The sequence below is a fragment of the Amycolatopsis sp. 195334CR genome (genome assembly GCF_017309385.1).
GTDB lineage: Bacteria > Actinomycetota > Actinomycetes > Mycobacteriales > Pseudonocardiaceae > Amycolatopsis.
In genome coordinates, this window is sequence record NZ_JAFJMJ010000001.1 from 1,523,003 (window position 1) to 1,748,348 (window position 225,346).

Here is a 225,346-nt window from a genome sequence, read left to right on the forward strand (position 1 = left end):
GCGACCAGCTCGATGCCCGGCCGGTTGACCACCGGCAGCAGCTCTTTCGGCACGGCCTTGGTGGTCGGCAGGAATCGAGTGCCCAGCCCGGCGGCAGGCACGATGGCGGTTCGGAACGTCTGCGTGATTTCGGCGCCCGTCATGGGCGCAAAGCCTAACCTGAGCAGGTGCGAGCAGTGGGCAATGAGCACCCGAGCAAGGCGGAGTGGCGCGAACGGCTGACCTCCGCGCGGTCGGCCGTGCCGATCGCGCGCCGGGTCACCGAGGCGGGCGCGCTGGCCCGCTTCGTCACCGAACTCCCGCACGCGGAGACCGTGTGCGGGTACGTGCCCTTCGGCACGGAGCCGGGGTCGCTGGCCCTGCTGGACGTGCTCCGAGATGCTGGTTCGCGAGTGCTCCTTCCCGTCGTTCCCTCCGTTCCGGGCCCACTGGACTGGGCCGAATACACCGGCTCGGCGTCGCTCGCCCCCGGTCGGTTCCGGGGCGTGCTTGAGCCCACGGGCAACCGCCTGGGGCCGTCCGCCGTCGAGCAGGCGGCACTGGTCCTGGTGCCCGCGCTCGCGGTCGATCACCACGGCGTCCGGCTGGGCCGGGGCGCCGGGTTCTACGACCGTTCGCTCGGTGCCGTGTCGCACGCCGAACTGGTGGCCGTCGTGCGCGACGAGGAGCTGGTGCCTCGTCTGCCCGCCGAACCACACGACGCGCTGATGACCGGCGCGCTGCTGCCCAGCCGTGGCTTCGTCCCCCTTCCCGCCCAGCTCAGCGCGGTGTGACGAACACTGGTTTGCGCTGGGGGAATGATCTGAAGCACAATTGGGTTAGCACTCTTGAGTCCCGAGTGCCAATGCCCGAAGGAGCAGCTGTGCCCACGTACCAGTACGCCTGCAAGGAGTGCGACCACCGCTTCGAGGCGGTCCAGTCGTTTTCCGAGGACAGCTTGACCGAGTGCCCGCAGTGCACCGGCCCGCTGCGCAAGCTCTACGGTGCGGTCGGCGTGATCTTCAAGGGCAGCGGCTTCTACCGCAACGACTCGCGCTCCGACTCGAAGTCCTCGAGCAAGTCCGGCTCGAAGCCCGCGGAGACCTCGGCCAAGAGCGACTCGAGCAAGAGCGACTCGTCCAGCTCGTCCTCTTCTTCGTCTTCGTCGACCACCTCCTCGACGTCGTCGTCTTCTTCGTCCTCCTCTTCATCTACCACGACGAAGACCGCCGCCGCCTCCTGACGCCCTCCCGATCCACCGAGTTGTCCACAGGCACCCACTTGTCCACAGGTGCCCCGACAACCGCTGGTTCACCCCCACCCCCGCGCCCTAGCGTTCGAGGCGCGGGGGATCACCAAGCCGATCCCCCACCGACCACGGGGGCATCGTGCAACTCTTCGAAGATCTGTTCGCCCGGCTGACCGCACTGGTCAGCAGCCGTCGCACGCGGAAGACCTTGGCCGCGTTGCTGGCGCTGACCGCGATCGCGCTGGCGCTGGGCCCGGTGCTGTTCCCGACCGGACCGCCCGGCGAGCCCACGCTGGTCGCCGCCCGTGACCTGAGCCCGGGCACTCTGCTCACGCCGGGTGACACCAAAGTCATCCACATCCCGGCCGAGCTGCGGCCGGCCGGCGCGTTGTCCGGGCAGAGCGCCGACCGCATGCTGGCCGGCGCGGCCAGGGCGGGCGAGCCGCTGACCGATGTGCGCCTGGTGTCCCCTTCGCACGGTCCTCCCGGGACGTCCACCGTGCCCATCCGACTGGCCGATCCGGGCATCGCCGAACTCCTGCACCCCGGCACGCGGGTGGACGTGGTGGCCGCGGATCCGCACCAGCAACGGCAGCTGGCGTCGGCGGTGACCGTGGTCACCGTGGTCACCTCCGGGGGTGAGAGCAAGGCGCGGCCGAATTCGGCGAAAGGCCCGCTCGTACTGGTTGCCGTGCCGTCGGAGGTCGCCACGCCCCTCGCCTCCGCCGCGCTGGACCGACCGGTAACCGTTACGCTCCGGTAGCGTTTTCGTCCCTGCTGGAGAAGGAGAAACCCCCGTGCTCAAAGGCTTCAAGGACTTCTTGATGCGCGGCAACGTCGTCGAGCTGGCCGTTGCGGTCGTCATCGGCACGGCGTTCACCGCGATCGTCACCGCTTTCACCACCGGCTTGATCAAACCGCTGATCAACGCCATCGGCGGTTCGGATGCCGCACAGGGCCTGGGCTTCTACATCTTCTCCGGCAACCAGGGCACCTTCATGGACTTCGGCGGCGTGATCAACGCCGGGATCAACTTCCTGATCGTCGCCGCGGTGGTGTACTTCCTGTTCGTGCTGCCGTTGCAGAAGGTGCAGGAGCGCCGCAAGCGGGGCAAGGAAACCGGCCCCGCCGAACCGACCGATGTCGAACTGCTGAAGGAAATCCGGGACCTGCTGCGCCAACAACAACACCAAACCGACGACTCCACCCCGAACCGCCCCCCGCGCCCCTGACCACCGAACTCGCTCCCCGCGCCGTACTCCTCGCACGGGCATCCCCACGTGCCACGCTCACGCGGCCGAGCACCACCCTCGCGGGGGGCGAACCCCGCTAGCGCATCGCCTCAGCCCGGCCCACCACCGGCACCGCGGCCACCAACTCCCGAGGCGGCGTGTCCTTCGACAGGAACCCCGCCGCCCCGTGCCGCAGCGCCGGGTACACGTACTCGCCGATGTCGTGCGTACACGTACTTGCCGGTCTCGAACACCATAAGGATTCCCACCGCCTTCGGCGCGGACGACGGCCGCCCGGTCAGCCGGGGCACCTGGATCCCGCCCTCCTTCGGCGCTGCCGAACGGGGTGCCGCGCCACCGGGGGCCAGGCGGGCAGAGCACGCCGCCGAGTGCCTCACCACCATGGCAGGCAAGACGGGCCGCCGCGCCGACCAATGCCGAGCGCAAAACGAAGATCGCCTGCTCCGCCGGTGGCGGGAGCAGGCGATGCGGTGGATCAGCGGTCGTGGTGGGGTGGGCGGTTTTCGTGGTACCAGGAGTCCGTGTCGCCGGTGGGTTCCTGGGGGCGTTCGTCGGAGGTGGTTTCCGGGAGCACGTCTCCGAAGACCTCCTCCAAGCGGCGACGGCGCTCAGGTTCCGCGGGCGAAGACATCAGGACTCGTTCAGGCCGGACAGCTCGTCGATCACGTACGGCACGAGCGCCGAAAGCGTCGCCATGCCGTCGCGGACGGCGGCTCGCGAGCCCGCCAGGTTGACCACCAGCGTGCTCCCCGAAACCCCGACCAGACCACGCGAAATACCAGCGTCGACCGCGCCCGCGGCCAGGCCGGAGGAACGCAGGGCCTCGCCGATGCCCGGGATCGGGCGGTCCAGCACACCGGCCGTCGCGTCCGGGGTGACATCGCGCGGCGACACGCCGGTCCCGCCGACGGTGACCACCAGGTCCGCCCCGCCGATCACGGCCGTGTTCAGCGCGTTCCGGATGGCCACGGTGTCGGCGTGCACCACCACGGTGCCGTCGACGATGAAGCCCGCCTCTTCCAGCAACTCGGTGACCAGCGGACCAGCGGTGTCATCGACCTCGCCGTGGGCGGCACGGTCGTCCACGATCACCACGAGAGCCCGGCCCAGCCGTTGTGCACTGCGTTCCATGTGCCCACCGTAGCGCGAACCGGCGGCAGACGATCAGCGCGCGCCCCGGCACGCGCAGACCCCGGCGAAATGTCCTCAATGTCCGAACATGCTTCTGCGGGCTAAAGCAGGTTCCCCAGGTCAGGGGGGCCAAATGTGACGGAAGGCTGACGGCGGCGCCGCAACGCTGCCGTCGGGAGGCCGTGCCGCCCTAGCGTGATCCGGGTGCGAGTACTCATCACCGGCGGGGCCGGGTTCATCGGCTCCCACATCGCCGACCAGCTGGCCGCCAGGGGCGACGAGCCCGTCCTGCTCGACAGCCTCACCCCCACCGCGCACGGCGTCGCCCCCGAGCAGCATCGCGCCGCCGAGCGCGGGCGCGCCCCTGAGCACAACCGGGCGCCCGAACACGACCGCACCACCGAGGACGAGCGCACGCCTGGGCAAGGCCGCGTCCCTGGATATGTCGGCGAGTATGAGTTCCACCGCGCCGACGTCACCGAGCTGCGCCCCGAGCAGCTCGACGGGATCGACGCCGTCTGCCATCAGGCGGCGATCGTCGGGCATGGGGTCGATCCGGCCGACGCGCCCGCCTACGCCTGGAACAACGACTACGGCACCGCCGTCCTCCTCGCCGCCATGCACCGCGCGGGCGTCCGAAAACTGGTGCTCGCCTCCTCCATGGTCGTCTACGGAGAGGGTCGTTACGCCTGCGCGGAGCACGGCATCGTCGCCCCCGCGCCGCGGCTGCAGTCCGATGTGGACGAGGGTAGGTTCGAGCCGCGCTGCCCCCACTGCGGTGAGCAGCTCGAATCCCGCCTGGTGCCCGAGGACGCGCCCCTGAACCCCCGAAGCACGTACGCCGCTACCAAGCTCGCCCAGGAACACCTCGCCGGAGCCTGGGCCCGCCAGACCGGCGGCCGGGTCTGGGCCCTGCGCTACCACAACGTCTACGGCCCCCGGATGCCCCAGAACACCCCGTACGCCGGCGTCGCCTCGCTGTTCCGTTCGGCGCTCGAACGAGGCGAAGCCCCGACCGTCCTAGAAGACGGGCGCCAGCGACGCGACTTCGTGCACGTCGATGACATCGCGCGCGCCAACCTCCGAGCGCTGGACGTCGAGCCGCCCGAGGAGATCACGGCGGTCAACGTCTGTTCCGGCGAACCCCACACCGTCGGCGACATGGCCGCCGAGCTCGCCCGCGCGTGCGGCGGACCGGAGCCGCGGATCGTCGGCGGAGCGCGTCCGGCCGACGTACGGCACGTGGTCGCCGACCCGGCACTGGCCGAGAAGCTGCTCGGCTTCACCGCGAGCGTCGGCTTCCGGGAAGGCGTCGCAGGCTTCGCCACCGCCCCACTCCGGCGGTAATCTCGAACGGCATGACCGTGCGCTATCCCCCGGGCGAAATCCTGCTGAAGCTGCACGCCCGTTTCGGCCCGGCGGTCAAGGCGGGCCCGAGCTACGCCTACCTCCTCGGCCCCGAGGCCAACCGGTTCCTCTTCGCCAACTCCGAGCTGTTCAGCTGGCGCGAGGCCTTCGACCTGCTGGTCCCGGTCGACGGCCCGACCTCGCTGATCGTCAGCGACGGCGAGGACCACCGCCGTCGGCGGCGGCTGGTGCAGCCCGCACTGCACCACCGGCAGATCAGCACCTACCTGGACATCATGACGGCCACCGCGGACGCCACCATCGACGCGTGGCGCCCCGGCCAGCGGATCGACCTCTACCAGGAGTTCCGCGCGGCGATCCGGCGCAGCACCATCCAGTCCCTGTTCGGCGCCCGGCTCGGCGGGGAGGCCGACTTCTTCGGCACCGAACTGCAGCCGCTGCTCGACCTGATCGACCGGCTCCCGCAGGCCGTCGACGTGCACCGGCGCCTGCGCACGCCGACGTGGCGGCGCGCGATGGCCGCCCGCGCCCGCGTCGACGAGCGGATCTACGCCGAGATCGCCAGGACCAGGGCGGGCGCGTCCGAAGTGGACGATCACGCGCTGGCCACCCTGGTGCACGGCGGTGATGAGCAGCTGAGCGACCTGGAGATCCGCGACCAGATGGTCACGCTGATCGCCGCCGGGTACGAGACCACCAGCGCGGCGATGGCCTGGGCGCTGTACTCCGTGCTCAGCGACCGCGAGGTGTACGAGCGGGCCAAAGGCCAGCAGGATCGCGAGTACCTCAACGGGATCGTGCAGGAGACGCTGCGCCTCTACCCGCCGGCGGTGATCTCGGCGCGCAAGGTGGTCGAGGGCTTCGAATTCCACGGCAAGCGATTCCGGCCGGGGACCCTGCTGCTGTACAGCCCGTATGTCACGCACCGGCTGCCGGAACTGTGGGAGGACCCGCTCGCCTTCCGGCCCGAACGCTGGCAAGGCCACAAGGCGGCTCCGCACGAGTTCCTGCCATTCGGCGGTGGGCCTCACCGATGCATCGGCGCGACGATGGCGACCACGGAACTCGCCGTCATGCTCGGGCGGGTGGTCGCCCGGGCGGACCTTCGCCTGCTGCCGCAGCGCATCCGCGCCACCAGCCCGGCGGCCATGCGCCCGCGGAACGGACTCCGAGCCGAGGTCCGCTGAGCACGCCCGGCAAACTCGCGGTTCTCGCAGCGCCCGCGGCCCTCGCAGCCCTCGCTCTCGCAGCGCCCGCAGCCCTCGCAACCTTCGTGGCCCTCGTGGCCTTCGCGGCCGTCACAGCCTCCGCAGCTCTCGCAGCTCTCGCAGCCCTCGTAGCTCTCGCGACTCTCGCAGCGCCCGCAGCCCTCGCAGCCCCGCAGCCCCAGCGCCCGCAGCCCTCGCAGCCTTCGCAGCCCTCGCAGCCCTCGCAGCGCCCGCAGCCCTCGCAGCCTTCGCAGCCCTCGCAGCCTTCGCAGCGCCCGCAGCCCTCGCAGCGCCCGCAGCCCTCGCAGCGCCCGCAGCCCTCGCAGCCTTCGCAGCCCTCGCAGCCCCTCGCGCAGCCCTCGCAGCCTTCGCAGCCCTCGCAGCCCTCGCAGCGCCCGCAGCCCTCGCAGCCTTCGCAGCCCTCGCAGCGCCCGCGGCTCTCGCAGCGCCCCGGCTCTCGCGGCCAGCCCGGCAAGCCCGCTAAGCCAGTGGCAGGTGTACTTCGAACCGGCAGCCGGGACCGTGGTTGCGGACCAGGATCCGCCCCTTGTGGGCCTCCACCAGGCCCTTCGCGATCGCCAGCCCGAGACCGCCGCCTGCACCATCGCGCTCCGGGGTACGAGCGCGCGTACCGCGGAACGCCACATCGAAAACCCGCCCGATCTCGTCGTCCGGGATGCCGCCGCAGCCGTCGTCGACGGCGATTAGGGCTTCTGCGCCGGCCACGCCGATCTGCACCGCGACCGTCCCGTCCGGCGGGGTGTGCCGGATCGCGTTCGACACCAGGTTCCGCACGATCCGCGCCAGCTCCGGGTCGCTCCCGCTGACCACTGGCGACGCCTGCGCGTGCGCCTCCACGCGCACCCGCTTCCGGTGCGCCACCGGCGTCTGCGCGGCGATCGTGTCGCTCACGACGTCCCGCAGCGGCACCGCCGACATGGTCAACCGCAACGCTCCCGCGGTGATCCTCGACAGCTCGAACAGGTCGTCCACCATGCCCGACAGCCGCGTGCTCTCGCCGCCGATGCGCTGCGCGTACCCGGCGACCTCCGCCGGCTCCGACACCACGCCGTCCGCCAGTGCCTCGGCCATCGCGCGGATACCGGCCAACGGGCTCCGCAGGTCGTGGCTGATCCAGGCGACCAGTTCCCGCCGCGACGCCTCCGCGGCGCGTTCCCGTTCACGCGCCTCGCGTTCCCACACGCTCCGCCGCGCGATGGCCCGCCCGAACACGATCGCGCAGGGCACCACCACCAGCGCGACCAGCAGGCACACCAGCACCATCGTGGTCAGCGTCGAGTTGAACATGAACCCGCTGACCCCGAGCACCCCGGTCAGCGTGGCGACCAGCGGGATCAGCACCATCACGGTCAGCGTGGTGGCCAGCGCCCCGTGCCGCAGCCGGTACAGCACCAGCCCGCCCAGCAACGCCACCGGCAACGCGAACAACAACGCGAACGGCAGGATGTGCCACGCGTGCGTGAGCATCGCGCCGAAGGATTCGTCCGATTCGATCATCGCGAGCTCACCGGGTCGTAGCGGTAGCCGACGCCCCACACCGTGGCCACGCGCACGGGTTTCGCGGGCTGCGGCTCGATCTTCTCGCGCAACCGTCTCACGTGGACGGTCACTGTGGACTGGTCGCCGAAGTCCCAGCCCCACACCTTCTCCAGCAGGTCGGTGCGGGAGTACGCGGTGCCGGGATGGGTCAGGAAGAACGCCAGCAGGTCGAACTCGCGCGCGGTCAGCGGCAGGTCGACCCCGCCGAGCGTGGCGTCGCGCGCGGTGGTCCGCAGCACCAGGTCACCGTCGCGCAGTTCCTCGGCCGGAGCCGCGGGACGGCTCGGCAGTCGCGCCCGGCGCAGCACCGAGATCACCCGCAACGCCAGTTCACGCGGGCTGAACGGCTTCGTCACGTAGTCGTCGGCGCCGAGTTCGAGCCCGGCGATCCGGTTCTCCTCCTCGCCGAGCGCGGTCAGCAGCACCACCGGCACCTGACTGGTCTGCCGCAGCCTGCGGCACACCTCCAGCCCGCTGATCCCCGGCATCATCACGTCGAGCACCACCAGGTCGGGCGGCCGCTCGGCGAACAGCCGGAGCCCCTCCTCGCCGGTCCCCGCGACCTCGACGGTGAACCCGGCGACCTCCAGGTACCGGCGCACCACGTCGCGCACGGTCTCGTCGTCGTCGACCACGAGCACCCGGCCGCTCTCCTGCGTCATTCCCGCTCCTACCAGTACGTGAAGACCACATGGTTCACCACGAGCGCGGTCACCGCCTGCGCGGCGAGCCACCCGCGCCTGCCGGACGCCGGCAGCAGCGCCGCGGCGGGCAGCAGCCACACCGCGAACGGTAGCCAGATCCGCTCGGTTTCGGCCTTCGAAAGCCCGGAAAGGTCCGCGAACGCGACCACCAGCAGTGCCGCCAGCCCGAGCAGCACCACCGGATCCGACCAGCGGCCGGCGACCGTCCGCCGCACCCCGGCGACCAGCGCGGGCCCCAGCACGATGGCGAGGCACGCCAGGTTCGCCCAGACCCAGTACGCGTACGGCCGATCGCTGGCGATGCCCTGGTAGTACCGCTCGACAACCAGGTGGTACCCGTCCAGCCACCAGAACCCGGCGAGCGCGAACGCCAGCACCACGCCCAGCGCGCCCACCAGCGCGAGCGCGAACGTCCGCCAACTCCGCACCACGGCCAACGCGATCAGGCCGAGCAGGACCAAGCCGTACGACAGGAAGATCCCGAACCCGAGCACCACCCCGGCGGGCAACGCGAGCAGCGGGCGCCGACGGGCCAGCGCGAGCAGCGCGACGCCGACCGCGGTGACCCCGGCGAACAGGCCGTCCGCCGAGACGCCCACCCAGATCGCGCCGGGGAACAACACCGCGAACGGCACCATCGCACGGGCCGCCTCGGGACGTCCGAGCGCGGAGACGGTCACCGGAACGGCCACCGCGAACAGGCAGCCGACCAGGACGCAAACGATTGCGGCCCAGGTGCCTCCGCCGAGGCCGAGCCGGTCGAGCCAGACGAAGACCAGGGTGGCGCCGGGCGGGTGACCGGACACGTGGGTGGTCCACGAATCCGGCTGGAAGTCGAGGATGCGGGAGCTGAACTCGCGGAGCATGACCGGGATGTCGGTGATGCCGGGGACCTCACGCAGGTACTCGTGGTCGCTTTCGAGCCGTCCGGCGAAACCGGTGCGGAAACCGTCGATCAACGCGAGCGACATCGTCCAGCAGACCGTCGCGCCGTAGCCGAGCGCGAGCAGCGAGCGCCACGAAAGCCGTTCCGCAAGCGACGGCCCCCACATGACCACCGCCGCGGCGACCAGCACCGCGAACAGCGAACCGGGGCCGACGCGCGGCAGCCAGTCGCCGTAGAGCGGCGGCGCGAACGCGTAGATGACCACCCCGGAACCGGGGCGGTTGAAGTACAGCCCGAGCGCCGTGCCGAGCGCGACCAGCACCGCGGCGACGCCGACGGCGGCCAGATCACCTCGGGACGCGACGGATTTGCGCGGCAGGACGTCGACCACCAGCGCACGGTAAGCCCGGCGGTACCGGCGCGTCGAGGCGGAACGGCGGTCCGTCACCATCCGGTAAGAACCTCGTGGCTGTCACAGTTTGGTAAGCACGCCAAGGGTTTTTCGGTGTCCACAACAGCCATAGCGTGACTCGCCGTGATGGTCGACGTGATACTTCCCTGTCTCGACGAAGCGGCCGCGCTGCCCGGGGTCCTTGGCGCGCTGCCCGACGGTTACCGCGCGATCGTGGTCGACAACGGCTCCACCGACGGCTCACCGGAGATCGCCGCGGATCTCGGCGCGAAGGTGGTCCACGAACCGAGGCGCGGCTACGGTGCCGCCGTCCACAGTGGACTCGAGGCGGCGACGGCCGAGTTGGTCGCCTTCCTGGACGCCGACGGTTCGCTGGACCCGCGCGAGCTGCCGGTGCTGGTGGCCGCCGTGCAGAGCGGCGCCGACCTGGCCGTGGGCCGCCGGGTGCCGACCAGCCCCGCCGCCTGGCCCTGGCACGCGCGAGCCGGCAACGCGCTGCTCGCGGCCTTGCTCCGCCGCCGAGGCCTCGGCGTCAGCGACATCGCGCCGATGCGGGCAGCCAAGCGAGAGCACCTGCTCTCGTTGCAGATCACTGATCGCGCTTTCGGCTATCCGCTGGAGCTGCTGGTGAAGGCCGGGCGAGCGGGCTGGCGGATCGACGAGTTCGAGGTCAGCTACGGCGAACGCGCCCGGGGCACCAAGTCGAAGGTGTCCGGCTCGGTGCGCGGCACGCTGCGTGCGGTCCGCGACATGGGGCGGGTGCTCGCGCGATGAACCACCCTCCTGCCGCCCACCCTCAACCGAGTTTCGCCCTGCTCGTGGTCGCCAAGGCCCCCGTACCCGGCTTCGCCAAGACCCGCCTCTGCCCGCCCGCGACCCCGGAACGAGCCGCCCGGATCGCCGCCGCCTCCCTGCTCGACACGCTCGACGCCGTGCTCGCCACCCCCGGCGCCACCCCGGTCGTCGCCTTCACCGGCGACCTGGACGCGGCCGCCAACCGCGCCGAACTCACCGAGGCGCTCGGACGCACCACCGTCCTCCCCCAGCGCGGCACCACCTTCGGCGAACGGCTCGCCAACGCGCACGCCGACACCGCCGCGCGCTTCCCCGGCCTCCCCGTGCTGCAGATCGGCATGGACACCCCGCAGGTCACGCCGTCTCTCCTGGCCGCGACGGCGAAACGGCTCGACGAACGCGAGGCCGTGCTCGGCCCGGCCGATGACGGCGGCTGGTGGGCGCTGGGCCTGCGCGACCCGCTGAAGGCCCGCGCTCTCACCGAGGTGCCCATGTCCACACCGGACACCGGCGCACTCACCAGGAAAGCACTGGGACTCACCATCGACATCGGCACGAGATTGTCCGATGTAGACACCATGGAGGACGCGATCGCGGTGGCGTACCGAACGCGCGGCCGCTTCGCCACGGCGGTGCTGCCATGACCGCCTTCGACACCGGCCTGCTCGGCGGCCCATGCTGGCTGGAATCCGGGACCGGGGAACGCATCCGGCTCCCCGCCGAACGCTGGAGCGACGAACCCGGCGCGGGCGACGAGCTGCTGCTCGGCCGCTGCACCGGCCCGACGGTCGACCTCGGCTGCGGCCCCGGTCGGCTCACCGCCGCGCTGACCGCCCGCGGGATCACCGCGCTCGGCGTCGACCATTCGGCCGTGGCCATCCGCCTGACCAGGGCACGCGGCGCGGTCGCACTGCACCGCGACGTGTTCCGCCCGCTGCCCGGCGAAGGGCGCTGGCGGCACGTCCTGCTCGCCGACGGCAATCTCGGCATCGGCGGTGACCCGGTGGCCCTGCTCGACCGCGTCCACCGCCTGCTCGGTGCGGACGGCACGGCGCTGGTGGAGCTCGATCCACCCGGTCAGGGCCTGCGGCGGAGCGAGGTCCGCATCGACGCCGGTTCCTGGTTCCCGTGGGCGTGGGTCGGCGCGGACGCGCTCGGCGACCTCGCCGCCCGCACCGGCTTCCGTCCGGAATGGACGGCCCTCAGCGGTCACCGCTGGTTCGCCGAGCTGAGGCGACGGTGAACCGCTTCCGCGCCGCCGCGCACTCCCCGGCAGTGACCTCGCGGATCGGCATCGCGCTCGGCGTCGCCTTCCTGCTGTGCTTCCTCACCGGCCTGCTCAGCCACCTCATCCAGCACCCGCCGGGCTGGTTCGGCTGGCCGAGCCGCCCGGTCCAGCTGTACCGGATCACGCAGGGCGTGCACGTCATCTCCGGGATCGCGTCGATCCCGCTGCTGCTGGCGAAGCTGTGGACGGTCTACCCGAAGCTGTTCGAGAAGCCGGCGATCCGATCGATTCCGCACGCGCTGGAACGGCTGTCGATCCTGGTGCTCTCCGGGGCGGCGTTCTTCGAAGTGACCACGGGCCTGCTGAACGTGGCGCAGAACTACCCGTGGAACTTCTACTTCCCGTCGCTGCACTACGCCGTCGCGTGGATCGCGATCGGTTCGGTGGTGGTGCACGTGGCGGTCAAACTGCCGATCATCCGCGGGCCGAAGGAGCCGGAGGAACCAGCACCGGGGCTCTCCCGGCGGGGCTTCCTGCGGTCCACCTGGCTGGTCACCGGCGTCGCCGTGGTCGCCACCGCGGGCGCGACGGTTCCCCTGCTGCGCAACGTTTCCGGGCTGTCGTGGCGTTCCGGCCGGGACCTGCCGGTGAACCGGACCGCGGCCGCGGCGGGCGTGCTCTCCACCGCACAGGACCCGAACTGGCGACTGGAAATCGCCACCGCCACCGGGACGAAGTCCCTCTCCCGCGCCGAACTCGCCGCCCTTCCGCAGACCACCGCGGAACTTCCGATCGCCTGCGTCGAGGGCTGGAGCCAGTCGGCCGTGTGGAGCGGGGTCGCCTTCCCCGACCTCCTGCGGGCAGCCGGCGCCGAGCCGGGCGCCGACGTGCGCGTGCTTTCCCTGGAACGCAACGGTTTGTACGCGACGAGTGAATTACCGGGAACGCACACCGCCGACCCGTTGACCCTGCTCGCGCTCACCCTGAACGGCGAGGTGCTGCCGCCCGACCACGGTTACCCGTGCCGCGTGATCGCGCCGAACCGGCCGGGCGTGCTGCAGACGAAGTGGGTCCGCCGACTGGAGGTCCGATGAGGTACCTGCTCGCCCTGCCAGGCATCGCCGCGCTGGTCTACGGCGGATACCTGCTGGTGCCGCTGGCCGACTTCTCGGTCGGGCTCTGGCTGGTCGCCGGACCGCTGGTGCACGATCTGCTGCTCGCGCCGGTGGTCGCGCTGATCGGCTGGGCCCTCACGCGCCTGCCGCACGCGAAGCCGTTGCTGGTCGGCGGCGCGCTCACCGGGGTGCTGTGCCTGCTGGCCGTTCCGCTGCTGTGGCGCACCTACGGCACGCCGCCGAGCCCCGGCCTGCACGACGGCAACACCTGGCTGGGCCTCGGCCTCACGCTCGCCGCGGTGTGGCTCGGCGTCGGCTTGTACCTCGTCGTGCGCATATTGAACCGCGGGGATCAGGAGGGGGCTTCCTGATCACCCGCGGTTCATCTCCACCGGTCCCTGCGAGGCCGGGAGTTGGTCTCGGTCGCCGCTGCGACCGAGCGTTTTGGTGGTTGCCACCGGGTGTCCTTCGCGGATATCGGCGGATCCAGGTTTTCGCTGGGCGTGCCGCGCCGAGGCCCTCGTACCGGAGTCGTACTCGGGCCTTGGCGCGGTGCGTCCAGCGGGAAGCTGGGCCGTCGAGATCCGTGGAAGACGCCCGGTGGTGACCACTTAGTTGGTCGGAACGGGCTGGCCGCCGAGGGTCACGTCGATGACGTTGTTCCCGGCCAGGGTCAGCTTGACCTGGTCGCCGGGCGCCTTCGTGCGGATCGCCGCGACGAGGGCGTCCGAGCTGTCCACCACCCGCTCGTCGATCTTGGTGACCACGTCGCCCGCCTTCAGCCCGGCCTGCTCGGCGGGGCTGCCCGGGGTGATCTCGCGGATCGCCGCGCCGCCCTCCGGCGCGTCGGTCACCGTGGCGCCGACGAAGGTCTGGGTGGCCTTGCCGGTCTTGATGATCTCGTCCGCGGTCCGGCGGGCCTGGTCGATCGGGATGGCGAAGCCGATGCCGACGTTGCCTCCCTGCGACTGGCCGCTGCTCGGCGGGCTGTAGATGGCCGAGTTGATGCCGATGATCTGCCCGGACATGTTCGCCAGCGGACCACCCGAGTTGCCCGGGTTGATCGCCGCGTCGGTCTGCACCGCGTCCATCACGGTGGCCTGGCTGCCCTGGTCACCGCCCGCCCGCACCGGCCGGTGCAGTGCGCTGACGATGCCCGAGGTGACCGTGCCGGACAGCTCGAACGGCGAGCCGATGGCGACCGTGCCCTGGCCGACCTTCAGGTCGTCGGAACGGCCCAGTTCGACCGGGGTCAGCCCGCTGACGCCCTCGGCCTTCACCACGGCGACGTCGGAACTGGGGTCGCGGCCGACCACGGTCGCCGCGGCCTTGCGCCCGTCCTGGAACACCGCCTGGATCTGCCCGCCACCGTTCGCGGCGTTCTCCACCACGTGGTTGTTGGTCAGGATGTAGCCGTTGCCGTCGATGACGAAGCCCGAGCCGCCGTTGGCCTGGCCGCCCCGGCCGACCACCTGCAGCTGGACCACGCTCGGCGAGACCTTCTGCGCCACCGCTTCCACCGAGCCCGCCGGCGCGTTGCCGGTCTGCTTGGCCGGTTGCGGGGCTTCGAGCGAACTGGCTGACGAGGTCGTGCCGTCCGAGGCCAGGTAACCGCCGACCGCACCCGCGCCACCGCCGACGAGCAGGGCCAGCACGGCCACCCCGGCGACGAGCTTGCCCGCGCCCTGGCCGCGCTGCTGTTGCTGCTGCTGCGGCGGGTAAACGGCGGTGCCACCGGGCTGGTACTGCTGGTAGTACGGCTGGCCGGGGCTCGCGTACGGGTTGTGCTGCTGCGGTTGTTCCGCGTACTGCTGGGTCTGCTCCGAGTGCGCGCTCTGCGCCGACCACGGGTTCGGCGCGGCGTACTCGTTCCCAGCGGAGTGATCCGGCTTGTCCTGAGCTTCCGGCCCCTGGCCGTGCGGGTCGTTCTCGGTCATGTCTCCACCATGCGCTCCGGTCCTGAGAGGCACCTGAGCCGAACCTGTGGGTTGGACCAGAACGACTCAGTGCGCGGCGCGCAGCCTCTCCGCTATCTGCTCCGGGGTGGTGTCGTTGACCCAGACGGCCATCCCGGACTCCGAACCGGCAAGGTACTTCAACTTGTCCTTGCTCCGCAGCACGGAGAACAGCTCGAGGTGCAGCCACCAGTCCTCGCGACCCGCGCCGACCGGGGCCTGGTGCCAGCCGGCCACGTACGGCAGCGGGCGATTGTAAAGCGCGTCACACCGGCCGAGGACTTCCAAGTAGACGGACGCGAAGTCGTCGCGTTCGGCGTCGGTGAGCGCCGGGATGTCGGGCACCTGCCGGTGCGGCACCACCTGGACCTGCACCGGCCAGCGCGCGGCGGGCGGCACGAACGCGGTCCAGTGCTCACCGCGCGCGATCACGCGCTCCCCCGACGCGCGTTCGGCGGCGAGCGCGTCACCGAGCACGTGGCTGCCGTGCTCGGCCTGGTAGGCGCGCGCGACTTCCAGCATGCGGGCGGTCTTCGGGGTGACGAACGGGTAGGCGTAGATCTGCCCGTGCGGGTGGTGCAGGGTGACGCCGATCTCCTCACCCCGGTTCTCGAACGGGAAAACCTGCCGCACACCGTCCAAAGCGGACAGCTCGGCGGTGCGGTCGGCCCACGCCTCGACCACGGTGCGCACCTGGCGACGGCTCAGCTGGCCGAACGAACGGTCGTGGTCGCTGGTGAAGCAGACCACCTCGCAGCGGCCGCGGCCCGGCGCCAGCGGCACCATCGGCAGGCCGTCCACAGTGGACTCGGAGCCGGAGACGCCCTGGGCGAAGGATGGGAAGCGGTTCTCGAAGACCGCCACCTCGTAGTCCGATTCCGGGATCTCGCTGGGCTTCCCCGGTTTGGTCGGGCAGAGCGGGCAGAGGTCGGCAGGCGGTTTGTAGGTGCGGGTCTGGCGGTGCGCCGCCATCGCCACCCACTCGCCGGTCAGCGGGTCGAGCCGGATCTCCGAGGCCGCCGCCACCGGCGGCAGGTCCCTGGTGTCCACCGCGGTGCGCGGCGGGGCGTGCTCGTCGGCGTCGAAGTAGATGATCTCCCGGCCGTCCGCGAGCTTGTGCGACGTGCGCTTCACTCGTCGTCCCCGGGCACATTCGCGATGATCAACTCTCCAGCTTTCTCACGGAGGATTTCGATGGCGCGTTCGGACAGCCCGTCGTCGCTGACCACGACGTCGGCCTCGTCCAGGTCGGCGATGGTGGAGATGCCGACGATCTCCCACTTGGTGTGGTCGGCGAGCACCACCAGGCGGCGGCCTGCCTCGACCAGCGCCCGGTCGGTCTCGCTCTCGGTCAGGTTCGGCGTGGTGAAGCCCGGCCCGTCGGCCATGCCGTGCACACCGAGGAAGACCACGTCGAGGTGCAGGGAGCGCAGGCTGTTCACCGCGACCGGGCCGACCAGCGCGTCGGACGGGGTCCGCACCCCGCCGGTCAGCACCACCGTGCGGTCGGGCTGGCTGGACCCGCGCAGCACGTCGGCGACCTGGATCGAGTTCGTCACGATGGTCAGGCCGGGCACCGCGTCCAGCGCCCTGGCCAGGGTCCAGGTGGTGGTGCCCGCCGAGATGCCGATCGCCGTACCCGGTTTGACCAGGCCGGCGGCGAGCGCGGCGATGGCCTCCTTCTGCGCGCGCTGGCGCACGGACTTCGCCTCGAAGCCCGGCTCGTCGGTGCTCTTGCCGACCACCGAGGTCGCGCCGCCGTAGACCTTCTCCACCAGCCCGCGGCTGGCGAGCACGTCGAGATCGCGGCGCACCGTCATGTCGGATACGCCCAGCCTGCCGACGAGGTCGCTGACCCGGACCGCACCGGTCCGCCGCGCCTCTTCGAGGATCACCGCCTGTCGCTGCCGCGCCAGCACTTTGTCGACTCCATCCCGCACCCCATCAACTACACAAAATCCTACACGATCAAACACCGATCGCGATCGTCAGGATTTTGTCAGCCGGGCACCCCGGGGAGCCGGATGGTCAGCAGCGCGCCACCGCCGGGCGCCTGCCCCGCGTACACCGTGCCGCCGTGCCGTTCCGCAGCCTGCTTGACGATGGCCAGGCCGAGGCCGGAGCCGGGCAGGGTGCGGGCCTCGGAGGAACGATAGAACCGATCGAACACCTTCGGCAGGTCTTCCTCGGCGATGCCGGGGCCGGAGTCGGCGACCTCGACCACCGCCGTGCCGTCGCCGAGCGGGTACAGCCGCAGCCGCACGTGCCCGTCCGACGGCGAGAACTTCACCGCGTTGTCCAGCAGGTTCAGCACCGCGCGTTCGAGCGCGCTGGAGTCGCCGCTGAGCACCCACGGCCGCAGGTCCACGTCGAATTCGATCTCACCGGCGCGGCGCCGGGCCCGGTCCAGCGCGCGCTCGACCACCTCGACCAGCTCCACCCGCTCGAACTGCGCGCGCGGCTCGTCGGCGCGGGCCAGCTCGACCAGGTCGCCGATCAGCTGGGTCAGCTCGTCGAGCTGGCCGCCGATGTCGGCCTCGATGTCCGCCCGGTCGGTGTCGGACAGCTTGGGCGCGCCCGCGCGGTTCGCCGCGAGCAGGAGTTCGAGGTTCGTGCGCAACGAGGTCAGCGGGGTGCGGAGCTCGTGCCCGGCGTCCGCGACCAGCTGGCGCTGTCTCTCCTGCGAGTCGGCGACCGTGCCGAGCATGGTGTTGAAGCTGTGCGTCAGCCTGGCCAGCTCGTCGTCGCCGCTGACCGGGATGGGCGTGAGGTCGCCCGTCTTCGCCACCCGCTCGGTCGCCTGGGTGAGCCGTTCGACCGGCCGGAGCCCACCGCGGGCGACCACGGTGCCCGCCAGCGCGGCGACGATGATGCCGGCGCCGCCGATCAGCAGGAGCACCACGGACAGCTCGTTCAGCGTGCGCTTGGTGCCCTCGAGCGGCTGGGCGATGATCAACGCGAGCGGGGTGCCGCCGGTGACCTCGTACGGCACGGCGAGCACGCGCGAGTCGGTCTTGCCGTCGGTGCGGATCGACGGGCCGCCGGTCCTGGCCGCGACCTGCCGCTCCGGCTGGCCGATCGGCGGGCGGCCGGTGACCTGGTCGCGCAGCGCGCTCTCGCCGTTCGGGTAGATCACGTCGAACTGCACGTCGGCCAGCTTGAAGATGTAGCTGGGGATCTCGGCGCCGCCGGTGCGCACCACGTCGGGGTCGTTGAGCACGGTGCTGGCGCGCGAGTTCAGGCTCTCGTCGATCTGGCTGTACAGGTTGTCGCGCACGGTGAAGTAGGCCCCGAACGAGGCCAGCGCGACCGCGCCGGCGACGCAGACCGCGGCGAGCATGGTGACCCGGAAGCCGAGCGACATCCGGCGGCGGCTCGATTCCGGCGTGGGGTCCTCCCCGACCACCACCGTCTGGACGCCTGCGCTCACGGCGGGGTCTCGCGGAGCACGTAGCCAACACCGCGGACGGTGTGGATGAGCCGGGGTTCACCGCCGGCCTCGGTCTTGCGCCGCAGGTAGCCGACGTAGACCTCGAGCGCGTTGCCCGAGGTCGGGAAGTCGTAGCCCCAGACCTCCTCGAGGATGCGGCCGCGGGTGAGCACGTGCTTCGGGTAGGAGAGGAACAGCTCCATCAGCGCGAACTCGGTGCGGGTCAGGCTGATCTCGCGGTCGCCGCGGCGGACCTCGCGGGTGCCGGGGTCGAGGGTGAGGTCGGCGAAGGAGAGCGTCTCGACCTGCTGGCCGGGCTGGGCGTCCGGGCTCGCGCGGCGGAGCAGGGCGCGCAGGCGGGCGAGCAGCTCCTCCAGCGCGAACGGCTTGGGCAGGTAGTCGTCGGCGCCGGCGTCCAGCCCGGACACCCGGTCGGACACGGTGTCGCGGGCGGTGAGCACGAGGATCGGCAGGTCGTCGCCGGTGGAGCGGAGGCGGCGGGCCACCTCCAGGCCGTCGAGGCGGGGCATCATCACGTCGAGCACCATCGCGTCGGGCCGGTTGGCGATGATCGACTCGAGGGCCATCGCGCCGTCGCTGGCCAGTTCGACCTGGTAGCCGTTGAACTCCAGGGAGCGGCGAAGCGACTCGCGGACCGCCCGGTCGTCGTCGACAACGAGAATGCGCATGGGCACAGTCTTACCCGCCGGTCTGAGACAGTCCTAAGAGCACGCGCAGAATCAGGTGAATGTACTCGGTGGGGTGCCCTTCGCGACCGGGGCGTTCCAGCGCCGCCACAGCGCCAGCACGCGGATCGCGACGGTGGTCACCGCGGCGACCGTGGTGACCAGGCCCGGCGGGAGCCGCAGCAGGTGACCGACGCCGACGAGCACGCACCCGGCCAGCGCGGCCACGGCGTAGATCTCCTTGCGCAGCACGAGCGGGATTTCGCGGAGCAGGAGATCACGCACCGCACCGCCACCGATACCGGTGGTCATGCCAATGAGGCAGGCGGTGTAGACCGGTGCCCCGGCGTGCAGCGCGATCGAGGTGCCCGCGGTGGCGAACACGCCGAGGCCGATCGCGTCGGCCAGCAGCACGGCCCGCCGCAGCCGCGCCACCTGCGGGTGGAACAGGAAGACCAGTAGCGCGGTCGCGGCGGAAACGGCCAGGTAGGGCCAGGTGCGCAGGGTGGTCGGCGGGGTGATGCCGAGCAGCACGTCGCGGATGATCCCGCCGCCGAGCGCGGTGGTCAGGCCCACCACGACCACGCCGAAGAGGTCGAGCCGGGCCTGCACCGCGGCCAGCGCACCGGAGCCGGCGAAGGCGACCAGCCCGATCATCTCCAGCGCGGTGAGCACGGGGTCAGTCGATCAGGCCGCCGCGGTAGGCGAGCAGCGCCGCCTGCACCCGGTTGGCCGCGCCGATCTTGGAGAGGACGGCGCTGACGTAGCCCTTGACGGTGGCCTCGGACAGGTGCAGCCTGCCACCGATCTCGGCGTTGGAGAGGCCCTGGCCGATCAGGCCGACGACCTCGCGCTCGCGTTCGGACAGCGAGGCCAGCAGCTTGCGCGCGGGCTGGGCGGCGCGTTGCTCGTCGCGGTGCGCGTTGACCATCCGGGCGGCGACCCCGGGGTCGAGGACGGCGCCGCCGCGCGCGAGGTCGCGAATGGCCCTGAGCAGGGCGGCGGGGTCGATGTCCTTGAGCAGGAAGCCGTTGGCCCCGAGCCGCAGGGCGAGGCTGACGTACTCGTCGATGTCGAAGGTGGTCAGCATGGCCACCGTGGGCGGTTCGGGGAAGGCCTGGATGGCCCGGAGCGCCCGGATACCGTCGTCGGCGGCGCGCATCTTGATGTCGAGCAGCACCACGTCCGGGTGAAACCGGCGCGCGGTCTCGACGGCTGATCTGCCGTCGCTGGCCTCGCCGACGATCTCGATGTCCGGTGCTCCGGACAGCATCGCGCGCAGGCCCGAGCGGACCAGTTCCTCGTCGTCGGCAAACATCACCTTGATCAACGGACGCCTCCGGCTGCCGGGGGACGCGGGGTCCCCGCTTCCCATCGCCGAAGGTTACCTAGGGGTAGCGTCGGTTTCGAAGCGAGCCACACCCGCCTGGTGACCACCGGCAATACGGTGACGGTGGTGGGGCGGTTCTATGACGCGTCGTGATCAATCCCTGATCTTTCCCCTGGCCTGCGGTCGCGGGGCCGGGCCCGGTAGGCTGGGAGCGCACGTCCCCGCCCTCGTAGCTCAGGGGATAGAGCACCGCTCTCCTAAAGCGGGTGTCGCAGGTTCGAATCCTGCCGGGGGCACTCCAGGCGCACTCTCGCTCCCCCGAACGGGCGCAATCCATCCACAGTGGAGTCAGCGGCCGCAGCTGGTCGCGCGGGTCAAGAGGGTGACCAGTTGCGTGGGCGACCTGGCCTAGACCACCCACGGCCAGCGTGGTCACTCGTCGTGGTCGTCCTCGGCTTTGCTGTCCCAGTGCCTGCCCCGTGACCGCAGGGATTCGGCGTGGTCGCGGAGGACCTGAGCGGTGTGCGGCCAGTCGTTCTCCACCGCATCCGCCCAGGTCAAGTAGTTCGCCGCGGTCTGTCGTTCCTGCTGCCCGCCGTCGTAGACGCCCCGGGTCGAGAAGCCGACGTTGTTGGCGAGGCCGATGCCGAATCCAACGCGCAGTTCATCGGCGTCTTCGAGCTCGAGAACCTCCCGAACCGCCTCAGCGGGCCAGGCCCCGTCTTCTCCTGCCGGTCCGTCCGACAGCAGCGTGCCGATGGACCGGTCACCACTGCGCCGCATCCCGACCTCGTCCAGCAACAGACGAGCCTGCTCCACCCAGCTCCGCAAACCTTCGCGATCCACCTGGTCCCCCGACCGCCCGGGTATGCAGCGCAGGCGTTCCCCGGTCATGAAGAACTGTATGGCTTCGGGGTTCAGTTTTTCGTCCGGCAGGAAGCGGTACCGGTGCAACTCGACGAAGTTCGCCGGGTCGGCGGCGATCAACTCCAGCAAAGCGCGAGGTCGCCGGTCGTGGAAGATCCTGGCGAAGGCGATTTCCCACGACGCCACGCCACGCAGGCTCTGCCCCGCATGGCACAGGTACGTCAGCAGGCGGCCGATCGAATACACGAGGTGCTGGCTGATCTGCCGCGGTGAACTCCGGAGGCGGTGGAAAGCCGCCTCGACGAGTTCGATCGACGGCCGCCAGCCGACGTCGTTCCCGTGCAGTGAGAGGGACAACGCGTCGATGACGGCTTCGGGTCGGTCCTGACCGAGTACCTCCGCCAGGTACTCCTCGGCGCGTTCCGCGGGGAACGGAAAAGCTGGGGTCAGCTGCCAGAAGCGCTCGGACACCTCCGGCGTTGCCACATCGAGCCATTCGAACACCCAGTCCACGGGCAGCGCGAGGAGGAACGCCGTCCGTGCCGCTGGATCCTCCGGCAGGGCCGCCACCGCGCCGGCAACCCAGCCACGTCCGCCTTCACGGGAACGCCAACGGATCCAGCCAGCCGCGATGGGCTCACCGAGCAAGGTGAACACCTCGTCCCGCACGGTGTCCCCGGCAACCTGCGCCAGCGTCCAGCCGACACAGTCTCCTCGGTCACTGACCTCCGCGAGGCGCGCCAAGCCGTCGACGCCGTGACGGGGCAACTCGGCAGCCACGATTTCTTGCCGCAACGCTTCGATCGCTGGCTGGTGTGCTTGCAGGTCCGTGAAGTCGACGCCGGGCAGGTCCGGGTGCCAGCCGAACGCCCAAGCGTGCCTCGTGGGGTCGAGCGTCGGCTCGATCCGGTCGAGAACGGCCGACAAGCGCTCCACCTGCTCCTGCGTCAGGTGTCGCAGCTTGTCCCCCACCCCCTGTTCCCGGTTCAGCAACTTCTTGCCCTGTTCCCAAAGTTCCCGGGTTTCGGTCCACTCGGTGGTCTCGAAGGCGTCGAGGAAGCGATCCAGGACCTGCGGACCGACCGAGGTCAACCGGGGCAGGAAGCCGGTCCAGCGACTGGGTTCGGCGGCCAGGTCGGCCAGCACGGCTTGGAGAACCTCCTCCCCGTAGGCCTCCGTGGTGTCCACCTGCGGCGCTTCCTGCTCGCTCCAGTCGTGTCGTACCCGGGGCCGTTCGGGGAACATCAGAAGCATGTGCGGTTCGGTGAGGTCGCACAGGAGCTGCCAGCCCACCTCCGCGTACTGCCTTCGCACGTGGTTGATGAGGCTCGGCCGTCGATCCAGCGCGATCGGGCTCACCGGCCGAGCGGTGAGCAGGTTCACCAGCGACTGGGCCGGCCGGTTGCCCAGCCCGCCGCCGGGATCGACTTCGGCCAGCCGGGCCAGCAGCAAGACCGCCGCGGTGCTGTGCTCGGGCGCCCAGGTGACGGTTTCCAGCGCCCAGAGCAGGCCGGTGTGCGCCGAGTGCCGGTACAGTGTCCGTTCCTCGGCATCCTCGAACATGACGCGCAGCAACGGACTCTCTCCGCGGAGCCCCTTGCGAACAGCTTCCAGGAAGACGCGGGGGCATGCTTCGGCGAGCAGCGGGAGAACGTCGCTGAGGGAACGCCAGAGCAAGCCGGTCCGGTCCTCGTTCGCCTTTTCCAGGAGCCGGTGCACCACGCGGGCCGCGTGCGTTTCGGCTGCCTCGCCGGCGATCGTCACCGTTCCGGCGGCACCCAGGCGGGCGAGCCCGTGGGCAAGCCCTCTCCGCAGGTCGCCGGACCACGTCCGGTCGACACCGTGCATTCCGGCGAAGGGCGCTTCCGAGTCGGGGAGTTCGAGCACCGGATCGGTCTCGCTCAGCACCTCGATCACGGCCTCGCTGAACCGGCTGATGTCCGACGCACTGACCTGCGCCATCAGCTGAGTCCACGCGTCGAACGGGTCGGCGAGCTGCCAACGGGAGCCACTCCGATGGACCAGTGGATCGCCGGAAACCGCTCCGGCCGACAGGAACCGTTCGACGCCTGCGTAGTCCCTTCCGGTGATCCGGGCGATGACCTCGTGATCGGCGGAGTTCACCGTGGACCACCGGCTGATGAGGACCAGCGGTGTCGCGATGGCCGAAGCGGGGGCCTCCGTCCACGGTGGGCGCGGCATGTTCGGGCTGAGCCGCCGGGTCAACGCGCGGAGGCTGCGCCGAGCAAGACCCGCGTACTCGTCAGCTCGGTGCCGCGGTACCCCTGCGGCGAGGAAGGCGTCCCGCGCTTCGTCCCGCGGCACGCGTGGCAAGACCAGATCACCGTGGCGATGTTCGAATCCATCTCGGGCGATGATCACGTGTCTGGTCTGTTGCCCCTCTGCCACGGGAATGCCATCGTTCACCACCACAGCGGGGAACGACGCCGGAATCTTGACCGCGTGCTTCCACCCGGCTTCGGAAGATACCCGTACCGCGCGGTGGTGTGGATTGTGCTGCTCTAGGACGGCGGCCGCGAATGCGGCGACCTCGTCCGTCGTCTGGCCCTGGACGATCAGGTTCCCGGCCGGGCCGGCCAACCAGGCCCGCATCCGTTCAACCTCGCCCTGACGACCGAGCAGGGCGAGGTCGGCGGGCAGTTCCGGGCTGGTCAGCGCAGTACGTTCACGACTCCACGACGCCAGGTCCTCGATTCCCTCCCGCGCACCGATCCCGAGTTCGGGAGCGGAATCGATCAGCCGGTCGACCAGGCCGGGCAGCGCGTGCGAGTCGCGGTAGCTCAGCCGGATGTACTGGCAGTTGGCCAGCATGGCGAGATCCGGCGGCAGTTCCTCGGCCCGTGGCAGGCACCCTGTGAGGCCGAGAACGGGGATGACCGGCTTGCCCGCGGCGAGCGCCATCGCGATCTCCTTGCGGACCACGTCATCGGGCTCGAACAACCGGGAGCAAAAGTCGGACAACCACCTGTCGCCGATCACGACGATCATCGCCGAACAGTTCTCGACCGCACCCCACATGATCGGCTCGTAGTCGTGTCCGAGGTCGATGGACCGGCTCGATCGGAAAACCCGGTCCTTGCCGAAGACCGTGCTGAATTCCGCGTCCAGCCAGGCCGCCTTGTCTTCACCGTCGCCAACGCGGAAATTGATGAACAACATGCCGATGAGATTGCCCCTGTTCTCCGGGGCAAGCCATGGGTTTCCCGTTTCCTCTTGGTTTCCGCTGGCTTCAGGAGGCATTCGACATTCCCTCCCCACAGGTGCAGGGACGTTGCCGCGCGGTGGTTTCCGCGTCCCACTGGGCACCGTAGGCAAGGCCCGGCAGCAGCCGGCGGAAACGCAGGTGGACCTCACCGGCTCGGTCCACCGGGTGCTGGTGCCCCTGCTGCGAGATCGCGTCCTCGCGCACGTCGCGGAGGGTCCACACGTGCGCGGGTGTCAGTTCCCGCCCGAACCGCAGTCTCAGTTCGAACAGGTCGCAGGGGCGCTGGCGCGCCTGCACCACGTACGACTGCAGCCTCGGCAGCCGGAACCGTACCGCGAAGTCGTGGGACTTCCCCCGCTGCAACGGTTCCGGCAGGACCAGCGTGCGCGAGACCGGCCCGTGGTGCCGCAGCGTGCCGCCGTAGATCACGTCGGCCTCCTCCGGGCGACGTCCGACGGCCAGCGGGGAGGAGAAGTCCAGTTCGGTCAGACCGTCCTGGTCCGCGAAGAGGCGGTACTGCTCCAGCACCTCGGGCTGCGGTCGGTCCAGCGTCACCGCCACGTGCAGTTCCGCGATGTGCCAGGCACCGTCCGCGGCACGGGGAACGGTGATCACCAGTTCGGCCAGCTGATCGATGGCTTCGTCCACCCGGCGGCGGACGGTCCGCGAATCGCGGTTGATCCTCGACGCGGCCCAGCCGACCCGGTCCTGGTAGAGCGGCATCCGCACCTCGGTGGTGAGCGCGAACGCGGCCACCGTCGCCACGCGCAGGTCGTCCGGGAGGTGTTCGGCCAGCTCGACCAGCCGGGAAACGACCTTGCCCCGGATGGTCACCGGGCCGTCGTCCCCGGTGATGCCGCACACCAGGCTCAGGTTCGGGCCGATCCGCTCCCCGATCCGGCCGACGTGGACCCCGCGCCCCTTGCGGAGCGACTTCAGTTCGCGCACCAACTCCCCGTGCCTGTTCATCGACTCGCCTCCCCTGCTTTTTCCGGTTCCCCGGCAGCGTGCGACGGGCGAGTGGACCAGGAGTGGACATGTCGTGGATTGCCCGTCCGCACGGCCCTCGCCACCGACGCGGTCAGCGCGGCACCCAACCGGACCCCGTCCCGGCCGAAGAACGCCCGTGACCTGCCGATCCGGCCCAGCGTGACCGGATCCGCCGCACCGACGCCGAAGGCGACCACCTCCGGTGGGGTGCCCCGGCTCGGATCGGTGAGTTCGGCGAAGGCGGCAGGCCAGTCCGGATCGGTCGCCCGGCCGTCGGAGATGAAGAAGACCAGTGAACGGCCGTCGATCGTGTTCCGCAACAAGGTGAAGACCGCCCCGAAAGCACTGCCCCCGTCCGGCGCCGCCCCGAGCAGTTCGGCCGGTTCGAGCGCCGGGCGCAACGGCTGCACCACGAACGGCACCTCCGCGAAGCCGATCACGCAGACGCGGACCCGCGCGGCGACGGACCGGTCCGCGTGCAGCGCTCCGCGGAACTCCCGCAGGCCGGTGTTCAGCTCGTCGAGGTGATCGATCATCGAGCAGGAAAGGTCGCAGACCACATAACAGGACAACACCATGCCGCGAACCTGCCCGCCCCGTGTCGACCAGAAGTCGAAAGAACGCGGATCCGCCGACACACGGATGGGCGCTTGTGCGACTTATCCAGCGAGATCAAGCTCGCGAACCAGGAGGCGGAGTGGAATTTCGGATGCTAGGTCCCCTGGAGGCGTGGCACGACAACGCCCCCGTGCCGCTGGGTGATCAGCAGCAACGCTTCATCCTGGTGGTGCTCCTGCTGCACGCGAACCGGCCGGTGACCGCGGAGCGGCTGACCGAGATCGTGTGGGGCGGCAACCTCGAGCGGCGGACGCTCGTGCGCGGGTACATCAACAAACTGCGCAAGGCGTTCGGCGACGCCGACGACCTGGCGATCGAAACCACGGCGACCGGCTACCTGTTGCGGGTGTCGCCGGAGCAGATCGACACCAGCCGGTTCGACCGCTTGTGCGCGGAAGCCCGGCAGGCGGACGACCCCCGTCAAGCGATCGACCTGCTGCGTGCCGCCGTCGACCTGTGGCGCGGCTGGTTCCTCGAGGACATCGACATCGACCGCGTGGGCGGCACCGACGTGGTCTCCCCGGACGACAGCTACTTCGACGCCGTCGGTGACCTCGCCGAACTGGAGTTGGCCGCGGGCGACCACCGATCCGCGCGGGACCGCCTGCGTCGCCTGGTGCGCAAGGAGCCGGACCGGCAGAAGCACGCCGAGTTGCTGATGCGCGCGCTGCTCGCGAACGGCGACCGGGTGGAGGCCATCCGGGTCTTCCAGAGCACCAGCGAAGCCCTCGCGGCGCTCGGGGTGGAGCCGGGCCCGGTGCTGCGCAACATCGCCGCGCGGGCGGAACGCGGTGAGCCCGCCAGTTCCCTGGCGTCACGACCCGGCGGATTCACCGGTCGCACCGCCGAATTCGACGAGATCCGGATGGCCGCCGCCGAAGGGCGTCACGCGGTGTGGGTGAGCGGCGCGCCAGGTGTCGGCAAAACGGGCTTGGCCATCGAAGCTGCGCACCGGCTGCGTGACCGGTTCCCGGATGGGCAACTCCTGGTTCGGCTCAACGGGTTCACCCCGAATGTGCCCGCGATGAGCGTCAGCGAAGCGCTCACCCAGCTCCTGGTCGAACTCGGTGTGCCCGCCGAGCAGATCCCCGCGTCGGCCGGCCGGAAAGCCACTCTGTTCCAGACGGAGCTGTACGGCACCCGGACCCTGATCGTGCTGGACAACGCCGCGTCGGCGGACCAGGTGCGTCCGCTGCTGCCGGAGGCGCCGGGCTGCTTCGCCGTGGTGACGAGCAGACGGGTGGGTGAGCCGGACACCGGCGAGCAGGTGCGGCTCAGCCCGCTGCCGCCGGAGGACGCGGTCGCGTTGTTCCGCACGCTGGCCGGCCCACTCCGCGTCCGCGGCCAGTCCGCCGAAGTGGCCGCGGTGGTCAAGCGGTGCGGTTACCTCCCGATGCCGATCCGGGTGGTGGCCGCGTTGTTCCGCAGGCACGAGCGGTGGCCGCTCGAACACCTGGTCCGCCTGTTGGAGGAGAGCGGCCCGTGGCACGCGGACACCGACGACGTGGCTGGTGCCGCCGCGGTGCGGGTTTCCTACCAGCAGCTCGGCGATCGCCAGCGCACCATGTTCCGCCTGCTCGGCCACGCGCCAGGACCACACATCACGGTGGCGGGAGCGTCAGCGCTCGCAGGCCGTCCCCTCCCCCAGGCCCGCCTCGCGCTCGACGACCTCCACGAGGTGTGCCTGCTGGAGGAACTGGCCCCGGAGCGCTACCAGATGCTGGACCCGCTCAAGGAGTTCGCCGCAGCGGAGCCTCCTCCGGCCACGCCGGACGAGGCCGCGGACGCCGTGGCGAGGCTGCTCGACTTCTACCTCGTCACCCTGGCGGACGCGGTGGGCGTCGCGTACCCGTTCGAGCGGCCGCGACTGCCCGCGGTGGACCGCACCTGCTCGGTGGCGCGGAAGTTCGACAGCGCGGCCACCGCGATCGCCTGGATCGCCGACGAACGCGAGAACCTGGTGGCGGCGATCCGCCACGCCGCCGCACACGACCGGCCGGAGCACGCCTGGCGGCTGGCCGTGCTGATCTGGCGTTACTTCCACACCACCAGCCAGTTCGAGGACTGGCTGGAAACGATGAAGCTCGCCAAGGAAATCGTGTCCGCCGATCCGGACAACGCCTATGGGCAGGCGCACGTGCTGCTCCGGCTCGCCACCGCGCAAAACCGGCTCGGCCGGCTCACCGAAGCACTCGACCTGGCCAAGCAGGCACTGCCCAGGTGGGCGCAGGTGGGCGACGCACGTGGTGAGGCGGCTACCTTGTGCGCGATCGCCATTCCGACCATGGAGCTGGGCAGGCACGGTGAAGCGATCGCGCATTTCGAGGCGGCGCTGGAAAAGTACGAAGAAGTCGGCGACCTGCGCGGCCAGGCCCACGCGCTGAGCAACCTCGGCTACCTCAACGAACTGCACGGGAAGCTGGACGTCGCACTGCGCCAGCACCGCGCCGCGGTGCCGATCCTGCGCGAGATCGGCCACGTGCAGGGCCTGGCGCACGTGCTGAACAACCTCGGCTCGATCCGGCAGAAACTGGGTTCCTTTGGCGAGGCGCTGGCTGATCACCGGGAGGCACACGAGCTCGCCGGTCAGGTGGGTGACAACTGCGTTGCCGCCTACGCACTGACCAACATCGGCACGGTGCATCGGCTGGCCGGCCGGCTGGTGGAGGCAGCCCGCTACCAGGAACGGGCCACCGCCGTGGCGGCCGAGGTGTTCGACGCCGACCTGCGCACCCAGCTCTACCGCGACCGCGCCGCGACCGCGCAGGCGGGCGGCGACCTGGCGGAGGCGCTCCGGTTGTACCGGGGCGCGCTGGACCTGGCGGCCGGTACCGGGAACCACACCCATCGGGCCCACGCGGACCGCGGCGTCGCCCAGGTCTTGCACGCACTGGGCAGGCATGCCGAAGCCGTCCCGCACTGGGAGGCGGCCGAGGCGGGGTTCGCGGAGCTGGAAGTGCCCGAGTCGGACGAAGTCCACACGGAACGCGACGCCCTGTCCTGTGCGTGCGGGCCGGGCTGATCGCTCGCGGAAATGATCCGGCCGCCCGCGGAATACCGCGAACGGCCGGATGCGCTTTCATCGAATCGAATTCAGTCGTGCCATGGGTTGCCGTCGGGGTCGGGCGCGGGCGTGGTGGTCACCGGCGGCGCGGGCGGCTCGTCCGACGACGTGGCGAAACCGCTGCCCGCCCCGGCGACCAGCAGGCAGAAGGCGGCGGCCACCGAAGCCGCGGCAGCCAATGAAGCAGACACGTATTTGGACATGACAAATCCTCCACAGGAAATCGGGAATTGAATTCGGATGCTTTTCCTTCGTTTCTGGCACCCACTTCGAGGATTCATCAATGCGCCACCGGCCAACAAGGGATTGACCGTTTCCAGCGACGTGGTCAACGGGAAACACCGGGGCGTCCACCGCTGGTCCACTTCTGGTCGACAGCCATGCCCGAAGCTGCGCGGGTAGGCATCAGCGATCGGCCACGGGCCGGGATGATCAGGGAGGTTCGGCATTGAACGAGGCAACGACCTACGACGTCGCCGTGTCGTTCACCGAGGAGTCGCGTTCCTCGGTCGGGGAGGTAGTGGAGGCTTGCCGTCAGCGCGGGCTGACCGTGCTGCACGGACCCGACCAGACGCACGAGTGGTGGGCGCACAAGGAAGGCGGCGATCTGCCGGACGCACGGGTGCGGTTCTTCCTCCCGTTCGTGTCCACGGTCGACGACTTCACCTCGGCGATGCTGCGCGCGGTGAAGAGCGGGAACGAGCACGTGCTGCCGATCCTGGTCGGCGACTTCGCGGTGCCCGCGGAACTCCTCCACCCGCACGTGACCTACCTGCGCCTCGACGACCAGCTCACCGAAGCGCTCGCCGCGCGGGTGGAGGCGGCGGAGGCGGCCGGCGTGGAGCGGGCCCGGGTCGACGAGGTGGTGACCGCGGCCAGGGAGACCGCTCCGGCACCGGCCGTGCCCGCCACGTTCAGCCGCTACGCCGAGCAGGACGCGGTGATGCGGTACCTGGGTGAACAGCTCACCGCCGCGATGCCGGGGCTGAGCCGTGGCGGGTTCGCCGGCACGGTGCACCGCGGCGACTCCCGGATCGCCGTGCGCGTCGAGCACGCGGGCGACACCGTGTACGCGCTGGACATCCAGCGCGGCGGCATCGGCGGTGACGAGACGGTGAACTTCGTGGTCGGCAGGCACGACGCCGGCAGCGTCTGCAGCAACGGCTGGGCCCGTCCGGTGTACCGCACCGAAACCGGCACGGCGGAGCTCGAACTGCACGACTTCTCGGTGCTGGGCCGCAACACCGGCGAGCCCCGCACCTATCGCCGGGAAGACCTGTTCGCCGCGCTCTGGCAGCGGATCAACACGGTCGTGGCGGCCACCGTCCGCTGAGCACGTGGAACGCGCCCCTCACCTTGGCGGGTGAGGGGCGCGTTACCGTGCGCGGGCCCGGTCGAGCACCTCTTCGAGGCGCAGTGGGCTGGGCGGGTGGTGGCTCAGGCACAACGGCACGCGCATCCGGCGGAACCCGAAGTTCTCCCCGGTGGCGTAGAAGTGCCCGCGCTCCAACCGCGAGATGTTGCCGACGGAACTGTTCTTCGCCCTGGCCATCTCGGTCGCCGCGGCGATCTGCGCGGGACTGTTCAACCTGCCGAAGAACTGGGTCGTGGCGTTGCCGACGACCTGGTTGTGCACCCCCTTCGGGGCCTGGGTGGCGAGCAGCAGGCCGAGCCCGTACTTGCGCGCTTGCGAGGCGAGCAGGATGGTGCTCTGCGTACTGGCCGTCCAGGTCCCGGACGGGGCGATGGTCTGCGCTTCGTCCATCACGAACAACCCACCGAGCGGGCGGTCGGTGGCCGGGTGCCGCTTGATCCAGGCGAACACCTCCCATTGGAGCTGGCTCACGAACGCCTGCCGCTGCTCCTCGGACGGCAGTCCGACGAAGCTGATCACCGAGATCCGCGCTCGTTTCCCGGCGGCCGGAGTGAGCAGGGACGCCGGGTCCGTCGCTTCGGCCGGACCACCGAGCAACGGGTCGTTGACCGTCGCGGCCCGCAGTGTTTCGGCCAGATCGGCGGCCGTCGCGGCAGCGGTGTTGAGTTTGCTCACCCCCTCCGGCAGTTCGGCGAGCACCTCGATGAACTGCGTCAGGTCTCGTTTCCCGGTTCGCGCGTAGTGGGCGAGCGCTTCACGCAACACCGCCCGGCCCCGGACCGCGCCCTTCGAGTCGTTGGCCACCTTGGCGTGTGGCACCAGCCGTGCCACGGCCGCCTCGACCGATGCGGCGAACTCGTCGGCGTCCTGGCGCACTTCCGCGAAGTCGGGCAACGGGTGGAAACTGAGCGGCCGCCCGCTCGTCCGGCCGGGGGTCCACACAACCACCTCGGTGCTGTCGAGGTACTCGACGGCCTTCCGCTCGTCACCCGGCCGCCAGTCCTCGGGCGGTTCGGGCCACGCGTCACCCAGCCGCGCCAGGTCGTTGTTCGGATCCAGCACGATGGCCGATACGCCGTTCAAGGCGCATTCCTCGACGATCCTGCGCAGCAGCACGGTCTTCCCACTGCCGGAACCGGCGAACACGATGGCGTGCTTGCGCAGCGATTCCAGCTCGATCCGGATTTCACCGTCCATGCCGAGCACGAGTTGGCCCGGCTCCGGCGGTGCCTGCCCCACCACCGGCGGCGGCCTCGTCTCCTGGTGACCGGCCTTGGCCTGCGGCGAGCCAGGCAGGATGTGCCGCAGGAAGGTCTTGGTGCTCGCGGGTTTCCGCACGGCCAGCCAGGTGAGCAAGCGGTGGGTGGGCGTGGCGAGCATTTCCTTGAGCGCGCTGAACGTCCGGAGATCATCATCCGACATGTCGAGGCGCCGAACGCCCTGCTCTGTCAGTTCGGTGAATTCCTTCTTTGTCGTCGGCCCGGTCCAGCCCCGCGTACCCCGGCGGATCAGCACGAGGTGCCGATCCTGCACGCCGGCGCGAATGCCCGCCGCCTCACGAGCACTGCGCATCCTGCGCAACACGGTGATGCCGTGGCCTTCCGTGATCAGCCGGAACGTCCACTGCTCCTGGGTGTCCAGCGCGTCGTTCAAGATCCGTCGCAGGCCGGCGTGCAGCCGGTTGTCGTCGGCCAGCGGCTCGGGGTGCCACCTCAGATCGTCATTGCCGACCTCGGTGATCCAGGACTTCAGCCCGGCCAGGAACAGCGGCGGCGCCACCTCGTCCTCGTTCTCCCTGGTGATTTCCGCGGAGGCGATGTCGGCCTTGTCCCGCAAGCGGTCGAACTGCGCGTCGAGTTCCGCGAAGTCGTAGTCCGACTCCGGTACAGCTGGGACGGTCGGCACTTCGATCTCTTCGTCGAAGGAACTCAGTTCCCGGATTTCTCCGTGCAGGCAGGTCTCGGCGTGCGCGTGGATGCGCTTGAGCAACTGCCGCGGGGTGTGTGGCGTCCAGGCCTTGCCGAACGCCTCTTGCGCCACCGGCCAGGTCGGGTGTGGTGGCGAGATGCCGTTGCTCTGGTAGATCACCCCGAGCCACTTCTCCACCAGCTGCCGCGCCAGTTTCCCGTCGGCGATGGACCCCAGGATCGGTGTGGTGGTGAAGCGGTCGGCCACGGTGTCGGTGGAGACCTGCTTCAAGTGCATCCAGGTGTTGGGCAGGCACGCCACGATGGTCAGCGTTCGCTGGGTGACCTGGCGCAGGTGCATCAGGCCCTGTGCGATGCGCTGGATGTCCCCGGTCAGCTCGGCAGCGGTCATCTTGCTGTCGATGGCGCCCTGCCCCCGGTGGTGGACCAAGGTGTCCAGCTGGTCGACGCCGATCACGCACGGTCCGGTCAACGCCAAGATGCGGGAGATGTCGCGGACGAGCACCTGTGACGACTTGGACCGGTGCTGCATGCCCCAGAGCCGGCGATCCTCCTGCGCCCCTTCCCGCCCCTGGAGGTATTCCAGGCCGACTTCCGCGTGGTCGGAGCCGTACAGCGCCAACGCCCGGATCGTGTCACCACATTCCACGGCGATCCGGCTGTCCACCTTGCGCAGGCCGTTGAGCAGGAGCCGGACGTCATCGGGCGTCAGCGGGGCTTCGCCCACCATCGCCCTGCTGACCTCCTCGGGCACGGCAGCCCCCATGCACAACTGACGCATCAGCACGGCGAGCTGCCGTTCGCCTTCGTCGTTGGGCCGGTGCAACTCGCTGCGCATCGCCTCGGCCACGTCGTCCCAGAACGCATCGCCCGTACTGAGTTCGGCCAGGAAGAAGTAGCCCCCCTTCCGCTGCACCATGCGGCGCACCGAACCCAGCAGGTGGGTTTTTCCCACGCCCTTCTCCCCTTGCAGCACCAGGCCCACCGGGCTCGGACCGGTGCTGGCCCTGGCGTCCTCGATGCTGGCCTTGATGCGGTGCTCGGCACCACTGTGCAGACCGTCCACATGGGACGGAGAAGCACGCCAGACGTCGTCCGGGGTCTCGGCGGAGTTGAAGCGCAGGACGGCCAGCGCCTCGCGTAAGTGCTCGGTCATGATTCCTCGATCGCGATGATGTGCTTGTCCTCGCCACCGATCCGGACGGCGGCCGCGTGGTCGGCGTCGGTCAGCGCACTGCGGTTGGAGTCCGGGGCGAGGTGGACGGTCCCGGTCTTCATCATCTCCAGCAGCGTCTCGTCCACTTCGGACTTTTCCGCACCGTTGAGCTTGGGGCGAATGCGAGCCAGGCGGATCCAGTCCTGTGGGGCGGTCGCCAGTGCCCGGTACGCCTGACGGATCAGCGATTCCAGGTCGCCGGTGCGCAACGCCTCAGCGAGCAGGCCGCGCTGCTGGAGGTAGCCGACCACCCGCCGCATCACTTCGAACACCAGCCGCACCTGCGGTCCCGACCTCGACGGCGGCTCACCGTCGACCAGGTTGTTCATGCACCAGGAGATGCCTTCGTCGGTGATCTCGTGCACGAACGGCCGGACGCTCTCATCGGTCTCGAGCAGCCCGGCTCTGATCAACTTCCGACGCTCGGCGAGGCTGAGCTTGATCTTGTGTTCCTTCGTCAGCTCCGTGTTGAGCACCGCCCGGTTCGCCAGCATCAACACCGTGAGCGCTGCTCTTGCGTTGTCGGTGTACTTCTCCGGCATCTCGCCGCCTTTCAGTCGGTGAACGCGTTGATTCGTCGATCGATCCGGGAGAGCAGATCGGCCACCTCGACGAGCAGGTCCGGCGGCGCGGCGATCCCCGCGCCGTTCGCGTGGGCCTTGGTCAGCAGCGCCAGGTCCGTCGACCGGTCCAGCAGCAGCGCCAGATCACCGTCGTCCAATGCGGTCGCCATGCCGCGCACGGCCTCCCGGATCACGGTGAAACGCCCGGAGTAGGGCATCGTGGACGGCAGACCGCGCAGCGCCGCGGCCGCGCTCTCCAGCGCTTCCTGGTCCGGCCCCGCATCGGTGGCCGGAATGGCGGTGACGAGGTCGTGCAGCTCCCGCGCCACCTTCACCGGCCGCATCCCCGGCAAGAAGTCGAGGTGCTGCAGGCTGCGCAGGAAGCCCGGCAGCTTCTCCCGGTCGGTCCCGCGCGCCAGAACGCAGAACAACTGGCGCTCCTTGCCACCCGGACCGAGTGTGTGGCGCAGGAAGCTTTCCGCCTCGGTGGTCTGCCAGCGAGTCGGCTCACCGTCCACCACCAGGCACAGGTGCTCAGCCGGCTGCGGCACCTCGTCGAGGAAATCGGGATCTCCGGAGAACGACCAGGCGGCCCGCAGACCGAGCAACCGCAGCTCCTCGACCAGCTCTGTCGCCGTGCGCATCGACCGCCGCGGGCTGGACACCAGCAAGTCGAGGTCGAACTCCCGATCGCGCTCGCGGGCGGCGGCCACGTAGGCGTCCCGGTTGTCCGCCAGCACGTCGGTGCGGTCGAACTGCCGCGCGATCACCGCGGCGACCGTCTCCAGCGCGAACGAGATCTGGTCCGCCTTGGGAACCTGCTCCTCCAGCACGGGCAGCTGCTCGCCAAAGCTCCAGTAGGAAACGTACGGCACGGTGAGGTGCCGCAGCATCAGCTCTTCCGGAACGGTCTTGACCAGCCAGTTCCGGAACAACGGACCGACTACCTCAGCGCACCTGCGCTGCCACTTCTCCGCGCGCTCGTACTCCACGCGGTTGTCCAACCGGGAGAGCACGGGAAGCACGGAGTGCCGCGGCCGGTCGTACGGCAGCCGGTCACGGGCGTTGTCCGCGCGCCGGACCACGTCCACCACGTCGTTCAGGTTCTGGTCGTTGGCGGTGAACACGACGACCAGTCGATCCGGCAGTTGCGCGGTGCAGATACCAGCGATGTCGGAGACCCCGGTCCGGCTGTCGATCAGCACGAAGTCGTACTGGTCGACCCATTCCGCACGGCGCTGTTCGAGGAAGTCGGCGAAGCCTTTCCGGTACAGCTCTTCCCAGTTCAACGCCTGCATCCGGCGCGTGTAGGAGCCGTCCAGCCTGCCGCGCTCCACCCGGCCGGCGGCCAGCAGGTCGAGCTTGCCGCCCTCGACATCGACCTTGACCGGTACGACCTGCGGGTCCGCCTGCCCGGCGAGGAACGCGTGGGCGAGATCGACGACGCCACGCTCCGGCTCCTCGGACAGCACCTTCGCGAAGTAGTGCTGCAGGCCCGGCGCCTCCAGGTCCCAGTCGACGGTGAGCACCCGGTAGCCCCAGCGCGCCAGCAGCACGGCGACGTTGGCCAGGGTGAAACTGCGGCCGACCCCGCCCTTGTAGGAATAGAACGTGATCACGGTCCCGGTGCTCATTCGAACCTCGGCAGGGGCGGGGTGGGCCTGAGCACGGGGTCCGGCGTGTCGATGAGGGGGAAGTCCGCTCGCCATTCGGGCACCTGGGGGATGAGCTGCCCCAGGTCACCCGCCAGCACGGTGACCTTCCGGTGGAGGTTGCCGTATTCGGGGCTCTGCTGGTACGACGGATCCGGATAAGCGACGTCCTTGAAATCCACCCACGAACGCTCTCTCGCTTCCGGCGGGAAGTTTTCCGAGTCGCCGTACAGGATCGGGTAGATCAGCCCCTGCGATTGCCCGGCACCGGCCAGCCCGAGCAGTTCCTCCCGCGCCCGCATACTGCGGAACTCCGCCAGGCACCAGTCGGAATCGAAGTAGGGTGGGGTGAGCAGCTGGATCATGATCTTGCTGTGCAGCAGGGCGTGTTGCAGGTTGGACGGCCAGTGCACGGCCCGCGGCATTCCGCGGTCGACGTATATCCGCAGCGGCTGGAACTCGTTGGCCAGGCAATCACGCAGTTTCTCGTGGAAGTGGTTGAGCAACCATTTCTGCACACTCCCACGACGGGCGTAGCTGATGAACAGATCCCATCTGTAGCCGGACACGTACCGATGATAAGCACCGACCGGCGGGTCAAAATCGCCAAAAAGTGGCAATTATCCCGACAAGTGGCCAGCCAACTGGACACGGAAAGGACACCGTGCGCGAAGCCCTATACTGGGTCGCCGTCCTGCGGATCACCGGGCCGGTCGAGCGCTTCAGGCAGCACTTTGGGGAGTCGGCCGCGATCGCCGGCGACGAGCTGTCCTCCACCGCGCTGGGCCGCGGTCGCCGGTCCGCCGGTCGAGCGGGGCGCCGACGTTGCTCACAGAACTGACCACCACACAGTAACTGTCGGTATCACCACCTACCGTGGTCGCCATGGAGCCGAGTCGCGTGCCACCCGAGATGTTCCGCTTCACCAGCGGTGACCGGGCCGAGCTGCACGTCGCGGTCCTGCATGCCTTCAGCGAGGCCAACGAACGCCTGGAGACCGAGCTCGGCCTCGACGAGGTCCGCGCCCGCCTGCGCGAGGCCGGTTGGCTCGACCCCCTCCCCGACCACGACCTGTCCACCGCGCTCGACCAGCTCCGTGACTGGCGCCTGCTCGACGTCATCCACAACCACTCCGACAACTACCGCACGGCCAGCGAGTACGAACGCCGCAACCTGCAGTACTCCCTCACCCGCCGAGGAGAAGCGGCCTTCGCCGGCGTGGTGCACGCGACGACCCTGCTGACCTCGACCGGCGCACTGCAGACCGCCGTGCTCGACGCGATCTCCGACCGCCTCGGCGACCTGACCCGCGAGCTGGACACCGGCTCCGACCGGCGCGTCTTCAGCACGCTGATGGAGCTGGAAGGCCACCTGGAAGCCTTGCGCGGCAACACGAAGCAGTTCAACGGCGAGCTCCAGCGCCTGCTGCGGGCGGACAGCGCGGACACCGCCGACCTCGCCACGTTCCACGAGGTCAAGGCGTCGACCGTGGCCTACCTCGAGGAGTTCCTCACCGACCTGGAACCCCGCAGCCACACCATCGCCGCCCGGATCGCGGAGATCGAGGAACACGGCGTCGACCTCCTGCACCAGCGCGCGCTGCTCGGCGCCGACCTCCCCCAGCTGACCGGCACCGATCCCGCCCCGGCCTGGCTCGCGCACCGGCGTGCTCGCTGGGACGGCCTGCGCGCGTGGTTCCGGCCGCTGGACGGCTCCGCGCCCAGGGTCGAGCAACTGCACCACGTCGCCCGCCGGGCGATCATCACGCTCCTGCAGGTCCTCGCCAAGATCACCGAGTCCAAGCGGCGCGCCGGCAGCGCGGTCGCCGACTTCCGCGAGCTGGCCAGGTGGTTCACCGTGGTCCCCGCGCAGGACGACCTGCACCGCCTGTGGGCCACCATGTTCGGCCTCGGCTCCGCCCGCCACGCGCACCTCGCGCATCCGGATCCGGAGCTGATCAACCCGTCCTCCTCCTGGTACGAGACGCCGCCGGTCGCGGTCTCGCCGTTGCTCCGTTCGGCGGGCAAGACCGAGCAGTTCGCCCAAACCGGCCGGGTCCGCGACGTCACCGCGCTCAAGGCGGCACGGGCCGAACGGGCACTGGCGGAACGCGCCGAGCTCGAAGCCGCCTGGGACCTGCTCGACACCGGTGGCGCGCTCCGGCTCTCCGCCTTCGACCGGCTCGACCACGCGCTGTTCGAACGCCTGCTGGACCTGCTGGGCCGCGCCCTCGCCACCGGGCCCGACACCGGCGGCACCCGGCAGGGCACCACCTCGGACGGCCGGGTCGAGATCCTGCTGCGGCCACCGCGGGACGGCGCGATCGCCGTGCTGCGCACGAACAGCGGCGCGTTCCGCGGTCCCGACTACGAGATCGAGATCCGGGCCGCCGGGCAGCGAAGACCACAAGCGAGCGGAGACCGCGCATGAGCCAGCTCGCCAACCACCTGGTGACCGCCGAACGCGAGGAGGTCGCCCACGGCATCCGCCGCCTGCTGGCCACGCCGCTGCTCACCGAACGGTCCGCACCCGAGGTGTTCGACCTGGTCCGGCGCCGCCGGGAACCGATCCGCAAGTGGTTCGACTACTACTGCGGCTGGACGCTGACCGTCGAACCACGCCTCGGGTACGCCCGGTTGACCAAGCTGCGCGTGGCCGCGGACGCCGGCAGACCCGCCCGCCGGCTGCGCTCGGGCCAGGCCCCGTTCGACCGCCGCCGGTACGTCCTGCTCTGCGTGGTCGCCGCGGAGCTGCTCTCGGTGCCGGTGACCACCATCGGCCTGCTGGCCGACCGGGTCGCCAGTGCCACCGACGCGGACGAGGTGGTCACCGCGTTCGACGCGTCGAGCCGGAGCGAGCGGACGGCGTTCGTCGACGTGCTGCGCCTGCTCGAAACCTACGGGGCGGTCGACGTGGTCGACGGCAGCACGGAAGCCTTCGTCGAATCGGCCGAAGCCAAGGTGCTCTACCGCGTGGACGCCACGATCCTGCTGCGCCTCCTGGCCGCGCCCGTTGGCCCCTCGCAACTCGCGGTCCCCCACGAGGACGTGGCGCTGCGCTTCGAAGAGCTGCTCGACGCGGTCTCCCAGGAACGCCGGTACGGCCTGTCCGCCGGCCGCCACGAGGACACCCCGGGCGCGTCGGAGGTGCAGCAGAACCTGTGGCTGCGGCATTCGATCTTCCGCAAGCTCGTCGACGACCCGGTGGTCTACTTCGACGACCTCCCCGACGACGAGCGGGCCTACCTCGACTCCCCCGCCGGGCGCCGCCTGCTCCGCCAAGCCGCCGAGCAGGGCGGATTCCTGCTGGAGGAACGCGTCGAGGGCGTCCTGCTGATCGACGCCGACGGCACCGCCACCGACAGCCGGTTCCCCGACGACGCCGCCGACGCCAACGTCGCCGCGCTCCTCCTGCTCGACACCATGACCGGCCCGGTCACCGTCGAGCAACTGGAGTTCACCGCGGCGGCCCTGCTCGACCGCTTTCCCCGCTGGGCCAAGAGCTATCGCGGTGACGACGGCCCGCGCCAGCTGACCACCGACGCGCTGGCCGTGCTGACCGCCTTCGACCTGGTGCGGGTCGCCTCGGGCGTGGTCCGGCCGCAGCCCGCCGCGGCGCGGTACGCCGTGGCCGCCACCACCGAGGAGACCACGTCATGACCGCGACCGACCTGCCTCGCCGTGCCGCGGACTCGCTCCGCTGGCTGCCAACGCGGGCGGGCATCCTCAACGTCTGGCGGTACTACGACGAGGTCTTCGAGTTCCACAAGGGACGGTTGCTGCTCCGCGGTCCCAACGGCAGCGGCAAGTCCAAGGCGCTCGAAGTGCTGCTGCCCTTCCTCTTCGACGCGAACCTGCGCGCGAACCGGCTGTCCACCTTCGGCACCGGCGAACGCACCATGCACTGGAACCTGCTCGGCGAAGGCGCCACCGGCACCACGCGCGTGGGGTACGTCTGGCTGGAATTCCGGACCGGCGAGCGCTGGTTCACCTGCGGCGCGCGGCTCCAGGCGAGCACGCACACGACCACCGTGCACCCCGACTACTTCACCACCGAGCTGAGGATCGGCGAGGACTTCTCGCTGGTGAACGAGGCCGCGCAGCCGTTGAGCCGGAACGCGCTGGTGGAGCGGCTGGGCGAGCGCGGCACCGTGCACGCCAGTGCCGCCGACTACCGCACCGAGGTCCGGACCACGCTCTTCCCGTCGCTGAGCGAGCAGCGGTACGACGCGCTGATCCTGGCGTTGCTGCAACTTCGCACGCCGAAGCTGTCCCAGCGCCTCGATCCGGGGCTGCTGTCGAACCTGCTTTCCCGGGCCTTGCCCCCGCTGGACCAGCAGGAGATCGCCGACCTCGCCGAGGGCTTCGAACGGCTCGACTCCCAGCGCGACAAGCTCACCAAGCTGGAGGAGGAGGTCGCGGCCACGCGCACCCTCGCCGCCCGCCAGAAGACCTACGCACAACGGGTGTTGCGCGCCGGCGCGGCAGCGCTGACCTCCTCCACCGCCGACCTGGAGAACCTCGCGAAGGCGGCACGCGCGTCGGCCGAGGAACACGCCCGCGTCGAGGCGGAGAAGACGGCAGCGGAAAACCGCGTTTCCGCGCTGGACAAGGAAATCAGCGCCGCCGAGTCGCGCAAGGCGGGCCTGGCCGAGAGCGAGGCGTACAAACAGGGCCACGAGCTCGACCGGCTGCGGGAGCAGACCAGGGAAGCGGAGGCGCGAGCGAGCCGGATCCGCGAGGACGCCGACCGCAAGCGCGCGGAGGCGGAAGCCGACCAGGCCGCTGTGCAGCACGCTGAACAGGCAGAACGCCGGCACCTGGAAACCGTGCAGGCCCAGCAGGCCGACATCCGGCACGCGGCGGCCAGGGCCGGGTTGACCAGCGTGCACACCGAGTTGGTCCGCGCCCCGGGACGGCCGTTGCTCCGGGCGGCGGTCCGCGCCAAGCGCGAGCAGCTCGGTGCCGTCAACCAGGCGCTCGACGCGCACGAACGGGCCGTGGAGCTGCGGCAGCAGGCCGAGAACGACCTCGACCTGGCCCGAACCGCGTTTTCACAGGCCCAGCAGGCACTCGACACAGCCACCCTCGAACGCGAGGGCGTGCTCGCCGAGCTCGGCACGCGCTTGGCCGAATGGGCGGCCGGGTGCCGGGAACTGCGGTTCGGCGACCCCTCGGTGCTGGCCGAACAGGCCGAATCCGAGTCCGCGGTGCTGGCACTGGTCGAAACCGCCGCTCTGCGGGGCCCGCAGGCCAGCACCCACGAGACAACATGGGTCGATCCCAGCATCGCGGACCGGACAACCGGCGCGCCGCTCCGGCAGCTGGTGGATTTCGCCGACGGCACAACGGAAAGCGATCGTGCGGCGATCGAGGCCGCGCTCGAGACCTCCGGCCTCTACGACGCGTGGGTCGGCCCACGCGGGGACATCGAAGGCCACCACGTGTTCGCCGACCCGTACGCCCTGGCGCCCGTCGCCGGCGGCTCTCTCGCGGATGTGCTCGTAACCGAGAACAGCGGGGCTCGTCGGCTGCTGACCGCGGTGGCCTTCGGCGCGGTGCTGCCGGACGCGCCCGCGGCGATCGGCGCCGACGGGTCGTGGCGGCTCGGGAACCTCACCGGCAGTGGGCACCGCCGGGGCCAGCGAGCCTCGTCGGACACCCGGAGCCAGGCGCTGGAAGCGGAACGGGCGGCACGCCCCGGACACGGTCCGCTGATCGCCGCCACCCAGGCGCTGACCAGGGCCGAAGCCGAAGTCGGTGCCGCGAACCGGGTGGTCCAGGAGCGCGTCGACACGGTGACCGCCAGGGAAGGCGAGGTCACCAAGGCCCTGCGGCAGTTGACCAGCCTGGCCGCGGCGCACGGCCTGCCCGCCGACCGCACCGGTCTGTCCACAGTGGAATCCGCTGTGCACGCCTTCCACGACCAGGCGGAGAGCTGGCTGGAAGCGCTCGATGCCCGGCACGACGCGCAGCGGACGCTGACCGTGGCGCGCGACCAGGCCCGGCGGTCGGCAGCGGGTTCGGCCGCGCGCCAGGAAGAAGCGGCTGAGGCTGAAGCCCGTTACGAGGACCTCAGCACCACGCTCGAAGCGGTGGACAGCACGTTCCAGGTCGAACACCACGAGGTACTCGCCGAGATCGCCGAGCTCCGGAGGAAGCTGGGTGTGCTCGCCGAAGAACGTCGCACGACCGCACGTGAGGTCACCGACCTGGCCGTCCGGCTCGGCGAGTTCGGCGCCCGCAAGGAAGCCGACGCGCAAGCCCGCGACGACGCCGCTGCCCGTCGTGATGAGGCGGCACACCGTTTCCGCCAGCTGGCCACCGGCGTGTTCCCGGCCGACAGCGGCCTCGACGACCTGGCGAAGTTCGAAAGAACGCTGCGGGCTTCCAACGGTGTCGACGCCGCGCTCGACGCCGCGAAGCTGATCACCACGGCTTGGCCGACCATGCCGCACGCGCCGAAGAACCTCGGCGACGCCCTGCACCGGCTGTCCGAGTCGGTGCACACCTGCCGGAGCGTGCTGAGCGCGCGGGCCGACCTCGACCTGGAAACCGACGAGGACGTGCAGATCTTCACCGCGGTGGTGGACGGGATCACGGTCGGTGCCACCGAGCTGCTGCACCTCCTGCACACCGAAGCCGAGGACAGCCGCCACGAGATCACCGAGCGGGAACGCGAGCTCTTCGACCAGACGCTGACCGGCGACACCCGCCGCCACCTCGCCGCCCGCATCCGTCAGGCCAACGAGCTGGTCGACGACATGAACGCCCGCCTGGAACGCGTGCGCACCGCCTCGAACGTGGCCGTGCGCCTGGTCTGGCAGGTGGCCCCCGACCTGCCGCCCGGCACCGAGGCCGCCAGGGAACTGCTGCTCAAGGACTCTGGCCGCCTCTCGGACGACGACCGGCAGTCACTGCACCAGTTCTTCCGCGAGCGGATCGAGCAGGCGCGGGCCGACGACACGGCCACGACCTGGGAGCAGCAACTCGCCCAGGTCTTCGACTACACCTCGTGGCACCGGTTCGTGGTGAAGGTCGACCGCGCCAACGGCAACGGCTGGGAGTTGCTGACGCGGAAGCTGCACGGCGCGCTTTCCGGTGGGGAGAAGGCGATCGCGCTGCACCTTCCGCTGTTCGCCGCCGTCGCGGCGCACTACCAGGCGGTGCCGGAGGCGCCGAGGGTGATCCTGCTGGACGAGGTTTTTGTCGGCGTGGACACGACGAACCGCGGGCAGGTGTTCGCCCTGCTGTCCGCGCTCGACCTGGACCTGGTGCTGACCTCCGACCACGAGTGGTGCACCTACGCCGAGCTGAGCGGGGTGGGCATCCACCAGCTCATCACCGGCGTCGACGGGGACGACGCGGTGACCACCGCGCGGTTCACCTGGGACGGCACCACGCTCACCGCGGAGGGGGTTCAGTAGCGCTCGGCGTAGTGCGTCGGGGATTCGCCGAACATGGCCTTGAAGTCGCGGGTGAAGTGCGCCTGGTCGGCGTAACCGAGGTCGGCGGCGAGCGCCGCCCAGTCGATGGCGGAGCCGGCGGCCAGGCGTTCGGTGACCTCGTGCAGCCGGTAGCGCCGGATCACCCACTTCGGCCCGATGCCGACGTGTTCGGCGAACAGGCGTTGCAGCGCGCGCACCGTGGTGTCCAGCGCCTCGGCGAGCACGGCCACCGTGGTGATTTCGGACTTGGCGATGATCAGGTTGACCGCGTCGGCGGCGGCATCAGCTCGCGGATCCGCCGAAGGCCATTGGGCCAGCAGGAAACTCTCGACGTTCTGCACGGTCAACGGATGCGGGATCGGCTCGCGGAACACCTCCGCGATGTCGACCGAGGTGTCCGTCAGCGTGGAAACCGACCTGCCCAGGAACGGGCGGAAGCAGCCGGGCCGGAAAGCCACCCCGAAAACACCGTCCGAACCTTCGAGCACGCGGATCTGGTGTCCGGACGACACGCCGGTCACGTACGCGCCGCCGCTGCGGTTGAAGACCAGGTGCACGTTGGGGTAAGGCACGATCAGCTGCCGATACGGCGTCTCGTAGTTCCACGTGACATCCCAGTAGCGAGCCACGTAGCGCGCCAACGTGGGCGACGGCTCCGGGAACTCGTGCCGCTGGAACTTCGTCCAGGCGCTCCCCAGCTCCCGCTCATCCCTCACCGGAGCAGTTTAAGCAGGTGATCCAGCACGAGCCCGTTGCTCACGCGCAGGCCGTCGTGGTTGTGGTCGGCGGTCAGCCAGGGGCGTAGGCCGCGGATCAGGTCCGCCGTGGAGAGCGAGAGGTCGCGCGCGACGTACATGTCCGCGTCGTAGATCGCTGCGGCGACGGGGACTTCGTTGTCCCGCAACCGGTTCAGGTCGTACAGCGCGGGCCACCGGTGTTGCGCCAGGTCGCGGGCCAGTCCTCGGAACGGTCGCAGCAGCGGATCGTTGTCGAACATCCACGGGTAGATCATCTCGCCGAGGAAGTCGAGGTCGGGGAACTCGGCGCGCACGCGCTGTCCCGCCCAGTCCGTCACGGCGTTCTGGGCGTAGGTCGCCTCGTGCAGCAGGGAGTAGATCGGTGACGCGCTCGCCCAGGACAGCTCGTGCTGGACCTGGAGCAGGAACGCGTCCGACAGCTGGCGCGCGCTGAACGGGTCTTCCAGCAGGTAGTGCAGTTGGCGGCTGCCGGTGCTGGACCCCAGCAGATTGCCGAGCAGGCGGAACGCGTCGACGGTCAGCACCCGGCCGCCGGGCAGGCGCACCTCGCGGGCGCGTAGGTACTGCACGACGCGTCTGACCTGGTCGCGGTCGCCGGGGAACCGCTCGTAGTGGGCGGCGATCTTGGCCGCCACGACGGGGTAGAGCTGCCGGTAGACGGTGTCCGCGTCGGCTTCGACGCCGGGCAGGCCGCCGGTGATGAGGGCTTCTTTGAGGCCTTCCGGGGCGAGGGACAGGTACGTCACCGTGCAGTAGCCGCCGAAGCTCTGGCCGAGGACCGACCACTGCTCGTCGCCGAGCAGGGCGTGCCTGATCAGTTCGGCGTCACGCACGATCGAGTCCGCGCGGAAGTGCTCCAGGTGCGGGCCGAGCTGGGTGAGCGTGTGCCGGTTCAACGGGGTCGACCGGCCGGTCCCGCGCTGGTCGAGGAGCAGGACGCGGTAGTCGGCGAGGGCGCGCCGCAGCCAGCCCTCGTCGCCGTTGACCCGCGGGGCCGGGAAGCCGGGACCGCCGTTCAGGTACAGCAGCCACGGCCGGTCCTCCCGCGTCCGCACCTCGCGCGCGAAGACTTCGATCTTTTCTCCGTCGGGCTCTTTGTGGCTCAGTGGCAACAAAAACCGGTGATCTGCGAAGACGGTCGAAGGCACCGGTCGACGCTACCAACGTGAAACTGTCGGGGCACCCGCTTATCGTCGCCGACGTGATCCCCTACCGGCTCGACATCCCCGAAGCGGAGTTGCTCGACCTCCGCGACCGCCTCCAGCGCACGCGCTGGCCGGAGGCGGAGACGGTCGACGACTGGTCCCAGGGCGTGCCGCTGGCGTACTTGCGCGAGCTGTGCGAGTACTGGGCCACCGGGTACGACTGGCGGCGCGTGGAGGCGCGGCTCAACGCGTTGCCGCAGTTCAAGACCGACATCGACGGATTGGGCATCCACTTCCTGCACGTCCGCTCGCCGCATCCCGACGCCGTGCCGTTGGTGCTGACCAGCGGGTGGCCGGGTTCGATCGTCGAGTTCCTCAAGGTGATCGAGCCGTTGACCGATCCACCCGATCCCGCCGACGCCTTCCACGTGGTGTGCCCGTCGATCCCGGGTTTCGGGTTCAGCGACAAGCCGGCGGCGCCGGGTTGGGGCATCGAGCGGATCGCCGGGGCGTGGCTGCGGTTGATGACCGAACTGGGGTACGAACGCTTCGGCGCGCAGGGCAGCGACTGGGGCACGAGCATCACCACGGTCATGGCGCAGCAGGCGCCGGAAAGGCTGATCGGCATCCACCTCATGCCGCCGCTCGCCGCCCCGGACCCGGCGACCTTCGACGACCTCACCGAGGCCGAACGGCAGTCGATCGAGGCGCTGAAGCACGCGGCCGAGTGGGAGGACGGGTATTCCGCCGAGCAGTCGACCAAACCGCAGACGATCGGTTACTCGCTGGTGGACTCGCCGGTCGGGTTGTGCGCGTGGATCGTGGAGAAGTTCCGCGCTTGGACGGACTCCGGCGGCAATCCGGAGAACGTGCTCACCAGGGACGAGATTCTGGACAGCGTGATGTTCTACTGGCTGCCCGGCACCGGTGCGTCTTCGGCACGCCTGTACTGGGAGAGCATCCGGAAGGTGCAGGCGTGGTTCACCGAGGCGACCGCCGATGTGGTCGAGGTGCCGACGGGCTGCACGCTGTTCCCGAAGGAAACCCCGCGGCCCTCCCGGCGCTGGGCCGCCAAGCGCTACCCGAACATCGTGCACTGGCACGAGCCCGACCGCGGTGGGCACTTCGCCGCGTTCGAGCAACCGGCGCTCTTCGTGGAGGAGGTGCGTACCTTCTTCCGAAAACTCGACAACTGAATAGTCGCGATACGGCCACTCGGTGGCCGACCGACATCGCCAGGCCGAACAGGGCGGCCGACTGATCCGGTGGGGCGGCCACGCCGACCGCGCCCACGATGAGCAGCGGCAGTCAGCCGCTGGCCGATCTGTCGGCCCGATGCTGCGCTCCGCCTCGCCGGACGCTGGCTAGAGGCCGGGTGCTGCCAGCGGTCGGGCGCCGTCAGACGTCGGGCGGCGGCAGAGGTCGGGCGCTGGCAGAGGTCAGGCGGCGGCTGGAAGGTAGGCGGCGGCTAGAAGCCGGACGGTGACTGGAGGCCGCGGTGACCGATGGCCGCGCGGTGGCTGGAGGCCTCCGGTGGCCCGAGGCCGCGCGGTGACCGAAGGCCGCGCGGTGACCGGAGGCCGGGCAGTGGCTAAAGATCCTCGAGGCGAACCAAGCCGTCCTGGATGGCGCGGGCTACCAGGCCTGCCTTCGTCGGGGCAGCGCGGCCCGCGTTGGCGTACTTGATCCGCACGCGGTCGATGTACGAGTTGACCGTGCGCACCGACAGCCCGAGCTTCTCGGCGACCATGTCCTTCGACTCGCAGGCGAACCAGTTCACCAGCACGTCGACCTCCCGGGCGCTCAGCCGCGGCCGGTCGGGGCGGGTGTCCACGCCGATCGCCCTCGCCATGGACGGCGGGGTGTAGGGCAACTGCCTCGCCGCAGCGTGGATCGCGGCGACCAGGTGCACCGGGCCCTCGGCCTTGGTGAGGTAGCTCGACGCCCCGATGTCCAGGCAGGTCAACGCGGTGTCCTTGTCGTCGCGCATGGTGTACACCACCACCTGGCGACCGGCGTCGACCAGCCGGCGGAGGTCGCCGTAGGCCGGGGTCGGCGCGGCGAGCTGCAGGTCGAGCACGATCACGTCGGCCCCGCTGCCGGGTTCGAGCCACGCCACGGCGACCGTGGGCCCCGAGTCGACCACCCGCACGGGCGGCTCGGCGGCGGCGCACCAGGCTTCGATGCCGCTGACGATGGCGGGGTGGTCGTCGATGACCACCGCGGTGATCAGTTCGTCGTCCACGCGGCCTCCACCCAGTGCCTGCCACCGGATTCGCGGTGGGTGACGGTGATCTGCCCCGATGATGCCAGCGGCGCCGGCGGCGGCGCGTCGGTGACCACGCTGACGGTCGCGGTACCCGGCGTGCCCAGCACGGTCACCCTGGCTTCGGCCACGGTACCGGCCAGGCAGGCCACCACCGGCTCGGTCAGCGCGCGGCGGACCCGGACGGGCAGTTCAGGCCGGTCTCCCCAGGTACCGAGGAACACCGTGACCCCCTTGCGCTCGGCCACCTCCGCACAAGCACGCAGCTCGTGCAGCAGCGGGTCGTCGACATCGTCGGTTTCCGCGAACAGGCGGCGCATCCTGGCCGCCTCCACGGCGTAGGACGCGCGGTCCCGCACCGGGGTTCCGGCGGCGAGCCGGGCGAGCAGCGGCACCGTGGTGACCGCCAGCTCCTCGAACCGCGTGCGCCGATCGCGGTGCAGCTGGTCTGCCACGGCTTCGGTGGTGCGGGTCCGCTCCTCCTGGGCGGCCGTTTGCTGCGCGAGGCGAGCCAACCGGCTCAGCGCGGCCGTCGACGCGGCCACGGTGAGCTGGTAACCGAGCACCAGGATGGTCACCGTCGCCAGGCCGGCCACGCTCAGCCGGTCCGCCTGCCCGACCAGGATCAGCTGCGCGAAGCTGAACAACTGGTGCGCCCCCAGTGCGACCAGCACCGCGGCGAACCGGTGGTCGGCGAGCAACAGCAGGCAGAACCAGCCGATCGTGCCGTAGGACCACTCCGCCTCGGTGATCACGAGCTCCGGCGGTACCGCGAACACCGCGGCCACCGAAGCGGCGAACACCAGGGCGAGCGCGGGCCAGCGCGACCGGCCGAGCGGGCGGTCGCGCCAGATCCGCACGCCCGCGAACACCGCGACCCCGGTCAGCACCGCGAACGCGGCGACCTCCACCGCGAACGAGCGGTACACCTCCGCGTTGGCCAGCAACAACGGCAGGTTCAGGCCGAACAGGGTGACCGCGGTGATCAGCAGCGTCGCCAAGCGGAGGACGCGGAAGAGCTTGGAGACGGTGAGTTCAGCCATCCGACCACACCAACGAGACCGTGGTGCCACCGCCGCGCTCGCTCCGCACCGCCGCCGTGCCACCGACCTCGGCCATCCTGTCCACAATGGACATTGTAAGCCCGTGGCGGTGCGCGGGGACCGACGCCGGGTCGAACCCCATCCCGTCGTCGCGAACCTCGACCCGAACGCCGTTCAGTTCCTCCTGAACCTGGATCAGCGCGGTGTCGACGCCCGCGTGCCGGGCGACGTTCTCCAGTGCTTCACCCGCCGCCCGGCACAACGCGACGGCCGGCGCCGCGGGCAGCCGGACCGGCCCGGCGGCGCGGATTTCGGTGCCGATCCGGTGGTGCCGCGCGATCTCGTCGAGCATCTCGACCAGGTCGACCTGCCCCTTCGGGAGTTCCGGACGGCCGGAGAGCGCCCGGAGATCACGTTCCGCGCGTTCGGCGAGCCACGACTCCCGACCGGTGACCATGCCGGTGCCGATCGCCAGCATCGTCGAGGCGGCGGTGTCGTGCATGGTGGCGAGGTGCGCGCGTTCGTCGGCACGGCGAGCCGCCGCGATCTCGGCCTCACGGCGCACGCGCTCCCCCGCCGCCGTCCCCCGATCGACCACGCGACCCGCGTGGCGCACCAGGATCCGCAGGCCACGGGACAACCCGGCTTCCGCGAACGTCCACAGCCCGAGCGGCAGCGACGCGGTCCAGCCACCGGGGTCGGCGATCGCCGATCCGGCCAGGTAGGCCGCGATCAGCACCACGGTGATCACGAAGCCGGGCGCGGGAGCGCACAACCACTGGTGGCAGACCGCCGTGATGGACACCGCGACCAGCACCCAGCTGGTGCTGTCGTGCAGCAGGACGACCGGGTCGATCCACCGCGCACCAAGGCAAACCAGCGCGATCACGGCGGTGTCGACGGCGAGCACGCGGGACGCGCGGCTCCAGTAGAACGCGCTCCACAACCCCAGCGCGACCACCGCGACCGCGGATCGTTCGAGCGGCACGGTCAGCAACGTCAGGCAGGCGACCGACAACAGCACCGCCGTCCGCACGACCACCGCGTACCGGCGGCCGACGCGCTCGACCTCGCGCTCGGCCGGACCACCCGGTGTGGGTTGATCAACCGGCACCGCGCCTCCAACACCCGCACTAGCTTCGGTTCTCCAGCCGACCAGAGAGGGAACGCGGTGGAACAGGATCAGCTGGACGCGCGCAACGCCGCGCTGCGCGACCAGGTCGAAGACATGTTAGCGGGCCTGCGCAAGCAAACCGGTGAGTTGAAGGCCGCGCGGGAGCAGGCGGCGAATGCCACCGGTACGGCGAAGTCGGCGGCACGGCGAAGTCGGCGGCACGGCGAAGTCGGCGGCCGCGCTCGCGCTGGTCCGGCAGAACCTGCCGGACCTCTTCCCCGACGCGCCTTCGCTGACCGCGCTGCACGCGACCGCGCCGCCACTGCCCGGCCGAGGGGGCCAGGCAGCGGTACCGCCGCCGCTCGCACCGAAGGCCAGACCACGAGCCCGCGTCGAAGAACCCGGGGACGAACCGATCGGCTCGATCATGCGGAGGGGATACGAGTGAGCAAGGCCAGGATCGAACGGACGTGCTCGGCGCGGCCGCGCCGAAGTTCAAAGCCGCGGCCGACGAACTGAACCAGGCCATTGGGAGAACGCCGCCGACGCGGTCAAGGACGGTGACGCCGCCGCGAAGGCCGCGCTCGCCGGCATGCGCTCCGACGCGGCGGAGAAGTTCCGGCAGCACTGGACCGATGTGGCGGACGGGGACTACCCGAAGCTCGAGAAGCTCTGCCGCCAGATCGCGGACGCCTGACGCAAGAGCGCGAACAGCATCGAGTACACGAAGCTGAGCATCATCGCCGCGCTGATCATTCTGGCCGCGCAGATCGCGCTGCTCATCGCGTCGGCGGTCGGCACGCTCAGGTCGAGCACCGCGGGCTTCCCGATCGCGATGGCCGCGACCAGGGTGATCGTGATGCGGTTGCTGACCGAGTTGCTCAAGCAGATCGCCATCAACCTGACCGCGGACCTGGCCATCCAGGCGGGCGCGATCGCCGGGGCCTCGGGCAACATCGGGAACGACTTCGTCAACGGCAAGCGGGGCAGCGACCTGCTCGACAGCGCCATCGCGGGCAGCTCGACCGGTTCCGTGGCGGCGCGCTGGGCGGGATGAGCACCCGGCACGAGGGCCTGGTCGACGCGCACCACCCGGGCGGCCAAGACCTCGACTACCGCGTCGATGGCGGTCCGCGCCACCGCACCGACCCCGCCGAACTGGACGGCGTCTGGAACTCCAACGGCGCCCAGCACCTCGGGGACACCGCGGGCAACGTCGGCAACGACGAAGCCGACGACCACCCGAAGCACCGGTACGACCCGCAGGTGCGCCAGTACCGCCCATGAACCGGGGGTGCGGCGGGACCGCTGTTTTCAGCGGTCCCGCCGCTTCGGCTAGCGCGCGTACTCGCGCAGGAAGTCGTTCGTCTCCCGGTCCACGGAGAACAGGCAAACGCCCTTCATCCCCCGGGTCATCAGCACCTTGTAGGTGTTCCGGACCAGCTCGCTGAACCGCTCCGGGTCCACCTTGCTCAACGAACCGTCCTCGGTCTTGTCCCGGTCAGCCACCCACTGGCCGTCGCGGATCACCAGGTCCGGGCCGAAGATCACGCCCGCCCAGTCGTATTCGAAGCCCTGCGCGGTGTAGATGCAGCCGATCTGCCCGAACCCGGCCGGATCGGACGCCCACAGCGAAGCCGAAGGAACGCCGGGGACCTTCTTGTCCTGCTTCAGGTTCCACGGTTTCTTCCAGTCACCGACGCGGACGTCGTCGACCAGCTGGAGCTCTCCGTCCACGCGCCGCGGATTGCTCCACTTCCAGCAGAAACCCGCGGTCATGCGGGCAGTGCCCGAGAAGTTGAGCATCTGGTTCTTCAGCCAGTCCTCCAGCGCGGACGGCGACGCGACGGTGTCGACCACGTACTCGTCTTCGGTTTCCTCGCTGAATTCGGTCCAGGTGACCGGTCCGTCGGAGGCGATGCCGAGCAGTCGCCGCACCCACTGGTCGAAGCGATCCGAGCCACCGCAGCGGAACTGGCCGTCCAACCGGATTTCCTCGACCGGACAGCGAAGCCGGTCCGCGGCCGCCTGGATGGTGTCCCGGGTGTCGATCTCGTTCGGGCGCACCTTCTGCTCGTCGTCCAGAAGGAAGACCGGCACCTTCGCGGCTTTGATCAGCTTGCCGATCTGCGGGAGGCCGCGGTCCCAGTGCGCGCGCGGGATGTCGTCCCGGATGCGGTGTGCTTCGTCGCAGATCAGCACGTCCAGGCGGTCGTTGTCGTCCCTGCCGAACTGGTTGAAGTAGGTGAAGATCGACTCGAAGCGGTCCTCACCGGCGGCGACCTGCGCCTTCAGGGTTTCGGTGAAGGCCCTCGATCCGGTGGCGTGCATGACCTTCAGCCGCTGACCGGCGAGGGCGTTGAGCAACGAGACCGCGATCGCGCTCTTTCCCGAACCGGGCCCGCCGCGCACCACGATGACCTTCTTCGGCACGTGGTCCTGCTCCTGGGAGAGCTGGACGGTGTTCCGCACCAGGTCGAAGGCGACCTGCTGCTCGTCGAGGAGTACGAAGTCGTCTCGGCCGGCGAACACCTCGGCCGCCGACTGGAGCAGGTTCCGGCTGGGGTGGTGGCCGACGGTGATCAACTCTTCCGCGACCTTTTTCGCGTCCCCGGCGGTCGCCGGATCGGTGCTGAACAACGAACGCAGCCTGGCGACGAGATCTCCCGCGCCATCAGCGGTGTAGAGCTGCCCGAAATCGCCGAAGTCCCCGTCCGCCAAGTCCCACGTCGGACGGGCGGCATTGTGCAGAAATGCAAGACCCTTCACCCGGCTCGGCCGCTTCGCCAGCGAAGGTGTGTAGTCCAGCAGATAACGGCAATAGCGCCGCACCTGCTCGGCCGGGTGCAACAACGGCTGCTCCGCGTGGGGAACCTCGACCAGGCCCGGCCCCGCGCTCGTCGCCGAACTCCACTGCTTCAACTCGACCAGCACGTAGGACGGTTGACCGTCATCGGGACGCACCCCGCACAGCACCGCGTCGACCCGCCTCGGGCAGTACGGGAGGCGGTATTCCAACAACACCTGGACGTGACCGAGGCCGGCATGGCACAGCAGGTCTAAAAGCACGGGCAAGCTGTTCCGCCAGGCACCCGCCTCACCTTTGTCCGCACGCGAGTAAGTCGCCCCGGTCCACTCGGCGAGTTTCCGGACCAGGCGGTCCTCGGCGGTGCCCTGGCGTAGTTCGCGGGCAGTTCCCCTGATCGGTGTCACGTGTTGGCCCCTCTCCAGCACGGAAATGGCGAGTATTTCCCCCGTTGTGCGCCGAAGGGTAGCGAATTGGCACGATTGGGCGAGGAGCAGCTACTGATTCACGCACTCAGCGTTCTCGCGCTCGGGCGAGTCCCCACGCTGATCCACTAGCCTGGGTCCACGACGACGTTGGGGGGACGAAGTGGCGCTCATCCGCGGCAGAGCGGCGGACCTGCTGGTCGAGGCCGAAGCCGGGCAACTCCACGTGCGGCTCCGCGAGCAGTTCGACTTCAAGCTCGGCCACCGCACCGGGTACTCCGAAGCGACGTCCTGGCGGAAGAGCCTGCCGCTCGTGCTGCGGGAGCTGGTCAACGCGGGCCTCGGCGACGTCGAAGTCCTGCTGGAACACCAACTCCCGCACAGCAAGCAGCGCATCGACGTGGTGCTCGCCGGTGCCCACCCGCGAACCGGGGACAGCAGCTTCGTGTTCGTCGAGCTCAAGCAGTGGTCGACGGCGGAGGTCCACCTGGCCGAGGTGGTGAACGTCCCGAGCCTGCGCGGACGGCACCTCCACCCCGCCGAACAGGTGCGGGGGTACTGCCAGTACTTCCTCGACCACACGCCCGCGCTCGCCGACCGGCCGCGATCGGTGCACGGCATCGCCTACCTGCACAACGCCCGCCGCGCGGACGTGATCACGCTGACGCGTCATCCGAGCCACGAATACGGCCGCCTCTTCACCATGGACGACCAGGCCGCCCTCACCACGCACCTGCTGGCCGTGCTGGACCCGGCGGCCGAGCGGCGCACGAACGCCGAGGCGGGCGACGAGTTCCTCGGCTTCGCGCACCGGCCGACCAAGTCGTTGCTGGACCTGGCCGCCAAGGAGATCCAGGATCGCGAGCAGTTCGTCCTGCTGGACGAGCAGCGCGTCGCATACGACCTGGTGATGCAGGCCGTCGAGCGGTCACGGGCTGCCCAGACCCGGACCGTGGTGGTGGTCGTGGGCGGTCCCGGCTCGGGCAAGAGCGTCATCGCGCTGAGCCTGCTCGGCGCGCTCAGCCGCCGCGGTCTCAGCGTGAACCACGCGACGGGGTCGAAGGCCTTCACCCAGACGATGCGGAAGGTCGCGGCCCACCGGCAGCCCAGGGTGAAGAGCCTGTTCAAGTACTTCAACTCCTACGTGGGCGCCGACCCGCGCGCACTGGACGTGGTGATCTGCGACGAAGCCCACCGCATCCGAGAGAAGGGCACCACCCGCTGGACGAAGAAGGAGTTCAGGGACCGCGCCGACCGGCAGGTGAACGAGCTGATCAACATCGCCACCGTGCCGGTGTTCCTGCTCGACGAGAACCAGGTCGTGCGACCGGGTGAAATGGGTTCCCTCGCCGAGATCACCGCCGCCGCGGAAGCACTGGGCTGCGAGGTCGAAGTGGTGCCCCTGCACGACCAGTTGCGCTGCGGTGGATCGGTTTCCTACGACTCCTGGGTGGCGCGCCTGCTCGGCCTCGGCCGTGAGCCGGAGCCACCGATCGCCTGGAGCAAGCTGGCCGGTCCGCTCGACGAGGGTGTCACGCTGACCAGTGCGGAATCCCCGGAGGCGCTGGAATCCTGGGTGCTGCGGCAACGGGCCGAGCACGGCGGGGTCGCCCGGATCGCGGCGGGCTACTGCTGGCCGTGGAGCGATCCCAAAACCGGACCGGACGGCCGTTACCTCGTCGACGACGTGCGGATCGGTGGCTGGGAGCGGCCGTGGAACGCGAAGTCGGAGTCGACGAAGTCGGTGCCCGGGGTTCCGGCCTCCGACTACTGGGCCACCGATCCCCGGGGGTTCGACCAGGTCGGCTGCGTCTACACCGCGCAGGGCTTCGAGTACGACTGGTCGGGTGTCATCTTCGGCCCGGACCTCGTCCGCCGCGACGGGATGTGGCGGCCGATGCGCGGGGAGTCCAAGGACCCGGAGGTCAAGCGCGCGGACGACCTGCACTTCGGGGCGTTGATCAAGAACACCTACAAGGTGCTGCTCACACGGGGCATGCGCGGCACCGCCGTCTACTCCACGGACCCGGAAACCCAGGAGTTCCTCGAGGAGATGACCCGCTAGTGGCGGCGGGACCGCCACGACAGGGATAGCAAGGCCTATCAAGAAGCCACCCAAAGATTCCACATCGTCCGCAATTTTAAATATTAATTCAATAATAACAAGGTTGGAAACTAACATAAACAGGCTCCTCCGAGCCGATCGGGACCATAACGATCACGACTACTAAGTAACAGGCGCCTCAGCGGACCCGACTACGCCAGAAACCGTTGTCGCAGAGATCACGAGGCCAGTCGATGTTCGACACAGACCAGGACTCCTATTGTTCCTTCAAAGGAATAGTCACGGAGCGCACGCGGCCGATTATCGTCTGGACAGGCGCTGGCCTAAGCATGGAAGCCGGGCTTCCAAACTGGATAGGCCTCCGAAATCATCTACAAGAAGCTCTATACAGACGTACTTTTCAAGCCAAGTCCAGCGATATCGCAAGGCTCTCAGAAAAAGCAGACAGTATTCGACGAGACCCCAACCATTGGACAGCCTTCGAACGGTTGCAGCAAACACTAGGCCGGACAAGCTATCGCGACCATATTCGAGAGCGCCTAGCAAATGCTTCGACGGCACCGATCCCATCAGCTTATCGACTACTATGGCGGCTACCGATCAGCGGTATACTGACATTGAATCTCGACCGAATGGCAACGCGCGCTTACGTCGCAGAGAACCCAGAGCAACTCCCGGTCGAATTTCTCGGCTCACAAGTTGGACACCTCGCCCAGGTGATGCACAGCGAACGGAAGTTCATCGCTAATCTACACGGCAACATAGATGACTCATCGAGCTGGATCTTTACACACTCGTCCCTCAAAGAGCTCAGAAGCAAGACCTTCTACAACGACTTTCTTCGAACATGCCTTTCTTCATTTACAAACCTTTTCATCGGGATGACCATCGACGACATTGCAGTAGGCAGTCATCTCAAATCACTAAGTAAGCTAAACATTGAGGCACCCAGCCACTTCTGGCTAACCGACCGGGGAGACTTTCGCACGGACGAGTGGGCAGAAAAGGTTGGAGTTCGATTAATTAAGTATCGACCCGACTCCAATCATTCACAAGTTCTCGAGTTCCTCAAAGACTTGATAGCCAGTACTCCTAACGACCCACATCCCATCCCACCACTGGCATTTTCCGGACTCCCCATCAATACAACCGAAACTTTGCTCTCACCAGAGGAAATGCTTTCACTGAACGCAGAGGACATCCGGTACATTCTCAATCAGGAGGCCGTTCGGATACTGAGCCCAGAAAACGATCAGGCATACAACGAATACGAGGCGTTCGTCCAGAAGTACGACGAGGCGATCTTTCGGGCCTGGTATACCAGTGACAAAGATGGCAGGAACCAGCTACTCGGACACAAACTCAAGCAACAAGTTGCCCTTGGCGCTTTTGGCAGGGTGTACGAAGCCGAGACAGCAGATGGGCGCAAGGTAGCCATTAAAGTGCTCCTGGAAAATATTCGGAGAGATCCTGGACTTCTTCGAAGCTTTCGTCGCGGCGTCCGATCAATGCGCATTCTACAAGAACGCCACGTGGACGGAATGGTGGCCTACGAGACAACTTCAGAGATACCAGCGTTCGTAACGATGGAATGGATAGAAGGGCCAAATCTAACAGAAGCAAAGGATGCTCGAGCATTAGAAGATTGGGAGGATGTCCTATTCATAAGCAAGGAACTAACCTCAATAATACGCAATGCGCACTCTCTACCAGATCGCGTTCTGCACCGCGACATACGACCGTCAAACGTGATGCTACGCGACTACTGGATAGATCCGTCCAACTACAAGGTGGCAGTCCTGGATTTCGACCTCTCTTGGCATCGAGGAGCCCAAGAACTCAGCGTGCTCCACACGACCGCCGTTGGATACTTAGCGCCAGAGCAGATACTCGCAAGCAGTGATGGCTCGACCAGAAATGCCGCAGTCGACGCTTTTGGGATAGGGATGACGATCTATTACATCTGCGGAGGCACGGAACCGCTCCCAGAGCTTCACCAGCATGCCAACTACGCCGATCTAGTCGAAAAAGCGACTAGATCGCTCACGTCGAGCTCCTGGAAGTCACTTCCTGAGCGAATGAAGCGGTTGATTATCTCTTCGACGCGCCACCGACAGAGCGAACGATGGGACCTGTCGCAGATTGTAGCCGAACTCGAAAGACTACAAGCAGCACACAGTGGATCCATCAGTCATATTACAACGGAGATGCTCGTCGAGGAGCTCGCAGCCAGAAGCATCACGTTCGCCAAGTACGAGTGGAACACGGACACAAATTCTGCTTCATATCAGTTACCCACCGGCCTCCTGCTTCAACTCAGCGCCGACGAACCAAACGCTAATGTCTCGTTGAGAATTTCTTGGGCTCGCACCGGAATTGAGCAACGGGCTGGCATGTCCAAGTATGTAATAAAAGCAACCAGAACACTAGCGGATCAACTAAAGTCTGCACACTGGAAAATCGTAACCGAGAAGCATGAAGCGCAATCAATGACGATTCAAGCTACCAAGAATCGTCAATCGATACTCCAAGACATAGACCACGAAGCAGAGATACTGGATGCCACTCTGCAGGGGTTGAAGTTTGCTGAGTAGCACAAACCGAAAGTCCACAGTCGGCGACCCGCTAGTGGCGGCGGGACCGCTGTGTTCAGCGGTCCCGCCGCCTTTACGGAGTGGCCAAGGCTTCCGTAGGCGACAACCGCGAAGCGCGGATCGCCGGGTACAAGCCCGCGAGTGCACCGATCAGCAGGGTCGCCGCGATGCCTCCGCCGAGGGACCACGGTGGGATGACGGCGGGCCAGTCGCGGGAGAAGGCGTAGCCGATGGAGACCGCGGCCCCGAGGAGAGCGCCGCCGACGCCGCCGAGGGCGGAGAGCAGTAGAGACTCGGCGAGGAACTGGCTTCGGATGCGGCCCCGGGTGGCACCCAGGGACCGGCGCAGGCCGATTTCCGCTCGCCGCTCCAGTACCGAGATCACCATGGTGTTCGCGACCCCGACGCCACCGACCAACAGCGCCACCGCGCCCAAACCCAGCAACAGCCCGGTGAACGCCTCCGTCGCGGCCTGCTTCGCGGCCAGTGCGTCCGACGGCCGCGAGACCTCGACCTCGTTCGGTGCTTCGGGGTTCGCGGTCGCCCCCAGCACCGAGCGCACCGCTTCCACCTGGGCTTCCTGCGACCGCGTGTAGATCGTCGTCGGATGCCCGTCGAACGACAACGCCGACTCCGCCGCCGGCCAGCCGACCAGGGCCGCCGCGTCCAGTTCCGGGGCGAGTTCCGCCGGCTCCAGGATGCCGATCACGGTGAACCACACACCGCCGATCAGCACCTGTGTGTCCGGCTGCGTGATCCCGAGGCGTTCCGCCGCCACCGCACCGAGCACGGCCGCGCGGTACGAGCCCGTCGCGTCGTTGAGCCAGGTCCCGCTCCGCACCTGCCCCGCGATCGTGGCGAGCAGGTCGCTGCGGGCGGCGTAGGCGGACAGGCCGTTCGTCTGCGCTTCCGGGATCTTGTCGGTGCGGTACACCTTCGCGTCCTCGACCCGGCCGACCGCCGAAAGCGACTCCACCGGCGAAATCCGCTCGGTCATCGACTCCGACGCCAGCGGCAGCTGCGCCTGCTCACCCAGCATCGTCGTCCCCGGCCCGACGGTGAGCAGGTTCGTGCCCAGCGCGTCGAGCGTGTTGTCCAGTTCCGCCCGCGACGACGAGGAAATCCCCACCACCGCGACCATCGCGGCGATCCCGATCGCGATCCCCAGCGCGGACAAGAATGCCCGCATCGGCCGCGTCCGCAACCCGACCGCGCCCACCTTCAGCACGTCCCGCGGCCACATCCGCGCGGGTGCCAGCACGTCCGCCATCAGCCAGCCCCCACCAGCCTGCCGTCGCGCATCCGCACCTGCCGCGGCAGCGAAGCGGCGATGTCGCGGTCGTGCGTGATGATCACGACCGTGGTGCCGGCCGCGTTCAGCTCACGCATCAACCGCATCACGCCCTCCCCCGACGCCGTGTCCAGCGCCCCGGTCGGCTCGTCGGCGAGCAGCAGCGGCGGGTCCCCGGCCACCGCCCTGGCCACCGCGACCCGTTGCCGCTCCCCACCGGACAGCTCGTGCGGCCGGTGGTCCATCCGGTGCGCCAGCCCGACCCGCCGCAACGCGACCTCCGCGCGGCGCCGCCGTTCCCCCGACCGCAACCCCGTGTACAGCAAGCCATCCGCGACGTTCTCCAGCGCGGAAACCCCGGCGGCCAGGTGGAACTGCTGGAACACGAACCCGATCCGGCGCGCCCGCAACACGGAAAGTTTGGCGTCGGACAGCTTCGCCACGTCGTACCCGTCGATGTGCACCTCCCCCGAGGTCGGCCGGTCCAGCGTGCCGAGCAGGTTCAGCATGGTCGACTTGCCCGAGCCCGACGGCCCGACGATGGCGACCAGCTCCCCCTGCTCCACCCGCAGCGAAACCCCGCTGAGCGCGGCGACCCCACCCGGATAGCTCTTGCTCACGTCGGTCAGCGCGATCACTTCGGCACCCCCACCACGGTGCCTTCGGCCAGCCCGTCCCCGGTGATCTCCACCCGGCCGTCGGCGAACAGCCCGGTTTTCACCGGCACATAACGGGTTGCGGTGCCCTCGACGACCTCCACGCCGAAACCGCCCTCCGCCAGCGCGAGCAGCGCGGCCACCGGCACGGTCAGCACGTTCTCGCGCTTGTCCGCGGTGAAGGTGACGTCCACCGACGCGAGCGCGTAGGACTCGGCGGCCTGCTGGTCGTCGAAGGCGACGATCACCTCCACCTTGGTGCTCGCCTCCTGGCCCTGCCCCTCGGCGGGCTGGATGATCGTGGACACCTCGTCGACGCGGCCGGTGATCTCCTTGCCGTCCGGCAGTTCGATCCGGACTTCGGTGTCCTTTTTGGCCAGTCGCTGGTCGGCGGGCTCGAGTTCCACGGTGATCGCCTTCGCGACGCCGGTGTGGGTCAGCACCTTCTGGCCGGGCTGCGCGGGTTCACCCTGCTTGGCCTCGACCGTGTCCACCCGCACCTCGCCGTCCGCGAACACCACGCGGCCTAGTTCGACGACACCGGTTTCGTCGAGCCCCTGGTCCTCCTGCCAGTTGGTCACCGCGGTGGCCGTGGCCGAGGTGAACTCGTCGTCGACGGTGAAGCCGGTGTACCCGAGGTCCCGCAGGTTCTCCTCCAGCTGCCGGACATCCGGCCCTTCGGCGCCGTCGGCCAGATCGCGGTAGGCGGGCATCGAACCGTACATCAGGGTCACCGGCTTGTCGTCCACTTTGTACAGTGGTTGCCCGCGCGCGATCCTGGCGTCGCCGTCCGGCACGAAGGTGAGCGTGCCCGGCAGGCGGTTGCTGACCGTGGTCGTGGTGCCGTATCCGAGTTCGCCGTCCGCCTCCCGCGCGTCGTTGAGCGTCTGCCGGGACACCTTCGCCGTGCTGGGCGGCAGTTCGCTGGCGGCGGCGTCACCCGCCTGGCTCTGCGTCTGCGTGAACACGAGCATGCCAGCGGTGGCCGCCCCCGCCACGACCACCACGGCGATTCCGGCGGCGAGCTTCCGCTTCACTTCTCCCCCGGCAGCGACATGATGTCCTTGCAGGCTTCCTGCGCCTTCTCGAAGTCGGGGTCCTCGCCGATCTCCGGGGTGATCCGGATGCCGGGCTGGTTGGGGTCGGGGTCGGCGAAGGCCTCCACCCCGTTGCCGCGCATGCATTCCGCGAACTTCCTGGCGTTCTCCTGCATCTGCGGGTTGGCCTTGCCGTTGGCCTGCGGGCTGAACTCGCGGCAGGCCTCCTGCGCCTTGTCCACCACCTCCTTCGGCGTGTTCTTGTCGACCTTGAGCTGCACGCCCTTGCCCGGTTCCGGGTCGGGCATGTCCACGCCGTTCTCGCGCATGCACTGGGCGAACTTCACGCCCATGTCGCCGTTGTCCGCGGCCGCGGGCGCGCTCGCCGGGGCCCCGGTGGCCGGCTGCCCCGCCGAGGCCACCTGGTTCCCGCCGTCGTCGGCGCCGCACGCGGTGAGCAGCAGGGTCAGCGCGGCGAACGCGCCCAGGGTGAGCCGTCGCATCAGTCCTCCAGTCGGTCGGAAATGGTGACCGGATGCAACCCGGCGGCCCGTTTCCGGAGGGTTTCCACGTTCGCTAACGGCGACGAAACACCGCGATCGGGGATCATGCGCTGATGAGGGTGCTGGTGGTGGAGGACGAACCGCTGCTCGCCGACGCCATCGCGGAGTGGCTGCGGGACGAGGCGCACGCGGTGGACATCGCCTACGACGGGGGTCAGGCGATGGAGCGGATCGGCGTGCACGCCTACGACGTGGTGGTGCTCGACCGCGACCTGCCGGTGGTGCACGGCGACGACGTGTGCCGCGAGCTGGTCGGCTCCGAATCACCCGCGCGTGTGCTGATGTTGACCGCGTCCGCCGAGATCACCGACCGCGTCGGCGGGCTCGGCCTCGGTGCCGACGACTACCTGACCAAACCGTTCGCCTTCCCCGAACTGGCCGCCCGGGTGCACTCGCTGGGCAGGCGCTCCCGCCCGGCCGCGCCGCCGGTGCTCACCCGCGCCGGCATCACCCTCGATCCCGCCCGGCACCAGGTCTTCCGGGATGGGCACTACGTCCCGCTGTCGAAGAAGGAGTTCGCCGTGCTCGCCGAACTGCTGCGTGCCGACGGAGCCGTGGTCTCCGCGGAGTTCCTGCTGGAGAAGGCGTGGGACGAGCACGTCGACCCGTTCACCGGCGTGGTCCGGCTGACCATCCTGAAGCTGCGGCGCAAGCTCGGCGAGCCGTCGGTGGTGGAGACCGTCACCGGTGTGGGATACCGAATCCCGTGACCCGCCTGCGGCCCCGCCGGGTCACCCTGCGCACCCGGCTCACGCTGATCTACGGCGGCTTGTTCCTGGTGGCCGGGCTGGTGCTGCTCGGGGTCACCTACGCGTTGTTCAACCAGCAGCTGACCGGGCCGAAGGTGCTCGCCAAGACCCAGCTCCCCGATCCGGGGCTGTCGCGGAAGCAGCACTTCGTGGTGATGACCGGCAGCGGCGACATGCTGACCGGCGCCGGGGCGGAGCAGTGGATGGACGACCAGCAGCGGCAGCTCCGCGACGCGGCCACCACCTCGCTGTTCACCCAGGGCGGCATCGCGCTGCTGGTGGTCGGCGGGCTGGCGGCGGGGTTCGGCTGGCTGGTCGCCGGCCGGGTGCTGGTGCCGTTGCACCAGGTCACGAACACCGCGCGGCGGATCGCCACGGCGCCGGCCGCGGACCGGAACCTGCACGAGCGGATCGCCCTGCGCGGGCCCGACGACGAGGTGAAGGATCTCGCCGGGGCGTTCAACACGATGGTCGAGCGGCTGGACCGGTCCTTCGACGGGCAACGCCGGTTCGTCGCCAACGCGTCGCACGAACTGCGGACGCCGCTGACCGTGAGCCGCTCGCTGGTCGAGGTCGCGATGCACCGCAGGACCGCGTCACCCGACGTCAAGCAGCTCGGCGAGACGCTGCTGGAAATCAACGGGCGGCACGAGCGGCTGATCAACGGGCTCCTGCTGCTCGCCGGTTCGGAGAACGAGATCCTGGACCGGCGGCCGGTGGACCTGGCCGACGTGGTGACGCACGTGGTCGCGCAGACCGCGGCGGAGGCTTCGCTGGCGGGCATCGAGGTGCGCGCCGAAGCCGGTGAGGCGATGACCACCGGCGACGCGCTGTTCCTGGAACGGCTGGTGCAGAACCTGGTGGAGAACGGCATCCGGCACAACACCGGCGGCTGGGTGCACGTGGTCAGCCGGACCGCGGTGGACGGCAGAGCCGAGGTCGAGGTGAGCAACACCGGCGCGGTCGTGCCGCAGTACGAGATCCCGGCGCTGTTCGAGCCCTTTCGACGGCTCGCCACTGATCGTTTGGCCACCGCGAAGGGCGCGGGGCTGGGGTTGTCGATCGTGCGGTCGGTCGCCAGGGCGCACGGCGGTGAGGTCACCGCGCGCCCACGCGACGGAGGTGGGCTGGTGGTGTCGGTGCTCCTGCCTCAGTAGGCGACGGAGAAGCGTTTCCGCTGGTGCGCGGGCTTGTCGAGCTCGTCGACGAAGGCGAGGGCGTAGTCGTCGCCGCTGATGTTGTCGCCGATGATCTGGTCACCGCCGACGCGGTAGCGGCCGAGCTTCTCGCCCGGGTTGAACGAGCCGAACGCCGGCGCGGGGCTGACGTAGAACCAGTCGACGTCGTCCGGGAGGCCGCGCAGTGCGTCGAGCACGCCGACGTGGGCCTGCGCCTCGCCCTTGGCGAACGCGGGAAAGCCCGGCGAGTCCACCAGCCGCGGTCCGCCGGGGGCGACGTGGAGGCTGCCCGCCCCGCCGACCACACCGAGCCGGGCGCCGGTCTTGGCCAGTGCCGGAACCGCGTCGACCAGGGATTTGCCGTCCGAAGGCGCGGCGGGCACCGCGACCGCGATGACGTCCGCGCCCTTGGTGACGTCCAGCAGGAAGGTCTCGTCGTGCAGGGAGCCGGCGGTGATCCCGGGGCCGGCCTTGCGCGCCACCCGGACCACCTCGTGACCACGCCCCTCCGCCTCGGCGGCGATCTTGCCGCCCGCGTACCCGGTCGCGCCGAACACCACAATCCTGGCCATCGCTTCTCCTATCGCGGGGGTCGGTCACCCACGCTAAACGCGATCTCCGCGCCTGCAGGGCCGAGCGGCGCCACCTCTAGGGGTTTCCCGGTTACCTTGCACAGACCAGGGCGGCGATTAAGACTTGATACCCTAAACTTTAATGGCGGGTGGATCGATGCAAGGTTAGGGAGCCAAGCGTGGCCGAATTCCAGGATGAGCGCTGGGAGCCGTCCTTCGACGGCCCCACGCGGAGTTCGCGGCGAGGCGGCCGATACCGGTCCTACATCCCGGACGGCCTGACGGAACGCCCGCTGATGCTCGACCCCGCGCTCAGTGTCCGCGCCCAGGAGGTCGAGGCGAGCGTCCGGCGGCTGGCGACCTCGCCGCGATCGAGGTGCCTCGAAGGACTCGCGCGCTTCCTCCTCCGCTCGGAGGCACTCGCCTCCTCCCGGATCGAAGGGCTGCAGGTCTCCGCCCAGCAGGTCGCACTCGCCGAACTCGCCCAGACCGACCACTCGGTGACCCGCGGTTTCACCGGAAACGCGGCCTTGGTGGCGAACAACATCCACGCGCTCAAGCAGGCCACCACCGCGCTGGCGACCGCGCCGGCGCTCGACCTCCCCGGCATCGACGCGCTGCACCGCGCCCTCCTGCCGGACGAAAAGCACCAGGGACTCCGAGAGGTCCAGAACTGGATCGGCGGAAGCGACTGGAGTCCCGTGGACGCCGACTTCGTGCCGCCGAAACCGGCTCTGGTCGAACCACTCATGGCAGACCTGACCGCCTACCTCAACGGCGGCGCCCATGCGCCACTCGTCCAGGCAGCGCTCGCCCACGCCCAGTTCGAGACCATCCACCCGTACACCGACGGCAACGGCCGCGTGGGCCGCGCGCTCATCCACACCGTGCTCGTGCGTCGCGGCCTCACCCCGGGCGCGATTCTCCCGATCAGCCTGGTGTTGCTGACCCGTTCCCGCGCCTACATCGACGGGTTGAACTCATACCGCTACCAGGGCCCGTCGACCTCGGCAGCGGCCCGCGCGGGGATCGCGGCGTGGCTGGCCACCTTTCTCGAAGCGGCTGACGCCGCGGCCACCCAGGCGGACAAGTTCAGCGAGGCGATCGAGGAACTCACCCGGCACTGGCAACGCCGACTGGCGGAATACCGCTCGGGCCAGGGGGTTCGTAGTCAGCCTCGGGCCAACTCGGCCTCGGCGAAACTCCTGATCGCGTTGCCGGAGATCCCGGTGCTCACCACGAGGACGGCCGAGCGTGCGCTGGGAGTGTCGTTCCCGGCCGCGCGCACCGCGCTGGAGGAGTTCGCCGAAGCCGGGATCCTGAGCCGGAAACAGGTGGATCGCGGCACCACCGGCTATCTCGCGAACGAGGTGTTCGACCTGCTCACCTTCGCCGAACGCGAACTGGCCAGCACACAGTGGGACACCCGGAAGGCGAAGCCCGGCAGAGCAGTTCCAGCCCGACCGCAGAACTAGTTTTCCGGTTTCCAGCGGCCGCTCAGCTCGCCCGGCCGAGGGGCCGGGCCCGGCAGTGGGGCGTCTTCCACCGTCGACAGGGTGCGCAGCAGCATGGCCAGCACGCGCCGCCGGAGTTCGCGGGTTCGGGTGGCGTCGGGGGCCCGGATGGCCGAGCAGGCTTCCAGCGCCAGCCCGATGTCCTGCGGCACCGCGTCCTCGCGCACGGCGCCGGCGTCTTTTGCCCGCGAAAGCAGGGTGGTCGCGAGTTCGTTGGCGCGCATCGCGTCGGCGCCCATCTCCGCGGTCGGGGTGAAGGTGCCCGCCAGGTGCACGGTCAGCGAGTGCACGTCGGCGTCGACCACGCGCTCGACAAAACCGGTGAACGCCGCGGCGGCGTCCGGCTCCTGCAAGGCGGCCTCGGCCTCGGCGTTGTACCGGCGCAGCCCCTCGTGGCACAGGTGCCGCAGCAGGTCCTCCTTGCCCGGGTACCGCCGGTACAACGCGCTGATGCCCACCCCCGCCCGCTTCGCCACGGCCGACACCGGCGCCTTCGGATCGGCCAGGAAGACCTCGCGCGCCGCGTCGAGGATGATGCCGTCGTTCTGCGCGGCCTGCTGACGGCGACCCGACAGGCCGCTGCTCTGCGTAGTGGACATGCCACCGAGATTACCACTGGAACAGATCGTTCCGCTCTGCTACGGTTCAATCAGAACAAAACATTCCGTTCCAGAACAGCCACCGAGGAGCCCCCGTGATCCCCTTCCGCGTCGAGATCCCCCAGACCGCCCTCGACACCCTCGCCGACCGCCTCGAGCACGCGTTCCTCCCGAACGAGCTCCCCAGCATCGGCACCGCGTACGGCATGCCGGTCGACCGCGTCCGCGAGCTGCTGCGCTACTGGCGCGAGGAGTTCGACTGGCGCGCGCTGGAAGCCCGGCTGAACGCGTACCCGCAGTTCACCACCGAGATCGACGGCGAGGACATCCACTTCCTGCACGTCCGCTCGTCCCGCGAGGACGCGACGCCGCTGATCCTCAGCCACGGCTGGCCCGGCACGATCCTGGAGTACCTCGACGTCATCGAGCTGCTCACCGAGCCCGCCGACGGCCCGGCGTTCCACCTGGTCATCCCGTCCCTGCCCGGCTTCGGCTTCTCCGGCCCGACCCGCACCCCCGGCTGGAACCGCTACCGGACCGCCCGCGCCTGGGCCGAGCTGATGAAGCGCCTCGGTTACCAGCGGTACGGCGCGGTCGGCAACGACGGCGGTTCGCTGATCTCGCCGGAGATCGGGCGGATCGACCCCGAGCACGTCATCGGCGTGCACGTCACGCAGCTCTTCTCGTTCCCCTCCGGCGACCCCGCCGAAATGGCCGACCTGAGCGAGGCGGACCAGGCCGCGCTCAAGCACCTCCAGTGGTTCTACGACAACCACTTCGCCTTCAACCAGCTGCACAGCCAGTCGCCGCAGACGCTGGCCTTCGCGCTCGCCGATTCCCCGGTCGGCCTGCTCGCCTGGAACGCGCAGCTGTTCGGCGAATCCCTCGACCCGGCGTTCGTCGTGGGCAACGTGGCCATCCACTGGCTGACCGGCACTTCCGGCTCGGCCATCCGGTTCTACTACGAGGACGCGCACGCCACGGAGCAACCCACCGAGCCCACCACCACGCCGACCGGGCTGGCCATGTTCGCCGGCGACTTCCAGTCGATCCGCCGGTTCGCCGAGCGCGACCACCACCGGATCACCAGCTGGAACTCCTACGACACCGGCGGCCACTACGCCGCGCACGAGGCGCCGGAGGTGCTCGCCGCGGACGTGCGGGACTTCTTCGCCACGATTGATTGACCTCTACCAAGCTAGAGGTTGAATCCTCGGACCCATGACAACGATGCGAGCGGTTCGGGTCAAGGGGTTCGGGGGACCCGAAATGCTGCGGGTGGAAGAGGTCCCGGCCCCGGTCGCGGGGCCGGGGCAGGTGGTGGTCGGCGTCGCCGTCGCCGACGTCCTGTTCCTGGAGGCGCAACTGCGCGGCGGCTGGGGCGCCGAGTACTTCGGCCTGGCGCCGCCCTACACCCCGGGCACCGGCGTGGCCGGGCGCGTGCTGTCCACCGGCGAAGGCGTCGACCCGGCCTGGGTGGGCAAGGACGTGGTCGCCGGGATCGACGGCGGCGGGTACGCGGAACAGGCGCTCGTCCCGGCGGCCAACCTGGTGGAGATCCCCGGCGGCCTCGACACGCGGACGGCCGCGGCACTGCTCCAGACCGGACCGGCGGCGTTGAGCCTGATCGACGCGGCGAAGCTCCAGCCGGGCACCCGCGTCCTGGTCACCGCCGCGGCCGGCGGCCTCGGCACCCTCCTCGTGCAGTTGGCCAAGGCGGCCGGCGCACACGTGACCGCGGCCGCCAGGGGAACCGAGAAGCTGGAGCTGGCCCGAGAACTCGGTGCCGCCGAAGCGATTGACTACACCACCGAGAACTGGACGGACGGCCTCGAAGTGGACGTGGTCTTCGATGGCGTCGGCGGGGAAATCGGCCGCGCCGCCTTCCACACGGCCACCCGCCACTTCTTCGCCTACGGTGTGCCGAGTGGCGCGTTCACCGAAATCGACGAAGCCGATCGCCGCCGGATCGAGGTGACCGGGATCGAACAGGTGCAGTTCGGCCCGGCGGAATTGCGCGACCTGGTCGCCCGGGTGCTGGATGAAGCGGCGGCGGATCGGGTGAAACCGGTGATCGGGCGGACGTTCCCGCTCGCGCGCGCGGCCGACGCGCACGCCACCATGGAAAGCCGGGCGGTGCTCGGCAAGACCCTGTTGCTCGCGTGAAGAGGACATGATGGCCCAGGCAATCCGGTACGCCGAATACGGCGGCCCCGAAGTACTCGAACTCCAAGAAATCACGTTGCCCGAACCGGGTCCCGGCGAAGTCCGGATCGTGGTGCACGCCGCCGGGATGAACCCGATCGACTGGAAGATCCGCAGCGGCGCGTTCACCCCCGGCGAGGAACTGGCCGCGCCGAGGGGCACCGGGATCGAAGCGGCCGGGGTGGTCGAGGCGGTCGGGCCCGACGTGGACACCGTCGCCCCCGGCGACGAGGTGTTCGGCAACGTCGGTGGTGGTGCGGCCGCCACGCACGCCATCGCCAAGGCCGCGAACCTCGTGCCCAAGCCGGACTGGCTCGGGTTCGAGGAAGCCGCCGCGCTGCCGGTGGCCGCGGAGACCAGCGTGCGCGTGCTGCGCTACCTGGATGTCCACTCAGGACAGACGTTGCTGGTGCACGCGGCGGCGGGCGCGGTCGGGCTGGTGGCGAGCCAGCTGGCGATCGCGCGCGGGCTGACCGTGGTCGGCACGGCCAGCCAGGGACGGCACGAGTTCCTGCGCGAGCTGGGCGTGCGACCGGTGACCTATGGCGACGGCTGGGTCGACCGGGTGCGAGAGGCCGCGCCGAACGGGATCGACGCGGTGCTCGACGCCTCCGGCCGCGGCGTGCTGGCGGAGTCGGTCGCGCTGACCGGCGACCCGGCCAAGGTGGTGACCATCGCCGGCGGTGACACCGCCGAAACCGGCGTCCACTTCAGCAGCGGTGGTGCCGACACCGTGCCCGCGGCGGAGGTGTTCACCGAAGCGCTGCCACTGCTGCGAAGCGGGCGGCTGCGCCTGCCCGTGGCGAAGACCTTCCCCCTGGCACAGGCCGCCGACGCGCACCGGCTCAGCGAAGACGGCCATGTGCTGGGGAAGATCGTCTACCGCGTGGCTTAGTCGCGCTGCTCGGCCACCGCGGCGCGCATCTTGGCTTCCTTCTCCTGGAGTTCCGGGGTGAAGGCCTCGCCGAAGTCCTCGGCCTCGAGCACCCGCCGGATCTCCACCTCCTGCTCGGGGCCGGGGATGCGCTTCACCCAGCTGATCGCCTCTTCGAGCGACGGCACGTCGAGCATCCAGAAGCCGGCGATCAGCTCCTTGGCCTCGGTGAACGGCCCGTCGGTGACGGTCGCGCCGTCCTTGCTGAGCTTGACCTTGGCCCCCTGCGAGCTGGGCGCCAGCCCCTCACCGGTGATCAGCACCCCGGCCCCGACGAGTTCCTCGTTGAACTTCGCCATCTCGGTCATCTCGGCCTCGGTGGGTGCGCGGCCGGTCTGCGCTTCGCCCTCGTCGGACTTCAGCAGGACCATGAATCTCATGTGTTCTCTCCCTCGAACGTGACGAACCCCAGCCTCCCCCTCGGACAACGGAACGCAACAGTCGCCGCGCATTCCCCTCCGCAAATTTCTCTGTGCACGTGCGCTTTCCCCCTGCGTAGCTTCGGCCGCATGCGCGAACGAATCACCCGATCCGGCGACGTCGAGCTGTGGACCCAGGCGATCGGCGACGCGGGGGCACCGGCCCTGCTGCTGAACGCCGGCGACTGCCAGTCGTCGATGGACTGGCCGCAGAACCTGGTGCGCCTGCTGGCCGAAGCCGGTCACCTGGTCCTCCGCTACGACTACCGCGACACCGGCCGGTCCACCCACCGCGAATTCCCCGCGGCCCCCTACGACTTCGACGACCTCGCCCGCGACGCGGTCGCCGTGCTCGACGCCTGGGACGTCGACCGGGCGCACGCGCTCGGGTTCGGCATGGGCTCGGCGATCAGCCAGCTGCTCGCCCTCGACCACCGCGAGCGGCTGTTCGCGATGACCCTGCTCGGCAGTTGCGCGATGGACGTGGACTTCTTCGGCAACTGGGAGCGCGCGCTGACCGGCGAACCCACGCTCGACGGCCTGCCCACGCCGAAGCGCTGGTTCGTCGAAATGGCGTTCAATCCCACGGACATCTCGGAAGTGGAGTTCTACCGGCGGCTTTCCGGTGACGAGCTGCCGTTCGACGAAGCCGAGCTGGTGCGGCGACTCGCCACCGCCCGCGCGCACGCGGATCCCGTTGAGCCGGTGGCCGAGCACCCGCACGGTTCGATCCGGCAGGACTGGACCACGCGGGCTGCCGACCTGCCGGGCCTGACCACACCCGCGCTGGTCGTCGAGGCCCCGCTCGACCCGATCCACCCGCCACCGCACGCGCGGCACCTCGCCGAGGTGCTGCCGGACGCGCGGCTGATCACCATTCCCGGCATGGGCCACCACCTGGCCACCGCGATCCACCAGCGACTGACCGACGAGGTCACCGCGCACACGCTGGCGAGCCTCGATGCCACCGCCCGCTGACCGTCTGGTGTGGACGGTGGACCGCATGCGGGTGCGGCCGTCGGACCGGGTGCTGGAGATCGGCTGCGGTCACGGCGTCGCGGTGACCCTGGTGCTGGAGAAGCTCAACAGCGGCTCGATCCTGGCGATCAACCGGTCGGCGGCGTCCTTCGAGGTGGTTTCCCCGCAAGAGGCCAAGTTCGGCTACCAGCCGCTGTCCGCGTCGGCGGCTGAGGCGACCGCGCGGGCGTTGTCCGCGACCCTGGCCGAAAACGGCTTCACTCAGCGGAAAACGTTGCTGGAGGAGCTGCCCTCCGGCCGAGCCTTCCTGGTCACGGCTCGGCCGGGGTGACGCGGGACGCGCCGAGCGCTGGGGGTCACTCGGCGCATCCCGCCGCTCGTGGTGGTTCGGTGGACCGGACGAATTCGACCTCTTCGGCCGCGTCCAGGTCATCGACGTCGAGCGGGCATCCGTCCGCGTTGAACAGTTCCGAACCGCCTGCCAGTACCACTTCGAGTGCTGTCACGCGGTCCACGATGCATGAGCAGGACTAGTACTTCGGCTAGTTGATCAGGCGGGGACGGCGGCGTCGAGGTCCTGGGCCAGCAGCTCGGACAGCTCGCGCAGCGTCTCCTCCGCGCCTTCGCCCTCCACCACCAGCACCACGTCCTCGCCACCGCCGACGCCAAGCGACATCACCGCGAGAATGCTGGCGGCGTCGACCAGTGCGTCTTCGGAGCGGCCGATCCGGACGGAGGCGGTCTGCTTCCCCGCGGCTTCGGCGAGCAGGCGGGCCGGGCGCGCGTGCAGGCCGACGGAGGACCCGATGGTGACTCGTGTGCTGAGCACGCTTCCGTCCTTTCGATCAGGAACCAGGTGCCTCCTCAGCGTAACGGCGGCCATGTTGGTTATCAAGCGTTTGGCGTTGGTTTATGTGCGTTGAGGTTGTTTCACGTCTGCTTCACCCGATCGAGTAGCTGTTCCCGCAGGTCCTGGACGCGCCGACGCTCGTCAGCCACCGCCGGCCCCGCTTCCGGATCGATTTTGTCCACTTCGGACAAGAACGCGACGGCTTCCTCGTCCGCGCCCAGCCGCACGGCCAGATCGGCGCGCAACACCAGCGCGCGGAACCGCAGCGCCGCAGGCACTTCCTCGTCGAGCGCCAGTGCGCGGTCGAGCACGCGCACGGCGGATTCCGGGTCGTCGTGCGAGTCGGCGAACATGGTCGCGGTCTCCAGCGTGCGGGCCAGTTTCGGCCCGCCGAGCGGCCCCTTGGCCAGCCCGTTGGTCTGCTCCGCGATCGGCTGGCCGATGCGGACGTAGTTGCCCGACGGGTCGATCACGATGAACTGGCGGTTGCCGGACCGCAGGTTCTTCACCGGGTTCACCCGCGGAAAGCCACGCGAAGGCAACTTGCCCAGCGCCGCCCGCAGCCCGCCGGTGAACCGCTCGTACAACACGTCCACGCGGTCGGTCACCACGTAGCAGGTGCTGAAGTTGTCTTGCGGCACCAAGCCCTTCAGCACGTAGAAGTGCAGGTCGATGCCTTCGAAGGCGAGCGCCGCGTACACGTTCGGCGCCTGCTGCCGGTAGGTGACCTCGAAGCCGAGCGAACCGTAGAAGTCCAGCGTTTCGTTGATGGAGGTGCAGGGCAGCAGCGGAATCATCTTCTCCATGGGACTACCTCCGGGAGTTCACTCAAATTTGAGTAGACGAGCGAGCCTAGCACGCGGCGTACTCAAACTGGAGTGCGTCAGGCCCGCGAACGCAGGCGGCGCAACATGCGCGCGTCCTCGAAGCCGACCGACCTGGCCGCGTGCTCGACGGTCATGCCCTGCCCGATCAGGTGCTCGGCGCGTTCGAGGCGCAGGACCTGCTGGTACCGCAGCGGGGTCAAGCCGGTGACCCGGCCGAACAACCGGGTGACCGTGCGCTCGCTGCACCCGGCCGTCCGCGCGAGGTCGGCGAGGAGCAGGCGTTCGGCGAAGCGCTCGTCGATCAGGTCCTGGATGCGGTGCACCGCGTCGTTGAGGTGGTCCCGGTGCCGCATCATCGAGCTGGCCTGCGGTTCCTCGCCGTTGCGCCGGGCGTAGACGACCATCTCGCGGGCGATCCGCGCGGCGAAGCCGGGCCCGTGGCGCATCGCGATCAGGTGCAGGGAGAGGTCGATGCCGCTGGCGATCCCGGCCGAGGTGACCACCCGGCCGTCGGTCACGTAGAGCACGTCGCGCACCACGGTGGCCAGCGGGTAGCGGCGAGCCAGCTCGTCCTGGAGGCCGTGGTGGGTGGTGCAGCGGCGGCCGTCGAGCAACCCGGCCCGGCCGAGCGCGTCGGCCCCGGCGCAAACGCTGGCCACCAGGCCGCCGGCGCGGTGGTGCGCGCGGATCCAGGCCAGCGTTTCCGGCGCGATGGGCCCGTTGTGCCGCAGTTCCGGCGCGCGCCAGCCAGGGACGAACAGCAGGTCGTCCCTGGTCAGCGTCGGCCAGGCCACCTCGGCGCCGAGCGGAACCCCTTGTGCCGTCGGCACTTCCGGCCGTTCGGCGAGGTAACGCAGGCGGTAGCCCAGTCCGAGGTCCGCGGCGCTGGAGAACACCTGGGCCGGGCCGGCGAGGTCGAGCAGGTGCAGCTCCGGCACCAGCAGGAAGGCGACAGTGGTCACGATCCGGTCAGCGTACCCGCCACCTCGTCGATGGTCCGGATGGTGGCGAACCGGCCGGCCAGTGCGTACTCGGTCCGCGCGATGACCTCCTCCACCCGGAGCGTGCGCGGGTCGGCGAGCACCTCGTCCGCGGTCCGGTCGACGGGCGCCGTCCAGTGCCCCAGCGGCGTGGTGGCCGTCGCCTCGGTGACGAAGGTGACGTCGTAGCCGAGATCGGAGGCGACGCGCGCGGTGGTCTCGCAGCACTGTTCGGTGCGGATGCCGCAGACCACCACCTCGCGCACACCCCGCGCGGTCAGCGTCTGCTGGAGGTTGGTGGTGGTGAAGGCGTTGTGCGCGGTCTTGTGCAGCAGCGGCTCGCCGGGCTCCGGTTCGAGCCCGTCCATCAGCCGGACGAACCCGCTCGCCGGGTCGAAGACGTTCCCCGTGCCGGGCTCGTCGTGCAACACCCAGACCACCAGGTCGCCGTCGGCGCGGGCGGCGGTCACCAGCCGGTTGACCCGCTCGACGATGTCCGGGGCCGAGACGTGCCGCCAGTTGTCCCGCTGCCGGAACGATTCCTGGACGTCGATCACCAGAAGGGCTCTGTTCATGCCACCCAGCCTGACCGTCCCCCGGCTCCGGCGACAGGCCGGATCAGGCCTCGATGCGGACCGATCCGGTCACCGCACTGGCTTTTGTACCTACTGGTATGTACGGTTCAGCCCATGGACACGCGCGACAGGTTGATCGAGAGCACGCGCGAGTTGCTCTGGACGCGCGGGTACGTCGGCACCAGCCCGAAGGCCATCCAGCAGCACGCGGGCGCCGGGCAGGGCAGCATGTACCACCACTTCGACGGCAAGCCCGAACTCGCGCTGGCCGCGATCGAACGCACGGCCGAAGACCTCCGGGCGAAGGCCGAAGCCGAACTTTCCGGGCCCGGCAAGGCATCTGAGCGCATCACCGCCTACGTGCGCCGCGAGCGCGACATGGTGCGCGGCTGCCCGATCGGCAGGCTCACCCAGGACCCGGAAGTGGTCGGCAGCCCCGAACTCCGCCGCCCGGTCGAGGAAACCTTCGACTGGCTGCGCAACCGGCTCGCCGAAGTGATCATCGAAGGCCAGGCCGACGGCGAGTTCACCGGACTGGACCCGCGTGACACCGCGGCCACCGTGGTCGCCACGCTGCAGGGCGGGTACGTGCTGGCGCTGGCTTCCGGCTCGCCGGAAGGGTTCGACCGCGCCGTCGACGGGGTGCTGAACCTGCTCGTCAGGCGGCCGTGATGCAGGCGATGCAGTACGAGATCACCCTGCCCGCCGACTACGACATGGGCATCATCCGGCACCGCGTGGCGACCAGGGGCAGCGCGCTCGACGACTTCGCCGGCCTCGGGTTCAAGGCGTACTGCGTGCGCGAGCGCGAGGAGCACGGGGTCAACCAGTACGCGCCGTTCTACTGGTGGGATTCGGGCGAGGCGATGAACCGGTTCCTGTGGAGCGACGGCTTCCGCGGCCTCTGCGACAGCTTCGGCAGGCCGCCGATCTCGCACTGGCTCGGCGTCGAGGTGGTGCGCGGACCGGCGCGCACGGCCACCACCGCCGTCCGCACCTCGGAGTCCATTGTGGACGGCGAGGCGCCCGCCGACGCGGTGGCCCGCGCCCGCACGGACACCGTCGGCGACTCGGTGTACGCCACCGTGCTCGCCATCGACCTGCGTCGCTGGGAACTGACGCGGTTCACCCTGCACGCCGGGGAAGTCCCGGCGCGGCAGGGCATCCACTACCGGGTGCTACACCTGTCCGATCCGGGTCAGCGTCGGGCGTAGCTGGTCGAGCAGCCACTTCACCCCGACCACGTTCGGCGCCTGCAGCATGTTCGCGGTCTCCGAGGTGACGCCCTGGTACCGGCCCTCGGTGACCACCTTCAGCCGTTGCACCAGCGAGTTGCCCTCGAAGGTGGTCTTGTCGGCCGGGCTGACGAAGGTCATGAACAACGCGTCGGCGGTGTCGAGCGTTTCCACCCGCTCGTAGGACAGGCCGATGGTGCCGGGCGCGAGTTGCGCGCTGGTCTCGACGTTCGCGAGCGCGTCCGGGATCTTCATGCCCAGCGAGTTCATGAACCGCGTGGACTGGCTCTCCTTGCCGATCACCAGTGGCAGCACCTCACCCCTGGCCTGGCCGAACAGGTACGACTTCCCGGCCAGCCCCGGGAGTTCGGACTTGACCTTCGCGACCTCGGCGGCCGCCGCGTCGACCAGGCGCTGCGCCCCGGCCTCGTCCCCGACGGCCCGGCCGATCCGCAGCGCGTCGTCCTGCATCGGCGCGCTGTACAACGAAGTCTCGAAGGGCAGCGTCGGTGCGATCTGGCTCAGCTTCTCGTAGGTGGGCGCGTCGAGCGAGGGCATCGAGACGGCCAGGATCACGTCCGGCCGGTAGGCCGCCACCTTCTCGAAACTGGGGGCCAGCATGTCCAGCGCGAGCACGTCCGGGCCGAGCTGCGCGGTCAGGTACGGCGCCTGCGGCACGGCCGGGTCGTACCCCTTCACCGCGCCGACCACGTTGAGGCCCAGCCCGGTGGCCACGGCGACGTCGTTGTAGCCGAGCGCCACCACGCGCTGCGGCTTCTTGGTGAAGGTGGTCTCGCCGAACGCGTGTTTCATCGTCACCGAGAACGCCGCGTCCCCCTCGGCCGCGGGTTCCGGGTTCGAGGCACAGCCCGCGAGCGTCAGCACGACCAGCGCCACCAGCGCGAATGATCTTTTGAGCACGGGTTAGGCTAACCTTGCCTTACCGAGGGAGGCAAGGGGCGTGCTCACTCGATCCCGGCGTCCTCGGCGGTCCCGCGGGCGAGGCCGGCGAGTTGGTCGAGCGCCGTCCGCAGCTGGTCCACCGGCGGGCAGCTGAGAGCGAGCCGCACCGCGCTCGGCGCGTGCCCGGCGCCGATGGTGAACGCCGCCGCCGGGCTCACCGCGATGCCCCGCCGCGCGGCCGCGCCGACGAAGGTCTCCGCCCGCCACTGCTCCGGCAACTCCCACCAGCAGTGGTACGAACCCGGATCGGCGCGCACGGTGAACTCCTTGAGGCAGTCGGCCCGCAACTGCTGCCGAGCTCGCGCGTCCTCGCGCTTCGCCGCCTCGATCCGCGCGAGCGTGCCGTCGGCCAGGCAGCGCGTCGCGACCTCCATGGCGAACCGCAACGCGGTCCACCCGCCCGACCGCAACGCGGCGCCCACCCGGTCGGCGAACCGCGCGGGCGGCACGAGGAACCCGAGGCTCGTGCCCGGGGCGAGGCGCTTCGACAGGCTGTCCACCAACATCACCTGCTCGGGCGCGAGCGCTCGCAGCGGTGGCAGGTCGGCGCGAAGGAAGCCGTTGACGCCGTCCTCGATCGCGGGCAGGTCGAGTTCGGTCAGTACCTCGATCAGCGCGCGTCGTCGTTCGGCGGACATCGTGATGCCGAGCGGGTTCTGCACGGCGGGTTGCACGTACACCGCGCGAAGCGGGCTGGTCCGGTGGGCCGCGCGCACGGCGTCGGGCACCATGCCGTCGGCGTCCACCTCGATCGGGACCAGCGTGATGCCGAGGCGGGCGGCGATCGCCTTCACCACCGGGTAGGTCAGTGCCTCGACGCCGATGCGCTCGCCGACCCCGGCCAGCGCGGAGAAGGCGGCCGCGATCGCCTGCCTTCCGTTGCCCGCCAAGAGAATCTGCTCCGGTTCGGGTGCCCAGCCGCCGCGGGCGAGTGCCTTGGCCGAGGCTTCGCGCACGGCCGGCGTGCCCGCGGGGGTGGCCGGTTGCAGGCTCTGCCCGAGCGCGTCGGCGCGAACCAGGCCGCTGAGGCTCTTCGCCAGCAGGTCCGCCTGCCCGGGCAGCAGCGGGAAGTTCAGTTCGAGGTCGATCGGCGCGGTGGCGGGCTCGGCCAGCGCGGGCTCGGCGAGTGGCCGCGCGGCGCGGATGAACGTGCCGCGGCCGACCTCACCGACCGCCAGCCCGCGCCGGACCAGTTCGCCGTAGACGCGCGTCGCGGTCGAGGCAGCGATGCGGTGGTCGCGGGCGAACCGGCGTTGCGGCGGCAGGCGGTCGCCGGGGCGGAGCCTGCCCTCGTTGATGTCGGCGGCGAGGCGATCGGCGATCAGTCGGAAGTCATCCATGCATTGTCCCGAATTGCACCGAGATAATTGTTTTCATTGCCTCGACAATGTACCGCGAGCTAGCCTGCGATTGTCAACTACAGCCGTGGAGAGCAGGGGAAATGAGTAGAATTGACCTCGGTGCAATTTCGGTGGCGTACACCGATGAAGGCACCGGCGAGCCGTTGGTGCTGGTGCACGGACACCCCTTCGACCGGTCCATGTGGGCGCCGCAGGTCGAGCGGTTCGCCGGGCCGGAGTGGCGGGTGATCGCGCCCGACCTGCGCGGGTACGGCGAGACGACCGTGGTGCCGGGCAAGACGCACCTGGAGACGTTCGCCCGCGACCTCGGTGAACTGCTCGACCGGCTCGGCGTTGGCCGGATCGTGCTCGGCGGGCTGTCGATGGGCGGGCAGATCGTGATGGAGTTCCACCGGCTGTTCCCGTCGCGGGTGCGCGGGCTCGTGCTCGCCGACACCTCCCCGGTCGGAGAGACTTCCGCGGGCAAAAGACTGCGGAACTCGGTGGCGGACCGGTTGCTGCGCGAAGGTCTTGCCGGGTACGCCGAGGAGGTGCTGCCGAAGATGGTCGCGCCGCACAACCTCGAGGCGTTGCCCGAAGTCGGCAAGCACGTGCTCGGCATGATGCGCGGGGCACCGGCCGAGGGCGCGGCCGCCGCGTTGCGCGGGCGGGCGGAGCGGCTCGACTACGTGGAATCGCTGGGTTCGGTCGAGGTGCCCACGCTGATCGTGGTCGGCTCCGACGACGAATACACCCCGGTCGCCGACGCGGAACTGATGCACCGGCGCATCCGCGGCTCGCGGCTGGTGGTGGTCGAGGGGGCAGCGCACATGCCCAACCTCGAACGGCGCGAGGAGTTCGACGGCGCGCTTGAGGCCTTTCTCTCTTCGGTCGCGGGCGGCCCGGACGGGGAAGTACGGTTCGGCTCGTGAGTACGCGACAGAAAACCGTCTTTGTCACCGGGGCCAGCGCGGGTTTCGGCGCCGCCATCGTCCGGCGGTTCGCCGCCGAGGGCGCACGCGTGGTCGCCACCGCCCGCCGGGCGGACAAGCTCGCCGAACTCGCCGCAGAACTCGGTGACTCGGTGCACCCGCTGGAACTCGACGTGCGCGACCGGGACGCGGTGTACGCCGCCTTCGCCGAGTTGCCATCGGCGTTCGCCGAGGTGGATGTGCTGGTCAACAACGCGGGCCTGGCCAAGGGCCTGAACCCGGCGCAGAAGGCCGACCCGGACGACTGGCAGCAGATGATCGACACGAACTGCGCCGGTCTGGTGCACTGCTCGCGGGCCGCCCTGCCCGGCATGGTCGAACGCGGGCGGGGGCACGTGGTGAACCTGGGTTCGGTGGCGGGCACGTACCCGTACCCCGGCGGGAACGTGTACGGGGCGACCAAGGCTTTTGTGCACCAGTTCAGCCTGAACCTGCGCAGTGATCTGCACGGCACGGGCGTGCGGGTCACCTCCATCGAGCCCGGCATGGTGGGCGGGACGGAGTTCTCGGTGGTGCGGTTCGAGGGGAACCAGGACCGCGCGGACCAGGTCTACTCGGGGATGCGGCCGCTGAGCGCGGAGGACATCGCCGAGTCGGTGCACTGGGTGACCTCGCAGCCGGCGCACGTGAACGTGAACGTGCTCGAGCTGATGCCGGTGGAGCAGAGCTTCTCGCCGTTCCAGGTGCACCGCTCTTAGTTCACCAGGTGGCTTGGGTCGCCGGAGAGATGCAGTGAATGTGGCTTTCACTGCGGAATCGGCAGTGAAAGCCACATTCACTGCATGGCGGCGCGCCCGGGCGGACTGGTCGGCGGCTGCCCGGGTCCGCCCCCGATGACGGACCCGAGCAACCACGGCGAGCGCCACGAGACCCGGGCGGCTACCGAAGGCGCCAAGAGACCCGGAGCAGCCACCGCGAGCATCACGAGACCGAGCAGCCGACCACGAGCGCCACAAGACCCGGAGCAGCCACCGCGAGCATCACGAGACCCGAGCAGCCACCGCAAGCGCCACGAGACCGGGCAGCCGAACACGAACGCCACCAGAGCCCGGGCGCCGACCGCAAACGTCACGAGGCGGTGCGCGCCGGTAGTGCGATACCACCGCCTTTCAGGTGGGTCGTGCCGAGGTTGGCGCGGCGGCCGGCGAAGTGCCCGTCGGTGTAGCCCGTGCCCGACAGGTGCCGGGGCGAGGCCTTCCGCAGGCGGCCGTACTGCGCGTCATACGCGTCGTTGACCAGCTTTTTCCGGTCCAGCACCACGAGTTCGGCGGAGTGCCCCTCGTGTTCGGCGACGGCTCGCGACTCGGCGGCCTGGAGCCGCAGGCGGACCGCGGAGGCGAACCCCGCCAACCACGTGCGCCGGTACGCGGCGACCGTCTGCCCCTGCCCGGCCCAGCCCGGCCGCACCTTGGCCAGCTGGGTCGTCGCCTGCAGCAACAGGCTGGTGAACAGCAGCTCCACCCGGTCCAGATCGGACCGGAAGCCGAACACGGTCACCGACTGCACGGCCTGCCCCCGGCACAACAGCACCACCCGGCACCGCAGCGGGTCGGCCACGCAGCTCAGCAACTGCGCCTTATCCTTGCTGTACGGGTTGTGCAGCGGGATCTTCACGCTGGTGATGGTGTCGGTGTGCCGCCCGGCCGCGGCCAGCACCGCGCGGTCGATGCCGTACCGCGCGATCAGCTCGGCGGCCTTGGTGTTGTACGCCTCGGCCTCGGCCTCGGTGACCGCCGGGTCCTCGGCCTTCGCGAGCAGCTTGCGCACCCGCGTGAGTAGGTGTTGATCTGACACGAACACATGTTCGCATCCGGGTCCGACAAAATCGAGTCCGCGTTTCGCTCAGGTGTGCGGATCGGCCATTGTCCACGCCGCGGCCCCGGCCGCCTAGAGTCGGCGCATGCGGCGGAAAGTGCTGATCGTGGAGGACGAGCGGACGATCGCGGACTCGGTCGCCGCCCGGTTGCGGGCCGAGGGCTTCGCGGTGGAACTCGCGCACGACGGACCGGCCGGGGTCGCCGCCGCCGAGGCGGGCGAGCCCGACCTCGTCGTGCTCGACCTCATGCTGCCCGGCTACGACGGCCTGGAGGTCTGCCGCCGCATCCAGGCCCGCCGCCCGGTGCCGGTGCTGATGCTCACCGCGCGGGCCGACGAGAACGACCTCCTGGTCGGGCTGGCCGTCGGCGCCGACGACTACCTGACGAAGCCTTTCTCCATCCGCGAACTCGCCGCCCGCGTGCACGCGCTGCTCCGGCGCGCCGGCCACGCGGCACCGAACGAGCCGGACCGGATCGTCGTCGGTGACCTGGAGATCGACCCGGTCCGCCGCCGCGTCCGCCGGGCGGGCACCGAACCGCACCTGACCCCGATCGAGTTCGACCTGCTCACCACTCTCGCGCGCCGGCCGGACGCGGTGATCTCCCGCGAGGAGCTGGTGGCGCGGGTCTGGGGCTGGGAGGGCCCACCGCGAACGGTGGACAGCCACGTGAAGGCGTTGCGCCGCAAGCTGGGCGCCGACCTGATCCGGACCGTGCACGGCGTCGGTTACGCACTGGAGGCGAAATGAGCCTGCCCCGGCCACTGGACCCGGTCCGCTCCATCAAGCTGAAGCTCGGCCTGCTCGTGGTGGGTGCGACCGGCGCCGCGCTGATCTTCTTCCGCTACCAGATCGGCTGGCTACCGCCGCGGACCGCGATCGCGGCACTGGTGATCGCGCTGGTCACCACCCAGCTGCTGGCGCACGGCATGACCAAACCGCTGCGGCAGATGACCGCCGCCGCCCGCGCGATGGCCGAGGGCGACTACTCGCGACGCGTCCGCGCCACCTCGCGCGACGAGGTCGGCGAGCTGGCACTGGCGTTCAACCGGATGGCCGCCGACCTCGGCGCCGCCGACCAGCAGCGCCGCGAGCTGATCGCGAACGTCTCGCACGAGCTGCGCACGCCGATCACCGCGTTGCGGGTGGTGCTGGAGAACGCCGTCGACGGCGTGACCGGCGAGGACGCGCTGAAGACCGCGCTCGGCCAGACCGAACGGCTCGGCAGGCTGGTCACCGAGCTGCTCGACCTGTCCAGGATCGACGCCGGGGTCGAGCCGCTGCACCGCGAGACCTTCGAGATCGAGCCGCTGCTGCGCGAAGCCGTCGCCGAGACCCAGACGGACGCCCGGTTCACCGTCGAGGTGACCCCGCCCGGCGCGCAGGCCTTCGCCGACCGGGAACGCCTGCACCAGGTGGTGGCGAACCTCCTGGACAACGCCGTGCGCCACGGTCCGGCCGGTGGTGAGGTCCGGGTGCGGGCGTTCCTGGTCGGCACCAGCCTGGCCATCGAAGTCGCCGACGACGGGCCGGGCATCACCCCGGCGGACCGCGAGCGCGTGTTCGAGCGGTTCACCCGCGGCGAGCGCGCCGGGAACGGCGGCACCGGGCTGGGCCTGGCCATCGCCCGGTGGGTCGCCGAACTGCACGGCGGCCGGATCGCCGTGGTCGGCGACACCGGCTGCCGGATCAGGCTCGACCTGCCGGGGTCCTGACCGGCACGGCCAGTTCCGCCACCCGGCCCGGCCACCAGGAAGCCTTGCCCAGCAAGGACATCGCCGCGGGCAGCAGCAGGATCCGGACGATCACCACGTCCAGCAGCACGGCCAGCGCCAGGCCGAGCCCGATCTGCTTCATCTCGATCCGGTCGATGAACATGAAGCCGACGAACACCGACACCATCACCAGCGCGGCACTGGTCACCACCCGCGCGGAGCCGGTGATGCCGTCCACCACCGCCTCCCTGGTCGGCAGGCCGCGCGCGACCGCCTCGCGGATCCGGCTCACCACGAAGATCTGGTAGTCCATCGACAATCCGAACAGGATCGCGAAGAGCATCAGCGGGGTGCGCGAGCCGATGAACCCGGTGGAGGTGAACCCGAGCAGGCCCTCCGCCCAGGTGCCCTGGAAGACCACCACCAGCGCCCCCCAGGCGGCCAGCACGGAGAGCAGGTTCAGCACCAGGCCCAGCGCGCCGATCACCACCGAGCGGAACGCCAGCGCCATCATCACGAAGGTGGCCAGCAGCACGAACCCGATCACCCACGGCAGCCGGTCCGCCTGGTGCGCCGAATAGTCCACGCCACGCGCGGGTTCACCGGAGATCGCGACCTCGACGCCCACCGGTTTCGGCTGCGCCCGCAGCTGCGCCAGCGAGTCGTCGGCTTCGGGCGTGCCCGCCGAGTAAGGGATCGGGATCTCCAGCCGCTGCGTCTGTCCGTCCACAGAGGACACGATGCGCGAGCCGGGGGTGGCCAGGTCGGCGGCGGCCTGCGCGGAATCCTCCCCGCGGATGACCACCATGTGCGACGCGCCGTGGTCCGGGAACTCCGCCACCAGCTCGTCGTACGCGGCGATCTCCGGCACCGACCGCGGGAAGCTGTTGATGCCCTCCACGCCCAGCTTCATGTTCAGCCCGGGAATGGCGAGCGCGCCGATCAGCAGGAGGCCGACCAGCAGCGTCGGCACCGGGTGCTCGACGGCCGGGCGCAGCATCCGGTTCCACACCCGCGGCGGCTTGGCCTGCCGCTTGCTGTCCAGGCGCGGGCCGAGTTTCGCCAGCAGGGCGGGCAAAACGGTGACCGCGCTGAGCACGGCGACCGCGACCACGATGATCGTGCCGGTGGCGATCGAGGAGAAGATGACGTCCTTCGCGAGGTAGAGCCCGACCAGCGAGACGATCACCGCCAGCCCGGAGACCACGATCGCCCGGCCCGAGGTCGCCGCCGCGATCTCGACCGCCGCCGCGTGGCTGAGCTGCCCGCGCGACCGGTCGCGTTCCTCGCGCACGCGTTTGAGCGCGAAGAGCGAGTAGTCGACCCCGACCGCCATGCCCATCATCAGCAGGATGCTGGTGACCGCGCCGCCCGCGTCCGGGAAGAACACCGACGCCAGGCCGTAGAGGCCGACCGAGCCGAGGATCGCGGTGAGCGCGAGCACCAGCGGGATGCCCGCCGCCAGCAGCGAGCCGAACACCAGGAACAGGATCAGCAACGTCACCGGCAGCGTGATGGCCTTGGTGATCAGCACGCCCTGCCCGAGCTGTGCGCTGAGCCCGCGTTCCATCGAAGCGTCACCGGTCTGCGCCAGCCGCACGTCGGGATGCGCGGCGGCCGTGGCGTCGACCTGCTCGATGACCGGTTCGATGTGGTCGCCCGCCTGCTGGTCGTCACCGGCCATGGTGATCACCACGAGCAGGCTGCCGCCGTCCGGCGAGCGCTGCGGTTCGTCGACGTCGGCGACACCCGGCAGGCCGCGGACCCGTTGGGCCACCTCGGCGGCGGCCGGTTCGGAGGCCGGGGTGATCAGCACGTTCTCCACCGGCGGCCGGGAAACCCCGCCCTCGGCGGCCAACTGCTCGGCGCGCCCCGCTTCGCCGATCCAGAAGTCCTCGCCGTGGGCCTGGGTGGTGCCGGTCATCGTGCCCGCCGCGAAGGCGATCGCGACAAAGGCGAGCCAGCCCACGATGGCCTGCCAGGGATGGGTCGCGCTCCAGCGCGCGATACGCCTCACGGTCATGATCCGAGCATTTCGCGCGGGGGCCACCAGGACACTGGAGTGCGCCGGAGCAACCTCGGTGGGGTTCGCCCTACTTGACCGCCTCGGCGGTCATCACGCGGAAGAACGGGATGATCGTCAGCGCGCCCAGCACGGCGAAGAATCCGAACGCCACACCGAAACCGGCGAATTCGGTGAGCACGCCGGCGAGGGCCGCGGCGACCGGTGCGGCACCCCAGCTGACCAGCCGGTACGCCGCGTTGAACCGGCCGAGCAGGTGGTCGGGCACGAGCTCCTGGCCGAGCAGGCGCGCGTTGACCGTCCACATCGTCCCGCCAACGCCGGCGGCGAACGCGGCCGCGCCGACGGCCCAGGCGTTCGGCCACACCGCGGGCACGGCCACCAGCAGGAACGAGCCGACGAGATCGGCGAACATCGCCCAGCGGCGGCCGATCAGCCGGTTGACCGGGCCGACGAGGAGCGCGCCGAGCACCCCGCCGGCACCGAGCGCGGTGAGCAGAAGGCCGTACCCGCGCGCGTCGAAACCAAGCGGTCCCGGCGCCACGGCGTAGAGCGGCAGGATCGCCAGCCAGGCGTTCCACGCCCCGGCCATCACCGCCACGAGCAACGCCATCGTGCGCAGAACCCGGTGCTGCCAAAGGAAGTTGAGGCCGTCGCGGATCTCCAGGTGCACGGATCGGCGTTCGACGGGCTTCGCTTCGAAGTTGCCGATGAGCACGAGCAGCAGCAAAGCGCCCGCCGCGTAGACGAGGCCGGTGACGCCCAGCGCGAGCCCGGCTCCGGCGGCGACGAGGAACCCTCCGACAGGAGCGCCGAGGAAACCGTTGCAGAGGTACTCGACCGCGGTGATGCGCGCGGTCGCCTTGTGCCGCCGAAGGGGCGCGACGGCCGCCGGGATGATCGACGCGCCCGCGGTCAGCGCGACGACCTCGGCCACGCCCAGCACCCCGGCGACGCCGAAGATCAGCGGAAGGCTGGTCGTGCCGGTCAGGTAGGCGAAGAAGGCGACGCCGATCGCGGCCAGGCGCGCGAGTTCGGCGGCGAACATCAGGCTGCGGCGGTTGAGCCGGTCGACCAGGACGCCGACGTGCAACGCGGTGAGCAGCCACGGCAGCGACAACATCGTGGCGACCAGCGCGACGAGGGTCGGTGAGCGGGTCAGGGAAGCGGCGAGCAGCGGCAGCGCGACCTTCGTGACGGCGTCGGCGAGGTTGGTGGTGGCGGTGAAGACCAGCAACGACCACTCGTTGCGGAGGTGCGGCTCGACCTGGGTGGGCACCGGCTCTCCTAACCTGTTGTACGGCATAACCGGTTATGAGCTTCTATCGGTTAGACTCGGGTTGTCAAGCGGGAGGTGGTTCGATGGCGGGCTCACCACGGGTGCTGCCGGAATACCTGGAGCCGGTGCTGGAGTTCGTCAACTCGGTGGACGTCGAGGAGGGCACGGACCAGCTGACCGACGCGGCCGCGTTGACCGCGTGGCTGGGCTCGACCGCGAAAGCTTCCCCCGCCGAGTTCCGGCTGGCGTTGGAACTGCGCACGGCCTTGCGGGGGTTGGCACTGGCGAACCACGCGCCCGCGGATCCGGTGGACACCACGTGTTTCGCGCGGTTGCCGTTCGTCGCCACCGCCGAGGCGCCCTTCGCGCCGGTGCTCGACGCCCCGGTCATGCGGGCGCTCACCGAGGTGGTGATCGGGTACGCGCGGGCGCGGGCCACCGGGGAGTGGCAGCGGCTGCGCATCTGCCCGGGGGACAACTGCTACTGGGGTTTCTGGGACTCGTCGCCGCGGGGGGCGCGGCGGTGGTGCAGCATGCGCGTGTGCGGGAACCGGGCCAAAGCCCGGGCCTACGCCAGCCGACCGGGGAGGTCCTGACCATGGCCAGCAAGTTCACCGAGCTCGCGATCGACTGCGCCGATCCCGAGGCACTCGCCCGGTTCTGGTGCGCGGTACTCGACTACGAGGTGCTGGGCGAGGACGAGGAGGACGGCGCGATCACCATCGGCTCGCCCGCGGTGCCGGAGGGCAAGAAGCGCGTCGGCCCGGTGCCGCCGACGTTGACCTTCGCGCGGGTGCCGGAGGGCAAGGTGGTCAAGAACCGGCTGCACATCGACGTCAACCCGACCGACCGCGACCAGGCCGAGGAGGTGGCGCGGCTGCTCGAACTGGGCGCGCGGCACGTCGACGTCGGCGGGGGCGAGGTCAGCTGGGTGACGCTCGCCGACCCGGAGGGGAACGAGTTCTGCGTGCTGGCGGGCCGTTACCCCTGATAGGCGGAGGCCTGGAGGTCGTAGTACTCGCGGTAGAGGTCGGAGGTGCGCATGAGGGTCTCGTGCGTGCCGTCGGCGGTGATGCGGCCCTGGTCCATGACCAGGATGCGGTCGGCGTGGCGGATGTTCGCCAGGCGGTGGGTGACCAGGATCGTGGTGCGGCGGGTGCCGTCGTGGTGACCGCTGGCGTGGCGAAGTCCGGCGAAGACCCGGGCTTCGGCACGCGCGTCGAGCGCGGCGGTCGGCTCGTCCGCGACCAGCACGGCGCCGTCGCGGAAGATCCCACGGGCGACGGCGAAGCGTTGCGCCTGACCGCCGGAAAGCTCCTGCGCGTCCTTGAAGTAACGCGAGATGACGGTGTCCGGGCCATGGGGCAACCCGGCCAGCACCTCGTCGGCACCGGAGTTCGCCAGCGCTGACGTCCACTGTGGACCGTCCACCGCCCGGTCCAGCCGCCCGATGCGGATGCTGTTGCGGGCGGTCATCGGCCACTTCGCCGGTTCCTGCGAGATCACCGCGACCTGGTCGTGCAGGGAGAACATGTCCACCTCGGCGAGGTCGACGTCGTCCCAGCGGACCCGGCCGCGCGTCGGCAGGTACAGCCCGGTGAGCACCTTGCCCAGCGTGGTCTTGCCGCTGCCGTTCGACCCGACCAGCGCGACCACCTCGCCCCGCCGCAGGGTCAGGGAGATGTCGCGGAGCGCGGGCTCGGCCTGGCCGGGGTAGGTGAACGACACGTCCTCCAGCCGGATCGTCGCCGGATTCGACGGCGCCGCCACCACCGAGGCCCGCCGCGCCCGCTGCCGCGACTGTTCCTTCAGTTCCCGGTGGAAGTCCACGTAGAACGACTCCTCGAACAGGGAGTTCACCGCGTAGATGGTGTTGGACAGGGCGGTCGAAGCGGTGCGCATCGCCACCACCGCCGTACCGGCCAGCGCCAGTTCCATCTGCCCGGTGTAGAGCAGCCAGCCGAGCACCACGTACGCCAGCCCGGTGCCGATCCCGGCCAGCACGCGCCCGGCCAGCCGGATCACCGTGGTCTGGCGTTCGAGGCGCACGTCCGCGGCCATCAGTTCTTCGCACAGCGCGCGGTGTTCGGCCAGCAGCGGTGATTGCAGGGTCAGCGCGTGGCGTTCGAGGGCGGCGTCGCGCCCGGTGAGCACGTCGTCGACTATCCACTTGCGACGCTGACGGCCGACCAGGTGCAGGAAGGTCCGGTAGTTCAACTTCGCCACCCGCATCGACGCCCACCCGTCGGCCAGCGCGGCGACCAGCAGGACCGGTGCGAGCCACGGGTTCAGCAACCCGGCGGTGACCACCGCGGCCAGCATCGCGATGAGGGAGGAGCACAGGTCGGACAGCCGGGTGACGCTCTGGGCCACCGCCCGCACCCCGTACTGGCCGCCCTGGCGGGCCAGCTCGCGGAAGTCGGCGTCGTCGAAGGCGATCAGGTCGACGGTCACCACCGCCACGGTCACCTCGTCCTCGGCGAGGCGTTCCACCCGGGGCTTCAACTCGCCCTGCACCGCGCCGACCGCCGATTCAAGGAGCGCCCGCAAGGCGTACGACCCGACGAGCACCGCGATCGCCGGCAACGAGGCAAGCACCCGATCCGGCGTGGGCCCGGCTTCCAGCAAGCGGGTGAACACGTCCGCCGTGGCCAGCAAGCCGAACGCGGTGACACAGCCGGAGAGGACTTGGAGGAGCCCGAGGAGCACGGTCAACCGCGGGGAGGTGTTCCAGGCCAGGCGCACCACCATCGCCGCGGCGCGGGGCATGGCCCGCACCGTCGCCCAGGTACTGGACGCAGCCACCCGGCGATCGACAGCCGCCCACTCAGGCTCGTCGATCTGCTCGGTACCGATCAGACGCTCAGTCACCCCCCACATAATCCGGCCGGCACCGACAAACCGCGAGACCGCGCGCGCCCCGGTGCTGTGAAAGCCACATTCACTGCGAAATCCGCTGTGAAAGCCACATTCACAACACCACCAGGAGGCGAGCGGCGACCCCCACGATCAAAACGTAAGCCGGGCACCAAACCCCCGCCCACCCACACTCCCCCTTCCCCACCCCGGTCCACAGCCAAAACACGGCGGGGATGTTGTTGTCAAGGCATCTTTCCCGCCTTGACAACAACATCCCCGCCGTCGTGACAATCAAAAGCCGGGGTGGCCCCGCCCCGCCCGAGGCCCCCGAAAACCCCTACCGAAAACGATCGACCACCGTAACCCCCTCCCGCGCCGCCACCACCGAATCCATCTCCATCAACACATCCGGCACCTCATCCAACCCAACCCTCCGCCCCACCAACCGATCCAGGTCAAGCCCCGCCGAAGCCACCAACGACAACATCTCCGGGTACTCGTGCGCCTGCAACCCATGCGTCCCAACGATCCGCAGCTCCCCCGCGATCACCTCGTGCATGGCGATCGGCGGCACCCCCTGCTCCGGCGGCATCAACCCCACCTGCACGTGAATCCCCCGCTTCCGCAACGAGGAAACCGACGCCGCACAGGTCGACGGCAACCCCACGCAGTCCAACGACACGTGCGCCCCACCGCCGGTGATCTCCTTGACCGCCGACGCCGTGTCCCCACCGGCCACCACAGCTTCGGCCCCCAGCGAACGAGCCAACGCCAACGCCGAAGCCGAAAGGTCGACCGCCACCACCCGCGCCCCGGCCGCCACCGCGAGCATCACCGCCGAGATCCCCGCCCCACCGCACCCGTGCACGGCGACCCACTGCCCCGCCCGCACCTCGCCCTGCCGCACCACCGCGCGGAACGCCGTGGCGAACCGGCAGCCGAGCGCCGCGGCGGTGACGTAACCCAGCGAATCCGGCAACCGCACCAGGTTCACCATCGCCCGGTCGATCGCGACCTGCTCGGCGAACGAACCCCAGTGCGTGGCCCCCGGCTGGAACTGCCGGTCGCAGATGTGCCCGTACCCGGCCGCGCACTGCTCGCACGTCCCGCAGGCGCAGACGAACGGCACGGTCACCCGCTCACCGACCGACCACCCGCGCACCCCGGCCCCCACCGACAGGATCCGCCCGGCCAGTTCGTGCCCGGCCACGTGCGGCAGCGTGACACTGGTGTCGTGCCCCTGGAGCGAGTGCCAGTCGCTGCGGCACACGCCGGTCGCTTCCACCGCGATCACCACGCCGTCGGCGGACGCCACCGGATCGGGCACCTCCCGCAGCACCGGCCGCACCCCGTACTCCTCGAAAACGACCGCGCGCATCCCACTCCCCGTCCCTGAGTTGACCCGAACCGGTGATGAGATCAAACTCTGCCCCCAGCGTCGCCAACGGACCAGGGGGCAGCATGAGCGAGCTGAACCACGCGCTGAGCACCCGCCAGCTGTCGATGATCGCGATCGGCGGCGTGATCGGCGCCGGGCTGTTCGTCGGCAGCGGCAAGGCCATCAAAACCGCGGGCCCCGGCGTGCTGATCGCCTACGTGGTGGCGGGCGCGGTGGTGGTGCTGGTGATGCGCATGCTGGCCGAGCTGGCGGTCGCGTCCCCGGACACCGGCTCGTTCGCCACCTACGCCACCCGCGAACTCGGCTCGTGGGCCGGGGTGACGATCGGCTGGCTCTACGCCTACCAGTGGTGCGTGATCATCGGCTTCGAGGCGATCACCGGCGCCGCGATCACCGTCAAGCTGGTGCCCGCGCTGCCGTCCTGGCTGGCCGCGTTGATCTTCACCACCGTGCTCACCGCGGTGAACCTGATCAGCGTGCGCTCGTTCGGCCGGTTCGAGTTCTGGTTCGCGATGATCAAGGTGTGCGCGATCGCCCTCTTCATCGCCATCGGGGTGTACGCGATCCTCGGCTTCTTCCCCGGTCAGCCGGCACCCGGCCTGAGCAACCTGACCGGCCAGGGCGGCTTCCTGCCCAACGGCTGGGGCGCCGTGCTGACCGCGATGACCGTGGTGTTCCTGTCCTTCTTCGGCACCGAGATGGTCACCGTCGCGGCCGGCGAGGCGCAGCACCCGGAGGACGCCGTGCGCAAGAGCATGCGCAGCGTGGTCTGGCGGATCCTGGTCTTCTACATCGGGTCGATCATCGTGGTGGTGACGTTGCTGCCGTGGAACTCCGCCGAGGTCACCGCCAGCCCGTACGCCGCGGTGCTCGGCGGGCTCGGCTTCCCCGCGGTCAGCGTGATCATGGACCTGATCGTGCTGACCGCGGTGCTGTCCTGCCTGAACTCCGGGGTCTACGCCTCCTCGCGCATGCTCTACTCGATGGCGGGCCGCCGGGAGGCACCGCGGCTGTTCGGCCGGACGAACCGGCGCGGGGTGCCGGCGGGCGCGGTGCTCGCGTCCTCGTCGATGGGGTTCGCCACCGTGGTGGCCAACTACTTCCTGCCGACCGAAACGGTGTTCAACTTCCTCATCGACTCCTCCGGCGCGGTGGCGCTGATCGTCTACCTGTGGATCACCGCCACCCAGCTCCGCGGCAGGCTGCGGGTCCGGCGCGAAGGCCGGGAGGACGAGCTGCCGCTGCGGATGTGGGCCTTCCCGGTGCTGTCGCTGCTGGTCGTGGTGGTGCTCGCGGCGGTGGTGGTGGCGATGCTGGTGAACGAGTCCAGCCGCACCTCGATGCTGCTGACCCTGCTGGTCACCGCGATCGCCGTGGTGGCGGGGCTGGTGCAGCAGGCGCAGCTCAGGTCCGCCGCCGCGGTGGGCCGAGCAGCCGGGTGAGCGAGCCGGGCGGCACCTCCAGCACCTCCTCCAGCGCGGTCAGCGCGGCCAGCGACTCGGGTCGTTCCGGACGGCAGCGGCCCGACTGCCAGTAGCTCAGCGTGGCCAGGCTGACCGGCACGCCGCGTTCGAGCAGGCGGTACCGGGTGCGTTCCAGGCCGAGGCCCCGCGCCCGGATGGCCGCCCGCAGCGCGGCGGCGAACGGGCCCGTCTCCAGCAGGACCCGCACCTCGCCGCGGTCGGTTCGAACGGTCATCGCGACTCCGCTCCTGACCCCCGGGTCCAGCAGCGTATTCCGGGCGGCGGCTTGATCGGAAGCTTCGCCACCGAAGCGCAACAATGCCCGCCGGGGGCCGATATTCCCCAACCCCGGGGCTTGTCCACTATGGACTGTCAGCGGGCGCGCACGGCCACGCTCAGCGCCTGCGCGATCTCCTTGCCCAGCGCGTGCGTGGCGCAGTCCGGCGGGGAACCCACCTTGACCACGATCGGGCCGCCGAACGGCTGGCGCTCGACCACCTCGATGCGCTCGCCGAGGTTGATCGCGTGCTCGGTGAGGTAGCGCAGCAGATCCGGGTCGGTGTCCCAGACGCGGACGATCTCGCCGACCACGCCGGGCTGCAGTTCGTCCAGGATGGCCGTCTGGAGTTCCTCGATGCTGCCGTCGGCGGCCGGGATCGGGTCGCCGTGCGGGTCGCGGACGGGGTTGCCGAGCTTCGCCGCGATCCGCTCGACCAGGCGGTCGGACACGGCGTGCTCCAGCGCGTCCGCCTCGGCGTGCACCTCGTCCCAGGTGTAACCCAGTTCCGAGACCAGGTACGTCTCGATGAGCCGGTGCCGCCGCAGGACCGCGCGGGCCAGCAGCCGTCCCTCGGCGGTCAGCTCGATGCCGCGGTAGGGCACGTGCGCGACCAGGCCCTGCTGCGACAGCTTGGTGACCATGCCCGACACCGAGGACGGGCTCACCTCCAGCCGTCCGGCCAGCGAGGTGTTCGTCACCGCCTCGCCGCGCTCCACCAGCCCGTAGATCGCCCGGACGTAGTCCTCGATGGACGACGATCGGCGAGTGGTGCTGTCAGACATGCCCCACAGCCTACGTGTCGGAGGGCGCGCGAACGGGGCAGGTGGATGGCCGTCGTGATCGAGGTGGTTCCTGGCGGTGCCGCGCCGGCATCGCCGTACTGGACCGTACTTCGATGACGGCGCGGTGCCGCCAGGGACCGCCTCGGCGCGACGGGCGCCGCCATGCCCTGTTCGCGTGCCCTCACGCGCCGGGGCGCCAGCGGTAGCGGATCCACCCCGGGACCGGTTCGGCGCCGAGTTGGCCGTAGAAGGCCTCGGCCTTGGTGTTCCCCGACTGCATGTCCCATTCCACCCGGCCGGGCGTGCGCCGGGCCAGTTCGTCGAGCAGCTCGCGGCCGAGGCCGTGGCGCCGGTGCTCGGGCCGGATGAACAGGTCGTCCAGCCAGATGCCCGGCCGCGCCTCCCAGGTGGAGAAGTTCCACGAGCAGAAGGCGAACCCGGCAACCGCCGTCGAGTCCGGCGGCGTGGCGATCAGCACCCAGGCCTTCGGCGACGGCCCGAAGAGGAACCCGCCCAGTTCGGCGCGGTCCAGCTTCAGGTCGTTCTTGCCTTCGTAGACCGCGTGCTCCTCGATCAGCGCGCAGATCTCCTCGATGTCGCCGGCGACCGCGTCGCGTACGGGCATCAGTCCTCCTCGTAGACGATCTCACCCGCGACCGCGGTCGCGAGCACCCTGGCTTCCGGCAGGCTCTCGGCCGCCAGCGGATCTTCCGACAACACCACGAAGTCGGCGAGCTTGCCCGGTGAAAGCGTGCCCAGGTCGTGTTCCCGGAAGGCGGCGTAGGCCGAACCGTGGGTGTACGCGCGCAGCGCCTGCTCCGGGGTCAGCCGTTCCTCCGGCCCGAGCTCGTGCCCACCGGCCGTCCGCCGCTGGACCATGTCGTTCAGTCCCAGCAGCGGCGCGCCGTCCACCACCGGCCGGTCCGAGCTGGCGGGCAGCACGCACCCCGCGTCGAGCACGCTGCGCAGCCGGTAGCACCAGCCTTCGCGCTCGGGGCCGAGCGCCGCGCGCATGCCGTCACCGATCTCGTTGACGAACCGCCCCTGCGGCGACGGGATCAGCCCGAGCCCGGCGAGCTTCGCCACCTCCTGGGGCCGCAGCACCCCGCAGTGCTCGATCCGGTGCCGGTGGTCGGCCCGCGGGTGGGCGGCGAGCGCGGCCTCGTACGCGTCGAGCACGGTGGTCACCGCACGATCGCCGATGGCGTGCGTGGCGATCTGCCAGCCCGCCCGGTGCGCCCGCAGGATGGTCTCGGCCAGTTCGTCCTCGGGGACCTGGAAGTACCCGCGGTTGCCGGGGTCGTTGGCGAAGTCGTCGTGCATCGCGGCGGTCCGGCCGATCAGCGAGCCGTCAGCGAACAGCTTCATCGGCCCGATCCGCAGCCACTCGTCACCGAGGCCGCTGCGAATGCCCAGGTCGATGCCGAAACCGACGTCGGCGAGGTCGTGCAGCACGCTGGAGGCCACCATCACCGTCGCGCGCACGCCGAGCAGGCCGCGGTCGCGCGCGAGCTGGTAGGCGGCGACCTCGGCGGGCGTCTCGCCGACCAGCCCGCCGCCGACCCCGGCCTCCTGCACGCTGGTGATGCCCTCCGCCAGGTACCGCTCGGACGCCCGGCCCAGGCCGCGGACCACGGTCTCCAGCGGGGTCGGGTAGGTCAGCGGGCGCAGCAGGAGCTGGGCCTGCTCGCGCAGCAGTCCGGTCGGCGAGCCCTCCTCGTCGGTGACCACGTCCCCGCCGACCGGCACCCGAGCCAGGTCCAGCTGGTCGAGCACCCGCGAGTTGACCACGGTCATGTGCCCGGAGGTGTGCTTCAACCGGACCAGGTGCTCCGGCGCGGCCCGGTCCAGGCCGTGCCGGGTCGGGTGGCCGCCGTCGAGCTTGTTCTGGTCGTACCCGCTGCCGATGATCCAGCTGCCCGGCGGCAGCTCGCGGGCGCGCGCGGCGACGGCGTCGTAGACCTCGGCCACGCTGCGGCACGCGCCGAGCGGCACGTCGTCCAGGCCCATGCCGAACCAGGCCATGTGGTTGTGCGCGTCGTGGAACCCGGGCACCACGAAACCACCGCCGAGGTCGACCCGGCGGCGCGTGGACAGCTCGCGCGCGTCGTCCCCGATGGCCACCACGCGGCCGTGCAGCACCGCGAGCGCGTCGGTGCGGGTCTCCCCCGTCCAGCCCCGTGCGTTCTCGTACACCGCGTCAACCTGCATGAATTCACCCTATCGATCGATCGATCGGGCGTCTAGGCTGGAGTCATGACCGGCACCGTGGAACTCACCGTCGAAGACACCGAAAAGGGCATCGCCGAAATCTGGCTGAACCGGCCGGACCGGCTGAACGCCGTCTCCGCCGAACTCGTCGAGGACCTGCTCGCCGCGCTGGACGCGGTCGCCGGTTCCGGGGCGCGGGCGGTGGTGCTCGCCGGCCGCGGGCGCGCCTTCTGCGCCGGGCACGACCTCAAGGAAGCCCCCCAGCCGGGTGACTCGCGTCCCCGGATCGAGCGACTGCAGGAGGTCACCCGCCGGTTGCGGAACCTGCCGCAGCCGGTGATCGCCGCGGTGCACGGGTACGCGGTCGGCGCGGGCGCCGAGTTCGCGCTCGGGTGCGACCTCATCCTGGCGTCGCAGGACGCCGTGTTCGCCTTCCCGGAGGTCGGCCTCGGGCTGAGCGTGACCGGCGCGGCCTCGCGCCTGCTGCCGCTGCTCGTCGGGCCGCTCAAGGCCAGGGAGCTGCTGCTGTTCGGCGAGAAGATCGACGGGCCGATGGCCAAGGGCATGGGCCTGGTCAACAAGCTGACCGGCAACGACGACCTGCACGAGACCGCCCGCGAATGGGCGGAGAAGCTGGCCGGCCGCCCGGCCGCGGCGGCCACGCTGGCCAAGCGCGCGATCGACCACGGCATCGACTCGGCGCTGGAAGCCACCCTCGAACTCGAGGTCGCGCACGCCCTGATCACCGAGACTTCACCCGACTTCGCCAAGTCCGCCGACGACTTCCGGAACCGCACATGAGCCCGCAGCGCCCACGCTCGGGGGACGACCCCCGGACCCCCGAAAAGCTGGTCGAGGTCGACGACCTGGTCGCACTGGTCACCCGCGCCGCCACGCAGTGGCCCGACAAGGAGGCCTGGCACTTCGACGCCACCGGCGAACGCCTCACCTTCGCCGACATCGACGCGCAGACCACCGAATTCGCCATCGCGCTCGCGGAACTCGGCGTCGAGCGGGGTGACCGCGTCGCGGTGATGCTGCGCAACCAGCCGGAGTTCCCGCTGCTCTGGCTCGCACTGGCCAAGCTCGGCGCGAGCCTGGTGCCGGTCAACACGAACTACCGCGAACTCGACGGCAAGCACGTGCTCGCGCATTCCGGCGCGAAGCTCGCGGTGGCCGCCGAGGAATTCGTGGAATTGTTGAACACGATCGCGCCGGACACCGCGGTGCGGCGGGTGCTCACCCCCGCCGAGCTGAGCAAAACCGGACCGGCCAGTGAATTCACCGCCTCCGGTGAGCAACCGGCCAACGTGCAGTACACCTCCGGCACCACCGGCGCGCCGAAGGGCTGCGTGCTCCCCCACCGGTACTGGACCACGCTGGCGAAGTCACTGGTGCTGCACGATCCCGAGGTCTACTCCGGGGACGTGCTGCTGACCGCGCAGCCGTTCCACTACATCGATCCACAGTGGAATGTCGCACTCGGCCTGGCGTCCGGCGCGAAACTGGTGGTGCTCGACCGGTTCCACCCGTCCACGTTCTGGGCCAAGGTGCGCGAGCACCGGGTCACCTGGTTCTACTGCCTCGGCCTGATGCCCACGCTGCTGCTGCGCCAGCCGGAAGCGCCGGAGGACCGCGAGCACCACGTCCGCGCGATCTTCGCTTCGGCGATCCCGCGTGACCTGCACGCCGATCTCGAAGCCCGCTGGGGCGTGCCGTGGTTCGAGGCGTTCGGCATGACCGAGACCGGCAGCGACATCCGGGTTTCCGCGGCCGACCACGACGAACTGGTCGGCACCGGCTGCATCGGCCGCCCGAACACCGCCCGTGAGGTGATGATCGCGGACGAGCACGGGAAGCCGTTGCCGCGCGGGGAAACCGGGGAACTGCTGATCCGCGGGATCGGCCTGATGCAGGGCTACCACGAGGATCCCGGCGCCACCGAGCGCGCCTTCCGCGGTGGCTGGTTCCACACCGGCGATCTCGCGCGGATGGACGCCGGGGGCCGGGTGTTCTACGTCGGCCGCACGAAGGACATGATCCGGCGCAGCGGCGAGAACATCTCCGCCGACGAGGTGGAACGCGCGCTCCTGCTGCACCCGGAGGTCCGGCTGGCCGCGGTGATCGCGGTACCGGACGAACTGCGCGGCGAGGAGATCAAGGCGTACGTGGTGCTCAGCGGCGAACGCGCGGTCGACCCCGATGAGCTGGCGAGCTTCTGCGGGGAAAAGCTGGCGTACTTCAAGGTCCCGCGGTTCTGGGTCTACGCCGACGCGCTGCCGCTCACCCCGTCCGAGCGGGTGGCCAAGGGTGAACTGCGCAAGGAGGACCCGCGCGCCGGGGCGTACGACAGAACGGAGTCGCGGTGGTTGCCGTGACGTCGGCGGACCGGGTCCGCCAGGCCGCCATCCGGTTGTTCGCGGAGAAGGGTTTCCACGGCACCGGCATCCGCGATCTGGCGCAGGCGGCGAACCTGTCTTCGGCGAGCCTCTACCACTACATGGGGACCAAGGAGGAACTGCTCGCCGGTCTCATGCGCGAATGTCTGGAAAGACTGCTCGAAGGGGCCGGAAAGGTGACCGAAGGCGTTGCCGATCCACGGGAACGGCTGGGCAGGCTGGTCGCGCTGCATGTGATGAGTCACGCACTGAGGCCCGACGAGACGCGTGTGGTGGACAACGAACTGCGCGCGCTCTCGCCCGCCGCGCAGGAGCCGGTGGTCCGCCTTCGCGACGCGTACGAGCAGCTCTGGGCCACCGCGATCGCCGACGGCGTGGCCGCCGGGGTGTTCTCCGCGGGTGAGCCGTCCATCACCCGCCTGGCGCTGCTGGAGATGTGCAACGGCGTTTCGCGGTGGTACTCCCCCCGCGGTCCGCTCACCCTCGAAGCGCTGGCCGCCGAATACGCCGGGCTGGCGATGCGGGCGCTCGAAAGTGCCGGAAAAGGGCCCGATCCGGATCTCCGATATTGCCGCGCGGTGGTCGCGGACGTGTGGAACACGCCAAATCCGCACGCGGCGCCTTGCCCAGACGCGATTACTGGGGGACGCTCGAAGGGTGACTGAGCACACGATCCAACTCGAACTGGACGAATCCGGTCTCGCTCCCGGTCTGCCGACCCCCGCGAACCCCCGTGATCAGGTACAGGATGTGCCGTATCGCCCGGTCGAATTCCGCGACGACGACCTACCCGCGGCGCTGGAACGCTGCGCGGCCTGGCTCCGCCAGGCGCAGGACTGGCTCGGTGAGCCGGTCGACGTGCTGGCCCTGCACCTGGACTACGACGAGCGGGAAGGCCGGCCGTACTACGACCTCAAGCTCCTCTGCAACGAGGAGGATCTGGCCGGCGTTCCCCTCGCCGTCCGCGCCCAGTCGAAGTAACCCGTTCAGGTCCCCGGCTTCACCAGGACGCGTGCCACCCTGCCCTCGGCCAGCGCGCCGAGGGCAGCTGGCACGCCGTCCAGGCCGATCTCCCCGCTGACCAGCGCCGGCAGGTCGAGGCGGCCCGCCCGCACGTGCTCGATGTAGGACGGCAGCTCCCGGTCGGGGTCCAGCGAGCCGTTCACGCAGGTCAGGATGCTGCGGGCGAAGTGGTACAGCTCCAGCGAGCTGAATTCGACCACCTCGGTCCGCCCGCCGATGCCGACCACGGTGAGCGTGCCGCCGCGCCGGGCGGTCTTCCAGCCCTCCTTGATCGTGGCGGCCAGCCCGACGCAGTCGAACACGTGGTCCGCGCCACGGCCGCCGGTCAGCGCCTTGACCTGCTTGCGCACGTCGGGCCCGGCGAGCAGGGTTTCGGTGGCGCCCATCGAGGCGGCCATTTCCAGCTTCTCCGGCACCCGGTCCACCGCGATGATCGGCTCCGCCCCGGCGATCCGCGCGCCTTGTACGGCGGCCAAGCCGACCCCGCCGAGGCCGACCACCACCACCGACTGACCACTGTGGACGTTCGCGGTGGACAGCACCGCGCCCACCCCGGTGGTCACCGCGCAGCCGAGCAACGCGGCCAGGTCGAGCGGGATGTCCGCGGGCAGGCGGCGGCAGGCGGACGCCGGAACCACGGTGTACTCGGCGAAACCACCGACGCCGAGGCACGGATGGACCTTGCCGCCGTCGTCGTCGAACCCGTGTGAACCGGACCAGTGCCGGGCGATGTTCTCGCACAGGTACGGCTCGCCCTGCGCGCAGTACCAGCAATCGCGGCACGGCGGATTCCACAGCAGCAGCACCGGATCGCCCTCGGCGAAGCCGTCCACCCCCGGCCCGGTGCCGGCGATCAGCCCGGAGGTCTCGTGCCCGAGCACCACGGGCTTGTTGTGCGCCAGCGTTTCGTTGGCCACCGACAGGTCCGAATGGCACAGGCTCGCCGCCGCCACCCGGACCAGCACCTCACCCGGGCCGGGCTCGCGCAGGGTGATCTCCTCCACGCGTGCCGGTTCCCCGGCCGCGCGCACCACCACCGCCCTGGTTCTCACCCCAGCACCCCGCCCACCTTGACGTGCCCCTTGAGCAGGTTGCGCGCGATGGTGCGCCGCTGGATCTCGTCGGTGCCCTCGTAGATGCGCAGCAGCCGCAGTTCGCGGTACCAGCGCTCGATCGGCAGTTCGCGGGTGTACCCCATGCCGCCGTGGATCTGCAGCACGCGGTCGACGATCTCGTTGGCCTTCACGCCGCCGTAGAGCTTCGCGATGGACTGCGCGTGCCGCGAGTCCATGCCCTGGTCCACCTGCCAGGCCGCGTGCAGCACCAACCAGCGCAGCGCCTCCAGTTCGACGCCGGAGTCGGCGATCATCCACTGGATCGCCTGCCGCTCGGCGATCGGCGCGCCGAAGGTCTCGCGGGTGTTGGCGTGCTCGATGGCCATGGTGAGCAGCCGTTCGCACGAGCCGATCGCGCGGGCGGGCAGCAGGTAGCGGCCGCGGCCGATCCACTGCATGGCGAGCTTGAACCCGCCGCCCAGCTCACCGAGGATCTGGCTCTCCGGCACCCGGACGTCCTCGAAGACCAGCGCCGCCGGCCCCCATTCGCCCATCGTGTCGATGTACTCCGAGCGCCAGCCCATGTCGCGGTCGACAAGGAAGCAGGTGACCCCGCCGTCGGCGCCCTTCTCCGGGTCGGTGATGGCGAAGACCATGGTGAAGTCGGCCTCGTTGCCGCCGGTGATGAAGGTCTTCTCGCCGTTGATCACCCAGTCGGAACCGACCTTGCGCGCCGAGGTCCGGATGGCCTTGGCGTCCGAGCCCGCACCCGGTTCGGTGATCGCGAAGCACGACTTCCGCTCGCCGGAGATGGTCGGCAGCAGGTAGCGCTCCTTCTGCTCCTCGTTGCCGTGGAACAGGATGTTGTCCGCCGCGCCGCCGAAGCGGAACTGCACGAAGGTGCGCCCCAGCTCGGCCTCCAGCAGCGCGGTCATCACCGCGGACAGGCCCATGCCGCCGAAGTCCTCCGGGGTCTGCACCCCCCAGAACCCGGATTCCTTGGCCTTGAGTTGCAGTTCGGTGAGTTCGTCGTCGGTCAGGCCCGGCTGCCCGGCGCGCTCGCGCCGCAGCACCTCCTGCTCACGCGGGACCAGCTCCCGCTGGACGAAGGTGCGGACCCAGTCACGCACTTCGCGTTCTTCGACACTGAGGGTGAAGTCCATCGGGCGAGCCTCCCAGCAGATTACTAAGCGCTTGCTTAGTCGACGGTAGCACTCGGCTGTACGGGACCCCGGTCGTGCCGTAGGTTTTCCGCGGAAAACTGATCACCGGGTCCGCGCAAGGAGAGTCAATGGCGACCGAACCGCAGGCGACGCGACGTCGTGACCGGACGCACTACCTGTACATCGCGGTGATCGTCGCGGTGCTGCTCGGGATCGTGCTCGGCTTCGCCGCCCCCGAGCTGGCCAAGGAGTTCAAGCCGCTCGGCACCGCCTTCGTGAACCTGATCAAGATGATGATCTCGCCGATCATCTTCTGCACCATCGTGCTCGGCGTCGGCTCGGTGACCAAGGCGGCCAGCGTCGGGAAGGTCGGCGGCCTGGCCATCGGCTACTTCCTGGTGATGTCCACCGTGGCGCTGATCATCGGCCTGGTGGTGGGCAACCTGCTGCACCCGGGTGACGGGCTGAACCTGACCGAGTCGATCGCCAAGTCCGGGCAGAGCCAGGTCAAGGAGAGCGAGTCGACCACCGAGTTCCTGGTCGGCATCATCCCGACCACGCTGGTCTCGGCGTTCACCGAGGGCGAGGTGCTGCAGACCCTGCTGGTCGCGCTGCTCGCCGGGTTCGCGCTGCAGAAGCTCGGGCCGAAGGGCGAGCCGATCCGGCGCGGGGTCGAGCACATCCAGCGGCTGGTGTTCCGCATCCTGGCGATGATCATGTGGGCGGCGCCGGTCGGCGCGTTCGGCGCGATCGCCGCGGTGGTCGGCGAGACCGGCTGGGCGGCACTGCGCAGCCTCGCCGTGATCATGATCGGCTTCTACCTGACCTGCGCGTTGTTCGTCTTCGGCGTGCTGGCGCTGATGACCTGGCTGTTCGCCAGGGTCAACCTGTTCTCGCTGCTGCGCTACCTCGGCCGCGAGTTCCTGCTGATCCTGTCCACCTCGTCCTCGGAGTCGGCGCTGCCGCGGCTGATCGCGAAGATGGAGCACCTCGGGGTGAGCAAGCCGGTCGTCGGCATCACCGTGCCGACGGGCTACTCGTTCAACCTCGACGGCACCGCGATCTACCTGACCATGGCCTCGATCTTCATCGCCGAGGCGCTCAACGCCCCGCTCTCGCTGGGTGAGCAGATCTCGCTGCTGGTGTTCATGATCATCGCGTCGAAGGGTGCCGCCGGGGTGACCGGCGCCGGGCTGGCCACACTGGCCGGCGGGCTCTCCTCGCACCGGCCGGAGCTGGTCGACGGGGTCGGCTTCATCGTCGGCATCGACCGGTTCATGTCCGAGGCGCGGGCGCTGACCAACTTCGCCGGCAACGCGGTGGCCACCGTGCTGATCGGCACCTGGACCAACCAGATCGACCGGGAGCAGGTGCACGAGGTGCTCGCCGGGCGGCAGCCGTTCGACGAAGCGACGCTGCTCGACGAACATGGTGGGGACAGCAAAGACGGAGTGCCCGTCAAGGAGAGGGAGAGTTCGTGATCGACTGCACGGTCTGGTGGGCGGCCCCGCTGCCCGCCACCGCGGACCGGCTGGCGCTGCTGGCCCCCGAAGAGGTCGACCGGTACCAGGCGTACCGCAAGGACGAGGACAAACTGCGCTTCCTGACCGGACGCGTGCTGGCGAAAACCGTGTCCGGCGAGCGGCTGGGCCGGGCGCCCGGCTCGATCGAGCTGGACGCCACCTGCGAGGACTGCGGCAAGCCGCACGGCCCGCCGCGGGTGCCCGGCGCCGACTTCCGGTTCTCCATCTCGCATTCGGGCGACTGGATCGGGCTGGCGATCGCGGACGCGCCGCTGGGGCTGGACGTCGAAACGGCCACCCGGCGCGCCGACGACTCGCTCATCGAATACGCGCTCAACGACGACGAGCGCGCGGCGATGAACGGGCTGACCCCGGAGGAGCGCGCCGAGGCGTTCTTCACCTACTGGACGCGCAAGGAAGCGCTGATGAAGGCGACCGGGCGGGGGCTGAAGATCCCGCTGCAGGCGCTGACCCTGTCGCCGTTCGGCGAACCGGCCCGCCTGGTGCGCTCCGGCGACGCCGCGCTGACGCCGGAGGGCACGCAGATGGCCGACCTGAACCCGGGCACCGGGTACCGCGCGGCCGTGGCGATCCTGACCACCGACGAGATCAAGGTGACCGAGTCGGTCTGGCCAGCCTGACCAGCTTCCCGGCGCTTTCACCCGCCTGAAAGCGCCGGGAAAGCGGCGTGACCAGCATTGTTCCCGGAGTGAAGGGAGCAATCATGCGACGATTCCTGGTCACGGCCGCGGTGCTGGCCACCGCCTTCGGCCTCGCCCCGGCCACCGCCTCGGCCGACTTTTCGGCCGCGGCCACGACCTGCGACGGGGTCAAGAGGATCTCGATCGGCAACAACTACATCCGCCAGCCCGTGCACACCGGCGGCGCGGGCCGGAACTGCCAGCTCGCGTACGGCGACTCCGGCTCCGCCGTGACCGCGCTTCAGCAGGCGCTCAGGCTGTGCAACCAGAAGGCGAACATCAGTGCCGACGGCGACTTCGGGGACCTCACCAGGAAGGCGCTGGCCTACGCCCAGTACAAGGCGGGCGTCGACGACGACGGCATCTACGGCCCGGTGACCCGCGGCGCGCTCGGCTGGCCCGCGTACAACGGGAACGGCTTCACCGGAGCCTGCGCCAAGGACGTCTGAGCTACCGCACCGCGCGGAAGGTGAGCTCCGGGCTGTACCGGGGTTCACCGTCCGCGGCGTCACCCAGGTAGAAGTGCGTGGACATGCTCCGCTCCGCCAGGTCGAACGCGGTGCGCCACAGCGTCCGCAGCGGGTAGACCCCCGAGGTGAACCGCACCTCGTCGAGGGCGTCGCGGAGCAGGGACGGCGACAGCGGGCCCGCCTTCGCGCGCTTGTCCAACCGGGCGAGGCGGTCGTGGGTGAACATGGTCTCCTCGCCGTCCCGCGACGGGTCCGCGGGCTGGTGGAGCAGGTGGTTCGTCACGCACAGGGCGTCACCGTCCGGCTCGATGATGTGCTCGACGCCGCCGTGCGCGTGTTCCCAGACGAACGCCCGGCCGGACGGGTCCGCGATCAGGTAGTGCAACGGCACGCCGAGGTCGTACTGCTTGGCGCCGAGCAGCGCCGCCTTGGCCTGCTCGACGTTCTCGCAGGTGTCCAGCAGGAACCGGGGCAGTTGCGACGGGCTGAGCCCGACCTGCGGGCCGGCCGGCACGGGTGCGCCCGCGTTCTCGGCGTCGGCGATCAGGAGCACCACGGCGAGGCCGTGCTCGTTGATGCCGTCCATCGCGCAGTCCAGCTCGTTCATCGTCACGAAGGTCACCGCGGGTCCGTCGTCGGGCACGCTGGTGACCACGTACGGGCGGGAGGCCGCGGGCGGCTCGTCCTCCGGGGCCTCGCCGCCGGACATCAGCGCGAACATCGCCTCCCAGCCGACGGTGAAGAAGTCGTAGTTGCGGCCCATCACCCCGGAGGCCGACCAGGTGGCCGAGCAGCCGGAGCCGAGGGGCACGCCCGCCAGCGCGTCGAGGTGCACCCGGTCGTCGTCCGGTGCCACCCCGGCCACCTCGGCGGCCCCGGCCATGCGCGCGTGGTGCTGCGGCCAGTGGCGTTCGAACCAGGCGCGGCGGGCGCGGCTGATCGTCGGATCGGCGGGCAGCGGCTGCCAGCCGTGGTGCGCTCGGGCTTCTTCGGCGAGGGCGCGGCCGATCTCGGCCTGGCTGCCGGACACCCTCGCGTGCCGCACGGTCATGAATTCGCCGGATCCACCGGCCACGATTTCCGTCATGAATACACCGTATTCGCGGTGTCCTGATTCTCCCCGCTTTCCGTTGATAATCACGGCTTTCTCTCAGACTCTGTGCTAGCGATCCAGGTCAGTGACCTAGTACAATCGCGGTCGTGACGGACCCGCCCTACCGCCAGATCGTCAGTTCGGTCCAGGCCCGCATCGCCGCCGGTGAGCTGCGGGCGGGTGACCGGATGCCGTCCATCCGGCGGGTCGCCGCGGACTGGGGTGTGGCGGTCGCGACCGCCACCAAGGCGATGGCCGTCCTGCGTGACGCCGGGCTGCTCGAGACCAAGGTCGGCTCGGGCACGGTGGTCAGCGCCCGCGCGACCGCGGGACGGCGGCGGGAGGGCGCGGCGGCTCCCGACCGGGCCCGCCTCGTCCGCACGGCGATCGCGATCGCCGATGCCGAGGGCCTGGACGCGGTGTCCATGCGCCGGCTCGGCACCGAACTCGGGGTCGGACCGATGTCGCTCTACCGGCAGGTGGCCGGCAAGGACGACCTGGTGGCGGAGATGGCCGACGTGGTGTTCGGCGACCACGAGCTCCCCGACCCCGGCCCGGACGGCTGGCGCGCGAAGCTGGAACTGGCCTCGCGGTTGCTGTGGCAGGTGGTGCAGCGGCACCCGTGGCTGCCGAGGGTCATCTCGTTCACCCGGCCGCTGCTGCTGCCGAACGCCATGGCGCACACGGAGTGGACGCTGCGTGCGCTGGACGGCCTCGGCCTGTCCCCGGCGGTCCGGGCCAGGGAGGCGATCACCCTGCCGTCGCTGGTGATGACCACGGCACTGACCCTGGCCGCCGAAATCGAGGCGGAGCAGAACACCGGTGAAACCTTCGACCTGTGGTGGCTGGCACGGGAAGCCCGGGCGACGGAACTGCTGCGCGGCGGGGCCTTCCCGCACCTGGCGACCATCCCGCACGACGTCGTCGCCGACCTGGACGGCCTGTTCGAGCACGCGCTGGCACGCCACCTGGACGGCCTCGCCACCCAGGTAACGGTCCCCTGACGGGGCGCGCGGTCAGGGGTGGCCGAGGCCCATGGCCCGCAGCACGGTTTCGAACTTCGCGGTGGTTTCCGCCAGTTCGGCTTCCGGGTCCGAGTCGGCGACGATGCCGCCGCCGGCGTACAGGCGCAGTGAACGCTCAGCGGCCTCCGCCGACCGGATCGCGACCGCCCATTCCCCGTCGCCCTCGTCGTTGACCCAGCCGACCGCGCCCGCGTAGTACCCGCGGTCGAACGGCTCCAACTCCCCCACCACGCGCCGCGCGGCTTCGGTCGGAGTGCCGCAGACCGCCGGCGTCGGGTGCAGCGCGGCGGCCAGCCGCAGCGCGGTGATGCCCGGATCGGCCAGCGTGCCGGTGACCGTGGTGCCCAGGTGCCACATCGTCGGTGTGCCAACGACTTCCGTCGGTGCCACGCGCAGGTGCGTGCAGAACGGGCGCAGGATCTCCACCATGTCCTCGATCACCACCGCGTGCTCGCGACGGTCCTTTCCGGACTCCGCGAGCCGCCGCGCGTTCTCCGCGTCGATGCGCGGGTCCGCCGAACGCGGCGCGGAACCGGCGTGCGGGTGCGAGACCACCCGGTCGCCGTGGCGTGACAGCAGCAGTTCCGGTGTCGCACCAAGGAAAGTCGCGCCACCCGGGACGGGGGTGGCGAAGGTGAACCCGGCCGGGTTACCCCGTACGAGGTTGCGCAGGATCGCTTCGGGCCGGATCGGCTCGTCGAAGTCGAGGTCGAGCACCCGCGCCAGCACCACCTTGCGCAACCGCTCGTCGCGCAGCATCTCGACCGCGCGAGCGACGGCGGCCACGTGCCCGGCGGGCTCGGGCACCGGGCGCTGGGCACGCGGGGTGCCGATGGCGACGGGGTCCAGGGATGCGGCGGCCGGGTGGGCGGGCCCACTGGTCAGCACGTCGCGGGGCAACAGGATGTGCCCGGGGGAAGTGGCGTCGGGGCCGGTGTCGAACGGGAGGATGCCGACCGCGAGCCGGACATCGGAGTCGGCCAGCGCGGCGGTGGTGGCCTCGGCGAGCCGGACCGGGTCCGCTTCGGACAGTGCACCGTCCACTCCGGAACCCAGCAGCGTGTGCCGATCGGTGCCGAAGAAGAAGTCACCCGCCGCGTATCCGTCCAGCAGATCCGCGACCCGTGCACCTTCGTGCGCCGTCGCCGTCATGGGCCCACTCCCTCTCGGCGGGATCTCCGCGTTCACCTCAAGTTTCCGCCTGCCGCCGGAGTTTGTCCGTGGCCGGTCGGGCGGAAGTGAGCAAGAGCACCGCCGGAGTGGGTGCGCGAAGACCGGTGACGGTCACCCGTCACCGGTCCCGCACGCCTGTGATCTGCGAGAACTACTTCAGCGCGTCGATCAGCGCCTGGCGCTGGACATCACCCAGCCCGGCGGCGCGCCGGTCCTCCGGGATCTTGGCCTGCTCCAGCAGGGCCGCGACCTTCACCGCGCCGAGGCCGGGAACGGCCTTCAGCAGCTGTGTGACCTTGGTCTTGCCAATGGTCTTGTCCTCCTTGGCCCGGAGCAGCACCTTGTCGATGCTCTCCTTGCCGGACTTGATCGAAGCAAGCAGCTCGGAGCGGGCCTTACGAGCCTCGGCCGCCTTGGCGAGGGCTTCGGCACGCTGCTCCGGCGTCAACGTAGGCAGAGCCAACGTATTAGTCCTTTCCTTCTCAGGTGTCCGCTGTCGCGGCGGTGGCCGAAAGTCTCGACGCAAGCTTTAGCCATGCGCTGGCCAGGCCACCTCGTACCACCGGCCCAGTAAACGCCACGAGGCCCACCCTTGTGCAACCGACACGCACTTAGTACCCGTCTCTGCCCGTACGGGCAACCCCACATCCCCCGGCCCCGGCCTGCGGAAACACCCCCGCGCACTGTCCGGTTGGGAGCGATTTACCCGCCTCGACCATCCGCCGGGTGATCTTCGGGTGAACCGGTAACGGACTATTCGGAACAGTCGGTTTTGTTGGCAGCAAAGAAATGCCGGTAATTCCGCGGACAAGTACGCGCACGGAGCACCGGGGCTTCGATCACTCTTCCGAAGGACCGCTCACAACTCGGACACACCCGGTGCCGAACGGCCCGCGAACCCTGCCCGATCGGCCGTCGCCGGTTTAGAGTCGGCCCCAGTTTGGTCCGCCGGAGCACCGATCGGGAGACATCGATGTTGAGCACGATGCAGGACGGGCAACTTTCGCTCGGCAAATTGCTGCGCCACGGCACCACGGTGCACGCCAAGAGCGAAGTCCTCACCTGGACCGGTACAGAATCCCGCCGCGAGAGCTACGGGGAACTCGGCGTGCACGCCGCCAAGCTGGCGAACGCGCTCCGTGGCCTCGGCGTCACCGGCGATCAGCGGGTGGCCACCTTCATGTGGAACAACGCCGAGCACCTGGCCGCCTACCTCGCCGTGCCCGCGATGGGCGCGGTGCTGCACACGCTCAACATCCGCCTGTTCCCCGAGCAGCTGGTCTTCGTCGCCAACCACGCCGAGGACCACGTGGTGATCGTGGACGGCACGCTGGTGCCGCTGTTCGCCAAGCAGCTGCCGCAGCTGACGACCGTGCGGCACGTCATCGTGGCCAACGGCGACGCTTCGACGCTCGAAGCACCCGAAGGTGTCCAGGTCCACTCGTACGACGAGCTGCTCGCCGCGCAGCCCGGTGAGTTCGACTGGCCGGAAGTCGACGAGCGCTCGGCCGCCGCGATGTGCTACACCTCGGGCACCACCGGTGACCCGAAGGGCGTGGTCTACTCCCACCGCTCGATCTGGCTGCACTCCATGCAGGTGTGCATGTCCGACTCGATGCGCCTGTCCCAGTCCGACTCCGCGCTGGCCATCGTGCCGATGTTCCACGCCATGTCCTGGGGCCTGCCCTACGCCTCGCTGATGGTCGGCACCACGCTGGTGATGCCGGACCGCTTCCTCCAGCCGGAGCCGATCGCGCAGCTGCTGGCCGCCGAGAAGCCCACCTTCGCCGCCGCCGTGCCGACCATCTGGCAGGGCCTGCTGCAGTACCTGGACAACAAGCCGCAGGACATCTCGCACCTGCGCGAGGTGGTGGTCGGCGGTTCGGCCGCGCCGCCGTCGCTGATGCACGCCTTCGAGGAGCGCTACGGCGTGCCGATCCTGCACGCCTGGGGCATGACCGAGACCTCACCGCTGGGCAGCGTGGCGCGCCCGCCGGAGTCGGCCACCGGCGACGAGCGCTGGCGCTACCGCTACACGCAGGGCCGGTTTCCCGCGTCGGTGCAGGCGCGGCTGATCGGCGACAACGGCGACGAGCTGCCGTGGAACGACGAGGCGGTCGGCGAGCTGGAGGTGGCGGGCCCGTGGATCGCCGCGGCCTACCACGGCGGCGCCGACGTGGACCCGGAGAAGTTCCACGACGGCTGGCTGCGCACCGGTGACGTCGGCCGGATCACCCCGGACGGCTTCCTCACCCTGACCGACCGCGCCAAGGACGTGATCAAGTCCGGCGGCGAGTGGATCTCCTCGGTGGACCTGGAGAACTCGGTGATGTCGCACCCGGCGGTGGCCGAGGCCGCGGTGATCGGCGTGCCGGACGAGAAGTGGGACGAGCGCCCGCTGGTCGCCGTGGTGCTGCGCGAGGGGCAGACCGCCACCGCCGAGGAGCTGCGCGAGTTCCTCGCCGACAAGGTGGCCAAGTGGCAGCTGCCGGAGAACTGGACCTTCATCGAGGAGGTGCCCAAGACCAGCGTCGGCAAGTTCGACAAGAAGCGGCTGCGGGCCTTCCACACCGAGGGCAGGCTGGACATCTCGCAGTTGTAGCGGTACTCCGTCCGACGAAGGTACTGCGCCAAACGTGACAAATATTCGTGTTTGGCTTCCCCGGGGTTCATCCGGTGGTTAACGTCGTGCGCCAGCGTGCACGTGACCACCGGATGAACTGGGGAGTGACCGCATGACCGGATCGACCGGCTTGAGCAGGCGTGGCTTCGTCACCGCGGCCGGGGCCACCGGCGCCGGGCTGCTGCTGAGCACCCCGATGGCCTCGGCCATCGACCGGGCGATGGGCTACAGCGCCGCACGGGCGGTGAGCACGGCCGGCACCACGCTCGAAGCCGTCGCCACCCCCGTCACGCCCGGCCCGGCGTACAGCAGGCTCACCGCGGGGCCCGGCTGGCCGCTGGTGGTGCGCGAGGACATCACCGCGGCGAAGTCCGGCCGCGACGACCGGCGCACCGCGAAGGCCTCCTTCGTGCAGTTCACCGACATGCACATCACCGACGTGCAGAGCCCGGCGCGGTTCGAGTACCTGCACCAGTTCGCCGGCTCGGCGCACCGGCCGCAGGAGGCGCTCGGCCCGTCGGCCACCGCGTCGCTGCTGCGCCGGGTCAACGGCCTGCCCGGCGGGCCGTTCACCGGGCGGAAGTTCGACTTCATGATGACCACCGGGGACAACACCGACAACCACGAGCAGATCGAGCTGAAGTGGTTCCTGGACATCCTCAACGGCGGGCGGGTCACGCCCAACACCGGTGACGCGAACCGCTACGAGGGCGTGCAGGACTCCGGCGCGCCGCTGTACTGGAACCCGGGCGAGCCGCTCGGCGACCCGTACACCGGGAAGGGCTTCCCGCAGCTGCCCGGCCTGCTCGACGCGGCCATCGCGGAGTTCGAGTCGCCCGGGCTGGACATCCCGTGGCTGTGCACCTTCGGCAACCACGACAACACCCCGGTCGGCACGCTGCCGGCCAACCTGCCCGGCATCGACCACTGGTACACCGGGAAGTACAAGATCATCGGCAAGGACGAGCGCGAAGCCAAGCAGCTCGCCGCCGCGCTGGACAAGGGCGGCGCGCCGCTCGCGCAGCTGTTCGGCGGCTCCGGCACGATCCGCGAGATCACCCCGGACGAGCGCCGCCGCACCTTCTCCACCGCCGAGTTCGTGCAGGCGCACCTGGACACCGCGAACACCGGTCCCGGGCCGGAGGGCCACGGTTTCACCGGCAACAACGCCGACGGCCGGAACGTCTACTACACCTTCCGGATCGCGCCCGGCATCACCGGGATCAGCCTCGACACCACCACGCTGGCCGGGCTCGCCGACGGTTCGATCGGGCTGGGCCAGTACCTCTGGGTGGAGAAGACGCTGCAGCGCGGCAGCTCGAAGTACTACGACTTCTGGGGCAACAAGGTCACCCAGCAGGTCACCGACGAGTTGTTCGTGCTGTTCAGCCACCACACCAGCGACACGATGGGCAACATCCTGCCCGACTCGCGGCACCCGCTGGAGCCGCGGCTCAACGGTGACACGTTCGTCGGGCTGCTCAACCGCTTTCCCAACGTGCTCGCCTGGGTCAACGGGCACACCCACCTCAACGGCATCGTCGCGCACGCCGGGAAGACCCCGGCGCAGAGCTTCTGGGAGATCAACACCGCGTCGCACATCGACTTCCCGCAGCAGGCGCGGATCATCGAGGTGGCCGACAACGGCGACGGCACGCTCTCGCTGTTCACCACCCTGGTCGAAGCCGATGCCCCCTACGCCGCGGACTACGGCGACACCTCGGCGCAAGCGCTTGCGTCGCTGTACCGGGAACTGTCGTACAACGACATCCACACCGACCCGATCCGCCTCGGCCAGCCGGGGGACCGCAATACCGAGCTACTGGTGATCAACCCCCTGGCTTGACCCCCTCGCCTGGTGGCCGCCGCTAGCGTGAGCGGGGTGACCGACTTCGCGAAGCTGATCCCGTTCGCCGAGCGCCTCGGCATCGACATCACCGAGGCCTCGGCCGACCGGGTGCGCGGCCGCGTCGACTGGGCGCCGGACCTGACCACCACCGGCGGCTCACTGCACGGCGGCCTGCTGATGGCGCTGGCCGACACCACCGGCGCCGTCTGCGCGTTCCTCAACCTGCCCGAGGGTGCGCAGGGCACCACCACGATCGAGTCGAAGACGAACTTCCTGCGCGGCGTCCGCGAGGGTCACGTGACCGCGTCGTCGCAGGCGTTGCACGCTGGGCGTCGCGTGATCGTCGTGGAGACCGAGCTCCGTGACGCCGCCGAGAAGCTGATCGCCAAGGTCACGCAGACGCAGGCGGTGTTATGAACCTGCCGCCTGCCAGCGGTTTACAGCGCCCTGCCGGAAGGTAAAAATCTCTGACACCCGGGGAGTCCGGTACTGGAGGGTGGAGAGAAAGCATGCGTGGACGTCTGTTGCTGTCGTTGCTCTCGGTGGGGTTGCTGGCCGCGACCGCCGCCCCGGCGAATGCGGCGCCGCCGGTGCACGATGAGGCGATCGACTACCACCAATGGGCCTCCACCAGGGACTTCCGCGCCGGCCACCTGGAGGGCGTGTCGATCGGCCACGACGGGCTCCGGCTGACCCGGCCGATCGGCACCATCGAGCGCACCGAGCCCGCCCTCGGCACCACCCGCACCTACGAGTACGGCCGCTGGACCTCGCCGGACTACCGGCACGGCTTCGACGCCACCGAGCTGATCGCCTCGTGGAACGCGCTCACCCCGGCCAAGACCTGGCTCCAGATCGAGGCCAAGGGCACCACGACCACCGGCGAGAGCACCGCCTGGTACATCCTCGGCCAGTGGGCCTCCGGCGACCAGGACATCCACCGCACCACCGTCGACGGCCAGTCCGACGCCCACGCCTCGGTCAGCGTGGACACCCTGGTCACCAACGACGGCGTCACGCTCAGCTCGTACCAGCTGCGGGCCACGCTCTACCGGGAGGCGGGCAGCGCGGCCACCCCGCAGGTCAGCTCGCTCGGCGCGATGACGTCGAACGTGCCCGCGCGGTTCGAGGTGGCCAAGACCGAACCCGGCGTGGCCACCGGCATCGAACTGGACGTGCCGCGGCACGCGCAGAACCTCCACAAGGGCAAGTACCCCGAGTTCGGCGGCGGCGGGCAGAGCTGGTGCAGCCCGACCTCGACCGCGATGGTCACCGAGTTCTGGGGCCGCAGGCCCAGCGCCGAGGACATGTCGTGGCTGCCCGCGGACTACGTCGACCCGACCGTGGCCCACGGCGCCCGCTACACCTACGACTACTCGTACGAGGGCACCGGGAACTGGCCGTTCAACACCGCGTACGCCGCGTCCCTCGGGCTCAAGGGGCACATCACCCGGCTGCACTCGCTTAACGAGCTGGAGACCTACATCGCCAAGGGCATCCCGGTGATCACCTCGCAGTCGTTCCTGGCCGAGGAACTGGACGGGGCCGGTTACGGCACGGCGGGCCACATCTTCGTGGTGGTCGGCTTCACCGACGAGGGTGACGTGATCGTGAACGACCCGGCGACCAACAGCAACGACACCGTGCGCAACGTCTACCAGCGCGACCAGTTCGAGAAGATCTGGCAGCGCACCAAGCGGTACACCGCGTCGGGCAACGTCGCTTCCGGGCCGGGCGGGGTCGTCTACCTGATCACGCCGTAATCATTCAGCTGTCGCGATACGAGCATTCCGCGTGGCAGAGTGCGGGTGACTGACCCGACGCGGAAGGTGGTCGCGCATGCCGTACGAAGTCCAGGGCGTGGTCTCGCGGGAGAAGGGCGCGCCGGTCTCGCTGGAGACCGTGCTGGTGCCCGACCCGGGACCGGGCGAGGCGGTGGTCTCGGTGCAGGCCTGCGGGGTCTGCCACACCGACCTGCACTACCGCGAGGGCGGGATCAACGACGAATTCCCGTTCCTGCTGGGCCACGAGGCTGCCGGCGTGGTCGAGCAGGTCGGCGCCGGCGTCACCGACCTGGAGCCGGGCGACTTCGTCATCCTGAACTGGCGCGCGGTCTGCGGCACCTGCCGCGCCTGCAAGCGCGGACGGCCGTGGTACTGCTTCTCCACCTTCAACGCCGGTCAGCCGATGACGCTGGCCGACGGCACCGAGCTGAGCCCGGCACTGGGCATCGGCGCCTTCCTGGAGAAGACGCTCGTCCACAGTGGACAGTGCACGAAGGTCAGCCGGGAGGCCGAGCCCGCGGTGGCCGGGCTGCTCGGCTGCGGGGTGATGGCCGGGATCGGCGCGGCGATCAACACCGGCGCGGTGGGCCGCGGTGACTCGGTCGCGGTGATCGGCTGCGGCGGGGTCGGCGCGGCGGCGGTGGCCGGGTCCCGGCTGGCCGGCGCGGACCGGATCATCGCGGTGGACACCGACGAGCGCAAGCTGACCTGGGCCAAGGACTTCGGCGCGACGCACACGTTCAACGCCGCAGGCAAGAGCGAGAACGAGGTCGTCGAGGCGATCCAGGAGCTGACCGGGACCTTCGGCGCGGACGTGGTGATCGACGCGGTCGGCCGCCCGGAGACCTGGCGCGAGGCGTTCTACGCACGCGACCTGGCCGGCACCGTGGTGCTGGTCGGCGTGCCGACGCCGGAGATGAAGCTGGAGATGCCGCTGATCGACTTCTTCTCGCGCGGCGGCTCGCTCAAGTCCTCCTGGTACGGCGACTGCCTGCCGTCGCGGGACTTCCCCATGCTGGTGGACCTCTATCTCCAGGGCAGGCTGCCGCTGGACAAGTTCGTCACCGAGAAGATCCCGCTCGACGGCGTGGAGCAGGCGTTCGCGCGGATGCACTCCGGGGACGTGCTGCGCAGCGTGGTGACCTTCTGAGGAAGCTGTTCGACGACGCGGAGTACCCCGCCGAGCCCTATCCCGGGGCCCGGCCGGGGTGCTCCTTCGTGCACGTCGACGGCGCCGGGTACGAGCTGCCCGACCCGCCCGACCTGGACGGTCGCATCCCGGTGCTGGCCTACGGGTCGAACGCCTGCCCGTCGAAGATCACCTGGTTGCGGCGGGCGCTGGGGCTCACCGGCGCGGTGACCGTGCTGCAGGCGAAGTGCACCGGGCTCGCCGCGGTGTGGGCCTCCGGTCGCCGGGTGGTCGACGACCAGCGCCCGGCCACCCTGGCCGCGATGCCGGGCGTGGTCGAGGAGCACGCCGTCTGGCTGGCCACGCCGGAGCAGCTGCGCGTGCTCGATGTCTGCGAAGGACGCGGGCACCGGTATCACCTCGCGCGGGTACACACGGGCGAAGTAACCCTCGCGAACGGAGCGTCCCTGCCGGACGTGCTCGCCTACGTGGCGGCGTCGCCGATCCGGCTGCCGCTGCTGGTCGACGGGAAACCGGTGCGGACCGCCGAAATGGCACAGGCGCAGGCCGGGGTGCTCACCGGCGAGACGGCGACCACGCACGGCCTTTCGGTGACGGTCATCGACACCGGATAAACATCGAATTCTTCTTTCGACCCCATCTTGTGAATCGCACAGTTGTGATTCAGTTCAGCTCATTCACTCCTTTGTGTTCGCCGGTTGCAGCCGTTTCGCGGCGGGATGATCGTGTTTGGCAGACCCGTTGACATTCCCTTGGCATGAAAGGAAGCGGTTGCCATGACCGGCACGATGCGCCCGCAGGACCTGATCGACTCGCCCGTGGTCGACCCGGCCGGAACCAAAATCGGCAAGGTGGGCACGGTCTACCTCTCGGATGACACGCACCAGCCGGAGTGGGTGACGGTGAAAACCGGGCTGTTCGGCCACCGCGAGAGCTTCGTCCCGCTCAGCGGCGCGGACCTGGCGAACGACGGCCTCCACGTGCAGGTGGACAAGGAACAGGTGACCGACGCGCCGCAGATCGACGCGGACGGGCACCTGTCCCCCGAGGACAGTGGTGAGCTGTACCGCTACTACGGCCTGCCGATGCAGCGCGACCGCGCGAACCAGGACCACGCCGACCGGCAGCAGCGCGGTGAGCAGGCCGCGATGGGCGGCGTGGCGGGCACCGCGGGCATGGCGGCGGGCAAGCGCGGCACGTCCGACAAGCGCATGGCCGACGAGCACGACCGCTCGGCGATGACCGGCGACCGGTCCAAGATGGCCGGTGACGCGGGCCGATCCGATAAGGCCGGCATGGCCGGTGACGCGGGCCGATCCGATAAGGCCGGCATGGCCGGTGACGCGGGCCGGTCCGGCAAGCCTGGCGTGGCCGAGGGCGGCCAGGCCGGGATGGCCGGCAAGCAGGGCGCAGCCGGTGGCAAGCACGAGCAGCGCGAGGCCAAGCACCGCGGCGGCGAGGAGATGATCCGGTCCGAGGAGCGGTTCAACGTCGGCACCGAAGAGGTCGAGACCGGGCACGTGCGCCTGCGCAAGTACGTGGTCACCGAGGAGCAGCAGGTCTCCGTGCCGGTGAGCCACGAGGAGGTGCGGATCGAGCGCGAGCCGATCACCGACGGCGAGCCGGGCGGCGCCAAGATCGGCGAGGCCGAGCAGGACGTGGTGCTGCACGCCGAGAAACCCGTGGTGCGCAAGGAAGCCGTGCCGGTGGAGCGGGTGCGCCTCGGCACCGAGAGGGTGACCGAGACCGAAACCGTCTCCGGTGAACTCCGCAAGGAGCAGATCGAGATCGACGACGACACCAAGCACCGGAAGAACCGCTGAAGCCAGGTCGTGGGTGCCCGTGCCCCGGGCACCCACGGCCGTTCACCGCGGCAGCAGCTTGCCCGGATTCATGATGCCGGTCGGGTCCACCGCGGATTTCGCCGCGGCGAGCACGGAAAGCCCGATCTCCCCGATTTCGGTGCCGAGATAGGGCGCGTGGTCCATGCCGACGGCGTGGTGGTGCGAGATCGTGCCCAAGCCGGCGATCGCCTCACAGGCCGCATTCTTCGCCCGTTGCCATTGTCCTTCCGGGTCCTCGTCGGACCGCGCGGCGAGCAGGGTGAAATACAGCGACGCGCCCGTTTCGTAGGCGTGCGAAATGTGGCACATCACCACCGAGGAATCGAACGCCTTACGCAGCGCCGACCGCACCGCGTCCCGCAGTTCGTCCAATGAGGACCAGTGCGCGGCGGTTTCCAGCGTCTCCACGCACACGCCGAGGTCGAGCAGCGCGTCCCGCTGGCGCGGCCCGTTGAACCGCCCCTTGCGCCACGACTCCCCCGCGGTCCGGCCGAGCGAACGCCCGCCCGCGGCCCGCACCATCCGCACGGTCTCCCCGCGCCGCAGAGCGATCTCCCTGGTGGACTGCGCTTCCCAGCCGAGGATCAGCAGGCAGGGCGCGGTGATCCCGCGTGCCTTCAGGTAGCGCTTCACCAGCGCGGTCTTCCAGCCGCCGCTCAGCGACAGCGAAACCTCGGTCTCGTCCTCATCGGACAACCTCGTCACGTCCGCCAGCGCACCCGCCTGCGCCAGCCGCCGCACCAGCGCGGAGGCCGTCTCCCAGCCGTCCAGCACGAAGCCCTCGTACCGGCGGACCTCCGGCACCGGCCGGACCCGGACCCCGACCTCGGTCAGCACCCCGAGCGCGCCCTCGCTGCCCACGGCGAGCTGCCGCAGGTCCGGCCCGGCCGCCGAAGCCGGGGCGACGCCGAGGCGCCACTGCCCGCTCGGCGTGGCCAGCCGCACGCCGGTGACCATGTCCTCGAACCGCCCGTACCCGCTCGACGCCTGCCCGGCGGAGCGCGTCGCGGCGAACCCGCCGATGGTGGCGCGCTCGTGGGACTGCGGGATGTGGCCGAGGGTGAAACCGTGCTCGGCCAGCAGTTCCTCGGCCTGCGGTCCGCGCACCCCGGCCTGCAGCACGGCGATCCGGGACACCGGGTCGACCGAGACCAGCCGGTCCAACCGCACCAGGTCGAGCACGATCACCGCGGCCTTGTCCCCGCGCACCGCTCGCACGCCCCCGACCACCGAGGTGCCACCGCCGAAGGGCACCACCGCGACGTCGAACCGCACGCACACGTCGAGCACGCGCTGCACCTCGTCCGGGTCCGCGGGCAGCACCACCGCGTCCGGCACCGGCAACTCGCCGGGGTGGCGCCGGTGCAGCAGGTCCAGATAGGACAACCCGCCCGAACGGCCCAGCCGCTCCGCACGCTCCGTTTGCACGTGCGCCGAGCCGACCACCTCGCTCAGCGCTGCCCGCGCCGCCGCTGCCAGCGAAGATTCTGGGACGGACAGTCCGGAGGCCGGAACGACCGGTGCGGGAGCACCCGGATTCCCGATACGCTCGGTGAGCCAGCGCATCGCCTTCGCCGGGAGGTGTGCCGCGTCCGAGCCTTCGGGCGTCCACGCACCCCGCAGGCGGTGGTCAACTAGTTCACTCACCGGTATAGTGTGACATATGCCTGTCGAACGTAACATAACCGCAGCTCGCGGCGCTTCGGCACTCGCCGACACCCGCAACCGGCAGGCCGCCACCCGCGTTTCCGATGACGTGCTGCTCGACGCCGCGCGTGAGTGCGTGCTCGCCGCCGGTGTGCGCCGCACCACGCTCGCCGAGATCGCCCGCACCGCCAAGGTCAGCCGGATGACGCTGTACCGGCGGTTCCCCGACGTCCGCAGCGTGCTGACCGCGCTGATGACCCGCGAGTTCGGCGCCCTGCTGCAGGGCGCGAGCGCGCGTGGCGCCACGGCGGAGACCGCGCGCGGCAGACTGGTCGAAAGCGCGGTCGAGGCCGTGCGCGCGCTGGCCGCCGACCCGCTCATGCGCACGGTGCTCGACGTCGACGCCGAACTGATGCTGCCCTACATCGTCGAACGCCTCGGCGGCACGCAGCGGCTGGCCGAGCAGGTGATCACCGCCCTGCTCGCGGCGGGCTGGTCCGACGGCACCATCCGCCGCGGGGAAACCGACGCCCAGGTGCGCACGGTGCTGCTGGTGGTCCAGTCCTTCGTGCTTTCGCTGCGGCCCGCGACGGCCGATGTGGACGAGGACGCGTTGCTCGGCGAGTTCCGGCACCTGCTCGACGCGGCGCTTCGCCCATGAACTCGGCTTCCCTCAACGCCGCGCGGCGCGAAGCCGAGCTGGCGCGGGTGGCCGGTGGCGAGCGGGTCGACCTCGCGGTGATCGGCGGCGGGGTGACCGGCGCGGGCATCGCGCTGGACGCCGCCGCGCGCGGGCTGTCGGTGGTCCTGCTCGAAGCGAACGACCTGGCCCACGGCACCTCGCGCTGGTCGAGCAAGCTGGTCCACGGTGGACTGCGGTACCTCGCCAAGGGCGATTTCGCGCTGGCACACGAGAGCGCGGTCGAACGCGGCATCATGATGACCGTCACCGCGCCCCACCTGACGCGGACGCTGCCGCAGCTCTTCCCGTTGCACACCACGACTTCGCGGGCCCAGCAGGGGGTGATCGCGGCCGGGTTGCAGGCCGGGGACGTGCTCCGCCGGATCACCCGCACGCCGGGACGCGTGCTGCCGCGCCCGCGCACGATCACCCGGCACGAAGCGCTCGCGCTGACCCCGGGGCTGCGGCGCAACGGCCTGCGTGGCGCGCTGCTGTCGTTCGACGGCGCGCTCACCGACGACGCGCGGCTGGTGGTGGCGCTGGCGCGCACCGCCGCGTCGTACGGCGCGCGGATCCTGACCAGAGTGCGGGCGCACCAGGTGCTGGCCGATCGGGTCCGGGCGACGGACGAGCTGACCGGGCAGGCGCTGGAGGTCCAGGCGCGGCAGGTGATCAACGCGACCGGGGTGTGGGCGGGTTCGCTGGTCGATTCGGTGCGGTTGCGCCCGTCGCGCGGCTCGCACCTGATCCTGCGCGGCGAGGCGGCGGGCACCAGCGTCAGCTCGGTGATGATCGGGGTGCCCGGGGAGACCAACCGGTTCGTCTTCCTGCTGCCCCAACCGGACGGCAACGTCTACTTGGGACTGACTGACGAACCGGTCGACGGCCCGATCCCCGAGGTGCCCACCGTTCCCGAGTCCGATGTGGACTTCCTGCTGGAGGTCGCCTCGTCAGCACTGGCGCGACGGCTGACCACCGCCGACGTGATCGGGCGGTTCGCCGGCCTGCGCCCGCTGATCTCGGCCGGTGGGCGGAGCGCGGACCTGTCCCGCAAGCACGCCGTGCTGCGCTCACCGGACGGCGTGCTCACCGTGGTCGGCGGCAAGCTGACCACGTACCGCCGCATGGCCGCCGACGCGGTCGACGCGGCGGGGTTGCCCGCGGGCCCGTCCACCACGCACGAGCTCCCCCTGATCGGCGCGGCGCCGCGGTCGCGTTTGTCTACTGTGGACGCCCCGCGGCGGCTGATCCTGAAGTACGGCACGGAAGCCCCGCGCATCGCGGCCATCGGCGAACTCGACCCGGCGCTGGCCGCCCCGGTCGCACCCGGCAGCGAGATCACCGGCGCGGAGGTCGTCTGGGCGATCCGGCACGAAGGCGCACTGGACGTCTCGGACGTCCTGGAGCGGCGGACGCGCCTGAGCCTGGTCCCGGCGGATGCCGAGGCTGCGAGGGAGCACGTCGCCGACCTGGTCACCCGCTCCCTGCGGGGCCTGCCCACCCCCACCTGACCTCCTGCCGAGGGCCCGCCGCATGGCCACTCCGGCAGCCGCCACCGATGTCACGAATGTGGCTTTCGAGACGCCACACGTCTCGAAAGCCACATTCGTGACATGGCCGCCGCCCCGCCGCATGCCGCGCCGTGCCGCACCGTCCGCCGCTGCCCTGCCCCGTGCTGTGAAAGCCACATTCACAGCCGATTCCGCAGTGAAAGCCACATTCACTGCACCCCGCCCGGATCACGCCTGGTAAGCACCCCGCCCCCTTGGGTAAATTTGACGAGGCGTTGGGTTTTTGCAACAGTATGTTCCATGAGTCCGGTCAGACGTGGCAAAGAGCTGCCGATACACAACCGGCTCCAGGTGTTGCGGGCGGAGCGCGGGATGAGCCGCGCGCAGCTCGCGGAGGCGGTGGAGGTGAATCCGCAGACCATCGGCGCGCTCGAGCGGGGCGACCACTATCCCAGCCTCGACCTGGCGTTCCGGCTCTGCGACGTGTTCGGCCTGCCGGTCGAAGCGGTGTTCAACCGGCAGCCGTTCACCCCGCTGTCCACGCAGGTCTATTCAAGGGAGACCCCATGACCTCACTGCGCGAACGCTTCAGCGCGTCGTGGGAGAAACAGCTCGAAATCCAGGAGCGCAAGGAAAGCGACCGCGCGCGGATGCTGCCCCGGTGGCGCACCCGCGCCCACCGCCGCCGGTTCACCGTGGTGATGCTGGCGGGCAACCTGGTCATCATCGGCGCGGCGGCGACCGTGCACCGCGAGAACTGGTGGCTCTTCGCCGGGCTGTGGTTCGGCGGGTTCGCGGTGTGGATGACCGGGTTCGTCCTGCTGCGCATCCTCACCGGCCGGATGAGCACCGCCTTCTCCGCCCTGCTCGACGAGCGCGAGCGCGAGTGGCGCCACCGCGTCAACTACGTGGGCTACCAGGCCATGTTCTTCGTGATCATCGTCGCCTTCGCCTACCTGATGGTGGTCAACGGCACCACGAACGCGGCCTACCGGGGCGCGATGATGCTGGCCGCGCTGATGGTGCTCGGCTCCTCCGTGCCCACCCTCGTCCTCGGCTGGTCCCTGCCCGACGACGACCCAGAAGACTTCATCGAACCGGCTCCCGGGGAGGAAACCGATGCCTGAAAACCGGCTGGAGATCGACGGCGTCTCCAAGCGATTCGGCGACCTGGTCGCCCTCGACCAGGTCAGCTTCGACGTGCGCGGCGAGCTGTTCGGCTTCGTCGGCAGCAACGGCGCCGGCAAGACCACCACCATGCGCATCGTGCTCGGCGTGCTGGCCGCCGACGCCGGGCAGGTCCGCTTCGGCGGCACCCCGGTCGACCACCAGACCCGCACCCGGATCGGCTACATGCCCGAGGAACGCGGGCTGTACCCGAAGATGAAGGTGCTCGACCAGCTGGTCTACCTGGCCCGGCTGCACGGCATGAGCACCGACGAGGCGCACACCAGCGCGCAGAGCTGGATCGACCGGCTCGGCCTCAAGGAGCGTCGCGCCGAAGAGGTCGAAAAGCTCAGCCTCGGCAACCAGCAGCGCGTTCAGCTCGCCGCCGCGCTGGTGCACGATCCGGCGGTGCTGGTGCTGGACGAACCGTTCTCCGGCCTGGACCCGATCGCGGTGGACGTGATGAGCGACGTGCTCAAGGAAAAGGCGGCCGCCGGGGTGCCGGTGGTGTTCTCCAGCCACCAGCTCGACCTGGTGGAGCGGCTGTGCGACCGCGTCGGCATCATCCGCGGCGGGCGCATGGTGGCCACCGGCTCGGTGGACCGGCTGACCGCCGACGCCGCCACCCGCCTGCGCGTCACCGCGCCACGGGCCCAGCCCGGCTGGGCGGCCGCGATCCCCGGCGTCCGCGTCCTGAGCGAGGGCACCACCACCGAACTGGAACTCGAACCGGGCGCCGACGACCAGGCGGTGCTCACCACCGCGCTCGCCACCGGTCCGGTCACCGGGTTCAGCAGGCACCAGCCGTCGCTGACCGAACTGTTCCGCAACGTCGTCACCGAGGAGAAGGCCCGATGAACCCCACCCGCTCGGCCGGCGGCTTCACCGCGGTCCGGCTGGTCGCCCAGCGCGAGCTGAACACCCGGCTGCGCACCAGGTCCTTCGTCATCGGCACCGTGCTGATCCTGGCCTTCCTCGGCGGGTACGTGCTGTTGCAGGCCTCGCTGTTCAGCAGCGCGGACAAGCAGTCGGTCGGCCTCGCCGGGCAGACCGCGAGCATCGCGGACACCTTGAAGCAGCAGGGAACCGCGCTCGGCGAGGAGATCGAGACAGTCACCGTGACCGATCTCGGCGAGGCCCGCAAGCAGGTCGAGAACGGCGACCTCGACGCCGTGCTCACCGGCAGCCGCGCCGACCTCCAGGTGCTGGTGAAGACCGAGCTGGACCCGCAGCTCGGCGCCATCCTGAACCAGATCGCGCAGAACGAGGTCCTCGGCGGGGTGCTGGCCCAGGCGGTCGACGACCCGGAGCAGGTGCTGGCCACCGTGCAGGCCACCACGGTCAAGGTGGAGCAGCTCGAACAGCCCGATCCCGAACGCGGTCAGCGCATGGCCATCGGCCTGGCCATGGTCGTGCTGCTCTACATGAGCATCACCACCTACGGCTCGATGGTGGCCCAGGGCGTGGTCGAGGAGAAGTCCAGCCGGGTGGTGGAGATCCTGCTGTCCACCGTCCGCCCGTGGCAGCTGCTGCTCGGCAAGGTCATCGGCCTCGGCCTGGTCGGCCTGGTGCAGTTGCTCATCCTGGCCGGGGCCGCGCTGGCGATGACCACGATCTCCGGCGTGATCACCCTGTCCGGCGTGGCCACCGGCACCATTCTCTGGGGTCTGCTCTGGTACCTGCTCGGCTTCTTCCTCTACGCCACCATCTTCGCCGCCGCCGGCGCGCTGGTGTCGCGGCAGGAGGACATGCAGTCGACAATGATGCCGGTGACCATGGTGCTGCTGATCGGCTTCCTGGTCGGCTTCAACGTGCTCATCCAGGACCCGGAGAGCGGCCTGGCCGCGGCGCTCTCCCTGGTGCCGCTGCTCTCGCCGGTGCTGATGCCGGGCCGGATCGCCGCGGGCGTGGTGTCCGGCTGGGAGGTCGCGCTGGCGCTGGTGCTCACCGTGGCCGCGGTGGCGCTGTTCACCTGGCTGGGCGGCAAGATCTACCGCAACGCGGTGCTCCGCACCGGCAGCCGGGTCAAGCTGGCCGACGCGCTCAGGGGCTGAGCGCGCCGTAGCGTTCCAAGGCCACCCGGCGCTCGTGGGCGTGATCGACCACGGGTGCCGGGTAGCCGTCCGGCAACCCGGCTTTCCACGGCTGGTGCACGGTTTTGCCGGACAACCCGGCGAGTTCGGGCACGTACCGCCGGACGTATTCCCCGCTGGGATCGAACTTCTCCCCCTGGGTGATCGGGTTGAAGATCCGGAAGTAGGGCGCGGCGTCGGTGCCGCTGCCCGCCACCCACTGCCAGTTCAGCTGGTTCGAGGCGAGGTCCCCGTCGACCAGGTGCCGCATGAAGTGCCGCGCGCCCCACCACCACGGCAGGTGCAGGTCCTTGACCAGGAAGCTCGCCACGATCATCCGCACCCGGTTGTGCATCCAGCCCTCCGCGAGCAGCTGGCGCATCCCGGCGTCGACCACCGGGTACCCCGTGCGCCCCTCGCACCACGTCTCGAAGACCGAACGCGCGGCGGCGCCCGTCTCGTGCTGCATGCCGTCGAACCGCGAGTTGTAGTTGCGCCGCGCGGTTTCCGGCCGGTGCCAGAGCACGTCGGCGTGGAACTCGCGCCAGGCCAGTTCGGCGCGGAAGGCCTCGTCCTCGTCCCCCAGGTCGGCGAGCAGCGTGCGCGGGTGCACGCAACCCCAGCGCAGGTACGGGGAAAGGCGGCTGGACCCGTCGAGGTCGGGCCGGTCGCGCCGGGCGTCGTAGCCGGCCAGTCCCTCCTCGCGGAACCGTTCCCAGGTCGCCAGCGCGGCCCGCTCCCCCGGCTCCGGCAGGCGCATCGAGCCGAGGTCCGGGTCGGCGGGAAGATCCACGCCGGGCAGGCCGTCCGGCGTGATCCAGTCCACTGTGGACGCCGAGGTCTTCGCGGGGGAAGGCCAGCCGTGCCGCAGCCACGCGCGGAAGAACGGGGTGAACACGCGGTACGGCTCGCCGTCCGGTTTGGTGATGCGGCCGGGGGTGATGGCGTAGGAGGACCCGGTCTCCACCCAGTCGACCCCGTGGCGGTCCAGCTCCGCGGCGACCGCCCGGTCCCGCTTCCGGCCGTAGGGCGCGGTGTCGGCGTGGACGTGCACGCTGCGCGCGCCGATCGCCTTGGCGAGCTCGGGCAGCACCTTTTCCGGATCACCGCGCACCACCAGCAGGCGGCCGGAAAGCTGGTCGTCCAGCGCGCGGAGGCAGCCGTGCAGGAAGGCCACCCTGGGCGCGCCGGAGGGCTTCAGCAGCGCGTCGTCGAGCACGTAGAGCGCGAGCACACGGCTCGCGGATTTCGCCGCGGTCAGCAGGGCCGCGTGATCACCCAGCCGCAGATCCCGGCGGAACCACAGGATCGCTGGAGCGTTGTCGGCCATGCCGGAAAACGATATGGCCCCCGACCGCGCTTCGCACGTTCAGGGGCCATATCACCGAAGTGGATCGTCAGCGGTCCGAAATCGGGGTGTAGTCCCGCTCCTTCTCGCCGGTGTAGATTTGGCGGGGGCGGCCGATCTTGGTGGCCGGGTCGTTGATCATCTCGCGCCAGTGGGCGATCCAGCCGGGCAGGCGGCCGAGCGCGAACAGCACGGTGAAGTACTGCGTCGGGAAGCCCAGCGCCCGGTAGATCAGTCCGGTGTAGAAGTCGACGTTCGGGTACAGCTTGCGCTCGATGAAGTAGTCGTCCGAGAGCGCGGTCTCTTCCAGCTTCTTCGCGATGTCGAGCAGCTCGTCGTTGACGCCGAGCTTGTTGAGGATCGAGTCCGCGGTGGTCTTGATGATCTTCGCGCGCGGGTCGTAGTTCTTGTAGACCCGGTGCCCGAAGCCCATCAGGCGGACACCCTTTTCCTTGTTCTTCACGCGTTCGACGAACTTCGCCACGTCGCCGCCGTCGGCCTGGATGCCCTCGAGCATGTCCAGCACCGCGCTGTTCGCGCCACCGTGCAGCGGGCCGAACAGCGCCATGATGCCCGCTGAGATGCTGGCGAACAGGTTGGCCTCGGACGAGCCGACCAGCCGCACGGTCGAGGTGGAGCAGTTCTGCTCGTGGTCGGCGTGCAGGATGAACAGCAGGTCGAGCGCCTTGGCGACCTCGGGGTCCACCTCGTACGGCTCGGCGGGCAGCCCGAAGGTCATCCGCAGGAAGTTCTCCACCAGGCCGTAGGAGTTGTCCGGGTAGAGGAACGGCTGCCCGATCGACTTCTTGTAGGCGTAGGCGGCCAGCGTCGGCACCTTCGCCAGCAGGCGGATGGTCGACAGCTCCACGTTGGGTTCGTCGAACGGGTTCAGCGAGTCCTGGTAGAAGGTGGACAGTGCGGACACCGCGCTGGACAGCACCGGCATCGGGTGCGCGTCGCGCGGGAAGCCGTCGAAGAAGCGCTTGAGGTCCTCGTGCAGCAGGGTGTGCCGGTTCACCTTCGAGGTGAACGACTCCAGCTGCTCCGGGGTCGGCAGCTCACCGTAGATCAGCAGGTACGAGACCTCGATGAAGTTCGAGTGCTGGGCGAGCTGTTCGATCGGATAACCGCGATAGCGCAGGATTCCGGCGTCACCGTCGATGTAGGTGATGGACGACGAGGCGGCGCCGGTGTTCACGAAACCGGGGTCGAGCGTGATGTACCCGGTGGAAGCCAGCAACTTGCCCAGTTCGATACCGGGGGCGCCCTCGACAGCGTGGACCACTTTCAGCTCGTGCTCGCCATTCGGCAGCCGCAGCGAAACGGTCTGGGAGCCGCTCGGCGCGGACGTAGCGTCCGACATGAAAGTACCTCTCACTGTTCGCACGGGCCGGCGGCGCCTGCAGGTCGCACAGGTTGCCTCATGTCACTCGCGAGGCGGCCGTTGGCCTCGCTGCACACCGCCCCGCTGGGGTATGAATTCTCCTCCACGCTAGTCGAGAGGGGGCCCCTCGCGCAGCCACTGTGTTATCAGTGACGAACGGTTTGCGACGAGATTCACACGCCTGGTGAGACTTCCGGCTATCCGGGCGCGTCCAGCTCCGCCTCGGTGGGCGGCTCGGCCCCGCTGCGGGAGACGGTGACCGCCGCCGCGCGGGCGGCGTAGGAGAGGGCCTCGGTCCAGGCCGCGGCGTCCAGCGCGACCGGGTCGAGCACGTCCCGCTTGGCGAACCAGGCGAGCAGCGCGCCCTGCACCGTGTCGCCGGCGCCAATGGTATCGACCAATCGCGCCTTCGCGGAGGGCACGTGGGCCAGGTCGCCGCCGCGGGTGTGCGCGGACAGGCCGTCGGCCCCGTGGGTGAGCACCACCGCACCGGCGCCCGCGGCGAGCCAGTCCCGCGCGGCGGTCACCGCGTCGGTGCCGTCGGCGAGCCACTCGGCGTCCTCCACCGAAAGTTTCAGCAGGCGGACGTGCGGCAGCCAGGAGGCGAACCGCGCGCGGTAGGCGGCCGGGTCGGCGATCAGGTCGGCCCGGATGTTCGGGTCGAGCGCGGTGAGCAGGCCGCGCTCGGATTCGCGGCGCAGCAAGGATTCGTACGCCGAGGCGCCAGGTTCGAGGACCATGCCGAGGGTGCCCAGCGAGAGCACCTTCGCCGACGCGGGCAGCGGACCCGGATCGGTGAACAACCGGTCCGCGGTGCCCTCGGTGTAGAAGGTGTAGTGCGCCGAGCCGGTCTCGTCGAGCGCCACCACGGCGAGCGTGGTCGGCTCGTCGCCGCGCTGCACCAGCGCGGTGTCCACATGGGAGGCGTGCAGCCGGGCGATCAGCGCCTCGCCGAACCGGTCGGTGGACACCCGCGACAGGAACGCGGACGGCACGCCGAGGCGTCCCGCGGCGAGCGCCACGTTGTACGGGCCACCGCCGAGCCGGGGCAGCAGCGGCCGCAGGCCACCGTCCAGAGTGGACTCACCGGGTACCAGGTCGACCAGCGCTTCACCACCGACAACGATCACGCGCCAGATGCTACCCCGCGGCCAGTCCGCCGAGCAGCAGTTCGGCCAGCGCGGTGAAGGCCTCGGCGTCGGAGACCTGCACCCGCGACGCGATCACGCCGGTCTGGATGCCTTCGATGATCAGCCCGGCCATCTCCGCGATCAGCGTGGCCTGGACGGTGCGGAAGACGCCGTCGCGCACGCCCTTGTTGATGAAGCCGCGGATGCGCTCGGCGGCGGCCCGGCTGTTCAGCTCGTAGGCGGCGCGGGCCGGGGCGAACTCGGCGATGTCGCGCATGAACGCCGGTGAAGCGCGCTTGAGGTGCTCGGCGGCGCCGTCGAGGTAGGTGCCGATGAGCTGCCTGGCGTCGGTGAGCTCGGCGATGCTCGCCTCGATCCGCTCGGCCGCGCCGCGGAAGAAGCGGCCGACGACCTTGACCGCGAGCTGCTCCTTGCTCGGCGCCAGCGCGTACAGCGTCGACTTGGAGCAGTGCATGCGGGTGGCGAGGTCGTCGAGGGTGAACTCGGCGAAGCCCTCGGCGAGGAAGAGCTCCTCGAGGTCGGCGAGCAGGGCGCGCTGCCGCGCGGTCGGCTGCCTGCGGGGTGCCCGCGCGCGGGCATCGACATCAGCCATGGCCGTACAGTACTCTGAAGTGTCCCTCAGTACTGTTTTCAGTACTGCTTTGATCGTGTCTCATCGTGGAGGACAGTAATGCCAGCGGAGCGCCTGCTGCCGTCGACCGAGGCGAAGGACCTCGTCGACCTCGCCCGCGAAATCGCCCGCGAAGAGCTGGCGCCGCTGGCCGGGGAGTACGAGGAAGCCGCCCGGTTCCCCCGCGAGCAGTTCGCCCTGCTGGGCAAGTCGGGGCTGCTGGGACTGCCGTACTCCGAGCGCTGGGGTGGCGGCGAGGTGCCGTACGAGGTCTACCTGCAGGTGCTGGAGGAGATCGCGAGCGCGTGGATGTCGGTGGGCGTCGGGTTGTCGGTGCACACGATGTCCTGCTTCGCGCTGGCGCACCACGGCACGGACGCGCAGCGCGACCGGTGGCTGCCGGAGATGCTGGAGGGCGGCCTGCTCGGCGCGTACGCGCTGTCGGAGTTGCAGGCAGGCTCGGACGCGGCGGCGCTGTCCACCCGCGCGCGGCTCGACGGGTCGGAGTACGTGGTCAACGGGACCAAGGCGTGGATCACGCACGGTGGTGAGGCGGACTTCTACACCACAATGGTGCGCACTTCGGACGAACCGGGCAGCGGTGGCATCTCCTGCCTGCTGGTCGACGGTGCGACGGAGGGCATGTCGGCCTCGGCGCCGGAGCGGAAGATGGGCCTGACCGGCTCGACCACCGCCCAGATGCGGTTCGAGAACGCCCGCGTGGACGCCTCGCGGCTGATCGGGTCGGAGGGGCACGGGCTGAAGATCGCGCTGGCGTCGTTGAGCTCGGGGCGGCTGGGGATCGCGGCGTGCGCGGTCGGCCTGGCCCAGGCGGCGCTGGACGAGGCGGTGGCCTACGCGAAGGACCGCACCCAGTTCGGTCGGTCGATCATCGAGTTCCAGGGGGTCGAGTTCATGCTGGCGGACATGGCCGCCGCGGTGGAGTCGTCGCGCGCGATGTACCTGGACGCGGCGCGCCGACGGGACCGAGGGCTGCCGTTCCAGCGGCAGGCGTCGATCGCGAAGCTGGTGGCGACGGATGCCGCGATGAAGGTGACCACCGACGCGGTCCAGGTACTCGGGGGCGCGGGGTACACGCGGGACTTCCCGGTGGAGCGGTACATGCGGGAGGCGAAGGTGCCGCAGATCTTCGAAGGCACGAACCAGATCCAACGGGTCGTCATCGCCCGAGAACTGCGAAAGGCCTGACGGCAAGTGGCATAATCCACATGTGATCTTAGGGAAGGCGCCGCTTCTGACGGTCGCGGAGTACGCCGCGCTCGGTGAGACGGAGTCCTGCTACACGGAACTCCTGGAGGGGCGGCTGCTGCTCTCCCCCAACCCCGGACCGGCGCACAACTTCGCCATGCTGGAGCTGTGGACTCAACTGGCCGGGCAGGCGCCGAGCCGCTGGACGGTCGTGCACGCCATCGACATCGATCTGGAGTTGGCCGCGCCGGACGAGCTGGGGTTCTCGCGGCGGCCGGATCTGATCGTCGCCGATCTCGGTGGGGTCAAGCGGGCGGACGAGAGCGGGCGGCTGATCTCCGCGAAGGACGTGCTGATCGTGGTCGAGATCGTATCGCCGAGTTCGCGGCGCACGGACCACGTGATCAAGCACGGCGAGTACGCCGACGCGGGCATTCCGCACTACTGGATCGTCGACCTGACCGAGCCGGTCTCCCTCACGGTCTGCCACCTCGCGTCCGGCTTCGGGTATCAGAACGCGCCGGAAGTATCCGGCAGGATCACCCTGCCGGAGCCCTTCCCGCTGGAACTCGACCTCGGTCAGCTCTCCCGGTAGCGGCGCGGCGCGACCACGCCCTCACCGGTCGCCTCGTCGAAGTGGTAGACCTCCCGCCCCCGGATGAACACGCGCATCGCCCGGTTCATCACGTCCAGCGGGTCCCCGGACCAGATCACCACGTCGGCGTCCAGGCCCGGCGCCAGCGCCCCGACCCGGTCGTCCAGGCCGAGCATCTCCGCCGGGTTCACCGTCAGCGAGCGCAGCGCCGTCTCCGGGTCGAGCCCGTCCTTCACCGCCAGCGCCGCCTGGTAGACCAGGAAGTTGATCGGGATCACCGGGTGATCCGTGGTGATCGCGATCTTCACCCCGGCACGCGCCAGGATCCCCGCCGAGCGCAGCGTCCGGTGCCGCAGCTCCACCTTGCTCCGCGTGGTGAACAGCGGCCCGAGGATCACCGGCACCTCGCGCTCCGCCAGCAGGTCCGCGATCAGGTGTCCCTCGGTCCCGTGGTTGATCACCAGCCGGTAACCGAACTCGTCGGCCAGCCGGATCGCGGTCACCATGTCGTCGGCCCGGTGCACGTGCTGGTCCCAGTACAGCTCCCCGTCGAGCACCTTCGCCAGGACCTCCTTGGTGAGATCCGTGTCGAACGGCTTGCCCTCGCTACGGGCGTGCTCGCGCTGGGCCTGGTAATCCCGCGCCTTCGTGAACGCCTCGCGCAGCACCGCCGCCACGCCGAGCCTGGTCGACGGCGTCTGCCCCTTGTCGCCGTACACGCGCTTCGGGTTCTCCCCCAGCGCGCTCTTCACGCTGACCTGCTCGGCGAACACCATGTCGAGCGCGGTCCGGCCCCAGGTCTTCACGCCGACGGTCTGCCCGCCGATCGGGTTGCCCGAACCCGGCTTGATCACCGCGCTGGTCACCCCACCGGCGAGCGCGTCGTCGAAGCCGGTCTCGGTCGGGTCGATGCCGTCGATCGCGCGGAACCGGGCGCCGTTCGGGTCGGTCATCTCGTTGACGTCGTTGCCCGACCAGCCCTCGCCCTCCTCGTGCACGCCGAGGTGCGCGTGCGCGTCGATGAACCCGGGCAGCACCCAGCACCCCGACGCGTCGACCAGCTCGGCGTCCTCCGGGACGTCCACGTCGGCTTCGGCACCGACGGCGGTGATCCGCCCGCCCTCGATCAGGACCGTGCCACCGTCGATCGGTTCACCGTCGACGGGCACCACATAGCCACCAACAATCGCGCTCACCATGGTCGACACGCTAAACCAAACCGGCTCAGGACACCCGGATCCCCCAGCTACCGGTCCACGACTCGCCGGGGCCCAGCTCGATCAGGTCGGTACCGGAGTTCAGCGCGTCCGCCGGGCACGTCATCGGCTCGATCGCGATGCCGCGACCGCGGCCGACCAGCTCCGCCGGGGTGAACACCTGCACCCACTTGAAGTCGGGGCCCGCCCACACGTCGAGCTGCTTGTCCTCGTACGACAGGCGGAAGTGGTGGTTGCCGTCGGCCTCGGTGGTCAGGCCGCCGAACGCGGTGTCCAGGTCGACGCCGCCGAGGATCACGCCGTCGCGGAAGTCGTAGTCGGTGCCGTCGACGTCCTGCTCCTCCTGGTACGGCAGCTGCGCCTCGGCGTCGTACGGCCGCACGCGGGTGGCGGGCAGGGTGAGCGTCAGGTCGTCCGTCGGGGTGTCGCCCAGCCGGAAGTACGGGTGCGTGCCGAGGCCGACGCCGATCGCCGACTCGCCCTCGTTGCGGATCTCGTGGGTCACGGTCAGCTCGCGCGGCGCGACCTCGTAGGTGATCGTCGCGCGCAGCGGCACCGGCCAGCCCGGCTGCTCCGGCACGTCCACCGCCATCGTGATGGACGACTCGGCGTGCTCCAGCAGTTCCCACTCCTCGCGGCGGGTCAGCCCGTGGATGGCGTTGCCGCGCTTCTCCTCGGTGACCTCGAGTTCCTGCTTCTCACCCTGGTACACCCACTGCGCGGCCTTGGTGCGGTTGGGCCACGGGAGCAGCACCTGCCCGGCACCCTTCGGCGGCTTCTCGTCCTCGCCGAAGGTCTCCAGGAACGGCACCCCGCCGACCTCGAAGGCACGCAGGCCGGCGCCGATCTCGGTGACGACCGCGCGGGCCCCGCCGCGGGTGATCTCGAACTGTGCTCCAGTGGGATTGGCCATGGCGCTGCAATCTACCGGCTGGACATTCGGGCCGGGGTGCGCAAGCTTGGTTCGCGTGAAGGTGCATCACTTGAACTGCGGCACGTTCCGGCCCACCGGCGGCAGGCTGGTCGACGGCCAGGGCGGGCCGATCCACCGCGCCCGGCTGGTCTGCCACTGCCTGCTGGTCGAGACCGCCGACGGGCTGGTGCTCGTCGACACCGGGCTCGGGCTGCAGGCGGTGGAACGGCCCGGCCCGTGGATGGGGCCGTCGCGCCGGCTGCTCAGCGCCGCCCCGACCCGGGCGGAATCGGCCGCGCGGCAGGTCACCGAACTGGGCTACGCCCTCGGTGACGTGCGCGACATCGTGCTCACCCACCTCGACTTCGACCACGCGGGCGGGCTCGCCGACTTCCCGCACGCCACGGTGCACGTCTTCGAGCGCGAGCACCGGGCGCTGACCGCTCCGGCCAACGCCGCCGAACGCCTGCGGTACCGGAAGGTGCAGTTCGAGCACGGCCCGAAGTGGAAGACCTACACCGAACCCGGCGAGGACTGGTTCGGCTTCACCGCGGTGCGCGAACTGGCCGGGTTGCCGCCGGAGATCCTGATGGTGCCGCTGGCCGGGCACACCCTGGGCCACACGGGCGTCGCGGTGGACACCGGCGACGGCTGGCTCCTGCACGCAGGCGACGCGTACTTCTTCCACGGCCAGCTGAACCCGGGGCAGCCGCACTGCCCGCCGGTGCTCACCGCGTTCCAGAACCTCACGCAGACCGATCGCCGCGCCCGCCTGGAAAACCTGGGCCGGTTGCGGGAACTGGCCGCGGGTCACCACAACGAGGTGACCGTGTTCTCCGCCCACGACCCGGTGGAACTGCGCCAGGCGCAACGGCACTGACGCAGTCCCACCGAAAGGCGTCAGCCCACCGGGGGTTCGATCGGCTGCCGGTCGGCCTCCGAGTGGGTGGCGCGCATGACCAGCCAGTTGATCCCCCACAGCACCAGGCCGACCGCGAGCAGGATCGCCGCCACCGTGTAGTCCCGCGCCGGTCGGCCGGACAGCGGGGTGACCAGGTAGACGCAGAAGATCGCGGCCAGAATCGGGATCACCGTCGGCGCCTTGAAGTGCTTGTGCGCCGCCTTTTCCTTGCGCAGCACCAGTACCGCCACGTTGACGATGGCGAAGACCACCAGCAGCAGCAACGCCGTCGTGCCACCCAGCACCCCGATGTCCACAAAGGACACAAGGCCGATGGCGATCAGGCTGGTGAAGATGATGGCCACCCACGGGCTGCGCCGGAACGGGTGCACCGTGCCCAGCTGCTTCGGGATGATCCGCTGGTTCGCCATGCCGTAGAGCAGGCGGCTGGCCATCAGCATGTTGATCAGCGCCGAGTTGATCACGGCGAACAGGCCGATCGCGGAGAAGACCTCGCGCGGGAAGCCGGGCGCGCCGACGTCGAGCACCTTCAGCAGGGCGCTGCTCTTGGCCGCCTCCAGGTCGTCGGCCGGGACCAGCAGCGACGAGGTCACCGAGACCAGGATGTAGATGGTCGCGGCGATGACCATGCCCCACAGCATCGCCTTCGGGAAGATCCGGATCGGGTCCTTGCACTCCTCGGCCATGTTCACCGAGTCCTCGAAGCCGACCATCGCGAAGAACGCCAGCGAGGTGGCCGAGGTGATCGCCACCAGCATGGTCTGGTTCTCGGTGTCGAACTGGGTCAGCCGCGAGGCGTCACCGTTGCCGTTGAGCACCGCCCACACGCCGACCCCGATGATGATCAGCAGGCCGCCGATCTCGATGCAGGTCAGCACCACGTTGGTCTTCACCGATTCGGCGACGCCCCGGAAGTTGATCAGCGCCAGGCCGATCACGAAGAGGATGGCCACCAGCGGCATCGGCGCCGTGATGAACTCCGCCAGGTAGGTGTCGCCGAAGGCCTTCGCCGCCGAGGAGGCCGAGGTGATCCCCGAGCACATCACCGCGAAGGCGACCATGAAGGTGAGGAAGCGAATCTTGAACGCCTTGTGCGTGTACAGCGCCGCACCGGCCGCCTGCGGGTACTTGCCCACCAGTTCCAGGTAGCTGAACGCGGTCATGAACGCGACCACGAACGCGAGCAGGAACGGCAGCCACAGTGCCCCGCCGACCCGGCCGGCCACCTGTCCGGTGAGCGCGTAGACGCCGGTTCCGATGATGTCCCCGACCACGAAGAACAGCAGCAGCTTGGAGCCCATCACCCGCTTGAGGCTCGGCTGACCGGCCGGACCGGTCTGCTCGGGCTCGGTTGTCGTCGTGTCCGCCATGCGGCAAGAGTGTGCCGCATCACTTCCGTGACCGACAGTCCGGATTGATCAGTTCTTCGTCACGTCTTGGCGACGGGGGCCCGGTACCGCCAGAAAGCGGGCAGGAGCAGTACCGCGACCAGGAGTAGGAGAATCACCAGAACCCCGCCGCCGCTGGTCGCGGCGGCCGTGCCGACCCCGGCCGCGGCCCAGCCGTGGGACAGGTCGGCGATGCGCGGCCCGCCCGCGACCACCACAGTCAGCGCGCCCTGCATCCGGCCGCGCATCTCGTCGGTGGAGGCGGCCTGGAGGATGGCCATCCGGTAGATCGCGCTGACCATGTCGGCCGCGCCGGCCAGTGCCAGGAAGACGATCGCCAGCCACAGCGAGTCGGCCAGGCCGAAGGCGATCACGCACAGGCCCCACGCGGCGATCGAGACCACCACGGCCACCCCGTGCCTGCTGATCCGGGTGAGCCAGCCGGACATCAGCCCGATCAGCATCGCGCCGAGCGGGATCGCGGTGTACAGCCAGCCGAGCGCGAGGCCGCCGCCCGGCGGGTCGCCGAAGGTCCGCTCGGCCATCTCCGGGAACAACGCGCGCGGCATGCCCGCCACCATCGCGATCACGTCCACCACGAACGAGGCGAGCAGCACCTTCTGGGTGCCCATGTAGCGGAACCCGTCGAGCACGTCGCGCAGCCCGGCGCGGCGGACCAGCCCGGACAGCGGCAGCATCGCGGGCAGCTTCCACACCGCCCACAGCGTGAGCGCCAGCGCCACCGTGTCCACCAGGTACAAAGTGGACAGACCGACGATCGGCAGCAGCGCGCCGGCGGCCAGCGGGCCGAACACCGCGCCGAACTGGCTCATCGTGCTCTGCAGCGCGATCGCCGGCGGCAGCAGTTCCTCGGGCACCAGCCGCGCCACCACCGCGCTGCGGGTGGGCATGTTGATCGCGAAGAAGGCCTGGTTCACGCCGAGCAGGGCGAGCACCACCCAGACCGAGTTCACCGCGAAGAAGGCCTGCGCCCACAGCAGCGCCGCGGTCACCGCGATACCGGTGTTGGTCACCATGAGCAGCTTGCGGCGGTCCACGGTGTCCGCGATCGCGCCGCCCCACAGGCCGAACACCAGCAGCGGGACGAGCGCGACGGCCCCGGTCAGGCCGACGTAACCGGACGAACCGGTCAGGTCGAACACCTGCTTGGGCACCGCGACGGCGGTCAGCTGGCTGCCGATGGCGGTGACCACGGTGGTCAGCCAGAGACGGCGGAAGGCCGGGATCCGCAACGGACGCGTGTCCATCACGATCGAGCCGAGTACCTTGCGGGCGCCCTTCGGTTTCCTGGTTCCCGCGTCGGTGCTCACCGGAGAAGCTTAGCGAGCCTAAGTGGTTGCCGTCGCGTGATTTTCGCTACGGGGCGACGCGCTCGACCTTCCAGCCGTCGTCGGTGCGGACGTAGCGCAGCCGGTCGTGCAGGCGGTCGCGCTGGCCCTGCCAGAACTCCACCACGTCCGGGCGGATGCGCCAGCCACCCCAGTGCGGCGGGAAGGGCACCTGCTCGGTGTCGGCGAACCGGCGCTCGATCGCGTGCAGCGCGTTGTCCAGCGCGCGCCTGCCGTCGACCACCCGCGACTGCGGGCTGGCCCAGGCGCCCAGCTGGGATCCACGCGGGCGGGAGGCCCAGTACTCGGCGGTCTCGGTGATGTCCACCTTCTCCACCTCGCCCCGGACGTGCACCTGGCGGTGCAGCGAGTACCAGGGGAAGGTCGCCGACGCGTACCGGGTGACGGTGAGGTCGTGGCTCTTGTTCGAGGTGTAGTTCGTGTAGAACACCACCCCGCGCTGGTCGAGGCCCTTGCAGAGCACCGTCCGGCTGGACGGGCGGCCCTCGCCGTCGGCGGTGGCGAGCACCATCGCGTTGGCTTCCGGGACCCCGGCGTGGATGGCCTGGTCGAGCCAGGACTGCAGCTGTTCGGTCCAGGTGGCGGCGAGGTTCTCCTCGTCGAGGGCGTCACCTTCGTAGGCCACCCGCATGCCGGGCAGCCGGATGGCCACGTCCACGTCAGCCGCACCGTTCGCGTTGTCGAGCTCCGGCATGTTCGCCAACCTCCGTGCCCTGTAGGGCCGTCATTGATTCACCCGACGGTAGGGGCTGGACCGCGGTGGCGAAACCCACAGAACGGTGACTCCTGCCACCTCGTTGTCCCCCACTCGTAACTCACCGCTTACCTCGCGCCACACGGGCGCAAAAACCCGTCCCTACCTTCGGTCTGTTTTCCCGGACTGGAGGTAGCCATGACGGAGACCATCCCCACTAGGAAAGAGGCCCCGCCACAACGGCGGTACGCCAGGCTCGCGGCCAACGAGAACCGCGAGGACTACTCGCTCCGCTTCGCCGCCCACTCGTTCCGCCGCTGGCGGCCGCTGGTGGTGGCCACCACCGCGCTCGGCGGCATCGCCTACCTGGCCGACTTCGCCATCGGCGCGAGCATCGTGTTCAGCTACGGGTTCACCTCGGGGGTACTGGCCATCCTGGCCGCCGCGCTGGTCATCTTCGTCACCGGCGCGCCGATCGCCGCGGCCTGCGCGAAGTACGGCGTGGACATGGACCTGCTCACCCGCGGTGCCGGGTTCGGCTACTTCGGTTCGACGCTGACCTCGCTCGTCTACGCCAGCTTCACGGTGATCTTCTTCGCGCTCGAGGGCTCGATCATGGCGCAGGCGTTCGACCTGGCGCTGGGGGTGCCGCTGCCGATCGGGTACCTGCTGTCCACGCTGATCGTGCTGCCGTTCGCGTTGTACGGCATGGGCGCGCTGGCGAAGATGCAGACCTGGACGCAGCCGCTGTGGATCGCCGGGCTGATCCTCCCGTTCGTGGTGGTGGCCGTGCGGGAGCCGGGCAGGCTGGCGGAGTTCGCCTCGTTCGGCGGGACCGAGGGGGCCGGGTCGCAGTTCTCCGCGATCGGGTTCGGCTTCGGCATGGGGGTGGCGTTGTCGTTGATCGGGCAGATCGGCGAGCAGGCCGATTACCTGCGGTTCATGCCGGAGAAGACGGCGGCGAACAAGCGCTCGTGGTGGGCCGCGGTGCTCGCCGCGGGCCCCGGCTGGGTGGTCCTGGGCGCGGCGAAGCAGATCGGTGGTGCGTTGCTGGCGTTCCTGGCGCTGGGGGTGGTCGGCGAGACGCACGCGCTGGAGCCGATCGCGCCGTACCTGGAGGCGGTGAAGCCCGCGCTGGGCCCGGTGGCCCTCACCTTCGCGGCTCTGTTCGTGGTGGTGTCGCAGATCAAGATCAACACAACGAACGCCTACTCGGGTTCTCTCTCGTTCGCGAACTTCTTCTCGCGCGTGCTGCACCGGCACCCCGGCCGGGTCTGGTACGTGCTGGTGAACTGCGGGATCGCGCTGGCGCTGATGGAGTTCGGCGCGTTCGCGCTGCTGAACAAGATCCTGGGGTTCTACTCGAACGTGGCGATCGCGTGGATCGGCGCGGTGTGCGCGGACCTGCTGATCGTCAAGCCGCTGGGGCTGTCGCCGCGGTACGTCGAGTTCAAGCGGGCTTACCTGCACAAGATCAACCCGGTCGGCTTCGGCTCGATGGTCTTCGCGTCGGCGGTCTCGATCACCGCGTACTTCGGTGCTTTCGGCCAGTACCCGGCGGCTTTCAGCCCGTTGCTGGCGCTGGTGATCGCGGTCGTCTGCGTGCCGCTGCTGGCGTGGTTGACCAAGGGCCGCTACTACCTGGCGCGCCCGAACACGGTCGCCACCGGGGACCTGCAAGCCACCCACACCTGCACCGTCTGCGGTGACGCGTACGAGCTGCCGGACATCGCGGACTGCTCGCGGCAGCAGGGGGCGATCTGCTCGCTCTGCTGCACCCTGGACTCGACCTGCCACGACCAGTGCCAAGCCCCAGGTGCCTCGCCGGTGGCCCTGCCCATGCCCACCGTGCGCCGTCCGGAGTGACGTGAATGTGGCTTTCACTGCGGATTCGGCAGTGAAAGCCACATTCACTGCACCTCAGCAGGAGGACTTGGGGGCGGTTCCGGCGAAACGGGAGGAGAGCCACTCGATGGCGACCGGTCCGCCCACCGCCACGCCGCCGATGTGTTCCAGCAGCGGGAAGGTCTGCCACTGCACCGTCACGCCCGCCGCGCAGTAGCGCGAGAGGAGCGCCTTGCCCACCTTGAACGGGATCAGCTCGTCCAGCGTGCCGTGGTAGAGGAACACCGGTGCCGAAGGGGCGCGGTCCCCCGCCCGGTTCTCCGCGAGCCGTGCCTGCCAGCGCGGGTCGGCCAGCGGGTCGGGGATGGTCACGAAGTCGCGCAGCCGTGCGAAAGGTGCGGCCGCGCCCAGTTCGATGGTGCAGGCGTCCTGGATGCGCGAGACCACCTTGCGCCCGCGGTCGTTCAGGATCGACTCGAACGGCACGTCCGGGTAGGCCGTCGCCAAGCCGGTCGCCGCGCCGAGGACCAGGCCGAACGCGGGGCCGCCGTCGTTGAACTTCGCGACCGCGTTCAGGTCGGCGGGCACGCCGCCCGCGGCCACCCCGGTCACCTTCAGCTCCGGCGCGTACGACGGGTGCAGTTCACCCGCGAACGCCGCCGCCTGCCCGCCCTGCGAGTACCCGAACACGCCGACCGGCGCGTCCGGCGAAAGGCCCGCCTCGCCCACCGTCAGCGCGGCTCGCGCGGCGTCCAGCATCGCGCGGCCTTCGGACTGGCCGGTGGCGTAGGTGTGCGTGCCCGGTGTGCCGAGGCCTTCGTAGTCGGTGAGCACGACGGCCCAGCCCTTGCTGAGCGCCTGGCCGATCAGCGCGACCTCGTTCTCGGTGCCGGTGCGCAGCTTGTACGACGGCGCGCAGGCGTCGCCGATGCCGTGCGTGCCGACGGCGTAGGTGAGCAGGGGGCGCGGGCCGTTCGTCCACGGGATGGGTGGCAGCAGCAGCGTGCCGGACACCGCGTTCGCCTGGCCGGTCGCCGAGGTCGAGCGGTAGAGCAGCTGCCACGCCTTCACCGGGGCCGGGAACGGCCCGACCTTGACGTCGACCGCGCGCTGGCGCAGCACGTCACCCGGCTCGCCGGACAGCTGGTCGGGCGGGGTGTAGAAGGGATCTTCCGAGGGCACCGGCGGACTGGCCGCCTGCGCGGGAAGGGCACCGGTGGTCAGCGCGACCAGTGCGACGGTCAGGGCGGCCAGGGCTCGGCGCATGGATTTCTCCTCAGTGCCGCGAAGCGGCTCCGTTGAGGGTGGTGGCGGGCTGGCGGGTGGGACTCCGAGGTTTGAAAATCAGGATTTTCGCAATGTAGGCCGCCCGCTATAATTTGGCAATCGCGGTTACCGAAATTCACCGGTTGGAGGCCAGGTGGTTCGCACCTACGGCGGAGTGGCCCCGGAGCAACGTCGCGCGGAGCGACGGGAGAAGCTGCTCGCCGCGGCGCTGGAGCGGTTCACGGCGGACGGGTACGCGCAGACCAAGATCGCCAGGCTGTGCACCGACGCCGGGGTGTCCACCCGGAACTTCTACGAGGAGTTCAGCAGCAAGGAGCAGCTCCTGCTCACCCTGCACGCGCGGATCAACGAGGCCGCCTACCAGCGCGTCGGCGCCAAGCTCGACGAACTGGCCGATGTGGACGCGGTCACCAGGATCGCCGCGGCGCTGGACGTCTTCGTCGCCACGGTGACCTCCGATCCCCGCCTGCCGCGGCTCAACTACGTGGAGGCGGTCGGGGTCAGCCCCGAACTCGAGCGCCAGCACCAGGACTGGGTGACGCGCTGGGCGGAGTTCATCGCCACCGAGGCCGAACGCGCCGCGCGGCACGATCTCGCCCCCTCCCGCGACTACCGGCTGACCTCGATCGCCCTGGTGGGCGCGGCCACTGGCCTGCTGCGAGAGTGGCAGGCCCATGAACCACCGTTGCCCGTGGACGAAATCGCGGCAGAGCTGAAGGGGATCATGCTCGCCGCCATCACGCGGCAGTAAGCAGCCGCCGAGGCGAAGGCACCCGCCGTCGCATCACGCGCAAGCAGCCAGCCGCCGCGGCGAAGGCACCGGTCAGGCGAGTGCGAGTAAGCGCTCCGCGTCCACTGTGTTGTCCGCGAGGGCCGTCACCAGGGCGCCGCCGCCGGGCAGCGGGCTTACCGACCACCACTCACCGCCCGCCGGATCCACCGGTTTTTCCTCCAGCAGCAGGATTTCCGTGGCCAGTACCCGGCGTCCGGCGAGGTAGGCGAGGCTCCTGCCCAGCGCCGGGTCGCCGATGTCGAGGGTTTGCCTCAGCACCGCCCGGCCGTCCCGCACCACGTGCTGCGTGGTGGTCAACCGCCCCGGCGCCTCGCCCTCGCGGCCCAGCACCAGCACCTCACGCGCCCGAAAAGCGGCATCCCCAAACAACGAAACCCGCAGCTCCGCGACATGCCGCGCGCGGGCGGTCACCACGGTCGGTTCGGGCAAATACGAAAACCACCCGCCCTCCTCGACCACAACCTCCACAATGGACGAACTCGCCTCGCCGAACGGGCCGGGCAGCGCCAGCGTCGCGGCCACCCCGGAGAGGGTCAGCCGCGCGCCGGCGCCCACCCGCACGACCAGCCGGAGTTCGTCCCCGCCGAGCGGCGAGGTCGCCGAGTTGACCAGGTGCACCAAGGCGTCCGAAGTGGACCGCCGGCGCGGGAACAGGGTGAGCGGCGCCATCGACCGCAGCTCCCGCAACACCGTCCGCCCGGTGGCATCCAGTTCGGCGACCAGCCGCGCGGTGGCCTTCACCCCGCGCGGACCGGCACCAGCGACCGCACCCAGTCGGCCACCGCGGGCGCGTTCGGCGTGTCCACAAGGGACTGCGTGATCACCGGCAGCTCCCCGCGCATCCGGTGCGCGTCCGAGGTCATCACCTCCATGTCCGCACCGACCAGATGGGCGATGTCGATCTTGTTGATCACCAGCAGATCCGCCGTGGTGACCCCGGGCCCGCCCTTGCGCGGGACCTTGTCACCCCCGGCGACGTCGACCACGAACACCTGGCTGTCGGCCAGCCCGCGGCTGAACACCGCGGTCAGGTTGTCCCCGCCGCTCTCGATGATGATCAGGTCGAGCCCGGGGAACCGCTCCTCCAGCCGCTCGGCGGCGTCGAGGTTCGCGGTGATGTCGTCGCGGATCGCGGTGTGCGGGCACGCGCCGGTCTGCACCGCCTCGATGCGCTCCGGGTCGAGCACCCCGGCCTTGCGCAGGAACTCGGCGTCCTCGGTGGTGTAGATGTCGTTGGTCACCACGGCCAGGTTCAGCTCACCGGCCAGCGCCCGGCACAACGCGGCGACCAGCGCGGTCTTCCCGCTGCCGACCGGGCCGCCGATGCCGATCCGGTACGGCCGCCCGTCCATCGACGCGGCCGGGAACTGGTCCGGTTCGGTGGCGGTGGGATCGAAGTTGACCGGGTGCACGTGACCGTGCCCGTGGCCGTGTCCTTCAGCTGGCAAAGAGACGCACCTCTTCCTTGTGTCCGCGCCAATGCGCTTCGGCGAGCAGGTCCAGCGCGGGGGCTCCCGGCGCCGGGAGTTCGGCGGGGTCCTCCCCCGCGACCGCGGCCGCTTCGTCGGCGACCGCGTGCAGTTCCCCGGAAAGCCGGGCCACCACGGCGTTCACCACGAACGGGTCCAGCCCGAGCAGGCGCACCGCCGCGCTCGCCGGACCGCTCACCGCGAGGTAGGCCACGGCCAGCGCGGCGTCGACCGGTGCTCCCCCGGCGATCCCGGTGAGCGCGCCGACGATGATCGGGTGGTGCGGGCGCGGGGTGACCCGCAGCAACTCGTCCAGCACCGGCGACGGCCAGGCGACCTTGCCCGCCCGGGCCGTGCCACGCCCCTGCGCGCGGGAGGATTCCCGTTGTGCGGCAGAAGGTGTGCGAGCGTCGAGTTCGGTGTCCAGCAGTTCCCAGTCCGACTGGCAGCACGCGGCCGCGGCGAACGAAGCCGCCAGCACCCCCGCCGTCCGCAACCGTCCACTGAGGAACGACGGCAGGTCGCGCTCGGTGCGCACCAGCTTGCGCACCACGGTTTCCTCCAGCCCGCCGGAGTGCACGTGGCCACCACCGGGGAACCGGGAGTCGGCGAGGATGAGCGCGGAAACATCCATCAGAACAGGAAGTACCGTTGGGCCATCGGCAGTTCGTCGACCGGCTGCGGTTCGATCAGCTCTCCGTCCACGTGCACCGCGAAGCTGTCCGGCTCCACCCGGATGTCCGGCAGCGCGTCGTTGAGCACCATGTCCGCCTTGCCTCGTCGACGGGTGTTCGCCACCGGCACCACCCGGCTGGTCAGCCGGAGCTGCTCCCCGATCCGGGCCTCGATCGCCTCCGCCGAAACAAAAGTCAGGCTGGTCTCCGCGGCGACCACCGGCGACGCACCGAACATCGGCCGCGCGAGCACCGGCTGCGGGGTGGGGATGGACGCGTTGGCGTCCCCCATCGCCGCCCACGCCGCGAACCCGCCCTTGAGCACCACGTGCGGCCGCACGCCGAAGAACTTCGGTTCCCACAGCACAAGATCCGCCAGCTTGCCGACCTCCACGGAACCGATCTCGGCGTCCATGCCGTGCGCGATCGCCGGGTTGATCGTGTACTTGGCGACATAACGACGCGCCCGCAGGTTGTCCGCCGCGCCGTCACCGGGCAGCGCGCCCCGGCGGCGCTTCATCACGTGCGCGGTCTGCCAGGTCCGGATGACCACCTCGCCGATCCGCCCCATCGCCTGCGAATCCGAGCTCATCATCGAGATCGCGCCCAGGTCGTGGAGCACGTCCTCGGCGGCGATGGTGGTCGGCCGGATGCGGCTCTCGGCGAAGGCCAGGTCCTCGGGCACCGACGGGTTGAGGTGGTGGCAGACCACCAGCATGTCGAGGTGCTCGTCGAGGGTGTTCGCGGTGTGCGGGCGGGTCGGGTTGGTCGACGACGGCAGGATGTTCGGCAGGCCGGCCACCTGGATGATGTCCGGCGCGTGCCCGCCGCCGGCGCCCTCGGTGTGGTACGCGTTGATCGACCGGCCGCCAATGGCGTCCACAGTGGACTCCAGGAAGCCGGCCTCGTTCAGCGTGTCGGTGTGGATCGCCACCTGGACGCCGGATTCGTCGGCCACGGTGAGGCAGGTGTCGATCGCGGCGGGCGTGGTGCCCCAGTCCTCGTGCAGCTTGAACCCGCCCGCCCCGGCGGCGAGCTGCTCGCGCAGCGCGTCGGCGCGCACGGTGTTCCCCTTGCCCAGCAGCAGAACGTTGATCGGCAGCTGGTCCATCGCCCGCAGCATGCGGCCGAGGTTCCAGGCGCCGGGCGTGACCGTGGTGGCCTTGCTGCCCTCCGCCGGGCCGGTGCCTCCGCCGACCAGCGTGGTCAGCCCGGCGGCCAGCGCGGTGTCGACCAGCTGCGGGCAGATGAAGTGCACGTGGCAGTCGATGCCGCCGGCGGTCAGGATCTTCCCGTTGCCCGCCAGCACCTCGGTGGCCGGGCCGATCACCAGCGCCGGGTCGACCCCGTCCATGGTGTCCGGGTTGCCCGCCTTGCCGATGCCGACGATCCGGCCGTCGCGCACGCCGACGTCGGCCTTGACCACGCCCCAGTGGTCCAGCACCACCACCCCGGTGATCACCAGGTCGGGCGCGCCCTCGGCGCGGGTGGCCATGCCCTGGCCCATCGACTCGCGGATCACCTTGCCGCCACCGAAGAGCACCTCGTCGCCCGAAGCCGGGCCCATGCTGCGGTCCTCGGTGACCTCGATCAGCAGATCGGTGTCGGCCAGCCGGATCCGGTCGCCGACGGTCGGGCCGAACAGTTCGGCGTAGCGCTCGCGGTCGATCTGGGGCACGGTCACGCCTTCCTGAGTCCGGGGACCACGCCACGGCCCGCGATCGGGACGAGCGACACCTCGCGCTCGATGCCCGGTTCGAAGCGGACCGACGTACCGGCCGGGATGTCGAGGCGGCGGCTCGCGGCCTGGTCGCGGTCGAACTCCAGGGCCGGGTTGACCTGGGCGAAGTGGTAGTGCGAGCCGACCTGCACCGGCCGGTCGCCGGTGTTGCGCACCCGCAGCACCACCCGGTCGCGCCCGGGGTTCAGCTCGACCGGCTCCTCGCCGGTGATGATCTCTCCTGGCCGCATGCGCCGCGCCCCCTAAACGATCGGATCGTGCACGGTGACGAGCTTGGTCCCGTCCGGGAAAGTGGCCTCCACCTGCACGGAGTCGACCATTTCGGGAATGCCGTCCTGCACCTGCTCCCGGCTGAGCACGGTCCGGCCGCTGGCCACCAGCTCGCTGACCGTGCGCCCGTCCCGCGCGCCTTCGAGCACGTGGTCGGTGATCAACGCGACGGCCTCGGGGTAGTTCAGCTTCACCCCGCGCTCCAGCCGGCGGCGTGCCACGTCCGCGGCCACGTGGACCAGCAGCTTGTCCCGTTCCTGCGGCGAGAGGTGCATGCGTAGAGGTTTATCACCGCGAGACCGCCGGTGCGCGTCCTGGAAACACAGGATTTACGTCCGGGACACCCGATCGTCTGAATCGTTCTCGTAATCGTGACCGAAAGCACGACTTCTTTCGATTGATCCCAGCCGGTAACAGGAGGATGGTTTGTCCATCGCGCGCTGGGGCGCAAGTGCCGTTCCCTGACGCGCCACGCACGCCAAATCATTCGGGGAACGCGCATCGAAAGGTTCCACTCAAGTGACGACAGCGCCGGTATCACCAGCACCTCCCGCTCCCGTGAGCGACACGGACGACGGCTTCCGCCCTGGCCTGGAAGGTGTGGTCGCCTTCCGCACCGAAATCGCCGAACCCGATCGTGACGGCGGCGCGCTGCGCTACCGCGGGGTGGACATCGAGGACCTGGCCGGCAAGGTCACCTTCGGCGACGTCTGGGGCCTGCTGGTCGACGGCAAGTTCGGCCAGGGGCTGCCGCCCGCCGAGGCGTTCCCGATCCCGGTCCACACCGGTGACGTCCGCGTCGACGTGCAGGCCGCGCTGGCCATGCTCGCGCCGATCTGGGGTTACCAGCCGCTGCTGGACATCAGCGATGAGGACGCCCGCGAGCAGCTGGCCCGCGCGTCGGTGATGGCGCTGTCGTACGTCGCGCAGTCCGCGCGCGGGATCGGCCAGCCCGCCGTGCCGCAGTCGCGCGTCGACGAGGCTTCGACGATCACCGAGCGGTTCATGGTCCGCTGGCGCGGCGAGCCGGACCCGGCGCACGTCAAGGCCGTCGACGCCTACTGGGTTTCGGCCGCCGAGCACGGCCTGAACGCCTCCACCTTCACCGCCCGCGTGATCGCGTCGACCGGCGCGGACGTGGCGGCGGCGATGTCCGGCGCGATCGGCGCCATGTCCGGCCCGCTGCACGGTGGCGCGCCCGCCCGCGTGCTGCCGATGATCGCCGAGGCCGAGCGCACCGGTGACGCGCGGGCCGTGGTCAAGGGCATTCTCGACCGCAAGGAACGCCTGATGGGCTTCGGCCACCGGGTCTACCGCGCCGAGGACCCGCGGGCCCGGGTGCTGCGCCGGACCTGCCGCGAGCTGGGTGCCGAGCGGTACGAGGTGGCCGCCGCGCTGGAGCAGGCCGCGCTGGCCGAGCTGCGCGAACGCCGTCCGGACCGGGCGATCGAGACGAACGTGGAGTTCTGGGCCGCGGTCATCCTCGACTTCGCGCAGGTCCCGCTGCACATGATGCCCGCGATGTTCAGCTCGGCGCGGACCGCGGGCTGGGCCGCGCACATCCTGGAGCAGAAGAAGACCGGCCGCCTGGTGCGCCCGTCGGCCAAGTACGTCGGCCCCGGCCCGCGTCAGCCGGAAGAGGTCGAGGGCTGGGACTCGGTCGTCAGCCGGTAGGGAGGTCGCGCCGTGGCGAGGCAAAAGATACCGCCACAGCCGCCGGATCGTGGGTGGCGGTCACCGCCAGCATCGCGACGAGCTGGTCCACCAGCCAGGTGTCCAGCTCGTCGCGGGGTAGCGTGCCTTCCTGCAGCCAGCTCAGCAGCGTGCCCTCGACCACCGCGGTCCAGCAGCGCAGAGTGACCAGCAGCAGCGGTGACGGCTCGGCCACCCCCGCCTCGGCGAGGATCAGCTCGACCGCGCGGTTGCGCACCTGGTCCACCAGCGCCTCGGTTTCCGAGGTGGCGATCACGGATCCGCTGCGCAGCAAGGCGATGTAGCCCGCGCGGTACTCGCCCGCCACCGCGATCAGGCCGCGCACCACCGCCCGCAGCCGGTCCAGCGGATCGCCTTCCGCGCGGACCGCGAGCCGGTCGATCAAGCCGTCGGTGACCGTGCGCAGGGCAGCCACCTGGAGTTCGCGGATGCTGGAGAAGTAGCGGTAGAACAGCGGGCGCGAAACGTCGGCCCGCGCCGCGATGTCGTCCACCGAGACCTGTTCGGGCGGGCTGGTGCTGAACAGGTCGAGCGCCGCGGCGATCAGGTCGTCGCGGCGCGCCTCGCGCGACATGCGCCGGGGTTTGCGGTTCACCTCGGCGTGAGGTCCAGCCTGGCCGCGGCCCGCAGCGCGCCCGGCGTCAACCGGGACAGCACGAGCGCCGCCTTCGCCTCCGGAGTGGACGGCGCGACGGCCGCGTTCTTCTCCACGGCGCGCAGGATATCGCGCGCCACCTTCTCCGGGCCGAAGCTCCGCTTCGCGTACAGGCTGGTGCTCTTGCGCTGCCGCCGCCGCTGCTCGACCTCGTCCACGCCGACGAACCGGGTGCGGTCGGTGATCCCGGTGTGGACGATGCCCGGGCAGATGGCGGTGACCGCGATCCGCTCGGCGGCCAGTTCCGCGCGCAGGCATTCGCTCAGCATCAGCACGGCGGCCTTCGAGGTGGAATACGCGGGCAGGATCTTCGACGGCAGGTACGCGGCCATCGACGCGAGGTTCACGATGTGCCCGCCCTCGCCGCGTTCCACCAGTTGCTCGGCGAAGGCGCGGCAACCGTGGATCACGCCCCACAGGTTCACGTCGAGCACGCGCTCCCAGTCGTCCACGCCGGTGTCGAGGAACGGGCCGGACATGCCGATGCCCGCGTTGTTCACCACGATGTCCGGCACGCCGTGTTCGGCGCGGACCGCCTTCGCGAAGGCGTGCACCGCTTCCCCGTCGGAAGAGTCCACTGTGTACTCATGACCGCGGACCAGCCGGGCGGTCTCGGCGGCGGCCTGCGGGTTGATGTCGGTGACCACCACCTCGGCGCCCTCGTCGGCGAAGGCCCGCGCGGTGGCGCGGCCGATCCCGCTGCCCGCCCCGGTCACCACCACGAGCTGGTGCGCGAAGCGGCCGCGGGCCTTGGCGTGCACCCTGGCCCGCGCGAGCGCCCGCGCCTCGGGGGCGCCCTCGACGTGCTCGATCAGTTCGGTGGCGGCGCGGGCGATCAGACCCGGCTTCGACCGGACGACCCAGTGGGAGCCGGTGATCCGGCGGACCCGCAGGTCCGGCACCCAGCGGGCGATCTCGGTCTGGAGCGGGGTGCTGACAAAACCGTCGCCGGTCGGCGCGAGCACCTGCACCGGCATGGTCGCCTCACGCGGTGCCGGACGGCCGAGGCGGGACAGCATGTTCGCGCGGTACAGCTTGAGTCCGTGGACGCCGTCGGACACCTTCGGCGCGGCCTCGGCGGGTTCCATCCTGGCGATCAGCTTGCGCATCAACCCGGTGCGCCACAACAACTCCGGCAGCAGTGGCAGCTGGAACGCGGTGATGTACTGGGAATGCAGGAGCTGGTTGAGCGCGTTGCGCAGGCGCTTCGGCGTCGGCCGGGTCAGCTGGGCGCGGAACCAGGCGCCGGCGTGGTCCAGGCTCGGGCCGGAGATCGAGGTGAACGAGGCGATCCGGCCGGGGGCCCACTCGCCGGTGACCGCGTGCCAGGCCTGGATGGAGCCCCAGTCGTGGGCGAGCACGTGCACCGGGGCGTCCGGGCTGACCTCGTCGGCGACCGCGGCGAGGTCGGCGGCGAGCTGGTCGAGCCGGTACGCGCGGGTCGGCTTGGGCTTGTCGGACTCGCCGGCGCCGCGCACGTCGTAGACCACGACGCGGTAGAGGCCGCGCAGCTCGGCGGTGACTTCGTCCCACAGGGAGCTGTTGTCCGGATAGCCGTGCACCGCCAGCACCACCGGTGCGTCCGCGGGACCCGACTCCCGCACCGAGAGCCGCACGCCGTCGTTGGCCGTCACCCACTTGTGAGACATCTCGTCATGTTAGACAGATTGTCAGCAAGTCAGCCATCCCTCGTCCGGAGGAGGCTGATGGCGGTCCAGACGGTGTCGATGAGGAAGATGAGGCACCAGATGCGGCCCGCGTTGAGGAGCCAGTGGCCGCTGTCGTTGAGGATGAAGTTGAGGTCGGTGCTGTTCAGGGCGGCCAGGGGCCAGCTGAACCCGGCGATCGCCAGTCCCACCTGCGCTACCGCGAAGACGGCGGCATGGACGGCCCAGTAGTGCCAACCGCCACCCCGTTTGGCAGCCTCACCACCCTCCACCCCGGCTTCAGGTGGCGGCTCGACCTCGGCTTCCGGCCGCAGCTCGGGGGTGGCTTCGGTCGGCGCGGGTTCAGTCGGTGCGACCGGTTCCACCGGGCGGTCCAGCACCCCCACCTTCGTCACCGCGCCCGGTACCAGCAGCGAGGTCACCAGCAGCAGTCCGGCCGCGCCGAGGCAGGCCATCCACCAACCCCCGCCCGCGGCGTACAGGAGGCCCGCGCTGAAGGTCCCGATCGTCGCGCCGAGCAGGGTGGCGCCTTCGTAGATGCCCATCCCGCGCCCCAGGCTGATCCCCGCCGCCTCGGCGACGATGGCCTGTTCGACCGGCACCGCCGCGGCGAAGGCGGCCGCCGAGAGCACCCACAACACGGCGATGACCGGCGGGTTCGGCGCGAACGACAGCCCCGCGGCGAACACCGCGCTGCTCACCATCGCCAGCGACAGCACCTTCCGCCGCCCGATCCGCCGCACCACCCGGTGCAGGTGGTCCGGCAGCAGGCTGTACACGATGAACCCGGGCAGGAACACCGCCGCGATCTCACCGAGCTCCAGCTGGTGCCCCCGTTGCAGGTGCATGAGCAGCAGCAACGCGACCCCGGCTTCGGCCAGCGCGGTGACCACCACCAGCCCGAGCATCGGCCACATCCGCCCGCCCAGCTCGCGGAACCTCGGCGCGTCCTCCGGGAGCGGCGCGCCCCGCGGCGGGGACAGCACCAGCACCACCGCCGCGACCAGGCAGGCGACGGCCCCGAGCGCGAACACCCCGCGGTAGTCGATGCGCGCGACGAGCGACATCGCCGCGACGAAGGCGATCCAGGTCCCCGTGCCCTCCGCGGCGAACAGCTTGCTGAACGCGCCGTCGTCGTCGCGCAGCCCCTCCCCGACCCGGGCCCGCAGCGCCACCCAGAACAACGCCCCACCGGCACCGCCGAGCACGGCCGCGCCGTAGGCGTACCCCATCGCCGGCGTCACCGCGTACACCACAAAGGACAGTCCATAGAGGACGGCGCCGAGGGCGGCCAGCCTGCCGCGGTCGAACCGGTCGGCCAGTGCGCCCGCCACCGGGCGCACGGCGAACGAGACCAGCGTCTCCAGCGCGGTCAGCGCGCCGACCTCCGCCGCCGACGCGGCCAGGTGACTGCCCGCCCACAACGGCAGGAAGAAGTCCAGCACCTCGGCCGGCCCCTTGGTCAGCCCGGCCGCCAGCCGGGTGCGTTCAGCCGGTTTTGTCGCGGAAGTCATTGCCCGTCCCCCTGGTTTGAGAATACGATCGTATCCTAAACCCGGCGTCAAGGTACGGTGGCGAAGTGCCCAAAGTGGTCGACCGAGCCGAGCGCAAGCGTGAGATCGCCGCCGCGTTGCTCACCCTCGTCGCGCGCGAGGGCATCGAGGCGGTGAGCATCCGCGCGGTCGCCGCCGAGGCCGGGATCTCCGCCGGCGCGGTGCAGAAGTACTTCGCCACCAAGGAGGAAATGCTGCGCGAGGCCTTCGACCTGACCGGCCTCGTGCTGGTCGAGCGGTGGCGCGAACTCGACACCTCCGGCCCGATCCTCGACGTGCTGCGGCGGCACGTCCTCGCCGCCCTCCCCTTGGACGCGCAGAGCCGGTCCGAACTGCTGGTGATCCTGGCGTTCACCGCGCAGGCCGCGACCCGGCCCGAGTGGGCGGACAAGATCCGCGAGGACTACGCGTGGACCGTGGAGGTGACCACCGAGTTCATCCGGTACGGCCAGGACAACGGCGACTTCCGCGCCGACCTGCCCACCGAGCACCTGGCCGAGCTGGTGATCGCGCTGACCGAGGGCCTGGCCAGCCGCATGCTGCACGCCGAACCCGGCGGCGAGGTGCACACCAGCCTGCTCGCCTCGCTGGACCTCGCGCTCCGGGAACTGCTCGTCCCGCGCTGAGCTTGTCCATCGATCGGCCGACAGCCGCGTTCCACCCGACGACCGTTCCGCGCGGGTGTTCCGTCGGCGAGGCTGAACCGCATGGAAGTAGCGGTGAGCGTGCGCGGGCTGCGCAAGGAGTACCCCGGCCACACGGCCGTCGACGGCATCGATCTCGACATCCGGCGGGGCGAGGTCTTCGCCCTGCTCGGCCCGAACGGGGCCGGGAAGACAACCACGGTGGAGATCCTGGAGGGGCACCGCCGCCGGACCGCGGGCGAGGCCAGCGTGCTCGGCGTCGACCCCGGCCGCGGTGACCGGACCTGGCGCGCACGGCTCGGCATGGTGCTGCAGACCGCGACCGACGCGGCCGAGCTGACCGTGGCCGAGTCCGTGCGGCACTACGCGCGGTACTACCCGAACCCGCGGGAGGCCGAGGAGGTGATCAAGCAGGTCGGGCTGACCGAGAAGGCGGGCGCGCGGGTGAAGTCGCTCTCCGGCGGGCAGCGGCGGCGGCTGGACGTCGCGCTCGGCATCATCGGCCGCCCCGAGCTGCTGTTCCTCGACGAGCCGACCACCGGCTTCGATCCCGAGGCCCGCCGCCAGTTCTGGGAGCTGATCCGGCTGCTCGCACTCGACGGCACCACGATCCTGCTCACCACCCACTACCTCGACGAAGCCGAGGCGCTGGCGAACCGCGTCGCGGTGATCGCGAACGGCCGCATCGTCGCCGAGGGCACCCCGGCCACGCTCGGCGGTCGCGCCGGCGCCCAGGCCACCGTGCGCTGGCAGGACGCGGACGGCCCGCAGGAGCGCCGCACCGCCACACCGACCGCGTTGATCCGCGAGCTCTCCGCTGGGGGTGGGGAGCTCGACGGCCTGACGGTCACCCGGCCGAGCCTGGAAGACACCTACCTCGAGCTGATCGGACCACGCGCATGAGCACCGCCACCGCCCTGCCGGGCACCCTGTCGATCGGCCTGGCCCGCGGCGCGGCCGAACTGCGGCAGTTCTTCCGGCAGAAGGAATTTGTCATCTTCACCTTCTCCCTGCCCGCCTTCCTGCTGGTCCTGCTCGGCTCGATCTTCGGGGAGACGCTGCCGGGCACCGGGGTGACCTCCAGCCAGGTGTTCGCGGCCAGCATGGTCGGCGCCGGGATCATCTCCACCTCGTTCGTGTCGATGGGCACCGGCGTCGCGCTCGACCGCGAGGACGGCACGCTGAAGCGGCTGCGCGGCACGCCGATGCCCGCCACCAGCTACTTCATCGGCAAGCTGATCCTGGTCGCGGTGGCCAGCGTGGCCGAGGTGATCGTGATGCTGGTGGTCGGCGTGCTGCTGTTCGACGTCCGGTTACCGTCGGACCCGGTGGACTGGCTGACCTTCGCCTGGGTGTTCGGCCTCGGCGTGATCGGCTGCGGCCTGCTCGGCATCGCGGTCAGCGGGGCGGCCAAGGGCGTGAACGGCGCTTCCGCGGCCACCCAGATCGTCTTCCTCGGCCTGCAGTTCACCTCCGGGGTGTTCGTGATGATCTCCCAGCTGCCCGCCGCGATGACCGCGGTGTCCTCGTTGTTCCCGGTGAAGTGGATCTGCCAGGGCTTACGCTCGGTGTTCCTGCCGGACGAGATGGCGGCCTACGAAATGGCGGGGAAATGGGAACTGGGACTGACCGCGGGAGTGCTGAGCGCGTGGTGCGTGGCGGGACTGGTGCTGTGCCTGGTGACCTTCCGCTGGAGCAACCGGTCGAACTGAAGCTCCTGCGGTACTGGGAGTTGTTCTACCTGTTCGTGCTGATCGCCGGGCTGGTCGCGTTGCAGTTGCAGGACGAGCCGACGCTTCGGGCCAAGCTGGGCGCTTCCGCACTGCTGGTGGCCGGGTTCGGCTGGTACTGGTGGTTCGGGCACCGGCACCTCGTCCGGTCCGGCGGTGACGTGACGCCGCGGGTGGGCGCGGTCGCCGTGGCCGGGGTGCTCGCCTGCTTCTTCGGCGCGATGCTGCTGGTGCCGGACGCCGCCTGGGCCTCACCGTCGATCATCTCGCAGGTGTTCTGGCTGCTGCCGCTGCGCGTGGCGGTGGTCGCGGTGGTGCTGATCAGCTTCGTGCCGGGCGCGATCTCGCTCAGCGACGGTGATGACCTCTCCGAACAGCTCGCCAGCACCATTCCGGCCGGGGTGATCTTCTGCTCGCTGGCGGTGATGCTCGGCTTGTTCATCCACCGCATCGCCCAGCAGAAGGAAGAACAGGCGCTGCTGATCGAACGGCTGGCGGCCAGCCGGTCGGAGGTGGCGCGGCTGTCGCACGAGGCGGGCACCGCCGCCGAGCGCGAACGGCTGGCCAGGGAAATCCACGACACGCTGGCACAGGGGTTCACCAGCATCGTGGCGCTGGTGCAGGCCATCGAGTCCGAATTGGACACCGATCCGGCGGCGGCGCGGCGGCACCTGGAGCTGACCGCGCGGACCGCGCGCGAGAACCTCGACGAGGCGCGGTCGATGGTCGCCGCGCTGACCCCGTCCGCGCTCGCCGCGGGCACGCTGGCCGACGCGGTGCGGCGGCAGGCGGACCGGCTGGCCGACGAAACGGCGCTGACCGTCACCTGCCGGATCGACGACGGCCTGCCGAAACTGCCCACCGCCGCGGAAGTGGTGCTGCTGCGGGCCACGCAGGAGGCACTGCACAACACCCGGCGGCACGCGCACGCCACCACCGTGGCGCTGAGTTTGTCTATTGTGGATGGACTGGTCCGGTTGAGCGTGTGGGACGACGGCGTCGGCTTCGACCCGGACGCGCCGGCCGCCGGTTACGGCCTGGCCGGGATGCGGGCCAGGGCACAGCAGGTGGGCGGTGAGCTGACCGTCCACTGTGGCGAAAGAGGCGGGACGGAGCTGGTGGTGGAGGTGCCGGGGTGATCCGGATCCTGCTGGTGGACGACCACCCCGTGGTGCGGGAGGGCCTGCGCGGCATGCTCGACACCGAACCGGACCTGACCGTGGTCGGCGAGGCGGGTTCCGGCGACGAGGCGGTGGCGCAGAGCCGGGTCAAGGAACCCGACGTGGTGCTGATGGACCTGCGCATGCCCGGGCTGGACGGGGTCGGCGCGACCCGCCAGATCCTGCGGGCCGATCCGTCGAGGCGGGTTGTCGTGCTGACCACCTACGAGACCGACGCCGACATCCTGCGGGCGGTCGAAGCGGGGGCGGCGGGCTACCTGCTCAAGGACGCGTCGCGCGCCGAGCTGGCCGGGGCGATCCGGGCCGCCGCCCGGGGCGAGACCGTGCTGGCCCCGTCGGTCGCCGGACGGCTGGTGAAGCAGGTGCGCACCCCCACCGGCCCGCAGCTTTCGCCGCGGGAGGTGGAGGTGCTGCGCCTGGTGGCCAAGGGCCACACGAACGCCGAGATCGGGCGGGACCTGCACATCAGCGAGGCCACGGTGAAGACGCACCTGCTGCGCGTGTTCGGCAAGCTGGACGTCTCCGACCGCACGGCAGCCGTCACGACGGCGATGTCGCTCGGGCTGCTCCCGCCCTGCTGAAGCTCAGGACAGGTGGTCGACGACCCACTCGACGGACTGGGTGAGCTTGGTGATGTCGTCCGGGTCGATGGCCGGGAACATGCCAACGCGCAGCTGGTTCCGGCCGAGCTTCCGGTACGGCTCGACGTCGACGATGCCGTTGGCCCGCAGCACCTTCGCCACCGCGGCGGCGTCCACCTCGTCGGTGAAGTCGACCGTGCCGACCACCTGCGAGCGCAGCGCCGGGTCGGTCACGAACGGCGTGGTGTACGAGGTCTTCTCGGCCCACTGGTACAGCCGGGTCGAGGACTCGGCCGTGCGCGAGGTGGTCCACTCGAGACCGCCGTTGCCCAGCATCCACTCGATCTGGTCGGCCAGCAGGAACAGCGTGGCCACCGACGGGGTGTTGTAGGTCTGGTCCTTGCGCGAGTTGTCCAGCGCCGTGGTCAGCGACAGGAACTCGGGGATCCAGCGGTCCGAGCCGCCGACCTCGCCGACCCGCTCGACCGCGGCGGGCGACATCAGGGCCAGCCACAGGCCACCGTCGGAGGCGAAGGACTTCTGCGGCGCGAAGTAGTACACGTCGAAGTCCTCGGCCTTGACCGGCAGCCCACCGGCGCCCGAGGTGGCGTCGATCGCGACCAGCGCGCCGTCGCTGCCCTCGGGGCGGCGCACCGGCACGGCGACCCCGGTCGAGGTCTCGTTGTGCGCCCAGCCGACCAGGTCCGCCCCGGCCTGGTAGGCGATCTCCGGCGCGGTGCCCGGGTCCGACTTGACCACGATCGGGTCGGCCAGGAACGGCGCGCCCTTGGTCACCGTGGCGAACTTCGCGGAGAACTCGCCGTAGGTGAAGTGCTGGGCGCGCTCGCGGACCAGGCCGAACGCGGCCGCGTCCCAGAACGCCGTGGTGCCGCCGTTGCCCAGCACCACCTCGTAGCCGTCGGGCAGCGAGAACAGCTCGCTCAGCCCCGCGCGCACCCGGCCGACCAGTGACTTCACCGGCTTCTGGCGGTGGGAGGTGCCCAGCAGCGCCGCCCCTTCGGAGGCCAGGTGGGCGAGCTGCTCGGCGCGCACCTTGGACGGTCCGCAGCCGAAGCGGCCGTCAGCGGGCTTGAGGTCTTCCGGAATGGTCAACGCTGCGACGTCGGTCATGTGCGCAGTCTCTCACCCGATCCGCCAGCCCTTCGGGTCCACCCCGCCGGGTACCGGGACCGCCGGGTCGTACGGCGTGCGGGTGAACACGAAGGTGGCCAGGTCGAGGTGGGTCACCGCACCTTCGGTGTTCTTGACCACACGCAGCGTCTCGCCGGTGTAGTAGCCGTCGAGGCCGATCCAGGTGCCGTCCTCCTGCGGCCGGAACCGCGAGGCGCGACCGGATCCGGCCGCCGGGCTCAGGTCCAGCCAGCCGCCGGGCAGCACGCGCAGGTGGTACGGCGTCGGGCCCCAGTGCCAGAGGCCGGTCAGCGCGAGCAGCTCGGGCGCCACCTCGGACGGCCGCCACTCGGCGGGCAGCCGGGGCTCGTAGTCGTCGGCGATGGTGAGCAGGTCGACCGCGAGCGACAGGATCGCCACGCCGGAGGTGGTGTTGGTCATCGCCAGCGCGCCGGTCTGGGTGGCCGGGTCGATCAGCGTGGTGGCCAGGAAGCCGGGCATCGAACCGGTGTGCCCGGCGAGGCGCCGCCCGTTGTGGCGGAGCACCTGGAAGCCGAGGCCGTACCCGACGGTCCAGGCGTCACCGTCGTCGACGGCGGCCATCTCCCGCATCTCGGCCACGGTCTCCGGACGCAGCACCTCACCGGTGCGCCCGCCGACGAACGCGGTCCAGGTGGCCAGGTCGCGCACGGTGGCCCAGAGCTGGCCGGCCGGCGCCATCGCCCCGGCGTCCGGCGAGGGCTCGGGCAGCAGCACGTCGGCGAACGGGTGCACGGCGAAGCCCTCGGCGTGCTTGCCCTCCGGGTGCGGGCTGGTCCTGGTCATGCCGAGCGGGTTCAGGATGCCGGTGCGCAGCGCGTCCAGCCAGGTGGTGCCGCGCAGGCGCGCGATCAGCTCGCCGAGCACGCCGTAGCCGACGTTGGAGTAGTGGAACCGGGCGCCGGGGCGCAGCTTGATCTCGTCGGCGCCCAGGCTGGCGTCGAGCGCGGCCCAGTCACCGCCTTCGCTGCGCTCCCACCAGGAACCGGGCGATTCGGCGGTGACGCCGCCGGTGTGCGAGAGCAGCTGCGCCACGGTCTGCCCGCCGAGCGCGGTGCCCGGCACGTGCTTGTCCAGCGCGTCGGTCAGGTCGAGCTTGCCCTCGTCGCGCAGGCGCAGCACCTCGGCGGCGACGATGGACTTGGTGATCGAGCCGAGGCGGTACTGGGTGTCCTCGTCCGGGGCCTCGCCGCCGACCGTGCCGCGCGCACCCGACCAGACGATCTCCCCGTCGCGGACGACGGCCGCGACCAGTGACGGCGCGCGGTTGGCGGACTGCTCCGTGGCGATGCGGCGCAGCAGGGCGAACTCGGTGGTAGGCAGCATGGCCGTCATTCTGCCCGTGCGGTCCGACAACTTCGAGCGACCCACGCGAGCGCGCCCAGCAGGAGCGCGCCGAGCAGCACGTAGCTCTCGCGGAGCGGCCACACGTCCCGGTTGTTCCACAGTGGACTGTCCACGAACACGTACACGGACAGCGCGGCGAGCGCCAGCAGTACCACCTGCCGCACCCGGTCGCGGTCACGCCAGGCCAGCACCACCAGCAGCCCGACCACCGGACCGCTCCACACCCAGTGGTGGGTCCAGGAGACCGGCGACATCAGCAGGGCGCCCAGCGCGCAGGCGAGCATCGCGAGCACGCGGTTCCCGGCCACCAGGGCCCGGCGCACCACCAGTGCGGTCACCGCCAGCACGACCACCACGGCGATCTGCCAGACCAGGCTCTGCACCCCGGGTTCCCAGCCGAAGCGGGCGATCATCCCGCGCAGCGACTGGTTGCCGATGTACCCGGGATCGCCGATCCGCTCCCCGGCGAAGACCAGCTCGGTCCAGTAGTGCACCGAGGCCGACGGGGAGAGCAGCCAGGCGGCGGCCACACAGCCCGCGAACGCCGCCACCGCCCGGCCCGCCGCCTTGAAGTCCTTCTCCAGCAGCAGGACCAGGACGAAGGCGGCCGGGGTCAGCTTGACCGCGGCGGCGATGCCGAGCAGCACCCCGCGACCGCGGCGGACGGCCAGCAGGTCCACCGCGACCATCAGCATCAGCACCAGGTTGATCTGGCCGAAACCGAGCGTGGCGCGGACCGGCTCGCTGAGCAGCGCGACCGTCTGCACGGCCAGCACCGCGGCCCCGGCGGCGAGCAGCCGAGGCTGGTAGGGGGCCAGGCTCAGGGCGAGCACGGCACCGAGCGCGAGCACGCCGACCACGGTGATCGCCACCAGCACCAGGCCGTGCGGCAGCACCACCAGCGGCGCGAAGGCGATCGCGGCGAACGGCGGGTAGGTGAACGGGAGCCAGGTCCCGTTGCGCGTCGGCGGGAGCGGGCCGTACGGGTCACCGCTGGTGAAGAAGGCCTCCGCGCCGTTGCGGTAGACGTCCAGGTCGAGCCCGTCGAGCCGCTTCCACACCAGCACCACGGCCAGCAGCACCAGTTCGACGGCCACCAGCGCGACCAGCGTGCGGCGGCCGGTGCTGCCGGATTCGATGCTGCGCGTCACCCGGCCATCCAACACGACGCCCCTCGGCCGGCCCGCGCCGATGTGCAGTGAATGTGGCTTTCACTGCGGAATTCGCAGTGAAAGCCACATTCACTGCACTCAGGCGAGCGCTTGGGTGGGGGGTAGGCGGGCGGCCCGCATGGCCGGGTAGGCACCCGCCACCGCGCCGACCACGGCGGCCACCCCGACCCCGCCCAGCAACGCCGGGACCGGCAGCACCGCGGGCCAGTCCTGGCTCAGCGAGTACCCGGCCGTGGCCAGCACCCCGAGCAGCACCCCGCAGGCACCACCGAGCCCGGACAACAGCATCGACTCGGTGAGGAACTGCCCCCGCACCTGCCCGCGCGTGGCCCCGAGCGCCCGCCGCAGGCCGATCTCCCGGCGGCGTTCGAGCACCGAGATCACCATCGTGTTGGCCACCCCGACCCCGCCGACCAGCAGTGCGACCCCGCCGAGCCCGAGGAACAGCGCGCTGTAGGTGTTCTCGGTGAGCCGCTGCGCCTCGATCGCGTCGGACGGCCTGCTCACCTTGACCTCCTCCGGGTGCGCCGGGTTCAGCGTCGCCGCCAGCACCTGCCGCACACTGTCCAAACGCGACTCCTCGGCCCGGACGTAGACCGTGCTGGGGTGCCCGTCGAACCCGAGGTGGCGCTGCGCGGCGGGCCAGCCGACCAGTGCCGCGCGCTCGATCTCGGTGGCCAGCGGCATCGGGTCGAGGATGCCGACCACGGTGAACCACTTGTCGCCGATCCACACCTGTGGCCGGTGCTGCGCGTCCACCCGGTCGATGCCGAGCCTCGTGGCCGCGACCGAACCGAGCACCACGACCGGGTACTCGGCGTTGGCCGCGCCCAGGAACTCCCCCGCCTTCAGGCTGCCCTCCAGCAGGCCCAGCAGGTCCGGGTTCGCCGCCAGCACGGACAACCCGGAGGTCTCCGACTCGGGCACCTTGTCCGTGCGGCGCACCGTTTCCCCGGTGTTGCCGGTGGCCGCGGCGCCGTCCACCGGCCCGATCCGCTGGGCCATCGGCACCGCGGTGTCGGGCAGCACGGCGTCCTCGCCGAACAGGGTCTGCCCCGGTTCCGCGCGCAGCAGGTTGGTGCCGAGCGCGGCCAGCTGGTCCTGCAACGCCTTGGCGCTGGACTCCGGGATCGCCAGCACCGAGACCATCGCGGCGATGCCGATCGCGATGCCCAGCGCGGAGAGCACCGCGCGCAACGGCCGCGTGCGCATCCCGTGCGAGCCGAGCGAGAGCAGGTCCACCGGGCCGAGCCGGGCGGGTGACGGCGGCTTCACCGCGCTGCTCCGATCGGGGTCCCGGTGTCCAGCCGGATCGTGCCGTCGAGCACGTCGATCCGGCGTGGTGCCCCGGCCGCGATGTCGCGGTCGTGCGTGATCAGCACGACCGTGGTGCCGTCACCGCTCAGTTCGGCGAGCAACCGCAGCACGGACGCGCCGTTCTCGGTGTCCAGGTTCCCGGTCGGCTCGTCGGCGAGCAGGATCATCGGGCGGTTGACCACCGCCCTGGCGATCGCCACGCGCTGCCGTTCCCCACCGGACAACTCGCTCGGCAGGTGCCCGGCGCGGTGCGCGAGGTGGACGCGGTCGAGCGCGGCCATCGCCCGCTCCCGGCGCTGCCGCCTCGGCACGCCCGCGTACAGCAGGCCGGTGGCCACGTTGTCCACCGCGGACACCCCGTCGTTGAGGAAGAACTGCTGGAAGACGAAGCCGATCCAGGCCGAGCGCAACGCGGAGAGCTGCCGGTCCGACAGCTCGGCCACGTCCAGCCCGCCCACCTCGACGCGGCCGCTGGTCGGCCGGTCCAGCGTGCCCATCAACTGCAGCAGGGTGGACTTGCCGGACCCGGACGGCCCGGCGATGGCCACCATCTCTCCGTCCTCAATGGACAGCGAGACCTCGCGGAGCGCCCGCACCCCACCGGGATAGGTGCGCCCGGCGCCGTGCACGGCGAGCACCGGGCTCATGAGGTGGTCACCACCTTGGCGCCTTCGGCCAGCCCGTTCCCGGTGACCTCCACCCGGCCGCCGGCGAACAACCCGGGATCGACCGCCACCAGCCGCCGTTGCGCGCCCTCGACGACCTCCACCGCGTAACCGCCCTCGGCGAGCGCGAGCAGTGCCCCGACCGGCACGGTCAGCACGCCCTCTCGCTGGCCGGTGGTCACCACCACCTCGACCGGCGCCGAGTCGAAGCCCGCGGTGGCCGGATCGTCCGGCTTCACCGTGACGGCGACCTTCGGCTTGTCCTGCCCGCCGGGGCCGTTCTCCTCGCCGGAATCGGACTCGACCTCGGTGCCGACCGCCGAGACGGTGCCCTTGACCTGCTTGCCACCGGCGATCGACAGGTCCACCTTGTCGCCGACCTTGAGCAGCCCCTGCTTGGCCACCTCCACCTCCACGGTGACCACGCGCTCGGTGCCGGTCCCCTTGAGCAGCGGGCCGGTGCCCTCGCCGCCGAGCTTCGCGCTCACCGTGCCGACCCGCAGCGAACCGGTGTCCACCACCACGTCGGCGGGCGTGAGCGTGCCGGTTTCCTCCAGCTTCAACGACTTCTGCCACTTGCGGACGGCGGTGGCGGTGGCCGCGGTGAACTTCTCGTCCGGTTTGCCGAAGCCGCCGAACCCCAGGTCACGCAGGTTCTCTTCGAGCACCTTCACGTCCGGGCCGTTGCCCACGCCCTCGGCCAGGTCCCGGTAGAACGGGATCGAGCCGGCGAACAGCGGCACCGGCTTGTCGTCCACCTTGTACACCGGCTCACCCCGGTCGACCACGTCACCGGCGTTGGGCAGCCAGGTGATCGTGCCCGGTTTGCGCCCGGCGATCTCGCGTTCGGCGCCGTAGCCGAGCGTGCCGTCCATGGTCTCCTGTTCGGCGAGATCGGTCCTGGTCACCTCGGCCGTTTCCACCGGCGCCGCGGCGGGCGGGCCTTCGCCGGCCGATCCGGCGGCGACCCTGGCCACCACCACGGTCGCGCCGGTGCCGAGCACCGCCACCCCGGCCAGCGCCGCCAGCAGCCACCGCGTGCGCCGGGAGCGGCGCACCTGTTCGATCTCGCTCATCCGGCAGGCACCGCGCGCATCGCGGGCATCCCGTCACCGGCACACGCTTCCATGGCCTTCTGCATCTTGGGGTCCTGCGGATCGAGGCTCGGCAGGGCCATGCCGGGGTTCTGCGGGTCCGGGTCCGGCACGTCGATGCCGTTGTCCCGGAAGCACTGCGCCATCTTGCGCATCTTGTCCAGCTCTTCGGGCGTCGGCGGCTGGGGCACGCCGCCGTTGGGCAGCAGGTGGCGGCAGGCTTCGTTCGCCTTCTCCGCCTTCGCCATCTCCTCCGGCCCGCCCGCCGCCTCGATCATGATCTTGCCGTCGACCGGGTCCGGCATGTCGACGCCGTTCTCCCGCATGCAGCGGGCGAAGGCGAGCTGCTCGTCCTGGGTGAACTCGTCGTCGGCCGCCGCCTCGGGGGCCTGGCTGTTCTGCCCGTTCGAACCGTTGAGGCTGGCCACCCCGTCACCACCGGGGTCGTCCCCACCCCCGCAGGCGGTCAGCGAGAACGCCGCCGCCACGAGCACCAGCCCGTACCTGAACCTCATGCCTTCTCCTTCCGGGTGCTGGGGCGGGGCCGCCCCCGACGAACGACCCCGCCCGGTGGCCGAAGTTCTACGGATCCGGTGATCTGCACCCGTTAAGCGAAGTCGTTTATCTCCCCCTTATCCCCACTTGAAGGAAACTGTGCGTCCGAGTGGAAGAGGGAGGCCCTGGGTGCGGGTGCTCGTCGTCGAGGACGAACGGCTGCTGGCGGACACCGTCGCCGAAGGACTGCGCAGGCTGTCCATGGCGGTGGACGTCTGCTACGACGGCGGACAGGCGCTGGAGCGGATCGGTGTGCACGACTACGACGTGGTGGTGCTCGACCGGGACCTCCCGGTGGTGCACGGCGACGAGGTGTGCCGCGCGGTGCTGGGCAGCGGCGGGGTGGCGCGGGTGCTGATGCTGACCGCGGCGGCCGAGGTGGAGGACCGGGTCACCGGGCTCGGCCTCGGTGCCGACGACTACCTGACCAAGCCGTTCGCCTTCGCCGAACTGGTCGCCCGCGTGCAGGCGCTGTCGCGGCGGGCCCGGCCGGCGCTGCCCCCGGTGCTCGAAGCCGGTGGCGTGGTGCTGGACCTGCCCCGCCACCAGGCCGCCAGGGACGGGCGGTTCCTGCCGTTGTCACCGAAGGAGTTCGCCGTGCTCGAAGTGCTCATGCGGGCCGAGGGCGCCGTCGTCAGCGCCGAGGAACTGCTGGAGAAGGCGTGGGACGAGCACGCCGACCCGTTCACCAACGCGGTGCGGGTCGCGGTGATGACCCTGCGGCGCAAGCTCGGCGCGCCGGGGCTGATCGAGACGGTGCCCGGCGCCGGCTACCGGTTCGGCTGATGACCGGGCTGCGCCTGTCCGTCCGGACCAAGCTGACCGCGCTCTACGGCGGGTTGTTCCTGCTCACCGGGGTCGCCCTGCTGCTGATCAACTACCTGCTGGTCAGCACCACGCTGCCGGCCACGCAACCGTTCGCCACCGCGGCCGTGGCCGCCCGAGGGCCCGCCGTCCCGTCCGACACGCAGGTGTACCCCACCACGCCGACGATCGAGGTGGTCAGCACCTCGCTCGACGAGTACCGCGATTCGACCCTGGCCACCCTGCTGCTGCAGTCGGGCATCGCGCTGGTGATCGCCGCCGCGCTGGCCGTGCTGCTGGGCTGGCTGACCGCGAGCCGGGTGCTGCGCCCGGTGCACGAGGTCACCTCGGCCGCGCGCAAGCTCGGCGCGGAGAACCTGGACCGGCGGATCAACCTGGACGGCCCGTCCGACGAGCTGAAGGACCTGGCCGACACCTTCGACCAGATGCTCGACCGGCTGGCCGGCTCGTTCGACAGCCAGCGGCGGTTCGTCGCCAACGCCTCGCACGAGCTGCGCACCCCGCTGGCCGTGCAGCGCACGCTGATCGAGGTGGCGCTGGCCGATCCGGACGTCACCCCGCAGGTGCGGCGGCTCGGCGAGCACCTGCTGCACACCAACGAGCGCAGCGAGCGGATGATCGAGGGCCTGCTCACGCTGGCCCGCAGCGATCGCGGGCTGCCGAGCCGGGTGCCGGTGCAGCTGGCCGAGGTCGCGTCGAACGTGGTGCGCGCGCTGGCCCCGCTGGCCGCCGAGCACGAGGTGGAGGTCACCACCGAACTGGCCGAGCGGACCGTGGCCGGTGATCCGGTGCTGCTCGAACGCCTCGCCACGAACCTGGTGGAGAACGCCATCCGGTACAACCGGCCCGGCGGCACGGTGCACGTGCGCGTCGGCCGCAACCCGGCGCTGACCGTGCAGAACACCGGCCCGGTGATCCGCGCCGACGCCATTCCCGCGTTGTTCGAACCGTTCCGGCGGCTTGACCACGAACGCACCAGCGGCGCGAAGGGCGCCGGGCTCGGCCTGTCCATCGTCCGGTCCGTGGCCCAGGCGCACGACGGCAGCGTCTACGCCCAGCCCGCCGAGTCCGGTGGCCTGGTCACCGGGGTTTGGTTACCGGAATCGAGATGATCGGTCACTCCGCGTGTCGGCTCGGTTCCGGGCGGACCATCGGGCAAGATCATCGAAAGAAGTGAACAGAGTCGGTCATGCATCGGCGCGCCTACCGCGTCAAGCCGACGCGCCGAAGTAGCCTGGACACCCACACGAGTGTTCCTCGTGCGGAACGGGTTCGGCCGTGGGATTGACGGAGTGGAGAGCAGCGGGGAGGCGAGGAAGATGCGAGCGCTGAGGGTGGTCGGGTTGCACGAGGACGGCCGGTCCATCGTGTGCGAAGACACGGCCCGCGGTGAGCGCTTCCTGCTGCCCGCCGACGAACGACTGCGGGCGGCCGCCCGCGGCGACATCACGCGACTGGGGCAGATCGAAATCGAGCTGGAGAGCCAGATGCGTCCACGCGAGATCCAGGCCAGGATCCGGGCCGGGGAGTCCGTCGAACAGGTAGCCAACAGCGGCGGCATCCCGGTCGCGCGCGTGGAGCGGTTCGCCTACCCGGTGCTGCTGGAGCGCTCGCGCACGGCGGAGATGGCCCAGGCCGCGCACCCGGTCCGCGAAGACGGCCCGGACGTGCAGACGCTCGGCGAGGTGGTGGCCTACGCGTTCGGCGTGTTCGGCCAGGACTACACGAACGCCAGCTGGGACTCGTGGAAGGGCGAGGACGGCAAGTGGGTGGTCGGCCTGAACTGGCAGACCGGCCGCTCGGACAACCGCGCGCACTGGTGCTTCGCGCCGGGTGCGCACGGGGGCACCGTCTCCGCGCTGGACGAGAACGCGCAGGCGCTGATGGACCCGAACGCCTACCGCTCGCTGCGGGCGGTGGACGCGCTCGGCAGGCCGTCGGCGCCGGTGGAGGAGCAGCCCGCGCTGGAGGACGTCGAGGAGACCGTGGTCGAGGCCCCGGTGGCCGAGGTGCCCGAAGAGGAGCCCGCGTCGGCGACCGCGGACGGCGGCTTGGCACTGCCCGGTGTCGAAGAGCAGGTCGAGGCCGCGAAGGCGGCGCCGCGTCCGGCCAAGAAGAAAAAGGGCCACCCGGCGGTGCCCGCGTGGGAGGACGTCCTGCTCGGGGTCCGCTCTTCGCGCGGGTAAGAACGCGTTCCTGCGCTCGGAGACCCTCCGTCGAGGCTAGTCGAGCTTCGCCGCGAGCGTCTTCGGCGCGATCTGCTTGTAAGCCCGCGATCTGCTTATAAGCCTCGGTGACCACCGCGGCCAGTTCGATCCAGTCCACCTCCACGTCGAGGTAGACACCGAGCCAGCCGCGGTGGCCCACGTACGGGGGCCGGAAGAAGCGATCGGGCTCGGCCTCGACGAGTTCCTCCTGCACGCCAGCCGAGCCAGTGATGCTGTGAATGTGGCTTTCACTGCCGATTCCGCTGTGAAAGCCACATTCACAGCACATCGGGCGCCCCCGTCAGGCGAAGACCACGGCCAGTACGCCGATCCACGAGAAGGCGATGCCCGCCGCCGCGCCCAGGACGACCCAGCGCAGGATCGGCAGCTTCCGCCCCAGCCACAGCGAGGGGGCCAGCCCGGCCGAGACCAGGACCGCCGCGACGAAGGCCAGCAGGCCGCTCGTCTCCGCGGCCAGCGTCCGCGCCAGCGCCAGCATCGCCACGAAGACCACCACGCCGACGAACGCCGCCACCGTCAACCCCGTCGCCCACGGGGTGGGTTCCTCGGGCCGCACCGGCTTCCGCACTAGCGCGTCCGGAGGAGGGATCACCGAACCCGCGTCGGTCACCGGGTCGACGTAGTAGACCGTCGTGCCCATCACCTCGGCGACCCGGCCGGCCAGCTGGCGCCCGCGTTGCGAGACCACGGCGGCGGCTTCGCGATCACCGTTGGCGCGACGGACGGCGGCGGCGACCCTGGCCCACTCGTGCAGCGCGTCGGCGAGGTCCGCGCCGATCGCCACGTTGTGCGGATCGACCTCCTCGCCGAGCACCGCGCGCTCACCGCGGACCCGCAGTTCCACTCTCGCCAGCCTCTCGCTCGTCAAGCCCCCGTCCGCCCCAAACCTACCGAGCGCCACCGAGTTCGTAGAACGCGACGGCCGCGGCGGTGGCCACGTTGAGCGAGTCGACCCCGGCCGCCATCGGGATCCGGACCGCGAGATCGGCCGCGGCCAGCGCTTCTTCGGTCAGGCCCGGCCCCTCCGAGCCGACCAGCAACGCCACCTTCCCCAGCCCCCGCACCTCGCGGAGCGACACCGAGCCGGGCCGCGGGGTCAGCGCGGCCACGCGATAGCCGTGTTCGCGGAGCAGGCCCAGCCCCTCCGGCCACGGCTCCAGCCGCGCGAACGGCACCCGCAGCACGTTGCCCATCGACACGCGGACGCTGCGCCGGTACAGCGGATCGGCGCAGCCGGGCCCGAGCAGCACGCCGTCGATGCCGAGCGCGGCGGCGTTGCGGAACAGCGAACCCAGGTTCTCGTGATCACCGACACCTTCGAGCACGGCCAGTGTCCGAGCCTGCGCGATCAGTTCCGGCGCGCCGGGCTGGGGCGCGCGGTCGGCGACCGCGAGCACCCCTCGGTTGAGGTGGAAGCCGACCACGTCGGCCATCGTCTGCGCCGGGGTGACGTAGGCCGGTACGTCCGCCGGCGCGAGTTCCTCGCCCAGTTCCTCGATCCGCCGCTCGACCCCGAGCAAAGCCCGCACCGGGTAAGGCGATTCCAGCAGTCGTCGCACCACCACCGTGCCCTCGGCGATGACAAAACCGCGCCCGCCGGGGCGATCCGGGCGCCGATCCGCGGTGGAGAGGTTTCGGAAGTCGTCCAGCCGGGGATCTGCGGGGTCATGGACGTGAATGGTGTGGGCCACCCGGCGAGTCTGCCATCCGGTCATCCCACGGGCTGGTGGGCCGAACGACACCGGTGCTCTAGTACAAACGGATGATTATCGCGGATAGTTAAGGAAAGGTAACTCACAGCACCAGTTTGGGCCTAGCTCATCCGCAGGGGCTGTGTAACGGTTGTCCGCCTGGCTGGCAAAACGCCAAGGCGCACCAGGGGCCGCCTCGGCCGGAACGAAGAACAAGGGATGGGCCATGGGCAAGGACGTGTCAGCGGACCCGTTCAACCCCCGCGACCGGGGGCGCTACCGAAGAAAAGTGCAGCGCTGCCTCGACACCCTCGCCCGAATGCTCTCGGATGGGAGTTTTTCCTTTCCCCGCAAGCACATCGGGCTCGAGGTCGAGCTGAACCTGGTGGACGACAAGATGCGTCCGTCGATGACGAACGCCGCCGTGCTGGAGGCACTGGACGACCCGTCGTTCACCACCGAACTCGGGCAGCACAACATCGAACTGAACGTGCCACCCCGCCCGCTCGCCGGGGATTCCGCGCTGGAACTGGAAGACGAGCTGCGGTCCTACCTGAACCGCGCCGCGGCCAAGGCCCGTGAGGCGCATTCGCACGTGGCCCCGATCGGCATCCTGCCGACCCTCGGCCACGAGCACTTCGACCAGAAGTGGCTCACCCCGAACGCGCGTTATTCCTTGCTGAACGACCAGATCTTCGCCGCGCGCGGTGAGCAAACGGTGTTATCGATGGAAGGCGCGGCCCTGCCGGGGCAGAAGGCCGAGCGCCTGCGCAGCTATGCCGAATCGATCCTGCCCGAGGCCGCGTGCACCTCGGTCCAGTTGCACCTGCAGGTGGCGCCCGAGGAGTTCGCCCCGCACTGGAACGCCGCCCAGTGCCTGGCCGGGGTGCAGGTGGCGCTCGGCGCGAATTCGCCGTTCCTGCTGGGCAAAGCGCTCTGGCACGAGACCAGGATCCCGTTGTTCCTGCAGTCCACCGACACCCGGCCGGAGGAGCTGAAGAACCAGGGCGTGCGGCCGAGGGTCTGGTTCGGCGAGCGCTGGATCACCTCGATCTTCGACCTGTTCGAGGAGAACGTCCGCTACTTTCCCGGCCTGCTCCCGGAAACGGACGCCGAGGATCCGGTTGAGGCGCTGGAGTCCGGGCAGGCGCCGAAGCTGACCGAACTGCGCCTGCACAACGGCACCGTCTGGCGCTGGAACCGGCCGGTGTACGACGTGGTGGACGGGAAACCCCATCTGCGGGTGGAAAACCGGGTGCTGCCCGCCGGGCCGACGGTGCTCGACACGATGGCCAACGCAGCCTTCTTCTACGGCGCCCAGCGCGCGCTCGCCGAGGCGGAGCGCCCGATCTGGACCCAGATGTCCTTCCAGGCCGCCGAAGAGAACCTCTACGCCGGCGCGCGCAACGGCTTCGACGCGCAGTTGTACTGGCCGGGCATCGGCTGGATCCCGCCGGACGAGCTGGTGCTGCGCATCCTGCTCCCGCTCGCGCACGAGGGGCTGCGGCAGTCCGAAGTGTCCGATGTGGCCAGAGAGCGCTTCCTCAACGTGATCGAGCAGCGCTGCCTGACCCGGCGCACCGGCGCGCGGTGGCAGCGGGACACCGTTCAACTGGCCCAGGAGCGCGGCGCCGACCGCGAGTCGGCGCTGGCCGCCATGCTGGCGCGCTACCTCGAACTGACCCAGACCGAGGAGCCGGTCCACACCTGGCCCGTCGACTAGGCGCTCCGTCGAGCGCGGCGGGATTAGGATGGAACCTCCCACTGGGAGGTGCGGATGCCCAAGATCATCGGCGGTTCGCTCAACGCGCACCGCGAGCAGGTGCGCGAGCGGGTGTTCACCGCCCTGCGCAACCAGCTCTACGAGCGCGGGTTCGACGCGATCACGCTGGCCGGGGTGGCCGCCGAGGCCGAACTCGGCCGCACCGCGATGTACAACCACTTCCCCGACAAGGAGAGCCTGCTCGTCGCCTTCGTCGAGGAGGAGGCCGCGCAGTACGTGCGGCGGCTGGAGGCGGCGGTGGACGCCGCCGCCGACCCGGTGGACCAGCTGGCCGTGTTCGTCCGCCTGCAGCTGCGCGCGCTGGCCGAGTACCACCTGCCGCCCGGCGGCGCGCTGGCCACCACGCTCGGCCCGGCCTCCTACCGGCGCATCGCCGCGCACGCCGACCCGATCACCCAGCGCCTGCGCACCATCCTCACCGACGGCATGGCGGCCGGACGGTTGCCCGAGGAGGACCCCGACCTGCTCATCCCGATGATCACCTCCGCACTGGCCAGCCGCCAGATCATCGACGTGCCCGCCGAGCAGCTCGACGCGGCGATCGCCGGTGCGGTCCGGTTCATCCTGCGCGCGGTCGGGGTGAAAACCGGAAAATAAGGGTAGCCTAAGTCTAGGATATCGCTTACGCTCTTTCTGACAGGTTGTCAGAAAGTCTGGAGGGCGTGTCCCATGGCTGCACCGGTGACCGAGGAGCTGGCCCTGCGCCCGTTCTCCGAATCCCTCCGCAACTCGACCAAGGCCGTGCACGAGCGCGCGCACCACTCCAGCTACATGGACGCCCTGCTCAGCGGCTCCCTCACGCTGGAGGGCTACGGCCTGCTCGCGGCCCAGTACTACTTCATCTACCGCGCGCTGGAGCAGGTCACCGACGCCATGGCGGGCGACCCGGTCGGCGGCGACTTCGTCATCGACGAGCTGCGCCGCCTGCCCGCGCTCGAAGCCGACCTGGCCTTCCTGCTCGGTGAAAACTGGGCCGAGAAGATCGAGCCGGTCCCGGCGACCACCGCCTACGTCGCCCGACTCGGCCGGATGACCGACTGGGCCGGCGGGTACGTCGCCCACCACTACACGCGCTACCTCGGCGACCTCGCCGGCGGCCAGGTGGTGCGCGCGCTGCTGAAGAAGACCTACGACGTCACCGGCCCCGGCGCGTTGTTCTACGACTTCGAGAGCGCCGGCAGCCCGAGCGCGTTCCGCAAGCGCTACCGCGCGCTGCTCGACGCGGCGCCGTGGGGCGTGGACGAGCGACGGCGGATCATCGACGAGACGCTGATGGCCTTCGAGCTGAACATCGCGGTGCTCGCCGATCTGGCCGAGACCACCGGGCTGGAGTCGGCCTGATCACACCGCGTTGACCTCCACCAAGCTGGAGGTAGGACGCTGGTTTGCGGAGGCGGCACCCCGGGTACCGCCCCCGGAGCGGCGTTGTCCCAGCGGGCGGCCCCAGCTCGCCCCGACCTGGTGAAAGGCACTAGGTTTGACAGCGCAAGAAACCTGCGTCGAACAAGAAGAAGGAGGGCCGATGGCCCGCTACGAGCTTCCCGACCTCGACTACGACTACGGCGCCCTCGCCCCGCACATCTCCGGCGAGATCAACGAGCTGCACCACAGCAAGCACCACGCGACCTACGTCAAGGGCGCGAACGACACGCTCGACAAGCTCGCCGAAGCCCGTGAGGCCGGCAACTTCGGTGACATCGTCGGCCTGCAGACCACGCTGGCGTTCCACCTCGCCGGGCACGCCAACCACGTGGTGTGGTGGAAGATCCTGTCCCCGGAAGGCGGCGACAAGCCGACCGGCGAGCTGGCCGCCGCGATCGACGAGGCCTTCGGCTCGTTCGACAAGTTCAAGGCGCAGTTCACCGCGGTCGCCACCACCATCCAGGGGAACGGCTGGGGCGCGCTGTCCTGGGACCCGATCGGCAAGACGCTGATCACCCAGCAGTTGCGCGACCACCACAACAACCTGGTCCTGCCGACCACGCCGATCCTGCTGGTCGACGTCTGGGAGCACGCGTTCTACCTGGACTACAAGAACGTGAAGCCGGACTACGTCAAGGCGCTGTGGAACATCTTCAACTGGGCCGAGATCAGCAAGCGGTTCGACAACGCCGTCGCCGGTGGCAACGGCCTCCTGCTCGGCTGAGCACCCGCTCAACCCCAACGGGGCTCTCCCACACCGGGAGGGCCCCGTTTTTCGTTGACCTCCACCGCGGTGGAGGGGGCAGGCTGGTGGCATGGACGCCTACCTGACCCGCCTCGGCCTGGGCGAGCGGCCCGCCGCCGATCTCGACGGCCTGCGCCTGCTGCACCGCACCCACCTGGCGAAGGTGCCCTTCGAGAACCTCGACATCCACCTCGGCGTGCCGGTCACCCTGACCGAGGAGTCCCTTGTGGACAAGATCGTGCACCGGCGCCGCGGCGGCATCTGCTACGAGCTGAACGGCGCCTTCGCCCTGCTGCTGCGCGACCTCGGCTTCGAGGTGACGCTGCTCGGCGCGGCGACCTTCCGCGAGGACGGCGAGCTGTACCCCAAGCTGACGCACCTGGCGCTGCGGGTGGACCTGGACGAGCCGTGGCTGGTGGACGTCGGCTTCGGCCGGTTCGCGCGGCAACCGCTGCGCCTGACCGAGCCGGGCGAGCAGCTCGACGAGGACGGCGTGTTCACCGTGATCGGGCTGCCGACCGGGCAGTTCGAGGTGCACCACGACGGCTCGCCCGTCTACCGCACCGATCCGCTGCCGCTGCGCCTGGCCGACCTGGTCCCGAGCTGCCACTGGACGACCACCTCGCCGGAGTCGCGCTTCACCAGTAAATCCAGCTGCTCCTTGCGCACCGACGCCGGACGGTTCACGCTTTCCGGTGATCGGCTGATCACCACCGTGGCCGGGGAGCGAACCGAGGAGACACTGGCGGACGACACGGCGATCCTGGCCGCGTACCGGACTCGATTCGGCGTCGAGCTGGATCGGGTACCCCGGACATGAACGAGGCCCCGCTCCCGGGGTGCCCGGTTGCGAGGCCTCGTCCGTTCCCGAACTGACTGCCGCTCCCACCACGAAGCGGACGTGTATGAGGTTAGCCTAACCTGACTCATCCGCGCAAGGGGTCGGTTCGTGGGTGTTTCGAAGCGGCGGAGCCGCTTGCTGTGGGCCGCCAGCTCGCACCGCAGCGGGTTCTCAGGCGGCTTCTCGCGAGGACAGCTTCACCGTGGTGAATCGGTTATTCATGAGGTGGAGCTCCCGGAGCGAGAAGCCGCCTGAGGTTCCGCTCCCCGCACCGCCACGCAAGCCGCCTTCGAAATACTCCCTAGTTGCTGTTGCCGCGCTTCCAGCCGAGGTAGTTGCCGAAGTAGTGCTGCTTGGCGTGCCCGATCTTGCCGTTCACGCTGGTCGCCCACACTCCACCATTGCCGTCCGCCAGGCCCACGTGTCCATACTGCGAGATGTTCCAGAAGACGAAGGCGCCGCGCGGCGGGGTGCCGGTGTGGTGCCGGGCACCGTCGGAGGAGCGCCAGTGGGCGATCGCGCTCGCGTGGTGGGTCTTCCGGTTCCAGGCCAGTCGCACGGCGCGCTCGCAGTACCCCTGGTAGGCGGTGCTGCCGTTGCGGGCCTTGAACCAGTTGATCGCGCCGTTCGCGGTCTGCGCGGCGTCGAACCCGGTGTCCTCCTCCGGGCCGAGCAGCGCGGTCGGGTCGGCGATGTCGGCCGCGGTGATCTCGCTGTACAGGTCCACCGGCGCCGGCTCGGCCGACGCCGTCACCGCGGTCGTGCTCCCGGCGAACACCAGCGCCGCGGCCACCACGACCGCCCGGCCCAACTTGGTGAGCTGCATGTTTCCTCCCAGTTCTCGACTTCGGGAGGAGCGTGCAGCGGACCGCTACGCGTTCGCTAAGCGCGCCGGTCCAGCACCCGGAAACCGGCGAACCGGCGCCGCGGCAGGGTGACCCCGCCCCGGCGCACCAGGATCACCGCGCACACCAGCGCGGCCAGCGCCGAGATCGCCCCACCGATGACGAACGGCGAGCGCCCGCCGAAGGCCTCGGCCATCCAGCCGGTCATCGGCGCGCCGATCGGGTTGCCGCCGACCAGCACCAGCACGTACAGCCCCATCACGCGCCCGCGCATCTGCGGGCTGACCGCGGTCTGCACCAGCGCGTTCGCCGTGTTCAGGAAGGTGATGGTGGCGTACCCGAGCGGGATCAGCGCGATGCCGAAGGCGAGATAGGTCGGCATGTACCCGGTGGCCACCTCGAGTAGGCCGAGCGCCAGCGCGGACAGCAGCAGCACCCGCACGCGCGGGCGCCCCCGTGAGCCCCGCCGGGCCGACATCAGCGCGCCGGTGAAGGTGCCGACGGCGAGCAGCGTGGACAGCAGGCCGTACCCGTCGGCCTCGGTGCCGAACACGTTGGCCGCCACGATCGCCAGCGAGGTGAAGAAGGTGATGCCGAACGTACTGACGAAGAACACCAGCACCATCACGGTCATCAGGTCGGCGCGCCGCCGCACGTAGCTCAGGCCCTCGCGCAGCTGCCCCTTCGCGCGTTCCACCCTCGGCCCGCGGAACAGCTTGTCCGGGTTCATCAGCAGCAACCCGGCCAGCACCGCCAGCGTGCTCACCGCGTTCGCCAGGAACAGCCAGCCGGTGCCCACCCAGACGATCACGAACCCGGCGATCGCCGGGCCGACGATCCGCGCCATGTTGAAGATCGTGGAGTTCAGCGCGACCGCGTTCGCCACCTGCTCGCGGCCGACCATCTCGGCCACGAACGACTGCCTGGTCGGCACCTCCATCGCGGCCACACAACCGAGCACGAAGCACAGCACGAACACGTGCCACATCTCGACCACGCCGGTGATGTCGAGCAGCCCGAGCACCAGCGCCTGCGTGCCAGCCACCACCTGCAGGCCGATCAGCAGCTTGCGCTTGTCCGCGCGGTCGGCCAGCACACCCGCCCACAGCGAGAGGAACAGGATCGGGGTGAACTGCAGGCCGACCGCGATGCCCAGGGCCACCGGGTCGTTGCCGCTGAGGGTGAACACCAGCCAGTCCTGCGCGATGCGCTGCATCCAGGTGCCGATGTTGGAGATCACCTGGCCGCTGAAGAACAGCCGGTAGTTGCGCACCTTCAGCGAGCTGAACGTGCCCGCCTTGCGTGGTCTCGTCGCGGGACCGGGTACCGGTTCCCGGGTAGCTGTCGTCGTGGGAGTGGACTCGGCTTCGCTACCCAGGTTTCTCGGCACCGCTGTTAGTTCCCCGCCATCCTGTCGATGATCTCGGCGGCTCGGGAGAGCACTTCGCGCTCCTCGCCGCTCAACTCCGCCAACTGCGCGTCCAGCCAGGCCTCCCGCACGGAGATGGTCTGCCGGATGTGCGCCAGCCCGGTTTCCGACAACTCCACGATGGCCTGCCTGCCATCGGTGGGGTGCGGCCGCCGTTCGACGTACCCCTGCTCCTCCAGCGCCGCGATCACCCTGGTCATCGACGGGGGCTGCACGCCCTCCTTGGCCGCCAGCTGCCCCGGGGTCAGTGCCCCGCACTTGTGCAGCGTGGACAGCGCCGAGATCTGGGTGAGCGAGATGGTCTCGGTCGCGCTCTGCGCCCGCAGCCGCCGGTTCAACCGGACGACGGACAGGCGCAGCCTGCTCGCGAGCGAGCGGTCCTGCGCACTGTCGGGCATATAGTTAGCATACCTCACGATCGCAAGGTGGCGGTGCTCAGCCCAGCTCAGGCCAGCGCGGACCGGATCGGCCCGATCGCGAAGTAGATCACGAAGGCCACCGCGACCACCCACATCAGCGGGTGCACCCGGCGCGCCTTGCCGGTGGCCAGCTGGATCAGCACGTAGCTGACGAAGCCGGCGCCGATGCCGTTGGCGATCGAGTAGGTGAACGGCATCACCACGATGGTGAGGAACGCGGGCAGCGCGATGGAGAAGTCGCTGAAGTCGATCTCGGTGATCTGCCGGATCATCAGCGCGCCGACGATCACCAGCGCGGGCGCGGCCGCCTCGACCGGCACCACCTCGTACAGCGGGGTGAGGAACATGGCGGCCAGGAACAGCAGCCCGGTGACCACGTTCGCCAGCCCGGTCCGCGCGCCCTCGGCGATGCCGGAGGCCGACTCCACGAAGACGGTGTTGGAGCTGGACGAGGCCGCTCCCCCGGCCACCGCCGCCGCGCTGTCGACGAAGAGGGCCTTGCCGACACCCGGCAGCTTGCCGTCCTTGTCGATCAGGCCGGCTTCCTTGCCCAGCCCGGTCATCGTGCCGATGGTGTCGAAGAAGTCGGTCAGCACCAGGGTGAACACCAGCAGCGCGGCGGTGATCGCCGGGATCTGCACCCAGGCGTCGAAGTTGAACTCGCCGAGCAGCGACAGGTCCGGCACGCCGAGCACGTGGTCCGGCAGGCCCGGGTAACCGAGGTTCCAGCCACGCGGGTTGGTGCCCTGCGACGGGCCCGCGCCGACGACGGCCTCCAGCGCGATCGAGACCACGGTCGCGGTCAGCACGCCGATCAGGATCGCGCCGCGCACCTTCTTCGCCACCAGGATGCCGGTGAGCACCAGGCCGAACACAAAAACGGCGGTGGGCCAGGAGGCGATCGAGCCGTCGATGCCGAGGCCGACCGGCACGGTGGTCTTCGCCGCGTCCGGCACCCGGCGCACGAAACCGGCGTCGACCAGGCCGATCAGGCAGATGAACAGGCCGATGCCGACGGCGATGGCCGCCTTGAGCGCGGCGGGCACCGCGTTGAACACCATCGTGCGCACGCCGGTGACCACCAGCAGCAGCACCACCAGGCCGTTGACCACCACCAGGCCCATCGCGGCCGGCCAGCTCATCTGCGGTGCGATGGTGACCGCGACCAGCGAGTTCACCCCGAGGCCGGTGGCGATGGCGAACGGGTAGTTGGCGACCAGGCCGAACAGGATGGTCATCACCCCGGCCACCAGCGCGGTCACCGCGGCGACCTGGCCGACCGGGAGGATGTTGCCGAAGGCGTCCTTGTGCGCGCCGGCGTCGTCGGCGGAGAAGCTGCCGAGGATCAGCGGGTTGAGCACCACGATGTAGGCCATCGTGACGAAGGTGACGATCCCGCCGCGGACCTCACGGCCGGGCGTGGAACCGCGTTCGCTGATCTTGAAGAAGCCATCGATCTTCTGCTTCATCCTGGGGATTCCTGCCTCCGCTGTGATGCCGACGCGGGGTACCCTGCCTGACGTGGCCGAATCGATCAATTCCGGGGCGGTAAAGAGCAAGTTTCAGCACACTCCGGAGCTCCCGGAGCGCTGGATCGCGCTCTGGCCGGTGGTGGTCGCCGGCACCGGGCTGTGGGCGCTGGCGTTCCTCGTGCTGCTGGTGCTCAAGCTGATCAACGGCAGCGGTTCGGACGTGTGGCTGTGGACCTGCGTGGCCGGCGTCGGGCTGGGGTTCATCGGCCTCGGCATCATGACCTGGCAGCGAGCCGCCTTCCGGCGCGGCTCGAAGTCCGCCCAGCGCGGCGCCTAACCGCCCGGCTAGACGCCCGCGGCGCCCGACCACCCGGCTCGACGCCCGACCGCCCGGCTCGACGCAGTGAATGTGGCTTTCACTTCGGATTCCGCTGTGAAAGCCACATTCACTGCACGGCGGCGGCTCAGGCGTGCAGGCTTTCGGCGGTGGGTTCGTCCAGGAACGCGGTGATGGTGTGCCGGTCGTCCCAGCGGTCCATCGCCCAGGCGAGCGCCCGCGCCAGGCCCTCCGAGGTGTCGGCGGCGTGCAGATCCCCATCCGACCACCACGGCACCGCGACCGAGGTGCCGTCGTACGCGACCGTCAGCTCCTCGTGGATGTACACCCCGCCGTCGGGCAGCTCCAGCCCGAGCAGGTCGGCGACCACCACGACCGCGGCCAGTTCGCGCCACGGGATCAGCTCGCCCTCGCTGTCCACCCGCACGTCGGCCACGCGCTCCGCGGCGAGCGGCAGGTCCAGCAGTTCGGCCAGCCTCGCCGCGCGTTCGGCCCCCGGTAGCGCGGCGACCACGCGCGAAGCGGGCAGCACCCCCAGCGGCCACGGCGTATCCAGCACCACCGCGTCCTCGGCGTCGCACACCGAACCGTCCAGTGCGCGCACCCGCGAAGGCACGTAATCGTCAGCGAACTCGGCGTCCGCGAGCACGGTGTGCGCCCGCGCCGCGAGCCCCGGCGAGACCTCGCGCGCGTCGTCCGCGAGCCGGTCCATCAGCTCGGCCACGTCGTCGGCGTCGGTGAGCGCCAACGTGGTGCGCACGCCGGCGGCGATCAGCACCTCGTCGGTCAGACCGACGTCCGGCACCGGGTCGTACAGCCCGGCCAGCGTGGTCGCGCCCGGCATCCGCCACTCCGCGGGCGCGCGCCCGGCGAGTTCGGCGTGCACGGCGAGCCACCGCGCGGTCCGGCTGGTCGGCTCGGACAGCACGCGCCAGGTGTTCGGCCGCGCGGCGAGCAGGCGCAGCGCGTCGGGCCAGCGATCGTCGGCGACCAGGTCGAGGTCGCGGACTTCCGGCTCGTCCTCGTCTTCCTGGAGCACGAACGTGTCCAGCACCCCGGCACCGGCGAGCACATCGGCGGGCCAGTCCTCGGCGAAGTCGGCGTCGAGCACGTCCAGCGGGGCGTCCTCGCCGAGCGCGTCCGGGTCGAAGATCTTCAGCAACGGCGAGGTCGGCAGCACGAGTTCGTCGGCCCGCCGCCAGCCGCGTTCGGTCGGCAGCACGAGCGAACCCAGCCAGTCGACCGGCGCTTCGTAGGCCAGCCGCAGCACGGCCCCGGCCAGCGGGACCACGTCCGAACCCTCGGCCCCGCGCTCGACGGCCTCCCGCAGCGCGGGCGACTCCAGCAGGTCGCGTGCCTCGGCCTGCTTGGCGCCGAGGCGTTCCAGCAGCGGGTGCGCGGCCTCGGGGTGGACCAGGCGCAGCCCGCCGATCCCGGCCTCGGCGAGCAGTTCGAGCAGGTCGTCGGCGGCCCCGAAGAGCAGCGAACCCCGCGGCCCCGGCAACGTCCGGCCGTCGACCAGCGGCACCGGCAGCCCGCCGAGTTCGTCGGCGGAGACCGAATGCGCCTCCAGCAACGGCAGGAGCTGGTCGTACAGATCGCGCCACCAGGCCGGATCACGCGCGATGCCGGTGATCTGCTCGATCACCTGCGCGATGCTGATCGGCTCGACGCCGACCGGCGCGAGATCGCGCTGCACCCGCGGCCCGGACAGCGAGATCAGCCCGGGGATCGCCTCGGCCAGCAGCTTGACCAGCTTCGGCGACTCGGCGGTGAGCACCCTGCCGCGGCCGCCGGTCAGGTCGTCGCCCTCGGCGGCGGGCAGCCAGGCGTCCGCCCGCAGCCGCTCGGTGATCAGCTCGCGGAGTGTGGTGTCCACTTCGGACAGCGGGAAGGTGGCGGCGGGCACCAGCGCCGGGCGGTACTCCGCGTGCAGCTTCCGCACCAGGCCCGGGTACGCGGCGGCCGCGGCCTCGAGCGCGGCCCGCACCCCCGGCCCCGGCATGACCCGGCGGCGCGACGGTTCGATCGGGATGGCCGCGATCAGCCGGGCGGGCAGGGAAAGGCGTTCGTCGGTGGGCGTCGGCGCGTGCAACACGCTCGACTCCAGCCGGATCGGCTCGCCCGAGGCGAGCACCCGCACCGCCCACACGCAGTCGATGTCCAGCGAGCCGTGGCTGAGCCAGCGGCTGGTCTTGCCGTCGGGCGCGGTGATCACCAGCGCCCCGGCCACCTCGGACCGCAGCCACACCCGGCCGTCCACGTCCACCCGGTTCAGCCAGGGCAGCGCGAGCAGCAGGTCCTCGGCGGCGGAGTCCAGTTCGGCCAGCAGCCCCGGACCGTCCACATCGGACCGCAGCGGCAGCCGGACCTCGGTGTCGAAGCCCGACGGCAACGTGGGTTCGCCGTCCTCGGTCGGCCACGGCAACCGGAGCACCGGCACCTCGCCGTCCCGTCCTGATTCGGCCCGGGTCCGGGCCGCGGAGAACCGCACCCCGCCGGAGGTCGAGACCACGCGCGGCTCGTCGGTCACCGCGAGCACGGCGGCGAAGCCGACGCCGAACCGGCCGACCAGGCCCTCGCCCTTCGAGGACGCTCGCAACGAGGCCAGCGAGGCCACCCCGGCCGCGTCCAGCGGCGCACCGGTGTTCGCCACCCGCAGTTCGCCGTCCACAATGGACACCCGAAGGGTGCCCGGTCTGCCGCCCAGCTTCGCCGCGTCGGCGGCGTTCTGCGCGAGCTCGACGAACAGCCGGTCCCGGTACCCGCCGACGCGCAGATCGCGCTCGGTGTTGGTGTCCTCGGTGAACCTCGTCGGCGAATCTCGCCAGGCCGTCAGTACGGGGGTGCGAATGCTCTCGGTGCCGAAGGGATCACTCGGAAGTGTCACTCGCGCGATTCTCTTCCTCTGCCGGAGCGGTGTCCAGCATCGAATCGTCGTAGACCAGTTCGGCCACCGGGACCGACGAGGTCACCTCGACGCGGACCTCGGAATGCGCCCCGCAGCCGTAGGCCACGTCGACCACGTGCCCGTCGGCGGGCGAGATGTCGTTGGCGCAGGCCCCGAAGCCCGCCCGCATCGAACCGGCGAGCGGCAGGAAGAAACCGCAGGTACCGCAGGCTCCCGGGGCGCTGCGCGCCATATCCGAGCGCGGTCCGAACTCGCCGCCGTGCCAGCGCGTGGCGGCCTCCTCGCGGCCGTAGCGGGAGAGCACGTGCACCCGGCCGAGGCCGACCTCGGTGGCCACTTCCTCCACGGCGGGGTCGTCGGAAGCCAGGTAACCCGGCGCGAGCCGGAGGTCGTTCTCGTCGGCCGGGAAGATGTCGCCGACGCCCAGATCACCGGCGCGGACGCGGCGCTCCCACGGGATCCACGACGGCGCGGTGAGCGCCTCGGGACCGGGGCGCAGCACGACCTCGCTCACCGTCACCGGTTCGTCCGTGCCCGCGGTGGCCACCGTGACCGACCAGCGCCAGCCGCGGTACCCGGGCACGTGGGCCTCGAACAGGTGGGTGATGGACACCGCGTCCTCGCGCTCGACGCCGGCGTGCGCCCCCACCTGCTCGGCCCCGGCATCCCGCTCGGCGGCCGCTCGAGCCAGCTCGACGGCTTCGACCAGGGACTCCCGCACGGAACCGTCGTCGAAGGTCAGCAACAGCGTCATGGGTCCATGATGCCGCACGGCTTCGTGGGAAGCTGGGCAGGTGCGTACTCCCGCCGCGTTGCTGCTGACCGCCGTCGCCGGGCTGACCGGCTGTGCCGCGAACAGCACGGAGAGTCCCGTGAGTCCCGCGGCCGAGGAGCTGCGGGTCCAGGTGCTCGAGACGCTGCCGCACGACCCCGGCTCGTTCACCCAGGGCCTCGAACTGGACGGCGGCACGCTCTACGAGGGCACCGGGCTGGTCGGGAAGTCGCGGCTGCTGGCCGGGCCGCCCGGGCAGGCGCCGGTCACCCAGATCCCGCTGCCGTCACCGCTGTTCGGCGAGGGCATCACCACCACCGCCGACTCGGTCTGGCAGCTCACCTGGCAGAACGGCGTGGCCATCGAGTACGACAAGGCCACGCTGACCGAACGCCGTCGCGTGCCGTACACCGGGGAGGGCTGGGGCATCTGCCAGCAGGACTCCGGGCGGCTGGTGATGAGCGACGGGAGCGGGAAGCTCACCTTCCGCGATCCCGTGACCTTCGCCGAAACGGGTTCGGTGTCGGTCGCGCGGGATAAACTCAACGAACTGGAGTGCGTGGGCGACTCGGTGTACGCGAACGTGTGGCAGACCGACGAGATCCTGCGGATCGGGCCGGACGGCGCGATCACCGGCCGCGTCGACGCCTCCGGACTGCTCAGCGCGCAGGAGAGGGGGAGCGCGGACGTGCTCAACGGCGTCGCGGCCGTACCGGGTACGGACGAATTCCTGCTCACCGGCAAGCTGTGGCCGAAGATGTTCCGGGTGAAGTTCGTCCCCGCCACGCCCTGACCCGGCGGACGACGGCGGTGATCAGGCAGGATTGCAGGTGTGATGCGTTTCGGTTCGTCCTCGGGCAAGGGTCGTGCCGGGAAGAAGGGCAAGCGCAAGTGGACCCCGGAACCCGGTAGCACCCGGCACGAGTCGCCACCCCCGCCGCCGCCCCCGCGCGAGCGGCCGCCGACGCGCGTCATGCCGGCCTCGGAGCCGGAGTTCCCCACGCGCTGGGCGGCCGAGGCCGACCAGCGGGCGCGTGGGGTGCCGCCCGCCGAGCAGAGCTACCCGCACTCACGGACACCCGCCGCCGACTACCCGCCGCGCCCGGCAGAGCAGAGTTACCCGCACTCGCGCACGCCCGCGTCGGACTACCCGCCGCGCGCGGCGGAGCAAAGCTATCCGCAGTCCCGCACCCCCGCGTCCGACTATCCGCCGCGTGACTTCCCGCCGCGGCGAGGGCCGACGGCGGACGACGCGCCCACCGGTGCCGTGCCGCAGCAGTCGTACGCGCCCAACCCGGACCACTTCTACACCCAGCCCGTCCGCCGCGACCGCGATCGCGAACGGCAGGCACCTCCCCCGCCACCGCCACCGCGCCCCGGCACCCGCTCGAACCTGCCGCCGGTCCCGCCGCCCCCGCTCAACCGCCCGCGCGGCCACTCCGGTGAGCACGAGCGCTACGACACCGGCGGCTTCGCGAACGAACAGCAGCGCCGCTCCTTCGAAGAGTCCGAGCACGGCACCGGGGATCAGCCAGCCGCGCACGGCTTCGAAGGGCCACCACCCGCCGCGGGCAAGAGCATGCCCCGGCTGCCCAAGAAGCTGACCGTGACCAGGGTCGCCGCGCTGCGCAGCCGTCAGCTGACCGGCCAGGCGGTGGACGCCTTCCAGCGCGCGGCCAAGGCCGACGGCGCGGACAAGTCCGGGCTGACCTCGCTGACCTACGCCACCATGCTCAACTACGCCAGCGACGCCGCGATGGCGATCGCGCTGGCGAACACCCTGTTCTTCGCCGCCAGCAGCGGCGAGAGCAAGGGCAAGGTGGCGCTGTACCTGCTCATCACCATCGCGCCGTTCGCGCTGGTCGCGCCGGTGATCGGGCCGGCGCTCGACCGCATCCAGCGCGGGCGGCGGCTGGCCATGTGCGCCACCTCGGCAGGCCAGGCGCTGATGTGCGTGTTCATGGCGCTGCACTTCGACGACTGGGGCCTGTACCCGGCGGCGCTGGGCAAGATGGTGCTGTCCAAATCGTTCATGGTGCTGAAGTCCTCGGTGACGCCACGCGTGCTGCCACCGGAGATCACGCTGTCCAAGACGAACGCGAGACTCACCGTGTTCGGCCTGGTGGCCGGGGGTGCGTTCGGCGCGATAGCGGCCGGGATCAACGGCATCTTCGACTCCTCGGGCGCGTTGTGGTTCACCGCGGTGATCTGCGTGGTCGGCGCGGTGCAGGCGATGCGCATCCCGTCGTGGGTCGAGGTGACCGAGGGCGAGGTGCCCGCGTCGCTGGGCGCGCACCCGCAGAAGAAGAAACGCCAGCCGATGGGCCGCCAGATCGTGGTCTCGTTGTGGGCCAACGGCTCCATCCGGCTGGTCACCGGCTTCCTGTTCCTGTTCGCCGCGTTCGCGGTGAAGGCGCAGACCGAGGGCAGCGGGCAGAGCCCGTTCATGCAGTTGCTGCTGCTCGGCGTGATCGGCGGCGCGGCGGGCGTCGGCGGGTTCATCGGCAACGCGCTGGGCTCGCGGATGACCTTCGGCAAACCCGACCAGGTGGTGATCGGCTGCGCGGCCGCGACGCTGGCGTCGACCGTACTGGCCGCGATACTGGCCGGGCTGGCCACCGCGGCCATCGTCGGCCTGGTCGGCGCGACGGCGAGCGCGCTGGCGAAGATCAGCCTCGACGCGGTGATCCAGGCCGACCTGCCGGAGGAGTCACGCGCGTCGGCGTTCGGCCGCTCGGAGACCGTGCTGCAGCTGGCCTGGTGCTTCGGCGGGGCGGTCGGCCTGCTGCTGCCGCCGAGCTACTGGATCGGCTTCCTGGTGATCTCCGCGCTGCTGGCGATCGGTGTGGTGCAGACGATGCTGGTGCACCGCGGCAGCTCGCTCATCCCCGGCCTCGGCGGTGACCGTCCACTTCGGCCGGACGCGACCAGTACCCCGCCGCGTGGCGTGCGCAGCGGGGGACCGGCTCCGTCGCGCGAAGAGGCGGGCTCGTAGAGTCCTGGTCATGCGTCGTCTCGGTGTTGTTGCCGTTCTCGCCGGTGGTGCGTTCGCGCTGTCCGGCTGCTCCCCGGTGCCTCCGCCCGAGGTGACCTTCTTCGCCGACGGCAACACCGTGCGGACCGGCCCGTTCATCCACTGCGACGCCCGCGTGGCGTCCTGCGAGCAGAACGACGGCGCCGAGGCGCGGCTGAAGGTGCGTCCCGGCAAGCCGGTGCAGATCTCGCTGCCGAAGGAGATCGTCGACACGCCGTGGCTGGTCAACGTCCAGTACTCGGACGCGGCGGGCAACCTGCAGCCGGTGAAGCAGGAGTTCTTCTCCCCCGGCAAGCAGCACGCCTACACCGCCACCGCCGGTCCCGGGGACCAGCTGGTGGTGGTGGAGATCCAGCAGATCAGCGCGGCCACCGCGATCGACGGCACCGGCGCGGCCATCGAGGACGAGCAGGGCAACCCGCAGCTGGTCGTGCGCGGGATCTGGACCCTGCAGATCGAGCCGGCGGCTTAGGGGTCGAGGTCCCGCGCGACCGCGCGCATGATCTCGGCGATCTGCTTGGTGTGCTTGCGGTCCGGGTAGCGGTTGCGCCGCAGGTCCGGCTGCACCTTGAGTTCGAGCAGCTTGATCATGTCCTCGATCAGGCCGTGCAGTTCCTCCGCGGGACGGCGCCGGGCCTCGGCCACCGACGGCGGCGGGTCGAGCAGCCGGACCGACAGCGCCTGCGGGCCGCGGCGGCCGTCGGCCACCCCGAACTCCAGCCGCTGGCCGGGCTTGAGCGCCGCTACGCCCTGCGGTAGCGCGTCTTTCCGGATGTAGACGTCCGCTCCGCCATCCTGGGTGACGAAACCGAAACCCTTCTCCGCGCTGTACCACTTGACCTTGCCGGTCGGCACTGCCCTCACCCGTTCCTTCACTCACGTGTCCCGCGTCGCGCAGCCATGCACGACGAACGCGCGCCAGGGCGTACCCAGACGCGCGTACCTACAAGCGTATCCCCCACCGTCCGGTGAAGCGAAGCACATACCGGACACGCTCCGTCGCGCTCTAATCTGGAGCGCATGGAGAGGGTGCCCAGGACCAAGCCGTTGCTGATGCGTGCCGGGATCGGCCTGTTCGCCGTCGGCATGCTGGCGGTGCTCGCCGTTTTCGTGCTGTTCGCGGCCGGTCTGGAGGACCTGCCCGTCTGGCTGAGCGCGGCGGCCGGCGTGATCACCCCGCTGGGGCTCGGGCTGGGCCTGTGGGCCCTGATCCGCGAGCACCGGAAGGCCGCGAAGAAGGCTTCGCAGCCTTCGGCTACGGCCACGGCCGCGGCTTCGGCTTCGGCGCCGACCTCGGCTGAGGAGTCCGAGGCCCCGGCCGACCAGGCCAAGCGCGGCTAGCGCTCGGCGAACCAGGCCGGGAACTCGGCCAGGCTGTCGAACACCACGTCCGCGCCTGCCTCCACCAGCTCGTCCCGGTCGCACGGGCCCGTGGTCACCCCGACCGCCACCGCCCCGGCGGCCAGTGCGCCGTTGATGTCACCCAGGTGGTCGCCCACGTAGATCCCGGCGCCGTGTTCGGTGAGGGCGGCGGCCTTCCCGGTCGACCACAGCTCGCCGACCAGCACGTCCACCTCGAAACCGAGTGCCTTGATGTGCAGCGCGGCGTTCGGCCCGAACTTGCCGGTGACCACCACCGTGCGCCCACCCGCGCGGTGCACCGCGTCCAGCGCGGCGTGCGCGCCGGGCAGCGCCACCGTGCTCGGCACCACGATCTCCGGGTAGATCTCGCGGAAGCGGTCGACCAGCCCGGGGATGCGTTCCTCCGGCGCCTCGAACCCGCGCAACACGGCGTCCAACGGCGGGCCGAGGTTCGCGGCGAACTGCTCACCGTCGAGCGGGAGGCCCGATTCCTCGGCGAGCGCGTCGAGCGCCGCGACCATGCCGGGCCGCGGATCGATCAAGGTCATATCGAGGTCGAACCCCACAGTGATCCCCACGCCTGCACGGTAGCGGACTGGACAACCGATCGGACGACGTCAACGCTCTTGACATACAGTCGCCCTGTGTCAAGCTGGGGATGTGTCCGAGGTCACTTCCTTCACCCAGCGAGCCAAGGCCTCCCTGCGCGAGGAACTGCTCGTCGCGACCACCGACCTGCTGATCGAGAAGGGCTACGCGGCGCTGCGGATGGTCGACGTGGCCACGCGCGTCGGCGTGAGCAGGCAGACGCTCTACAACGAGTTCGGCACCAAGGCCGCGCTGGTGGAAGCGGTCGCCCTGCGCACGACGGCGGAGTTCCTCGACGGCATCCACCAGCGCCTCGACGCCGCACCCGACCTGCTCGACGGCGTGCGCGCGGCCACCGTGTTCACCATCGAGCACGCGCGGGAGAACCCGCTGGTCGCCGCCGCGCTCGGCACCGGGCCGGCGGAGGACCTCCTGCCGCTGCTGACCACCCGCGCCGAACCCGTGCTGCGCGCCGCCGCCGACGCGGCCGCCGAGCACTACCGTTCGCGCACCCCACGGCTCAGCGACGAGCACGCGGAACTGCTCGCGGAGACCGTGGTCCGGCTCAACCTGAGCCACCTCGTGCTGCCGACGCACTCCCCCGCCGACGCGGCGGACCAGGTGTGCGCGGTGATCGCCCCGGCGATCGAGCGGTACACGTCCACAGCGTCCACAGCGTCCACAATGGAGTGAGGGGCTCATGACCACCACCGAGCTGCGCAGCGGCTTCAGTTCCCTGCGCCGGGGCGGACTCAACTGGGACTCGTTCCCGCTGCGCCTGTTCGTCAAGGGCAACGCCAAGTTCTGGAACCCGGCGGACATCGACTTCAGCCAGGACGCCGCCGACTGGCGGACGCTCACCGACGAGGAACGGCGGTCGGCGACCTTCCTGTGCGCCCAGTTCATCGCCGGTGAGGAGGCGGTGACCGAGGACATCCAGCCGTTCATGAAGGCGATGGCCGCCACCGGCCGCTTCGGCGACGAGATGTACCTGAGCCAGTTCTGCTTCGAGGAGGCCAAGCACACCGAGGTGTTCCGCCGGTGGATGGACGCGGTCGGACTGACCGAGGACCTGCACCCGTACGTGGCGGAGAACCCGCACTACCGCAAGCTGTTCTACGAGGAGCTGCCGCAGTCGCTCGGCGTGCTGGCCGACGACCCGAGCCCGGTGAACCAGATCCGCGCGAGCGTCACCTACAACCACGTCGTCGAGGGCAGCCTGGCGCTGACCGGGTACTACGCGTGGCAGAAGGTGTGCACCACCCGGAACATCCTGCCCGGCATGCAGGAACTCGTCCGCCGCATCGGTGACGACGAGCGGCGGCACATGGCCTGGGGCACCTTCACCTGCCGACGGCACGTCGCCGCGGACGACTCGCTGTGGGAGGTGGTGCAGCAGCGGATGGGCGAGTTGCTGCCGCACGCGCTGGGCATGATCCAGTGGGTGAACGAGCAGTTCGAGGAGCCGCGGCCGTTCGACAACGATCCGCAGGAGTTCATCTCCTACGCCGCCGACCGCGCGCAGCGGCGGCTGGGCGCGATCGAGTCGGCGCGCGGGACCCCGGTGGAGCAGATCGACCTGGACTACACCCCGGAGATCCTGGAAGACACCTTCGGCGAAGAGGACGCGAAGGCCTTCGCGGAAGTGGTGGCCCCGGCCTGACGATTGCTATGAGTGGGGCATTACTTGCAATCAACGCTAGTAATGCCCCACTCATAGCATTCGGCCGCCGATCAGGCGTGGCGTGAGGAGGCGGCTGCCTCCAGGCCCAGCAGGGTCACCGCCTGCTCCCGCATCTCGACCTTCCGCACCTTCCCGGTCACCGTCATCGGGAACTCGTCGACCACGTGCACGTACCGCGGGATCTTGTAGTGCGCCAGCTTCCCCGTGCAGAACTCCCGCAGCGACTCGGCGGTCAGCTCCGCGGCACCCTCCCGCAGGCGCACCCACGCCATCAGTTCCTCCCCGTAGCGCGCGTCCGGCACGCCGATCACCTGCGCGTCCAGCACATCCGGGTGCGTGTACAGGAACTCCTCGATCTCCCGCGGGTACACGTTCTCCCCACCCCGGATCACCATGTCCTTGATCCGCCCGGTGATGTTCACGTACCCCTCGTCGTCCATCACGGCGAGGTCGCCGGTGTGCATCCACCTCGCGGCGTCGATCACCTCGGCGGTCTTCTCCGGCTGGTCCCAGTACCCCAGCATCACCGAGTACCCGCGCGTGCACAGCTCCCCCGGCTCCCCGCGCGGCACCGACAACCCCGTCTCCGGGTCGACCACCTTCACCTCCAGGTGCGGCCCCACCCGGCCGACGGTGGACACCCGGCGCTCCACCGAATCGTCCGCCCGCGTCTGCGTGGACACCGGCGAGGTCTCGGTCATGCCGTAGCAGATCGACACCTCCGCCATGCCCATCCGCTCGATCACCTGCTTCATCACCTCGACCGGGCACGGTGAACCGGCCATGATCCCGGTGCGCAGGCTGCTCAGGTCGTAGCTGTCGAAGTCCGGTTCGGACAGTTCCGCGATGAACATCGTCGGCACGCCGTACAGCGAGGTGCACCGCTCGGCCTGCACCGCCTCCAGCGCCGCCTTCGGTTCGAAGGCCTGCGACGGGATCACCATGCACGCCCCGTGCGTGGTCGCCGCGAGATTGCCCATCACCATGCCGAAGCAGTGGTAGAAGGGCACCGGGATGCAGATCCGGTCGACCTCGGTGTACCCGCACAGCTCACCGACGAAGAACCCGTTGTTCAGGATGTTGTGGTGCGAGAGCGTGGCGCCCTTGGGAAAACCGGTGGTGCCCGAGGTGTACTGGATGTTGATCGGGTCGTCCGCGCCGAGCGTGGCGCCGATCTCGGCCAGCCGGTCGGCATCGACCTCGTTGTCCAGCAAGGAATCCCACGCCGGCGTGCCGAGCAGCACCACGTGCTCCAGCCCGGGGCACTCCGGCCGCACCCGCTCGATCATGCCCGCGTAGTCGGAGGTCTTGAACGACTCGGCGGCCACCAGCAGCCGGACCCCGGCCTGGTTGAGCACGAACTTCAGCTCGTGCGAGCGGTAGGCCGGGTTGATGTTGACCAGGATCGCGCCGATCTTCGCGGTGGCGTACTGGATCAGCGTCCACTCGGCACGGTTGGGCGACCAGATGCCCACCCGGTCACCCTTGGTGATGCCGAGGCCGAGCAGGCCGAGCGCGAGCGCGTCCACGTCGGCGGCCAGTTCGGCGTAGGTCCACCGGCGGCCGGTGAGCCGTTCGACCAGCGCGTCGCGGTCGCCGAAGGCGGCCACCGTGCGCGCCAGGTTGTCGCCGATGGTGTCGCCGAGCAGGGGCACGTCGGAGGTTCCGGAGGAGTAGCTTGGCACGGCGGGCATGGGGCCTCCTGCGAGTCGACGGTGACGCACTGCTCAGCTTAAATCGGAGTATGCGGATGTACCTCGTGGACTCGTTCACCGATCGCGCCTTCGCCGGGAACCCGGCGGGCGTGGTGCTACTCGACTCCCCCGCCGACGAAGCCTGGATGCAGTCGGTGGCCGCGGAGCTGAAGCACTCCGAGACTGCCTTCGTGGTCACCACCGCCGAAGGCGCCAAGCCGTTGCGCTGGTTCACCCCGGTCGCCGAGGTCGCCCTGTGCGGGCACGCCACCCTGGCCACCGCGCACGTGCTCGGCGGCGACCAGGTGTTCAGCACCCTGAGCGGCGACCTGCGCTGCACCTCGGCCGACGGCTGGGTGCGGATGGACTTCCCGGCCGACCCGTCCGAAGCGGTGGCCGTCGACCCCGCCGCCGCGCTGCCCGGGGTGACCGTCGAGCACGTCGCCAAGGGGAAGTTCGACCTGCTGGTGGTCGCCGAGAACGCGGCGCAGGTGCGCGGGTTGCGGCCGGACCTCGACGCGATCCGGGCGATATCTTCCTCGGACGTCCGCGGGATGACCGTCACCGCGCCCGGCGACCGCGACGGGATCGACTTCGTCAGCCGGTTCTTCGCCCCGGCGAAGGGGGTCGACGAGGACCCGGTGACCGGTTCGGCGCACTGCACGCTGGCGCCCTACTGGGCCGCCCGCCTCGGCCGGGACGAACTGGTCGGCGAGCAGGCGTCACCACGTGGTGGAGTCGTGCGTGTGGCACTGGACGGGGACCGCGTCACCCTGGCCGGCCAGGCCGTGACCGTGTTCTCCGGCGAACTCAGCGCTTGACCCGGACTTCACGGGACAATGGGGACATGAAGACGATCCTGAACGTCATCTGGCTGGTGCTCTGCGGCTTCTGGATGGCGGTGGGCTACGCCATCGCGGGGATCATCTGCTGCATCCTGATCATCACCATCCCGTTCGGCCTCGCCTCGTTCCGGATGGCGAACTACGCGCTGTGGCCGTTCGGCCGGACGCTGGTCGACCGGCGCGGGTCCGGGGTGGCCTCGGTGCTGGGCAACATCATCTGGATCATCGTCGCGGGCTGGTGGCTGGCGATCGGGCACCTGGTCACCGGGCTGGCGCTGTGCATCACCATCATCGGCATCCCGCTGGGCGTGGCGAACTTCAAGATGATCCCGGTCGCGCTGGTCCCGCTGGGCAAGGAGATCGTGCCGGTGCCGTGAAGGTGGCTTCCACGGCACCGGGAACGGATCAGAACGCGGCTACCGGGGTCTCGTCGTAGAAGCCCCGGAAGTCCGCGGCCGCGCGCGAACCGGCGAAGTTGGCCTCGACCTCGGCCTTCTCCTTGGCGTTCGGGTTCGGGTTGGCGCACGACACCGGTGCGCTCGAACCCGACATCAGGTCCTGGCACAGCCCGGTCCGCCGGTCCGGCAGGCCGAAGATGTGGCCGATCTCGTGCGCGGCGATGCGGGTGGTGTTGTAGCCCTGGTTGACCGCCTGCCGCCCGAACCAGATCTTGCCCCGGCCGAGCGAGTAGGTCTGCGCCCGCGGCCAGCCGTTGTCGGCGACGATGACCAGTGACGCGGGCGATCCCTTGACCAGCCGGACGTTCTTCACGCTGTTGTTCCACACCGCGGCGCCGGCGTCCACGGCGTCCTTGAACTCCGCCGCGCCGCTCGAGTCGTAGTACACCGTGCGCACGGCGATTTCGGCTGCCGAGGCGGGCATGCTCGTGGCGACCTGCGAGAGCACGAGCGGGAACAACAGGGCGAGCGCGGCCAGTACCGATCTGAAGGTTTTCCTCGTCGACACTTGGAACTCCTCACGGGGGGGATACGGGTTCTTCCGTTGTTCCGAGAGAACCGCTCCCACCCGAAACCCTCAAGACCGAGGTTTTCACAGAATTGAGGAACCGCAGGCCAGAGGACGCGTGGCGAGCCGATTCCGGCCGAACGTAGGAACCATGCGCAAACTCCTCGTTCTGCTGACCGCGGCCGCCGCGACGCTGGTGCTGGGCGCGACGCCCGCGGCCGCCGGCACGGTGACCGTCGACTACCACTGCGCCGTCGGTGGCGGGATCGTCGCCTGGGACGTGCAGTACCGCACGACGATCACCGCGCCGGCCACCGTGTCGCAGGGCCAGACCGCCACGGTGACGATCGAGTACACCGGCGTGAAGGACTGGACCACGCACTCGCCGGCCGGCACCTACACCGGCTGGGGCAGCTTCAAGCTCGGTGGTGCGGCCACCGGCACGATCACCGCGCCCGGCCTGACCAATCCCGAGGTCCAGCCCGGCGAGAAGATGCGCTTCACCGGCGCGAGCGCGCAGGTTTCCTTCCCCGCCAAGGGTCAGGTCACCTACACGCCCGCCACCTTCAACTACGGCCCGAACTGCATCGTGTGGAAGCCGGCCGGGGTCGCTGCCACCACGTCAGTCGTCTAAAAAGGACGGTCGCCGGCGATGGCCACCCGCTCGGCCACCCGTGCGTGCGGGAAGTAGTCGTTCACCGCGTAGTGCTGGGTCGCCCGGTTGTCCCAGAACGCCACCGAGTTCGGCCGCCACTTGAACCGCACCTGGAACTCCGGCACGTGCGCCTGCTGGAACAGCAACCGGAGCAGCCGGTCGCTCTCCTCGCGCTCCAGTCCGACGATGTGCGTGGTGAAGGCCTGGTTCACGAAGAGCATGCGGCGGCCGGACTCGGGGTGCGTGCGCACCACCGGGTGCTCCACCGGCGGGAACTCGTCCTGCTTGGCGGCGAGGAAGTCCGCGTCGGAGAAGCGTTCGAAGCCGGGGATGAAGTCGTGCACCGCGGTGAGCCCGTCGATCCGCGCGCGCACCTCATCGGGCAGGTTGTCGTAGGCGGCGGCCATGTCCGCCCACATGGTGTCGCCGCCGAGCGGCGGCACCTCGATCAACCGCAGCACCGAACCGAGCGCGGGCGCCGGCCGGAAGGTGACGTCGGTGTGCCAGATGTTCTCGAACCCGGGCATGGAGGCGCTGCGGGCGAACCGGGTCACCTGCTCGCTGTCCCCGGTCGGGATGAACGGGTTCGTCTCAAGTGGACCCCAGTTGCGCGCGAACGCCCGCTGCTGCTCGGAAGTGATGTCCTGGTCGCGGAAGAACAGCACCTTCCACTCGAGCAGCGCGCGGTTCAGCTCCGCCCGCAGCTCACCGGTCAGCGGGGCGCCGAGGTCGACGCCGTCGATCTCGGCGCCGATCACCGCGCCGAGCGGGGTCAGCGAGAACAGTTCGTAGGGCTGGGATTCCCCGCGGTGCAGCACGCGCGGGCCTTCCAGGATTCCGTCGGCGGGAACGCGCGCGGTGCGCAGGGCAGCACGAATCGGCAGGTCGACAGACAACGCATTTCCTCACTGTGCGAAGGGATCGGTACTAACGCGGGAAGAGCGCGTTACCTCGGCGGGGAGCCGAGACGGCCGCGGCGCACGAGCAGCGCGCAGACGCCGATACCGACCAGGCGGTGAGGAGACCGCCTAGGCCGCGGGACAACACAACGGTGACCCTGGGCTTCGGACATACGAGGAACTATGGACCCGCGTCCGGACGATGGTCAATATCTCCCACACGCTGGGAGGAGTCCCTAGTCCTCCGGTTCCCAGGGCAGCGGCACGATCAGGCAGGGGCCGCCGACGAAGAGGCCGCCGTCGACGCCGAGCACCTTGCCGCCCGCGTACAGGTACGGCGCCTCGATCTGCGCCGGGTGGATGCCGAGCTGGTCGGCGATCACGCTGTGGCCGTGCACGATCCGCTCGCCGCCGAGCCGCTCCAGCAGCAGCTGCGCGATCTCCGGCCCGTTCGGCCCGCGGAAGGCGTAGCGCGTGGTCATCCGGCGCCACACCTCCCACCACTCGGAGATGTCGTCGCCGGCCAGCACCTCGCCGACGTTCTGGTTGATCTCCTCGACGTCGGCACCCCATTCGAGGTACTCCAGCGTGTCGGAGTGCATCAGCAGGTAGTCCTCGGCGTGCGCCAGCAGCGGGCGCTCGACCAGCCACGCGATGTGCTCGTCGGTCAGCTTCTCCTGGTCCGACGGCTGGCCGCCGTTGATCTCCCAGCTGCGGCCGAAGCTGCGCGGGCCGAAGTCCGACGGCACCTCGGTGTCGCCGAAGCGGTGCCTGCCGAGCAGCAGGATCTCGTGGTTGCCGAGCAGGCTGTGCACCTGGCCACCGGCTTCGGCGGCCTGCTCCTGCAGGCGCATGACCAGCTCGATGACGCCGACGCCGTCGGGACCGCGGTCGACGAAGTCGCCGAGGAACCACACGCAGCTCTTGCCGCCGGCCCAGTCGCCGTCGGCGTCCACCAGCTCCTTCGCCAGCAGTGCCTCGGTCAGCCCCTCACGATGCCCGTGTACGTCACCCACCACATAGGTCGGCTGTCCCGCCGCACCGGCATCGTTCATCCCCTGAAGATAAGGCCTGCTCACTGGAGAGGTTCGTCACCCCTGCGCGAAGGGATCCTTGGTCCGCCCGATCAGGTCGGCCACCGAGTCGAGCACGCGCGTCGGCCGGTAGGGGTACAGCTCGGCGGTCTCCCTGGTGGAGATCCCGGTGAGCACCAGGATGGTCTCCAGCCCGGCTTCGATCCCGGCGTGCACGTCGGTGTCCATCCGGTCGCCGATCATCAGCGTGTGCTCGGAGTGCGCGCCGAGGGCCCGCAGCGCCGAGCGCATCATCAGCGGGTTCGGCTTGCCGACGAAGTAGGGCTGGCGGCCGGTGGCCTTCTCGATCAGCGCGGCGACCGAGCCGGTGGCCGGCATCGAGCCCTCCAGGCTGGGGCCGGTGGCGTCCGGGTTGGTGGCGATGAACTTGGCGCCCGCCTCGATCATCCGGATCGCCCTGGTGATCGCGGAGAAGCTGTAGGTGCGGGTCTCGCCGAGCACCACGTAGTCGGGGTCGCGGTCGGTCAGCACGTAGCCGACCTCGTGCAGCGCGGTGGTCAGCCCGGCCTCGCCGATCACGAAGGCCGAGCCGTTCGGGCGCTGGCGGTGCAGGAACTCGGCGGTGGCCAGCGCGGAGGTCCAGATGGCCTGCTCGGGCACGTCCAGCCCGGTCCTGGCCAGCCGCGCGCGCAGGTCGCGCGGGGTGTAGATGGAGTTGTTGGTCAGCACCAGGAAGCCGATGTCGTTGGCGCGCAGCTCGGCGAGGAACTCGTCGGCGCCGGGCACCAGGTGCTCCTCGCGGACCAGCACCCCGTCCATGTCGCTGAGATAGCTCCAACGCGGTTCGTCGCTCATGGGCGCCACCTTATTAGGCGCTGTCCGGTGAGGCTGGTCGATGGGCTTCGTGATCCAGGCGGACAGCGCCTTCAGCCGTTGGGCGTCTCGACGATCACCGTCGTCGCCTTCACCACGGCGACCGCGAGCGAGCCGGGTTTCAGCCCCATTTCGGTGACCGCCTCGGTGCTCATCAGCGAGACCACCCGGTGCGGCCCGCACTGGATCTCCACCTGCGCCATCACCTTGTCCTGGACGACCTCGGTGACCAGCCCGACGAACCGGTTGCGCGCGGACCGCCCGACCCGCGACGGGTCCGGCGGCTCGTCGGCCTGCGCCCTGGCGAAGGCGGCCAGCTCGGCCCCGTCGACCACCTTGCGGCCGCTGGTGTCGTCGACGGCGGTCAACTGGCCGGCGCGGACCCACCGGCGCACCGTGTCGTCGCTGACCCCGAGCAAGCGGGCTACCTCGGCCAACCGAAACTGCGGCATGAGCAGGAGGCTAAACCCGCAGATGCGGATGCGCTACGGGCTCGTCCGAAGCTTGACCGCTGATCGTCGGGATCGGCACTACCCTGGGCAGCGTGACGGCGGTAGATCTTGGCATTCCCCGACCATCCGGGAAGCGGCAGAACCCCGCCGAACCCCGGCCCGACCACCCCGGGCTGATCGACTCGTTCGGCCGGGTGGCCACCGACCTGCGGGTGTCGCTGACCGACAAGTGCAACCTGCGCTGCACCTACTGCATGCCCGAAGAGGGCCTGGACTGGCTGCCCGGCGACCAGGTGCTCACCGACGACGAGCTGCTCCGGCTGCTGCGCATCGCGGTCGAGCTGCTCGGGGTCACCGACATCCGGCTCACCGGCGGTGAGCCGATGCTGCGACCGGGGCTCGAGCGGATCGTGGCCGAGGTGTCCGCGCTGCGGCCGAAGCCCCGGCTGTCGATGACCACGAACGGCATCGGCCTGGCGAAGCGGGCCGAGGGCCTGGTCGCGGCCGGGCTGGACCGGATCAACGTGTCCCTGGACACCATCGACCGCGACACCTTCGCCCGGCTGACCAGGCGGGACCGGCTCCGGCACGTGCTGGAGGGCCTGGCCGCCGCCCGCGACGCCGGGCTGTCGCCGGTGAAGGTCAACGCGGTGCTGATGCGCGGGGTCAACGACCACGAGGCCGCGCCGCTGCTGCGGTTCTGCCTGGACAACGGCTACCACCTGCGGTTCATCGAGCAGATGCCGCTGGACGCGCAGCACGGCTGGGACCGCCGCGGCATGATCACCGCGGCCGACATCCTCGACCTGCTCGGCGCGGAGTTCGAGCTGACCCCGAGCGAAGCGCCGCGCGGTGGCGCGCCGGCCGAGCGCTGGCTGGTCGACGGCGGCCCGGGTGACGTCGGCGTGATCGCCTCGGTCACCCGGCCGTTCTGCTCGGCCTGCGAGCGCACCCGGCTGACCGCCGACGGGGCCGTCCGCTCCTGCCTGTTCAGCAACGACGAGACCGACCTGCGGGCCCTCGTGCGCGCGGGCGCGCGCGACGAGGAGATAGCGGGCGCCTGGCGCGACACCATGTGGGGCAAGCTGGCCGGGCACGAGATCAACGAGGCCGGGTTCGCGCAGCCGATCCGGCCGATGAGCGCGATCGGCGGTTGATGCGGGTGACCACGGTCCAAGTGCGGTTCTTCGCCTCGGCGCGGGCCGCCACCGGAGTGGACAGCGAGGTGCTCACGCTCCCGGCCGGTTCGTCGGTGGCCGAGGCGGTCGAGCAGCTGCGGCAGCGGCACCCGGAGCGGCTGCCGAAGGTGCTGGAGGTGGCCAGCTTCCTGCTGGACGGCGTCGCGGTGCGGGACACGTCGTTCCGCCTGCCCGACGGGGCCGAGCTGGACGTCCTGCCGCCTTTCGCCGGTGGTTAACCCGGGCGTCACCCACCGGACGTCGAGTTCGCCGAGGCTGTCGCGCATGCGCCGCCTCCTCGTGCTCCTGCTGACCGCGTTCGCCGTGGCCGGGCTGGCCACGCCCGCGTCGGCTTCCCACTGGGTGAAGCCGCTGGCACAGGCGCACGCGCACAACGACTACGAGCACGACCGGCCGCTGCACGACGCGCTGGACCACGGGTTCACCAGCGTCGAAGCGGACATCTACCTGGTCGACGGGCAGTTGCTGGTGGCGCACGACCTGGCGGACGTGACCCCGGAGCGCACGCTGGAGTCGCTGTACCTGGAGCCGCTGCGGGAGCGGGTGCTGCGGAACTCCGGGCACGTCTACCCGCGGCGCGTGCCGTTCCAGCTGCTGGTCGACCTCAAGAGCGGCGCCGAGGACACCTACGCGGCGCTCGCGAAGGTGCTGGCGTCCCCGCGGTACTCCTTCCTCTTCACCGCCTACCGGGACGGCTGGGTGCGGGACAAGGCCGTCGAGGTCGTGCTGTCCGGTAACCGGCCGCGAGAGGTGCTGGCGGGGCAGCGGGACCGGTTGGCCTTCTACGACGGCCGCATCGCCGCTCAGGACGATCTGGGGCCCGGTTCCGACGCCCGCCTGGTGCCGCTGGTCTCGGACAACTGGACGAAGCTGTTCACCTGGACCGGCGAGGGCCCGTTCCCTGCGGCCGAGCGGGCCCGGCTGGCCGAGATCGTGGCGACCGCGCACGCGGCGGGCCAGCGGGTGCGGTTCTGGGCCACGCCGGACGCGCCAGGACCGGCCCGTGAAGCGATCTGGACCGAACTCGCCGACGCGGGTGTGGACCACATCAACACCGACGACCTGGCCGGGCTGGCGGCCTTCCTCCGGGATTAACGCACTTTGTGCGTAAGTGCACTAACGGCCTACGGATGCGTTTTACACGTGACCCAAGCCTCACGATCAGTGAATTATCTCGAGAAGGAAACGGCCCGGTAACGGCCACCTGAGCTGCGAAAACACCGGAATCGTCAGAGGTTGCCCGCTGTTACAGTGATGCAGGTCACACCTCGAATAATTTCCGATCACGCCGAAGGTTACGTACCGTCGCTTTTCGGTTGGCCCCGACCGACCAGAGCAACACCGGGATTCCGAAGCGCCGAACCCTGTCCGGCGGAATCCCGGCCCATACCCCGAGCGAAAGAAAACTTCCGGACAGGGACGACACGAACCCCCCGATGTTCAGCAGGCGCGGGAAGTGAGTAGTAACCAATGGCTTACCGAGGCAAGCACCGCAAGATGTCCGCCGCCACCAAGCACATCGCCCGCGTGGCGATCGCCGGTATGGCGGTCGGCGCCCCGCTCGCCATCGCCGCGACCCCCGCGCAGGCCGAAGGCACCAACTGGGACGCGATCGCCCAGTGCGAGAGCGGTGGCAACTGGTCCACCAACACCGGCAACGGCTACTCCGGTGGCCTGCAGTTCTCGCCGAGCACCTGGAAGGCCTACGGCGGCAAGGGCAGCGCCCACAACGCCTCCCGCGAGGAGCAGATCGCCGTGGCCGAGAAGGTCAAGGCTGGTCAGGGCATCAACGCGTGGCCGACCTGTGGCAAGAAGGGTGGCTCGTCCGCCAGCTACAAGGGCAAGAACACCCAGGGCTCGGCCAAGAAGAGCGCCCCGGCGGCGAAGAAGAGCGCCCCGAAGTCGGCCCCGGTCCAGCAGTCGGCCCCGGTGGCCACCGGCGTGGCGAAGTCGAACCCGGCCGGTGACTACACCGTGGTCGCGGGCGACACCCTGTCGAAGATCGCGTCGGCGCACGGCGTCGAGGGTGGGTTCGCCAAGCTGCAGGAGCTGAACAAGGAGTTCATCCCGAACGCGGACTTCATCGTGGTCGGCCAGAAGATCGCCACCAAGTGACACCAGCGTGCGCGATCACGGCCCGATAACGCCGTGACAAGCGAAAAGGTCCCACCGCCAATCCCCTGGGCGGTGGGACCTTTTCGTGCGTTCAACAACATAACGTCGCCGCGCATTTACTGAGCGCCGCCATTCCGCTCCGCTGAATCCCGGCCCCAGCAACCGATTTCCCCGCGGGGTCGATGGTTACGCCTTCAGTGGGGAATGCGGAGGCTTGAGAGCCGCCCTCAGCCACCCGAATACGGCCCGCAGGTGGGGCCCAGAGGCCTCCGGCAGCCATCAGCCGCTGAATGCGGGCCGCCAAGCGCCCGAGGCGGCGTTCAGCCAGCCGAACACAGGTCGCGAGCAAGCTGCCGGATGCACCCGGCAGCCCACAGCCACCCGATACCGCCGCGAGCGGCCACCAGGCGCCGAGGCGGCATTCAGCCGCCTGATGCCGCCCTTGAGCGGGCCCCCATGCGTTCCATGCGGCATCCAGCCGCCCGAATGCGAGATTCGAGCTGGGGGTCGGATCCAGCCAGCAGAGCGTTCAGCCACCCGATGCGGCGCGTGAGCCGTCGGGCGGTCAGGTCAGCCAAGCCCTCAGGGGGAGTTGACCCATTCGTCCGTGCCGTCCGTGAAGGTCTGGTGCTTCCACACCGGCAGCCGCGCCTTGACCTCGTCCACCAGGTCCGAGCACGCCAGGAACGCCTCCCGCCGGTGGTCGGCGGCCACGGCGCACGCCAGCGCCACGTCACCGATCGCCAGCGTGCCGATCCGGTGGCTCACCGCCACCGCCCGCACGCCTTCGAACCGCGTCGCCAGTTCCGACACCACGCGCGCCAGCACGTCCCCGGCACTCGGGTGGCCCTCGTACACCAGGCCCCGCACGCCCTTCCCGCCGTCGTGGTCGCGGACCACGCCCGAGAAGGTCACCACGGCACCCGCCGCGTCGTCGCCGACCAAGGCGGCGTGCTCCTCGACCGAGATCGGGGCGTCCGTCACGGCGGCCAGCGCGATGCGCGCCCCGGCGGCGACCGGAGCGACCGACGTGCCCGATATGCCCGACGTGCCCGACATGCCCGACGTGCCCGACGCAGCCGACGTGGCAGTCACGTGGTCGCCCCCGTGCAGCTGCTCGACCGCGTGGTCCAGCACGCCCTCCAGCACCCCGAGACCGTCCTTCACCCCACCTCGGGACCCCGGCAGGTTCACCACCAGCGTCCGCCCAGCCACCCCGGCGACCCCCCGCGAGAGCACCGCCGTCGGCACCTCGGGCAGCCCGGCCGCCCGCACCGCGTCCGCCACCCCCGGCAGCTGGTAGTCCAGCACCGACGTGGTCGCCTCCGGCGTGCGGTCGGTCGGCGAGATGCCGGTCCCACCGGTGGTGATCACCACGTGCACGTCCTCGGCCAGGCAGGCCCGCAGCGCCCGCGCCACCGGCTCCCCGTCCTCGACCACGATCGGCTCCGGCACCTCGTAGTCGCGCTGGGCCAGCCAGTCCACGATCACCGGGCCGGTGCGGTCCGGGTACACCCCGGCCGCCGCCCGGTTGGACGCCACGATCACCCTCGCCGCACGCTTCACCGGGCGCCTCCCGCCGGACGTTCCCAGAGGCCGGTCTTCCCGCCCTCCTTGCGATCCAGCCGCACCTCGTCGAGCGTCGCGGCCGGATCCACCGCCTTGATCATGTCGTGCACGGTCAGCCCGGCCACCGCCACCGCGGTCAGCGCCTCCATCTCCACCCCGGTGCGGTCCTTGGTCCGCACCGTGGCCAGGATCCGGATCTCCGCCGCGCCCAGTGCGAACTCGACCTCGACCCCGGACAGCGCCAGCTGGTGGCACAGCGGGATCAGGTCCGGCGTGCGCTTGGCACCCATGATCCCGGCGATCCGCGCGGTGGCCAGCGCGTCGCCCTTGGGCAGGCCGTTCGACGACAGCAGCCCGACCACCTCCTCGGTGGTGCGCACCACGCCACTGGCGTAGGCGATCCGGACCGTCGAATCCTTGCCGGAGACGTCGACCATGCGAGCCGCGCCCGCCGCGTCGACGTGCGTAAGTTCGCTCACCCGCCGGAGACTACCCGCGTCGCGTTCTTCACCGCTTCCGCGACCGCCGGCGCCACCGCCGAGTCGAACACGCTCGGCACGATGAACGAGGCGTTGAGCCGGTCGCCGTCCACCACGTCGGCGATCGCGTCGGCGGCGGCCAGCAGCATCTCGTCGTCGATGTGCCGGGCGTGCGCGTCGAGCAGGCCGCGGAAGACGCCGGGGAAGGCGAGCACGTTGTTGATCTGGTTCGGGTAGTCGCTGCGGCCGGTGGCGACCACCGCGGCGTGCCGCTGGGCCTCCAGCGGGTCGATCTCCGGGTCCGGGTTGGCCAGCGCGAACACCACCGCGTCGGAGTTCATCGTGGCGACCTGCTCGGCCCCGAACAGGTTCGGCGCCGACACCCCGATGAACACGTCCGCGCCGACCAGCGCGTCATGCAGGGTGCCGGAGATGCCGTCCTTGTTGGTGGCCGCGGCGATCTCGGTCAGGTTGTCGTCGAGGTTGCCGCGGGCCGAGTGCACGATGCCGTCGATGTCGGCGGCCACGATGTCGGCCGGCTTCTTGCGCAGCAGCAGCCGGATGATCGCCGAACCGGCCGCGCCGACCCCGCTGACCACGATCTTGCAGTCCTCGATGCGCTTGCCGACCACGCGCAGCGCGTTGCGCAGCGCGGCGACCACCACGATCGCGGTGCCGTGCTGGTCGTCGTGGAAGACCGGGATGTCCAGCAGCTCGCGCAGCCGCGCCTCGATCTCGAAACAGCGCGGCGCGGCGATGTCCTCCAGGTTGATGCCCGCGTAGACCGGGGCCAGCGCCTTGACGATGCTGATGATCTCCTCGGTGTCCTGGGTGTCCAGGCAGACCGGCCAGGCGTCGACGTCGGCGAACTTCTTGAACAGCGCCGCCTTGCCCTCCATCACCGGCAGCGCCGCGGCCGGGCCGATGTTGCCGAGGCCGAGCACGGCCGAGCCGTCGGTGACCACGGCGACCGTGTTGCGCTTGATGGTCAGGCGCCGCGCGTCCTCGGGATTGGCGGCGATCGCCTGGCAGACGCGGGCCACACCCGGGGTGTAGGCGCGGGAGAGGTCGTCACGGTTGCGGAGCGCGACCTTGGGCGTGACCTCGATCTTGCCGCCGAGGTGGATCAGGAAGGTGCGGTCGGAGAACTTCCGCACCCGGACGCCCGGCAGCGCGTCGAGCGCCTCGGTGATGTCCTGGGCGTGGTTGGCCGACAGCACGTTCGCACTGATGTCCACCACGATCGAGGCGGGGTGCGACTCGACCACGTCGAACGCGGTGAGCACGCCGCCGACGCGGCCCACCGCGCTGGTCAGGTCACCCGCCGCACTCGCCGAGGAGGGTGCCTCGACACGGACGGTGATCGAATATCCGGGACCGGGAACCGGCATGGGAGAACCCCCGCGATCTGCGCTGGAACAGTGGTGCACAGAACCCTAGCCCCGTGATCGCCGACACTGGCGATCTGCCGGTTTACCAGCCGGTAACCGCTATTTGTTGATCTCCGTCCGCGGGTGCACGTAGGGCACCGAGTCCAGCGGGAAGGTCACGTCGCCGAACGGGGACAGCGCGCCCTGGCGGTCCGCGGCCAGTTCGGACACCGGGTGCTCCCCCTCGGCCACGTGCGGCCAGGTGGGGTCGATGCCGTTCTTCTTACCGGTCTTGGCCTTCGCCACGTCGTCCTCCATGGTTCGAACTCGCGGGTCCAGTGTGCCAGGTGACCCCGGCACGGGTCCGAACAGGCGATATTCTGGACCGGATGCCCGGAACCTCGTTGGCGGACTGGCTGCGCTCCAGACCGGATGGAACGCTGGTCGCGCTGTTGCGGACCCGGCGTGACCTGGCCACGCCGCCGCCGTCCAACAGCACCGTGCTGGCCACCCGCGCGGGCACGCCGGGCTCGATCTCCCGCGCCTGTGAGGACCTGGACACCTTCACCCTCGCCGTGCTCGACGCGCTGCTGCTCGCCGGTGCCGACACCGAGGCGGTCACCGCCGCCGAAGTGGACGAGTTGCTCGGCCGGTCCGCGAAGCGCGGGCTGGAGCGGCTGCGCGACCGCGCGCTCGCCTGGGGCGAGGACGACGCGATCCGCGTGCCGCCGACGGCGCGGGAGGCGCTCGGCCCGTTCCCGGCCGGGCTCGGCAGCCCGTCGAAAGCGCTCTCCGAAACGGACCTGGCCGCCGCGGTCGACGAGGTGACCGACGCCGAGCGCGCGCTGTTGCAGAAGCTCGCCGCCGGACCGCCGATCGGCAACACGCGCGACGCCGGCGCGATGGTCCCGCTCGACGAAGCCACCACCCCGGTGCAGAAGCTGCTCGCGCGCGGGCTGCTGCTGCGCCGCGACGACACCACCGTCGAACTTCCCCGCGAACTCGGTGTCCTGCTGCGCGGCGGGCACGTGTTCAGCGACGCGCAGCTGACCGAGCCGGAGCTGCCGACCCACCCGCACCAGCAGTCCACAGTGGACGAGGCGGCGGCCGGTGAGGCGATGGAGTTCCTGCGGCACACCGAACGGCTGATCGCGCTCTGGTCGGAGCAACCGCCGCCGGTGCTCAAGTCCGGCGGGCTCGGCGTGCGCGAGCTGCGGAAGCTGGCGCGGGAGCTGGACGTGGACGACCAGCGCGCGACGTTGGTCGCCGAGGTGGTCGTCGGCGCCGGGCTGGCCGGGGACGACCAGAGCGGCACGCCCGAGTGGGTGCCGACGGTGCTCGCCGACAGCTGGCTCGCCTCGGAACCGGCGGCGCGCTGGGCGGTGCTCGCGCAGGCGTGGCTGGACCTGCCGCGCTCCCCCGGGCTCGCCGGGCAGCGCGACGCGAAGGACAAGCCGCTAGCCCCGCTTTCGGAGGAGTTGCGCCGACCGCTCGCGCCAGCCGGGCGCCGCCGGGTGCTCACCACGCTCACCGAACTGCCCTCGGGCACCGGGGTGAAGAGCGTGGAGGAACTGGTCGCGTCGCTCGCCTGGCACGCGCCGCGGCGGGGTGGCCGGTTCCGCGACGAGAACGTGCGCTGGGCGATGGCCGAGGCGACCGCGCTCGGCCTGGTCGCGCTCGGCGCGATCACCACGGCCACCGGCATGCTGCTCGAGGACGACCGTCCGAACGCGACACTCGCGATGGCGGAGGCGTTGCCGGACCCGGTGAACCACGTGCTGGTGCAGGCGGATCTCACGGTGGTCGCGCCCGGTCCGCTGGAGGCCGACCTGGCCACCGAGATCACCGCGGTGGCCGACATCGAGTCCGCCGGGCACGCCACGGTGTACCGGGTCACCGAGACGTCGGTCCGGCGCGCGCTGGACACCGGGCGCACGGCGGCGGAGCTGCACTCGCTGTTCGGCGAGCGGTCGGCGACGCCGGTGCCGCAGTCGCTGACCTACCTGATCGACGACGTGGCGCGGCGGCACGGGCGGCTGCGCGGTGGCGTGGCGGGCTCGTTCCTGCGCTGCGACGACGAGGTGCTGCTCGCCGAGGTGCTCAGCAATCCGGCGGCCGAGCAGCTCGATCTGCGCAAGATCGCGCCGACCGTGCTGATCAGCACGTTCCCGCTGGCCGAGGTGCTCGACGGCCTGCGCGCGGCGGGATTCGCCCCGGCCGCCGAGGGGCCGGACGGGCGGGTGGTCGACCTGAACCGCAACCGCGGTCGGCGCATCCCGGCACGCAGCCGGAACGCGCGGCGCGTGCACGCCGAACCGACTTCGCCCGGTGGTGACCAGATCGCGTCGATCGTGACGAACCTGCGGGCGGGCGACCGCGCGGCGGGTACGCGGCGCGGCACCGCGGTGCGCGCCCCCGGTGGCGGCGGCGCCGACACGTCGATGACGCTCGCGCTGCTCGCCAGGGCCACGCGGGAGCAGCGCGAGGTGTGGATCGGTTTTGTCGACGACCGCGGCACGGCGGCGCAGCGCGTGGTCACCCCGGCGCGCGTGGGCGGTGGGATGCTGGAGAGCACGGACAACCAGCGGTATCCGTTGCACCGCATCACTTCCGCCGCCCTCGTCGAGGACTAGCCGGGTCAGAGTTCGCGCAGGCCCTGGAGGACGCGCTCCATGAACTCGCGGGCGGACGGGTCGCCCTGGATCAGGCTCGACTGGTGGATCAGGACCAGCCCGGCGTCGGCCAGATCGCCGACGAAGACCTTCACCACGCCGAGCGGCAGCCGCAGGTAGGCGGCGATCTCGGCGATGGAGTGCGTGTCGTGGCACAGCTCGCAGATGAGGCGGTACTCGGTGGGGAGGGTGGTGGTCTGGGTCCGGCCCTGGTCGGTGGTGGAGATCAGGGCTTCCAGCGCGAGGTCGTGCGCGGAATGGGTGCGGCCGCCGGTCCGGGCGTAGGGACGGACGAGCGAGCGGGACGCGCGCCCGGCAGGCCACGCCGGCGCCGCGGGCCGGGGGGCGGGGCGGACGGGGGCCATGGCGCGCATCGGCGCAGGCTCCATGGGTTCGGGAGGCTCGTAGCGAGCGGGGGCCGGGGGTTCGGGGGGTGTGTATGGCTCGGGTCGGGTGTGTGGCTCGGGTGGCGCGTAGGCCTCGGACCGCGAGTACGGCTCGTGGGGCGCATACGGCTCATGGGGCTCGGGCGGCGCGTAAGCCTCGGAGCGCGCGTAAGGCTCGGGTGACGCGTAAGGCTCGGAGCGCGCGTACGGCTCCGATGGCGCATAAGGCTCGGACCGCGAGTACGGCTCGGAAGGCGCGTAAGACTCAGGCTGCGCATAGGAGTCGTAGGGTTCGTGCGGTTCGGGCGACTCTGGCCAAGCTGGGGACTCTGGAGACGCGTACGGATCCGGCTCGTCGTAGGCGTATGGCTCGGTTTTCGAGTAGAAGCCGGGGGGTGCGGGTGGTCCGGACCAGGCGGGTGGCCCGGATGGAGCAAGCGGCCCAGGCGGCGGAGCGGGCGGCGGCGGCACCGAAGGCAGTGGCGCGGAAGGCGAAGCAGAGCGCGAAGAAGCACCAGGAGAAGACCGCGAAGAAGAAGCGCCCGGAGAAGAAGCACCAGAGGAAGCCGAAGAAGAAGCACCTGAAGAAGGCGTGACCGGAACCGAAAAGCGGCCCGTGGTGTACTTCGCGATGTCGAAGCGGCTTGGGTTGTCCAAAGCCTCCCGCTCGCTGCCGGCGTGCAGCGCGTCCCAGTCGGCGCTCACCGGATCGCGCCCGAAGTCCCGCGGAGTGCCCATCGTCAGCCGCGTACCCCGCCTTGCAGTTGCGCGCGCAGCTCCGGGGTCAGCTGCTGGCCGACCCGGTCCACCAGCAGCGTCATCTCGTACGCCACCGTCCCGATGTCACTGGTCGGCGCGGCCAGCACGGCCAGGCTCGAACCGTCCGAAATGGACATCAGGAACAGGTACCCCCGCTCCATCTCCACCACCGTCTGGTTGACCACACCCGCCTCGAAGCACCTCGCCGCCCCCTGGGTCAGGCTGACCAACCCGGACGACACCGCGGACAGCTGCTCGGCCCGCTCCACCGGCAACCCGTCCGAGCTGGCGAGCAGCAGACCGTCGGCCGACACCACCACCGCGTGGGCGGCACCGGGCACCCGGCGCACGAAGTCGGTGACCAGCCAGCCGAACCCACCGGATGAGGTGGTAGCCATCACTGTCCCTCCTTGCTCCGGCGACTACCCGGCACGCACAACTGCTTCGCACCAGCGTATTCGCGTCCGGGGCAGGGTTCGACCCCGCCCCGCGGTGAAAAGGGGAACTTCAGCCCGCCCGCAACGCGGTGTCGTGCTGGATGGCGTGCTGGACCACCGAGATCAGCACCTGCTTCGCCGACTCCCGCTCGCGCGCGTCACAAGCCATGATCGGCACGCTCGGCGAGATCGTCAGCGCGTGCCGGACGTCCTCGATCTGGTGGTGCAGCAGCCGGTCGAAGCAGTTGATGGCGACCACGTACGGCAGCTTCCGGTTCTCGAAGAAGTCGATCGACGGGAACGCGTCCGAGAGCCTGCGGGTGTCCACCAGCACCACCGCGCCGATCGCGCCCAGTGCCAGGTCGTCCCACATGAACCAGAACCGGTGCTGCCCCGGCGTGCCGAACACGTACAGCACGATGTCCGAGTCCAGGGTGATCCGGCCGAAGTCCATCGCCACCGTGGTGGTCGTCTTGTTCGGCGTCGCCGAGACGTCGTCGACGCCGGAACTGGCCTCGGTCATCGAGGCCTCGGTGGTCAGCGGGTCGATCTCGGAGACCGCACCCACCAGCGTGGTCTTTCCCGACCCGAACCCGCCCGCCACCACGATCTTCGCCGACGAGGTCGGTCCCGCGGCCGCCGACGTGTTCGCGTCGGAGCTAAATTCTCCGAAGCCCACTGAGCACCCTTTCCATGAACTCGATACTCGGCCTGTCCCCGACGACCGTGCTCCCGCTGTGCACGAGAACCAGTCCGAGACCGGCGACATCACCAATCAGCACCCGCACCACACCGAGGGGCAGCCGCAGATGCGCGGCGATCTCGGCGACCGACCGGGTGTCCAGGCACAGGTCGCAGATCGACCGGTGCTCGGGCACCCGAACCGAATCGATCAGCCTGCCCCGTTCACTGGTCGAGATCAAGGCCTCGATGGCCAGGTCGTAGCTGGGCTTGGTCCGCCCGCCGGTCCGGAAGTACGGCCGGACCAGGCCGGAGGTCTCCACCGGCTCCTCCGGCGGCGTGCTCGGGCGCGCCGACGGGATGAACTGCTCCGGTTCGGGCTCCTCCGGGCCGCCGAAGGCGGTGAACCCGCCCGCCGCGTCCCGCAGCGAGCCGCCGCCCACGCCGTACAACTCCGACACCGGCCCGCTGAGCAGCCGGTCGCGGAAGTCGTCGACGTTGAATTCGGCGGGCCCGCGCGTGCCGGGCTCGTCCGCCGGGTTCAGCCACGACGACGGATCCGGCGCCACCGGCTCCGGTGCCACCTCGTCACCGCCTCGCCGGGACCGCCACTCGCGGTCTATCCGGTCCCGGAAACTCTTCCAGTCCTCCCCTGCGACCTCGCCCCCACGGCTGTCCGAAATGTTCGAGTTGTCCGACTCATTCGGCCAACGCGCACTGGAGAAGTCGTCGTCGAACCGACGTTCGCCTCTCGAGCGCCCCGAGTCCACGGTTATCTCCTCTGTGTCCCGCCGACCGCCCTAGCGGCGGGCGGCGCCCTGCAGCTGAGCGCGCAGTTCCGGGGTCATCTGCTGCCCGACCCGCTCGACCAGCAGCGTCATCTCGTAGACGACCAGCCCGATGTCACTGTCCGGTGCACCCAGCACCGCCAGGCACGAACCGTCCGAAACCGACATCAGGAACATGAACCCGTTGGCCATCTCGACCACGGTCTGCGCGACGGCTCCGCCGTCGAACACCTTCGCCGCCCCGCGCGCCAGGCTGGTCAGCCCGGAGGCCACCGCGGCGAGCTGATCGGCCCGGTCCTTGGGCAGCCCTCGTGAGGCCGCCAGCAACAACCCGTCCGCCGAGACCACTACCGCATGCGCGGCACCGGGTACCCGGTGCACGAAATCGGTGATGAGCCAAGCGAAACTGCCCTGCTGACCGGCCCCCGGCTGCTGCACCGCCTTGCCCGGCTGCGCCTGCCCGCCCGGCTGCACTGACCCCGCCCGTGTCACTCTCACTCCTTCGCGCTTGGTTCAGTAGGTCGTCCCGCGACGCCGTCCTCTACGGCGTCCGGACGCGTTTCCGGCACCGCGGTACCGGCCTCCGGATTCTCCTGGACGGCATGCCTGCCGCTCTGGTAACCCCGCTGAAAACTGACCATACGGCTTCGCGCCACCGAAGCCGACCTAGTCATTGACGGGGCCGCCTCCGGCTGCGGGGAGGAACTGTCGGTGAAAGCGCTCTGATCCGCCGATTCCCCGGTCACCGAGCCGGGGACCAGGTAGGCGTTGGGCACGCGTTTGGGCAGGCCGGCCTCGGTGACGCCCTCGGCCTTGTCCTCCAGCAACGACTGCGCCGCCTGCCAGCCCTCGTCCGAGGCGCTCTGCCATCCTCCGTCGGTCACGCCCGCTCCCTCTCGCCCCTCCGGCGCGGCCGCGGTCCCCTCCGGTGTCTCCGCGGGCCAGCCGGTCTCTTCCGGTCCAGTCTCCTCCGCTTCACTGAACCATCGGGAGAGCACGGACTGGTAGATCGGCAACCGGCGAGTCGGCACGTCGTCCTCGAGCGCGCTGCGGCCGCTCTCGTCCGAGGTGTCCGGCTCCGGCCTGCCCATCGGCGGCACGAAGGTGGGTTCACGGGTGGGCAGGGCCAGCGGGAACGGCTCGCTGCCGTGCCCGTTGGTTTCGGCGGGAGCACTGCCGTTGGTGCCGTTGCTCGACGGCGAAGACGGCGAAGACGGCGAAGACGGCGAAGACGGCGATGCCGGCGAAGTCGGCGCGGGCGTGGTGACCGTGGGGAACGCGTTCTCGTCGAACTCGGCCACCGGGAAGCCCTGGTCGTCCACCGGCTCCTTCGGCGGCTCCGGGACGTCGCTCAGGAACGGGCCCGCCGCGCTGGACGAACCGTGCACCAGGTCGTCGAGGCTGATCGGCTGGTCGAGCGCGACCAGCCCGCCGGTGCTGGGACCGGAGCTCGCGGACGGCACCGGGGCCTGCGGACGGCTGATCTCGGCGGGCTCCTCGGGCGGGGCCTGCTGGTTCAGCGGGGTCAGCGTCATCGGCGAGGTGAGCGAATCGACACCCAGCTCGCTCGGCGGCTGCGGCGGCGGGCCGCCGATCGGCGACATCTGCGGCAGCGACGACTCCGACCGCGGGCGCTCGGTGGCCGGCACGCTGGTCAGCAGCTGCGCCGGGACCACCACCCTGGCGATGATGCCGCCGTCGATGTCCTCGTTCTCGCGGAGCTGCACCTCGATGCCGTGGCGCTGGGCCAGCCGCGCGACCACGTACAGGCCCATCCGGCGGGTCACCGACACGTCCAGGTCGGGCGGGTCGGCCAGGCGGCGGTTGGCCTCGGAGATCTGGTCGTCGGACATGCCGACGCCCTTGTCGGTGACCTGGATGGCCAGGGCGCGGCGGCGGGTCATCACCGCGCGCACGGTCACCTTGGTCTCCGGCTCGGAGAAGTAGGCCGCGTTGTCCAGCAGCTCGGCCAGCACGTGCACCAGGTCGTGGATGGTCAGGCCCTGCACGGCCACGTCCGGGATGACGCCGACCTCGACGCGCGAGTACTGCTCGATCTCGGAGACCGCGGCACCGATCACGTCGGCGGCGGGCACCGGCCGCGGCACCGACTTGGCCAGCCCGGCGCCGGAGAGCACCAGCAGGCTCTCGCCGTTGCGGCGGAGGCGGGTGGCGAGGTGGTCCAGCTCGAACAAGCTGGCGAGGTGGTCGGGGTCCTGCTCGTCGGCCTCGAGCCGGTCGATCACGCCGAGCTGGCGCTCCACCAGCCGCTGCGAGCGGCGGGACAGGTTGACGAAGATGCCGTTGACGTTCTCGCGCAGCAGGGCCTGCTCGGCGGCCAGTCGCACGGCCTGCGCGTTGACCACGTCGAAGGCGCGGGCCACCTGGCCGATCTCCTCGGTGGTGTGCACCGGCACCGGATCGATGGCGCGCTCGGCGGCGGCCTTCGGGTCCGACTCCGACATGATCTTCTCGACCGCTTCGGGCAGGTGCCGTTCGGCCACTTCGAGCGCGTTGGTGCGCAGGCTCCGCAGCGGGACCAGCATCGAGCGGGCGACCACGAACATCAGCGTCAGCGCGACCAGCAACCCGGCGAGGATGCCCGCCGAGACGAAGATCAGCGTGCGCTGCTCGCTGCCGGCCAGGTCACCGGTGTACGAACCGGCCTCGTCCAGCAGGCGGTTCTCCACCTGGCTGATCAGGTTCAGCGTGGCCGCCGAGGACTGGGCGACCGCACCGGGGTCGATCGCCACGTTGATCTTCGCCTCCGCGCGCAGCAGCGCCAGCTGCTGGTACTGGAAGCGCCGGGAGACCAGCTCACCGGTGATCGTGTTGGCGTAGTCCTGGCGGGCCTGCGAGGTGGCGACGTTGTTGAAGGCGTCGATCTGGGAGACCAGGTTCGCCTCGGCGCTGTTGATGCTGGACAGCTCGGCGGGCTCGAAGCTGCCGCGGATCGCCGCGTTGCGCAGGAACGCGTTCTGCTGGGCCGAGAACTCCTTGGCGTGCGACAGCGCGGCGAGCGCGTCGTGCCGGTCCTGCAGGCCCTTGTCGGTGACGTCGGCGCCGAACTCGTCGGAGACGGCGAGCAGCGCGTCGATGACGCCGGCGTAGGACTCGAGCGCGGCCAGCGCGGCGAAGGAGGCGTCATTCGCGGACACGCGCAGCTGGCCGAGGCCGTCGAGACGGGCGGTGGCCTGGCCGAACAAGGCGGTGGTCACCGGGTCGTCGATGCCTTCGACCTCGGGGGCGTCCCGCAGCGTGGTGGCGGCGCGGTCGGAGCGGGCGATCTGGTCGTCCAGCTCACCGCGGCCCTGCGGCCGCCCGGAGACGATCCAGGCGGACATGGTCTCGCGCTCGGACTGCAGTTCGTCGACCGTGGCGGCGACCTTCTGGCTGAGCGCGATGCGCTGCTCGGCGCGGTCGTAGACGCCGATGTCCTCGAAGCCCTCGTAGACGCGCAGGCCACCCAGGAAGAGCGCGGCGATGGTGGGGAGCAGGAACACCACGACGAGCTTGTTGCTGACCCGCCAGTTCCTCAGCCCACGGGTGCGCGGTCCCCCCGGTGGCGGGGCGAGGGCACCGGACCGCGACGGGGTTACTCCGTTCGGGCCGTCCTGTGCTGCCGCGTCATTACCTTCTGCGACACGAGGGTGCGCCGAGGACACCGCCTTTCGACCGTGCTCCCCGCTCGTGAGCTGGGGCACCGAGGACTTCCTTCCCGTTTTCCGTTACCGCTGTCCGGTGGCAACCAGGTTCCCACGCGCCGGGAGCCCGGGCAGCCCGATCCGCCCGGCTGGGTCGCCGAGAAATTGGCCGCCCCCAAGCCAGGCACATGACGTCGGTCACCCGATTGGGGCTAGAGGGTATCGATAACAAGCGCGAAACGGAAGCAGGGCGACCTGCGTCACTCGGGCGAACGGGGCAACTGTCAACCGACCGAAATTCGTCCACCCGGCACTATGGTGATCTTCGCGCCCACCTGGTGATCTTCCGGTGAATATTTCGCATCGATCATCGGTTCCCATGATGTGAGAGACCGGCCTGGACCTGTGACAACAGTGTTTTAAGGCCTCGGCGGCACCCGCGGCGGAGATCACCGCAGCTTGACGCGCCCCGGCGGACTGAACCATTCTTCGGCGCAAGCGCCGTGTGTCCGCTTCGCACCACTGGGTGAGCTTCGGAACGTCACGTGCTACCAGAAGTAGCACTCCGCGGTGGCACCGCTCGGACCCGGCACACACGGCCGCCAGTCGGGAAAGGAACAAGTCCACCATGGCCAAGGCGTCTTCGACGCGCACGAGGATCGCGCTGTTCTGCGCGGTCGTCACCCTGGGAGCGGCGGCGGGCGCCTGCTCCGGCGGCACCGAAGCGGTCCCCGGGGCGAACAACGCCGCGCAGAGCATGCTCGACCGGGCCCCCGTGGCCACCGAGGCGGAGCTGGCGGCCAGCCCCACCGCGATGGCGATCAAGCAGCGGGGTGAGCTGTTCATCGGCGCCTCGCTGGAGACCCCGCTGATGTCCCAGCAGAACCCGACCACCGGTGAGGCCGAGGGCTTCGACGCCACGCTCGGCAAGCTGCTGGCCAAGTACATCCTCGGCGAGCCCAAGCGCAAGATCATCACCACCACCCCGCAGATCCGGGAAGCGCTGATCCAGAACAGCACGGTGGACGCGGTCATCCAGAACTACTCGATCACCCCGAAGCGCGCGGAGAAGGTGGCCTTCGCCGGGCCGTACTTCATGTCCGGCCAGGCGGTCGCCACGCTGAAGGGCAAGCCGGACATCGCCCGGCCGGAGGACCTCAACGGCAAGAAGGTGCTGGTGGCCACCGGCAGCACCGGCGCCGGGGTGGTCAAGGAGCTGGCCCCGCAGGCGCAGCAGATCTCGTTCAACACCGACCCGGAGTGCGTGCAGGCGCTGGAGCAGGGCCGCGGCGACGCCTGGGTGAAGGACCTGCCGGTGATCGCCGGCGAGACCAAGCTGAACGACAAGATCCAGCTGGCCAGCGGCACCTTCGGCACCGACCCGTACGGCATCGGCATCAAGCACGGGGACGACGCGTTCAAGAAGTTCGTCAACGGCTGGCTGAAGAAGATCCAGGACGCCGGGCTGTGGCAGCAGGCGTACCAGGAGTCGCTCGGCACGGTGATCCCCGGTGAGCCGCCCGTCCCGCCCGCCATCGGCTCGGTCGCCGGTTCCTGATCCCCGCTCGACGGGCCGGGCACCCGGTTCCCGGCCCGTCCGCGGCAGGCCATGACTAGATGAACGTCCTCCTCGACTACCTCCCCGAGTTCGGCCGCGGTGTGCTCACCACGATCGAACTGACCGTGCTGTCCTTCGCCGGCGCCATGCTCGTCGCGCTGCTGGTGGTCTCGTGCCGGGTGTCCCCGGTCAAGCCGCTGCGCGCGTTCGCCATCGTCTACGTGGAGGTCTTCCAGAACATCCCGCTGCTGCTCTGGCTGATCCTGATCATCTTCGCGCTGCCGGAGATCGCGATCAACTTCGACCTGTTCCTGTGCGCGGTGCTCGCGCTCTCGCTGTACTCGGCGGCCTACTACGCCGAAGCGCTGCGCTCGGGCATCAACTCCGTGTCGAAGGGGCAGGCCGAGGCCGCCAGGGCGCTCGGGCTCGGGTTCTTCCGCACGCAGTCCAGCGTGGTGCTGCCGCAGGCGCTGCGCTCGGTGCTCCAGCCGCTGTGCAACATCACCATCGGGCTGCTGATGAACACCGCGATCACCGCGGGCACCGGCATCCCGGAACTGACCGCGGCGGCCAACGCGGTCAACGTGATCACCTCCGACCCGCTGCCGGTCTACATCGGCGCCGGCATCGTCTACGGGCTGCTCGCGCTGCTGATCTCGCTGGCCACCTCGCGGCTGGAGAAGAAGCTGGTGATCCACCGATGAACGTGCTCTTCGACGAGCCGGGCCCGCGCGGCAGGCGCCGCATCCGGATCGCCACCGCGGGCGCGTTCGTGCTCGGCGCGGCCCTGCTGGGGCTGGCGCTGTACCAGTTCGGCGTGAACGGGCAGCTGGATCCGGAGAAGTGGCAGCCGTACGGCACCTGGCCGATGTGGAAGTACCTGCTCAACGGCCTGGGCGGCACGCTGCTCGCGGCCGGGCTGGTGCTGGTGCTGGCGATGCCGCTGGGTCTGCTGCTGGCCTTCGGCCGGATGTCGCGGTACCGCTGGATCCGGCTGCCCGCGCGCACCTACATCGAGGTGTTCCGGGTGGTGCCCGCGCTGCTGATGGTGTTCATGATGCTGTTCGCGCTGCCGCGGTACGGGCTGGACCTGCCGACGCTGTGGAAGCTGGTGGTGCCGCTGACGCTGAACCGGTCGGCGCAGCTGGCCGGGGTGTTCCGCGCGGGCATCCTGTCGCTGGACGCCGGCCAGGGCGAGGCGGCGGCCGCGCTCGGGCTGCGGCCGTGGCAGGCGATGTGGCACGTGATCCTGCCGCAGGCGCTGCGGCACGTGCTGCCGTCGCTGATCAGCCAGTCCGTCGGCACGGTGAAGGACACCTCGCTCGGGTACGTGCTGAGCTTCGCCGAGGTGATCACCATCGGGAAGCAGCTGGCCTCGTACAACCGGTACCTGATCCAGACGTACCTGGTGATCGCGCTGATCTACTTCGTGGTGAACTTCGCGCTGTCGCGGCTCGGGCGGTGGCTGGAACGGCGGGAACGCCGGGTCGGTCACGTCGCCGCCCCCGCGGACCCCGGAATCATCTGAGCTTGCGGCCGCAGCGCTGTGAATGTGGCTTTCACTGCGGAATCGGCTGTGAAAGCCACATTCACTGCATCGGGTCGGCGGGCCCGGCGAGCTGAGCTGGGGCTTTAGCGCGGCTGCTTACGCTGCGCCGGTGGACGTGCAGCAGGAAACCCCGCTGAGGTACTGGCTCGCCGTGCTCTCGGTGACGGTCGGGACCTTCTCGATCGTCACCTCCCAACTGCTCCCGGTGGGCCTGGTGCCGCAGATCGCGGCCACGCTCGGCGTGTCCGAGGGCACGGTCGGGCTGACCCTGACCGTGCCGGGCTTCGTCGCCGCGGTGGCGGCGCCCGCGCTGGTGGTCGCCGCGGGCAGGCTCGACCGCAGGCTGGTGCTGACCGGGCTCAGCGCGCTGCTCGTCGGCGCGAACCTGGTCAGCGCCCTCGCGCCGAACTTCACCGTGCTGCTCGTCGCGCGCATCCTGGTCGGGCTGAGCGTCGGCGGGTTCTGGGGCATCGCGGGCGGGATCGCCGTGCGGCTGGTGCCGGAGCGCGTGGTCGGGCGGGCGACCGCGACGATCTTCGCCGGGGTCTCCACCGCCACCGTCGCCGGGGTGCCTGCCAGCAAGCTGCTCGGCGACCTGACCGACTGGCGCACCGCCTTCGCCGTGGTGGGGGTGGTCGCGCTCGGGGTGCTCGCGGCGCAGGTGTTCCTGCTGCCACCGCTGCCGGCCAGCCGCACCACGAAGCTCGGCGACCTGCTCTCCTTGTTCCGCCACCCGGAGATCCGGGTCAGCTTCGTCGCGGTGTTCCTGCTGGTGATCGGGCACTTCAGCGCGTACACCTTCATCACCCCGATCCTGCGCGAGACCGGCGGCGTGGCCCCGGCGCTGAGCACCGCGCTGCTGCTGGCCTACGGCGGCGCGGGGTTCGCGGGCAACTTCCTCGGTGGCACCGCCGCCTACCGGAATCCCCGCCGCACGCTGATCGTCGCGGCGGCCGGGCTCGGGGCCGCGCTGCTGCTCTTCGACGTCGTCGGGCACTCGCTGCCGGGTCTGGTCGCGTTGCTGCTGGTCTGGGGCGCGGCCTACGGCGCGGTCCCGGTCAGCCTGCAGATCTGGCTGGGCAGCGCGGTGCCGGACCGCCGGGAGGTCGCCGGTTCGCTGTTCGTCACCGCGTTCCAGGTGTCCATCTCGCTCGGCGCGTTGTTCGGCGGGCTGTGGGTGGATTCGCTCGGCCCCACCGGGGTGCTGCTGTTCGCCGGCACGCTCACCGCGCTCACCTCGGCCGGTTTGCTGGCCGTGCGGTCGAAATCAGCCGTGGACTAGTTCCGCCCACCGGCGCACGGCGATCGCGTCGACCGCCTCCACCCAGCCCAGCGGCCGCACCCCGGAACCGACGTGGAAGGCGTGCACCCCGGCCTCGCGCAACCGCGCCACCTGCTGCGCGCGCAGGCCGCCACCGGCCATCAGCACCGGCGGTTCGTCGTGCAGCGCCAGCTGTTCCAGCGCGGGCGCGCCTTCGGTGACGCCGTCGGGGTGCCCGGCGGTGAGGATCGTGTCGCAGCCGAGCCGCGCGGCCGTCGCGTAGGCGGCGCGCACGTCGCGGGCGTGATCGACCGCGCGGTGGAAGGTCCAGCTCGCACCGTCCAGCTCGCGCACCAGCGTGCGGGTGGCTGGTTCGTCGACGATGCCGCCGTCGGTGAGGAAGCCGAGCACGAACTCCTTGGCGCCCAGCGCCAGCAGCTCGTTCGCGCGGGCACGCAGGCCGGGCAGGTCCGCGGCCAGGAAGGAGCCGCGTGCCCGCAGCATCACGCGTACCGGCAGGTCGGTCGCGGCGAGCACCTCGCGGACCACGTCGTCGCTGGGGGTGAGCCCGTCGAGCGCCATCTCGGCGACCAGTTCCACCCGATCGGCACCGCCGAGCTGCGCCTGTTCGGCGTCCCGCGCGTCGAGCACGATCACTTCCAGCAAGCCGCGGTTCACTCGTACCCCTTCTCCCGTTGCCGGTCGCGCACGTAGCGGCCGCGCTCGAAGCCGTTCTGCAGACTCGCCATTCTTCCGCGCACGGCATCCGGGCTCAGCGTCAGTACCGCCTGTTCCGCGCTCGCGCGCGCGTGCTTGGCCGTGCGCTCGTCGGCCGCGCCTTCGTCGTCGCGGAACCAGCGGGTGAGCACCTCGGCGTAGGCGGGCATGCGCTCGGTCGGGCCGTCGATGCCCGCTTCGTCGTCGAGGTGGGCGTCGTCCTCGGTCGGCCAGTCCGGCGGTGCCTGGTACACCGGCGCCCGGGTCGGCGGCTCCACCGGCCGGCGCGGTTCGGGGGGCTCGGGGTCGTACTCGGGCCAGTCGGGCTCGTAGGCGTCGTGGGCCTCGGCGACCTCGTAGGCGTCGCGTGGCTCGGCGACCGCGTGGGCCGGGTAGGCCTCGTGGGCCTCCTCGGCGACCGGCTCGGCGGGCCACTCCGGCTCCGGCTCGTACTCGGAGAACGGCTCGGGCTCGGGCTCCGGCTCGTAGAACGGCTCCGACTGGTACGACTCCGACTGGCGCGGCTCGGCGTCTGGCTGGTACGGCTCGGGTTCCGACTCCGGCTCGTAGGACGGCTCCGGCTGGTAAGGGTCGGGGTCCGGCTGCCGCTCCGGCGGGGCCACCACGACCTCCGCGGCGGGCCCGTTCAGCACCGGCAGCGCCGCCACCGGCTCGGGCGGCAGCAGCGAAACCGGGGCGGCCGCGCTGACCAGTTCCGGTGGTACCACCACCGTCGCGGTCATCCCACCACTGCGCCGGTTGGCCAGCCGCACGCTGATCCGGTGCCGGGTGGACAACCGCGCCACCACGTACAGCCCCATCCGCCGCGACACCTCGACGTCCACCTTGGGCGGTTCGGCCAGCCGCGCGTTGGTGCGCCGGACCTCCGCCTCGGCCATGCCGCTGCCCCGGTCCACGATGTCGATCTTCCACGCGCCATCGTCGAGCAGCGTGCTGACCACCGAGACCATGGTGGCCGGCGGCGAGTACGCGGTCGCGTTCTCCAGCAGCTCCGAGATCACGTGCACCAGATCGCTGACCGCCTCCGCGCGCACGGTCAGCTCCGGCGCCGCGGGCAGTTCGATGCGCTGGTAGTGCTCGACCTCCGACAGCGCGGCGCCGACGATCTCGTCCGCGCTGACCGGGCCGGCCACCTCGCGCGCCGGGTCGGTGCCCGAGAGCACCAGCAGGTTCTCGCTGTTGCGGCGCATCCGGGTGGCGAGGTGGTCCAGTTCGAACAGACCACCGAGGATCTCCGGGTCCTGCTCGTCGGCCTCCATCCGGTCCAGCACGGACAGTTGCCGCTCCACCAGTTCCTGGCTGCGGCGTGAAAGGTTGACGAACATCGAGTTGACGTTCTCCCGCAACCGCGCCTGTTCCCCGGCCAGCCGCACGGCCTCGCCGTGCACCGCGTCGAAGGCCCGCGCGACCTGCCCCAGCTCCTCCTTGCTGAACACCGGCACCGGCGCGATCCGCGGTGCCGACGGCGTGCCGGGGTGCGGCGGCTCCGGGTCGGTGAGGATGCCCTCCACCGCCGCGGGCAGCTGGTGCTCGGCGACCTCCAGCGCGCTGCGGCGCAGGATCCGCAGCGACCGCAGCAGCGAGCGCGTCACGATCACCGCGAGCACCCCGCCGATCAGCACCACGCCGAGCACGATCGCCGAGTCGCGGATGGCCGAGGCCCGCGCGGTGGCGGCCAGCGCCTCGGTGCGGGACTGGCTGTTCTGCTGCAGCGCGTCCTCCACCTGGCGCACCAGGTTGATGGTGTAGGTCGACGCGATATCCCACTGAATGGGATCCAGGCCGGTCAGCGGCTGGTTCGCCTCGGACCGGCGCAGCACCGACTCGACCATGTTGTTGCCGTTGTCGACCACCATGCCGAGCACCGTGTCGTCGTACATCCGGCGTTGCTCGGGGGTGGCGAACTGGCGGAAATCCTCGCGCGCGGCGTCGAATTCGGCCTCCGCGCCGAGCAGTGCGCGCGTGCGGTCCACGCTGAGCGAGCCCTGCGCGAGCGCGTCGGCGAGCACCGCGCGCTTGACCGACATGGTGTCCTTCACCTTGGCCAGCGCGTTCACCGCCAGTCGCAGCCTGGCCAGTTCCGGATCGGTGATCTCGGCAGCGGATTGATCACCGACGGTGAGCGTGGCGGTGATCAGGTCGCTGTAGGAGCGGAGCACCGAATCCGGCGGGAAATTGGAGAACTCCCCGGCATAACGCAGCCCGGTCAGCCCGCCCAGCTGATCGCGCAGTTGGCGGAAATCGGCAGCCACTTCGGGCGCCAGCCGGGATTCGTCATCGCTCAGCGCACGTTCGAACGCACCCAGCGATTCGTTGACCTTGTCGCGCTGGCCGCGCAACTCCTCGATGCCGGTTTTCCGCCCAGTGGCGACAAAGCGGACGGTGAGGTCGCGCTCGCGCTGCAGCCGGTGGGTCAGCTCGGCGACGGTGGTGTCCACGCGCACCCGCGTGGCCGCTTCGGCGAGCCTGCCCGCCTCGCCGAGATCGAGCCGCACGCGCAGGCCGACCAGTGCGATGATCGCCACCGACGGGATCAGCAGCACGGCGAAGAGCTTGGTGCGCAGACGCCAGTTCCGCAGCCGCCAGCGGCCGCCGGGGTCCCCGGTCAAACTCTGCGCAGATGAGGAATCCGTCGCATAACCCTTTCGGGGTTCGTTTCCGCGACGGTTCACCTGGCTTCCTTTTCCACCCAGCTCGTTCGATCGCGGACCAGTCGCCGGCAACCTACCGGAGGGTAGCGTGCGTCTCGAGTAGTCCGATGGTAGCTGTCCGCCAGCACCGCCCTTGCCGCGATGGTATGGGCAGAAGCCTTTAAGCTCCAAACAGATGCGACATTTCCCGGCCACGAGAGGCGAACATGGGCACCGGAGCGCGGCGAGCTTTCCCGGCGCTGCTGATCGTCCTGCTCACGGTCGCGCTCGGTGGCTGCTCGGCCTTCGAGCAGAACCCGCAGGCCACCCCGGCGGCACCCGAGCGGAACACTCTCCGTGTCGGTGTGGGTAACCCGATCGAGAGCGCCCCGTTGCGGATGGCGGTCGCCGACGGCACCTTCACCGCGGCCGGGCTCAAGATCGAACTGGTCGAGCAGGCCGACGCGGGCGACGGGCTCGGCAAGCTCGCCGCCGGTGACCTCGACGTCGCGTTCGGTCGCGACGTCGAACTGTTCAAGGCCGCCGGAAACGGTGTGGCGCTTCAACTCCAGGGCGAGGCGTACACCGCGGGCGCGAAGACCATGGCGCTGGTGACGCTGCCCGACTCGGCCTACAACACACCCACCGCGAAGCGCTCGCCGACGATCGCGGTGGACACCTTGGACGGACTCGGCACGCTGACCAGCCGCTCGGTGCTGGCCACCGCCGGGGTGGACGTGAACCGCATCAGGTTCACCCAGCGTGCGCCCGACGAGATGCTGTCCACATTGCGGGACGGCGACGCGGACGCCGCCTGGCTCGTCGAACCGCAGATCACCCTGGCGCAGCAGGAGTTCGGTGCGAAGGTGCTGGCCGACACCGCCCGCGGCGCGACACTGGAGTTCCCGGTTTCCGCGTACGCGTCGAACGCGGTGTTCGCGCAGGCCAACCCGCGCACCCTGGCGTTGTTCCGCACGCTGCTCAACCAGGCGCAGCAGAAGGCGGCGGACCCGGCCATCGTGCGGCAGGCGCTGCCCGCGTTCGCCGGGATCAACGCCAACACCGCCGCGCTGGTCTCGCTGGGCAGCTACCCCAGCTCGCTGAGCGGGGTGCGCCTGCAACGGGTCGCGGACCTGATGCACAGCGCGGGCGTGCTGAAGCAACGGCTGGACGTGCAGTCCCTGCTCCCCGCCCCCGGCTGACGCGCGCGTCAGCCCAGGCCGAACTCGGCCAGGCCGCTGCGGAGGAGCTTGAAGGCCTTGCGGGCGTCCGCGACGGCGTCCGGGTAGGCGTCCGAGGCACGGGCGCCGTTCGTCAGCCGGCGGATGTTGTCCATCAGCAAGGTCCGCTGCGTGGCCACGATCTGCGCGGCGGCGAGCCGGGCGATCAGCTCGTCGGCACCGTCCCCGCCGACCAGTTCCTTCACCAGCTCCCGCTCGCTGCCCTCGTAGAACTGCAGCAGCCGCGCGGCCAGGCTCGGCGTCGCGGTCACCATCGCGTACAGCGCGATCTGGTTCGGGTCGTCGTTGAGGCCGGTGACCGGGTCACGCCGCAGCAGGCCGTCGAGGAAGTGCGCCCGCAGCGCGATCAGCGGCGTCTGCCGCGCCGTGCGACGGCGCACCACCTCCGCGTTCTCGCCCTCGTGGTGGGCGTAGCGGTGGACCACCAGGTCCTCTTTGGTCGGGAAGTAGGCGAACAGGGTGCGCTTGGAAACCTCTGCCGCGTCGGCCACCTCGGCCACCGAGACCGAGTCGAACCCCGAAGCGAGGAACAGGTCGATCGCGGTGTCGGAGATGAGCCTGCGCGTCAGTTGCTTCTTGCGCTCCCGGAGGCCCAACTGTTCAGCCACCCCTCCATGGTAGCCAGCCGAGCGCCCGGTGACGTGCGGATAAGTACCCGCACCCCGGCCTCTTCGACTCAGCGGAACCCCGGGGAACGTATAAAGGAGGGCGTGACCGATGGCCCGTTGATCGTGCAATCCGACAAGACCGTGCTGCTCGAGGTCGACCACCCGCGGGCGGAGGACGCCCGGATCGCGATCGCGCCGTTCGCCGAGCTCGAGCGCGCCCCCGAACACGTCCACACCTACCGGGTCACCCCGCTGGCGCTGTGGAACGCGCGTGCCGCCGGGCACGACGCCGAGCAGGTGGTCGACGCGCTGACCACCTACTCGCGGTTCCCGGTGCCGCAACCGCTGCTGATCGACGTGGTGGACACGATGGCCCGCTTCGGCAGGCTCCAGATCACCAACCACCCGGCGCACGGGCTGGTGATGACCACCACCGACCGCGCGGTGCTGGAGGAGGTGTCCCGCAGCAAGAAGATCAGCCCGATGCTGGGCACGCGGCTCGACCCGGACACCGTGGTGGTGCACCCGTCCGAGCGCGGGCGGCTCAAGCAGCTGCTGCTCAAGGTCGGCTGGCCCGCCGAAGACCTCGCCGGGTACGTCGACGGCGAAGCGCACCCGATCGACCTCGACGAGAACGGCTGGCAGCTGCGCGAGTACCAGCGCCAGGCCGCGCAGGCCTTCTTCAAGGGCGGCTCCGGCGTGGTCGTGCTGCCGTGCGGCGCGGGCAAGACCCTGGTCGGCGCGGCGGCGATGGCGCACGCCAAGGCGACCACGCTGATCCTGGTCACCAACACCGTGGCCGGGCGGCAGTGGAAGCGCGAACTGGTCGCGCGGACCTCGCTCACCGAGGACGAGATCGGCGAGTACTCCGGGGAGAAGAAGGAGGTCCGCCCGGTCACCATCGCCACGTACCAGGTGATCACCCGCAAGTCGAAGGGCGAGTACAAGCACCTGGAGCTGTTCGACACCCGCGACTGGGGCCTGGTCGTCTACGACGAGGTCCACCTGCTGCCCGCGCCGGTGTTCCGGATGACCGCGGACCTCCAGTCCCGGCGGCGGCTCGGGCTGACCGCCACGCTGGTGCGCGAGGACGGCCGCGAGGGCGACGTGTTCTCGCTGATCGGGCCGAAGCGCTACGACGTGCCGTGGCGCGACATCGAGGCGCAGGGCTGGATCGCGCCGGCCGAGTGCGTCGAGGTGCGGGTCACGCTGACCGACAACGAGCGCCTGCTCTACGCCACCGCCGAGCCCGAGGAGCGGTACAAGATCGCGGCCACCGCGGACACCAAGACCCCGGTGATCAAGTCCATTGTGGACCGCCACCGCGGCGAGCCGACGCTGATCATCGGCGCCTACCTCGACCAGCTGGAGCTGCTCGGCGCCGAACTGGACGCCCCGGTGATCCAGGGCGCGACCAGGAACAAGGAGCGCGAGGAGCTGTTCGACAAGTTCCGCCGCGGTGAGATCGACACGCTCGTGGTGTCCAAGGTGGCCAACTTCTCCATCGACCTGCCCGAGGCCTCGGTGGCGATCCAGATCTCCGGCACCTTCGGCTCGCGCCAGGAGGAGGCCCAGCGGCTCGGGCGACTTCTGCGGCCGAAAGCCGACGGCCGTCAGGCGCACTTCTACTCGGTGGTCGCGCGGGACACGGTGGACACCGAGTACGCCGCGCACCGGCAGCGCTTCCTCGCCGAACAGGGCTACGCCTACACCATCCGCGACGCCGACGACCTCCGCGAAGGGCGCTGAGGTTTGCCGCGCCCGGCGGACGTCAACCCTGGTGCGTGGCGGATATCAGGATCGGCACCTCGGGCTGGCGCTACGGACCGTGGCGCGGGAAGTTCTACCCGAAGGGCCTGCCCCAGCGGCGGGAACTGGAGTACCTCTCGCGGCGGTTCAACTCGGCCGAGCTGAACGGTTCGTTCTACTCGCTGCAGAAGCCGGAGCGGTACCGGAGCTGGTTCGCCGAGACCCCGGACGACTTCGTGTTCGCGGTCAAGGGCGGCCGGTTCATCACCCACCTGAAGCAGCTGCGTGACGTGCACACCCCGCTGGCGAACTTCTTCGCCAGCGGGGTGCTCGCGCTGGAGCACAAGCTCGGGCCGTTCCTCTGGCAGCTCCCGCCGCGCCTGGCGTTCGACGCCGAGCGGCTCACCGAGTTCTTCGACGAGTTGCCCCGCACCACGCGCAAGGCCGCCAACCTCGCCAAGGACCACGACGACAAGCTCAAGGGCGAGGCACATGCTTCTGCGGGCAAAAGCAGGTCGCTGCGGCACGCGCTCGAAGTCCGCCATCCGAGCTTCGCCACGAAGGAGGCCGTCGACCTGCTTCAGGAGCACGAGATCGGGCTGGTGGTCGCGGACAGCGCGGGCATCTGGCCGCAGCTGGAGGACGTGACCGCCGAGTTCGTCTACGTCCGCCTGCACGGCGACGAGGAGCTGTACGCGAGCGGCTACACCGACCAGGCGCTCAAGGAGTGGGCCAAGAAGATCCGCGCCTGGCACAAGCGGGGCCTCGACGTCTACGTCTACTTCGACAACGACATGAAGGTGAAGGCCCCGGGTGACGCCGAGACGCTCGCGGAGTTCCTCGGCGTCGATCTGACCAGTGACTAGTGGCTCTCTTCGGATTGACGACGGCGGAGATCGCCAAACGCCCGTAGAATGTTCGCCATACGCACATCTGGTCAGAAAAGGGCTTACTTATGTCCCACGGCCGACATTTCGTCCGGTCCGTCGCCAGAGCCATGGCGGTGCTGCACGCGTTCAGCGCGGACAGACCCGAGCTGACGCTGAGCCAGGCGGCCAAGGCCACCGGGCTCGACCGGGCCACCGTGCGCAGGCTGTTGCTCACGCTGGCCGAACTCGGCTACGTGACCCGGCACGACCGCGTGTTCCGGCTGGCGCCGCGCACCATGGAGCTCGGCCGCGCGTACCTGGCCGGGGTGTCCGCGCGGGCGAAGCCGGATCACCAGTCGTAGGACAACCAGGGTTTGGCCACGTTGACCGCGGCCTCCTCGAAGGCGCGGTTCGCCTGCTGCAGCGAGTACCGCCGTCGCGCCAGCTTGCCGGGGGCGAACTCGCCGCTGGCCAGCGCGTCCACCGTGGCCGGGAAGTCGGTGGGGTGGTCGTAGCCGCGTGAGCCGCGCACGATCAGCTGCCGCCGGAGCAGGGCGGAGTTGTCCAGCGGGGCGGCGGCGCCGGTCAGCAGCACGACCGTGCCGCCGGGCAGCAGGCCGTCGAGCCCGTCGGCCAGCGCGGCCCGCTTGCCCGAGTTGTCGAACACCACGTCGAACTCGTCGTCGCCGTCGGACCACGGGAGCGCGCCCAGCGAGCACGCCAGGTCCAGCCGTTCGGTGATCGGCTCGCGCACGATCACCTCCAGCCCGCGCGCCCGCAGCACCAGGCACAGGAACAGGCCGCGCGTGTCCGCGCCGAGCAGCAGCGCGCGCTGCCTCGGCTGCACGGCGGCCCGTCGCGCCGCGGCCACCGACTCGGCCAGGGGTTCGGCGCAGACCAGGTCCTCCAGCGGGACCGCGCGCGGGGCGGGCCAGGTGAAGTGCGCCGGGACCGCGACGAACTCGGCGAGCAACCCGGGCCGGTCCAGCCCGATCGACACCCGTTCGGCGCAGGCGGAGGAAAACCACGCGGCGCAGGCACGGCAGTCTCGGCAGCAGTAGTCGGGTTCGACCACCACCTGCTGCCCGAGCCGGTAGGGCCGCTTCACCCGCTCGCCGATCTCGGCGATCTCGCCGACGCCCTGGCGCCCGAGCAACCACGGCACCGGCCCGACCGGACGACGCCCGCGGAAGGCGGCCACGTCCAGGTCACCGAGGCCGAGCGCGCTCATGCTCAGCAGCACCTCGTGCGGACCGCACTCCGGCGGGTCCAGCTCGACCGCCTCGAGCCGGCTGGGACCGGTCAGCACGACGGCCCTCATCCCACCTCCTGTGCACTACGCGCACGCGCGATGTTAGCGCAGGTGACGAGCATGATCAGCGGATGACAGCGAGGAGTCAGCGAGCAGTGAGCGGGGTGGTGTTGAGTACACGTACGGGCGAAGTGGTTGCCGGCGGACTACCGCCGGTGACCGCTGGGTGCTCACGCGCTGCACTACTGGGGGTCAGCGCGTGGGCATGTCCGTGCCGACCAGCCCGGCGAGCTTGGCCCGTACCTCTTCGGCGAACGGATGCCCGCTCTCGGTCAGCACGTGCACCGCGCGCAGCCAGTACGCGCGAGCCTCCTCCCGATCACCGAAGTGCAGGTAGATGGTGCCCAGCTGGGCCAGCACGTCCCCCGCTTCGTACAGCTCGCCGCGCGCGGTGAACATCTCGATCGACTGGAGCACGCAGGCCACGCCCTCCTCCCGGCGCCCGAGCCCGAGCAGCGCGCGCCCCCGGCTGTGCACCAGGAACGGCTGGCTGTCGGCGAGCCCCACCCGCTGCCAGATGTCCAGCGCCGCGTCGACCAGTGCGAGCGCGGTGGCGTGGCGGCCGAGGTAGGTGTTCGTGTCGGCCATCGCCTGCAGGCTGTCGGCCTCCAAAGTGGACACACCGAGCTCGCGCGCCAGCCGGATGGCCTCCCGCCCGTGCTCCAGCGCGCGGTGCACCTCCTCGGTGTTGTGGTACGCCATCGACAGGTTGTACTGGACGCGGGCCTCCCCCTCGCGGTCCCCGATCTCGCGCTGGATGGCGAGCACGCGCTCCAGGTAGCGGATGGCCTCGGGCTCCTCGCGCGCCACCCCGTGCAGCACGCCGAGCCCGCTGAGGATGCCCGCCTGCCCACGTCGATCCCCGCACGCCTCCGCGGACGCCAGTGCGACGTCGAACACCGCCTTCCAGGCGTGCAACCGGGTTCGCACCAGGTAGTACGACTGGAGCACCCAGGCCAACTGCCACGCCTGCTCGTGCGCGCCGATCCGGTTGGCCAGCCTGACCAGCGCGGCGAGATTGCCCGCCTCGGCGTCGTGCCAGGTCAGCGCGGCCGTGCGGTCGGGGAACGTCTCGTGCGGGACCAGGCCCCGGTGCGGGATCAGCTCGTAGCGACGACCGGGCCGCAGGCGGCGCGCGGCTTCGACGGTGCTGTCCAGCGCCCACGAGAGCAACCGGGCCAGCGCCTGTTCTCGGGCCACCGAGCTTTCCGTGCGGCGGCACAGGTCCGCGGCGAACTCGCGGATCAGGTCGTGGAACTGGTACCGCCCGGGACGCGGCTCGGCGATCAGGTGCGCCGAGGACAGCCGGTCCAGCGCCATCCTCGCGTCCCGCAGGCCGACCCCGGCCAGCGCCGCGGCCGACGCGGCGGTGAAGTCCTGCTCCTCCTCCGGCAACCCGAGCAACCGCAGCAACCGCGCCGAAGCCTCGTCCAGCGCGTGGTACGAGCGGGCGAACACCGCGCGCAGATCGGTCTCGTCCCCGTCGTTGAGGTCGAACGAGTCCAGTTTGTCCTGTTCCCGGTCGAAGTCGGCGACAAAATCGGCCACCGGCACCTCGGGGAACTGCGAGGCCCGCACCGCCAGGATCCGGATGGCCAGCGGCAACCGGCCGCACCGCGCGACGAACTCGCGGGCGGCGATCGGATCGGCCCGCACCGCCTCCCGGCCGACGATGCCCGCCAGCAGGTCGACCGCGTCCGCCACCGGCAGTTCCTCCAGCGGGATCCGGCGGGCGCCGTGCACCGCGGCCATCGACCGCAGCCGCGACCGGCTGGTCACCAGCACCAGGCACCCGGTGCCGGGCAGCAGCGGGCGCACCTGCTCGGTGCTGCCCGCGTTGTCCAGCACCACCAGCACGCGACGGCTCGCCGTGTGCGTGCGCCACAGCGCCGAGCGCTCGGCCAGCCCGGGTGGCATGTCGTCGGCGGGCACGCCCATCGCGGTCAGCATCATCTCCAGCGCGGCCAGCGGTTCGAGCGCCGTGCCGGGGCCGTAACCACGCAGGTCGGTGTAGAGCTGGCCGCCCGGGTAGTGCTCGGCGACCTCGTGCGCGAAGTGGACGGCCAGCGTGGTCTTGCCGACCCCGCCCATGCCCTCGATCGAGGCGATCGGCGCGGACTCGGCGCGGACCAGGTCGCGCAGCTTGGCCAGCGCGTCGCGGCGGCCGGTGAACCCGGCGAAGTCACCGGGCAGCTGGCGCGGCACCAGGGTTTCGCCGCGCTGGCGGGTGTGCGAACCGTGCTCTCCGGCGAGCACCGCCTGGTGCGCGCGCCGCAGCGACGGACCGGGATCGAGGCCGAGTTCCTCGCTCAGCGCGGTGCTGATCGAGCGGAACACGGCCAGCGCGTCGGCCTGCCGCCCGGACCGGTGCAGGGCCAGCATGAGCTGCTCGTGCAGGCGTTCCCGCAGCGGGTTCTCCCTGGCCAGCGCGATCAGCCTGGGCACGACGGCGTGGTGCTCGCCGAGTCCGAGCATCACCTCGGCCCACTGCTCGCGCACGCCGAGGCGTTCGTCGTCGAGCTGGCCGACCTCGTCGCGGAGCAGCGCGTCGGAGTCCACATTGGACAAGGCGGGGCCACGCCACTGGGCCAGCGCCTCGGCGAAGGCGGCCGCGGCCTCGCGCAGCTCACCGCGTTCGGCGGCCTGCCTGCCGCGTTCGGCGCCGGCGCGGAACCGCCCGAGGTCCAGCGCCTCCGGCGCCACCTCCAGCACGTACCCGCCGCGCTCGGTGCGGATGCTGGCGTGCGTGCCGAGCGCGCGCCGCACCCGCAGCACGTAGGTCTGCAGCGCGCCCTTCGACCAGCGCGACTCGTCGCTGTCCCACAGCCACCACGACAGCTCCTCGACACCGACCACCCGGTTCGCCCGCAGCAGCAGCCCGGCCAGCACGATCAGCGGCTTGCTGCCGCCGACCGGGACCGGCACGCCACCCGCCCGCACCTCGACCGGCCCGAGCACACCGAACTCGAGCGCCGGCCCCGGGTTTGCCACCATGTGGTTCATGTCCTCCTCGCCGTCGATGCCCTCGGTACTGGTCTACGCGGCGCCGATGCGCCACCGCTTCCGCGGCATCACCACCCGGGAAGGTGTGCTTCTGCGGGGAGAAGCGGGTTGGGGCGAGTTCTGCCCGTTCGCCGAGTACTCCGACGCGGAGAGCGTGCCATGGCTGGCCTCGGCGGTGGAAGCCGGTGAGCACGGCTGGCCGGAACCGGTGCGCGACCGGATCCCGGTCAACGCCACGGTGCCGGTGCTCGACCCGGACCGCGCGCACGACCTCGTCGCCGCCTCCGGCTGCGGCACGGCCAAGGTCAAGGTGGCCGGACCGGGCACCACGCTCGCCGAGGACTGCGACCGGGTGGCCGCGGTGCGCTCGGCGCTCGGCCCCGGTGGGAAGGTCCGGGTCGACGCCAACATGGCGTGGGAGGTGGACGAGGCGGTGCACGCCCTCCGCGAACTGGACCGCGCGGCGGGCGGGCTGGAGTACGCCGAGCAGCCGTGCCGGACGATCGAGGAGCTGGCCGCCGTCCGCCGCCGGGTGGACGTGCGGATCGCCGCGGACGAGTCGATCCGGCGCGCCGACGACCCGCTGAAGGTGGCCGTCGCCGGGGCCGCCGACGTGGCGGTGATCAAGGTCGCCCCACTCGGCGGGGTGCGGCGGGCGTTGCGGGTCGCGGAGGCCTGCGGCCTGCCGTGCGTGGTGTCTTCGGCGGTGGAGAGCAGCGTCGGCCTGGCCGCCGGGCTGGCGCTGGCCGGTGCGCTGCCCTCCCTCGAGTTCGCCTGCGGCCTGGGCACGGCCGCCCTGCTGTCCAACGATGTCACCTCGACTCCACTGTCCCCCGTGGACGGTTATCTGCCGGTGCCGCGGCGGGCGCCGGAACCGGACCTGGTCGACGCGGTACTGGCGCCACCGGACCGGACCGCGTGGTGGCTCGACCGGCTGGCCAGGGTTCAGCCGATCCAGGCTTCGGCGAACCGGTCGTAGGTGCCGTCGTTGCGGGCCAGGTTCAGCCACTGGTCCACCCATTCCTGGAGCACCACGTCCCCGCGCGGCAGCAGGTAGGCCTTCTCGGCGAAGGTGAACGGCTCGTCGGGGTGCACCGAGCACAGCTCGGGGTGCTGCTTGGCCTGCCAGCGGGTCTCCACCGCGTCGGTGATCATCAGGTCGGCGCGGCCCTCGATGATCTCGGTGAAGATGGTGTTGTTGTCCGGGTGGCGGACGATGGTGGCCTGCTTGAGGTTGGCGTCGGCGAACTGCTCGTTCGTGCCACCGGGGTTGACGATCGCGCGCACGCCGGGCTGGTCGATCTGCTCCA

General features: G+C 70.4%; 217 protein-coding genes, 1 tRNA gene and 1 pseudogene (2 of these 219 cut by a window edge). 105 read left to right on the forward strand and 114 right to left on the reverse strand.

Translation table 11 applies throughout. The features are described 5' to 3' along the window. A protein-coding gene (locus tag JYK18_RS07395) for a UTP--glucose-1-phosphate uridylyltransferase (RefSeq protein WP_206801394.1) crosses the window boundary here: on the reverse strand, window positions 1-143 show its 5' end (the start). 763 nt of this gene lie to the left of the window's left edge; 143 of the gene's 906 nt are visible here — the first part of the coding sequence; the start codon lies at window positions 141-143; its stop codon lies off the left edge, out of view. 24 nt (window positions 144-167) lie between these two features. Between JYK18_RS07395 and JYK18_RS07400 the strand changes: the two genes are divergently transcribed. The 4 genes from JYK18_RS07400 (at window position 168) to mscL (ending at window position 2,460) form a co-directional block, all read left to right on the forward strand. Further along, the gene (locus JYK18_RS07400) at window positions 168-773 is read left to right on the forward strand and encodes a 5-formyltetrahydrofolate cyclo-ligase (RefSeq protein ID WP_206801395.1); all 606 of its coding nucleotides are present in this window, start codon (window positions 168-170) and stop codon (window positions 771-773) included. 89 nt (window positions 774-862) lie between these two features. Continuing rightward, on the forward strand, window positions 863-1,222 hold the full coding sequence (locus JYK18_RS07405; RefSeq protein WP_206801396.1) for an FmdB family zinc ribbon protein: 360 nt from the start codon (window positions 863-865) through the stop codon (window positions 1,220-1,222). Window positions 1,223-1,367: 145 nt separating this feature from the next. After that, complete coding sequence (locus JYK18_RS07410; protein WP_206801397.1) at window positions 1,368-1,991, forward strand: SAF domain-containing protein; 624 nt, start codon at window positions 1,368-1,370, stop codon at window positions 1,989-1,991. Window positions 1,992-2,025: 34 nt separating this feature from the next. Next, entirely contained in the window at window positions 2,026-2,460 is a 435-nt protein-coding gene (gene mscL / locus JYK18_RS07415; protein ID WP_206801398.1) for a large-conductance mechanosensitive channel protein MscL, read from the forward strand. A 651-nt stretch (window positions 2,461-3,111) separates the two neighbouring features. On the opposite strand, the gene JYK18_RS07420 is transcribed toward mscL, so the two are convergent. Next, window positions 3,112-3,612 (reverse strand): molybdenum cofactor biosynthesis protein B, encoded by a 501-nt coding sequence (locus tag JYK18_RS07420; protein WP_113694574.1) that lies wholly within the window; start codon window positions 3,610-3,612, stop codon window positions 3,112-3,114. A 204-nt stretch (window positions 3,613-3,816) separates the two neighbouring features. Here JYK18_RS07420 and JYK18_RS07425 point away from each other — a divergent pair, with 204 nt between their 5' ends. Continuing rightward, a complete protein-coding gene (locus JYK18_RS07425) occupies window positions 3,817-4,959 on the forward strand; it encodes an NAD-dependent epimerase/dehydratase family protein (RefSeq protein WP_307795806.1) in 1,143 nt (380 codons plus the stop codon). An 11-nt stretch (window positions 4,960-4,970) separates the two neighbouring features. After that, window positions 4,971-6,167, forward strand: coding sequence for a cytochrome P450 (locus tag JYK18_RS07430; protein ID WP_206801400.1), 1,197 nt, complete (start codon window positions 4,971-4,973; stop codon window positions 6,165-6,167). Between the two features lie 501 nt (window positions 6,168-6,668). On the opposite strand, the gene JYK18_RS07435 is transcribed toward JYK18_RS07430, so the two are convergent. From JYK18_RS07435 to JYK18_RS07445, 3 genes are read right to left on the reverse strand one after another with little or no spacing between them, the layout of a single operon-like run. Continuing rightward, complete coding sequence (locus JYK18_RS07435; RefSeq protein ID WP_206801401.1) at window positions 6,669-7,706, reverse strand: sensor histidine kinase KdpD; 1,038 nt, start codon at window positions 7,704-7,706, stop codon at window positions 6,669-6,671. Continuing rightward, window positions 7,703-8,410: a response regulator transcription factor gene (locus JYK18_RS07440; protein ID WP_206801402.1), complete on the reverse strand. Its 708-nt coding sequence runs from the start codon at window positions 8,408-8,410 to the stop codon at window positions 7,703-7,705. Before JYK18_RS07440 ends, JYK18_RS07435 begins: the two co-directional genes overlap by 4 nt. 8 nt (window positions 8,411-8,418) lie before the next feature. Next, complete coding sequence (locus JYK18_RS07445) at window positions 8,419-9,729, reverse strand: hypothetical protein (RefSeq protein WP_307795807.1); 1,311 nt, start codon at window positions 9,727-9,729, stop codon at window positions 8,419-8,421. 147 nt (window positions 9,730-9,876) lie between these two features. On the opposite strand from JYK18_RS07445, the gene JYK18_RS07450 reads away from it, so the two are divergent. The 5 genes from JYK18_RS07450 to JYK18_RS07470 are packed head-to-tail and all read left to right on the forward strand — an operon-like array spanning window position 9,877 to window position 13,259. Beyond that, window positions 9,877-10,524: a glycosyltransferase family 2 protein gene (locus JYK18_RS07450; protein WP_206804074.1), complete on the forward strand. Its 648-nt coding sequence runs from the start codon at window positions 9,877-9,879 to the stop codon at window positions 10,522-10,524. Next, a complete protein-coding gene (locus JYK18_RS07455) occupies window positions 10,521-11,189 on the forward strand; it encodes a DUF2064 domain-containing protein (RefSeq protein ID WP_206801403.1) in 669 nt (222 codons plus the stop codon). Before JYK18_RS07450 ends, JYK18_RS07455 begins: the two co-directional genes overlap by 4 nt. Continuing rightward, entirely contained in the window at window positions 11,186-11,788 is a 603-nt protein-coding gene (locus JYK18_RS07460) for a methyltransferase domain-containing protein (protein ID WP_206801404.1), read from the forward strand. Before JYK18_RS07455 ends, JYK18_RS07460 begins: the two co-directional genes overlap by 4 nt. Then, window positions 11,737-12,867, forward strand: a complete 1,131-nt coding sequence (locus JYK18_RS07465; RefSeq protein WP_206801405.1) for a molybdopterin-dependent oxidoreductase — start codon at window positions 11,737-11,739, stop codon at window positions 12,865-12,867. Before JYK18_RS07460 ends, JYK18_RS07465 begins: the two co-directional genes overlap by 52 nt. After that, window positions 12,864-13,259, forward strand: a complete 396-nt coding sequence (locus JYK18_RS07470) for a hypothetical protein (RefSeq protein ID WP_206801406.1) — start codon at window positions 12,864-12,866, stop codon at window positions 13,257-13,259. Before JYK18_RS07465 ends, JYK18_RS07470 begins: the two co-directional genes overlap by 4 nt. Window positions 13,260-13,499: 240 nt before the next feature. On the opposite strand, the gene JYK18_RS07475 is transcribed toward JYK18_RS07470, so the two are convergent. The 7 genes from JYK18_RS07475 to JYK18_RS07505 all read right to left on the reverse strand — a co-directional run bounded on the left by JYK18_RS07475 (window position 13,500) and on the right by JYK18_RS07505 (window position 20,289). Further along, window positions 13,500-14,825, reverse strand: coding sequence for a S1C family serine protease (locus JYK18_RS07475; RefSeq protein WP_206801407.1), 1,326 nt, complete (start codon window positions 14,823-14,825; stop codon window positions 13,500-13,502). A gap of 66 nt (window positions 14,826-14,891) precedes the next feature. Then, window positions 14,892-15,977 (reverse strand): galactose-1-phosphate uridylyltransferase, encoded by a 1,086-nt coding sequence (galT, locus tag JYK18_RS07480; RefSeq protein WP_206801408.1) that lies wholly within the window; start codon window positions 15,975-15,977, stop codon window positions 14,892-14,894. After that, window positions 15,974-16,762 (reverse strand): DeoR/GlpR family DNA-binding transcription regulator, encoded by a 789-nt coding sequence (locus JYK18_RS07485; protein ID WP_206804075.1) that lies wholly within the window; start codon window positions 16,760-16,762, stop codon window positions 15,974-15,976. Before JYK18_RS07485 ends, galT begins: the two co-directional genes overlap by 4 nt. 80 nt (window positions 16,763-16,842) lie before the next feature. Further along, entirely contained in the window at window positions 16,843-18,207 is a 1,365-nt protein-coding gene (locus JYK18_RS07490) for a HAMP domain-containing sensor histidine kinase (protein WP_206804076.1), read from the reverse strand. 62 nt (window positions 18,208-18,269) lie between these two features. Further along, the gene (locus JYK18_RS07495) at window positions 18,270-18,962 is read right to left on the reverse strand and encodes a response regulator transcription factor (RefSeq protein WP_206801409.1); all 693 of its coding nucleotides are present in this window, start codon (window positions 18,960-18,962) and stop codon (window positions 18,270-18,272) included. 51 nt (window positions 18,963-19,013) lie between these two features. Next, complete coding sequence (locus tag JYK18_RS07500) at window positions 19,014-19,616, reverse strand: trimeric intracellular cation channel family protein (protein WP_206804077.1); 603 nt, start codon at window positions 19,614-19,616, stop codon at window positions 19,014-19,016. A 22-nt stretch (window positions 19,617-19,638) separates the two neighbouring features. Then, window positions 19,639-20,289, reverse strand: coding sequence for a response regulator transcription factor (locus JYK18_RS07505; protein ID WP_113694589.1), 651 nt, complete (start codon window positions 20,287-20,289; stop codon window positions 19,639-19,641). Between the two features lie 223 nt (window positions 20,290-20,512). Here JYK18_RS07505 and JYK18_RS07510 point away from each other — a divergent pair. Next, a tRNA-Arg gene (locus JYK18_RS07510) sits at window positions 20,513-20,585 on the forward strand. A gap of 136 nt (window positions 20,586-20,721) precedes the next feature. Here the strand turns inward: JYK18_RS07510 and JYK18_RS07515 are convergent. Genes JYK18_RS07515 through JYK18_RS07525 form a run of 3 tightly spaced genes read right to left on the reverse strand, consistent with a single transcriptional unit; the run spans window position 20,722 to window position 25,950 of the window. Next, window positions 20,722-24,483: a TIR domain-containing protein gene (locus tag JYK18_RS07515; RefSeq protein WP_206801410.1), complete on the reverse strand. Its 3,762-nt coding sequence runs from the start codon at window positions 24,481-24,483 to the stop codon at window positions 20,722-20,724. Next, window positions 24,407-25,351 (reverse strand): hypothetical protein, encoded by a 945-nt coding sequence (locus JYK18_RS07520; protein ID WP_206801411.1) that lies wholly within the window; start codon window positions 25,349-25,351, stop codon window positions 24,407-24,409. The genes JYK18_RS07515 and JYK18_RS07520 overlap by 77 nt, the downstream gene beginning before the upstream one ends. Continuing rightward, window positions 25,348-25,950, reverse strand: coding sequence for a hypothetical protein (locus JYK18_RS07525; protein ID WP_206801412.1), 603 nt, complete (start codon window positions 25,948-25,950; stop codon window positions 25,348-25,350). The genes JYK18_RS07520 and JYK18_RS07525 overlap by 4 nt, the downstream gene beginning before the upstream one ends. Before the next feature lie 131 nt (window positions 25,951-26,081). Here JYK18_RS07525 and JYK18_RS07530 point away from each other — a divergent pair, with 131 nt between their 5' ends. Further along, on the forward strand, window positions 26,082-29,012 hold the full coding sequence (locus JYK18_RS07530) for a tetratricopeptide repeat protein (protein WP_206801413.1): 2,931 nt from the start codon (window positions 26,082-26,084) through the stop codon (window positions 29,010-29,012). 71 nt (window positions 29,013-29,083) lie between these two features. Here JYK18_RS07530 and JYK18_RS07535 read toward each other — a convergent pair whose 3' ends face one another. After that, window positions 29,084-29,257 carry a hypothetical protein gene (locus JYK18_RS07535; protein ID WP_206801414.1) on the reverse strand — a complete coding sequence of 58 codons (174 nt, stop codon included), beginning with the start codon at window positions 29,255-29,257 and terminating at the stop codon, window positions 29,084-29,086. A 245-nt stretch (window positions 29,258-29,502) separates the two neighbouring features. Between JYK18_RS07535 and JYK18_RS07540 the strand changes: the two genes are divergently transcribed. Beyond that, a complete protein-coding gene (locus JYK18_RS07540) occupies window positions 29,503-30,387 on the forward strand; it encodes a hypothetical protein (protein WP_206801415.1) in 885 nt (294 codons plus the stop codon). A 42-nt stretch (window positions 30,388-30,429) separates the two neighbouring features. On the opposite strand, the gene JYK18_RS07545 is transcribed toward JYK18_RS07540, so the two are convergent. Genes JYK18_RS07545 through JYK18_RS07560 form a run of 4 tightly spaced genes read right to left on the reverse strand, consistent with a single transcriptional unit; the run spans window position 30,430 to window position 36,357 of the window. Beyond that, window positions 30,430-33,513: an ATP-binding protein gene (locus tag JYK18_RS07545; RefSeq protein ID WP_206801416.1), complete on the reverse strand. Its 3,084-nt coding sequence runs from the start codon at window positions 33,511-33,513 to the stop codon at window positions 30,430-30,432. Beyond that, on the reverse strand, window positions 33,510-34,115 hold the full coding sequence (locus JYK18_RS07550) for a hypothetical protein (RefSeq protein WP_206801417.1): 606 nt from the start codon (window positions 34,113-34,115) through the stop codon (window positions 33,510-33,512). The genes JYK18_RS07545 and JYK18_RS07550 overlap by 4 nt, the downstream gene beginning before the upstream one ends. Before the next feature lie 11 nt (window positions 34,116-34,126). Then, a complete protein-coding gene (locus tag JYK18_RS07555; protein WP_206801418.1) occupies window positions 34,127-35,770 on the reverse strand; it encodes a KGGVGR-motif variant AAA ATPase in 1,644 nt (547 codons plus the stop codon). After that, window positions 35,767-36,357, reverse strand: a complete 591-nt coding sequence (locus tag JYK18_RS07560) for a TIR domain-containing protein (protein ID WP_206801419.1) — start codon at window positions 36,355-36,357, stop codon at window positions 35,767-35,769. Before JYK18_RS07560 ends, JYK18_RS07555 begins: the two co-directional genes overlap by 4 nt. Before the next feature lie 316 nt (window positions 36,358-36,673). Between JYK18_RS07560 and JYK18_RS07565 the strand changes: the two genes are divergently transcribed. From JYK18_RS07565 to JYK18_RS07575, 3 genes are read left to right on the forward strand one after another with little or no spacing between them, the layout of a single operon-like run. Then, on the forward strand, window positions 36,674-38,218 hold the full coding sequence (locus tag JYK18_RS07565; protein WP_206801420.1) for a TIGR02677 family protein: 1,545 nt from the start codon (window positions 36,674-36,676) through the stop codon (window positions 38,216-38,218). Beyond that, window positions 38,215-39,447 (forward strand): TIGR02678 family protein, encoded by a 1,233-nt coding sequence (locus tag JYK18_RS07570; protein ID WP_206801421.1) that lies wholly within the window; start codon window positions 38,215-38,217, stop codon window positions 39,445-39,447. The genes JYK18_RS07565 and JYK18_RS07570 overlap by 4 nt, the downstream gene beginning before the upstream one ends. Next, complete coding sequence (locus tag JYK18_RS07575; protein ID WP_206801422.1) at window positions 39,444-43,214, forward strand: TIGR02680 family protein; 3,771 nt, start codon at window positions 39,444-39,446, stop codon at window positions 43,212-43,214. The genes JYK18_RS07570 and JYK18_RS07575 overlap by 4 nt, the downstream gene beginning before the upstream one ends. On the opposite strand, the gene JYK18_RS07580 is transcribed toward JYK18_RS07575, so the two are convergent. Together JYK18_RS07580 and JYK18_RS07585 are read right to left on the reverse strand one after the other, a co-directional pair. Beyond that, window positions 43,208-43,951, reverse strand: coding sequence for a helix-turn-helix domain-containing protein (locus JYK18_RS07580; RefSeq protein ID WP_307795808.1), 744 nt, complete (start codon window positions 43,949-43,951; stop codon window positions 43,208-43,210). The genes JYK18_RS07575 and JYK18_RS07580 overlap by 7 nt on opposite strands. Further along, window positions 43,948-45,048 (reverse strand): alpha/beta fold hydrolase, encoded by a 1,101-nt coding sequence (locus JYK18_RS07585; protein WP_307795809.1) that lies wholly within the window; start codon window positions 45,046-45,048, stop codon window positions 43,948-43,950. Before JYK18_RS07585 ends, JYK18_RS07580 begins: the two co-directional genes overlap by 4 nt. A 146-nt stretch (window positions 45,049-45,194) precedes the next feature. Here JYK18_RS07585 and JYK18_RS07590 point away from each other — a divergent pair, with 146 nt between their 5' ends. Continuing rightward, window positions 45,195-46,334 (forward strand): epoxide hydrolase family protein, encoded by a 1,140-nt coding sequence (locus tag JYK18_RS07590; protein WP_206801424.1) that lies wholly within the window; start codon window positions 45,195-45,197, stop codon window positions 46,332-46,334. Window positions 46,335-46,729: 395 nt separating this feature from the next. Here the strand turns inward: JYK18_RS07590 and JYK18_RS07595 are convergent, their stop codons facing one another. From JYK18_RS07595 to JYK18_RS47955, 3 genes are read right to left on the reverse strand one after another with little or no spacing between them, the layout of a single operon-like run. Continuing rightward, window positions 46,730-47,383: a response regulator transcription factor gene (locus tag JYK18_RS07595; protein WP_307795810.1), complete on the reverse strand. Its 654-nt coding sequence runs from the start codon at window positions 47,381-47,383 to the stop codon at window positions 46,730-46,732. After that, the gene (locus JYK18_RS07600) at window positions 47,368-48,447 is read right to left on the reverse strand and encodes a hypothetical protein (RefSeq protein WP_206801425.1); all 1,080 of its coding nucleotides are present in this window, start codon (window positions 48,445-48,447) and stop codon (window positions 47,368-47,370) included. Before JYK18_RS07600 ends, JYK18_RS07595 begins: the two co-directional genes overlap by 16 nt. Next, complete coding sequence (locus JYK18_RS47955) at window positions 48,440-49,561, reverse strand: sensor histidine kinase (RefSeq protein ID WP_206801426.1); 1,122 nt, start codon at window positions 49,559-49,561, stop codon at window positions 48,440-48,442. Before JYK18_RS47955 ends, JYK18_RS07600 begins: the two co-directional genes overlap by 8 nt. Before the next feature lie 175 nt (window positions 49,562-49,736). Between JYK18_RS47955 and JYK18_RS07610 the strand changes: the two genes are divergently transcribed. Further along, window positions 49,737-50,009, forward strand: coding sequence for a hypothetical protein (locus JYK18_RS07610; RefSeq protein ID WP_206801427.1), 273 nt, complete (start codon window positions 49,737-49,739; stop codon window positions 50,007-50,009). A 203-nt stretch (window positions 50,010-50,212) separates the two neighbouring features. Here the strand turns inward: JYK18_RS07610 and JYK18_RS07615 are convergent, their stop codons facing one another. Continuing rightward, window positions 50,213-50,446: a hypothetical protein gene (locus tag JYK18_RS07615; protein WP_206801428.1), complete on the reverse strand. Its 234-nt coding sequence runs from the start codon at window positions 50,444-50,446 to the stop codon at window positions 50,213-50,215. Between JYK18_RS07615 and JYK18_RS07620 the strand changes: the two genes are divergently transcribed. Both JYK18_RS07620 and JYK18_RS07625 read left to right on the forward strand, forming a co-directional pair. Further along, the gene (locus JYK18_RS07620; RefSeq protein WP_206801429.1) at window positions 50,421-50,618 is read left to right on the forward strand and encodes a hypothetical protein; all 198 of its coding nucleotides are present in this window, start codon (window positions 50,421-50,423) and stop codon (window positions 50,616-50,618) included. The two genes, JYK18_RS07615 and JYK18_RS07620, sit on opposite strands and share 26 nt — an antisense overlap. Then, complete coding sequence (locus tag JYK18_RS07625) at window positions 50,615-50,848, forward strand: hypothetical protein (RefSeq protein WP_206801430.1); 234 nt, start codon at window positions 50,615-50,617, stop codon at window positions 50,846-50,848. The genes JYK18_RS07620 and JYK18_RS07625 overlap by 4 nt, the downstream gene beginning before the upstream one ends. 48 nt (window positions 50,849-50,896) lie before the next feature. On the opposite strand, the gene JYK18_RS07630 is transcribed toward JYK18_RS07625, so the two are convergent. Further along, window positions 50,897-52,774, reverse strand: coding sequence for a DNA/RNA helicase domain-containing protein (locus JYK18_RS07630; protein ID WP_307795811.1), 1,878 nt, complete (start codon window positions 52,772-52,774; stop codon window positions 50,897-50,899). 181 nt (window positions 52,775-52,955) lie between these two features. On the opposite strand from JYK18_RS07630, the gene JYK18_RS07635 reads away from it, so the two are divergent. Both JYK18_RS07635 and JYK18_RS07640 read left to right on the forward strand, forming a co-directional pair. Beyond that, the gene (locus JYK18_RS07635) at window positions 52,956-54,857 is read left to right on the forward strand and encodes a DUF2075 domain-containing protein (protein WP_206801431.1); all 1,902 of its coding nucleotides are present in this window, start codon (window positions 52,956-52,958) and stop codon (window positions 54,855-54,857) included. A 329-nt stretch (window positions 54,858-55,186) separates the two neighbouring features. Then, window positions 55,187-57,451 (forward strand): protein kinase, encoded by a 2,265-nt coding sequence (locus tag JYK18_RS07640; RefSeq protein ID WP_277992228.1) that lies wholly within the window; start codon window positions 55,187-55,189, stop codon window positions 57,449-57,451. A gap of 73 nt (window positions 57,452-57,524) precedes the next feature. Here the strand turns inward: JYK18_RS07640 and JYK18_RS07645 are convergent, their stop codons facing one another. From JYK18_RS07645 to JYK18_RS07660, 4 genes are read right to left on the reverse strand one after another with little or no spacing between them, the layout of a single operon-like run. After that, window positions 57,525-58,721: an ABC transporter permease gene (locus JYK18_RS07645; RefSeq protein ID WP_206801433.1), complete on the reverse strand. Its 1,197-nt coding sequence runs from the start codon at window positions 58,719-58,721 to the stop codon at window positions 57,525-57,527. Beyond that, the gene (locus JYK18_RS07650) at window positions 58,721-59,380 is read right to left on the reverse strand and encodes an ABC transporter ATP-binding protein (protein WP_206801434.1); all 660 of its coding nucleotides are present in this window, start codon (window positions 59,378-59,380) and stop codon (window positions 58,721-58,723) included. Before JYK18_RS07650 ends, JYK18_RS07645 begins: the two co-directional genes overlap by 1 nt. Continuing rightward, on the reverse strand, window positions 59,377-60,435 hold the full coding sequence (locus tag JYK18_RS07655; RefSeq protein ID WP_307795812.1) for a peptidoglycan-binding domain-containing protein: 1,059 nt from the start codon (window positions 60,433-60,435) through the stop codon (window positions 59,377-59,379). The genes JYK18_RS07650 and JYK18_RS07655 overlap by 4 nt, the downstream gene beginning before the upstream one ends. Then, window positions 60,432-60,938 (reverse strand): hypothetical protein, encoded by a 507-nt coding sequence (locus JYK18_RS07660; protein ID WP_206801435.1) that lies wholly within the window; start codon window positions 60,936-60,938, stop codon window positions 60,432-60,434. The genes JYK18_RS07655 and JYK18_RS07660 overlap by 4 nt, the downstream gene beginning before the upstream one ends. Window positions 60,939-61,051: 113 nt before the next feature. Between JYK18_RS07660 and JYK18_RS07665 the strand changes: the two genes are divergently transcribed. Next, window positions 61,052-61,708 carry a response regulator transcription factor gene (locus JYK18_RS07665; protein ID WP_206801436.1) on the forward strand — a complete coding sequence of 219 codons (657 nt, stop codon included), beginning with the start codon at window positions 61,052-61,054 and terminating at the stop codon, window positions 61,706-61,708. Continuing rightward, window positions 61,705-62,904, forward strand: a complete 1,200-nt coding sequence (locus JYK18_RS07670) for a HAMP domain-containing sensor histidine kinase (protein ID WP_307795813.1) — start codon at window positions 61,705-61,707, stop codon at window positions 62,902-62,904. The genes JYK18_RS07665 and JYK18_RS07670 overlap by 4 nt, the downstream gene beginning before the upstream one ends. Here JYK18_RS07670 and JYK18_RS07675 read toward each other — a convergent pair. After that, window positions 62,898-63,497, reverse strand: a complete 600-nt coding sequence (locus JYK18_RS07675; protein WP_206801437.1) for an NAD(P)-dependent oxidoreductase — start codon at window positions 63,495-63,497, stop codon at window positions 62,898-62,900. The genes JYK18_RS07670 and JYK18_RS07675 overlap by 7 nt on opposite strands. Window positions 63,498-63,676: 179 nt before the next feature. Here JYK18_RS07675 and JYK18_RS07680 point away from each other — a divergent pair, with 179 nt between their 5' ends. Further along, window positions 63,677-64,972, forward strand: coding sequence for a Fic family protein (locus JYK18_RS07680; RefSeq protein ID WP_206801438.1), 1,296 nt, complete (start codon window positions 63,677-63,679; stop codon window positions 64,970-64,972). Here the strand turns inward: JYK18_RS07680 and JYK18_RS07685 are convergent. Next, the gene (locus JYK18_RS07685) at window positions 64,969-65,610 is read right to left on the reverse strand and encodes a TetR/AcrR family transcriptional regulator (protein WP_206801439.1); all 642 of its coding nucleotides are present in this window, start codon (window positions 65,608-65,610) and stop codon (window positions 64,969-64,971) included. The genes JYK18_RS07680 and JYK18_RS07685 overlap by 4 nt on opposite strands. 95 nt (window positions 65,611-65,705) lie before the next feature. Between JYK18_RS07685 and JYK18_RS07690 the strand changes: the two genes are divergently transcribed. The 3 genes from JYK18_RS07690 to JYK18_RS07700 all read left to right on the forward strand — a co-directional run bounded on the left by JYK18_RS07690 (window position 65,706) and on the right by JYK18_RS07700 (window position 68,710). Further along, window positions 65,706-66,797 carry an epoxide hydrolase gene (locus JYK18_RS07690; protein ID WP_307795814.1) on the forward strand — a complete coding sequence of 364 codons (1,092 nt, stop codon included), beginning with the start codon at window positions 65,706-65,708 and terminating at the stop codon, window positions 66,795-66,797. Window positions 66,798-66,879: 82 nt separating this feature from the next. After that, window positions 66,880-67,776 carry a zinc-binding dehydrogenase gene (locus JYK18_RS07695; protein WP_242578999.1) on the forward strand — a complete coding sequence of 299 codons (897 nt, stop codon included), beginning with the start codon at window positions 66,880-66,882 and terminating at the stop codon, window positions 67,774-67,776. Between the two features lie 10 nt (window positions 67,777-67,786). Then, a complete protein-coding gene (locus JYK18_RS07700) occupies window positions 67,787-68,710 on the forward strand; it encodes an NADP-dependent oxidoreductase (RefSeq protein WP_206801440.1) in 924 nt (307 codons plus the stop codon). Here the strand turns inward: JYK18_RS07700 and JYK18_RS07705 are convergent. Then, window positions 68,707-69,129, reverse strand: a complete 423-nt coding sequence (locus JYK18_RS07705; RefSeq protein ID WP_206801441.1) for a YciI family protein — start codon at window positions 69,127-69,129, stop codon at window positions 68,707-68,709. The two genes, JYK18_RS07700 and JYK18_RS07705, sit on opposite strands and share 4 nt — an antisense overlap. Window positions 69,130-69,258: 129 nt before the next feature. Between JYK18_RS07705 and JYK18_RS07710 the strand changes: the two genes are divergently transcribed. Beyond that, a complete protein-coding gene (locus JYK18_RS07710) occupies window positions 69,259-70,146 on the forward strand; it encodes an alpha/beta fold hydrolase (RefSeq protein ID WP_206801442.1) in 888 nt (295 codons plus the stop codon). Beyond that, window positions 70,130-70,477, forward strand: a complete 348-nt coding sequence (locus JYK18_RS07715) for a hypothetical protein (RefSeq protein WP_206801443.1) — start codon at window positions 70,130-70,132, stop codon at window positions 70,475-70,477. Before JYK18_RS07710 ends, JYK18_RS07715 begins: the two co-directional genes overlap by 17 nt. A 25-nt stretch (window positions 70,478-70,502) precedes the next feature. On the opposite strand, the gene JYK18_RS07720 is transcribed toward JYK18_RS07715, so the two are convergent. The 5 genes from JYK18_RS07720 to JYK18_RS07740 all read right to left on the reverse strand — a co-directional run bounded on the left by JYK18_RS07720 (window position 70,503) and on the right by JYK18_RS07740 (window position 73,378). Continuing rightward, entirely contained in the window at window positions 70,503-70,652 is a 150-nt protein-coding gene (locus tag JYK18_RS07720; protein ID WP_206801444.1) for a hypothetical protein, read from the reverse strand. Window positions 70,653-70,696: 44 nt separating this feature from the next. Further along, window positions 70,697-70,975 (reverse strand): HPr family phosphocarrier protein, encoded by a 279-nt coding sequence (locus tag JYK18_RS07725; protein WP_153029072.1) that lies wholly within the window; start codon window positions 70,973-70,975, stop codon window positions 70,697-70,699. 101 nt (window positions 70,976-71,076) lie between these two features. Continuing rightward, a complete protein-coding gene (locus JYK18_RS07730) occupies window positions 71,077-71,802 on the reverse strand; it encodes a VOC family protein (RefSeq protein WP_242579001.1) in 726 nt (241 codons plus the stop codon). Window positions 71,803-71,879: 77 nt separating this feature from the next. Beyond that, window positions 71,880-72,785, reverse strand: a complete 906-nt coding sequence (locus tag JYK18_RS07735) for a GlxA family transcriptional regulator (RefSeq protein ID WP_206801446.1) — start codon at window positions 72,783-72,785, stop codon at window positions 71,880-71,882. Continuing rightward, complete coding sequence (locus JYK18_RS07740) at window positions 72,782-73,378, reverse strand: isochorismatase family protein (protein WP_206801447.1); 597 nt, start codon at window positions 73,376-73,378, stop codon at window positions 72,782-72,784. The genes JYK18_RS07735 and JYK18_RS07740 overlap by 4 nt, the downstream gene beginning before the upstream one ends. Before the next feature lie 114 nt (window positions 73,379-73,492). Here JYK18_RS07740 and JYK18_RS07745 point away from each other — a divergent pair, with 114 nt between their 5' ends. Further along, window positions 73,493-74,050 (forward strand): TetR/AcrR family transcriptional regulator, encoded by a 558-nt coding sequence (locus tag JYK18_RS07745; protein WP_206801448.1) that lies wholly within the window; start codon window positions 73,493-73,495, stop codon window positions 74,048-74,050. After that, window positions 74,050-74,592: a DUF4865 family protein gene (locus tag JYK18_RS07750; protein WP_206801449.1), complete on the forward strand. Its 543-nt coding sequence runs from the start codon at window positions 74,050-74,052 to the stop codon at window positions 74,590-74,592. Before JYK18_RS07745 ends, JYK18_RS07750 begins: the two co-directional genes overlap by 1 nt. Here JYK18_RS07750 and JYK18_RS07755 read toward each other — a convergent pair. Next, on the reverse strand, window positions 74,557-75,534 hold the full coding sequence (locus JYK18_RS07755; RefSeq protein ID WP_206801450.1) for an ABC transporter substrate-binding protein: 978 nt from the start codon (window positions 75,532-75,534) through the stop codon (window positions 74,557-74,559). The two genes, JYK18_RS07750 and JYK18_RS07755, sit on opposite strands and share 36 nt — an antisense overlap. 44 nt (window positions 75,535-75,578) lie before the next feature. Beyond that, window positions 75,579-76,916 carry a PLP-dependent aminotransferase family protein gene (locus JYK18_RS07760; protein ID WP_206801451.1) on the reverse strand — a complete coding sequence of 446 codons (1,338 nt, stop codon included), beginning with the start codon at window positions 76,914-76,916 and terminating at the stop codon, window positions 75,579-75,581. A 101-nt stretch (window positions 76,917-77,017) separates the two neighbouring features. Here JYK18_RS07760 and JYK18_RS07765 point away from each other — a divergent pair, with 101 nt between their 5' ends. Together JYK18_RS07765 and JYK18_RS07770 are read left to right on the forward strand one after the other, a co-directional pair. Beyond that, window positions 77,018-77,848 carry an alpha/beta fold hydrolase gene (locus tag JYK18_RS07765; protein ID WP_206801452.1) on the forward strand — a complete coding sequence of 277 codons (831 nt, stop codon included), beginning with the start codon at window positions 77,018-77,020 and terminating at the stop codon, window positions 77,846-77,848. Then, window positions 77,845-78,606: an SDR family oxidoreductase gene (locus tag JYK18_RS07770; RefSeq protein WP_206801453.1), complete on the forward strand. Its 762-nt coding sequence runs from the start codon at window positions 77,845-77,847 to the stop codon at window positions 78,604-78,606. Before JYK18_RS07765 ends, JYK18_RS07770 begins: the two co-directional genes overlap by 4 nt. A 370-nt stretch (window positions 78,607-78,976) precedes the next feature. On the opposite strand, the gene JYK18_RS07775 is transcribed toward JYK18_RS07770, so the two are convergent. Next, a complete protein-coding gene (locus JYK18_RS07775) occupies window positions 78,977-79,702 on the reverse strand; it encodes a DUF2786 domain-containing protein (protein ID WP_206801454.1) in 726 nt (241 codons plus the stop codon). A 106-nt stretch (window positions 79,703-79,808) separates the two neighbouring features. Between JYK18_RS07775 and JYK18_RS07780 the strand changes: the two genes are divergently transcribed. After that, window positions 79,809-80,474, forward strand: coding sequence for a response regulator transcription factor (locus tag JYK18_RS07780; RefSeq protein WP_206801455.1), 666 nt, complete (start codon window positions 79,809-79,811; stop codon window positions 80,472-80,474). Then, the gene (locus JYK18_RS07785; RefSeq protein ID WP_206801456.1) at window positions 80,471-81,439 is read left to right on the forward strand and encodes a cell wall metabolism sensor histidine kinase WalK; all 969 of its coding nucleotides are present in this window, start codon (window positions 80,471-80,473) and stop codon (window positions 81,437-81,439) included. Before JYK18_RS07780 ends, JYK18_RS07785 begins: the two co-directional genes overlap by 4 nt. Here the strand turns inward: JYK18_RS07785 and JYK18_RS07790 are convergent. Then, complete coding sequence (locus JYK18_RS07790; protein WP_206801457.1) at window positions 81,414-83,462, reverse strand: MMPL family transporter; 2,049 nt, start codon at window positions 83,460-83,462, stop codon at window positions 81,414-81,416. The genes JYK18_RS07785 and JYK18_RS07790 overlap by 26 nt on opposite strands. 70 nt (window positions 83,463-83,532) lie before the next feature. Beyond that, on the reverse strand, window positions 83,533-84,741 hold the full coding sequence (locus tag JYK18_RS07795; protein ID WP_206801458.1) for an MFS transporter: 1,209 nt from the start codon (window positions 84,739-84,741) through the stop codon (window positions 83,533-83,535). Window positions 84,742-84,824: 83 nt separating this feature from the next. Between JYK18_RS07795 and JYK18_RS07800 the strand changes: the two genes are divergently transcribed. Both JYK18_RS07800 and JYK18_RS07805 read left to right on the forward strand, forming a co-directional pair. Beyond that, the gene (locus JYK18_RS07800; protein ID WP_206801459.1) at window positions 84,825-85,337 is read left to right on the forward strand and encodes a CGNR zinc finger domain-containing protein; all 513 of its coding nucleotides are present in this window, start codon (window positions 84,825-84,827) and stop codon (window positions 85,335-85,337) included. Between the two features lie 2 nt (window positions 85,338-85,339). Further along, a complete protein-coding gene (locus JYK18_RS07805; RefSeq protein WP_206801460.1) occupies window positions 85,340-85,732 on the forward strand; it encodes a VOC family protein in 393 nt (130 codons plus the stop codon). On the opposite strand, the gene JYK18_RS07810 is transcribed toward JYK18_RS07805, so the two are convergent. Both JYK18_RS07810 and JYK18_RS07815 read right to left on the reverse strand, forming a co-directional pair. Then, complete coding sequence (locus JYK18_RS07810) at window positions 85,723-87,621, reverse strand: ABC transporter ATP-binding protein (protein WP_206801461.1); 1,899 nt, start codon at window positions 87,619-87,621, stop codon at window positions 85,723-85,725. The genes JYK18_RS07805 and JYK18_RS07810 overlap by 10 nt on opposite strands. A 316-nt stretch (window positions 87,622-87,937) precedes the next feature. After that, window positions 87,938-88,978, reverse strand: coding sequence for a zinc-binding dehydrogenase (locus JYK18_RS07815; protein WP_206801462.1), 1,041 nt, complete (start codon window positions 88,976-88,978; stop codon window positions 87,938-87,940). A gap of 83 nt (window positions 88,979-89,061) precedes the next feature. On the opposite strand from JYK18_RS07815, the gene JYK18_RS07820 reads away from it, so the two are divergent. Then, window positions 89,062-90,441, forward strand: coding sequence for an amino acid permease (locus JYK18_RS07820; RefSeq protein ID WP_206801463.1), 1,380 nt, complete (start codon window positions 89,062-89,064; stop codon window positions 90,439-90,441). Here the strand turns inward: JYK18_RS07820 and JYK18_RS07825 are convergent. The 4 genes from JYK18_RS07825 to JYK18_RS07840 form a co-directional block, all read right to left on the reverse strand. Next, window positions 90,404-90,697: a transcriptional regulator gene (locus tag JYK18_RS07825; RefSeq protein WP_206801464.1), complete on the reverse strand. Its 294-nt coding sequence runs from the start codon at window positions 90,695-90,697 to the stop codon at window positions 90,404-90,406. The genes JYK18_RS07820 and JYK18_RS07825 overlap by 38 nt on opposite strands. 137 nt (window positions 90,698-90,834) lie before the next feature. After that, entirely contained in the window at window positions 90,835-91,524 is a 690-nt protein-coding gene (locus JYK18_RS07830; RefSeq protein WP_206801465.1) for a metal-dependent transcriptional regulator, read from the reverse strand. Between the two features lie 181 nt (window positions 91,525-91,705). After that, window positions 91,706-92,149, reverse strand: coding sequence for a GNAT family N-acetyltransferase (locus tag JYK18_RS07835; RefSeq protein WP_206801466.1), 444 nt, complete (start codon window positions 92,147-92,149; stop codon window positions 91,706-91,708). Then, complete coding sequence (locus tag JYK18_RS07840) at window positions 92,149-93,735, reverse strand: amidohydrolase (protein ID WP_206801467.1); 1,587 nt, start codon at window positions 93,733-93,735, stop codon at window positions 92,149-92,151. Before JYK18_RS07840 ends, JYK18_RS07835 begins: the two co-directional genes overlap by 1 nt. A 45-nt stretch (window positions 93,736-93,780) precedes the next feature. On the opposite strand from JYK18_RS07840, the gene JYK18_RS07845 reads away from it, so the two are divergent. The 4 genes from JYK18_RS07845 to JYK18_RS07860 are packed head-to-tail and all read left to right on the forward strand — an operon-like array spanning window position 93,781 to window position 97,115. Further along, entirely contained in the window at window positions 93,781-94,536 is a 756-nt protein-coding gene (locus tag JYK18_RS07845; protein ID WP_206801468.1) for an enoyl-CoA hydratase/isomerase family protein, read from the forward strand. Next, a complete protein-coding gene (locus tag JYK18_RS07850) occupies window positions 94,533-96,113 on the forward strand; it encodes an ATP-dependent acyl-CoA ligase (protein WP_206801469.1) in 1,581 nt (526 codons plus the stop codon). The genes JYK18_RS07845 and JYK18_RS07850 overlap by 4 nt, the downstream gene beginning before the upstream one ends. Further along, window positions 96,110-96,799: a TetR/AcrR family transcriptional regulator gene (locus tag JYK18_RS07855; protein WP_206804086.1), complete on the forward strand. Its 690-nt coding sequence runs from the start codon at window positions 96,110-96,112 to the stop codon at window positions 96,797-96,799. The genes JYK18_RS07850 and JYK18_RS07855 overlap by 4 nt, the downstream gene beginning before the upstream one ends. Next, a complete protein-coding gene (locus JYK18_RS07860) occupies window positions 96,792-97,115 on the forward strand; it encodes a hypothetical protein (RefSeq protein WP_153029050.1) in 324 nt (107 codons plus the stop codon). Before JYK18_RS07855 ends, JYK18_RS07860 begins: the two co-directional genes overlap by 8 nt. 5 nt (window positions 97,116-97,120) lie before the next feature. Here JYK18_RS07860 and JYK18_RS07865 read toward each other — a convergent pair whose 3' ends face one another. Both JYK18_RS07865 and JYK18_RS07870 read right to left on the reverse strand, forming a co-directional pair. Further along, complete coding sequence (locus JYK18_RS07865; RefSeq protein ID WP_206801470.1) at window positions 97,121-98,209, reverse strand: zinc-binding dehydrogenase; 1,089 nt, start codon at window positions 98,207-98,209, stop codon at window positions 97,121-97,123. After that, window positions 98,206-99,375 (reverse strand): acyl-CoA dehydrogenase family protein, encoded by a 1,170-nt coding sequence (locus JYK18_RS07870; protein WP_206801471.1) that lies wholly within the window; start codon window positions 99,373-99,375, stop codon window positions 98,206-98,208. Before JYK18_RS07870 ends, JYK18_RS07865 begins: the two co-directional genes overlap by 4 nt. 128 nt (window positions 99,376-99,503) lie before the next feature. On the opposite strand from JYK18_RS07870, the gene JYK18_RS07875 reads away from it, so the two are divergent. From JYK18_RS07875 to JYK18_RS07885, 3 genes are all read left to right on the forward strand, one after another. Further along, window positions 99,504-100,856 carry a cation:dicarboxylate symporter family transporter gene (locus JYK18_RS07875; RefSeq protein WP_206801472.1) on the forward strand — a complete coding sequence of 451 codons (1,353 nt, stop codon included), beginning with the start codon at window positions 99,504-99,506 and terminating at the stop codon, window positions 100,854-100,856. Next, on the forward strand, window positions 100,853-101,539 hold the full coding sequence (locus tag JYK18_RS07880) for a 4'-phosphopantetheinyl transferase superfamily protein (RefSeq protein WP_206801473.1): 687 nt from the start codon (window positions 100,853-100,855) through the stop codon (window positions 101,537-101,539). The genes JYK18_RS07875 and JYK18_RS07880 overlap by 4 nt, the downstream gene beginning before the upstream one ends. Window positions 101,540-101,622: 83 nt before the next feature. Next, window positions 101,623-102,048 carry a peptidoglycan-binding protein gene (locus JYK18_RS07885; protein WP_206801474.1) on the forward strand — a complete coding sequence of 142 codons (426 nt, stop codon included), beginning with the start codon at window positions 101,623-101,625 and terminating at the stop codon, window positions 102,046-102,048. Between the two features lies 1 nt (window position 102,049). On the opposite strand, the gene JYK18_RS07890 is transcribed toward JYK18_RS07885, so the two are convergent. After that, on the reverse strand, window positions 102,050-103,156 hold the full coding sequence (locus JYK18_RS07890; RefSeq protein ID WP_206801475.1) for a C45 family peptidase: 1,107 nt from the start codon (window positions 103,154-103,156) through the stop codon (window positions 102,050-102,052). Between the two features lie 113 nt (window positions 103,157-103,269). Here JYK18_RS07890 and JYK18_RS47960 point away from each other — a divergent pair, with 113 nt between their 5' ends. Further along, the gene (locus JYK18_RS47960; protein ID WP_206801476.1) at window positions 103,270-104,166 is read left to right on the forward strand and encodes a TetR/AcrR family transcriptional regulator C-terminal domain-containing protein; all 897 of its coding nucleotides are present in this window, start codon (window positions 103,270-103,272) and stop codon (window positions 104,164-104,166) included. Between the two features lie 12 nt (window positions 104,167-104,178). Here the strand turns inward: JYK18_RS47960 and JYK18_RS07900 are convergent, their stop codons facing one another. Together JYK18_RS07900 and mihF are read right to left on the reverse strand one after the other, a co-directional pair. Next, complete coding sequence (locus JYK18_RS07900; RefSeq protein ID WP_206801477.1) at window positions 104,179-105,339, reverse strand: isochorismate synthase MenF; 1,161 nt, start codon at window positions 105,337-105,339, stop codon at window positions 104,179-104,181. Window positions 105,340-105,511: 172 nt separating this feature from the next. Then, a complete protein-coding gene (mihF, locus tag JYK18_RS07905; protein WP_113694660.1) occupies window positions 105,512-105,823 on the reverse strand; it encodes an integration host factor, actinobacterial type in 312 nt (103 codons plus the stop codon). 510 nt (window positions 105,824-106,333) lie between these two features. Here mihF and JYK18_RS07910 point away from each other — a divergent pair. The 7 genes from JYK18_RS07910 to JYK18_RS07940 all read left to right on the forward strand — a co-directional run bounded on the left by JYK18_RS07910 (window position 106,334) and on the right by JYK18_RS07940 (window position 114,589). Then, complete coding sequence (locus JYK18_RS07910) at window positions 106,334-107,962, forward strand: long-chain fatty acid--CoA ligase (protein WP_206801478.1); 1,629 nt, start codon at window positions 106,334-106,336, stop codon at window positions 107,960-107,962. 133 nt (window positions 107,963-108,095) lie between these two features. Further along, window positions 108,096-109,829 carry a TIGR03767 family metallophosphoesterase gene (locus tag JYK18_RS07915; RefSeq protein WP_206801479.1) on the forward strand — a complete coding sequence of 578 codons (1,734 nt, stop codon included), beginning with the start codon at window positions 108,096-108,098 and terminating at the stop codon, window positions 109,827-109,829. 27 nt (window positions 109,830-109,856) lie between these two features. After that, window positions 109,857-110,249 (forward strand): PaaI family thioesterase, encoded by a 393-nt coding sequence (locus JYK18_RS07920; protein ID WP_374195046.1) that lies wholly within the window; start codon window positions 109,857-109,859, stop codon window positions 110,247-110,249. Between the two features lie 92 nt (window positions 110,250-110,341). Next, window positions 110,342-111,595: a peptidase C39 family protein gene (locus tag JYK18_RS07925; RefSeq protein ID WP_206801480.1), complete on the forward strand. Its 1,254-nt coding sequence runs from the start codon at window positions 110,342-110,344 to the stop codon at window positions 111,593-111,595. Between the two features lie 76 nt (window positions 111,596-111,671). Then, the gene (locus JYK18_RS07930; protein ID WP_206801481.1) at window positions 111,672-112,766 is read left to right on the forward strand and encodes an S-(hydroxymethyl)mycothiol dehydrogenase; all 1,095 of its coding nucleotides are present in this window, start codon (window positions 111,672-111,674) and stop codon (window positions 112,764-112,766) included. Between the two features lie 68 nt (window positions 112,767-112,834). Continuing rightward, window positions 112,835-113,380, forward strand: a complete 546-nt coding sequence (locus tag JYK18_RS07935) for a gamma-glutamylcyclotransferase (protein ID WP_307795817.1) — start codon at window positions 112,835-112,837, stop codon at window positions 113,378-113,380. Window positions 113,381-113,542: 162 nt separating this feature from the next. Further along, window positions 113,543-114,589 (forward strand): PRC and DUF2382 domain-containing protein, encoded by a 1,047-nt coding sequence (locus JYK18_RS07940; RefSeq protein ID WP_206801482.1) that lies wholly within the window; start codon window positions 113,543-113,545, stop codon window positions 114,587-114,589. A gap of 42 nt (window positions 114,590-114,631) precedes the next feature. Here JYK18_RS07940 and JYK18_RS07945 read toward each other — a convergent pair whose 3' ends face one another. Further along, window positions 114,632-116,257, reverse strand: coding sequence for an FAD-binding oxidoreductase (locus JYK18_RS07945; RefSeq protein WP_206801483.1), 1,626 nt, complete (start codon window positions 116,255-116,257; stop codon window positions 114,632-114,634). A gap of 16 nt (window positions 116,258-116,273) precedes the next feature. Here JYK18_RS07945 and JYK18_RS07950 point away from each other — a divergent pair, with 16 nt between their 5' ends. The 6 genes from JYK18_RS07950 to JYK18_RS07975 all read left to right on the forward strand — a co-directional run bounded on the left by JYK18_RS07950 (window position 116,274) and on the right by JYK18_RS07975 (window position 121,671). After that, window positions 116,274-116,918, forward strand: a complete 645-nt coding sequence (locus JYK18_RS07950) for a TetR/AcrR family transcriptional regulator (RefSeq protein WP_206801484.1) — start codon at window positions 116,274-116,276, stop codon at window positions 116,916-116,918. Beyond that, the gene (locus JYK18_RS07955; protein WP_206801485.1) at window positions 116,915-118,450 is read left to right on the forward strand and encodes a glycerol-3-phosphate dehydrogenase/oxidase; all 1,536 of its coding nucleotides are present in this window, start codon (window positions 116,915-116,917) and stop codon (window positions 118,448-118,450) included. The genes JYK18_RS07950 and JYK18_RS07955 overlap by 4 nt, the downstream gene beginning before the upstream one ends. Window positions 118,451-118,750: 300 nt before the next feature. Further along, window positions 118,751-119,020, forward strand: a complete 270-nt coding sequence (locus JYK18_RS07960) for a helix-turn-helix transcriptional regulator (RefSeq protein WP_206801486.1) — start codon at window positions 118,751-118,753, stop codon at window positions 119,018-119,020. Continuing rightward, complete coding sequence (locus JYK18_RS07965; protein ID WP_206801487.1) at window positions 119,017-119,577, forward strand: hypothetical protein; 561 nt, start codon at window positions 119,017-119,019, stop codon at window positions 119,575-119,577. The genes JYK18_RS07960 and JYK18_RS07965 overlap by 4 nt, the downstream gene beginning before the upstream one ends. Further along, the gene (locus tag JYK18_RS07970; RefSeq protein WP_206801488.1) at window positions 119,570-120,475 is read left to right on the forward strand and encodes an ABC transporter ATP-binding protein; all 906 of its coding nucleotides are present in this window, start codon (window positions 119,570-119,572) and stop codon (window positions 120,473-120,475) included. The genes JYK18_RS07965 and JYK18_RS07970 overlap by 8 nt, the downstream gene beginning before the upstream one ends. Then, window positions 120,472-121,671 (forward strand): ABC transporter permease, encoded by a 1,200-nt coding sequence (locus JYK18_RS07975; protein WP_206801489.1) that lies wholly within the window; start codon window positions 120,472-120,474, stop codon window positions 121,669-121,671. The genes JYK18_RS07970 and JYK18_RS07975 overlap by 4 nt, the downstream gene beginning before the upstream one ends. Here JYK18_RS07975 and JYK18_RS07980 read toward each other — a convergent pair. From JYK18_RS07980 to JYK18_RS07995, 4 genes are all read right to left on the reverse strand, one after another. Next, window positions 121,661-123,019: a deoxyribodipyrimidine photo-lyase gene (locus JYK18_RS07980; protein WP_206801490.1), complete on the reverse strand. Its 1,359-nt coding sequence runs from the start codon at window positions 123,017-123,019 to the stop codon at window positions 121,661-121,663. The two genes, JYK18_RS07975 and JYK18_RS07980, sit on opposite strands and share 11 nt — an antisense overlap. A 67-nt stretch (window positions 123,020-123,086) precedes the next feature. Beyond that, entirely contained in the window at window positions 123,087-124,400 is a 1,314-nt protein-coding gene (locus tag JYK18_RS07985) for a citrate synthase (protein WP_206801491.1), read from the reverse strand. A gap of 218 nt (window positions 124,401-124,618) precedes the next feature. Then, window positions 124,619-125,551 (reverse strand): carbohydrate kinase, encoded by a 933-nt coding sequence (locus JYK18_RS07990; protein WP_206801492.1) that lies wholly within the window; start codon window positions 125,549-125,551, stop codon window positions 124,619-124,621. Between the two features lie 10 nt (window positions 125,552-125,561). Then, window positions 125,562-126,164, reverse strand: coding sequence for a TetR/AcrR family transcriptional regulator (locus tag JYK18_RS07995; protein ID WP_206801493.1), 603 nt, complete (start codon window positions 126,162-126,164; stop codon window positions 125,562-125,564). 78 nt (window positions 126,165-126,242) lie between these two features. Between JYK18_RS07995 and JYK18_RS08000 the strand changes: the two genes are divergently transcribed. Together JYK18_RS08000 and JYK18_RS08005 are read left to right on the forward strand one after the other, a co-directional pair. Then, complete coding sequence (locus JYK18_RS08000; RefSeq protein ID WP_206801494.1) at window positions 126,243-127,391, forward strand: acyl-CoA dehydrogenase family protein; 1,149 nt, start codon at window positions 126,243-126,245, stop codon at window positions 127,389-127,391. Window positions 127,392-127,413: 22 nt separating this feature from the next. Next, window positions 127,414-127,986 carry a Uma2 family endonuclease gene (locus JYK18_RS08005; protein WP_206801495.1) on the forward strand — a complete coding sequence of 191 codons (573 nt, stop codon included), beginning with the start codon at window positions 127,414-127,416 and terminating at the stop codon, window positions 127,984-127,986. On the opposite strand, the gene JYK18_RS08010 is transcribed toward JYK18_RS08005, so the two are convergent. Together JYK18_RS08010 and JYK18_RS08015 are read right to left on the reverse strand one after the other, a co-directional pair. Next, window positions 127,971-129,185, reverse strand: a complete 1,215-nt coding sequence (locus JYK18_RS08010) for an amidohydrolase (RefSeq protein ID WP_206801496.1) — start codon at window positions 129,183-129,185, stop codon at window positions 127,971-127,973. The two genes, JYK18_RS08005 and JYK18_RS08010, sit on opposite strands and share 16 nt — an antisense overlap. A 25-nt stretch (window positions 129,186-129,210) precedes the next feature. After that, window positions 129,211-130,116, reverse strand: a complete 906-nt coding sequence (locus JYK18_RS08015) for an aldose 1-epimerase family protein (protein WP_206801497.1) — start codon at window positions 130,114-130,116, stop codon at window positions 129,211-129,213. A gap of 55 nt (window positions 130,117-130,171) precedes the next feature. Between JYK18_RS08015 and JYK18_RS08020 the strand changes: the two genes are divergently transcribed. Beyond that, window positions 130,172-130,996, forward strand: a complete 825-nt coding sequence (locus tag JYK18_RS08020; protein WP_206801498.1) for an MBL fold metallo-hydrolase — start codon at window positions 130,172-130,174, stop codon at window positions 130,994-130,996. 20 nt (window positions 130,997-131,016) lie between these two features. On the opposite strand, the gene JYK18_RS08025 is transcribed toward JYK18_RS08020, so the two are convergent. The 3 genes from JYK18_RS08025 to pdxH form a co-directional block, all read right to left on the reverse strand. Beyond that, a complete protein-coding gene (locus tag JYK18_RS08025; protein ID WP_206801499.1) occupies window positions 131,017-132,408 on the reverse strand; it encodes an APC family permease in 1,392 nt (463 codons plus the stop codon). A gap of 59 nt (window positions 132,409-132,467) precedes the next feature. Then, window positions 132,468-133,694: an MFS transporter gene (locus JYK18_RS08030; protein ID WP_206804089.1), complete on the reverse strand. Its 1,227-nt coding sequence runs from the start codon at window positions 133,692-133,694 to the stop codon at window positions 132,468-132,470. Between the two features lie 109 nt (window positions 133,695-133,803). Then, the gene (gene pdxH, locus JYK18_RS08035; protein ID WP_206801500.1) at window positions 133,804-134,490 is read right to left on the reverse strand and encodes a pyridoxamine 5'-phosphate oxidase; all 687 of its coding nucleotides are present in this window, start codon (window positions 134,488-134,490) and stop codon (window positions 133,804-133,806) included. A gap of 198 nt (window positions 134,491-134,688) precedes the next feature. On the opposite strand from pdxH, the gene JYK18_RS08040 reads away from it, so the two are divergent. Beyond that, the gene (locus JYK18_RS08040; protein ID WP_206801501.1) at window positions 134,689-136,356 is read left to right on the forward strand and encodes a cytosine permease; all 1,668 of its coding nucleotides are present in this window, start codon (window positions 134,689-134,691) and stop codon (window positions 136,354-136,356) included. A 54-nt stretch (window positions 136,357-136,410) separates the two neighbouring features. Here the strand turns inward: JYK18_RS08040 and JYK18_RS08045 are convergent, their stop codons facing one another. Further along, window positions 136,411-137,601: a lipase family protein gene (locus JYK18_RS08045; RefSeq protein ID WP_206801502.1), complete on the reverse strand. Its 1,191-nt coding sequence runs from the start codon at window positions 137,599-137,601 to the stop codon at window positions 136,411-136,413. Between the two features lie 154 nt (window positions 137,602-137,755). Here JYK18_RS08045 and JYK18_RS08050 point away from each other — a divergent pair, with 154 nt between their 5' ends. Beyond that, window positions 137,756-138,373 (forward strand): TetR/AcrR family transcriptional regulator, encoded by a 618-nt coding sequence (locus JYK18_RS08050; protein ID WP_206801503.1) that lies wholly within the window; start codon window positions 137,756-137,758, stop codon window positions 138,371-138,373. 72 nt (window positions 138,374-138,445) lie between these two features. Here JYK18_RS08050 and JYK18_RS08055 read toward each other — a convergent pair whose 3' ends face one another. From JYK18_RS08055 to JYK18_RS08080, 6 genes are read right to left on the reverse strand one after another with little or no spacing between them, the layout of a single operon-like run. Beyond that, window positions 138,446-139,156, reverse strand: a complete 711-nt coding sequence (locus JYK18_RS08055) for an urease accessory protein UreD (RefSeq protein WP_206801504.1) — start codon at window positions 139,154-139,156, stop codon at window positions 138,446-138,448. Then, the gene (ureG, locus tag JYK18_RS08060) at window positions 139,153-139,863 is read right to left on the reverse strand and encodes an urease accessory protein UreG (protein ID WP_206801505.1); all 711 of its coding nucleotides are present in this window, start codon (window positions 139,861-139,863) and stop codon (window positions 139,153-139,155) included. Before ureG ends, JYK18_RS08055 begins: the two co-directional genes overlap by 4 nt. Next, window positions 139,853-140,518 (reverse strand): urease accessory protein UreF, encoded by a 666-nt coding sequence (locus JYK18_RS08065; protein ID WP_206801506.1) that lies wholly within the window; start codon window positions 140,516-140,518, stop codon window positions 139,853-139,855. Before JYK18_RS08065 ends, ureG begins: the two co-directional genes overlap by 11 nt. Then, entirely contained in the window at window positions 140,518-142,236 is a 1,719-nt protein-coding gene (locus tag JYK18_RS08070) for an urease subunit alpha (RefSeq protein ID WP_206804090.1), read from the reverse strand. Before JYK18_RS08070 ends, JYK18_RS08065 begins: the two co-directional genes overlap by 1 nt. A 2-nt stretch (window positions 142,237-142,238) precedes the next feature. Beyond that, window positions 142,239-142,529: an urease subunit beta gene (locus JYK18_RS08075; RefSeq protein WP_206801507.1), complete on the reverse strand. Its 291-nt coding sequence runs from the start codon at window positions 142,527-142,529 to the stop codon at window positions 142,239-142,241. A gap of 12 nt (window positions 142,530-142,541) precedes the next feature. After that, complete coding sequence (locus JYK18_RS08080) at window positions 142,542-142,844, reverse strand: urease subunit gamma (RefSeq protein WP_206801508.1); 303 nt, start codon at window positions 142,842-142,844, stop codon at window positions 142,542-142,544. A gap of 283 nt (window positions 142,845-143,127) precedes the next feature. On the opposite strand from JYK18_RS08080, the gene JYK18_RS08085 reads away from it, so the two are divergent. Continuing rightward, window positions 143,128-144,243: a citrate synthase 2 gene (locus JYK18_RS08085; RefSeq protein WP_307795819.1), complete on the forward strand. Its 1,116-nt coding sequence runs from the start codon at window positions 143,128-143,130 to the stop codon at window positions 144,241-144,243. On the opposite strand, the gene JYK18_RS08090 is transcribed toward JYK18_RS08085, so the two are convergent. The 3 genes from JYK18_RS08090 to JYK18_RS08100 are packed head-to-tail and all read right to left on the reverse strand — an operon-like array spanning window position 144,233 to window position 148,118. Further along, window positions 144,233-144,856, reverse strand: a complete 624-nt coding sequence (locus tag JYK18_RS08090; protein WP_206801510.1) for a TetR/AcrR family transcriptional regulator — start codon at window positions 144,854-144,856, stop codon at window positions 144,233-144,235. The genes JYK18_RS08085 and JYK18_RS08090 overlap by 11 nt on opposite strands. Before the next feature lie 17 nt (window positions 144,857-144,873). Further along, window positions 144,874-146,586: an SDR family oxidoreductase gene (locus tag JYK18_RS08095; RefSeq protein ID WP_242579009.1), complete on the reverse strand. Its 1,713-nt coding sequence runs from the start codon at window positions 146,584-146,586 to the stop codon at window positions 144,874-144,876. Window positions 146,587-146,615: 29 nt separating this feature from the next. Then, window positions 146,616-148,118, reverse strand: coding sequence for an MFS transporter (locus JYK18_RS08100; RefSeq protein WP_206801511.1), 1,503 nt, complete (start codon window positions 148,116-148,118; stop codon window positions 146,616-146,618). Window positions 148,119-148,183: 65 nt separating this feature from the next. Between JYK18_RS08100 and JYK18_RS08105 the strand changes: the two genes are divergently transcribed. The 5 genes from JYK18_RS08105 to JYK18_RS08125 all read left to right on the forward strand — a co-directional run bounded on the left by JYK18_RS08105 (window position 148,184) and on the right by JYK18_RS08125 (window position 152,293). Continuing rightward, a complete protein-coding gene (locus JYK18_RS08105) occupies window positions 148,184-148,783 on the forward strand; it encodes a TetR/AcrR family transcriptional regulator (RefSeq protein WP_206801512.1) in 600 nt (199 codons plus the stop codon). 81 nt (window positions 148,784-148,864) lie between these two features. Next, window positions 148,865-149,704, forward strand: coding sequence for an ABC transporter ATP-binding protein (locus tag JYK18_RS08110; RefSeq protein WP_242579011.1), 840 nt, complete (start codon window positions 148,865-148,867; stop codon window positions 149,702-149,704). After that, window positions 149,701-150,513, forward strand: a complete 813-nt coding sequence (locus tag JYK18_RS08115) for an ABC transporter permease (protein WP_206801513.1) — start codon at window positions 149,701-149,703, stop codon at window positions 150,511-150,513. The genes JYK18_RS08110 and JYK18_RS08115 overlap by 4 nt, the downstream gene beginning before the upstream one ends. Further along, a complete protein-coding gene (locus JYK18_RS08120) occupies window positions 150,474-151,670 on the forward strand; it encodes a sensor histidine kinase (protein WP_307795820.1) in 1,197 nt (398 codons plus the stop codon). The genes JYK18_RS08115 and JYK18_RS08120 overlap by 40 nt, the downstream gene beginning before the upstream one ends. Then, complete coding sequence (locus JYK18_RS08125; protein ID WP_206801514.1) at window positions 151,667-152,293, forward strand: response regulator transcription factor; 627 nt, start codon at window positions 151,667-151,669, stop codon at window positions 152,291-152,293. Before JYK18_RS08120 ends, JYK18_RS08125 begins: the two co-directional genes overlap by 4 nt. A 3-nt stretch (window positions 152,294-152,296) precedes the next feature. Here JYK18_RS08125 and serC read toward each other — a convergent pair whose 3' ends face one another. The 7 genes from serC to JYK18_RS08160 all read right to left on the reverse strand — a co-directional run bounded on the left by serC (window position 152,297) and on the right by JYK18_RS08160 (window position 159,573). Then, the gene (gene serC / locus JYK18_RS08130; protein WP_206801515.1) at window positions 152,297-153,424 is read right to left on the reverse strand and encodes a phosphoserine transaminase; all 1,128 of its coding nucleotides are present in this window, start codon (window positions 153,422-153,424) and stop codon (window positions 152,297-152,299) included. 12 nt (window positions 153,425-153,436) lie between these two features. After that, complete coding sequence (locus JYK18_RS08135) at window positions 153,437-154,789, reverse strand: serine hydrolase (RefSeq protein WP_206801516.1); 1,353 nt, start codon at window positions 154,787-154,789, stop codon at window positions 153,437-153,439. 5 nt (window positions 154,790-154,794) lie between these two features. Further along, window positions 154,795-155,961, reverse strand: coding sequence for a glycosyltransferase 87 family protein (locus JYK18_RS08140; RefSeq protein ID WP_307795821.1), 1,167 nt, complete (start codon window positions 155,959-155,961; stop codon window positions 154,795-154,797). A gap of 99 nt (window positions 155,962-156,060) precedes the next feature. Further along, window positions 156,061-157,194, reverse strand: a complete 1,134-nt coding sequence (locus JYK18_RS08145) for an ABC transporter permease (RefSeq protein ID WP_206804095.1) — start codon at window positions 157,192-157,194, stop codon at window positions 156,061-156,063. Window positions 157,195-157,253: 59 nt separating this feature from the next. Next, entirely contained in the window at window positions 157,254-157,946 is a 693-nt protein-coding gene (locus JYK18_RS08150) for an ABC transporter ATP-binding protein (RefSeq protein WP_206801517.1), read from the reverse strand. Then, window positions 157,943-159,040, reverse strand: a complete 1,098-nt coding sequence (locus JYK18_RS08155) for a peptidoglycan-binding protein (protein ID WP_206801518.1) — start codon at window positions 159,038-159,040, stop codon at window positions 157,943-157,945. The genes JYK18_RS08150 and JYK18_RS08155 overlap by 4 nt, the downstream gene beginning before the upstream one ends. Then, window positions 159,037-159,573 (reverse strand): hypothetical protein, encoded by a 537-nt coding sequence (locus JYK18_RS08160; RefSeq protein ID WP_206801519.1) that lies wholly within the window; start codon window positions 159,571-159,573, stop codon window positions 159,037-159,039. The genes JYK18_RS08155 and JYK18_RS08160 overlap by 4 nt, the downstream gene beginning before the upstream one ends. Before the next feature lie 169 nt (window positions 159,574-159,742). Here JYK18_RS08160 and JYK18_RS08165 point away from each other — a divergent pair, with 169 nt between their 5' ends. The 3 genes from JYK18_RS08165 to sepH all read left to right on the forward strand — a co-directional run bounded on the left by JYK18_RS08165 (window position 159,743) and on the right by sepH (window position 162,624). Continuing rightward, the gene (locus JYK18_RS08165) at window positions 159,743-160,399 is read left to right on the forward strand and encodes a response regulator transcription factor (RefSeq protein ID WP_206801520.1); all 657 of its coding nucleotides are present in this window, start codon (window positions 159,743-159,745) and stop codon (window positions 160,397-160,399) included. Beyond that, the gene (locus JYK18_RS08170; RefSeq protein WP_206801521.1) at window positions 160,399-161,550 is read left to right on the forward strand and encodes a cell wall metabolism sensor histidine kinase WalK; all 1,152 of its coding nucleotides are present in this window, start codon (window positions 160,399-160,401) and stop codon (window positions 161,548-161,550) included. The genes JYK18_RS08165 and JYK18_RS08170 overlap by 1 nt, the downstream gene beginning before the upstream one ends. Window positions 161,551-161,757: 207 nt before the next feature. Further along, window positions 161,758-162,624, forward strand: coding sequence for a septation protein SepH (gene sepH, locus JYK18_RS08175; RefSeq protein ID WP_206801522.1), 867 nt, complete (start codon window positions 161,758-161,760; stop codon window positions 162,622-162,624). 322 nt (window positions 162,625-162,946) lie between these two features. On the opposite strand, the gene JYK18_RS08180 is transcribed toward sepH, so the two are convergent. Both JYK18_RS08180 and JYK18_RS08185 read right to left on the reverse strand, forming a co-directional pair. Continuing rightward, window positions 162,947-163,510, reverse strand: coding sequence for a DUF2537 domain-containing protein (locus JYK18_RS08180; RefSeq protein WP_206804096.1), 564 nt, complete (start codon window positions 163,508-163,510; stop codon window positions 162,947-162,949). A 43-nt stretch (window positions 163,511-163,553) separates the two neighbouring features. Continuing rightward, entirely contained in the window at window positions 163,554-164,381 is an 828-nt protein-coding gene (locus tag JYK18_RS08185) for an RNA methyltransferase (protein WP_206801523.1), read from the reverse strand. A gap of 202 nt (window positions 164,382-164,583) precedes the next feature. Here JYK18_RS08185 and JYK18_RS08190 point away from each other — a divergent pair, with 202 nt between their 5' ends. From JYK18_RS08190 to JYK18_RS08210, 5 genes are all read left to right on the forward strand, one after another. Then, on the forward strand, window positions 164,584-166,080 hold the full coding sequence (locus JYK18_RS08190) for a glutamate-cysteine ligase family protein (RefSeq protein WP_206801524.1): 1,497 nt from the start codon (window positions 164,584-164,586) through the stop codon (window positions 166,078-166,080). Window positions 166,081-166,134: 54 nt separating this feature from the next. Further along, entirely contained in the window at window positions 166,135-166,737 is a 603-nt protein-coding gene (locus tag JYK18_RS08195) for a TetR/AcrR family transcriptional regulator (RefSeq protein ID WP_153028988.1), read from the forward strand. Between the two features lie 72 nt (window positions 166,738-166,809). Continuing rightward, entirely contained in the window at window positions 166,810-167,481 is a 672-nt protein-coding gene (locus JYK18_RS08200; RefSeq protein ID WP_206801525.1) for a heme oxygenase (biliverdin-producing), read from the forward strand. Window positions 167,482-167,662: 181 nt separating this feature from the next. Next, window positions 167,663-168,286 carry a superoxide dismutase gene (locus JYK18_RS08205; RefSeq protein WP_206801526.1) on the forward strand — a complete coding sequence of 208 codons (624 nt, stop codon included), beginning with the start codon at window positions 167,663-167,665 and terminating at the stop codon, window positions 168,284-168,286. 91 nt (window positions 168,287-168,377) lie between these two features. Next, window positions 168,378-169,127: an arylamine N-acetyltransferase gene (locus tag JYK18_RS08210; RefSeq protein WP_206801527.1), complete on the forward strand. Its 750-nt coding sequence runs from the start codon at window positions 168,378-168,380 to the stop codon at window positions 169,125-169,127. A gap of 322 nt (window positions 169,128-169,449) precedes the next feature. Here JYK18_RS08210 and JYK18_RS08215 read toward each other — a convergent pair whose 3' ends face one another. From JYK18_RS08215 to JYK18_RS08230, 4 genes are read right to left on the reverse strand one after another with little or no spacing between them, the layout of a single operon-like run. After that, window positions 169,450-169,974, reverse strand: a complete 525-nt coding sequence (locus tag JYK18_RS08215; RefSeq protein ID WP_206801528.1) for a hypothetical protein — start codon at window positions 169,972-169,974, stop codon at window positions 169,450-169,452. A gap of 56 nt (window positions 169,975-170,030) precedes the next feature. After that, window positions 170,031-171,371 carry an MFS transporter gene (locus JYK18_RS08220; RefSeq protein WP_206804097.1) on the reverse strand — a complete coding sequence of 447 codons (1,341 nt, stop codon included), beginning with the start codon at window positions 171,369-171,371 and terminating at the stop codon, window positions 170,031-170,033. Between the two features lie 17 nt (window positions 171,372-171,388). Further along, on the reverse strand, window positions 171,389-171,820 hold the full coding sequence (locus JYK18_RS08225; RefSeq protein ID WP_206801529.1) for a MarR family winged helix-turn-helix transcriptional regulator: 432 nt from the start codon (window positions 171,818-171,820) through the stop codon (window positions 171,389-171,391). Window positions 171,821-171,867: 47 nt separating this feature from the next. Beyond that, window positions 171,868-173,310, reverse strand: a complete 1,443-nt coding sequence (locus JYK18_RS08230) for an NCS2 family permease (protein WP_206801530.1) — start codon at window positions 173,308-173,310, stop codon at window positions 171,868-171,870. Between the two features lie 52 nt (window positions 173,311-173,362). On the opposite strand from JYK18_RS08230, the gene JYK18_RS08235 reads away from it, so the two are divergent. After that, window positions 173,363-173,650: a DUF2530 domain-containing protein gene (locus JYK18_RS08235; RefSeq protein WP_307795823.1), complete on the forward strand. Its 288-nt coding sequence runs from the start codon at window positions 173,363-173,365 to the stop codon at window positions 173,648-173,650. A gap of 127 nt (window positions 173,651-173,777) precedes the next feature. Here the strand turns inward: JYK18_RS08235 and JYK18_RS08240 are convergent, their stop codons facing one another. Both JYK18_RS08240 and JYK18_RS08245 read right to left on the reverse strand, forming a co-directional pair. Then, entirely contained in the window at window positions 173,778-176,540 is a 2,763-nt protein-coding gene (locus JYK18_RS08240) for a sacsin N-terminal ATP-binding-like domain-containing protein (protein ID WP_206801532.1), read from the reverse strand. Further along, window positions 176,524-177,315, reverse strand: a complete 792-nt coding sequence (locus JYK18_RS08245; protein ID WP_206801533.1) for a DUF3027 domain-containing protein — start codon at window positions 177,313-177,315, stop codon at window positions 176,524-176,526. The genes JYK18_RS08240 and JYK18_RS08245 overlap by 17 nt, the downstream gene beginning before the upstream one ends. Before the next feature lie 40 nt (window positions 177,316-177,355). Here JYK18_RS08245 and JYK18_RS08250 point away from each other — a divergent pair, with 40 nt between their 5' ends. From JYK18_RS08250 to JYK18_RS08260, 3 genes are read left to right on the forward strand one after another with little or no spacing between them, the layout of a single operon-like run. Then, on the forward strand, window positions 177,356-178,126 hold the full coding sequence (locus tag JYK18_RS08250) for a glutaminyl-peptide cyclotransferase (RefSeq protein WP_206801534.1): 771 nt from the start codon (window positions 177,356-177,358) through the stop codon (window positions 178,124-178,126). A 42-nt stretch (window positions 178,127-178,168) separates the two neighbouring features. Continuing rightward, the gene (locus tag JYK18_RS08255) at window positions 178,169-180,328 is read left to right on the forward strand and encodes an MFS transporter (protein WP_242580101.1); all 2,160 of its coding nucleotides are present in this window, start codon (window positions 178,169-178,171) and stop codon (window positions 180,326-180,328) included. Between the two features lie 10 nt (window positions 180,329-180,338). Further along, complete coding sequence (locus JYK18_RS08260) at window positions 180,339-180,839, forward strand: DUF2771 family protein (protein WP_206801535.1); 501 nt, start codon at window positions 180,339-180,341, stop codon at window positions 180,837-180,839. Here JYK18_RS08260 and JYK18_RS08265 read toward each other — a convergent pair. Next, complete coding sequence (locus JYK18_RS08265; RefSeq protein WP_206804099.1) at window positions 180,836-181,222, reverse strand: cold-shock protein; 387 nt, start codon at window positions 181,220-181,222, stop codon at window positions 180,836-180,838. The genes JYK18_RS08260 and JYK18_RS08265 overlap by 4 nt on opposite strands. 165 nt (window positions 181,223-181,387) lie before the next feature. Between JYK18_RS08265 and JYK18_RS08270 the strand changes: the two are divergent. Next, window positions 181,388-181,594: pseudogene (locus tag JYK18_RS08270) on the forward strand (hypothetical protein); the annotation flags it as partial. A gap of 110 nt (window positions 181,595-181,704) precedes the next feature. Here the strand turns inward: JYK18_RS08270 and JYK18_RS08275 are convergent. Continuing rightward, window positions 181,705-182,307 carry an HAD family hydrolase gene (locus tag JYK18_RS08275; protein WP_206801536.1) on the reverse strand — a complete coding sequence of 201 codons (603 nt, stop codon included), beginning with the start codon at window positions 182,305-182,307 and terminating at the stop codon, window positions 181,705-181,707. 82 nt (window positions 182,308-182,389) lie between these two features. On the opposite strand from JYK18_RS08275, the gene JYK18_RS08280 reads away from it, so the two are divergent. Continuing rightward, the gene (locus JYK18_RS08280) at window positions 182,390-183,010 is read left to right on the forward strand and encodes a TetR family transcriptional regulator (protein WP_206801537.1); all 621 of its coding nucleotides are present in this window, start codon (window positions 182,390-182,392) and stop codon (window positions 183,008-183,010) included. Between the two features lie 7 nt (window positions 183,011-183,017). Beyond that, complete coding sequence (locus JYK18_RS08285; RefSeq protein ID WP_206801538.1) at window positions 183,018-183,980, forward strand: R2-like ligand-binding oxidase; 963 nt, start codon at window positions 183,018-183,020, stop codon at window positions 183,978-183,980. A gap of 71 nt (window positions 183,981-184,051) precedes the next feature. On the opposite strand, the gene JYK18_RS08290 is transcribed toward JYK18_RS08285, so the two are convergent. Next, complete coding sequence (locus tag JYK18_RS08290) at window positions 184,052-185,695, reverse strand: AMP-binding protein (protein WP_206801539.1); 1,644 nt, start codon at window positions 185,693-185,695, stop codon at window positions 184,052-184,054. A gap of 50 nt (window positions 185,696-185,745) precedes the next feature. On the opposite strand from JYK18_RS08290, the gene JYK18_RS08295 reads away from it, so the two are divergent. Continuing rightward, a complete protein-coding gene (locus tag JYK18_RS08295; RefSeq protein WP_206801540.1) occupies window positions 185,746-186,516 on the forward strand; it encodes a PhzF family phenazine biosynthesis protein in 771 nt (256 codons plus the stop codon). Between the two features lie 26 nt (window positions 186,517-186,542). Beyond that, the gene (locus tag JYK18_RS08300; RefSeq protein WP_206801541.1) at window positions 186,543-186,917 is read left to right on the forward strand and encodes a YccF domain-containing protein; all 375 of its coding nucleotides are present in this window, start codon (window positions 186,543-186,545) and stop codon (window positions 186,915-186,917) included. A 28-nt stretch (window positions 186,918-186,945) separates the two neighbouring features. Here the strand turns inward: JYK18_RS08300 and JYK18_RS08305 are convergent, their stop codons facing one another. Beyond that, a complete protein-coding gene (locus JYK18_RS08305) occupies window positions 186,946-187,506 on the reverse strand; it encodes a snapalysin family zinc-dependent metalloprotease (RefSeq protein ID WP_307795824.1) in 561 nt (186 codons plus the stop codon). 151 nt (window positions 187,507-187,657) lie between these two features. Here JYK18_RS08305 and JYK18_RS08310 point away from each other — a divergent pair, with 151 nt between their 5' ends. Then, window positions 187,658-188,140 carry a hypothetical protein gene (locus JYK18_RS08310; protein WP_206801542.1) on the forward strand — a complete coding sequence of 161 codons (483 nt, stop codon included), beginning with the start codon at window positions 187,658-187,660 and terminating at the stop codon, window positions 188,138-188,140. On the opposite strand, the gene JYK18_RS08315 is transcribed toward JYK18_RS08310, so the two are convergent. From JYK18_RS08315 to JYK18_RS08330, 4 genes are all read right to left on the reverse strand, one after another. Continuing rightward, on the reverse strand, window positions 188,137-189,057 hold the full coding sequence (locus JYK18_RS08315; RefSeq protein ID WP_206801543.1) for a TauD/TfdA family dioxygenase: 921 nt from the start codon (window positions 189,055-189,057) through the stop codon (window positions 188,137-188,139). The two genes, JYK18_RS08310 and JYK18_RS08315, sit on opposite strands and share 4 nt — an antisense overlap. Window positions 189,058-189,296: 239 nt before the next feature. After that, the gene (locus JYK18_RS08320; RefSeq protein ID WP_206801544.1) at window positions 189,297-190,115 is read right to left on the reverse strand and encodes a metallophosphoesterase family protein; all 819 of its coding nucleotides are present in this window, start codon (window positions 190,113-190,115) and stop codon (window positions 189,297-189,299) included. A 36-nt stretch (window positions 190,116-190,151) separates the two neighbouring features. Then, window positions 190,152-190,949 (reverse strand): HAD-IIA family hydrolase, encoded by a 798-nt coding sequence (locus JYK18_RS08325; protein WP_206801545.1) that lies wholly within the window; start codon window positions 190,947-190,949, stop codon window positions 190,152-190,154. 71 nt (window positions 190,950-191,020) lie between these two features. Continuing rightward, window positions 191,021-191,419 (reverse strand): molybdopterin-binding protein, encoded by a 399-nt coding sequence (locus tag JYK18_RS08330; protein WP_206801546.1) that lies wholly within the window; start codon window positions 191,417-191,419, stop codon window positions 191,021-191,023. A 92-nt stretch (window positions 191,420-191,511) separates the two neighbouring features. Between JYK18_RS08330 and moaA the strand changes: the two genes are divergently transcribed. The 4 genes from moaA (at window position 191,512) to JYK18_RS08350 (ending at window position 194,733) form a co-directional block, all read left to right on the forward strand. Next, on the forward strand, window positions 191,512-192,576 hold the full coding sequence (moaA, locus tag JYK18_RS08335) for a GTP 3',8-cyclase MoaA (protein WP_206801547.1): 1,065 nt from the start codon (window positions 191,512-191,514) through the stop codon (window positions 192,574-192,576). After that, window positions 192,576-192,836 carry a MoaD/ThiS family protein gene (locus JYK18_RS08340; RefSeq protein ID WP_153028963.1) on the forward strand — a complete coding sequence of 87 codons (261 nt, stop codon included), beginning with the start codon at window positions 192,576-192,578 and terminating at the stop codon, window positions 192,834-192,836. The genes moaA and JYK18_RS08340 overlap by 1 nt, the downstream gene beginning before the upstream one ends. Before the next feature lie 46 nt (window positions 192,837-192,882). Beyond that, complete coding sequence (locus JYK18_RS08345) at window positions 192,883-193,713, forward strand: phosphatidylinositol-specific phospholipase C/glycerophosphodiester phosphodiesterase family protein (protein ID WP_374194997.1); 831 nt, start codon at window positions 192,883-192,885, stop codon at window positions 193,711-193,713. A 375-nt stretch (window positions 193,714-194,088) separates the two neighbouring features. Next, on the forward strand, window positions 194,089-194,733 hold the full coding sequence (locus tag JYK18_RS08350) for a transglycosylase family protein (RefSeq protein ID WP_206801548.1): 645 nt from the start codon (window positions 194,089-194,091) through the stop codon (window positions 194,731-194,733). Between the two features lie 582 nt (window positions 194,734-195,315). On the opposite strand, the gene JYK18_RS47480 is transcribed toward JYK18_RS08350, so the two are convergent. From JYK18_RS47480 to JYK18_RS08370, 4 genes are all read right to left on the reverse strand, one after another. After that, window positions 195,316-196,299, reverse strand: a complete 984-nt coding sequence (locus JYK18_RS47480) for a molybdenum cofactor biosynthesis protein MoaE (RefSeq protein WP_206801549.1) — start codon at window positions 196,297-196,299, stop codon at window positions 195,316-195,318. Beyond that, window positions 196,296-196,781: a cyclic pyranopterin monophosphate synthase MoaC gene (moaC, locus tag JYK18_RS08360; protein ID WP_206801550.1), complete on the reverse strand. Its 486-nt coding sequence runs from the start codon at window positions 196,779-196,781 to the stop codon at window positions 196,296-196,298. Before moaC ends, JYK18_RS47480 begins: the two co-directional genes overlap by 4 nt. Next, a complete protein-coding gene (locus tag JYK18_RS08365; RefSeq protein WP_206801551.1) occupies window positions 196,778-198,172 on the reverse strand; it encodes an NAD-dependent malic enzyme in 1,395 nt (464 codons plus the stop codon). Before JYK18_RS08365 ends, moaC begins: the two co-directional genes overlap by 4 nt. 99 nt (window positions 198,173-198,271) lie before the next feature. Further along, window positions 198,272-198,469 carry a hypothetical protein gene (locus tag JYK18_RS08370; protein WP_153028958.1) on the reverse strand — a complete coding sequence of 66 codons (198 nt, stop codon included), beginning with the start codon at window positions 198,467-198,469 and terminating at the stop codon, window positions 198,272-198,274. Between the two features lie 71 nt (window positions 198,470-198,540). Here JYK18_RS08370 and JYK18_RS08375 point away from each other — a divergent pair, with 71 nt between their 5' ends. Continuing rightward, entirely contained in the window at window positions 198,541-200,784 is a 2,244-nt protein-coding gene (locus JYK18_RS08375) for a helicase-associated domain-containing protein (RefSeq protein WP_206801552.1), read from the forward strand. A gap of 5 nt (window positions 200,785-200,789) precedes the next feature. Here the strand turns inward: JYK18_RS08375 and JYK18_RS08380 are convergent, their stop codons facing one another. Continuing rightward, window positions 200,790-201,197, reverse strand: coding sequence for a DUF742 domain-containing protein (locus JYK18_RS08380; protein ID WP_242579015.1), 408 nt, complete (start codon window positions 201,195-201,197; stop codon window positions 200,790-200,792). A gap of 440 nt (window positions 201,198-201,637) precedes the next feature. Here JYK18_RS08380 and JYK18_RS08385 point away from each other — a divergent pair, with 440 nt between their 5' ends. After that, on the forward strand, window positions 201,638-201,805 hold the full coding sequence (locus tag JYK18_RS08385; RefSeq protein WP_206801554.1) for a hypothetical protein: 168 nt from the start codon (window positions 201,638-201,640) through the stop codon (window positions 201,803-201,805). A 144-nt stretch (window positions 201,806-201,949) separates the two neighbouring features. Here JYK18_RS08385 and JYK18_RS08390 read toward each other — a convergent pair whose 3' ends face one another. The 5 genes from JYK18_RS08390 to JYK18_RS08410 form a co-directional block, all read right to left on the reverse strand. After that, window positions 201,950-202,366: a roadblock/LC7 domain-containing protein gene (locus JYK18_RS08390; RefSeq protein WP_206801555.1), complete on the reverse strand. Its 417-nt coding sequence runs from the start codon at window positions 202,364-202,366 to the stop codon at window positions 201,950-201,952. Between the two features lie 109 nt (window positions 202,367-202,475). Then, window positions 202,476-203,084 carry an ATP/GTP-binding protein gene (locus tag JYK18_RS08395; RefSeq protein WP_113694746.1) on the reverse strand — a complete coding sequence of 203 codons (609 nt, stop codon included), beginning with the start codon at window positions 203,082-203,084 and terminating at the stop codon, window positions 202,476-202,478. Then, window positions 203,065-203,856 carry a DUF742 domain-containing protein gene (locus JYK18_RS08400; protein WP_206801556.1) on the reverse strand — a complete coding sequence of 264 codons (792 nt, stop codon included), beginning with the start codon at window positions 203,854-203,856 and terminating at the stop codon, window positions 203,065-203,067. Before JYK18_RS08400 ends, JYK18_RS08395 begins: the two co-directional genes overlap by 20 nt. Window positions 203,857-203,886: 30 nt before the next feature. Continuing rightward, on the reverse strand, window positions 203,887-204,366 hold the full coding sequence (locus JYK18_RS08405) for a roadblock/LC7 domain-containing protein (protein WP_370468951.1): 480 nt from the start codon (window positions 204,364-204,366) through the stop codon (window positions 203,887-203,889). Window positions 204,367-204,368: 2 nt separating this feature from the next. Further along, complete coding sequence (locus JYK18_RS08410; RefSeq protein ID WP_206801557.1) at window positions 204,369-207,377, reverse strand: nitrate- and nitrite sensing domain-containing protein; 3,009 nt, start codon at window positions 207,375-207,377, stop codon at window positions 204,369-204,371. A 769-nt stretch (window positions 207,378-208,146) separates the two neighbouring features. Between JYK18_RS08410 and JYK18_RS08415 the strand changes: the two genes are divergently transcribed. The 4 genes from JYK18_RS08415 to JYK18_RS08430 all read left to right on the forward strand — a co-directional run bounded on the left by JYK18_RS08415 (window position 208,147) and on the right by JYK18_RS08430 (window position 211,907). Then, window positions 208,147-209,076, forward strand: coding sequence for a glutamate ABC transporter substrate-binding protein (locus JYK18_RS08415; RefSeq protein WP_206801558.1), 930 nt, complete (start codon window positions 208,147-208,149; stop codon window positions 209,074-209,076). 59 nt (window positions 209,077-209,135) lie between these two features. Further along, window positions 209,136-209,780 carry an amino acid ABC transporter permease gene (locus tag JYK18_RS08420; protein ID WP_206801559.1) on the forward strand — a complete coding sequence of 215 codons (645 nt, stop codon included), beginning with the start codon at window positions 209,136-209,138 and terminating at the stop codon, window positions 209,778-209,780. After that, window positions 209,777-210,604, forward strand: a complete 828-nt coding sequence (locus tag JYK18_RS08425) for an amino acid ABC transporter permease (RefSeq protein WP_206801560.1) — start codon at window positions 209,777-209,779, stop codon at window positions 210,602-210,604. The genes JYK18_RS08420 and JYK18_RS08425 overlap by 4 nt, the downstream gene beginning before the upstream one ends. A 130-nt stretch (window positions 210,605-210,734) precedes the next feature. Further along, window positions 210,735-211,907 carry an MFS transporter gene (locus JYK18_RS08430; RefSeq protein WP_307795825.1) on the forward strand — a complete coding sequence of 391 codons (1,173 nt, stop codon included), beginning with the start codon at window positions 210,735-210,737 and terminating at the stop codon, window positions 211,905-211,907. Here JYK18_RS08430 and JYK18_RS08435 read toward each other — a convergent pair. Continuing rightward, complete coding sequence (locus JYK18_RS08435; RefSeq protein WP_206801561.1) at window positions 211,893-212,564, reverse strand: copper homeostasis protein CutC; 672 nt, start codon at window positions 212,562-212,564, stop codon at window positions 211,893-211,895. The genes JYK18_RS08430 and JYK18_RS08435 overlap by 15 nt on opposite strands. Then, window positions 212,561-215,233, reverse strand: coding sequence for a nitrate- and nitrite sensing domain-containing protein (locus JYK18_RS08440; protein WP_242579017.1), 2,673 nt, complete (start codon window positions 215,231-215,233; stop codon window positions 212,561-212,563). The genes JYK18_RS08435 and JYK18_RS08440 overlap by 4 nt, the downstream gene beginning before the upstream one ends. Window positions 215,234-215,481: 248 nt before the next feature. On the opposite strand from JYK18_RS08440, the gene JYK18_RS08445 reads away from it, so the two are divergent. Further along, window positions 215,482-216,456 carry an ABC transporter substrate-binding protein gene (locus tag JYK18_RS08445; protein ID WP_206801563.1) on the forward strand — a complete coding sequence of 325 codons (975 nt, stop codon included), beginning with the start codon at window positions 215,482-215,484 and terminating at the stop codon, window positions 216,454-216,456. Window positions 216,457-216,464: 8 nt separating this feature from the next. On the opposite strand, the gene JYK18_RS08450 is transcribed toward JYK18_RS08445, so the two are convergent. After that, window positions 216,465-217,103, reverse strand: coding sequence for a TetR/AcrR family transcriptional regulator (locus JYK18_RS08450; protein ID WP_206801564.1), 639 nt, complete (start codon window positions 217,101-217,103; stop codon window positions 216,465-216,467). A gap of 102 nt (window positions 217,104-217,205) precedes the next feature. Here JYK18_RS08450 and JYK18_RS08455 point away from each other — a divergent pair, with 102 nt between their 5' ends. The 3 genes from JYK18_RS08455 (at window position 217,206) to JYK18_RS08465 (ending at window position 220,083) form a co-directional block, all read left to right on the forward strand. Then, on the forward strand, window positions 217,206-218,852 hold the full coding sequence (locus JYK18_RS08455) for a DNA repair helicase XPB (protein WP_206801565.1): 1,647 nt from the start codon (window positions 217,206-217,208) through the stop codon (window positions 218,850-218,852). A 35-nt stretch (window positions 218,853-218,887) separates the two neighbouring features. Next, window positions 218,888-219,718, forward strand: a complete 831-nt coding sequence (locus JYK18_RS08460) for a DUF72 domain-containing protein (RefSeq protein ID WP_307795826.1) — start codon at window positions 218,888-218,890, stop codon at window positions 219,716-219,718. An 89-nt stretch (window positions 219,719-219,807) separates the two neighbouring features. Next, window positions 219,808-220,083: a helix-turn-helix domain-containing protein gene (locus JYK18_RS08465; RefSeq protein WP_206801566.1), complete on the forward strand. Its 276-nt coding sequence runs from the start codon at window positions 219,808-219,810 to the stop codon at window positions 220,081-220,083. Here the strand turns inward: JYK18_RS08465 and JYK18_RS08470 are convergent. After that, on the reverse strand, window positions 220,071-221,042 hold the full coding sequence (locus tag JYK18_RS08470) for a zinc-binding dehydrogenase (protein WP_206801567.1): 972 nt from the start codon (window positions 221,040-221,042) through the stop codon (window positions 220,071-220,073). The genes JYK18_RS08465 and JYK18_RS08470 overlap by 13 nt on opposite strands. A 183-nt stretch (window positions 221,043-221,225) precedes the next feature. Then, window positions 221,226-224,036 carry a BTAD domain-containing putative transcriptional regulator gene (locus JYK18_RS08475; protein WP_242579020.1) on the reverse strand — a complete coding sequence of 937 codons (2,811 nt, stop codon included), beginning with the start codon at window positions 224,034-224,036 and terminating at the stop codon, window positions 221,226-221,228. Between JYK18_RS08475 and JYK18_RS08480 the strand changes: the two genes are divergently transcribed. After that, window positions 224,035-225,015 carry an o-succinylbenzoate synthase gene (locus JYK18_RS08480; protein ID WP_242579021.1) on the forward strand — a complete coding sequence of 327 codons (981 nt, stop codon included), beginning with the start codon at window positions 224,035-224,037 and terminating at the stop codon, window positions 225,013-225,015. The genes JYK18_RS08475 and JYK18_RS08480 overlap by 2 nt on opposite strands. Here JYK18_RS08480 and JYK18_RS08485 read toward each other — a convergent pair. Beyond that, on the reverse strand, window positions 224,982-225,346 hold the 3' portion of the coding sequence (locus tag JYK18_RS08485) for a transporter substrate-binding domain-containing protein (protein WP_206801568.1). It continues 430 nt past the right edge of the window; only the last 365 of its 795 coding nucleotides appear in the window; the start codon falls outside the window, past its right edge; its stop codon occupies window positions 224,982-224,984. The two genes, JYK18_RS08480 and JYK18_RS08485, sit on opposite strands and share 34 nt — an antisense overlap.

Excerpts from the sequence above, each read along its gene's own strand:
- JYK18_RS08090 (WP_206801510.1), bottom strand. The coding sequence starts at position 144,856 with ATGTCGCGCGAGGCGCGCCGCGACGACCTGATCGCCGCGGCGCTCGAC.
- JYK18_RS08330 (WP_206801546.1), bottom strand. The coding sequence starts at position 191,419 with ATGCCGCAGTTTCGGTTGGCCGAGGTAGCCCGCTTGCTCGGGGTCAGC.
- JYK18_RS07815 (WP_206801462.1), bottom strand. The coding sequence starts at position 88,978 with ATGCGCGCGGTCGTTTTCGAGGAGTACGGGGTGCGGCCGGTGCTGCGG.
- JYK18_RS07495 (WP_206801409.1), bottom strand. The coding sequence starts at position 18,962 with ATGCGCATTCTCGTTGTCGACGACGACCGGGCGGTCCGCGAGTCGCTT.
- JYK18_RS07785 (WP_206801456.1), top strand. The coding sequence starts at position 80,471 with ATGAGCCTGCCCCGGCCACTGGACCCGGTCCGCTCCATCAAGCTGAAG.
- JYK18_RS07975 (WP_206801489.1), top strand. The coding sequence starts at position 120,472 with ATGAACCCCACCCGCTCGGCCGGCGGCTTCACCGCGGTCCGGCTGGTC.
- JYK18_RS07555 (WP_206801418.1), bottom strand. The coding sequence starts at position 35,770 with ATGAGCACCGGGACCGTGATCACGTTCTATTCCTACAAGGGCGGGGTC.
- JYK18_RS08425 (WP_206801560.1), top strand. The coding sequence starts at position 209,777 with ATGAACGTGCTCTTCGACGAGCCGGGCCCGCGCGGCAGGCGCCGCATC.
- JYK18_RS07790 (WP_206801457.1), bottom strand. The coding sequence starts at position 83,462 with ATGACCGTGAGGCGTATCGCGCGCTGGAGCGCGACCCATCCCTGGCAG.
- JYK18_RS08325 (WP_206801545.1), bottom strand. The coding sequence starts at position 190,949 with ATGAGCGACGAACCGCGTTGGAGCTATCTCAGCGACATGGACGGGGTG.
- JYK18_RS07450 (WP_206804074.1), top strand. The coding sequence starts at position 9,877 with ATGGTCGACGTGATACTTCCCTGTCTCGACGAAGCGGCCGCGCTGCCC.
- JYK18_RS07745 (WP_206801448.1), top strand. The coding sequence starts at position 73,493 with ATGGACACGCGCGACAGGTTGATCGAGAGCACGCGCGAGTTGCTCTGG.
- JYK18_RS08195 (WP_153028988.1), top strand. The coding sequence starts at position 166,135 with ATGCCCAAGATCATCGGCGGTTCGCTCAACGCGCACCGCGAGCAGGTG.
- JYK18_RS08040 (WP_206801501.1), top strand. The coding sequence starts at position 134,689 with ATGACGGAGACCATCCCCACTAGGAAAGAGGCCCCGCCACAACGGCGG.
- JYK18_RS08025 (WP_206801499.1), bottom strand. The coding sequence starts at position 132,408 with ATGGCGGACACGACGACAACCGAGCCCGAGCAGACCGGTCCGGCCGGT.
- JYK18_RS07840 (WP_206801467.1), bottom strand. The coding sequence starts at position 93,735 with ATGCAGGTTGACGCGGTGTACGAGAACGCACGGGGCTGGACGGGGGAG.
- JYK18_RS08160 (WP_206801519.1), bottom strand. The coding sequence starts at position 159,573 with ATGAGGTTCAGGTACGGGCTGGTGCTCGTGGCGGCGGCGTTCTCGCTG.
- JYK18_RS08285 (WP_206801538.1), top strand. The coding sequence starts at position 183,018 with ATGACCACCACCGAGCTGCGCAGCGGCTTCAGTTCCCTGCGCCGGGGC.
- JYK18_RS07685 (WP_206801439.1), bottom strand. The coding sequence starts at position 65,610 with ATGTCCACTACGCAGAGCAGCGGCCTGTCGGGTCGCCGTCAGCAGGCC.
- JYK18_RS08115 (WP_206801513.1), top strand. The coding sequence starts at position 149,701 with ATGAGCACCGCCACCGCCCTGCCGGGCACCCTGTCGATCGGCCTGGCC.
- JYK18_RS07500 (WP_206804077.1), bottom strand. The coding sequence starts at position 19,616 with ATGATCGGGCTGGTCGCCTTCGCCGGCTCCGGTGCGCTGGCCGCGGTG.
- JYK18_RS07490 (WP_206804076.1), bottom strand. The coding sequence starts at position 18,207 with ATGTCGCTCGGCTTCCGGGTCACCATGCTCGCCGCGGTCTGCGTCGCC.
- JYK18_RS07870 (WP_206801471.1), bottom strand. The coding sequence starts at position 99,375 with ATGGACTTCACCCTCAGTGTCGAAGAACGCGAAGTGCGTGACTGGGTC.
- JYK18_RS07475 (WP_206801407.1), bottom strand. The coding sequence starts at position 14,825 with ATGACCGAGAACGACCCGCACGGCCAGGGGCCGGAAGCTCAGGACAAG.
- JYK18_RS08340 (WP_153028963.1), top strand. The coding sequence starts at position 192,576 with ATGCGGGTGACCACGGTCCAAGTGCGGTTCTTCGCCTCGGCGCGGGCC.
- JYK18_RS08245 (WP_206801533.1), bottom strand. The coding sequence starts at position 177,315 with ATGACGCTGTTGCTGACCTTCGACGACGGTTCCGTGCGGGAGTCCCTG.
- JYK18_RS08010 (WP_206801496.1), bottom strand. The coding sequence starts at position 129,185 with ATGGTGAGCGCGATTGTTGGTGGCTATGTGGTGCCCGTCGACGGTGAA.
- JYK18_RS07545 (WP_206801416.1), bottom strand. The coding sequence starts at position 33,513 with ATGACCGAGCACTTACGCGAGGCGCTGGCCGTCCTGCGCTTCAACTCC.
- JYK18_RS07525 (WP_206801412.1), bottom strand. The coding sequence starts at position 25,950 with ATGGTGTTGTCCTGTTATGTGGTCTGCGACCTTTCCTGCTCGATGATC.
- JYK18_RS07705 (WP_206801441.1), bottom strand. The coding sequence starts at position 69,129 with ATGAGATTCATGGTCCTGCTGAAGTCCGACGAGGGCGAAGCGCAGACC.
- JYK18_RS08255 (WP_242580101.1), top strand. The coding sequence starts at position 178,169 with ATGCGTTTCGGTTCGTCCTCGGGCAAGGGTCGTGCCGGGAAGAAGGGC.
- JYK18_RS08475 (WP_242579020.1), bottom strand. The coding sequence starts at position 224,036 with ATGAACCACATGGTGGCAAACCCGGGGCCGGCGCTCGAGTTCGGTGTG.
- JYK18_RS08205 (WP_206801526.1), top strand. The coding sequence starts at position 167,663 with ATGGCCCGCTACGAGCTTCCCGACCTCGACTACGACTACGGCGCCCTC.
- JYK18_RS07835 (WP_206801466.1), bottom strand. The coding sequence starts at position 92,149 with ATGCCCGTACGCGACGCGGTCGCCGGCGACATCGAGGAGATCTGCGCG.
- JYK18_RS07620 (WP_206801429.1), top strand. The coding sequence starts at position 50,421 with ATGCGGTTGCTGACCGAGTTGCTCAAGCAGATCGCCATCAACCTGACC.
- JYK18_RS08445 (WP_206801563.1), top strand. The coding sequence starts at position 215,482 with ATGGGCACCGGAGCGCGGCGAGCTTTCCCGGCGCTGCTGATCGTCCTG.
- JYK18_RS08230 (WP_206801530.1), bottom strand. The coding sequence starts at position 173,310 with ATGAAGCAGAAGATCGATGGCTTCTTCAAGATCAGCGAACGCGGTTCC.
- JYK18_RS08190 (WP_206801524.1), top strand. The coding sequence starts at position 164,584 with ATGGGCAAGGACGTGTCAGCGGACCCGTTCAACCCCCGCGACCGGGGG.
- JYK18_RS08110 (WP_242579011.1), top strand. The coding sequence starts at position 148,865 with ATGGAAGTAGCGGTGAGCGTGCGCGGGCTGCGCAAGGAGTACCCCGGC.
- JYK18_RS07940 (WP_206801482.1), top strand. The coding sequence starts at position 113,543 with ATGACCGGCACGATGCGCCCGCAGGACCTGATCGACTCGCCCGTGGTC.
- JYK18_RS07960 (WP_206801486.1), top strand. The coding sequence starts at position 118,751 with ATGAGTCCGGTCAGACGTGGCAAAGAGCTGCCGATACACAACCGGCTC.
- JYK18_RS07455 (WP_206801403.1), top strand. The coding sequence starts at position 10,521 with ATGAACCACCCTCCTGCCGCCCACCCTCAACCGAGTTTCGCCCTGCTC.
- JYK18_RS08470 (WP_206801567.1), bottom strand. The coding sequence starts at position 221,042 with ATGAGGGCCGTCGTGCTGACCGGTCCCAGCCGGCTCGAGGCGGTCGAG.
- JYK18_RS08420 (WP_206801559.1), top strand. The coding sequence starts at position 209,136 with ATGAACGTCCTCCTCGACTACCTCCCCGAGTTCGGCCGCGGTGTGCTC.
- JYK18_RS07800 (WP_206801459.1), top strand. The coding sequence starts at position 84,825 with ATGGCGGGCTCACCACGGGTGCTGCCGGAATACCTGGAGCCGGTGCTG.
- JYK18_RS07610 (WP_206801427.1), top strand. The coding sequence starts at position 49,737 with ATGCCACCGGTACGGCGAAGTCGGCGGCACGGCGAAGTCGGCGGCACG.
- JYK18_RS08215 (WP_206801528.1), bottom strand. The coding sequence starts at position 169,974 with ATGCAGCTCACCAAGTTGGGCCGGGCGGTCGTGGTGGCCGCGGCGCTG.
- JYK18_RS07675 (WP_206801437.1), bottom strand. The coding sequence starts at position 63,497 with ATGGCCAGGATTGTGGTGTTCGGCGCGACCGGGTACGCGGGCGGCAAG.
- JYK18_RS07740 (WP_206801447.1), bottom strand. The coding sequence starts at position 73,378 with ATGAACAGAGCCCTTCTGGTGATCGACGTCCAGGAATCGTTCCGGCAG.
- JYK18_RS08345 (WP_374194997.1), top strand. The coding sequence starts at position 192,883 with ATGCGCCGCCTCCTCGTGCTCCTGCTGACCGCGTTCGCCGTGGCCGGG.
- JYK18_RS08095 (WP_242579009.1), bottom strand. The coding sequence starts at position 146,586 with ATGTCTCACAAGTGGGTGACGGCCAACGACGGCGTGCGGCTCTCGGTG.
- JYK18_RS07910 (WP_206801478.1), top strand. The coding sequence starts at position 106,334 with ATGTTGAGCACGATGCAGGACGGGCAACTTTCGCTCGGCAAATTGCTG.
- JYK18_RS08295 (WP_206801540.1), top strand. The coding sequence starts at position 185,746 with ATGCGGATGTACCTCGTGGACTCGTTCACCGATCGCGCCTTCGCCGGG.
- JYK18_RS07915 (WP_206801479.1), top strand. The coding sequence starts at position 108,096 with ATGACCGGATCGACCGGCTTGAGCAGGCGTGGCTTCGTCACCGCGGCC.
- JYK18_RS08170 (WP_206801521.1), top strand. The coding sequence starts at position 160,399 with ATGACCGGGCTGCGCCTGTCCGTCCGGACCAAGCTGACCGCGCTCTAC.
- JYK18_RS07520 (WP_206801411.1), bottom strand. The coding sequence starts at position 25,351 with ATGAACAGGCACGGGGAGTTGGTGCGCGAACTGAAGTCGCTCCGCAAG.
- JYK18_RS07950 (WP_206801484.1), top strand. The coding sequence starts at position 116,274 with ATGCCTGTCGAACGTAACATAACCGCAGCTCGCGGCGCTTCGGCACTC.
- JYK18_RS07695 (WP_242578999.1), top strand. The coding sequence starts at position 66,880 with ATGCTGCGGGTGGAAGAGGTCCCGGCCCCGGTCGCGGGGCCGGGGCAG.
- JYK18_RS08015 (WP_206801497.1), bottom strand. The coding sequence starts at position 130,116 with ATGGCCAATCCCACTGGAGCACAGTTCGAGATCACCCGCGGCGGGGCC.
- JYK18_RS07765 (WP_206801452.1), top strand. The coding sequence starts at position 77,018 with ATGAGTAGAATTGACCTCGGTGCAATTTCGGTGGCGTACACCGATGAA.
- pdxH (WP_206801500.1), bottom strand. The coding sequence starts at position 134,490 with ATGCCGGAGCTCGACAACGCGAACGGTGCGGCTGACGTGGACGTGGCC.
- JYK18_RS07810 (WP_206801461.1), bottom strand. The coding sequence starts at position 87,621 with ATGTGGGGGGTGACTGAGCGTCTGATCGGTACCGAGCAGATCGACGAG.
- JYK18_RS07420 (WP_113694574.1), bottom strand. The coding sequence starts at position 3,612 with ATGGAACGCAGTGCACAACGGCTGGGCCGGGCTCTCGTGGTGATCGTG.
- JYK18_RS07550 (WP_206801417.1), bottom strand. The coding sequence starts at position 34,115 with ATGCCGGAGAAGTACACCGACAACGCAAGAGCAGCGCTCACGGTGTTG.
- JYK18_RS08080 (WP_206801508.1), bottom strand. The coding sequence starts at position 142,844 with ATGCACCTCTCGCCGCAGGAACGGGACAAGCTGCTGGTCCACGTGGCC.
- JYK18_RS08380 (WP_242579015.1), bottom strand. The coding sequence starts at position 201,197 with ATGCGCGCCATGGCCCCCGTCCGCCCCGCCCCCCGGCCCGCGGCGCCG.
- JYK18_RS08150 (WP_206801517.1), bottom strand. The coding sequence starts at position 157,946 with ATGAGCCCGGTGCTCGCCGTGCACGGCGCCGGGCGCACCTATCCCGGT.
- JYK18_RS07440 (WP_206801402.1), bottom strand. The coding sequence starts at position 8,410 with ATGACGCAGGAGAGCGGCCGGGTGCTCGTGGTCGACGACGACGAGACC.
- JYK18_RS07625 (WP_206801430.1), top strand. The coding sequence starts at position 50,615 with ATGAGCACCCGGCACGAGGGCCTGGTCGACGCGCACCACCCGGGCGGC.
- JYK18_RS07885 (WP_206801474.1), top strand. The coding sequence starts at position 101,623 with ATGCGACGATTCCTGGTCACGGCCGCGGTGCTGGCCACCGCCTTCGGC.
- JYK18_RS07575 (WP_206801422.1), top strand. The coding sequence starts at position 39,444 with ATGACCGCGACCGACCTGCCTCGCCGTGCCGCGGACTCGCTCCGCTGG.
- JYK18_RS07970 (WP_206801488.1), top strand. The coding sequence starts at position 119,570 with ATGCCTGAAAACCGGCTGGAGATCGACGGCGTCTCCAAGCGATTCGGC.
- JYK18_RS07665 (WP_206801436.1), top strand. The coding sequence starts at position 61,052 with ATGAGGGTGCTGGTGGTGGAGGACGAACCGCTGCTCGCCGACGCCATC.
- JYK18_RS07460 (WP_206801404.1), top strand. The coding sequence starts at position 11,186 with ATGACCGCCTTCGACACCGGCCTGCTCGGCGGCCCATGCTGGCTGGAA.
- JYK18_RS08350 (WP_206801548.1), top strand. The coding sequence starts at position 194,089 with ATGGCTTACCGAGGCAAGCACCGCAAGATGTCCGCCGCCACCAAGCAC.
- JYK18_RS08390 (WP_206801555.1), bottom strand. The coding sequence starts at position 202,366 with ATGGCTACCACCTCATCCGGTGGGTTCGGCTGGCTGGTCACCGACTTC.
- JYK18_RS07565 (WP_206801420.1), top strand. The coding sequence starts at position 36,674 with ATGGAGCCGAGTCGCGTGCCACCCGAGATGTTCCGCTTCACCAGCGGT.
- JYK18_RS07535 (WP_206801414.1), bottom strand. The coding sequence starts at position 29,257 with ATGTCCAAATACGTGTCTGCTTCATTGGCTGCCGCGGCTTCGGTGGCC.
- JYK18_RS07660 (WP_206801435.1), bottom strand. The coding sequence starts at position 60,938 with ATGCGACGGCTCACCCTGGGCGCGTTCGCCGCGCTGACCCTGCTGCTC.
- JYK18_RS08045 (WP_206801502.1), bottom strand. The coding sequence starts at position 137,601 with ATGCGCCGAGCCCTGGCCGCCCTGACCGTCGCACTGGTCGCGCTGACC.
- JYK18_RS07805 (WP_206801460.1), top strand. The coding sequence starts at position 85,340 with ATGGCCAGCAAGTTCACCGAGCTCGCGATCGACTGCGCCGATCCCGAG.
- JYK18_RS08375 (WP_206801552.1), top strand. The coding sequence starts at position 198,541 with ATGCCCGGAACCTCGTTGGCGGACTGGCTGCGCTCCAGACCGGATGGA.
- JYK18_RS08385 (WP_206801554.1), top strand. The coding sequence starts at position 201,638 with ATGGAGCAAGCGGCCCAGGCGGCGGAGCGGGCGGCGGCGGCACCGAAG.
- JYK18_RS08100 (WP_206801511.1), bottom strand. The coding sequence starts at position 148,118 with ATGACTTCCGCGACAAAACCGGCTGAACGCACCCGGCTGGCGGCCGGG.
- JYK18_RS08320 (WP_206801544.1), bottom strand. The coding sequence starts at position 190,115 with ATGAACGATGCCGGTGCGGCGGGACAGCCGACCTATGTGGTGGGTGAC.
- JYK18_RS07845 (WP_206801468.1), top strand. The coding sequence starts at position 93,781 with ATGACCGGCACCGTGGAACTCACCGTCGAAGACACCGAAAAGGGCATC.
- JYK18_RS08290 (WP_206801539.1), bottom strand. The coding sequence starts at position 185,695 with ATGCCCGCCGTGCCAAGCTACTCCTCCGGAACCTCCGACGTGCCCCTG.
- JYK18_RS07710 (WP_206801442.1), top strand. The coding sequence starts at position 69,259 with ATGCGCGAACGAATCACCCGATCCGGCGACGTCGAGCTGTGGACCCAG.
- JYK18_RS07750 (WP_206801449.1), top strand. The coding sequence starts at position 74,050 with ATGCAGGCGATGCAGTACGAGATCACCCTGCCCGCCGACTACGACATG.
- sepH (WP_206801522.1), top strand. The coding sequence starts at position 161,758 with ATGCGAGCGCTGAGGGTGGTCGGGTTGCACGAGGACGGCCGGTCCATC.
- JYK18_RS08415 (WP_206801558.1), top strand. The coding sequence starts at position 208,147 with ATGGCCAAGGCGTCTTCGACGCGCACGAGGATCGCGCTGTTCTGCGCG.
- JYK18_RS07435 (WP_206801401.1), bottom strand. The coding sequence starts at position 7,706 with ATGATCGAATCGGACGAATCCTTCGGCGCGATGCTCACGCACGCGTGG.
- JYK18_RS08200 (WP_206801525.1), top strand. The coding sequence starts at position 166,810 with ATGGCTGCACCGGTGACCGAGGAGCTGGCCCTGCGCCCGTTCTCCGAA.
- JYK18_RS08000 (WP_206801494.1), top strand. The coding sequence starts at position 126,243 with ATGCCAGCGGAGCGCCTGCTGCCGTCGACCGAGGCGAAGGACCTCGTC.
- JYK18_RS07830 (WP_206801465.1), bottom strand. The coding sequence starts at position 91,524 with ATGTCTGACAGCACCACTCGCCGATCGTCGTCCATCGAGGACTACGTC.
- JYK18_RS07760 (WP_206801451.1), bottom strand. The coding sequence starts at position 76,916 with ATGGATGACTTCCGACTGATCGCCGATCGCCTCGCCGCCGACATCAAC.
- JYK18_RS08065 (WP_206801506.1), bottom strand. The coding sequence starts at position 140,518 with ATGGATGTTTCCGCGCTCATCCTCGCCGACTCCCGGTTCCCCGGTGGT.
- JYK18_RS07700 (WP_206801440.1), top strand. The coding sequence starts at position 67,787 with ATGGCCCAGGCAATCCGGTACGCCGAATACGGCGGCCCCGAAGTACTC.
- JYK18_RS07730 (WP_242579001.1), bottom strand. The coding sequence starts at position 71,802 with ATGGAGAAGATGATTCCGCTGCTGCCCTGCACCTCCATCAACGAAACG.
- JYK18_RS07780 (WP_206801455.1), top strand. The coding sequence starts at position 79,809 with ATGCGGCGGAAAGTGCTGATCGTGGAGGACGAGCGGACGATCGCGGAC.
- JYK18_RS08135 (WP_206801516.1), bottom strand. The coding sequence starts at position 154,789 with ATGCTGCCTACCACCGAGTTCGCCCTGCTGCGCCGCATCGCCACGGAG.
- JYK18_RS08075 (WP_206801507.1), bottom strand. The coding sequence starts at position 142,529 with ATGCGGCCAGGAGAGATCATCACCGGCGAGGAGCCGGTCGAGCTGAAC.
- JYK18_RS08465 (WP_206801566.1), top strand. The coding sequence starts at position 219,808 with ATGTCCCACGGCCGACATTTCGTCCGGTCCGTCGCCAGAGCCATGGCG.
- JYK18_RS08225 (WP_206801529.1), bottom strand. The coding sequence starts at position 171,820 with ATGCCCGACAGTGCGCAGGACCGCTCGCTCGCGAGCAGGCTGCGCCTG.
- JYK18_RS08185 (WP_206801523.1), bottom strand. The coding sequence starts at position 164,381 with ATGACCGGATGGCAGACTCGCCGGGTGGCCCACACCATTCACGTCCAT.
- JYK18_RS08310 (WP_206801542.1), top strand. The coding sequence starts at position 187,658 with ATGCGCAAACTCCTCGTTCTGCTGACCGCGGCCGCCGCGACGCTGGTG.
- JYK18_RS08155 (WP_206801518.1), bottom strand. The coding sequence starts at position 159,040 with ATGAGCGAGATCGAACAGGTGCGCCGCTCCCGGCGCACGCGGTGGCTG.
- JYK18_RS08300 (WP_206801541.1), top strand. The coding sequence starts at position 186,543 with ATGAAGACGATCCTGAACGTCATCTGGCTGGTGCTCTGCGGCTTCTGG.
- JYK18_RS07530 (WP_206801413.1), top strand. The coding sequence starts at position 26,082 with ATGCTAGGTCCCCTGGAGGCGTGGCACGACAACGCCCCCGTGCCGCTG.
- JYK18_RS07640 (WP_277992228.1), top strand. The coding sequence starts at position 55,187 with ATGGAAGCCGGGCTTCCAAACTGGATAGGCCTCCGAAATCATCTACAA.
- JYK18_RS07825 (WP_206801464.1), bottom strand. The coding sequence starts at position 90,697 with ATGACCGTTCGAACCGACCGCGGCGAGGTGCGGGTCCTGCTGGAGACG.
- JYK18_RS07715 (WP_206801443.1), top strand. The coding sequence starts at position 70,130 with ATGCCACCGCCCGCTGACCGTCTGGTGTGGACGGTGGACCGCATGCGG.
- JYK18_RS07470 (WP_206801406.1), top strand. The coding sequence starts at position 12,864 with ATGAGGTACCTGCTCGCCCTGCCAGGCATCGCCGCGCTGGTCTACGGC.
- JYK18_RS07930 (WP_206801481.1), top strand. The coding sequence starts at position 111,672 with ATGCCGTACGAAGTCCAGGGCGTGGTCTCGCGGGAGAAGGGCGCGCCG.
- JYK18_RS07430 (WP_206801400.1), top strand. The coding sequence starts at position 4,971 with ATGACCGTGCGCTATCCCCCGGGCGAAATCCTGCTGAAGCTGCACGCC.
- JYK18_RS07570 (WP_206801421.1), top strand. The coding sequence starts at position 38,215 with ATGAGCCAGCTCGCCAACCACCTGGTGACCGCCGAACGCGAGGAGGTC.
- JYK18_RS08480 (WP_242579021.1), top strand. The coding sequence starts at position 224,035 with ATGTCCTCCTCGCCGTCGATGCCCTCGGTACTGGTCTACGCGGCGCCG.
- JYK18_RS07985 (WP_206801491.1), bottom strand. The coding sequence starts at position 124,400 with ATGTCGGACGCTACGTCCGCGCCGAGCGGCTCCCAGACCGTTTCGCTG.
- JYK18_RS08145 (WP_206804095.1), bottom strand. The coding sequence starts at position 157,194 with ATGCGCACGCGGCCGTTGCGCGCGGTGCTCTCCGCGCTGGGCATCGCG.
- JYK18_RS07875 (WP_206801472.1), top strand. The coding sequence starts at position 99,504 with ATGGCGACCGAACCGCAGGCGACGCGACGTCGTGACCGGACGCACTAC.
- serC (WP_206801515.1), bottom strand. The coding sequence starts at position 153,424 with ATGACCGACGTCGCAGCGTTGACCATTCCGGAAGACCTCAAGCCCGCT.
- JYK18_RS07850 (WP_206801469.1), top strand. The coding sequence starts at position 94,533 with ATGAGCCCGCAGCGCCCACGCTCGGGGGACGACCCCCGGACCCCCGAA.
- JYK18_RS07995 (WP_206801493.1), bottom strand. The coding sequence starts at position 126,164 with ATGGCTGATGTCGATGCCCGCGCGCGGGCACCCCGCAGGCAGCCGACC.
- JYK18_RS08210 (WP_206801527.1), top strand. The coding sequence starts at position 168,378 with ATGGACGCCTACCTGACCCGCCTCGGCCTGGGCGAGCGGCCCGCCGCC.
- JYK18_RS07820 (WP_206801463.1), top strand. The coding sequence starts at position 89,062 with ATGAGCGAGCTGAACCACGCGCTGAGCACCCGCCAGCTGTCGATGATC.
- JYK18_RS08370 (WP_153028958.1), bottom strand. The coding sequence starts at position 198,469 with ATGGAGGACGACGTGGCGAAGGCCAAGACCGGTAAGAAGAACGGCATC.
- JYK18_RS07965 (WP_206801487.1), top strand. The coding sequence starts at position 119,017 with ATGACCTCACTGCGCGAACGCTTCAGCGCGTCGTGGGAGAAACAGCTC.
- JYK18_RS07600 (WP_206801425.1), bottom strand. The coding sequence starts at position 48,447 with ATGGCTGAACTCACCGTCTCCAAGCTCTTCCGCGTCCTCCGCTTGGCG.
- JYK18_RS07465 (WP_206801405.1), top strand. The coding sequence starts at position 11,737 with ATGGACGGCCCTCAGCGGTCACCGCTGGTTCGCCGAGCTGAGGCGACG.
- JYK18_RS07645 (WP_206801433.1), bottom strand. The coding sequence starts at position 58,721 with ATGGCGGACGTGCTGGCACCCGCGCGGATGTGGCCGCGGGACGTGCTG.
- JYK18_RS07890 (WP_206801475.1), bottom strand. The coding sequence starts at position 103,156 with ATGACGGAAATCGTGGCCGGTGGATCCGGCGAATTCATGACCGTGCGG.
- JYK18_RS08260 (WP_206801535.1), top strand. The coding sequence starts at position 180,339 with ATGCGTCGTCTCGGTGTTGTTGCCGTTCTCGCCGGTGGTGCGTTCGCG.
- JYK18_RS07955 (WP_206801485.1), top strand. The coding sequence starts at position 116,915 with ATGAACTCGGCTTCCCTCAACGCCGCGCGGCGCGAAGCCGAGCTGGCG.
- JYK18_RS07900 (WP_206801477.1), bottom strand. The coding sequence starts at position 105,339 with ATGACGGCGACGGCGCACGAAGGTGCACGGGTCGCGGATCTGCTGGAC.
- JYK18_RS07925 (WP_206801480.1), top strand. The coding sequence starts at position 110,342 with ATGCGTGGACGTCTGTTGCTGTCGTTGCTCTCGGTGGGGTTGCTGGCC.
- JYK18_RS08030 (WP_206804089.1), bottom strand. The coding sequence starts at position 133,694 with ATGGACACGCGTCCGTTGCGGATCCCGGCCTTCCGCCGTCTCTGGCTG.
- JYK18_RS07980 (WP_206801490.1), bottom strand. The coding sequence starts at position 123,019 with ATGGCCGACAACGCTCCAGCGATCCTGTGGTTCCGCCGGGATCTGCGG.
- JYK18_RS08365 (WP_206801551.1), bottom strand. The coding sequence starts at position 198,172 with ATGCCGGTTCCCGGTCCCGGATATTCGATCACCGTCCGTGTCGAGGCA.